This is a genomic window from Limnohabitans sp. INBF003, assembly GCF_055396645.1.
Map to the genome: position 1 here is coordinate 1,407,573 of NZ_AP029222.1, position 224,866 is coordinate 1,632,438.

The following is a 224,866-nucleotide window of genomic DNA, read 5'->3' on the forward strand; positions in this document are numbered from 1 at the left end:
TGCGGATCTTGAACAACATGGCGCGACAAGCGCAAACCGCCATCATTGTGGTCACGCACGATGAAAAAATCATCCCGACATTTCGTCGGATTTATCACATCCGTGATGGACAAACGGTGGAAGAGCAAGGCGAAGGCCGTGCACTGGACTGATACACGTCTTTAAAGAATACAGAGTTTTAAATCAGGAGTATTGAAATGACCGTTAGCAAAATGATCAACATCATGGCCGGGTTCATGGTGACCTTGGGTCTGGCCTTGGCGCACTTCAATGGTCAAGCCGATTTGAGTCAACCCAGCTGGCTGTGGCTGTGCGCATTTGTCGGCTTGAACCTTTTCCAGTCAGGCTTCACGGGTGTTTGCCCAGCAGGCAAAATTTTCAAGTTGTTGGGTATCAAAGAAACGGGCGATTCATGCTGCTCACGTTAAGTTGAAGTGGTGCCCCTGTTGCGGTATCAAAACCGCCCCAGCGCCTGCATCTTCCAAGCCAGCCACAGCTTGCGCAGCGGCGTGAGCGCAATGCGCTGGTGCAGCACCTGAAAGCCCGAGGCCTCGATCTCGCGCAGCAGTGTGCGGTAGATGCTGGCCATCATCAGGCCGGGTTTTTGGGCACGGCGGTCGGCGGCGGGCAGCAGGGCCAGGGCTTCGTCGTACAGGGCGTGGGCGCGTTCGGTCTGGAACTTCATCAGCGCGGTGAAGCTGTCTGAATACTTGCGCTGCATCAGGTCTTGGGCTTTGACGCCAAAGCGTTGCTGCTCGTCCAGCGGCAGGTAGATGCGGCCGCGCAGGGCGTCTTCGCCCACGTCGCGGATGATGTTGGTCATCTGAAACGCCAGGCCCAGCTTGTGGGCGTAGGCGGTGGTGGCTTCGTCGGTTTGGCCAAAGATGCGGGCGGCGACTTCGCCCACCACACCAGCCACCAAATGGCAATATTTCGTCAGGCCCGCAAAGTCGAGGTAGCGGGTCTGGTTCAGGTCCATCTGGCAGCCTTCAATCACGGCCATCAGGTGGCGGCTTTCGATGTCAAAAGCGGGTGCCAATGGCATCAGCGCATGCATGACCGGGTGGGTGGGTTGGCCCGCATAGGCTTGCTGGACTTCTTTTTGCCACCAGCCGAGTTTGGCGGCGGCCACGCTGGGGTCGCTGATTTCGTCGACCACGTCGTCCACTTCACGGCAAAACGCATAAAACGCGGTGATGGCGGCCCGGCGTTCTGGCGGGAGGAACAGGAAGGCGTAATAAAAGCTGCTGCCCGAGGCGGCGGCTTTTTGCTGGACGTAGTCTTGCGGGTTCATGGTGGGGGATTCTCGCACCCAAACGAGGGGCTCAAGACGGGGCTGTACCCGACAATTTCTGGAACAAGCCACCCAGGGTGGCGGGTGAACCGAGGTCCAAGGCGATGTGCCAGATTAGCTGGCGCATTTCATGGCGCGGCATTTTGACGCGCTGGGTCAACGCCAAAGGCCCGGTTTGCCGCAGCATGGCCACGGTGCGTGCACCGATCAGGGCGGGCAGGGCGCTGGCCAGGCGCAGGCGCAGCGGCTTCAACGCCATGGCATAGCGGATGCCGTCGGCCAGTTGCGCTTGCGTGCGTTCGAGCCACTGGTTGTAAAGCGGTGTCAGGGCCATCAAGTGGTCTGCATGGCCTGTCTGTGCGGCTTGGGCCAGCAGCTCGGGGCTCAGGCCCACCATGGCCAAGGTCTCGGCAGGCCAGTAGCAGCGCCCGGCAGCCAAATCGGCCCCGGCATCGCGCAGGATGTTCAGGCGCTGCAAACCCATGCCGTATTGCCGCCCGATGCGCATCATTTCTTCTTGCTCCAGCCGCGCATACCCTGGCAGATGGCGCTCGCACAGCTCGGTCCAGAACTCGCCAACGCAACCGGCCACCAGCCAGGTGTATTCCTCGAGTTCGATCTCGGTGTTCAGGGTGTTCAGCCCGTGGTCAAAACGGGCCATGTCCAGTTGTTGGCCGTGGGTGATGTGTGCCAATACACGGCGCACGCTGGCCTGGTCTTCTGGCCCCAGCGTTTGCAGTAGCGGCAGGCATTGCGGCAGCGCCAGCATCAAGGCGCGTTCGTGCGGATCGGTTTGTTGCGCCGCAAAGGCGTGGGTGAGCGAGGCCAGTTCATGGTTTTGGACTGTGACGGCATCTGTGGATGCGATGGCTTGCGTCATGCCGTTGAGCAAGTGCTGGCGTTCATCCAGCGGCAATGCTGTGGTGTCGGCCACGGTGTCGGTGGCGCGTGCCAGCAGGTAGCCGATGGCCACGGGGGCTTGAACGGCTGCGGGCAATAGCCGGATGGACAGGTCAAACGAGCGCGACACTTGGCGCAATAGTTGCCGGTGTTCCGGGCTCAGGCCTGGGCGTTTTGGGGTCTTGAGTAGGGTTTGCTGGCGCATGGTGATTTGCTATTGTCGCTTGACATGGACGGTGACTTTGAATAGATTACTAACCAGTCAGTCATTATTATTTTCCGGAAATCCCATGCCCTCTACTCTGTCACTCGCCGCTCGGCGAGTTCTCCGTTTGTGCGCCACCGCTGTTTTTGTGACTACTTTGGTAGCCTGTTCTAAGACCGAGGCGCCCAAAGAGCCCTTGCGCGCAGTTAAGGTGCTGACCGTGGCCGGAGGTGATTCGAATGTTGAAGGTGAATATTCGGCCGAATTGCGTTCGCGTGTCGAGTCCCGGCTGGGGTTCCGGGTGGCAGGCAAGCTGGTTCAGCGCCATGTCGAGCAAGGTCAGCGTGTTGTGGCAGGTCAGGCGATGGCCCAAATGGACGCGCAGGATTACCAGTTGGCCGCGCAGGCCGCTTTGGCGCAAGTGAGCGCGGCGCAAAGCCAGCGTGATCTGGCCGCCGCAGAGTTCAAGCGGTTTGAAGCGCTGAAAGTTCAAAACTTCATCAGCGGTGCGGAGCTGGAGCGCCGCGAAGCCACCCTCAAAGCCGCCGACGCCGCCTTGAACCAGGCCAAAGCGCAAGCCCAAGCCCAAAGCAACCAGGCAGGCTATGCCCGTTTGACGGCCAGCCATGCGGGCGTGATCACGGCTGTCGAAGCCGAAGTGGGGCAGGTGGTTTCTGCAGGCCAGCCCGTGTTGCGTTTGGCGCACGATGGCCCGCGTGATGCGGTGTTTGCCGTTCCCGAACAAATGGCGTTGGCCCTCAAGCTGGGGCAATCCATGCAGGCCACTTTGGCCAGCACGGGGCAAGCTTTGCAAGGCAAAGTTCGCGAGATCTCCGCCAGTGCCGACCCGGTCACCCGCACCTATGCCGTCAAGCTGGCGCTCGATGCCTCGGAGCGCTTGCCTTTGGGGGCCACCGTGCATGTGCTGGCCGCCGGATTGCCGGGCAGCCAGAGCGCCGTCATCAAGTTGCCGACCAGCGCGCTACGCCAAGAAGGGCAGGGCACCGTGGTGTGGCTGCTGGACGAAGCCAGCATGACCGTGAACACCCAGCCTGTGCAGGTCGGCCGTGTGGATGGCAACGAGGTGGTCATCACTTCGGGCCTCAAGCCCGGGCAAAAAGTGGTGAGTGCGGGCGTGCATGTCTTGTCGCCAGGCCAGAAAGTCACGGTCTACGGGGCCGCTGTCAGTGGCGCGGCGTCTGCGGCAGTGCCTGCCGCACCTGCACCTGTATCCGCACCTGTATCTGCTGCCTCCACAGCCGCACGGTGATCGCATGAGCAGCACCGAAAAAACCACATTCAACCTCTCGCGCTGGGCGCTGGAGCACCCGGCCCTGACCCGCTACCTGATGGTGGTGCTGATGGTTCTGGGCATGGCCTCTTACTTTCAGTTGGGGCAAGACGAAGACCCGCCCTTCACCTTCCGCGCCATGGTGGTGCGGGCCTATTGGCCTGGTGCGACCGCCGAGCAAGTGGCCGAGCAGGTGACCGACAAGTTGGAGCGCACGCTGCAAGAGGTGCCGTTTGCCGACAAGATCCGCAGCTATTCCAAGCCCGGCGAGGCGCAGATCATTTTCCAGATCAAGGACAACTCCAAGCCGGGCGATGTGCCCCAGGTCTGGTACGCGGTGCGAAAAAAGATCGGCGACATGCGTGGCAGCTTGCCGCAAGGCGTGGTCGGCCCGTTCTTCAACGACGAATTTGGCGATGTGTATGGCGTGATCTATGCCTTGAGCGGCGAAGGTTTTTCTCCCGCTGAGATCAAGACCGAGGCCGACAGCTTGCGCCAAGCCTTGCTGCGCGTGCCCGATGTGGCCAAGGTGGAGCTGTTTGGTGCGCAGGACGAAAAGGTTTTTGTCGAGGTCTCGCAAAAGAAACTGGCCCAAATGGGCCTGGACATGGCTGCGGTGCTGGCCCAGCTGAACCAGCAAAACGCGGTGGAGTCGGCAGGCAGTGTGCAGTCGCCTGCCGATGTGGTGCAGGTGCGCGTGGGCGGCCAGTTCCAGAGTCTGGCCGACTTACAGGCCATGCCGATCCGCGGGGCCTCGGGCGCGCAAATCCGCTTGTCGGACATCGCCACTGTGACCCGTGGTTACGCGGACCCGCCTTCGGTCAAGGTGCGCCACGAGGGGCAGGAAGTGATTGCCCTCGGTGTGTCCATGGCCAAGGGGGGTGACATCATTGCGCTGGGCCAATCCTTGCGCCAGGCGGTTGCACTGGCGCAAACCCGTTTGCCTGTGGGCATGACGCTCACACAAGTGCAAGACCAGCCCAGCGCTGTGTCCAATTCGGTCAACGAGTTCATCAAGGTCTTGATCGAGGCTGTGGTGATCGTGCTGGCAGTCAGCTTTTTGGCGCTGGGCCTGCACAAGCGGCCAGGCCACAACCCTTTGTGGCGGCGCTGGACGCTGGACATTCGGCCTGGTTTGGTGGTGGGCATCACGATTCCGTTGGTGCTGGCCGTGACCTTTTTGGCCATGCATTACTTTGGCATCGGCTTGCACAAAATTTCATTGGGCTCGCTCATCATCGCTTTGGGTTTGCTGGTGGACGACGCCATCATTGCGGTCGAGATGATGGTGCGCAAGATGGAAGAGGGCTACGACAAAGTGCGCGCCGCCACCTTTGCCTATGAGCTGACAGCCATGCCCATGCTCACGGGCACCTTGATCACGGCCGCGGGCTTCTTGCCGATTGGCATGGCCAAATCCATGACCGGTGAATACACCTTTGCGATTTTTGCGGTCACCGTGGTGGCTTTGCTGGTCAGTTGGGTGGCTTCGGTTTACTTTGTGCCTTACTTGGGCGCATGGCTTTTGAAGCCGCCAGCGCACGCCGTGTCGGCCGAACACCTGGATTCGGCCGAGATGTTTGACACCCCGTTTTACCGGCACTTCCGCACTTGGGTGACCTGGTGCGTGACGCACCGCTGGAAGACGATTGGCATCACGGTGTTCTTGTTTGCCTTGGGGCTGGTGGGCATGGGCAAGGTGCAGCAGCAGTTCTTCCCCGACTCCAGTCGCCCTGAAATCATGGTCGATTTGTGGCTGCCCGAGGGTTCGCCCTTCAAGGCCAGCGAAGACATGGCCAAGCGCGTCGAGCAGCGCCTGGCGCAAGAAGACTGCGTCAAGTCGGTCACGGCCTGGGTAGGTTCGGGCGTCCCGCGCTTTTATTTGCCGCTGGACCAGGTGTTTCCGCAGAGCAATGTGTCGCAGCTGATCGTGTTGCCCAAAGACCTGAAAACCCGCGAAGTGTTGCGCGCTAAGCTGCCCACTTTGCTGGCGCAAGAGTTTCCCGAGATTCGGGGCCGCGTCAAGTTGCTGCCCAACGGCCCGCCGGTGCCTTATCCGGTGCAGTTCCGAGTGGTGGGGCCGGACCCCAAGGTTTTGCGCCTAAAGGCCGACGAGATCAAGGCCGAGATGCGCCAAAACGCCAACACCCGGGGTGTGAACGACAACTGGAACGAGTCGGTCAAATCGGTGCGGCTCGAAGTGGACCAGGCCAAGGCCCGCGCTTTGGGTGTGACCAGTCAGTCCATTGCGCAGGCTTCGCGCACCTTGCTGTCCGGCTCGACCGTGGGGCAATACCGCGACGGCGACAAACTGATCGACATCGTACTGCGCCAGCCTTTGGCCGAGCGTGATGCCTTGTCTGACCTGGGACAGGCTTATGTGCCTACGGCGTCTGGCAAGTCGATCCCTCTGTTGCAAATCGCCACCCCGGTGTTTGCCTGGGAGCCGGGCGTCATGTGGCGCGAAGGCCGTCAATACGCCATCACGGTGCAGTCCGACATTGCCGAAGGCTTGCAGGGCGCGACCGTGACGGCGCAGTTGTTGCCAGCCCTCAAAAAGACCGAGGCCACCTGGCAAGGTCAGGGCTTGAGCGGCTACCGGATCGAAGTGGCCGGCGCGGTGGAGGAAAGCTCCAAAGGCTCCGCTTCGATTGCGGCGGGTGTGCCGGTCATGCTGTTCATCACCTTCACCTTGCTGATGCTCCAGCTGCAAAGCTTCAGCCGCGCGATGCTGGTGTTTTTGACCGGGCCCTTGGGCATGGCGGGTGTGGCGGCGGCTTTGCTGGCCCTCAACCGCCCCTTCGGTTTCGTGGCTTTGCTGGGGGTGATCGCGCTCATGGGCATGATTCAGCGCAATTCGGTCATTTTGATTGACCAGATTGAGCAGGACCGGGCCGCTGGCGTGGCGCCTTGGCAAGCGATTGTCGAGTCGGCCGTGCGGCGTTTGCGCCCGATCGTGCTGACGGCGGCGGCGGCTGTTTTGGCCATGATTCCCCTGTCGCGCAGCATCTTTTGGGGCCCGATGGCGGTCGCCATCATGGGCGGCTTGATCGTGGCCACGGCGCTCACCTTGCTGGCATTGCCTGCGATGTACGCGGCCTGGTTCAGGATTCCGCGTCCAAATGAAGCCCATGCCTGAATTTGGACAATTGAAGCGGCTAAAATAGAAAGTTGACCGATTTCAACCGGGCGGTCAGGTGTGTCAGGCAGCTTTTGGGCTGAATGGCGGGCCTGACGCCCTTTTTGTTTGGACCTGCGCGGGTGGCGAAATTGGTAGACGCACCAGGTTTAGGTCCTGACGGTGGCAACACTGTGCGGGTTCGAGTCCCGCCCCGCGCACCAACCGACTTTTGGCCAAAGGGGCAACCCGGCGGCATGAGAGAAATTCATTTAACCGAGAACGACGATGACAGTGACTGTTGAAACCCTTGAAAAGCTGGAACGCAAGATCACCCTGACTGTGCCCGTGACGGCCATTCAGTCTGAAGTGGATGCACGCCTGAAGAAAATGGCCCGCACGGTCAAGATGGACGGTTTCCGTCCAGGCAAAGTGCCCATGAACGTCGTGGCCCAGCGCTACGGTTACTCGGTTCAGTACGAAGTGTTGAACGACAAAGTGGGTGAAGCCTTCTCGGTGGCCGCCAACGAAGCCCAAGTGCGCGTGGCCGGTCAGCCCCGCATCTCTGAAAAAGAAGGCGCGCCCGAAGGCGAGTTGAACTTTGAAGCCATCTTCGAGGTGTATCCCGAAGTCAAGCTGGGCAACCTGGCCGACACCGAAGTGGAAAAACTGACCGCTGAAGTCTCTGACACCGCCATCGACAAAACCGTCGACATCCTGCGCAAGCAGCGCCGCACTTTCGCCCAGCGCGCCCAAGACGCCGCTGCACAAGACGGCGACCGCGCCACCATCGACTTTGAAGGCAAGATCGACGGTGAAGTGTTCTCCGGCGGCAAAGCCGAAGACTTCCAGTTCATCCTGGGCGACGGCCAGATGCTCAAGGAATTCGAAGACGCTGTGCGCGGCATGAAGTCCGGCGAAAGCAAGACTTTCCCCCTGGCTTTCCCTGCCGACTACCACGGTCAAGACGTTGCCGGCAAAACCGCCGACTTCCTGGTCACTGTCAAGAAAATCGAAGCCGCCAATCTGCCCGAAGTCAACGAAGCACTGGCCAAGTCCTTGGGCATTGCCGACGCGACCGTTGAAGGCCTGCGCGCTGACATCCGCAAAAACCTCGAGCGTGAAGTCAAATTCCGCCTGCTGGCCCGCAACAAGCAAGCCGCCATGGACGCTTTGGTCGCCAAGGCCGAGTTGGACCTGCCCCAGTCCATCGTGCAAAGCGAAATCGAGCGACTGAAAGAAGGCGCCCGTGCCGATCTGAAGCAGCGCGGCATCAAGGACGCTGACAAGGCCCCGATCCCTGACGACATCTTCCGTCCTCAAGCCGAGCAGCGCGTGCGCCTGGGCCTGGTGGTGGCCGAAGTCGTGCGTGGCAACACCCTGCACGCCAAGCCCGAGCAGATCAAGGCCCACATCGAAGAGCTGGCCGCCAGCTACGAGCGTCCGGACGACGTGGTGCGTTGGTACAACAGCGACAACCAGCGTCTGGCCGAAGTCGAAGCCGTGGTCATCGAGAGCAATGTGTCCGATTTCGTGCTGGCCCAGGCCAAAGTGGTCGAAAAAGCCATCACTTTTGAAGAGTTGATGGGTCAACAGGCCTGATCGATCTTTGAATCCTTGAAATCGCTTGAGCATGGGGCTTGTGCCGGGCTTGTAGTCTGGCTCACAAGCCCCATCTCTTTGGTGGGCTTGAAAACCCGGTTAAAGTCATCCATGAAATTTCTGGAGAAAAGATGAGCGCACTGGACATCACAAATTTGGGCATGATCCCCATGGTCGTCGAGCAGTCGGGCCGTGGCGAGCGTTCCTACGACATTTACTCGCGTCTGCTCAAAGAGCGCGTGATCTTTTTGGTGGGTGAGGTCAATGACCACATGGCCAACCTGATCGTGGCCCAGTTGCTGTTTTTGGAGAGCGAAAACCCTGAAAAGGACATTTCGCTGTACATCAACTCCCCCGGTGGCTCGGTGAGCGCGGGCATGGCGATTTACGACACCATGAACTTCATCAAACCCGATGTGTCTACCTTGTGCAACGGCATGGCTGCCAGCATGGGCGCTTTCTTGTTGTCTTCGGGGGCCAAGGGCAAGCGTTTTTCGCTGCCCAACTCCAAGATCATGATTCACCAGCCCTTGGGCGGTGCGCGTGGTCAGGCCACTGAAATCGAGATCGCTGCGCGCGAAATCGTCAAGACCCGCGCGCACCTGAACCGAATCCTGTCCGAGAACACAGGCCAGCCGCTGGAGAAGGTCGAACTCGACACCGAGCGCGACTATTACCTGTCTGCGACCGAAGCCAAAGACTACGGTTTGGTGGACGAAGTCATTTCCAAACGCGCTTGATGGCGGCCGGTTCGTCCGGCACCCTGGCAACGGCGTTGACCTCCAAAGGGTGAACGCCGTTTTTCTTTCGTTATCATTGACGAATTCCGGATACCAAGGCAACTTTTATGGCCGATAAAAAAGGCTCAACTACTGAGAAAAACCTGTTCTGCTCCTTTTGCGGCAAAAGCCAGCACGAGGTCAAAAAGCTGATCGCAGGTCCGTCGGTGTTCATTTGTGACGAGTGCATTGACTTGTGCAATGACATCGTGCGCGATGAACTCGCCACCACCACCGTGGCCGAAGGCAGCAAAGAGGGCTTGCCCACACCGCTCGACATCAAGACCAACCTCGACAACTACGTGATTGGCCAGGAGAGAGCCAAGCGCAGTCTGGCGGTGGCGGTGTACAACCATTACAAACGCCTCAAGCACAAAGAGAGCGCCAAGAAAGACGACGTCGAGCTGGCCAAGAGCAACATCTTGCTGATCGGCCCCACGGGCTCTGGCAAAACCCTGCTGGCCCAGACCATGGCCCGCATGCTGGACGTGCCTTTTGTCATGGCCGACGCCACCACCCTGACCGAAGCCGGTTATGTGGGTGAAGACGTCGAGAACATCGTGGCCAAGCTCTTGCAGACCTGCAACTACGATGTGGAGCGTGCCCAGCGCGGCATCGTCTACATCGACGAAATCGACAAGATCACCCGCAAGTCCGACAACCCCTCCATCACCCGCGATGTGTCGGGCGAGGGCGTGCAGCAGGCCTTGCTCAAGCTGGTCGAAGGCACCATGGCCAGCGTGCCACCACAAGGCGGGCGCAAGCACCCCAACCAAGACTTTTTGCAGATCGACACGACCAACATCCTGTTCATTTGCGGTGGCGCGTTTGCCGGGCTCGAAAAAGTGATCGAAAACCGCACCGAATCCGGTGGCATCGGTTTTGGCGCCACGGTCAAGAGCAAGAAGCAGCGTTCGCTCACGGACGTGTTCAACGAAGTCGAACCTGAAGACCTGATCAAATTTGGTCTGATTCCTGAGCTGGTCGGTCGTTTGCCGGTGATTGCCACCTTGGCAGAATTGACCGAAGAAGCTTTGGTGCAAATCCTCACAGAGCCCAAAAATGCTGTTGTGAAGCAATTCACCAAATTGTTGGGCATGGAAGGTGTTGAGCTTGAAGTGCGCCCCAACGCTTTAACCGCCATGGCCCGCAAGGCCTTGGCCCGCAAGACCGGTGCACGTGGTCTGCGCTCCATCATGGAGCAGGCCTTGATCGATACGATGTTTGAATTGCCCAATGCGGTGAATGTTGAAAAAGTGGTGGTGGACGAGTCCGTCATCGACGACAACAAGCCACCGCTGCTGGTTTACCGCGAGTCGGCCAAGCAGGCCTGACCCACATGCGCGGCACCTCGGTCATACCCTTTTGCTTGAATGGGTTGAAATCCGGGTTGCAGCACCCATGTGCAGCTGAATTGACCTGAGGGACACACCATGTCTGGACACACACCTTTGCCGCCCACCCTGATCGAACTGCCCATGTTGCCGCTGCGCGATGTGGTCGTTTTCCCTCACATGGTGATCCCTTTGTTTGTGGGGCGTCCCAAGAGCATCAAGGCACTGGAATCGGCCATGGCCGCCGAGCGCCGCATCATGCTGGTGGCTCAAAAAACCGCAGCCAAAGACGAGCCTGCCATCGACGACATGTTCGATGTGGGTTGCGTGTCGACCATTTTGCAAATGCTCAAGCTGCCCGATGGCACCGTCAAGGTGCTGGTCGAAGGCCAGCAACGTGCGCAGGTCTTGTCCATTGTGGATGGCGAGGCCCACTTCGTGGCCGCAGTCACCCCGGTTGACCCATCAGCCGAGCAGGCAGAACCCAGCAGCGAAATTGAAGCGCTGCGCCGTGCCGTTATGCAGCAGTTTGACCAGTACGTCAAACTCAACAAAAAGATTCCGCCCGAGATCCTCACCTCGATTTCCAGCATCGACGATGCCGGTCGCCTGGCCGACACCATTGCGGCCCATTTGCCTCTCAAGTTGGAAAACAAGCAGCAGGTGCTGGATTTGGCCAGCATCAAGGCACGTCTGGAAAACCTGTTTGCCCAGCTCGAGCACGAAGTCGACATCCTGAATGTGGACAAGCGCATCCGGGGCCGCGTCAAGCGCCAGATGGAAAAGAACCAACGCGACTTTTACTTGAACGAACAGGTCAAAGCCATCCAGAAAGAACTGGGTGAAGGCGAAGAGGGCGCGGACATCGAAGAGATCGAGAAGAAGATCAAGACCGCCAAGATGTCGGCTGAAGCCCGTAAAAAGGCCGAGGGCGAGCTGAAAAAGCTCAAACTCATGTCGCCCATGTCGGCCGAAGCTTCGGTGGTGCGCAACTACCTTGAAGTGCTGACCGGTTTGCCCTGGAGCAAAAAAACCAAACTCAAGCACGATCTGGCCAATGCCGAAGACGTGTTGAACCAAGACCACTTCGGTCTCGATAAAGTCAAAGACCGCATTCTGGAATATCTTGCTGTGCAGCAACGCGTGGACAAGGTCAAGGCACCCATCCTGTGTCTGGTCGGACCACCCGGCGTGGGCAAGACCTCGCTGGGCCAATCGATTGCCAAAGCCACAGGCCGCAAATACGTGCGCATGGCCTTGGGTGGCATGCGGGATGAGGCCGAAATTCGCGGTCATCGTCGCACCTACATCGGTGCCTTGCCCGGCAAAGTGCTGCAAAACCTGAACAAGGTGGGCACCAAGAATCCGCTGTTCCTGCTCGATGAAATCGACAAGCTGGGCACGGATTTCCGGGGTGATCCTTCGAGCGCCTTGCTGGAAGTGCTCGACCCTGAGCAAAACCACACCTTTGGTGACCACTACGTTGAGGTCGACTTCGACCTGAGCGATGTGATGTTCGTGGCCACATCCAACTCGATGAACATCCCCTCGGCCTTGCTTGACCGGATGGAAGTCATCCGTCTGTCGGGTTACACCGAAGACGAAAAAACCAGCATCGCGATGAAGTATTTGCTGCCCAAGCAAATGACCAACAACGGCGTCAAGGCATCCGAGTTGAACGTGACCGAAGAGGCCGTTCGCGACATGGTGCGTTACTACACCCGCGAGGCCGGTGTGCGTTCGCTCGAGCGTGAACTGGGCAAGATCTGCCGCAAAGTCGTCAAGGCCTTGTTGCTCAAGCAGATGACACCCCAGGTGGTGGTGAACGCCGACAACCTGAACGACTTTTTGGGCGTGCGCAAGTACACCTATGGCCGTGCGGAGCAAAAGAACCAGATTGGCCAAGTGGTGGGTCTGGCCTGGACCGAGGTGGGCGGCGATTTGCTGACCATTGAAGCGGCTCTGATGCCCGGTAAAGGCGTCATCACCCGCACAGGTTCGCTCGGCGATGTGATGAAGGAGTCGGTCGAAGCAGCGCGCACCGTGGTGCGCAGCCGATCGCGCTTGTTGGGTATCAAGGATGAGGTCTTTGAAAAGAAAGACCTGCACATCCACGTGCCCGATGGCGCAACGCCCAAAGACGGTCCGAGTGCGGGTGCTGCCATGACCACGGCCATGGTGTCGGCCATGACCGGCATTCCCGTGCGTGCAGATGTCGCCATGACTGGTGAAATCACGCTGCGCGGGGAAGTGACGGCCATTGGCGGCTTGAAAGAAAAGCTGCTGGCGGCTTTGCGCGGGGGCATCAAGACCGTGCTGATCCCTGAAGACAACGTCAAAGACCTCCAAGACATTCCTGAGAATGTCAAAAATGGTTTGGAGATCGTGCCGGTCAAGTGGATTGATCAAGTGCTGGACATTGCGCTTGAAGCCAAGCCCGTGCCTTTGAGCGACGAAGAGGTGGCAGCCGCTGCTGTAACGGCCGTGGCTTCAACAGCGACACCACCTGCTGTGAAACATTGATGCAATTTTTTCGGGGCATCTCAAAATGCCCCGAAATTTGCATTACAATTCATTTATTGCAGCGAACAAAGCATACAATGCCAAGTTCACTGAAATGCGGGAATAGCTCAGTTGGTAGAGCGCAACCTTGCCAAGGTTGAGGTCGCGAGTTCGAGCCTCGTTTCCCGCTCCAAACATTGAAAGAAGTGCCAACATCTTTCAGCAAAAAGGGAAGCAGCAGCTTCCCTTTTTTGTTTTTGGAATCTGAAATTCAGATGCCAATTTGCGATCCGCCAAGAATGTTTTTTTGATTCGGATGATCGTGAAAAGCGCATTTTCTCGTTGTATAATTCGAAGCTCAGAATGCGGGAATAGCTCAGTTGGTAGAGCGCAACCTTGCCAAGGTTGAGGTCGCGAGTTCGAGCCTCGTTTCCCGCTCCAAACATGGAAAGAAGTGCCAACATCTTTCAGCAAAAATGGGAAGCACCAGCTTCCCATTTTTGTCACCGTGATTTTGATTCTGGCGCGATAGCAAAGCGGTTATGCAACGGATTGCAAATCCGTCTAGCCCAGTTCGACTCTGGGTCGCGCCTCCAAACTAAAAGCCGCTACTGCTTCATGCCGTAGCGGCTTTTTTACCATGTTGCCCCTGCGCAATACAAAACGGCAGGGAAGGTGGCGATCCATGCCCAAAAGAACCGGTTGAGACCGAAAAACAAGAACACCAAAAAATGGAAAAGCGCTGCCACGGCGCAAAACAAGCATGCCAGCCTGACATCCAGCAAGGCGAGTGGAAAGCACCCTTCCCAAAGCGTGAATGACCAAGAACATGCCCTTGCCACGATCGGGTGTCTGAAAATACTCTGGGCAGGCAATGGGCCATAAATGCCCGTGTCCAGAAAGAGCGTCATGGCGCGTCCCGATCGCCATTCAGGGCGCAACAACTTGACCCAGCCGGACACGAAATACGAGGTGATCGTTTGCAGGCTGATGTACCAAAAACCTGCACGCCAACCCAGAGTGCTGTCCGTCAGTGCGCCGACTGTGTATGCCAATAGCAAGCCAGTGATGGCGACCAGCGTCATGAAGTCGCTGCCACCGTTGAAGGCGCCTCGCCAGCGCAACAGCAAAAGCAGTGCGATTAAAAACAGCAGCACTGCACCGCTCAATCCCATGTGTCCGAGCATCAGCGCCATGGTCAGTGCCAAGCGCACCAAGAGCAGGGCGGTGTAAGGCTTGGGTTGGAACAGTCGGTCAAGCAAACGCCTGATCCAGGCCGGTCGAGGGGGAATCTCCTGATTGAGAATGGGCCAGACAGCGATCTGGTCCAGCGATTGCACACGCAGGTATTCCAGCGTTTGCACCATCAGGCTCCAGCCCAACAGGATCTCGAACATGCGGATGGAAAGAGACAAGCTCATGTGGGCAGCTCCGGCGAGCGCAGCATGAGTTGGCTGCTTTGGCTGCCGGGCAATTCCATGCGCAGCTCAAACTGAAAGGCGCAAAGACCGGGTACCGGCGCTTGGGCCATCATCGGGTGCTCGCCCCATTGACCGCCTGCAAGGGCTTGCCGGGCCAGTTGGCTGACCAATTGGTAAGTGACCTTTTGCCGAATGTCCGCACCGTCAGGCAAATCATGGATGTCGTTGGCCAAGTGGTCGACGAGATTTTGGTGTGTCAGTGCAAGATTGACCGCCGGATTGTGAACCAGATGGTGCCATTGAAGGGGCAGTCTCGGATAGATCAGGCACCAGTCAGACCAGCTTTGGTCCTTGGCCTGGCCGCGTGCATAGAGGCGTGGCATGTGCTGGATACCGTGGTAGAACTTCCAGTTGGGAAAAAATGCCCGAAAGAAAAACAGCCAAGGCCCCTCAATCGTGCCCCAGCGCGTGCGCAAGGAGACAGCCAGCAAAGCGAAATAGGCCACGATCAACGCGGTGGTGAAGTCCATGCGCTCAGTTTATCGCCAGTTGAAATGTGCCCAAACGGCGTGTCGGTGTCCGTTTGCAAGGTGTCGGTGCTGAAAATGCGCCATTCTTGTGGCTTAATAACGCTTTGCATTTTTTATCTGGAGCCACCCATGGGCAACAAAATCGTTACCGAAGCCGATCGTAAATTCACAGCACCTCTGCCTGCATTGCCCGGCGTGTCCTTGCGCACCCATGGCCGTGGCCAGCGCGTGAGCCTGGAGCGTGGTGTGGCCACGCGCAGCAAGAAAAACCCAGGCAAGCGCTCGAAAAAGGGCGGTTGATTGCGTCTGGGACCGGTTCACGCCGATCCTTGACTGACGCAAGCCACTGATTTTTCAGTGGCTTTTTTGTTGGTCCGCGCAAAACGTGGCGTTGATCGAGGCAATTCGGTCAAATTCAAATAGGAGACAGTGATGGTGATTTCTTACGCATCTGTTTTGGTGGCCGGTTTGATGCCGATGGTTTGTGCGGGCATTGCCAAGGCGGGGGCCAAAGGCTACAACAACCATGAGCCCAGGGCTTGGTTGGCACAGCAAACAGGCTTCAGGGCCAGGGCCAACGCTGCACAAGCCAATTGTTTTGAGGCCTTCCCCTTCTTTGCTGTTGGCGTGGTGCTGGCACTGCTGACAGGCGTTGATCCATGGGTGGTGGACATGTTGGCCGTGCTGTTCGTTGCGGCGCGGATCGCTTATGTCGCGTGTTACCTGGCTGACAAGGCTTTGTTTCGGTCTGTTTTTTGGGCTGTGGGCTATTTCAGTGTGATCGCTTTTTATGTATTGGCCATGCAGAACTTGCAGATGAATTGAGTCTGGAAATCGGCTTTATCAAGGCACAATACAAGCTTGGCCCCGGTGGTGAAACTGGTAGACACACCGGACTTAAAATCCGTTGCTTCCTGAAAAGGGGCGTGCCGGTTCGATTCCGGCTCGGGGCACCATCGATACTGAAGCACCATCATGAAAAACGACAACGCACCGCTTGAAATTCATGTGCATGGTGATGTGCCGATCAAACCCGGCACCGACATCAAGGCGATCCAGGAAGCGCTCAAGCCGCTTTGGCATTACGCTGGCGCCCGCACACTGAGCGAAGGCTCGCCCAGTCTCTACGAAGAAGAGCCCGGCATCCGCTTTGACCTCCACGCGCTTCGGCTGCAACTGTGTTGGACGGTCCGAGGTGACGACGACTTTCGCATGGTCATGGAAGACCTTTGCATGAACCTCAACGAATTGTCGGCAGCAGGCACCCAGATTGAGGTGACGTTTTACGACACCGAATTTGACGATGAAGACGAAGCCAGCGGCGCGGAGTCGCGCGATGATTTTGTGATGTTGTTCGTGGGGCCTGACCCCGCCGCGATCATGCAAGCTCAGCGAGACTTGCTCATTCACGATGTTGTCAACATGATGGAGCGTCATTTTGATGGCTCCGAGTTGTCGGGCGTGGTGGCTGAAATCGACAAGCTGTTCAGCCAGCGGTTTGACAACCTGGTGAGTTCGCTGGAGCTGGGCAAGCCACCGCGTGGTTCGGGTGGCAACAGCAGCGGTCACGGTGGTGGTCGCCGCCCACGTCACCTTCACTGAAAGATTTTTATGGCAACCATGTTCTCACGCGAAGCGCTCAACCCCAGCGTTCGCATGCGCGAGGTTTTTGGTTGGGCCATGTACGATTTTGCCAACTCGGGCTACACCACGGTGGTCATCACGGCCGTGTTCGCGGCCTATTTCGTGGGCGGGGTCGCTGACGGGGCACCTTGGGCCACATTGGCGTGGACATCTGGCCTCAGCCTGTCTTATTTGATCGTCATGCTCACCATGCCTGGGCTGGGGGCTTGGGCGGACCGTGTGGCAGGCAAACGGCGTTTGCTCATGTGGATCACGGCTGGCTGCGTGGTCAGTACGGCGGCCTTGGCCATGGTGGGGCCGGGGCAGGTGGCTTTGGGCTTGCTGATTTTGGTGATCTCCAACACCTTCTTTTCTTATGGCGAGTCTTTGACCGCCTCCTTCTTGCCTGAGCTGGCCAAACCGCAAGCCATGGGCCGCGTCAGTGGCTGGGGGTGGGCGTTGGGCTATGTGGGCGGCATGCTCACACTGGGTGTGTGCCTGGCCTATGTGTTGGCGGCACAGGCGCGTGGCGAGTCGGGCAGTCAATTCGTGCCGGTGACGATGCTGATCACCGCCTTGGTTTATGGCCTTGCCGCCTGCGTGACTTTTGCCTTGATGCGGGAACACGCACAGCCCCAACCGGATGCGCCTGTCGTGGGCATGCTGAAAAGCTTGCAAGGCTTGGCGAAAACATTCCGCGATGCGCGCCCCTACAAGGATTTCATCCGGCTGATGGGCTGCGCGGTGGCTTACCAAGGCGGGGTGGCCGTGGCGATTTCATTGGCAGCCATTTATGCCGAACAGGTCATCGGTTTTCAGCCGCAGGAAACCATGGTCCTGATTTTTGTGCTGAACATCGCGGCCTTTGTGGGTGCTTTTGTTTTTGGGTACGCGCAAGACCGCATTGGCCACAAGCTGGCTTTGTCTTTGACTTTGCTGGGCTGGATTTTGACGTGCGTGATCGCTGCCTTGTCGAGCACCAAGGAGGTGTTCTGGTGGGCTGCGGCCATTGCCGGGGTTTGCATGGGTTCGAGTCAGTCATCGGGCCGAGCCATGGCGGGCTTGATGATTCCGCCTGCACGCTTGGGTGAATTTTTTGGCCTGTGGACTTTTGCAATCCGGTTGGCCAGCATTTTGGGGCCTTTGAGCTATGGCCTCATCACTTGGCTGAGTGGTGGCAATCAGCGCATCGCGATCGGCTCGACCTCATTGCTGTTTGTGTTGGGTCTGGTCTTGCTCATGCCTGTCAATGTGGAACGCGGGCACCGCATGGCACAGGGGCCGAACTGATTAAACGGCACTGTCTGCCCGATGGCAGGCAGCAGGCGGCAGGCCCAGCCAGCGCTGTGCTGCGGCCTGAAGGCTGGCCAAGTCACCATTCGTCAGCAAACGGGTGCGAGCCGCTAAGCTGTGGGGCCCGGGGCCGCTTCGCAGCAGCGCTGCGGTTTCCAGCAATCGACGTGTTTGTCTGGCGACGGGCTCGCCGGTGGAGACCAAATGGATTTGCGGGCCGAGCAATGTGCGCAGTGCTCTCTCGGCAAACACATAGTGGGTGCAGCCCAAAACCAGCGTGTCCATCTGACCTGGGGCTTGGCCGAATTCACCCATCTCGTGGGTGTAGTTTTGCAGCAATTCAGCGATGCGTTCGTTCGCTTGGGCACTGACCGATAGATTGGTGCTTTGCTCAATGGCCAGCGCCAGCCCGTTGCATGGCTGAATGGTGAAGTGGGCCTGGTCTTTGAGGCTGTCCAACAGGCGGTGAAACTTGTCGCTGCCAAGCGTGCCCCGCGTTCCGATGACGCCAATGTGCCCGGTTTGGCTGATCTTCAACGCAGGCTTCAGTGCAGGCTCAACACCAATGAGGATCAGGTGCGGGTGTTGTGCGCGCAGCTCATGAATGGCTGCTGCCGTTGCCGTATTGCAAGCCACGACCAGGGCTTTGATGTGGTGCTCGTGGATCAGGTGCTCTGCAATTGCCAGACTGCGCTGGCGCACGAAGAGGTCGCTTTTTTCGCCGTAAGGCGCATGGCCGCTGTCTGCCCAATAGACAAAATGCTCGGCGGGCAAAAGCGCTTGCAGTGACTGCAAGACGCTCAGGCCGCCAATGCCACTGTCAAAAACGCCGATGGGTGATTCAGTCATGAAGCAGGTGAGGGCGGTGGTGACGTTTCCATGCAGCCACCGCCGCATCACTTTCAGGCAGCCGTCACGCCAATGCCTTTGAACTCGCCGGTGGCGATGCGTTTTTGCCATTCGGCAGGGCCGGTGATGTGGGCGCTGGTGCCGCCCGCGTCCACAGCCACTGTCACGGGCATGTCCACCACGTCGAATTCGTAAATGGCTTCCATGCCCATGTCGGCAAAGCCCACAACCTGGGCGTGCTTGATGGCTTTGGACACCAGGTAAGCCGCGCCGCCCACGGCCATCAGGTAAGCCGACTTGTGCTTCTTGATGGCTTCGATAGCGACCGGGCCACGCTCGGCTTTGCCGATCATGGCGATCAGGCCAGTCTGGGCCAGCATCATTTCGGTGAAACCGTCCATGCGGGTGGCGGTGGTCGGGCCTGCGGGGCCGACGGCCTCGTCGCCCACGGGGTCGACCGGGCCGACGTAATAGATCACGCGGTTGGTGAAGTCCACGGGCAGTTTTTCGCCCTTGGCCAACATGTCCTGGATGCGCTTGTGTGCGGCGTCACGGCCCGTGAGCATCTTGCCGTTGAGCAGCAGGGTCTGGCCGGGCTTCCAAGCCGCGACCTGCTCGGGCGTCAGGCTGTTCAGGTCCACACGCTGGCTTTTCTCGGTGTCGGCGGTCCAGCCCACGTTGGGCCAGAGGTCGAGCGAAGGCGCTTCGAGGTAAGTGGGGCCGGAGCCGTCGAGCACGAAGTGCGCGTGGCGGGTGGCCGCGCAGTTGGGGATCATGGCCACGGGCTTGGAGGCCGCGTGCGTGGGGTACATCTTGATCTTGACGTCCAGCACCGTAGTCAAGCCGCCCAGGCCCTGTGCGCCAATGCCCAAAGCGTTGACCTTGTGGTACAGCTCCAGGCGCATTTCTTCGACTTGGTCGAGCTTTTCGCCCTTGCTCGATTTTTCGAGCAGCTGGTACATGTCCAGGTCGTCCATCAGGCTTTCCTTGGCCAGAAGCACCGCTTTTTCGGCGGTGCCGCCAATGCCGATGCCCAGCATGCCGGGCGGGCACCAGCCTGCGCCCATGGTGGGCACGGTTTTGAGCACCCAGTCCACGATGCTGTCACCGGGGTTGAGCATGATCATCTTGGACTTGTTTTCGCTGCCGCCGCCTTTGGCCGCCACGGTCACATGCACATGGTGGCCGGGCACGATCTTGGTGAAGATCACGGCAGGCGTGTTGTCTTTGGTGTTCTTGCGGTTGAAGTGCGGGTCTGACACGACAGACGCACGCAGCATGTTGTCTGATTGGTTGTAGCCCCGGCGCACCCCTTCGTTCACCGCGTCTTCCAGGCTGCCTGTGAAGCCGTCGAACTTCACATCCATGCCGACTTCGAGGAACACGTTGACGATGCCGGTGTCCTGGCAAATCGGGCGGTGACCGATGGCGCTCATTTTGCTGTTGGTCAGGATCTGCGCGATCGCGTCTTTGGCCGCCGGGCTTTGTTCACGCGCATAGGCGCTGGCCAGGTGCGAGATGAAGTCAGCAGGGTGGTAGTAGCTGATGTATTGCAGCGCAGCGGCAACGGATTCGATCAGATCGTCTTGTTTGATCAGGGTGGTCATGGTGTGTGAGTCCAGTGAAGAGTCAAAAAATAAAGAGGTTCAGTGGCCAGCTTTGTCGTGGTGCGACATCAATCGGTCGGCATAGGCAATGGCGATCGCGCTGAGCAAAAAGGCGATGTGGATCAGGGTTTGCCACATCAGCACCTTTTCGTCGTAGTTGGCGGCGTTGATGAAGGTTTTGAGCAGGTGAATCGAGCTGATGCCGATGATGGCCGTGCCCAGCTTGACCTTGAGCACCGAGGCATTCACATGGTCCAGCCATTCGGGCTGATCAGGGTGGCCTTCGAGGTTCAGGCGCGAGACAAAAGTTTCGTAGCCACCGACGATGACCATGATCAGCAGGTTGGAGATCATGACCACGTCGATCAGGCCCAGCACGACCAGCATGATCACGGTTTCATTGAGCGTGGTGATGGGGGCTGTGGTCTTGTAACCAATGCCATTGATCAGCGCTTGCAGTGCGGTTTGGCTGCCAAAAGCGGCTTCGAGCAAATGCACCAATTCCACCCAAAAGTGGAACACATAGACGGCTTGTGCGGCGATCAGACCCAGATACAGGGGCAATTGCAGCCAACGGCTGGCAAAGATGAAACTGTTCAAGGAGCTCAAAGAGCTTTTCGGGGCGGGCTTGTTGGAAGACATGGATTTCCTGAAATTTCTGGGAAGTCAGTGACCTCGGGCAAACCCGGATTTTAGGCGGTAGAACGCCGATTCCAGCCCAAGTCCATGCAAGTCTGATGTCAGTCAGTGCTTTGTAAGAGCGAAAGCAGACATTTGCATCAGTTTCAAAAAACGCCATGTCATTGAGGAGACAAATCTGATGAGTTCCACCATTTACCAACCCAGCGCTGACTTCGTCAAAAACGCCAACGTCTCCGGCATGGCCGCCTACCAGGCGCTGTGCAAAGAAGCCGAAACAGACTACCAAGGCTTTTGGGGCCGTCTGGCCAAAGAACTGATCACCTGGAAGACACCTTTCACCAAGGTGCTCGACGAGTCCAATGCCCCTTTCTTCAAGTGGTTTGAAGACGGCACGCTCAACGTGTCCTACAACTGCCTGGACCGCAACATCGAAAAAGGCTTGGGCGACAAGACCGCCATCATCTTTGAAGCTGACGGCGGCGAAGTGACCAAGGTCACTTACAGCCAGCTGCTGGCCAAGACCTGCCAATACGCCAACGCGCTCAAGTCCCTGGGCATCAAAAAAGGTGACCGTGTGGTCATCTACATCTCCATGTCCATCGACGGCGTGGCCGCCATGCAAGCCTGCGCCCGCATTGGCGCGACCCACTCGGTGGTGTTTGGCGGCTTTTCGGCCCAGTCGCTGCGTGACCGCATCGAAGACACTGGCGCTGTGGCCGTGATCACCGCCGACCACCAAGTGCGTGGCGGCAAGCAGTTGCCCCTCAAATCCATCGTGGACGAAGCGCTGGCCTTGGGCGGTTGCGGCTCCATCAAAAACGTGCTGGTTGTCAAGCGCTCGGGCGCCGACATCGCCATGACCGCAGGCCGCGACCTGTGGATGGCCGACGTCGCCGACCAGCAGCCCACCACCTGCGAGCCAGAGTGGGTGAGCGCAGAGCACCCCTTGTTCCTGCTCTACACCTCGGGCTCGACGGGCAAACCCAAAGGCGTGCAGCACAGCACCGGCGGCTACCTGTTGCATGCGGCGCTGACCACCAAGTGGACTTTTGACCTGAAGGCTGACGACGTGTTCTGGTGCACCGCCGACATCGGCTGGGTCACCGGCCACACCTACATCACCTATGGCCCCTTGGCTCTGGGCGGCACCGAAATCGTGTTCGAAGGCGTGCCCACTTACCCCGACGCCGGCCGCTTCTGGAAGATGATCCAGGACCACAAAGTCTCGATCTTCTACACCGCCCCCACCGCGATCCGTTCGCTCATCAAGGCCGCTGAAGCCAACGATGCCGTGCACCCCAAGAGCTACAACCTGAGCAGCTTGCGTCTGCTGGGCTCGGTCGGCGAGCCGATCAACCCCGCCGCCTGGGAGTGGTATTACCAGCATGTGGGCGGCAGCCGTTGCCCCATTGTGGACACCTTCTGGCAAACCGAAACCGGTGGCCACATGATCACCCCGCTGCCGGGCGTGACGCCCATGGTGCCAGGCTCTTGCACACTGCCGTTCCCCGGCATCCAGGCCGCCATCGTGAGCGAAACCGGCGAAGACATGCCCAATGGCCAAGGCGGCATTTTGGTGGTCAAGCGCCCATGGCCATCCATGATCCGCAACATCTGGGGCGACCCTGAGCGCTTCAAGAAGAGCTACTACCCCGATGACTTCAAGGGCAAGTACTACCTGGCAGGCGACGGCGCGATCCGTGACGCGGAAACCGGTTACTTCACCATCACCGGGCGCATCGACGACGTGCTGAACGTCTCTGGTCACCGCATGGGCACGATGGAAATCGAATCGGCCCTGGTCAGCTGCACCGAGTTGGTGGCCGAAGCCGCTGTGGTGGGCCGTCCTGACGACACCACCGGTGAGGCGATTTGCGCCTTCGTGGTGCTCAAGCGCTCGTTGCCCAACGGCGACGAAGGCAAGGCGATTGCCAAGCAATTGCGTGACCACATCGCCAAGGAAATCGGCCCGATCGCCAAGCCCAAGGACATCCGTTTTGGCGAGAACCTGCCCAAGACCCGTTCCGGCAAGATCATGCGCCGCCTGCTGCGTTCGTTGGCCAAAGGCGAAGAGATCACGCAAGACATCTCTACCTTGGAGAACCCTGGCATTCTGAGCCAGTTGGGTCAGGCTTACTGATCCGCTGATGCAGCAAGAAAAAACGGCAGCCTAGGCTGCCGTTTTTTGTTTTGTCGCTGGTTTTTACCTCGACAAGAGGATGCGTTCTCAGGACTTGATGCCCAAGCCCAGCTTCTCAATCAGCCGCTTTTCTTTCACATAGCTGGCCAGAATGAACTGGGTGTAAGCCTCACTGTCCATGTAGATCACGGGTTGGTCGTACTTCTCGAAGGCGGCGAGCACGGCCGGGTCGCTGAGTGTTTTCTTGAAGCCATCTTGCAGCTTGCGCACCACCTTGGGGTCCATGCCCTTGGGGCCAGCAATGCCGAAGGGTGAATCGGACACGGTGTCATAACCCAGCTCGTTGAGGGTCGGCACGGTGGGCCAGCGTTTGGTGCGTTTGCTGCCGTAAGTGGCCAACAGGCGCATGGTGCCCGCCTCGACGTGGGGGCCCCAGCCTGTGGCGTCGCTGTGTGCGTCGATGTGGCCGCCCAGCAGCGCTTGCAAGCCGTCCGAGCTGCCTTTGAACGGCACATGGGTGAGCTGGATGCCCGCCTTGTTGGCGAATTCCTCGATTGCCAGGTGCGGCGTGGTGCCGTTGCCTGTGGAGCCGTAGTTGAACTTGCCGGGGTTGGCTTTGGCGTAATTGACCAGGTCTTTGATGGTTTTGAAGGGCGAGTCGGCCTTGACCACGATGCCGAAGGTGTAGCCCGTCAAACAAGCGATGTAGGTGAAGTCCTTGAGTGGGTCGAACTGCATTTTTTGCATGTGCGGCAAGCGCGCCACGCCAATCGTGACTTGCGACAGTGTGTAGCCGTCCGGCGCAGCCTTGACCAGTTCATTGGGGCCCAGCATGCCGCTGGCACCGGGCTTGTTGTCAATGACCACTTGTTGGCCCAGCACTTTGGTGGCGCCTTCGGCCAGGGCTCGCATCACAATGTCGCTGGAGCCACCTGCAGGCCAGGGGCAGATCAATTTCAAGGGGCGTGTCGGAAAGGCCTGTGCCTGGGCCACCGTGGGCAGGGCCAAGGTGGCTGCTGCGGCAATGCCGCTTTGGACAAATTGGCGGCGCGTGCTGTCGTTGAATTTCACAAATCTCTCCTGGTCGAATGTTGGCTTCAACGCACAGTATGGGCGCAGACCCCTGAGAACCCACATCGGGAATTCCCGCAAGGGGTCGCGCGGGCGACCTGTTGGCCCTTTCAGTCGCCCAGCACCACGCCTTCACGCCGAGGGTCAGCGCCACCAAACCAGCCTTGGGGTGTGCGCTCAATCGCCTGCAGACCGCTGGTCATTTCCATTTCGCGCACCTCATGTCCGTGGGCCTTCAGGGCGTCTACGGTGCTGGCTGGAAAGCGTTTTTCTTCGAGCAGGGTGGGGCCGTTGAGCGAGCCAAAGTTGGGCAGGCTGACCGCTTGCTGGGCGTTCAGGCCCCAGTGCAGCGTGCCCACCAGCAACTTGGCGGTGTAGTGAATGATGAGCGCGCCGCCAGGGCTGCCGCCGCTCATGACCAATTGGCCCGAGGCCTTGTCAAAGACCAGCGTGGGCGACATGGACGAACGAGGCCGTTTGCCGGGTTCGACCCGGTTGGCAATCGGGCGGCCTTGCGCATCGGCAGGCGCAAAGCTGAAGTCGGTCAGTTCGTTGTTGAGCAAAAAGCCCCCTGGGCGTGAGGCATCGGTGGTGACCATGCGGCGTGAGCCAAAGGCGGCTTCGATGGTGGTGGTCATGGCCACGGCACGGCCTTGCGCATCGACCACGCTGATGTGGCTGGTGCCGTATTCGATTTGTGGGGGCATGGGCGCCCACGACGTTTTGACGCCTGCGGGCTGACCGGGTGTGGCGACTTTCATGGACTGAGCGCCTATCAATTGGCTGCGTTCGCGCAAATAGTCTGGGGCCAGCAGGCTGCGCCAATCGCCAGCGGGGGCACTCACGAAGTCCGGGTCCGCCAGGTATTGCGCCCTGTCGGCAAAGGCCAGGCGCGATGCCTCGGTGTAGCGGTGCAACCAGTCGGGGGAGGGTAGGCCGCCAGCGAACTCGGCACCTTGCGGCGAGGTGCGGGCCAACAAGCCCAGGATTTGCCCGATGGCGATCTGGCCCGATGAGGGCGGCGGGAATCCGCAGATGCGGTAAGCCCGTGACTGGGCCGTGTGGTCAAAGCACAAGGCTTCATGCACCCGGGGCTGATAACCGCCCAGGTCTTGCAGACTCAAGGTTCCGGGGCGCGGCGCGGTTTGTGTGCGTTTCACAATGGCCTGTGCCACAGGCCCTTCGTGCAGGGCGCGGCTGCCTTCTTTGGCGATGCGGCGCAGCACATGGGCGTATTCGGGGTTGCGCAGCACATGGCCGATGGGCCAGGCCTGGCCTTGCGCGTTGTAGAAAAAGCGCAGCGCCAGTGGGTCTTTTTTCAGGTGAAGATCGGCTTGCAGCAAGGTGTGCAGACGCGGGCTGACCTTGAAGCCTTGCTCGGCCAGCAAGATGGCCGGCTCGATCAACTGGGCCCAAGGCAAGGCACCGTGCTGTCGGTGTGCGGCTTCGAGCATGCGCAGCGCGCCGGGCACGCCCACCGAGTGCCCGCTGAGCACGGCTTCGTCAAATGGCAGTGGCTTGCCGTTGTCACCCATAAACATGTCGCCCTTGGCACCCGCTGGGGCGGTTTCTCGGCCATCGTGCGCCGTGACCTTCTGGCCATCAAAGTGCAGCAAAAAAGCCCCGCCGCCAATGCCGCTGGACTGCGGCTCCACCAAGCCCAGCACCAGCTGCACGGCAATGGCCGCATCCAGCGCCGAACCGCCTGCACGCAGAATCTGGTGTCCTGCATCGGTGGCCAGCGGGTTGGCTGCGGCCACGGCTTGCTTTGAATACGCCCAACCGGGTTTGTCGGTGCTGCCACTGGCGGCTTCGGGCTGCTCGGGCACGCTGTAACGCCAAGCGTTGGCCGGAGGCTGGGTGGTGCAGGCACTCAAAAGCGCCAATGTGATCAGACTCAGGGGCAAGGTGTATTTCATGGGTCCTCCAGAAGCGACGATGCTAGCGGTAATGCGGCGAAACACCAAGGTCTGTGGTCTGCTTGGCGACGTGTGGCGCACAAGAAAACAGGCCCCTCGGGGCCTGTTGCGTGCAGATGTCACTGTCGGCGCAGAACGCTTTTCAGCTCACTTTGGTGCCAGACGAATGGCGCCATCGAGGCGAATCACTTCACCGTTGAGCATGTCGTTTTCGATGATGTGTTTGGCCAGCTTGGCGTAGTCCTGCGGGGTGCCCAGACGGCTGGGGAAGGGCACGCCTGCAGCCAGCGCGTCCTGCACTTCTTGGGGCATGCCAAACAGCATGGGTGTGCCGAAAATGCCGGGGGCGATGGTCATGTTGCGGATACCGTTTCGCGCCAAGTCACGGGCAATGGGCAAGGTCATGCCGACCACGCCGCCTTTGGACGCGGCGTAAGCGGCTTGACCGATCTGGCCGTCATACGCTGCCACGCTGGCGGTGCTGATCAGCACGCCGCGCTCGCCTGTGGCTTCGGGTTCGTTTTTGCACATGGCTTCAGACGCCAAGCGGATCATGTTGAAGGTGCCCACCAGGTTCACCATGATGGTCTTGGTGTACACGGCCAGGCTGTGCGCACCGTTCTTGCCCACGGTTTTTTCGGCCGGGGCGATGCCCGCACAGTTGATCAGGCCCATGAGTTTGCCCATCGACACGGCCTGGGCGACCACGGCTTGGCCGTCGGCTTCGTTGCTGACGTCACATTTGACAAATGCGCCGCCCAGCTCTTTGGCGACAGCTTCGCCTTTTTCGGCCTGCATGTCGGCAATGACGACTTTGGCCCCGTTGGCCGCCAGCATGCGTGCTGTGCCTTCGCCCAGACCCGATGCGCCGCCTGTGACGATGAAAACCTTGCCTTGAATGTCCATGTTGTTCTCCAGAATTTGATTGACGTTACGTCAACGTCAATTATGCACATGGGGCACTTGAATGACCAGCCGCAGCGGACCCGATCTACGTGTTTTAAGGTAAGTCCACTACTTTGAAGCTTGGATGTTCAAGCGCGCGAGCGCTGTCTAGCATGGACTTCATCCCGGGCGAGTGGGCTTGGAGATTTCCGTTCAGGAGACATGCATGACTTCAGTGAGCACTTGGAATCAACAGGATCAAAGCCTGTTGCAGAAGGATGACAACTGGCGCAGGGCAACGCAGTTGTTGGCCTTGGCCGACATCCGCGTCGGTGGCGGCAGACCTTGGGACATGCGGGTTCACCATCCCGACACGTTTGACCGCATCTTGACGCGGGGCAGTCTGGGCTTGGGCGAGAGTTACGTTGACGGCTGGTGGGATTGCGATCAGGTGGACGAATTCATCACCCGCATTTTGCGTGCGCGTCTTGACGAACAGGTTGGCCGTGCGGGTTGGCTGTGGGCGTCACTCAAAGCAAGGCTCACCAACTTGCAGTCGCAACACCGGGCGTGGCAGGTGGGCGAGATGCATTACGACCTGGGCAACGATTTGTACGAGGCCATGTTGGACCCGTCCATGGCCTACAGCTGCGCTTATTGGCCACAGGCGCAGACACTGGCGCAGGCGCAAGAAGCCAAGCTCGACTTGATTTGTCAAAAACTGCAACTCAAGCCTGGCATGACCCTGTTGGACATTGGTTGCGGTTGGGGCAGCTTGATGCTGTTTGCGGCACAGCATTACGGGGTGCACTGTGTGGGGCTGACCATTTCCAAAGAGCAAGCCAAGTTGGGCGCAGAAAAAGCCCGAAATCTGCCGGTGCGTTTTGAGCTGGCCGATTACCGGCAGTTCAACCCCGACAGTGAGCAGCGCTTTGACCGCATTGCTTCAGTGGGCATGTTTGAGCACGTGGGCCACAAAAACTACCGAGCCTACTTCGACATGGCGCGGCGCAGCTTGCGTGACGATGGCTTGTTTTTGCTGCACACCATTGGCAAAAACAGGGCAGGGGCCGGCATCGACCCCTGGATCGAAAAATACATCTTCCCGAATGGGGTGCTGCCTTCGGCATCGGAGATCGCCTACTACAGCGAAGACGCGTTCGTCATGGAGGATTGGCACAACTTTGGCGAAGACTATGACAAAACCCTGATGGCTTGGCATGCCCGCTTCGAGGCCGCCTGGCCCGCGCTGAGAGACCGCTATGGCGAACGGTTTTACCGCATGTGGTGCTATTACTTGCAGTGCTGCGCGGGCACATTCCGGGCCCGGGACAACCAGCTGTGGCAAGTGGTGTTGTCGCCCAGCGGCCATGCCGGGGGTTACCGCAGGCCGCTGATGTGACGCTAGGCACTCATTCGTTGTTGTTCATCTTGTGCACGAACATGCGCAAGAAAAACGCGGCCATCAACAGCGTGAACACGATCACGCCCAAACTCATGAGGCCATAGTCGGTAGAAAACAGGTCGATCAGCATTTTCATGGGTTTTCTTTGTTGGTTTTGACAAATTTCACTGTGCGCCAGAGAGACCCTGCACCCCATGATGAAGATCAAGCGATTGACACAAACCCGTGTTTCAATTCAGTTTGTTCTTTCTTCACAGACCTTTGGGTCAAGCCAAACATGCCTTCACAGCCACAGGGCACATTGCCAATTTCTGCCAAGCTTTTCCTGACTTTGGGCGCTTTGAGCGCCTGCTCCAGCGTTGTGTTCAGCGCCGCCTTTGCGCATTTGCCGGTGTTTGCTGGAGGCATACCGGCCATGGTGCAGACGGCACTGACGCAGCAACAATTCCATTCCTTGGGCTTGGTGCTGGTGGGTTTGGCTGTGGCGTGGCTGGGCGCTTCGCGCTGGTTGGTGGCGGCAGGTGCGCTCATGCTGGCAGGCCTGGTGTTGTTCAGCTTCAACCTGTATGCGCGCAACGTGCTCGGGTTTGACGCCTTCAGGGCCGGTGTTCCGTGGGGCGGTGGGGCCTGGATTCTGGCTTGGCTGTTGGCCGCTGTCGGGTTTGCCCGCCGTTAATGCCCTTTGGTCAGGGGGATGAGGCCAGGCACGGCTTTTCCTATCGACACGATAGAAACAACTGATCAGCGACAAGCCTGATCCAGATTATGATTTAGACCAATGAGTTTTCTCATTCGATAGTTTTTTTAAACCAACCCAAGGAAACACCATGTCCCTGATCAACACACAAGTTCAGCCTTTCAAAGCCAACGCTTTCCACAACGGCAAGTTCATCGAAGTGAGCGAAGCCAGCCTCAAAGGCAAGTGGAACGTGTTCATCTTCATGCCAGCCGCTTTCACTTTCAACTGCCCCACCGAAATCGAAGACGCTGCTGACAACTATGCTGCGTTCCAAAAGGCCGGCGCTGAGGTGTACATCATCACCACCGACACGCATTTCTCGCACAAAGTCTGGCACGAGACATCGCCAGCCGTGGGCAAGGCCAAGTTCCCATTGGTCGGTGACCCCACACACGCCCTGACACGCGCTTTTGGCGTGCACATCGAAGAAGAAGGCCTGGCACTGCGCGGCACCTTCATCATCAACCCCGAGCTGACGATCAAGACTGTGGAAATCCACTCCAACGAAATCGCCCGTGACGTGTCCGAAACCCTGCGCAAGCTGACTGCAGCCCAGTACACCGCCGCCAACCCTGGCCAAGTGTGCCCCGCCAAGTGGAAAGAAGGCGCCAAGACTTTGGCTCCTTCCATCGACCTGGTCGGCAAGATCTGATCCTGCCAGCAGCCTCTTTGTAGGAGCCAGCCCTGCTGGCGATTGATCCCTGATCGCTTGCAGGGCAAGCTCCGACAAGACCCCTGCTTTGCAGGGCGTTGAGCGCAGCGCAAACCGGCCACAAGCCGCGCGTGCGCTGCCCTCAACGATTCCCCCAAACCTTTTGAAACCGGCCCCGCCACAAGCGAGGGTCTGGTCTTTTGCACCCTGAAACTGGAGAACACCATGCTCGACGACACCCTCAAAGCCCAATTGCAACAGTACTTGGCCTTGCTGCGCCAGCCCATCCGCCTGATCGCCTCACTCGACGACAGCGAAACCGGCACCGACATGAAGAGCCTGCTGGAAACCATTGTCAGCCTGTCCGACAAGGTCACGCTCGACACCTCGGGCAACGACGCCCGCAAGCCCTCTTTTGTGGTGGTGCGTGACGGCGAAACCCAGGGCGTGCGCTTTGCAGGTTTGCCGCTGGGCCACGAGTTCACCTCGCTGGTGCTGGCGCTTCTGTGGACCGGCGGTCACCCGCCCAAGGTCGAGTCGGAAGTGATCGACAGCATCAAGGCCCTGGATGGTGACTTCAGCTTCGAGGTCTACATGTCCATGACCTGCCACAACTGCCCGGACGTGGTGCAGGCGCTGTCGCTCATGGCCATCTTCAACCCCAAGGTCAAGACCGTGGTGATCGAAGGCGGTGCCTTCCAGAAGGAAGTCGAAGAGCGTCAGATCATGGCCGTGCCCATGGTGTTCCTGAACGGTCAGGTGTTCGGCTCGGGCCGCATGAGCGTGGAAGAAATCGTGGCCAAGCTCGACACGGGTGCGGCCACCCGCGAAGCGGCCAAGCTGGACGCCAAAGACCCGTATGAGGTGTTGATCGTGGGCGGTGGCCCTGCCGGTGCGGCAGCCGCTGTGTACGCGGCCCGCAAGGGCATCCGCGTGGGCGTGGCTGCTGAGCGCTTTGGCGGTCAGACCAACGACACCATGGCGATTGAGAACTACATCTCGGTGCTGGAAACCGACGGCCCCAAGTTCGCCGCCGCGCTCGAAGCCCAGGTGCGCCACTATGGCGTGGACATCATGAACCTGCAGCGTGCGGACAAGCTGACCCCCGCTGGGGCCGATGGTTTGGTGCACATCCAGATGGAAAACGGCGCGACGCTCAAGGCCAAAACCGTGATCCTGTCAACCGGTGCCCGCTGGCGCAATGTGAATGTACCCGGCGAAGCCGAGTACAAAAACAAGGGTGTGGCCTATTGCCCGCACTGCGACGGCCCGCTGTTCAAGGGCAAGCGCACGGCGGTGATTGGCGGCGGCAATTCAGGCATTGAGGCCGCGATTGACCTGGCCGGCATCGTCGAGCACGTCACCGTGATCGAATTTGCCGAACAGCTCAAGGCCGATGCGGTGCTGGTGAAAAAGCTGCACAGCCTGCCCAACGTGACGGTGCACACCAACGCCCAGACCACCGAGATCACTGGCGACGGCAGCAAGGTCAACGGCATCCGCTACAAGGACCGCGCCACCGGCACTGAGCACCATGTGGAACTGGCGGGTGTGTTCGTGCAAATCGGCTTGGTGCCCAACACCGAGTTCTTGAAGGGCGCGGTTGAGCTGAGCAAATTTGGCGAGATCGTGGTGGACGCCAAGGGCCACACCAATGTGCCCGGCGTGTTTGCCGCAGGTGACTGCACCACAGTGCCTTACAAGCAGATCGTGATCGCCGCAGGCGAAGGCGCCAAGGCCGCACTCAGCGCCTTTGACCACCTGATCCGCTCCTGATTTTCAGCTTGCACAAAGAAAAACCGGACTGCAAGCAGTCCGGTTTTTTGTTTTCAGAGCGTCAAGACGGGCTGGCTTTTTACTTGAACCCCACCCGGTCCAGCATTTGCTGCACCTTGATCTGGTTCATGCCCACGGCGCTGATCGGGATCAGCTCGCTCTTGAAACTGCCGCCGGTCATGGCTTTGAGGGCCGGGTTGTCAAAGCTCACACCTTTGGCCACGGGCCACTCGTTGTTGCCGTTGGCAAAGTGATTTTGGGCCGAAGGGCTGGCCAGGTATTCCAAAAACAGGATGGCGTTGTCGGTGTTTTTGGCATGACGCGCAACAGCGCCACCGGCCACGTTGACGTGTGTGCCCCAGCTGCTTTGGTTGGGGAATACCACACCGACTTTCTCTGCCACGGCCTTTTCTGCAGCCACACTGGAACGCAACATGCGGGCCAAATAATAGGTGTTGGTCACGGCCACACCGCATTCGCCCGAGGCCACGCCTTTGATTTGGTCGCTGTCACCCCCCTTGGGGCTGCGGGCCATGTTGTCCACCAGGCCTTTGAGCCAGGCCTCCGTTTTTTGCGGGCCCAGGTGTTCGGTCATGGCGCCAAACAGGCTCAGGTTGTAAGGGTGTGAGCCGGACCGGATGCACAGTTGGCCTTTGAACTTGGGATCGGCCAGTTTTTCATAGCTGTCAAAGTCGGCTTTGCTGTATTTGAGCTTGTCAAACACCACCACGCGTGCCCGAGTCGACAGGCCGAACCAAGGTGTGCCGCCGTTGTCAGCGAGTTTGGCGCGCAGGTTGGCGGGGACGGCCGCTTCGAGTTTGGCGGATTTGACCGGCAGAAACAGGCCATCCACTTCAGCGCGCCAAAGACGTGCTGCGTCCACCAGCAAAATCACATCGGCAGGGGAGGCCGAACCCTCTGCCTTCAGACGGGCGAGAATACCGGCATCGTCGGCATCGACCCGGTTGATCTTGATGCCGGTGGCTTTGGTGAAGTCGCTGTAAAGCGCTTCATCGGTGGGGTAGTGCCGGGCCGAATAGATGTTCAGCACTTTGTCTTGTGCCATGCCCGATGTCGCGGCCATAAGGCAGGCGATGCTCAAGAAAGATTTGGAAAGTGTCATGGTCTTTGCAGGGTTGGGTTGTCGATGGATGCAGTTTAGTCCAAATGAGAATGGTTATCAATAAGATTTGAAGGAAAAGATGAAATCAATGAAACAAAGTGGGCAAAGCCGCAGATGGCTGGCGTTTGGCGCAATGCTCGTGGCCATGGTTCTGGCCGGTTGCGGCAGTCTGCCCTCCGGTCCAACGGCAGAGCAAGGCAAGCAAGCCGCCACGCCCGAACGCCGGGAACTCCGTTTGGGCCTGGCGCTTGGCGGCGGTGCGGCACGCGGTTTTGCCCATTTGGGCGTGATCCAGGTGCTGGAAGAAGCCGGATTGCGGCCCAGTCACGTCGTGGGTACATCCGCAGGCAGTTTGGTCGCGGCTTTGTACGCCAGTGGCAAAAGCACGGCCGAACTGGCCCGTTTGGCCGAAACCATGCAAGAAGCCGACATCACCGACTGGATGCTGCCCATCCTGAACCGTGGCGCTTTGCGAGGCGAGGCGCTGGCCCGCTACGTGAACACCCAGGTGGGTGGCCGCAATTTGGAGCAAATGAAGATTCCGCTGGGCATCGTGGCCACGGACCTGCACAGCGGCGAATCCATCACATTCCGGCGTGGCAATACGGGTGCCGCCGTGCGCGCATCCAGCGCGGTGCCTGCCGTGTTTCAGCCCGTGCGCATCGGCGAGCGTGAATACGTGGACGGTGGTCTGGTGGCACCCGTGCCGGTGCGCCAAGCGCGCGACATGGGGGCCAATTTTGTGATCGCGGTTGATATTTCGAGCGACCCCGAAGGCAACCCCTCTGGCGACACCTTCCAGATCCTGATGCAGACTTTCGCCATCATGGGCAAAAGCATCAACACCTTGGCCTTGAAAGACGCCGATTTTGTGGTCCGACCCGCTTTGTCAGGCGTCAAAAGCGCTGACTTTGGTGCCCGCATGCGTTCGATAGAAGCAGGTCGCGTGGCCATGCGGGCCATGCTGCCCGCACTCAAAGCACGATTGGCAGACTTCGAATCGGGCCGCTGAACAAGCCAAGCCTTCAGCTTGGTTCTGAGCATAAAAAAAGGGCTGGTCTTGCGACCAGCCCTTGAAGGGATCCCTGTTTCCCAGACGAAATTCAAAGAGATCCGAGGAGACAACTTGCAAAGAGAGCAGTCGACGGCTGAGGCCGCCCGACTGGCCTCAAATAATCACTTCTTTTTGGCAGCTTTAGGTGCAGCAGACTGGGTCACCGAAGCCAAGTTGGACTCGGCCAGATCGGTGGCTTGCTTGACGGCTTTTTGCACGGATTCGAAAGCGCTGTTGGCAGCAGTCACGGCACCCTTCATCATGGCCACGGCTTGCTCGGAACCTGCTGGGGCGTTTTGAGCGGCGCTGTCCACCAAATTGGCGAACTGCTTTTGAGCAGCAGCAGCTTGGGCTTCAAAAGCCTTGGTGAACTCGCCACCGGTGCCGGAAGCGATGTCGTACAGGTGACGGCTGTAAGCCGCGGTCTTTTCAGCCAAAGGCTGGAACAGGTTGGCTTGCATGGCCAGCAGGTCTTGTGCGTCTTTCACGCTCAACACGGCTTGGGTGCTGTTGGAGGACTCGTCCAGTGCGGCTTTGGCGGCGCTCAGGTTCAGTTCAACCAGTTTTTCCACGCCTTCGAAGGCTTTGGCGGTCAAACCAAACAGGGTTTCAACGTTGGCTTTGTGCGAGGCGACGATTTGTTCAGCGGTCATCATGAGGATCTCCAGATCAAAAAATTAAGAGGGGTTTCAAAAAGACTGCGCCGAAACTGGCCTGGGCCGTACAACATTGTTGCAGTGCAGCATGGTTTGAATTTTAGGGTTTCCATGGGGTATTGCAAGGGGATTGGCCATCTTCGGGCTCAGTTTAGAGAGGGTTTTCTAGAATCGGGGTCTTCTCTTCGCCGCTCCATGCACGCCTATTACGCCGACCACTTTGTTTTGCCCCTGCCCGAAGGCCACCGCTTTCCCATGCGCAAGTACAGCCGCCTGCGAGACCGGCTGACCGCCGAGCTGCCCGGTGTGTTGATGCGCGAGGCACCCGCCGCCAGCGATGGCGAGTTGGCACTGGTGCACACGCCAGCCTACATACAAGGTGTCTCGAACGGGGGGCTGGATGCGGCCTTGCAGCGCGAGATCGGTTTCCCCTGGAGCCCGGCCATGGCCGAGCGGGCCCGCCGTTCGGTGGGTGCCACGGTGGCTGCAGCCCGCGATGCGTTGGCCCAGGGTGTGGCGGGCAACCTGGCAGGGGGCACGCACCATGCCTACGCCCACAAGGGCGGCGGATTTTGTGTGTTCAATGACATTGCCGTCACCGCCCGGCTGATGCAGGCCGAAGCCTGGCGGCACCACCGTCAAAAAATGAATGTGGCCGTCATCGACCTCGATGTGCACCAGGGCAATGGCACGGCGCACATCTTTGCCAACGACCCCAGCGTGTTCACCCTGTCGCTGCATGGCGAGAAGAACTTTCCGTTTCGCAAGGAAGCCAGTGACCTGGATGTGGGCCTGCCCGATGGCTGCACCGACGAGCCTTATCTGGCCGCTTTGCACCTGGCGCTGCAAAGCCTGCAAGACCGGTTTGACCCACATTTGGTGATTTACCTGGCGGGCGCTGACCCGCACGAAGGCGACCGGCTGGGGCGACTCAAGCTCACGGCCAATGGCATGCAGGCGCGTGACCGGGCGGTTATGGACTGGGCCTGGCAAAGAAAACGGCCTGTGGTGATGTGCATGGGCGGAGGTTATGGTCACGACATCGAGACCACGGTGCAGGTGCAAATGCAGACTTGGGACGTGGCTTTGGGCTACTGGCAACGCTGGCACAATCAACAGCCATGAATTCGCCCGCAACCCCTACTGCCAAACCCCAAGCCGACGCCCGCAGCAGCTACAAGGCGTTTCGCGCCATTGGCACCCGCTGGATGGACAACGACGTGTACGGCCATGTGAACAACGTGGTTTATTACAGCTGGTTCGACACCGCCGTGAACGCTACGCTCATCGAGAAGGGCGTGCTGGATATTCATTCCGGCTCGACCATCGGTCTGGTGGTGGAAACCCAGTGCTTTTACTTTGCGCCGCTGGCGTTCCCGCAAACCATCGACGCAGGCATTCGCGTGGCCAAGCTGGGGACGTCGAGTGTGCGTTACGAGGTGGGCTTGTTCGCCCAAGGCGAAGATCTGACCGCCGCCCGAGGCCATTTTGTGCATGTGTACGTTGACCGCGAAACCCGCCGCCCCGTGCCCCTGCCTGCAGCACTCAAAACATTTTTGGAGACCTTGACATGAGCATTTCCCCTACTGACACCTTGGGCGGACCCCAAGTCAGCACCCGCGTGAACGATTCTGCGAGCGTGGATGCCGCCATCTTGAGCCGGTTTTCGGCCCGCGCTTATTTGCCCAAAGCTGTAGACCGCAGCGTGTTGCAAGAGGTGCTGGACATCGCGGCACGCGCCCCCAGCGGCACCAACACCCAGCCCTGGAAGGTCTATGTGCTGCAAGGCGCCAAGCGCGACGAACTGGTGGCCAAGACCTGCGCCGCGCACGATGCCATCAGCGCCAACCCGGCCTTGGCTGCTGAATATGCCGAGTCGTACGACTATTACCCCGAAAAATGGGTCAGCCCCTACATCGACCGTCGCCGTGAATGCGGTTTTGGCCTTTACGGCGTGCTGGGCATCGGCAAAGGTGACAAAGACCGCATGCACGAGCAGCACCAAAAGAACTTCCGCTTCTTTGATGCACCTGTTGGCCTGATCTTCACCATTGACAAAGTCATGGGTCGGGGCAGCCTGCTCGACTACGGCATGTTCTTGCAAACGGTCATGGTGGCTGCCCGTTCACGCGGTCTGCACACCTGCCCGCAAGCGGCGTGGAACGGCTTTTCCAAAATCATCCTGCCCCACGTGGGCGCGGGTGAGAACGAGATGGTGGTTTGCGGCATGGCGCTGGGCTATGCCGACGAATCGGCGCTGGTCAACACCTTCCAGACCACCCGCGTGCAGGCGCAAGACTTCACCCATTGGGTGGAGTGACCTCGCGGATCTGAGAAGAAAGGAACAGGTTTGGGTTTCGACGGCTTGGCGTTTCAACTGCTCAACGGTCTGAGCCACGCCACCACCTTGTTCCTGATGGCTTCCGGGCTGACGCTGATCTTTGGCGTGACCCGGATCGTCAACTTCGCACATGGCAGCTTCTTCATGCTGGGCGCTTTGTGGGCGGCGCATGCCGTGACCCATTGGTGGCCCGCGTGGGACGAGTCGGCTTGGGGTTATGCGGCGGCCATCTTGATCGGCGCGTGTCTGGCTGCGCTTTTGGGCGCCATCACCGAAGTGCTGCTGTTGAAGCGCATGCGCCATGCGCCGCAGCTGTACCAACTGGTCGCCACCTTTGGCCTGACCCTGGCGCTGCACGACGCCATGCGTTGGTATTTCGGGCCTGAAGAAGTCTTTGCCCCGCGCTTTCCGGGCTTGAAGGGCGCCATTGAGTTGGGTGAGTCGTATTTCCCAACCTGGCAATTGTTTACCCTGGTGCTGGGCCCGCTGGTCTGGCTGGGCTTGCACCTGCTCCTCACGCGCACGCTGTGGGGCCAGCGCGTCAAGGCCGCGACACAAGACCGCGACATGCTCGATGCGCTGGGTGTGAACCCCGCGCCCCTCATGCTGGGCGTGGTCATGCTGGGCTGCGGTCTGGCCGGATTGGCTGGGGCCCTGCAGTTGCCACGCGAACCCGCCAACTTGCAGATGGACGTGAATGTGGTGGTTGAGACCTTTGTGGTGGTGGTCACGGGGGGCTTGGGCAGCATTGGCGGGGCCTTTGTGGCGGCATTGCTGATCGGCGTGATCCATGCGCTGGGCCTGAGCTTTTTTCCGCAAGCCACGCTGGTGCTGGTGTTTTTGACCATGGCCGTGGTGCTGGTCTGGCGGCCGCAAGGTCTGGCCGGGTCAGCCGCGCATGAAGATCAACGCGAAAGCGTGCCGGTGTTCTCGCTTTGGCCTGTCGGCCAAGCAGGCCGGGCTGTTTTTGTAGCCACTTTTGTGGGGTTGTCACTGTGGGCTTGGGGGCAGGGCGACTATGGTCGCAGCTTGGCCGAAGACGTGATGGTGATGATGCTGTTTGGCCTCAGCCTGCAGTGGATGATGGCGCTGGGCGGTTTGGTCAGCTTTGGCCACGCGGCATTTTTTGCGCTGGGCGCTTACGGCGCGGCCCTCGCGCACCTGAATGGCGGCGCGGATTTGGGCGTGGCGTTGGCGGCGGGCATGGCGCTGGCGCTGGCTGTGGCTTTGGTGTTTGGGGCTTTGGTGGTGCGCAGCAGCGGCGTGTACCTAGCCATGCTGTCTTTGGCCTTGGCGCAAATGGTTTGGGCGGGGGCCACGCAATGGGTGGGCCTCACGGGTGGTGACAACGGCCTGATCGGTCTGCGCCTGATCGATCCCGAGCAACGGCCCCTGTGGGATGTGCTGCTGTGCGCGGGCGTGTTGCTGGCGCTGGCAGGTATGGCGCGTGTGGCGGGGTCGAGCCGTGGTGCGGCCTTGCAGGCTTTGCGCGATGCGCCGCTGCGAGCTGCGGCCAGTGGTTTACCCGTGCATGCTTTGCGCTACCAGGTGTTTGTGGGCAGCGCCACGCTGGCGGGCCTGGCCGGGGGCTTGTGGGCGGCGTTCAAGGGCGCAGTTTTCCCGTCGGTGGCTTCTGTGGCCATGTCGGTCGATGCCTTGCTGGTCATTTTGTTGGGTGGCGTGCACCAGTTGTGGGGTGCGGCCGTGGGCAGTGCGCTGTTGATCTGGGGCGGGGCTGAACTGGGGCAGGGTCTGGAATACTGGCGCGGCGTCTTGGGGCTGGTGATCATGGCCGTGATGGTGCTGGCCCCCAGTGGTGTGCTGGGCGGTGTGCAGCTTGGGCTGGCGCGTGTCCGCCCGGCAGGTGGGCACCGCGCATGACCAACCCCATGCATCCAGGCACCTCGGCTTCCGAGCCATTGGCGTTGCCTCCCGTTTTGCAGGTGCGCGGCCTGGCCAAGCATTTTGGCGGCGTACGCGCCCTGGATGGTGTCGATTTTGACGTGTCCTCCGGCCAATGCGTGGCCTTGATCGGGCCCAACGGCGCGGGCAAATCCACCTGTTTTGCCTGCCTGGCCGGGCAGCACACGCCCACCGCTGGGCAGGTGTTCTGGCAAGGCCAGAGCTTGCTGGGCCAAACACCAGCCAGAAGGCAGCAGCTTGGCGTGGCCCGCACTTTTCAGGTGGCTCAGACATTCGAGGCGCTGACCGTGCTGCAAAACATCCAGCTGGTGCTGCGCGATGCTGCGCCGCTGGCCTGGTGGGACCGCTTGAACCAACGCCAACCCGAGCGGGCGCTGGAGTTGGCCGCCCAAGCCGGCTTGCAGGCCTTGGCCCACGCCACCGTGGCCGATTTGCCTTATGGCGCCAAAAAGCGGCTGGAGCTGGCCATGGCCTTGGCGGGCCTGCCCAAGCAGGGGCCGTCTTTGCTGTTGCTGGACGAACCCGCTGCCGGGCTGGCCCTGGCCGAGCGGGCCGACATGATGGCTTTGGTGCGTCAGGTGGCGGCTCAAGGCGTCACGGTGCTCTACACCGAGCACAACATGGATGCTGTTTTTGGCGTGGCCGACCGGGTGCTGGTGCTGATGCAAGGGCGGCTGGTGGCCGATGGCACGCCCGACACGGTGGCGCAAGACCCGCAGGTGCGCGAACGCTATTTGGGGCTTGATTTCGACGTGAAAGGCTTGCGGCATGCTGGACGTTGACGGCCTGAGTGCTTTCTATGGCCACGCCCAAGCCTTGTTTGACGTGCGCCTGCACGTGAGCGATGGCGAACTGGTGGTGCTGCAAGGGCTGAACGGAGCGGGCAAATCCACGCTCTTGCAAGCCTTGATTGGCATTGGCCCGCGTGTGCAAGGTCAGATCCGGTGGGACGGCCAGTCTATCGCTTCGTGGCCAGCCCACAGCCGCGCCAAAGCGGGGCTGGGCTTTGTGCCTGAAGACCGCCGCTTGTTCACCGGCCTGTCGGTCCACGACAACCTCTGGATTGCAGCGCAGACTGCAGGGCAGGGCACCCCCGCAGCGCGTTACCAGCGTGTGCTGTCCCTGTTTCCGCAGCTGGAATCCATGCTGCAGCGCCCGTCCAGTCAGATGAGCGGCGGCGAGCAGCAAATGCTGGCCCTGGCCCGCACGCTGATGACAGGCCCCCGTTTGTTGTTGCTGGACGAGCCTTGCGAAGGCATTGCGCCGGTATTGGTGGCCGCCATGCGCGACGCCCTGCTGCAGCTGGCCCGCGAAGGCGTGGCCATGCTGGTGGCCGAGCAAAACCAGATCCTCGCTGGGCACGCGCAGCGGGTGCTGACGCTGGTGGGGGGGCGTCTGGCCTGAGCGGGGCTCAAAGCCAGCGGAATGCCAGTGCTGCCACCACGGTGGGCGGAATGGCTGCCCATAAAAGCTTCAAGGGCGCGATGGTGTTGTCCGGAAAATACGCTTTCAGAATGGCCGCGCCAGCCGGGTTGGGTGCATTGGCGATCAGCGTGAGTCCGCCGCCTGTGACTGCACCTGCCACCAGCGCCACCTTGAAGTCGGCACTCAAGCCCGGCACCAGCGAGCCCAGGTAGGTGATGGCTGCGTTGTCTGTGATGGCGGTGAGCGCCAAAGCGCCGTAGAAAACAGCTTCGGACGGCAAACCCAGCAGCAAAGGTTCGAGCCACCACTGTTGCAAGCCACCCAGAACCACCAGCCCTGCCAGAAAAAATGACACCAACAGCGCTTCGCGCAATATCAGCGGACTTTGGTGTTCGCGCCAAGCGGTGGCAAACCCCAAAAACAGCAACAGCAGCCCAATGAACACCACCGGGTGGTGGGCAAACAAGACGAGGCCGCCTAAAAACAGCAGGTGCATGAGCTTGATGCTGGCCGGGACAGCTGTACCTTGTGGCGGTGGAGTCGAGGGCAGTGCGGCCAGTTCCCGGTGGAACAGCCCGCTGGCGCCCAAGGCATTGACGAGCACAGCCAGGGCGGCTTTCCAGCCAAAGGTCTGGAGCATGAACGCAAAATCCCACTGCCAGACATGGGCAACCATGAGCACCGGGGGGGCCGCAAACGGTGTCAGGGTCCCGCCAATCGACACGTTGACGAACAGCACACCCAATGTCGCGTATTTCAGCCGATTGGACACCGCATGTTTAAAGAGCGTGTCGCGCAGCAGCAGTGCACCCAATGTCATGGCGGCAGGCTCGGTGATGAACGACCCCAGCAGCGGGACCAGGGCCATGACCAAGAAGTAAGTGGGCAAGCTCTGCGGCCCGGGCAATAAGGCGGCCAGTCGCACGACCAGCTGATTTGCAAGCGTCAAGACCGGACGAGTGCCCGCGACCACCATCACGGCAAAGACGAACAGGGGCTCTGTGAAGTTGCGAGACTCCAAATAGGCCAAGGTTTGGGTTTGGCCTATCAGCAGAAATGACAGGACCATCAGCAAGCTCGCCCAGAGCCCGAAAACAACCTCGACCTCGCCCAGCAGATGCCAAAGACCGGCATGGCGCGGGTGCTTGTGGGCCAGCTGCTCGACATGGCGGGTGGAAAACGAGTGAATCAGGGCCAGCGCAAAAACGGCAGCAGCGAGCCATTGCAAAACGATGGGCACAGGGATGGGCACAGGGATAGGCATGGGAAAACTCCGGTTGCGAGGCGGCCCGACCTTCGCAAAAACCTGTTGCTCCGACAGTGACGCAACACCCGAAGCGATCTTAGCGGATCAATCAGCCCCGCTGTCATATTTGGTTAATATCAGCCTTCCAGTCTTTTGCGTCGCCCCGGTCTTGTGGGGCAGATACCACCTGCCATGATTATCACCAGCCTGCTCGACACCGACCTGTACAAATTCACCATGATGCAGGTCGTGCTGCACCAGTTTCCGGGGGCGCAGGTCGAATACAAGTTCAAGTGTCGCAACCCCGGCGTGGCACTGGCCCCGTTTGTGAACGAGATTCGCCAGGAAATCCGCTCGCTGTGCAGCCTGAGTTTCAAGGAAGGCGAGCTGCAATACCTGCGCTCGCTGCGCTTCATCAAGAGCGACTTCGTCGATTTTCTGGACCTGTTCAAACTCAACGAAAAGTACATCCAGGTCACGGCGCTGCCCTCGGGCGAGATCGACATCACCATCCAGGGCCCCTGGTTGCATACGATCTTGTTTGAAATCCCGGTGCTGGCCATCGTCAACGAGGTGTACTTTCGCAACACCCAGAAGGTGCCTGACCTCATGGAAGGCCGTCGCCGCCTGGACACCAAAATCGCCCAGTTGCAGGCCCCCGGTCTGGAGACCCTGAAGATTGCCGACTACGGCACCCGCCGCCGCTTTTCACGGGCCTGGCACGAAGAAGTGCTGCGCGTGTTGTCTGCCCGTCTGGGCACCGGCCCTACGGGCCAGTTTGCGGGTACGAGCAATGTGTATTACGCCTATTTGCTGGGCCTGACCCCGCTGGGCACCATGGCGCATGAGTATTTGCAGGCCTGCCAGGCGCTGGGGCCGCGTTTGCGCGACAGCCAGATTTTTGCTTTTGAGTCGTGGGCCAAGGAATACCGTGGGGACTTGGGCATTGCCCTGAGCGATGTGTATGGCTTCAATGCCTTCCTGCGCGACTTTGACCTGTATTTCTGCAAGCTGTTCGACGGCGCACGCCACGACAGTGGCGACCCATTCAGCTGGGGCGAGCGCATGATCGCGCACTACCAGCACAACCGGGTCAACCCCAAAACCAAGACGCTGATCTTCAGCGACAGCCTGACCATTCCACGCACCATTGAGCTGTTCGAGCAATTTCGTGGGCGCTGCCAACTGGCTTTTGGTGTAGGTACCAACCTGACCAATGACCTGGGTTATGAGCCCTTGCAGATCGTCATCAAGATGACCCGCTGCAACGGTCAACCCGTCGCCAAGTTGTCAGACACACCTGGCAAGGGCATGTGCGATGACGAAAAGTATTTGGCTTATTTGCGCCAGGTTTTTGAAATTGACCAGCCGGTCTCTGTGCACTGATACTGAAAGATGCCCTTCATGCTGACCCTTTTGATTCTTGTATTTGTGTTCGCCTATGCGGCCATTGCGCTTGAACACCCGCTGCAAGTGAATAAAACCGCAACGGCTTTGCTGGGCGCGGGCCTCCTCTGGACCATTTATGCCATAGGCACCAACGACCCTGCTGCGGTGTCGCATGAATTGGGTGAGTCCCTGATGTCTACGGCGCAAATCGTGTTTTTCCTGATGGGGGCCATGGCCATTGTCGAAGTGATCGATGCGCACAACGGATTTGAGGTTTTGACCTCGCGTATCAAGACAAGCTCACTGTCCCGGTTGATGTGGTTGGTCGGCTTGGTGACTTTCTTTCTGAGTGCGGTACTGGACAACCTGACCACGGCCATCGTCATGGTGTCCTTGATGAAAAAGTTGCTCGACAAGCGCGAAGACCGTCTCTTTTTTGCGGGCGCGATTGTGATCGCCGCCAATGCAGGTGGCGCGTGGACGCCCATTGGCGATGTGACGACGACCATGCTTTGGATCGGGGGGCAAATCACCGCGCTGGAGATCATGAAAGGTTTGTTCCTGCCTTCCATCGTGAGTTTGCTGGTACCTTTGTCGGTCATGGCTTGGGTGTTGCGCGGGCGCGCTGTGCAAGCGCCTGTTCGAAAAGACGGTGTCGACGAGGCCGGAACTACGGCATTTGAGCGTAATCTGATGTTTTTCCTGGGCTTGGGCATTCTGATGGCCGTGCCTGTGTTCAAAGGCGTCACCCATTTGCCGCCCTTCATGGGCATTTTGTTGGGTTTGGGTTTGTTGTGGCTGGTGGGCGATGTGGTGCACAAAGACAAGGAAGACGATGCAAAGTCGCACCTCACCTTGGTCAGTGCTTTGACCCGTATTGACATGAGCGCGGTGTTGTTCTTTGTGGGCATTTTGCTGGCGGTGGCCACGCTCGAGCACACCCACATCCTGTCGTCATTGGCCCAATGGCTGGACCGGACCGTGGGGCGTCAGGATGTCATCGTGGTCATCATCGGCCTGGTGAGCGCGGTCGTTGACAACGTGCCGCTGGTTGCCGCTTCCATGGGCATGTACAGCTTGCAGCAATACCCCACGGACAGTTTCTTGTGGGAGTTTCTCGCCTATTGCGCCGGCACTGGTGGCTCGATCTTGATTATTGGGTCTGCTGCAGGTGTGGCGGCCATGGGCCTTGAAAAAATTGATTTCGTTTGGTATGCCAAAAAAATCAGCAGTTGGGCTTTGCTGGGCTATTTAGCGGGTGCTGTTGTTTACATGGTTCAATTCCAACTGACACATTGAGCCTCAAGGGCCTTTGGATCGAAAAATATGATGAATCAACCTGAGATTTTGGTCGCCCGTGCGATTTTTCCTGATGTGCTGGATGTTTTGTCCTCTCACTTCAAAGTGGAGAGCAACCAGGCCGACGAAGTCTGGTCTGCCGCCGAGCTGACCCGTCGCATGCAAGGCAAAGTGGGGGCATTGACCACCGGCAGTGAGCGCATCGACGCGGCGCTCTTGCAAGCTAACCCGCAGCTCAAAATCGTGGCCAACATGGCTGTGGGCTACAACAATTTCGACGTACCGGCCATGACGGCTGCAGGCGTTTTGGCCACCAACACGCCCGACGTGCTGACCGAAACCACGGCCGATTTCGGCTTTGCGTTGTTCATGGCCACTGCGCGGCGCATCACCGAAAGCGAGCATTTTTTGCGAGCCGGAAAGTGGACAAAATGGAGCTACGACATGTTTGCCGGGGCCGAGGTGCATGGTTCGACCATCGGCATCATCGGCATGGGCCGCATCGGGCAGGGCATTGCCCGCCGTGCGGCGCATGGCTTTGGCATGAACGTGATCTACCACAACCGCTCGCGGTTGAGCCCTGAGTTGGAGGCCGAGTGCAAAGCCCGCTATGTGTCCAAACAAGATCTGCTGCAAACAGCCGACCATGTGATGCTGGTGGTGCCTTACAGCGCCGAATCGCACCACACCATTGGCGTGGCCGAGTTGGCGCTGATGAAGCCCACCGCCACCCTGATCAACATCGCACGCGGCGGCATCGTGGACGATGCGGCTTTGGCCAAGGCCTTGGCTGCAGGGCAGATTACCGCTGCAGGCCTAGATGTGTTCGAGGGCGAGCCCCAGGTGCACCCCGACTTGCTCAAGATTCCCAACGTGGTGCTGACCCCCCACATCGCCAGCGCCACGGTCAAGACCCGTCGGGCCATGGCCCAACTGGCAGCTGACAACCTGGTGGCTTACCTGACCCGTGGCCAGGCGCTGACCCCCCTCAACACCTTGCCAGGCGCTGTGGCATGAACGAATGGGTCATGTTTGCCCTCGCGGGGCTCAACCTGCTGGTGCTTTTGGTTTTGCTGTTCCGCTCCAAGACCGCCCCAGTTGAAGACGCAGATCAAGCAGCAAAGACAGCCGCAGAGCAAATGGCCTGGCAGCACCAGCAGTTTGCCGCTGTGCAAGCCCAGACCGAACGGCTGGAGCGCGAGTTGCGTACCGAAATCAGCCAATCTGCTGTGCAAGGTCGTCAAGAGTCCATGCAGACGCTTACCTTGTTCCAGCAATCGCTGTTGCAGCAAAGCGCCGAGGCCACCCGCACGCAAAACCAGCAGATCGACGCATTGGCCCAGCAACTGGCTTTGCTTCAAAAAAGCCTGACCGACAGCTTGGCGCAGCAGGTCAATGCTTTGTCAGAAGCCAATGCGCGTCGCCTGACCGAGATGCGCGGCACCATGGAAACACAGCTGGCCCAACTGCAGCAAAGCAACGCCGCCAAGCTGGACGAAATGCGCCAGACCGTGGATGAAAAACTCCAGGCCACCCTGCAGGCCCGTCTGGGCGAGAGCTTCAAACAAGTGGCCGAACGCCTCGAGCAAGTGCATAAAGGCTTGGGCGAAATGCACAACCTGGCCCAAGGCGTGGGCGACCTCAAGCACTTGCTGACCAACGTCAAGACGCGTGGCATGTTCGGCGAGGCCCAGCTGGCGTCGCTGCTCGAACAAGTGCTCACGCCTGAGCAATACGCCGTGCAAGTGGCCACGCGCCCCGGCGACAAAAACCGGGTGGACTTTGCCATCCGCCTGCCCGGCCGATCCGACAGTGGCCAGCCTGTGTGGCTGCCGATCGACGCCAAGTTCCCCAACGAAGACTACGAGCGCCTGCTCGAAGCGCAAGGCCGTGCCGACCCGGTGCAGGCCGAGCTGTGCGCCAAGGCGCTGGAAACCCGCATCAAGCTCGAAGCCAAGTCGATTGCCGAGAAATACCTCGAGCCGCCGCACACCACCGACTTTGCCATCCTGTTCTTGCCCACCGAAGGCCTGTATGCCGAGGTGCTGCGCCGCCCCGGCTTGATGGAAAGCTTGCAGCGCGACCACCGCGTCACCTTGGCTGGCCCGACCAACTTGATGGCCTTGCTCAATGCGCTGCAAATGGGTTTTCGCACGCTGGCCCTTGAAAAGCGCTCCAGCGAAGTTTGGCAGGTGCTGGGCGCGGTCAAGACCGAGTTTGGCAAGTTTGGCGATGTGCTGGACAAGGTGCGCAACCAGACGCAAACCGTGCTCAACACGCTGGACCAGGCCCAAACCCGCAGCAATGTGATGAACCGGGCACTGCGCCAGGTCGATGCCTTGCCCGAACCCGAAGCGCAAGCGCTGTTGCCCGGCGGTGACGTTTGACAACGCAGTCTGGGCAGGCTGAGCCGGCATGAAGCACCCCTTGCCTCGACTCATTGCAGGACAGGTTTTCTTGCACGCGTGCATGGCGGGCATGCGCATGGCGATCCCTTTGCTGGCCCTCAAACAGGGTTTCAGCGCCATGGCGGTGGGCGCATTGCTGGCCTTGTTTGCCTTGACCCAGGTGTTTCTGGCTTTGCCTGCAGGGCGTTATGCCGACCGCAAAGGCCTCAAAAAGCCCTTGCTGATCAGCGTGGCCATGTCGTCTGTGGGGGCCGGGCTTTCGGTGTTGTGGCCGATTTTCCCGGTCATGTGCGTGAGCGCCCTGGCCACTGGCGGTGCCACGGGCATGGCCGTCATTTCTTTGCAGCGCCACGTTGGGCGCATGGCCAAAGACCCGGCCGAACTCAAGGCGGCCTTCAGCTGGTTGTCGATTGGCCCGGCCATTTCCAACTTTTTGGGGCCGGTGCTGGCGGGCTTGTTGATCGACTACGCCGGGCCGGAGCCTGCTCATGTCACGGGCTTTCGGTGGGCCTTCTTGTTGATGGCGGTGTTGCCATTGAGCACCTGGTTCTGGGTGCGCAGGGTGCCTGAGCTGCACAGCCCCAAGGCCATTGACAACGCTGCACCGCGCCGTGCCATGGACCTGCTGGCCGAACCCATGATGCGGCGCTTGCTGGGTGTGAATTGGCTGCTGTCTTCTTGCTGGGATGTGCACACCTTTGTGGTGCCTGTGCTGGGCCACGAGCGGGGCTTCAGTGCCTCGGTGGTGGGCACCATCCTCGGTGCTTTCGCCATCGCTGCAGCGTTCATTCGGGTGTGTTTGCCCTGGATTTCGCGCCATGTGCAAGAGCACCAGATCATCACAGGAGCCATGGTCTGCACCGCGCTCTTGTTTGGCCTTTACCCCTTCATGCCCACGCCTTGGAGCATGGGGCTGTGCTCGGTGCTGCTGGGCTTGGTGCTGGGCGCGGTGCAGCCCATGATCATGAGCACCTTGCACCAGATCACGCCCAAGCACCGGCAAGGCGAAGCACTGGGTTTGCGGCTGATGAGCATCAACGCGTCCAGCGTGCTCATGCCCATGCTGTTTGGCGCAGCAGGCGCTGTGGCGGGTGTGGCCCCGGTGTTTTGGGTGGTGGGGGCCGCCGTGGGTTGGGGCTCGCGTGCCGCTTGGGGGCTTCGTCCCGACAAAAGACACTGAGTGCTCTGGCCCTGTGTTTGTTGGAGCGAGCCCCTGCTCGCGAATATCCGCTCGACCGCTGTGTGCGCAGATTCGGCTGCAGGGGCGACCTCCTACAGGGCAGGAATATCCAACTGGTAGAAGTCACAAATGACCTGCCACGCCGCTTCCGGCGTGTCCACGTAGCTGAACAGCTTCAGGTCTTCTCTGGAAATGGTGCCTTCTTCCACCAGCACCTCCATGTTGATCAGGCGTTTCCAGTAGTCCGTGCCAAACAGCAAGATCGGCACCGGGCGTGCTTTGCGCGTTTGCACCAGCGTCATCACTTCAAACAGCTCATCCAGCGTGCCGAAGCCACCCGGAAAAGCCACCAAAGCCTTGGCACGCATCATGAAGTGCATTTTGCGCAGCGCAAAGTAATGGAACTTGAAGCTCAGATCCGGCGTGACGTAAGGGTTGGGGTGCTGTTCGTGGGGCAGGGCGATGTTGAGCGCGACCGATGGGGCGCCCGCTTCTTGCGCCCCCCGGTTGGCCGCTTCCATGATGCCGGGGCCGCCGCCTGTGCAGATGAACAGCTTTTCGTCATCGGGCAGGCGCGTGCAAGACCGGGCCACCAAGTGGGCAAAGTTTCTGGCGTTTTCGTAATGTTGTGCGTTGCGCACGTCGGTTTCAGCTTGCGCAATCTCTTGCCGCTGGCCGCTTTGTGTCGCCGACTGCAGTTTGGCCTGCGCCGTGGCCATGTCCGGGAAGCGGGCGCTGCCGAAGACCACCACCGTGTGTTCTATCCCTGCCTCGGTTTGCGCCAAATCGGGTTTGAGCATTTCAAGCTGAAATCGTATGCCCCGGGTCTCGCGCCGCAGCAAAAATTCAGGATCGGCAAAGGCCAGACGACTGGCTTGCGGCTCCAGCATGCCAGCATCGTGGAACTCGGTTTGTGTTTCGGCCCAGGCGTGGGGCAAAGAGGGCGCTTGGAGGTCTTGAATCGATTGCATGCTGCCATTGTGCCTTTGCACGGAGGCGTTGGAATCGGCTTGACCTGCGAAACGCCCATGAAAAAAGCCCCTTGCGGGGCTTTCTTCGGACGTCGTCTTCGATCAGACGCGCTTGCGGTATTCGCCAGTGCGTGTGTCGATTTCGATCTTGTCGCCTTGGGCCACAAACAAAGGCACAGGCACTTCCAAGCCGGTGGCGATCTTGGCGGGCTTGAGCACTTTGCCGGAGGTGTCGCCTTTGACGGCGGGCTCGGTCCAAGTGATCTCGCGCACCACGCTGGTGGGCAATTCGACCGAGATGGCTTTCTCGTTGTAGAACACCACTTCGAGTTCCATGCCGTCTTCGAGGTAGTTCAGGGCGTCGCCCATGTTGGTGGCTTCGACTTCGTACTGGTTGAACTCGGTGTCCATGCAGACGTACATCGGGTCGGCAAAGTAAGAGTAGGTGCACTCTTTCTTGTCCAGAATGACCTGGTCCATCTTGTCGTCGGCGCGGAACACGACTTCGGTGCCGAAGTTGGCGATCAGGCTTTTGAGCTTCATGCGCACGGTGGACGAGCCACGACCGCCGCGTTGGTATTCGGTGCGCAGGACGACCATGGGGTCTTTGCCGTGCATGATGACGTTGCCGACGCGGATTTCTTGAGCGGTTTTCATAGGAATTGAGTCTGAAATGAAAAGGGGTGACTTGAAGCCAAGCCCATTATTCTAACCTGTGGGGCTTGGCTTTTGGGTTGAAGGTGCCCGCAGGCACTCAGTCCCGCGCCGTCAGGCCATGGGCCAGAGCGCCCAGCACAATACCACCCAAGGCCCACAGGATGTCGGTGTTGCCCGTGCCCAAGGCCGCAATCGCCGGGCCGGGGCACACGCCCGACAATCCCCAGCCCACGCCAAAGATGGCCGAGCCGATCACGGTCTCGCGGTTCCAGCTCGCCGGTTGCGTCAGGAACTCACCCCCCAGCAAGGGACGAGACAGCCAGCGCGGAAAACCTTTGTAAGCCAGCATGGCCAAGCCTGCGGCACCGCCCATGACCAGCATCAGGCCCCAGTCCTGAAAGCGCAGAAAGCTCAAAACCACGTCAGGCTGCACCATGGTGGCCAGCGACAGGCCAAAGCCAAACAAGGCCCCGGCGACCAGGGTGACCAGCGCTTTGGGCAGGGTCAGTGTGTGAGGGTTCAAGTTGTTCATGCCAGGCCTTTCGTAGTGATGGCCATCAGGTTGGCGGTCATGAAGGCGGTGGCCATGAAGGTGAGCACCGCGCCCAGCGAAGGCAGCTGCAATGAGCCCAGGCCACAAATGCCGTGACCGGATGTGCAGCCATTGCCCAGACGCGCACCGTAGCCCACCAAAAAGCCGCCCATCAGCAGCTGCCACGCAGGCACGCTGGTGTGCTGCGCTTCGCCACCCGCCAGCGTGAACCGCCAAACCAGCGCCCCCAGCACCACGCCCAGCGCGTACACCAGCCGCCAGTGGCGGGTGCTGACAAAGCGCTCTTGCTGGAAAAACGCCCGTTTGGACACGAAGGACCAACTGCTGGAAAAGACGGAGCTCATGCCGCCAACCCAGCCGTTGAACAAATAAAGCAGCGCCACGCCAGCGCCAATCGTCAGGCCGCCCAGCAGGTAGTGCTGCCAGCCTAAGGGGAAGAGGGTGTTGATCAAGGACATGGGGCGCAATTATCGGTGAGAGCTGCAAAAGGTGGCGGTGTGATGGGGCAAGAACACGCTTGGCGTCTGCGGTTTTGTCAGCGATGACAAGTTGAAGATGCTGTGGGCGTACTCGAAATGTGAGCCATCAATTGGCTCGTCAAGTCTCTTTGGCTTGACAGCTGTTGCCGCGCAGCCTGAACGCACGCAGTCCAATCGGCCATTTGGGGGCTAGTGATGACGGGCCATTCGCCTGCCTCCACCCCATTCCAAATCCGATGCGCCTTGCACAAGCTATCCGGCACCTGCATCCACTCCAAAAACGCCTCTAGCTTGTCGTGGTGGGCGTTGTCGTCTTGTGGGTAGATGTGCCAGCCGAAGGGTTGGCCTGCCCACAGGGCCCGCACCAGTGAGTCTTCGCCGCGCACGAAGTTGAGGTCGCAGGCCCAGAGCATTTCGTCAAAACCGTCTTGAGTTGTGTAGGGCAGGGCGCTCCAGTTTGGTTGTTCGGTCATGCCCTTGAGCGCTTGCTGCACCGCCGCCAGCGGCCGACCTGGTGTCACCAGCAGGTGGTGCGGCGTGCCCGCCAGTTGCGCCAGCAGCTGGGGCAGGGCTGCCGGTTCGTAGCAAAACAGGCTGATCAGCAGGAAACCCGGTGCCAGGTTGGGGGCGTGCTTTTGACGCCACCCGGTGCGATCAAAGTTTTGTTGCCGGGCCAGCAGGTCGGTTTCGCGCAGCAGGCCGCCCGTGTCGGGCGTGAAGCCTGGATAAAAGAAGGTCTTGGTCCAACCCTTTGCTGGGCCGCTCATCACGGGCGAAGGCAGGCCGTGCATGCGAGGCACCCAGCTTTCGGCGCTCAGGTATTCGAGGTTGATCCAGGCGGGTTGCTTTGGGCGCGTGTTCACAGCGTGCGCCACAAAGGCTTCGGGCAGGGTGCAACCAAAGGCTTCGATCCAGACATCGGCAGGCGGCAAGCTCGCCAAGAAGGCCTGATCGCTGGCTTCGGCCCAGGGCAGCATCTGGATGTTGGGCAATTGGGCTTGCAAAGCTTCTGGTGCCATCCAGGCCAGGGCCGAGGCATCGTCCACCCACAGGCGCACTGCTTGCCCCGCATCGGCCAGTTGACGGGCCAGCCGCCAGCACACGCCCAGGTCGCCGTGGTTGTCGATGACGGTGCAAAAGAGGTCCCAGAGTGGCTTGTTTGGCATGGGCTTGAACATGGGTCGATTGTCGCTTGGATGAAAAGCCTTGGACATTCGCGAGCAGGGGCGACGTTCCACAAGATGCACAACGTTGGGTCAAAGTGGGAGGCCGCCCCTGCGGCCGAATGCATGGGGTGGCACATCAGGCATTCGCGAGCAGGGGCTCGCTCCCACAAAGTTGCCGGGATTCGTTAGATGGCCTTCCTCGCAAGATGCGGATTCAAATGAGGGCATCTGTTTACCCTGACAATACGCGCCATGACAGCAGCACATGACGAATCCTTGCTGGCCCAGGTGGCTGCGCTCCCGGCATTGCCGGGGGTCTACCGCTACTTTGATGCGCAAGGCAATGTGCTGTATGTCGGCAAGGCCAAACAGCTCAAAAAGCGGGTGTCTAGCTATTTCCAGAAAGACCATGGCGGCACGCGCATCGGCCACATGGTCAGCAAGATCGCTCGCATAGAGACCACGGTGGTGCGCTCCGAGGCCGAGGCGCTGCTGCTCGAAAACAACCTGATCAAGACGCTGAGCCCGCGTTTCAACATCCTGTTTCGAGACGACAAGACCTATCCCTACCTCAAGCTCACGGGCAACGGCACGCTGTTTTTGAAGGCGGTGGACGGTGCGCCCGAGCCGCAGACCTTCCCCCGCGTGGCTTATTACCGGGGCTCGGTCGAGAAAAAACACCGCTACTTTGGCCCGTTTCCGAGCGCCTGGGCGGTCAAAGAGTCGATTCAGCTGCTGCAAAAGGTGTTTCGCCTGCGCACCTGCGAAGACACGGTGTTTGCCAACCGCACCCGGCCGTGCCTGCTGTACCAGATCAAGCGTTGCTCGGGGCCGTGCGTCAATTTGATCAGTCCGCAGGCCTATGCCGACGATGTGCAGCACGCCGAACGCTTTTTGAAGGGCGAGACCCAGGCGCTCTTGCAAGAGATGGAGGCGCGCATGATGGCGCACGCCGAGCGGCTGGCGTTCGAGCAGGCCGCCGAGGTGCGCAACCAGATGACGGCGCTGTCGCGCGTGCTGCACCAGCAGTCGGTGGACACAGGCACCGACACCGATGTGGACATTCTGGCCGTGCGGGTGCAGGGCGGGCGTGCCTGCGTGAACCTGGCCATGGTGCGTGGTGGGCGGCATTTGGGGGACAGGGCTTACTTCCCGGCGCATGTGGAAGACGCCCATGCCTTGCAGTCGGTTGAGGACGATGGCCAGCCGCAGGTACCGGTGGATGTTCAGGTGCTCGAAGCTTTCATGGCGCAGCACTACATCGGCATCCCGGTGCCCACCGCCTTGATCACCAGCGTGGCGGTGGACAAGGCGCTGGTGGCCGCGCTGTCGCAGCAGGCCGGGTACAAGATCGCCGCCGTGCACAACCCGCGTGAGCAGCGCAGGGTGTGGTTGGAAATGAGCGAAAAAAATGCTGACATCCAGCTGGCCCGGCTGTTGGCCGAAGAGGGCTCGCAGCAGGCCCGCACCCGGGCGCTGGCCGATGCGCTCGATCTGGCCCCGGACGATCTGGATGCCTTGCATGTGGAGTGTTTTGACATCTCGCATACGGCGGGCGAGGCCACGCAGGCTTCGTGTGTGGTGTTTCGCCAGCACAAGATGCAAAGCAGCGAGTACCGCCGCTACAACATCGAGGGCATCACGCCTGGCGACGATTACGCCGCCATGCGCCAGGTGCTGATGCGCCGTTACAGCAAACTGGCCGAGGCTTTGCGCAGTGCCGAAGGCACAGCCCGCTTGCCCGACATCGTGCTGATCGACGGTGGCAAAGGCCAGGTGTCGATGGCCCGCGAGGTGTTCACCCTGCTGGGGCTGGATTTGTCACGCATCGTGGGCGTCGAAAAAGGCGAGGGCCGCAAGGTGGGCCTGGAAGAGCTGGTGTTTGCCGATGGCCGCGAGAAGGTCTATCTGGGCAAGGACTCGGCGGCGCTCATGCTGGTGGCCCAGATCCGCGACGAGGCGCACCGCTTTGCCATCACCGGCATGCGGGCCCAGCGCGCCAAAATCCGCATGGGGGGCAGCAAGATCGAAGAGATTCCCGGTATCGGCCCGCGCAAACGGGCCAAATTGCTGCAGCGCTTTGGCGGTGTGCGCGGCGTGGAGAGCGCCAGCGTGGAAGACTTGCTGGGCGTGGAAGGCATTTCACGCGAGTTGGCCGAGAGCATTTACAACGCCCTGCACTGAGTTCTTGGCCCTTGAGCCCATGAAAACCCCGTTTGGCGTGCCACAATGAAGCCCATGTTTTTCACGATTCCCACCATCATGACCTGGACGCGCATTGTCGCGATCCCTTTGATCATTGGCGTGTATTACTTGCAAAACCTGACGGTGGAGACACAAAACCTGATCGCCACGGTCATGTTTGTGCTGTTTGCCATCACCGATTGGCTGGACGGCTATCTGGCCCGCAAGCTCAACCAAACCTCGGCTTTTGGCGCCTTTCTGGACCCGGTGGCCGACAAGTTTTTGGTGTGTGCGGCCTTGCTGATTCTGGTGCACATGAACCGGGTGCATGTGCTGATTGCCTTGGTCATCATTGGCCGCGAAATTGCCATTTCGTCCCTGCGCGAGTGGATGGCCCAGATCGGCGCGGGTAAGAGCGTGGCGGTGCACATGGTGGGCAAGCTCAAGACCACCGTGCAAATGGTGGCGATTCCGTTTCTGCTTTACGACGGCATGTTGTTTGGCGTGATCGACACCCGCATTTGGGGCGCGGTGTTGATTTTGATTGCTGCCGTGCTGACCATTTGGTCGATGGTGTATTACATGCAAAAGGCCCTGCCTGAAATCCGGGCCCGGGTGAAATGAGCGATTCCCAAGAGACGACGGCCTGGATCAAGGCCATGCCGGTGGTGTTTGTGTTGATCTGGAGCACCGGCTTCATCGTCGCCCGCTACGGCATGCCGCATGCACCGCCGTTCAGCTTTTTGCTGGTGCGTTACCTCTTGTCCATTCTGTGTTTTTTGCCCTGGATTGTGCTGGCCCGTGTCAAGTGGCCGCAAAGCCGAATGCAGTGGTTGCACCTGGCGGTCACGGGCATCCTGATGCATGCGGGTTATCTGGGCGGCGTCTGGGCGGCCGTGAAGGCGGGCATGGGCTCGGGTTTGTCCTCGCTGATCGTGGGCTTCCAGCCAGTGCTCACCGCCATTTGGTTGTCTTACAGCTTGCGCGGCTCGGACCAGCCGGGCGTGTCGCGCCGCCAGTGGTTGGGTTTGTTGCTGGGCTTCGCTGGCTTGTTGATGGTGGTCTGGCGCAAGCTGACCTTGGGTTCGCCCATGGACCACGTGACCCCTATCAATATGGCGTTTGCCATCGGCGCTTTGCTGAGCATCACCATCGGCACGCTGTACCAAAAGCGTTTTGTGCAGCCTTGCGACGTGCGCTCGGCCAACACGGTGCAACTGATGGCCGCTTTTGCTGTCACTTTGCCCTTAGCCTGGATGGAGCCCGAAGCCATGCGCTGGAACGCCGAGCTGGCGGGCGCCATGGCTTGGTCGGTGCTGGGGCTGACCTTGGGCGGCAGCTCGCTGCTTTACATTCTGATCCAGCGCGGCGCTGCGGCGTCAGTCACCAGCCTGATGTACATGGTGCCCCCCACCACGGCCATCATCGCTTGGCTGCTGTTTGGCGAGACCATCACCGCCGCCACGCTGGCCGGCACGGCCTTGACCGCGTTGGGCGTCAGCCTGGTGGTTCGGCCGTCACGCACGTGAAAGGCCCAAGGGGCCTTTCTTGCTAAGCTGACAGTTTGAGCAGGGCAGGGCCCTTTTTGTTTTTTGATTCTGAAAGTTTTTCCCATGACCCAACACCGCATTGCCGTGATTCCCGGAGATGGCATTGGCAAGGAAGTCATGCCCGAAGGCCTGCGCGTCATGGACGCTGCGGCCCGCAAATTCGGCATCGACTTGAAGTTTGACCACTTTGATTTTTCAAGCTGGGACTATTGCGAAAAGCATGGCCAGATGCTGCCCGACAACTGGAAAGACCAGATCGGCGGCCACGATGCGCTGTACTTTGGTGCGGTTGGCTGGCCCGAAAAAATTGCCGACCATGTGTCGCTCTGGGGCTCATTGTTGTTGTTTCGCCGCGAGTTTGACCAGTACATCAACCTGCGCCCCGCACGCCTGATGCCCGGCATCATCGCGCCCGTGGTGCGCCGTGATGGCAGCGCCCGCCAGCCCGGTGAGATCGACATGTACATCGTGCGTGAAAACACCGAAGGCGAATATTCCAGCGTGGGCGGCCGCATGTTCCCTGGCACCGAACGCGAGATCGTGATGCAGGAATCCATCATGACCCGCATCGGCGTGGACCGCGTCCTGAAGTTTGCCTTTGAATTGGCCCAGACCCGCCCTAAAAAGCACCTGACCAGCGCCACCAAATCCAATGGCATTGCCATCACCATGCCCTATTGGGACGAGCGTGTTGCCGAGATGGCCAAGGCCTATCCCGGGATCAACGTGGACAAGTTCCACATCGACATCTTGACCGCGCACTTTGTGCAGCGCCCCGACTTTTTTGACGTGGTGGTGGCCAGCAATTTGTTTGGCGACATCCTGAGCGACCTGGGGCCCGCATGCACGGGCACCATCGGCATTGCGCCCAGCGCCAACTTGAACCCGGACCGCAAGTTTCCTTCCTTGTTCGAGCCGGTGCATGGTTCTGCACCGGATATCGCGGGCCAAGGCATTGCCAACCCGATTGGTCAGATCTGGTGCGGCGCAATGATGCTGGAATTTTTGGGGCACAAAGACGCACACGATGCCGTTTTGGGAGCCATCGAAAAGGTGTTGGCCGCAGGCGCCGATGCGCCGAGAACCCCCGATCTGGGCGGCAAGGCCACAACATCCGACGTGGGCCGTGCCATTGCCGATGCGCTGTGACGGGGCGTTTGCATGGGCAAGGCAGAGCGGTTTTGGAGGGCGAAAAAACTGATGTCAACGCCCTTCAATGCGCATTTTCAACGCTAGAATTCACAGCTCACAGTCGTGACTGTGGATTTCATATCCAGTCCACAGCCGGGTAGACCGGTTTGTAACTTCAAGAGGTTTCTTGTGAACAAAACAGAACTGATCGAACACATTGCAAAACAGGCTGACTTGTCCAAAGCGGCGGCAGGCCGTGCTTTGGAAGCCACGATGGGCGCTGTTCGGGCTACTTTGAAAAAAGGCGGCACGGTTTCTTTGGTCGGTTTCGGTACTTTTGCCGTGGGCAAACGTGCAGCCCGAACCGGTCGCAATCCACGCACTGGCGCAGCGATTAAAATCAAGTCAGCCAAAGTTCCAAAGTTCCGTCCGGGCAAGGCCCTGAAGGACGCTTTGAACTGACAACACTTTTTCAGGTGGGGCGCTTAGCTCAGTTGGTAGAGCGGCTCCTTTACACGGAGTAGGTCGGCGGTTCGAGACCGTCAGCGCCCACCACCACAAAAGTAAAGGCGAACCCTGTGTTCGCCTTTTTTCTTGATAACCCGAGACTTCGATCATGTTTGATTCCATTCGCAACCACTCAAAAATCTGGATGGGGTTGTTGTTCTTGTTGGTGATTCCGTCTTTTGTGCTGTTTGGTCTCGACAGCTACAGCCGGTTTGAGGACAAGGGCGCCGTCGTCGCCCGTGTGGATGGTCAGAAAATCACCCAAACAGAGTGGGATTCAGCCCACCAGGCAGAAGTCGATCGCATTCGCGTGTCCATGCCGAACCTCGACCCTAAATTACTCGATTCGGCCGAAGCCCGTTATGCCACGTTGGACCGCTTGGTCAATGAGCGATTGATTGCGCGTGCTTCAGAAAAACAACTTCTGGTGACCAGCGACCAGCGTTTGGCGCGTTACCTGCAACAAGATCCGTCGATTGCTGGGCTGCGCGGTGCTGACGGCAAACTGGACATGGAGCGCTACCGCCAATTGGCCGCCAGCCAAGGCATGACGCCCGAGATGCTGGAAGCCCGAGTGCGTCGTGACTTGTCCAATCAACAGGTGCTTGCCGGTTTGCAGGGCTCGGTGTTTGCCACGCAGCGTCAAACCGACATGGCGCTGGACGCTTATTTGCAACGCCGCGAAATTCAGGTTCAGCGATGGATGCCTTCCGACTTTGCGAGCAAGGTTCAGGTGACCGACGCAGACTTGGAGCGGTATTACCAAGAGCAATCCGAACGTTTCCGTTCGGTCGAAAATGCGGATGTTGAATTCCTGGTGCTTGGCGTTGCGGCCTTGCAAGACAAGATCGTCTTGCCTGAGCAAGACCTGAAGACCTATTACGAGCAAAATTTGCAGCGCCTGGGTGGTCAAGAGCAGCGCCGTGCAAGCCATATTCTGGTCAATGCGGCCAAGGACCTGCCTGCAGCTGACAAACAAAAAGCCCGCGCCAAGGCCGAAAGCCTGTTGGCTGCCGTGCGCAAGGCGCCCAAAACTTTTGCTGAAGTTGCTCGCAAGAACTCGGATGACACAGGGTCTGCCAGCCGTGGCGGTGACCTCGACTTTTTTGCCCGTGGTGCGATGGTCAAGCCTTTTGAAGACGCTGCTTTTGCGCTCCAAAAAGGCGACATCAGCGACATCGTCGAATCCGATTTCGGGTTTCACATCATTCAGCTGACCGATGTCAAACTGCCCCAAGCGCCTTCGTTCGAGTCGATGCGCCCCCAATTGGAGGCCGATCTGCGCAAGCAACAAGCCCAACGGCAGTTCGCAGAGTTGGCCGAGACCTTCAGTAACAGCGTGTATGAGCAGTCCGACAGTCTGGCACCTGTGGCCGAGCGCTTGAAATTGACGGTTCAAAAAGCGCAAGGCCTCACGCGCACACCCGCTGCGGGTGCCCAGGGAGTGGTGAACAACCCCAAATTGCTTCAGGCTGTTTTTTCTGAAGATTCGGTGGTCAAGCGTCGCAACACAGCGGCTGTTGAGGTGGCGCCCAATACCCTGGTGTCTGCCCGGGTGGTCAATCACCGCCCAGCAGCTGTGCGTCCGTTTGAAGACGTCAAGGCCGACGTGCGACAGCTTTTGATTAAAGCCAAATCTGCGGAATTGGCCAAAGCCGAGGGCCAAGCCCGATTGGCCGCTTGGAAGAACGAACCGGCTCAAGCCAATTTGGGGCAGGCATTGACCGTGTCACGGGAGCAAGCTCAAGGGCAGCCTCAAGCTTTGGTGGAGGCGGCTTTGCGTGCCGACCCTGCACAAATGCCTGCTTTGACGGGGGTTGACTTGGGCAGCCAGGGTTACGCCCTTGTTCGGGTGAACAAAATTGTGCCCCGCCCAGAGATGACCTCTCAACAAGCAGAGCAAAGTCGTCAGCAATTCGCCCGCTTGTGGGGTCAGGCCGAATCACAAGCTTATTTGGCCAGTTTGAAGGCGCAGTTCAAAGTTGAAATGTTGGCTGAAAAACCTCAAAAGAAGGCCGCGTCTGAGGCAAAAAAGCCCTGAGCTTGAGGCTATAATATCGATCTACGGTGGCTGTAGCTCAGTTGGTAGAGTCCAGGATTGTGATTCCTGTTGTCGTGGGTTCGAGCCCCATCAGCCACCCCAAAAAAAGCAAAAGGCCCTTCCGATATCGGAAGGGCCTTTTCATTTGTGCATCACTTTGTTTGTGGTGCTGACTTGTCCCCTGTTGATCACGTGATACCCCCTGTTTATCCACAGGCTTATCCCGTGACGCGCTGCGCGGTGGGGGCTAACATGGCCTTTTGATTTGCCGGTTCTCAATGTCTGCTGTTTTCTCCCCCCATTTGAACGAATTCCCGTCAGACCTGTCTTCTGACAACCAAGTTGCCAAGTTGCGCGTTCCGCCTCACTCCATCGAGGCAGAGTCGAGCGTGCTGGGCGGTTTGCTGCTCGACAACGCCGCTTGGGACCGCGTCGGTGATTTGCTCGTGGATTCGGATTTTTACCGGCATGAGCACAAGTTGATTTATGCGGCGATTGGGGCATTGATCAATGCCTCCAAGCCTGCTGATGTGATTACCGTGAGCGAGCAGCTGCAAAACCAAGGCAAAACCGCAGAAATGGGCGGTTTGGGTTATCTGAACTCTTTGGCGCAGTACGTGCCCAGCGCGAGCAATATTCGCCGCTATGCCGAGATCGTTCGGGAACGGTCGATTCTGCGCAAGCTGGTGTCGGCGAGCGACGAGATCGCCACCAACGCCTTCAATCCGCAGGGCAAGGCGATTGACCGCATCCTGGACGAAGCCGAGCAAAAGATCTTCAACATCGGTGAAGAAGGCTCGCGCATGAAGCAGGGCTTCCAATCCATGGACACGCTGGTGGTGGAGTTGCTCGACCGTGTGCAGGAGATGGCCGACAACCCCAATGACATCACCGGGGTGCCCACCGGCTTTTACGACCTGGACCGCATGACTTCAGGCCTGCAACCGGGTGACATGGTCGTTTTGGCTGCACGTCCTTCCATGGGTAAAACGGCTTTTGCGATCAACATCGCCGAGCATGTGGCCTTGAACGAAGGCCTTCCTGTCGCGGTGTTCTCCATGGAAATGGGGGCATCTCAGTTGGCAGTGCGTGTGGTCGGCTCGATCGGCCGCATCGATCAGGGCCATTTGCGCACAGGCAAGCTCAGCGATGACGAGTGGCCGCGCCTGACTGAGGCCATCGAAAAACTGCGCACAGTGTCCTTGCACATCGACGAAACGCCTGGTTTGACGCCTTCAGAGCTGCGTGCCAACGCCCGTCGCCTGGCGCGGCAATGTGGCAAATTGGGCTTGATTGTGGTGGACTATTTGCAGCTCATGAGCGGCTCGGGCGGGTCTGGCGGCGACAACCGCGCCACAGAATTGGGTGAGATTTCTCGAGGCCTGAAAATGCTGGCCAAAGAACTGCAGTGTCCGGTGATTGCGCTGTCGCAGCTGAACCGAAGCGTCGAGCAGCGCACAGACAAACGCCCCATGATGAGTGACTTGCGAGAGTCCGGCGCCATCGAGCAGGATGCCGACATCATCATGTTCATTTACCGCGACGACTACTACAACAAGGATTCCAAAGATCCTGGTGTGGCCGAAATCATCATCGGCAAACAGCGTAATGGCCCCACAGGCACGGTCCGTCTGACCTTCCTGAAGAACCTGACCCGTTTTGAAAGCCTGGCGTCGGGTCTGAGCGACGATTACTGAGACCCGACGGCTTTCGTCTGCGAACGCTTAAAGCGCCTCGCTGGCAAAGTCGGCCAGACGCGAACGCTCGCCACGCGCCAGTGTGATGTGGCCGCCATGTGCCCAGCCCTTGAAGCGGTCAACCGCGTAGGTCAAACCCGACGAGCCTTCCGTCAGGTAGGGCGTGTCGATCTGGGCCAGGTTGCCCATGCAAATGATCTTGGTGCCTGGGCCTGCACGCGTGATCAATGTTTTCATCTGCTTGGGCGTCAAGTTCTGGGCTTCGTCGATGATCACGTACTTGTTCATGAAGGTGCGACCCCGCATGAAGTTCATGCTCTTGATCTTGATGCGGCTCTTGATCAGTTCATTGGTCGCAGCACGCCCCCATTCGCCGGCATTGCCACCTTCGCCTTTGGCCAGAAACTCCAGGTTGTCGTCGAGTGCGCCCATCCAGGGGCCCATTTTTTCTTCTTCGGTGCCTGGCAAGAAACCGATGTCCTCGCCCACGCTCACGGTGGCCCGCGTCATGATGATTTCGGTGTAACGACGGTCATCCAGCACTTGCGTCAAACCCGCAGCCAGGGCCATCAGTGTTTTGCCTGTGCCCGCCGTGCCTGCCAAGGTCACAAAGTCGACGTCCGGATCGGTCAACAGATTCATCGCGAAGTTTTGTTCGCGGTTGCGTGTGGTGACGCCCCAGACAGCGTTCTTCTGGTGGTTGAAGTCTTTCAAGGTCCGCAGCACGGCTGTTTTGCCGCGAATCTCGGTGACCCGTGCGTACAGACTGGGTTCGCCGGGGGCCTCGAAGTACACAAACTGGTTCATAAACAGACTGGGCACGATCGGACCCGAGATCCGATAAAACGTGTGCGTGCCTTGTTGCCAGCTTTCCACGGTTTTGCCATTCTTGAGCCAAAAATCCGGTGGCAAGGCCATAGAGCCGGGGTACAACAGGTCGCCGTCTTCGAGGGTCTTGTCGTTTTGGTAGTCCTCGGCTTGCAGGCCCAAAGCCCGTGCCTTAACCCGCATGTTGATGTCTTTGGACACCAAAACCACTTCGCGTGGGGCCTGCAACTGGCCCAGCGCCTTGACGACGCCGAGGATCTGGTTGTCCGCCTTGCCCTGAGGCAAAGCCAGCGGCAAGCTCAGGTCGAGCGCTTGTGTCTGGAAAAACAATTGGCCCATCGCATCGGTGTGGCCCGTTGCACTCAAAGGCGAGCCTTTGCTCAGGTCAGCGCCTTGCGCAGAAGCCAAGGTGTCCAGCGAGCGGCTGGCTTGGCGTGCATTGCGCGCGACTTCGGTCATGCCTTTTTTATGGCCATCGAGCTCTTCGAGCACGATCATCGGCAAGAAAACGTCGTGTTCTTCAAAGCGGAACAGGCTCATGGGGTCATGCATGAGCACATTGGTGTCGAGCACAAAGAGTTTGCTCGGTCCGGTTCTGCGTTTGGGGCGGCTTGTGGGGGCGAAGCTGGGCTTCGCGGCAGTGGTGGGCGCGGGTTCTGCGGGTGGCGTCGCGGCTGTAGTGGGGGCTTTGCGGCCACGGGCGACCCGCTTGGGTTCCATGGCTACAGCTGAGTGAACAGGCGCTGCAGGCGTCTTGGTTTCGACTTGCACCATGACAGGTGCTGTTTCTTCTTCAGCGGTTTGTGCCTCGAAAGCGGTGTGGGTCAAGCGGCTTGCGCGTTGTGTGGGTGCAGGTGGCAGTGGCATGAACGTAGGCCTCTTGAGAAGTGAAAAAATCTGACGCTGAAAAATAAAAAGCCGCCTGGAGGCCAAGGCGGCTTTTGATGGAGGAGAGAGGGGGGCTGAGTTTCAGCGGCATGAAATCATTATGCACGAGCCAAATGACAAAACCCGCAAGTTTGAATCAAGCCACTGCGGCCGCTTTTTTCAGGTCTTTGACGGCCTTCAGGACTTCTTCCACGTGGCCTGGCACCTTGAGGCCGCGCCACTCTTGTTTGAGGGTGCCGTCCGAGCCCACCAAGAAGGTGCTGCGCTCAATGCCTTTGACTTTTTTGCCGTACATGATTTTGTTTTTGACCACGCCAAACATGTGACACATTTTCTCTTCCGTGTCGGCAATCAGCTCAAATGGCAATTCCAGCTTGGCTTTGAAATCATCGTGTGATTTCATGTTGTCGCGGGAAACACCCAGCACGAGCGCGCCAGCTTTGACGAAATCTTTGTATTTGTCACGGAACTGCATGGCTTCGGTCGTGCAGCCTGGGGTGTTGTCTTTGGGGTAGAAAAACAAAACCACGGGTTGACCGAGGTGGGAGATGTTCGAAACTTTCAGACCGCTGGTAGCGTTCGCTTCAAATTCGGGGAGGGGTTTGTTAAGAACGATCGCCATAAAACTTTGATCTCGCTTGACAGGTTGAGCGCATGCCGCCATCCAATGGCGTCAAATTCGCTAAAGGCCATGGGCCTTGGCAACCTTCGATTTTACTCTGAATGAAAGCCCTCAATCACCCCAACCTTTGGAAACCAGGTCGATTGTGAAATGCATGCTTTAAGCTTCTTGCAACAAAGCGACCACCACTTTGCGTCCTTCGCTGGCCAGAATGTTGTAGGTGCGACAAGCGGCAGTGGTGTCCATGGTTTCAAGGCCAATGCCGCGCTCAATCAGCGGCCTGAGCCAGGCTGCTTGAGGAAATCGCAAACGGGGCCCACTGCCAAACACCACCAGCTCCGCGCCGCTCAAAGCCAATGTTTCGAAATTTTCAGGCGTCAATTCTTCAAAGCGGGGTACTTCCCATGAGGTGGGCACAGAGCCTGGCAGGCTGCTGACGATAAGCGAGTGGTCGAATTTTTGGCCATTGACCTCAATCCATCCTTCGCCGTAGGCATTGATGGTGAGGCTGTTCGATTTGTCAGGTTGTAGTTTCATGGGGTGATCTGGGCTGGCTGGGCATATTCAGTCCAACATTAGAGGCGCTGCTCTGAGTTGTGGGGCCGAAATGGCCTTGAAATGTGGTCAAATTATAGGTTTTCCCCTCTCGCAACTGCCTTTGGAGGCACTTTGAAGCCCATTCAAAAATCTGCCAAGCTCGCCAACGTTTGTTATGACATTCGCGGCCCCATCATGGACCGCGCCCGTCAGATGGAAGAGGACGGGCAAAAGATCATCAAATTGAACATCGGAAACCTGGCAGTTTTCGGCTTTGATGCACCTGAAGAAATTCAGCAAGACATGATTCGCAACTTGCCCAATTCGGCAGGTTATTCCGACAGCAAAGGCATTTTTGCAGCCCGCAAAGCCGTCATGCACGAGACCCAGAAGCAGGGCATTCTGGGCGTCACGCTCGATGACATTTACTTGGGCAACGGTGCCAGTGAGTTGATTGTCATGGCCACCAACGGTCTGCTGGACAACGGCGATGAAGTGCTTTTGCCATCTCCCGATTACCCGCTGTGGACGGCGGCGGCCAGTTTGTCGGGTGGCACGCCTGTGCATTACCGCTGCGAAGAGACCAATGGCTGGATGCCAGATCTGGCGGACATCCGCGCCAAAATCACGTCCCGCACCAAAGGCATCGTGGTGATCAACCCGAACAACCCAACGGGTGCCTTGTACTCGGAAGAGTTGCTCAAAGGCATTGTGGCCATTGCGCGTGAGCATGGCCTGGTGATTTTTGCCGATGAGGTTTACGACAAAGTCTTGTACGACGGTGTCAAACACACGCCCTTGGCCAGTTTGTCGCAGGATGTGCTGACCTTGACCTTCAACTCCTTGTCCAAGAGCTACCGCTCTTGCGGTTACCGGGCGGGTTGGATGGTGATCTCTGGCGATAAAAAGAATGCCCGCGATTACATCGAGGGCCTGAACATGCTGTCGAACATGCGCTTGTGCGCCAACGTGCCGGGGCAATGGGCCATTCAGACCGCCTTGGGCGGGCACCAGAGCATCAATGAGCTGGTGTGCGAAGGCGGGCGTCTGCGCAAACAGCGCGATCTGGCTTATGAACTGATCACGGCCATTCCCGGGGTGAGCTGTGTCAAGCCGCAGGCTGCGCTTTACATGTTCCCCAAGCTCGATCCCCAGATTTACCCGGTCAAAGATGATCAGGATTTTTTCTTGCAACTGCTTGAAGAAACCAAGGTCATGCTGGTCCAGGGGACGGGCTTCAATTGGCCCGATACAGACCATTTTCGAATTGTGTTTTTGCCGCATGAAGACGATTTGCGTGAAGCGATTGCACGCGTCGCACGTTTTCTGGAAGGTGCCCGCAAACGCTTTGGCACCGAGGCCTTGGCGGGCTGAATTCAAATATCCCTGCCCGAGTTTTTCGGGCGCATTGCAGTAAAGAAGTTGAACATGAAACCGATCAAAGTAGGCCTGTTGGGCATGGGCACTGTGGGCACTGGCACATTCAATGTGCTCCAGCGCAACCAAGGTGAAATTGAGCGCCGTGCTGGCCGTGGGATTGAAATCACCATGGTGGCCGACCTCAATGTGGTGCGGGCCAAAGAACTGGTCGGCGCAGGCGTTCAGGTGGTGGCTGATGCCCGTGAGGTGATTGCCAACCCCGAGATCGACATCGTGATCGAGTTGATTGGTGGTTACGGCATCGCCAAGGCCCTGGTGATGGAAGCGATTGCCGCAGGCAAGCACGTGGTCACCGCCAACAAGGCCTTGCTGGCTGTGCACGGCACCGAGATTTTTGCTGCGGCGCAAGCCAAAGGCGTGATGGTGGCTTTTGAAGCCGCTGTGGCCGGAGGCATCCCGATCATCAAGGCGCTGCGCGAAGGCCTGACGGCAAACAGCATCCAGTGGGTGGCGGGCATCATCAACGGAACAACCAACTTCATCCTGTCCGAGATGCGTGACAAGGGTCTCGATTTTGGCGTGGTGCTCCAGGAAGCCCAACGCCTGGGTTACGCCGAGGCCGATCCGACTTTCGACATCGAAGGCGTGGACGCTGCGCACAAAGTCACCTTGATGAGTGCGATTGCCTTTGGCATTCCGGTCCAGTTTGACAAAGCCTATGTGGAAGGCATCACCCAACTGGGCGCAGCCGACATCAAATACGCCGAACAATTGGGTTACCGCATCAAATTGCTGGGCATCACCAAGCGCACAGCACAAGGCATCGAGTTGCGCGTGCACCCCAGCCTGGTGCCGACCCAGCGCCTGATTGCCAATGTCGAAGGCGCCATGAACGCCGTGATGGTGCAAGGCGATGCCGTGGGCACCACCTTGTACTACGGCAAAGGTGCAGGCTCCGAGCCGACGGCCAGCGCGGTGATTGCCGATTTGGTTGACATCACCCGTTTGCACACCGCCGATCCGCTGAACCGAGTGCCTCATTTGGCGTTCCAGCCCGACGCCATGAGCAGTTTGTCGGTGTTGCCGATGTCCGAGGTGGTGACCAGCTATTACCTGCGTTTGCGTGTGGCCGACCAGGCCGGTGTGTTGGCCAAGTTGACAGGCCTTTTGGCCCAGGCCGACATCAGCATCGATGCCATCTTGCAGCGTGAGGCCGACCAGGTGAGCCAAGCGGGCGAAAACCAGACCGATGTGATCATCTTGACCCACGACACGCGTGAAGGCACCTTGAACGATGTGCTGGCCCAGATGCAGGCATTGCCCACCGTGATGGCGCCGATTGTGCGCATTCGCAAGGAAGAGCTGAACTGATGCGTTACCTGTCGACACGCGGTCACGCCGACCGCAAACAATTTTGTGAAATCCTGCTCGAAGGTCTGGCGCCGGATGGCGGCTTGTACTTGCCCGAAAGCTACCCGCAACTGGATGGTGCGGCGCTGACGCGTTTGCGCGATGTCTGGCAAAGCCAGGGCTATGCGGCTTTGGCGTTCGAGGTTTTGTCGCTTTACATCGACGACATTCCGCGCGATGACCTGCAGGCCCTGTGCCGCAAGACGTACACCCAAGAGGTGTTTGGGACGAAAGACATTGTCCCGCTCAAGCCCTTGCAGGCAGCAGGCCAGACCCAGCCGGATTTGTACCTGGAAGCCTTGTCGAATGGCCCCACCTTGGCTTTCAAGGACATGGCCATGCAGTTGCTGGGCAACTTGTTTGAATACGAGTTGGCACGGCGCGGCGAAGAGCTCAACATTCTGGGCGCGACATCGGGTGACACCGGCAGCGCGGCCGAGTACGCCATGCGCGGCAAAAAAGGCGTGCGGGTTTTCATGACCAGTCCGCATGGCCGCATGAGCCCCTTCCAGCAAGCCCAGATGTTCAGCCTGCTGGACGAGAACATCTTCAACATCGCCATTGAGGGCGTGTTCGACGATTGCCAGGACATCGTCAAAGCCGTGTCCAACGACTTGGCGTTCAAGCGCCGCTACAAGATCGGTACCGTCAATTCGATCAACTGGGCCCGTTTGCTGGCTCAGGTGGTTTACTACTTTGCCGGGTACTTCCAGGCCACACAAAGTAACGACCAGAAGGTCAGCTTCACCGTGCCGAGCGGTAATTTTGGCAACGTCTGTGCCGGCCATGTGGCCCGCATGATGGGCTTGCCGATTGACCGTTTGGTGGTCGCCACCAACGAGAACGATGTGCTCGACGAGTTCTTCCGCACGGGCATTTACCGTGTGCGTGGCACGGCCGATACACACGAGACCTCCAGCCCCTCCATGGACATTTCCAAGGCCAGCAACTTCGAGCGCTTTGTGTTCGACTTGCTGGAGCGCGATGGTGCCCAAACCAAAGCGATCTTTGGCGAAGGCCTCAGTCGCAAGGGCTTCTTCGATTTGTCGGGTGATCCGCGCTTTGCCAAGGCGGCCACAGTTTATGGTTTCGACAGCGGTCACAGCACCCATGCCGACCGCCTGAAAACGATTCAGCAAGTGTTTGCCCGTTACGGCGTGATGATCGACACCCACACCGCTGACGGTGTGAAAGTGGCCCAAGAGCACCTGAATGCACAAGTGCCCATGATCGTTCTGGAAACAGCTTTGCCCATCAAATTTGCCTCGACGATTGTGGAGGCCCTGGGCCGTCAACCTGACCGGCCGGCCCAGTTTGAAGGCATCGAGTCCTTGCCCAAGCGTGTGCAGGTCATGAAGGCCGATGTCGATCTGATCAAAGCCTTCATCACGCAACACTGCGATTGAGCCCCATGACCACAGCCCCACGCGCACCTTTGATGTCACTCGATGAAGCGCTGAAAATGCTGTTGGCTCAAATCAGCCCCTTAACGGGCGTGGAGTCGGTGGCCACGTTGGACGCTGACGGACGAATTCTGGCGCAAGACCTCGTATCCGCCTTGCAGGTGCCTGCTTTTGACAATTCGTCGATGGACGGCTATGCCGTGCGCAGCGCGGATGTGCAGGAAGTGGGTGCCGAGTTGACGGTGACGCAACGCATTGCAGCAGGCCATTTTGGGCAGCCCGTGCAGCCCGGGCAAGCCGCTCGCATTTTCACGGGTGCGCCTGTGCCCCCCGGCGCAGATGCCATCGTGATGCAAGAGCAAACCGAGTTGGTGTCCACAGACACGCCTGATCGGGTTCGCTTTTTGACACCGGCTGCGCCTGGACAGTGGGTGCGCCGCAGTGGCGAAGATGTCCGCATGGGCGATACCGTTTTGAAGCGAGGTCAAAAACTCGGACCTGCTGAACTGGGTTTGGCGGCCAGCCTGGGTTTGGCGCACCTGCAGGTCATGTCTCGGCCCAAAGTGGCTTTGTTTTCAACGGGCGATGAGCTGGTTATGCCGGGGGCTGTAGCCCCTGCGGACATGCCGCCCGGGGCCATTTACAACTCCAACCGGTTTTTCTTGCGGGCTTTGTTGCACCGCTTGGGCTGCGAGGTGAGCGATCTGGGCATTGTTCCTGACCGCCGTGAAGCAACCATTGCCGCGCTCAAAACAGCGGCCGATCACCACGATCTGATTGTGACCAGTGGCGGGGTTTCAGTCGGTGAAGAAGACCACGTCAAACCTGCCGTGCAAGCTTTGGGTGCCTTGGCGCTCTGGCAAATTGCCATGAAACCCGGCAAGCCCTTTGCCTACGGCCATGTGCGCCGCGAAACAGCACCCGGGATGGCGCATTTTGTCGGGTTACCCGGCAACCCTGTGTCGAGCTTCATGACCTTTTTGCTCTTGGTCAAACCCTTGATTCTGGCGCTGCAGGGTGCTGAGCAGCGGCCCCCTGTGTGCATGCCATTGCCCGCCCATTTTGACCTGCCCAAGGCCGACAAACGGCGCGAATTTTTGCGCGTTCGGCGCAATGCTCAAGGTGGGTTGGATTTGTTTCCGAACCAAAGCTCGGGCGTTCTGACCTCGGTGGTTTGGGGTGATGGTGTGGTGGACAACCACGCGGGTCAAACCATTGCCCACGGTGACAGCGTCAGTTTCTGGCCATTTGCGGAGTGGTTGTCATGAAAATCCAAGTGCGCTACTTTGCTTCCTTGCGCGAAACCATCGGCGTGGCCAGTGAATCAGTCGAAACGGCCTGCGACAACGTGGCCGCTTTCAGGCAACAACTGATCGCGCGTGGTGGTGCGCATGCCGAGTGTCTGGCCATCGGACGCCCCGTGCGCGTGGCGGTCAACCAGGTCATGGCCACCGATGCCACGCCGCTCTCGGCCAACGCCGAAGTGGCCTTTTTCCCGCCTGTCACCGGAGGCTAAGCTATGCCCGATCGCGTCACCGTGCAGCAAGAAGACTTCGATGTCTCGCAGGAATTGAGCGCCTTGCGGGAACAAGATTTGCGCGTGGGCGCGGTGTGCAGTTTTGTGGGCACGGTGCGTGATACCCGCGCCTTGACAGGGCAGGCGCAAGACGAGGTGCAGGTGATGGAGCTGGAGCATTACCCGGGCATGACGGAAAAATCGATCGAAGCCATGATCGAGCAAGCACACCAACGTTTCGATTTTTATGCCGCCCGCGTAGTGCATCGGGTCGGGCGCTTGCTGCCCGCCGATCAGATTGTCCTAGTGGCGGTCACTTCGGCGCATCGCGGCGAGAGCTTCAAGGCCTGTGAATTCCTGATGGACTACCTGAAGACCCAGGCGCCTTTCTGGAAAAAAGAGCAGACGCCTCAAGGTGCGCAATGGGTTGATGCCCGTGTGTCCGACGATGCGGCTTTGGCGCGGTGGGGAATACAGGCGAACAACGGTTGAATCGGCACCTGCCTCAGTGCTTGTAAACCTGTTGAGGTGCCAAGCTGGCATCGGGCGTCTCGTCCTGGCGCTTCTCTGTGTCCTGGGTCACAAAGCCCCAATCGGCTTTCGCCATGGATTGGCGAATCAAATGGATCATGCCGTGAACCAAGGGCGCTTGTAAGTTGAGTTGGCAAGACTGGGTTGCAGGGCCCATTTTTTTCTGAAAAATGATCTGCAAAGCCCCATTGGGCTGAAGACTCAGTTGTGCATCGGTGATCAAAAATGGCTCGTCACCCAGCGGCAACTGCTGCGGCTCTGCTGCGTAGGGGGTGGAAAAGTCGGCGGTTTGCAAAAACGCATCGCGTTTGAGTTCGGTCAGCATTTGTTGCGATGACGCATCGGTCGCGGCCAGCCCGGGTTGGGCAGCTTCCAGTCGGACAACAGACTGATCCATGGCAGGCAGCAGCCGGATGGCCATTCGACGTGTCAGCCAGAACCGGAACTCCTGACCGTCTTGGGTGTTCAGTCGCAGCAAGAGGCGATCTTGGCGCTCGTCGTGGCTGACAGATAGCTGGTGAATGTGCATGTCTTGATTTTAGGCAACACGGCAATGCCCTCCAAGTCTTGAAAATGGGCAAGGGTCCCCAAGATAGGAATCACTGGAGAATTTTCATGCGCCTTGATAAATTGACAACCAAATTCCACGAAGCCTTGTCTGATGCCCAGTCGCTGGCCTTGGGCCGTGACCATGCCTACATAGAGCCAGCCCACGTTTTGGTGGCCATGCTCAAACAGGATGAAGGCCCCAAAGCCTTGCTTTTGCGCGCAGGGGTGCAAGTACAAGGTTTGCTCATGGCCGCAGAGGCCGCCGTGGGGCGACTGCCGCAAGTCACCGGGCAAGACCAGGTTCAGGTCGGGCCTGAACTGGCCAAGTTGCTCCAAGGCGCAGAAAAAGAGTCCATCAAGCGGGGCGACGCCTTCATCGCCAGTGAATTGTTTTTGTTGGCCATTGCCGACAACAAGGGTGATATCGGCCGCTTGGCCAAAGAGCACGGTCTGAGTCGCAAAAGCCTGGAGACGGCGATCGATGCCGTGCGGGGAGGCCAGACGGTCGGCAATGCCGATGCTGAAGGCCAGCGCGAAGCCCTCAAAAAATACTGCATCGATCTGACCGAGCGCGCCCGCATTGGCAAGCTGGACCCGGTCATTGGCCGCGACGACGAAATACGCCGCGCCATCCAGGTTTTGCAGCGCCGCACCAAGAACAACCCTGTGCTGATTGGTGAGCCCGGTGTGGGCAAAACCGCGATTGTTGAAGGTTTGGCTCAGCGCATCGTGGCTGGCGAGGTGCCTGATTCCCTCAAGGGCAAGCGTGTCTTGTCGCTCGACATGGCCGCTTTGCTGGCAGGTGCCAAGTTCCGGGGGGAGTTTGAAGAGCGCCTGAAGACTGTGCTGAGCGAACTGGCCAAAGACGAAGGCCAGACCATTGTGTTCATTGACGAGTTGCACACCATGGTCGGAGCAGGCAAAGCCGAGGGGGCCATGGACGCCGGCAACATGCTCAAGCCGGCCCTGGCCCGAGGTGAGCTGCATTGCGTGGGTGCGACCACGCTGGACGAATACCGCAAGTACATCGAAAAAGACGCCGCTTTGGAGCGCCGTTTCCAGAAAATCCTGGTCAATGAGCCCACGGTCGAGGCCACCATTGCCATCTTGCGTGGCTTGCAAGAGAAGTACGAAATCCACCATGGTGTGGACATCACCGACCCGGCCATCGTGGCGGCCGCAGAATTGAGTCACCGCTACATCACCGACCGCTTCTTGCCCGACAAGGCGATTGACCTGATTGACGAGGCCGCAGCCAAGATCAAGATCGAAATCGATTCCAAACCCGAGGTCATGGACAAGCTGGACCGCCGCTTGATTCAGCTGCAGATTGAGCGCGAAGCCGTGCGCAAAGAGCACGACGAGGCTTCGCAAAAACGCTTTGCCCTGATCGAGGAAGAGATCGATAAGCTGAAAAAAGAAGCCGCCGATCTGGAAGAGATTTGGCAGGCTGAAAAAGCCCAGGCCCAAGGTGGGCAACAAGTGCGTGAGCAGATTGACCAGCTGCGTCAACAAATTGAGGACTTGACCCGCAAGGGTGATTTCAACAAGGTGGCCGAGCTGCAATACGGCAAGCTGCCTGCACTTGAAAAAACACTCAAGGACGTGCAGGCCAAAGAGGCGGCACCCGGAGAAAAACCGGTTCACCGCTTGCTGCGCACCCAGGTTGGGGCCGAAGAGATTGCCGAAGTCGTATCCCGTGCAACCGGCATTCCTGTGTCGAAAATGATGCAAGGCGAGCGCGAAAAACTGTTGCAAATGGAAGACAAGTTGCATCAGCGTGTGGTGGGCCAGGATGAGGCCATCTCGGCTGTGGCCAACGCCATTCGCCGTTCGCGCTCGGGCCTGTCCGATCCCAACCGCCCAACGGGTTCTTTCTTGTTCCTGGGCCCCACGGGGGTGGGCAAGACCGAGCTGTGCAAAGCCTTGGCGGGCTTTTTGTTCGACAGTGAGGATCACCTGATCCGTGTCGACATGAGCGAGTTCATGGAAAAGCATTCCGTAGCGCGCTTGATTGGTGCGCCTCCGGGCTATGTGGGTTACGAAGAGGGCGGTTACCTGACCGAAGCCGTGCGCCGCAAACCCTACAGCGTGCTGTTGCTCGACGAGGTCGAAAAGGCACACCCGGATGTTTTCAACATCCTGCTTCAGGTGCTGGACGATGGCCGCTTGACCGATGGCCAAGGCCGCACAGTGGACTTCAAGAACACCGTGATCGTCATGACATCCAACTTGGGATCGCACTTGATCCAGTCGATGGTGGGGCAGCCCGCAGAAGACATCAAGGATGCGGTGTGGGATGAACTGAAGACCCATTTCCGTCCGGAGTTCTTGAACCGCATCGACGAAACGGTGGTTTTCCATGGTTTGGATGCGGACCATATTGCATCGATTGCGTCGATCCAGTTGCAAGTGCTCAAGGACCGGTTGATGCGCATGGACTTGAACCTGGAGGTCAGCTCAGCCGCTTTGTCCGAATTGGCCAAAGTGGGTTTTGACCCGGTGTTTGGTGCCAGGCCCCTTAAAAGGGCGATTCAGCAGCGTCTGGAGAATCCGCTGTCCCGTTTGTTGCTGGAGGGGCGTTTTCCGCCCAAGTGCCACATTGAAGTGTCGGTGGACCCGGTGCGTCACCCGGGGCAGTTTGATTTCAAAGTGGTTGAAGCCGCCGCCTGAACGTGGTGTGATGTGCCAAAGGGGCCCTCGGGCCCCTTTGCTTTTTAAAAAGCTAAACTGCGTTCAGGACAGTTTGGTGAATGCGTTCATTTTCAGAACTTGCATGCCGCTGCATCCGCATTGAATGTGACGCTTATGCCATTGGGTTTTTCGGGTGCCGTTGTTGTGCCTTGGCGCGACGATGCCAAGGTGATGGGCTTGGTCGGCATGGCGCATGCCAGCTCGCATTTCTCCCATCTTTTGCTTCCCTTGATGTTCCCCATTTTCATGCGGGATTTCGGCTGGAGCTTCTCTGAGTTGGGACTTCTAAGTACTTTGTTTTTTGTGGTTTCGGGCACAGGACAAGCATGCGCTGGTTTTGTGGTGGACCGGGTGGGCGCAAGACCCGTCTTGTTCATGTCGCAACTGCTTTTCATGGCGGCCTGTTCGCTGGCATCCATGGCCGAAAGCTATGCCGCGCTCATGGGCGTGGCTGTTTTGGCGGGTTTGGGCAATGCGCCTTTTCACCCGGTTGATTTCACCATTTTGAATCAGCGTGTTTCCACACCGCGGTTGGGCTATGCGTTCAGTGTGCACGGATTGACCGGTAATCTGGGTTGGGCTTTGGCCCCGATTTTTTTCACACTGACCACGGCCCTCTGGGGCTGGCGTCATGCATTTCTGGCCGCTGCCTGTGTGTACGCCTTGGTCTTGGTGATCCTGCTTTGGCACAGGGCACATTTGCTGACCACCACGGCACAGCGTTCACCTGCATCAGGCGCAACACACAGTGACTTGGCATTCATGAAGCTGCCGGTGGTTTGGTGGTGTTTTGGCTTTTTCCTGTTGTCCACGGTCACTTTGGCGGTGGTTCAAAACTTTGCAGTCCCGATCCTCCAAGCCTTGCACGGGGTGAGTCTGGAGTTGGCATCCATGACTTTGACGGCTTACATGTTGTTCGGCGCTTTGGGCATGTTGGTGGGTGGTTTTGTGGCTGCCCGCTTCCCGAGCATGAGCGACCGTGTGGTGGCCATTTGCATGATCTGTGCTGCTGTCCTGATGGCTTTGTGTGCCAGTGGTTTGTTTGGACATTTCGGGACCTTGTGGGTTCTGGCGGCCACCGGTTTTGCGGTCGGTGTCGGCGGTCCCAGCCGTGATTTGATGATCAAAAAAGCAACGCCCAAAGGGGCCACAGGTCGCGTGTATGGTTTGGTTTATTCCGGCTTGGATGTGGGTTTTGCTTTGTCTCCTTTGGTGTTCGGCTTTTTCATGGACAAGGGGTGGTACAGCACGACGCTGCTGGGTGCCGCTTTGGTGCTTTTGCTGAGCGTAGCGGCCGCACTCGGGGTGGGGCGCCGTACCACGGCGCCGTCATGATGTGCCCCCAACGCGGGTGACAGTGCTCTGAGTTCGGCTTGTGCACAATGCGCACATGAAGACAAAAATAGCTGGCCATCTGCTCGTTGAATGCCTCTTGGCCCAAGGCGTTACCCATGCGTTTGGCGTCCCGGGGGAAAGTTATCTGGCCGTGCTGGATGGATTTCACTTGCACAGCGACGCCATCCAGTTTGTAACTTGCAGGCAAGAGGGTGGGGCGGCTTTCATGGCCGAGGCCCAAGGCAAACTCACAGGCCGGCCCGGCGTTTGTTTTGTGACGCGCGGCCCTGGTGCAACCAACGCTTCGATTGGCGTGCACACGGCGTTTCAAGACTCCACACCCATGGTGCTTTTTGTGGGGGATGTGGCCAGCGACACACGAGATCGCGAGGCTTTTCAGGAAATGGATTACACCCATTTTTTCGGCCCATCGACCAAAGGCATGGCCAAGCGGGTCGAGCGTGTGGACGATCCCGAGCGCTTGCCTGAATACGTGGCTCGCGCTTTTGCCACGGCCATGAACGGCCGACCCGGGCCCGTGGTCTTGGTGTTGCCAGAAGACATGCTGACGCAACCGATTCAAACGGCGCAAGCATTGCAGCGTGTGGAGCCTGTGCAAGCCTGGAGCGATCCGGGTGCGCTGCGCGATTTGCGAGACTTGTTGTTGGCTGCAAAAAAGCCCTTGGTCATTTGTGGCGGCGGCGGCTGGACGGTGCAAGCCGCCCAAGCTTTACAGCGCTTCGCTGAAAACTGGCAATTGCCTGTCGCCAATGCGTTCCGGTTTCAGGACACCTTTGACAATCACCATGCCCAATATGCCGGTGATGTGGGCATCGGTATCGGCCCGGTTTTGGCGCAATGTGTACGCGAGTCAGACCTGATTTTGGCCATTGGCCCGCGTCTGGGCGAAATGACCACAGGGGGCTACAGCTTGCTGCAAGCCCCCAAGCCGGTACAAAAGCTGGTCCACATCCATGGCAGTGCCGAAGAGTTGAACCGTGTTTACCAAGCCGACTTGGCGATCCTTGCCACCATGAACGCTGCGGCACGCAGCCTCGAGGTGTTGACCGCACCGCCAGAGTTGCCATGGGCTGATTGGACGAAACAGACGCACCAAGGGTATCTCGACAATTTGAAGCCACAGGCCTTGCCGGGTGATGTGGATATGCCCGAGCTCGTGGCTTTGCTGCAAAAGCATTTGCCAGCGGACGCGGTGCTCACCAATGGCGCTGGCAATTTTGCGAGCTGGATGCACCGATTCTTCAAGCACCATGGTTTGGTCAAAGGTCACAAGACGCAATTGGCACCGACGGTCGGTGCGATGGGTTACGGTGTTCCTGCAGGCATCGCCGCCAATGTGTTGACGGGACGCATGGCCTTCACCATCGCGGGTGATGGTGATTTTTTGATGAACGGTCAAGAGTTGGCGACCGCTGTGCAGCACGGTGGCAAAAGCATCATTTTGCTGCTGAACAATGGCATGTACGGCACGATCCGCATGCATCAGGAGCGTGAATACCCGACGCACGTCACAGGGTCTCACTTGAAGAATCCGGACTTTGCGGCCTTGGCGCAAGCTTATGGTTATGTCGGGGTTCGCATTCACAAAACACATGCATTCGAAGAGGTGCTCTTGGCTGCGATGGCGCGGCCCGAAGGCACCTTGATCGAGGTGATGCTGGACCCCGAAGTGATCACCACCCGAGGCACCTTGCAATCCATCACCCAAGCTGCATTGGCCAAGCAAAAGGCTTGAGTTGCAGCTTCGGGTATCTCGGTTCAGTGATGTTGAGGCCATGAAAAAACCCGCCGAGGCGGGTTTTTTCATGGGGCAGCGGCTGAATTACTTCAGGTGCTTGCCAATCAGGCCAGCCATTTCGAACATGGTGACTTGAGCCTTGCCGAAAACGGCCTTGAGCTTGTCGTCAGCATTGATCGCACGGCGGTTCACGCTGTCTTGCAGGTTGTGCTTTTTGATGTAGACCCACATCTTGCTGACCACTTCGGTGCGTGGCAGTGGGGTTGCGCCCACCACAGCTGCCAAAGCGGCGCTGGGTGTCAAAGCCTTCATGAAGGCTGGATTGGGCGTACGCTTTTTAGCAGGAGCAGCCTTTTTGGCTGGTGCTTTAGCCGCTACTTTTTTAGCGGGTGCTGCAGCTTTTTTAGCTGGAGCAGCTTTCTTGGCCGGTGCTGCTTTTTTAGCGGGTGCAGCTTTTGTTGCCGGGGTTTTTTTCGCAGTTGCCATGGTGAAATTCCTTTGATCGGAAGTTGGTTCGTCGCTGAGTAACAGTTTGTTTCAGCTATCCGCATGCTACTGGAGAAACAGGCACATTCCAAGCTAAAAAATCATTTTTATATAGGGGTTGTTGCTGATTTGTTCCTCGTGTGACGCTTTTGAACATTCAGTGACCACATCCGCACCGTCTCAGTGCGTATGCGCTGTGTAAGTCAAGTCATCTCCACTGCACGGGTTCTTGTTTTTTGAATGAACCGATATGACGACAAACACCAGTGCTGTTTTTTCAACGTGTGATTTTTGCGATGCGCACAAGTCAGACCTTTCAGGGAAATTTCGAGTGCTTGCACCCCTGTTCAAAGACTTTGGCGGTCGCGATTCTTTTCATGGTCAGGTCTTGACAGTCAAATGCTACGAAGACAACAGCCACGTCAAATTGGCCGTTGAGTCTGCCGGGCATGGTCGGGTCTTGGTGGTCGATGGGGCCGGTTCATTGCGGCGGGCTTTGTTGGGTGGCAATCTGGCGGCCGCAGCCGCGCGCAATGGCTGGGCGGGTGTCGTGGTTGATGGGTGTGTGCGTGACCATTCTGAAATTTCTGTCTTGCCCTTGGGTATTCGCGCCTTGGGATTGAACCCCATGCCGACATTGCGCTCGGACCAAGGCCAAACAGGCGTGCCTGTCTTGATTCAGGGGACAACGGTTCATCCTGGCGATTGGCTTTACGCAGACGCCGATGGCATGGTGCTGAGCAGCGAAGCACTTCATTTTTCATGACACGTCTTTGCATTTCATAAAATGAAATATTTCAATGCTGCACCGCGGCAAATTTTCTCAATATGGGAAAAAGAAAATCACATTGCGAAATAACATTTGTAAGTGCATGATTTAAAACAAATAAAAATATGTCTTGTATAAGACATAAGAATAAAAATGAGTCTTGTAGAAGAGTTAAGATCATTCCAACGACAAAGCAGAATTCGCTGCCCAAATCGCCCGATTTCAACTTGACTTCAGGAGTCCCACCATGCCAGCCAACCTCACTCAACAACTGAGCCGTGAACAGCAAATTGCCGCCCTCGAAAAAGACTGGACCACCAACCCACGTTGGAAAGGCGTGAAGCGCGGTTACTCTGCGGCTGACGTCGTGCGTCTGCGCGGCAGCATGCCCATTGAGCACACCCTGGCCAAGCGCGGTGCAGAAAAGCTCTGGGACAAAATCAACGGTGGCGCCAAAAAAGGCTACGTCAATGCCTTCGGCGCCATCAGTGCCGGCCAAGCCATGCAACAAGCCAAGGCCGGCCTCGAAGCCGTGTACCTGTCGGGCTGGCAAGTCGCTGCCGACGGCAACACCTCTGAAACCATGTATCCCGACCAGTCGTTGTATGCGTACGACTCGGTGCCCACCATGGTTCGCCGCATCAACAACACCTTCAAGCGCGCTGATGAAATCCAGTGGGGCCGTGGCATCGAGCCGGGCTCCATGGAATTCATTGACTACTTCCTGCCCATCGTGGCCGATGCTGAAGCCGGTTTCGGCGGTGTGTTGAACGCCTTCGAGCTGATGAAGAACATGATTGCTTCCGGCGCAGCCGGCGTGCACTTCGAAGACCAATTGGCTGCCGTGAAGAAGTGCGGCCACATGGGCGGCAAAGTGTTGGTGCCCACACAAGAAGCATGCGAGAAGCTGATTTCGGCACGTTTCGCTGCTGACGTCATGGGCGTGTCCACCATCGTGTTGGCCCGTACCGATGCCGAAGCCGCCAACCTGATCACCTCTGACCACGATGCCAACGACAAGCCTTTCCTGACTGGCGAGCGCACTCAAGAAGGTTTCTACCGCGTCAAGAACGGTCTGGAGCAAGCCATCAGCCGCGGCGTGGCTTACGCCCCCTACGCAGACTTGGTGTGGTGCGAAACTGGTGTGCCAGACATCGGCTTTGCCCGCGAATTCGCGCAAGCCGTACATGCCGCTTGCCCAGGCAAGCTGCTGTCGTACAACTGCTCGCCTTCGTTTAACTGGAAGAAGAACCTCAACGACAGCCAGATCGCATCCTTCCAGGACGACCTGTCGGCTTTGGGCTACAAGTACCAGTTCATCACACTGGCCGGTATCCACATCAACTGGTTCAACACCTTCCAGTTTGCCCACGCTTACGCCCGCGGCGAAGGCATGAAGCACTACACCGAGATGGTGCAGGAGCCCGAATTCGCAGCCCGCGACAAGGGTTACACCTTCGTGTCGCACCAACAAGAAGTGGGCGCAGGCTACTTCGACGACGTGACCACCGTGATCCAGGGCGGTTCGTCTTCTGTGAAAGCCCTGACCGGTTCGACTGAAGAAGAGCAGTTCCACTGATTCAACTTAGGGTGCCCTGAGATGGGTGCCCGGTGGGTTGAAAGGCCATCTGAGGTGAAAGCCTTGGGTGGCTTTTTTGTTGGAGCCCAGGAACGCAGTGTGAGTGGGGGCTAGGAGGAGGGGGGATGTTAGTGAGTCAAACAGGAACCAATAGCGTCCATGGTTCCACCTCCAATGCCTGAGCTAGCTTTTCGATGTTGGCTAGGGACACATTCCAGATGCATCTCTCGATTGCTGATACGTAGGTCCGGTCAAGTTCACAGGCTAGGGCTAGCCGTTCCTGAGACCACGCCTTAGACACTCGCAGTGTCCTGATGTGCCAAGCCAAGATGCCACGGAGGTCATCTTTGGATGGGTTCTTCTTGGGTGGGGAGGGCTTTGCAGACACCACTGAAGGATGCCCCGGTCTTTAACGGTCTTTTCAAGCCACAATAGAGCTCGTCTCAACGCATAGTGTGCCGTGGTCAATCCGGGCAACAGTGCACACCCATATTCAAAATAGCTTAGGGAGAGCCACGTGCCGAAAATCATCAAGAGAGTTGTCAGGATACTTGCGGTCCTCTTGCCATTAGTGGCCGCCCCAGCAGCACATGCCCAATATTTATCCGATACCGATGCACAGAGAAAAGCGGCAACCGAAAAAAACGCCACCAAACAGGAAAAAATTAACGCAGTAGTCGGTAAGACTTTTTGGTATCGGCCGGGAAGTTCAGATTCAATCAGAACAGAGTTTTATGAAAAAGCTGGGCCAATGCGTGTTGGTAGTTCCTATTTGGATATCATTGAATTCACCGGAAAGTTCTATCTGGCAAAAGAAACTAGCTTCAAAATACTGGAAGCAGACTTCAAAAAATTAAAAATAGAATTTGAAGACGGAAAAATCGCATTTATTAAAGCCTACATACTTGCTGAACACGGCAACTATTCACTAATTGAAAATTTGTATCCTGGCAGCCAAAGGGCAAATAATTTTCAAGGATATATTTATCCTGATGCACCATTCAAGATTGAGAATCCTGCGGGCTTTGTGGCTCTGGACTCAATTATCGGGAAGAGATTTTGGTATCGCCCAATTTCTGAACCCACCGCCAAGCTCAATTTTGTAGAAAATATTAATTCCGAAGTCCCTTTTGTCGTTGAGAGCTACAGAGTTGCACCGAATACCATTGATATAAAAGTTAAGCTTGACGATGGAACTATTCGACTGCTGAAAATAGAAAAATCAACGTTCGCAAATTTTTCTGGAAGTGACCTTCCATTCGTTTATGTCAGTAAGGACAAGTATGTTCCAACCAGGGAATATTTGTATCCGGGTCCTCCTGATGAAGTAATCGTGGCCGAAGAAACGGCATTTGCAGCGAGAATTGCCGTAGCAGCAAAAGAGAAAGCCGCCGGGGTAGAAGAACGAAATCGCGTCAAAAAAGATGCACTTGGAACTCTAACAAAAGAACTGAAGGTGGCACCAAGAGGATTTGAAGTGCGAGGCCTAAATTTGGGTAGCGACCACTATCAAGATGTTGCTGAATCAAAGGGATTTGCAAGCGGCAAAGGATCGAGTGTTGATGGATTCCCGGACACTCGCAAAGAGATGTCCTCTGACGGTGGGACATTGTATTTTTACCGCGATATTCTCTTCATGGCCACATATGATGACTTGCAAGACACATTGGAAGTTCGTGCTGCCATGAATCAGCTTGAAGCAAAATTCAAGGGCAAATTTGCCAATTTGCCTCAGCAGAAATCCAGAGATGGAAATACCGAAACTACGACTGGCGGTTTCCGTATGAGTATTGCAAACTTTGGGGTTGCGGAAGTGAAATTAACTTCATCAAGACCCATCAGTAGAAACACTTGCATTGACGATATCGCAAGGGAAATGCGGCAAAACATCACGCTTAGGATAAAAAACTACAGCTCTCTAACTGACCGCGTCGAAAGCGAATGCCGGGAGACATTGAACCCCACTCAAATGGTATTTATCAATAAACCAATTGAAGCAATAGTCAATTCAAGAGCCAACGCTGAACGACAAGTTAACGCACGTCAGGCAGCAGAAGAAAGACTCAAGGCCGCCAGCGAAAAGGCCAAAAAATTCTAATTCTCATTGACAAATCAGCATGACTACCAACACAAGAACTCGCGCCGTCGCCTTACCTGGCAGCGTGACCGCCAAAGTTCGTGCTGAAATGTATCGATCAGCCTACTCAAGAATTGCGGAGTCCTAAAAAGCCGGATTTCACTTAGAGGCAATAGCTATTGTCGAAAGCTTGATATCAGACAGGCTTGAAAGTCGCCTAACGGTTGTCCTGCAACGTGATTTCAGCTTTCAGCACCTAGGCTCATTGATTACAAAAGCACGCCAAGTTGAAACCGATCCAACACTGCTCAACCTAGTTGGCAACGACTTAGACAATTGGCGGAAATCTAGGAATAAGGCACTTCATGAAATGGCCAAAATTGCCGAGGGAGACGTATCGACCTGGCAAGATCGTGTAGACGGCCTAGTCCCGATTTCCGACGACGGCATGAAGCTACTAAAAGCCATAGACAAGCAAATAAAGGCGTTGAAGAAATTGCTGTAAACCTCAATTTCGATTTTCGTTTCAATGCTTGACTAAAAAAACTCCTCCGTTATGTGATCTCTCCCGAGTTTGCCATGGTGCTATTTTTTTGGTCGTTTTGATTGGTGCCTTCTCCTTCACAGCATCTCGCTGTTTGGCTTCGGCCTGTTGCTTGATACGCCTTGCAATTGGCTGCAAAAAGACGTCCGGTTGTAGCTTCAATTTCGCAAAATCAATACCTTCATATTTCAGCTTGTTGATTGCCGTTTGCAGATTCGAAATCGTCAAGGCATCGAGGTGGGTGTAGTCGTCATGGGCAGATTGCTTGGTGTCAATATCGTGCCCGACCATCGCACGCTTTAAACCCTCATTGACTCCCGCCCCCGTCAACTTAGTTACAACAATGTGGCGGAAGGAGTGGAACACTTTGAGCGGGTCAACAATGTTGACTTCGGGCAAATCCAGGGTTCTGATGAAACTATTGAGGTTTCAAGAGCGTTTGCAGAATCAACACCTTCCAGTTCGCCCACGCATACGCCCGCGGCGAAGGCATGAAGCACTACACAGAAATGGTGCAAGAGCCCGAATTCTCAGCCTGCGACAAGGGTTACACCTTCGTGTCGCACCAGCAGGAAGTCGGCGCAGGCTACTTCGACGACGTGACCACCGTGATCCAGGGCGGTTCGTCTTCTGTGAAGGCCCTGACCGGTTCGACCGAAGAAGAGCAGTTCCACTGATCGACTTCATAAGAGGCTGAAGGCGAGGGCGGCTAAAATCTGCCCTCAGCGTTTAGACACTTCTTTCAAGCGCGGCCTTTGCCGCGCTTTTTTACTTGTACACACATGGTTCAGATCACACTTCCCGACGGTTCATTGCGCGAGTTTCCAGGCCCAGTCACAGTTGCCGAGGTGGCGGCTTCGATTGGTGCAGGTTTGGCCAAGGCCGCGCTGGGTGGCAAGGTCAATGGTCAACTGGTGGACACCAGCTTCAGCATGGCCGCTGATGCCAAGCTGGCCATCGTGACGGCCAAGGACCCCGAGGGCTTGGAGTTGATTCGTCACTCCACGGCCCACTTGTTGGCCTACGCGGTCAAGGCCTTGTTTCCTGAAGCACAGGTCACGATCGGGCCCGTGATTGAAAACGGCTTTTATTACGACTTTTCGTACAGCCGTCCATTCACGCCCGACGATTTGGTGGCGATTGAAAAGCGCATGACCGAATTGGCGGCCAAAGACGAGCCTGTGCTGCGCCGTGTGTTGCCCCGCGATGAGGCTGTTGCACATTTCAAATCGATGGGTGAAAACTACAAGGCAGAGATCATCGGCAGCATTCCGGCCGACCAAGAGGTCAGCCTGTACCGCGAAGGTGATTTTGAAGACCTGTGCCGTGGCCCGCATGTGCCCAGCACCGGCAAGCTCAAGCACTTCAAACTCATGAAGGTGGCAGGCGCTTACTGGCGCGGAGACAGCAAAAACGAGATGCTGCAACGCGTGTATGGCACGGCATGGGCCAGCAAGGAAGACCTGCAGCTGTATTTGACGCGTTTGGAAGAGGCCGAAAAGCGCGACCACCGCAAACTGGGCCGCGAACTGGACTTGTTCCACATTGATGAGCATGCTCCCGGCTTGGTGTTTTGGCACCCCAAAGGTTGGACGGTGTGGCAGACCGTGGAGCAGTACATGCGTCAGGTCTACCGCGACAGCGGCTACCAAGAGGTCAAAGGCCCGCAGATTCTGGACAAAACCCTGTGGGAGAAAACAGGCCACTGGGACAAGTACCGCGACAACATGTTCACAACCGAGTCTGAAAAGCGTGATTACGCTTTGAAGCCGATGAACTGCCCGGGGCACATCCTGATTTTCAAACAAGGCATCAAGAGCTACCGCGACTTGCCGCTGCGCTACGGTGAGTTTGGTCAGTGTCACCGCAATGAGCCTTCGGGTGGCTTGCACGGCATCATGCGTGTGCGTGGCTTCACGCAGGACGATGGTCACATTTTCTGTACCGAAAATCAGATCCTGCCCGAGTGCGACACCTTCACCAAGGTGCTCAAGAAGGTGTATGCCGATTTCGGTTTCACCAACATCCTCTACAAAGTGTCTACCCGACCGGCAGCCCGCATCGGCTCGGACGAGTTGTGGGACAAGGCCGAAAAAGCCTTGATGGACAGCTTGCGCGATTCGGGTTGCGAATTCGTGATTTCCGAAGGCGATGGCGCTTTCTACGGCCCCAAAATCGAATACACCCTGAAAGACGCGATTGGCCGTGAGTGGCAGTGCGGCACGATCCAGGTGGACTTCAACTTGTCGGAGCGTCTGGATGCCGAGTATGTGGCCGAAGACGGTTCGCGCCAGCGCCCTGTGATTCTGCACCGCGCCATCGTGGGCAGCATGGAGCGCTTCATCGGAATTTTGGTCGAGCAGCATGCCGGTGCCTTGCCGACTTGGCTCGCCCCCATCCAGGTGTCTGTGCTCAACATCACCGATGCGCAGTCCGATTACTGTCGTGAAATCGCTGCAAAACTGCAAAAATCATTGTCAAATCAAGGCCTTAGGGTCGATTTGGACCTGCGTAACGAGAAAATCACGTATAAAATACGAGAGCATTCGTTGCAAAAGCTGCCTTACATCCTTGTCGCTGGCGACAAGGAGAAAGCAGCAGGTACCGTCGCAGTGCGCGCCCGAGGCAACAAAGACCTCGGTGTGATGTCGATCGATGCGTTCATTGAACTCATTGCTGCCGACATCGCTTCTAAAGCCTGAAGGTGATTTTCGCCACAAGCTTTGGCCCGTGGGCACAAAGATGGATGAGCTGCATGTCGCAGTTTTGTTCCGTAAAGGATTGAGTCATCGCTACCGAATTTCGTGATCGTCGCCACCGCGAAGAACGTAAACACCGTTTGAACCGTGAAATCATGGCCCCAGAGGTGCGTGTTTCCGGCCCTGAAAACGAGCCGTTGGGCATTTTGTCCTTGGCCGAAGCCCTGCGCATGGCAGGTGAGATGGACGTGGACCTGGTTGAAATTGCCGCCACCGCCAACCCACCCGTTTGCCGTTTGATGGACTACGGCAAGTTCAAGTACCAAGAGCAAAAGCGTGCGGCAGAAGCCAAAGCCAAGCAAACGGTCATCGATATCAAGGAAGTCAAATTCCGCCCCGGTACCGACGATGGTGACTACAACATCAAGATGCGCAACATCCGCCGTTTTCTGGCCGATGGCGACAAATGCAAGATCACTTTGCGTTTCCGTGGCCGCGAGATCACCCACCAAGAGTTGGGCATGGCTTTGCTGAACCGGATTCGCGACGAATTGGCCGATTCCATCATCGTCGAGCAGTTTCCCAAGCTCGAAGGCCGTCAGATGATCATGATGATCGCGCCAGGACGCAAAAAGCCGGCGGGTGGCAAAGCAGCAGATGCTGCGGCGCCGACTGAAGCGGTTTGACAGGAGTTTGATCTGCCTTCGGGTGGGTCAAATCAAAAGCCTCCTTCGGGTGGCTTTTGTTAAAAGTGGCTCGGGGCCAACAAGGCTGCAAAGATTTTGCAGACGCCTCACGAGCACAATTAAAGGAGCATTGATATGCCCAAGATGAAGACCAAAAGCAGTGCTAAAAAGCGCTTCCGTGTTCGTCCAGGTGGAACCGTTAAACGCGGCCAAGCCTTCAAACGTCACATCCTGACCAAGAAGACCACCAAAAACAAGCGCCACCTTCGCGGTGCAGTGGCTGTGCATGAGACCAATATGGGTCACATCGCACAAATGCTGCCCATGGCTGGCCTGTAATTACTGACGAACAAGGAGAAGAAATATGCCTCGCGTTAAACGTGGTGTAACGGCACGCGCCCGTCACAAGAAAGTCCTGGCCCTTGCAAAAGGTTTCCGCGGTCGCCGCGGTAATGTCTTCCGCATCGCCAAACAGGCGGTGATGAAGGCTGGCCAATACGCCTACCGTGACCGCCGCACCAAAAAGCGTGTGTTCCGTCAGTTGTGGATTGCCCGTATCAACGCCGCTGCGCGTGAATGCGGTCTGACCTACAGCCAGTTCGCCAACGGCCTGAAGAAGGCTGCCATCGAAATCGACCGTAAGATGCTGGCGGATATCGCCGTGCACGACAAGGCCGCTTTTGCTGGCATCGTGAACCAAGTCAAAGCCAAATTGGCCGCAGCTTGAGGTCATGAGTGGTTTGGGCCTTCGGGCTCATGCCACGCACTCGATCAAAGGGATTGAGGCTCGCAACAGCTTCAATCCCTTTTTTATTCCCCAACCCACAGATCACTCACCGATCTCCCACACCATGAACGAGCTGGACACCCTGGTCGAATCCGCACGCCAGAGTTTTGCGCAGGCACTGACACCTGCTGACCTCGAAAACGCCAAGGCCCAATTTTTGGGCAAAGCCGGTCGCATCACCGAGCTGATGAAGGGCATGGCCGCTCTGAGCGTGGAAGACAAGAAAACCCGCGGTGCGGCCATCAACCTCGCCAAGCAGGCGATCGAGGCCGCCCTGAACGAGCGCCGCCAAGCGCTCGCCGATGCCGAGCTGCAAGCGCAGCTCAAGGCCGAGGCGCTCGATGTGACCTTGCCGGGCCGCAGCGCCAATGTCGGCGGTCTGCATCCCGTCTCGCTCACGCTCGAACGCGTGGAGCAAATTTTTGGCTCCATGGGCTTTGAAGTGGCCCAAGGCCCCGAGATCGAGACCGACTGGTTCAACTTCACCGCACTCAACACGCCTGAAGACCATCCGGCCCGCTCGATGCACGACACCTTCTACGTCGAAGGCGGTCATTTGCTGCGCACGCACACCAGCCCCATGCAAATCCGCCACGCGGTGCAGCACGTCAAGCGCTACAAGAACCTGCTCGACGCGGGTCAAGGCATGCCGGAGATCCGCGTCATCGCGCCGGGCCGCACCTACCGTGTGGACAGCGATGCCACCCATTCGCCCATGTTCCACCAGTGCGAAGGCCTGTGGATCGGCGAAAACGTGAGCTTCAAGGACCTCAAGGTCGTGGTCACCGATTTTTGCCGCACCTTTTTCGAAAGCGACGATCTGGTGCTGCGGTTCCGCCCCAGCTTCTTCCCGTTCACCGAGCCCAGCGCCGAGATCGATATCCAGTTCCAGAGCGGCCCGTTGGCCGGTCGCTGGCTCGAAGTGGGCGGCTCTGGTCAGGTGCACCCGAACGTGGTGCGCAACATGGGCCTGGACCCTGAGCAATTCATTGGCTTCGCCTTCGGCATGGGCATGGACCGTTTCACCATGCTGCGCTATGGCGTGAACGACCTGCGCCTGTTTTTTGACGGCGATGTGCGCTTCCTGAGCCAGTTCCAGTAAACCCCTTCCAGTCATTCCCGATGCCTGCTGCCCGGCGTGTGCCGCCTGGCCAACCGAAGTGAGCCCTGCAAATGCAATTTCCTGAATCCTGGTTGCGCGAGTTCTGCAACCCGTCCCTGACGACACAACAATTGGCCGATACCTTGACCATGGCCGGTCTCGAAGTGGAAGAGCTGGAGCCCGTGGCCCCGCCATTCACGAAGATCGTGGTCGGTGAAATCAAGGAAGCCGTGCAGCACCCCAACGCCGACCGCCTGCGCGTGTGCCAAGTGGACGTGGGGCAGGGCAGCCTGCTGAACATCGTGTGCGGTGCGCCCAACGCCCGCGTGGGCATCCGCGTGCCTTGCGCCATGGTGGGGGCTGAATTGCCGCCGGGCGAAGATGGCAAGCCTTTCGTCATCAAGGTCGGCAAGCTGCGCGGTGTCGAAAGTCAGGGCATGCTGTGTTCGGCCAAAGAGCTGCAAATTGCCGACGACCATGGCGGCTTGCTGGAGTTGCCCGCAGACGCGCCGCTGGGTCAAGACATCCGCCAGTACCTGAATCTGGACGACACCCTGATGACGCTCAAGCTCACGCCGAATCTGGCGCATTGCCTGAGCGTGTACGGCATCGCCCGCGAAGTATCGGCCCTGACCGGCGCGCCATTGAAGGCTCCGACTTTCCCCGCCGTGCCCACCCAAGTCAGCGACAAGCTGGCTGTGCAGGTGCAGGCCCCCGACCTGTGCGGCCGTTTCAGCGGTCGCGTGGTCAAAGGCGTGAACACAAAGGCCCAGACACCGCCGTGGATGGTGGACCGCCTGGCCCGTTGCGGCCAGCGCAGCGTGAGCCCGCTGGTGGACATCTCCAACTACGTGATGTTCGAGTTCGGTCGACCCTCGCACATTTTTGACCTCGACAAGATCCACGGCGGCCTGCAGGTGCGCTGGGGCAAGGCCGGTGAATCGCTCAAGCTGCTCAACGGCAACACCGTGACGGTGGACGACAAGGTCGGCGTGATCGCCGACGACAGCCAGGTCGAATCCTTGGCGGGCATCATGGGCGGCGACGCCACGGCCGTGTCGGATGACACGCAAAACATCTACATCGAAGCCGCTTTCTGGTGGCCCACGGCCATCGCGGGCCGTTCGCGCCGCTACAACTTCTCGACCGATGCCGGTCACCGCTTCGAGCGTGGCGTGGACCCGCAGCTGACGGTGGAACACATCGAGCGCATCACCCAGCTGGTGCTGGACATTTGCGGCACGCCCGAGACGAAGGTCGGCCCTATCGACGACCAGACCCTGAACACCCCGGCGATCCAACCCGTCACGCTGCGTGTGGCCCGTGCAGTCAAAGTCATCGGCATGCCGCTCACACAACAGCAGTGCTCAGATGCGCTGCGCGGCCTGGGCTTGCAGGTGAGCGAAGGCGATGGCACCGTCACTGTGACGCCCCCGAGCTTCCGCTTTGACCTGCAAATCGAGGAAGACCTGATCGAGGAAGTGGCCCGCATGGTGGGTTACAACAACCTGCCGACCAACCCGCCTTTGGCCCCCATCACCGCCAAGGTGCGCCGCGAGACCGAGCGCAGCCCGTCGACCGTGCGCCGCGCCATTGCCGCATTGGGTTACCAGGAAACCATCAACTACAGCTTTGTCGAAGAAGCCTGGGAGCGCGACCTGGCTGGCCAGCCCAACCCGATTCGCTTGCTGAATCCGATCGCCAGCCAGATGAGTGTGATGCGCTCCAGCCTGATCGGCTCGCTGCTGCAGGTGGTCAAGTTCAATGCCGACCACAAGGCCGACCGCGTGCGCGTGTTTGAGCTGGGCCGCGTGTTCCTGCGCAATGCCGCTGTGCAAAGCACCGACACCACCGTGGAGGGTTTCGATCAGCCCATGCGCGTGGCGGGTATGGCTTGGGGCCCCGTCGAGCCTTTAGGCTGGCAGGGCAAGGCCCGCAACGTTGATTTCTACGACGTCAAGGCCGATGTTGAAAAGTTGCTGGCCCCGCGCAAGCCCGAATTTGTGGCCGCCGAGCACCCCGCGCTGCACCCCGGCCGCTCGGCCCAGGTGCTGCTCGATGGTGAGGTCATCGGTCATGTGGGCGAGTTGCACCCCCGCTGGCGTCAGGTTTGGGAGCTGAGCAGTGCACCGGTGGTGTTCGAGTTGTCGCTCGATGCCGTCACTGCACGCGTGGTGCCGGTGGCACAGGCTGTGGCCAAGCACCAGTCGGTGGAGCGTGACATCGCGGTCATCGTGAGCGAACAGGTCACGCACGGGCAGCTGATGACGGCCATCCACGCTGCGCCCACGCAGGGCTTGCTGCGCGATGCTGTGCTGTTTGACATTTACCGTCCCAAAGCCGAGTCCACCGGGGCGCTGGCCGTGGGTGAAAAGAGCCTGGCGGTGCGCCTGACGCTGCACAGCGACGAGGCGACCCTCACCGACGCCCAGATCGATGCGGCCATGGCGGCGGTGGTCGACCAGCTCACGCGCCAAGTGGCAGCCCGATTGCGTGGCTGATGCAAGCCAACCCTGATCACGGACCTGCTCATGCAAATCAGCTTTGAAACCTTGGAAACCCCGGCGCTGACCAAAGCGCACCTGGCCGATTTGCTGTTTGAGCAGATCGGCTTGAACAAGCGCGAGTCCAAGGACATGGTGGATGCGTTCTTTGATTTGGTCGTGGACAGCCTGATCACCGGGGATGACGTCAAGATTTCCGGCTTTGGCAACTTCCAGATCCGCACCAAGGCGGCGCGCCCCGGGCGCAATCCCCGCACGGGAGAATTGATCCCGATTGATGCACGTCGTGTCGCCACCTTCCATGCCAGCCATAAACTGAAGGCCTTGATTCAGGGCGATACCGACGAAGACGAAGGCGTGGAGACGGTCGGCCGCTGAATCCATTATTTTTGGAGTGCAGCATGTTGTTCAAGTTCAAATCCCAGGCCGGCAGCGATCTCATCATGCTGGAAGCCGATGCCCGCAGGGTGCTCAAAATCATCCTGGGCAACGATCCGGTCAAAGGGATTCTTCAATTTGACGATTTGCCAACCGCGATTGCCGCATTGGCGTCGGCTGTGGCGCAAGACGAGTCAGACAGAAAACAGCGCGCAGACAAGGGCCAATCACTGATGTCTGGCGATGACGATGAGTCCGTGCCTTTGAATACCGTGAGTTTGGCTCAACGGGCAGCCCCCATGCTCAAATTGCTCAAGCGCTGCCTGGCCGAAAAATCCGACGTGGTTTGGGGCGTTTGAGCAAGCCCAGTCCATCGCCTCTGCGGTTTTGGGCTGGCTAGCGCGTGAAGGCCGAGCCGCCCAATTTGTAGCCTGCTTTCAACTGCCGTTTGGCAAACCAGCCGACATTCATTTCCAGAACGTAGCGCACGGGCTTGTCGGAGCAGTGGGAGTCATCGCTTTGGGGCTTCATGTCGGCGATGTTCACGATGGTGCCGTCATCGGCCACGAAGGCTGCAGACAGGGGAATCAAGGTGTTTCGCATCCAGAAGCACTGCGTGGCCGGCTGCTCAAAAACAAACAACATGCCTTCGTGCTGCGGCATTTCCTTGCGCCACATCAGGCCGATTTGCCGCTGCTCGGGGGTTTGGGCCAGCTGGACGTCCAGCACGTGCATGCCGGCATTCAGCTTGGTCCGGGGCAATTGAAGCTGTGGTGTCTGCTGGGCGAAGGCGGCCAAAGTCAGCGATGCAAGGGCCAACGCACAAGCGTGGCGCAACTTGCGAGCAGTCAATGAAGCCATAAAAGCGGTGAAGTTCATGTTTTAAATGCGCTGGGCCAAATACCAAGCCTCAGAGGATAACGGCTGGGCGGTACTTTTTGGCTGGAGGGTGCGACCTGACCCTGAATTTTCATGCGCCAGGGTCGGGGCTGTCGCTGGCGGGCTGTTGAGCCGCCTCAAGGTGGGTGTTTTCAGTCCGGATGTTCGCGGCCATCAGACCTTTTGCGCCCTCCGTCAGCTCAAAGTTGACTCTTGAGCCTTCTTTCAAGCTTTTGTACCCGTCCGTCTGGATGGCTGAAAAGTGGGCAAAAGCGTCAGGGCCGCCGCCATCGGGCTGGATGAAACCGAAACCTTTGGCATCGTTGAACCATTTGACCGTACCACTGGGCATACGATGTCTCCGTTATTGTTGGCCTCAGTGTGAATCGCCATTGTCAATTTTGTCAATGTGAGGTTTTCCCGGGGGCGGCTGATTTTGGACGGCTGGCATCCAAGTCTTTTCAGACCTCGGTCTCAAAGGGCTTGAAAGCCTCGATAGAATGAATTCATGGCAACGAAAAAACCTGCAAATCCCACGCTGCCGACCGTGACACCCCGAACGCCCGATGGCGGTGATTCGGTGGTGCTTGAACGACGAGCGCAAAAAATTGAACCGCCCCAGATGTACCAGGTGGCGATGCTGAACGATGACTACACCCCCATGGAATTCGTGGTGATGGTGATCCAGGAGTTTTTCAGCAAAGACCGTGAAGCGGCTACCCAGATCATGCTCAAGATCCACCTGGACGGCAAAGGCGTTTGCGGGGTTTACTCCCGTGATGTCGCCGCCACCAAGGTGGACCAGGTGCTGGACGCTGCCAAACAGGCAGGCCATCCGCTGCAATGTGTCAGCGAACCCATTGAATAGTGGGTATTACCCCCCACATCGTTTCTATCTCTCACAGCAAGGCAAAAAGGAAATCACATGATTGCCCAAGAATTGGAAGTCAGCTTGCACATGGCCTTTGTCGAGGCCCGTCAGCAGCGTCACGAATTCATCACGGTCGAGCACCTGCTGTTGGCCTTGCTGGACAACCCCAGCGCCGCTGAGGTTCTGCGCGCTTGCGCCGCCAACATCGATGACCTGCGCAACGCCTTGAGCAACTTCATCAAGGACAACACCCCACAGGTTGCGGGCACCGAAGAGGTGGACACCCAGCCCACCTTGGGCTTTCAACGCGTCATTCAGCGCGCCATCATGCATGTGCAATCCACAGGCAGTGGCAAAAAGGAAGTGAACGGGGCCAACGTGCTGGTCGCCATCTTTGGCGAAAAAGACTCGCACGCGGTTTACTACTTGCACCAGCAAGGCATCACCCGTCTGGATGTGGTGAACTTCATTGCCCACGGCATTCGCAAGAGCGACCCGCCAGAGGCTGCCAAATCGGCCGAAAACCCTTCGAGCAGCGAAGGCGAAGAGGGCGGCAATGGCGGCGAGCGCAGCGAAAAAGCTTCGCCACTGGAGCAGTACACCAACAACCTGAACCAGGCGGCCAAGGAAGGCAAGATCGACCCGCTGATTGGGCGCGAGTACGAAGTCGAGCGCACGATCCAGATTTTGTGCCGCCGCCGCAAGAACAACCCGCTGCTGGTGGGCGAAGCCGGTGTGGGCAAAACCGCGATTGCCGAGGGCCTGGCCTGGCGCATCACCCAGGGCACGGTACCCGAAATTTTGGCCGAGGCCACGGTGTATTCGCTCGACATGGGCGCTTTGCTGGCCGGCACCAAATACCGGGGTGACTTTGAGCAACGCCTCAAGGGCGTGTTGAAGTCGCTCAAGGACAAGCCCAACGGCATCCTGTTCATCGACGAAATCCACACCCTGATCGGTGCGGGTGCGGCTTCGGGCGGCACGCTCGATGCATCCAATTTGCTCAAGCCCGCGCTCTCCAGCGGCCAGCTCAAGTGCATTGGCGCGACCACCTTCACCGAATACCGGGGCATCTTTGAAAAAGACGCCGCACTCAGCCGTCGCTTCCAGAAAGTGGACGTGGTTGAGCCGACCGTATCCGAGACCGTGGACATCCTCAAAGGCCTCAAGAGCCGTTTTGAAGACCACCACAGCGTCAAGTACACCATCGCAGCCTTGCAAGCCGCTGCCGAGTTGTCGGCCAAGTTCATCAACGACCGGCAATTGCCCGACAAGGCGATTGACGTGATCGACGAAGCCGGTGCCGCCCAACGCATCCAGGTCGCGTCCAAGCGCAAGAAAACCATTGGCAAGGCCGAGATCGAAGACATCGTGGCCAAGATCGCCCGCATCCCGCCGGCCAATGTGTCCAACGACGACCGCAGCAAGTTGCAGACCATCGAGCGTGACCTCAAATCGGTGGTGTTTGGCCAAGACAAAGCCCTCGAAGTGCTGGCATCGGCCGTCAAGATGGCCCGCTCGGGCCTGGGCAAGACCGACAAGCCGATTGGCTCCTTCCTGTTCTCTGGCCCCACGGGCGTGGGCAAGACCGAAGCGGCCAAGCAACTGGCCTACATCTTGGGCATTGAGCTGATCCGCTTTGACATGTCCGAGTACATGGAGCGCCATGCCGTCAGTCGCCTGATCGGTGCGCCTCCGGGCTATGTGGGCTTTGACCAGGGGGGCCTGTTGACCGAAGCCGTGACCAAGAAGCCGCATTGCGTGCTTTTGCTCGATGAGATCGAGAAAGCCCACCCGGACATCTTCAATGTGCTGCTGCAGGTGATGGACCACGGCACCTTGACCGACAACAACGGGCGCAAGGCCGACTTCCGCAACGTGATCATCATCATGACCACCAACGCGGGTGCCGAGACCATGAACAAGGCCACCATTGGCTTCACCAATCCGCGTCAGGCCGGGGACGAGATGGGCGACATCAAACGATTGTTCACGCCCGAGTTTCGCAACCGCCTGGATGCCATGGTCAGCTTCAAGCCGCTGGACGAGCAGATCATCCTGCGTGTGGTGGACAAGTTCTTGCTGCAACTGGAACAGCAATTGGGCGAGAAAAAGGTCGAAGTCACTTTCACCGACAAGCTGCGCAAGTTCCTGGGCAAGAAGGGTTTCGATCCGCTCATGGGCGCACGCCCGATGCAGCGCCTGATCCAGGACACCATCCGCAAGGCCTTGGCCGACGAGCTGCTGTTTGGTCGCCTGACCGAAGGTGGCCGCCTGACGGTGGACATCGACGACAAGGACGAGGTGTTGTTGGACATCACGCCCAACCCGAAGAAGGAAAGCCGCGCTTCGCGTTCAGAGCCCACCGAGCCCGAAGAAGCCACGGCCAGCTGATCCTCTGTCGGCCTGGCGCCGCAGACAAACAAAAAAGGAGGCCTTTTCAGGCCTCCTTTTTCATGTGAGTGACCCGTCCTGCCAGAGGTTGACACCTTTTCTTGAAAGAAAAGGCAAGTCAAATGGAATCAGGCATCAAGAGAACTCAGAAAGACTACACGCTGGCTTTTAAACTGGCTGTGGTCGAGCAAGTAGAAAAAGGCGAGCTGACCTACACACAAGCGCAGCAACGGTATGGGATCCAAGGACGCTCGACGGTGCTGGTGTGGATGCGCAAGCATGGACGCCAAAGCTGGGGCATTCAGGCATCATCGGCAGCCATGCCCCGAGACAAAACACCCACATCTCTGACACCCGAGCAACAGATCAAGGCCTTGCAAGTTCAACTGAAAGAGGCCAACGAGAAGGCCCAGTTGTTCGAGGCTGTACTGGACGTCCTGAAGAAGGACTATGGGGTGCGCGTCGTAAAAAAGCCTTTGGGCAAGTCCTCTCGCAGCAACTCGTCCAAGGGTTGAGTGTGAAGAGGGCTTGCCGCCATATGGGGGTGAGTCGCCAAGCTTACTATCAGGGCCAGCGGCGTCATGCCCAGCTTGAGAGTCGAAGCCAGGCGGTGGTGAAGTTGGTGCGAGATTGGCGTGTGCGACAGCCTCGGTTGGGCACACGCAAGCTGCACCATGTGTTGCACGAGTCACTGCAGCGTGCTGGCATTGAACTGGGGCGCGATGCGATGTTTGATGTGCTGCGCAACGCTGGCATGCTGGTGCCGCAGCGACGGGCGTATCACAAGACCACAGACAGCCATCACCGGTTTCGTCGCCATCCGAACTTGCTCAAGGCGGGGGCGCAGCAACTGTGCGCTACAGCCAGCGAGCAAGTATGGGTGGCCGATATCACCTACTTGCCCACGAACGACAAATTTGTCTACCTGAGCTTGGTCACTGATGCCTACTCGCGCAAGATCGTGGGCTGGCATGTGCACGACAGCTTGCAAACCGAGCCGGTAGCACAAGCCTTGAAAATGGCCTTGCGCACACGTCAAAGTGATCAACGCTTGGTGCATCACTCGGATCGGGGCATCCAGTACTGCTCGAACTATTACCAAGCCATTCATCAGCGCCACGGCCTGCTGTGCTCGATGACCGATGGCTACGACTGTTACCAAAATGCGCTGGCAGAGCGGGTCAACGGCATCCTCAAAGGCGAGTTGCTGTTGCAGCGCCCCGCTGATTTGGAGCAAGCGCGGCGGATGGTGCGAGAGTCAGTGCAGATCTATAACGACGAGCGCCCTCATTTATCGCTGAAAATGCAAACGCCCGATGCGGTGCATCGGGCGTCTTTGGCCGACATTCGTCGGCTTGAATCACCGTCCCAGGTGTCAACCTAATTTAGGACGGGTCAGAGGAAGGTCAAGATGGACCTTGCATGGACGTCAATTGAACATGACCAGTTTGCCTTTGACGCTGCGTGAGCCCATCAAGGTGTAAGCCGCCTTCAAGTCGTTCATGGGCAAAGTTCGGTCAATCACGGGTTTGATCTTGCCTTGTCCGTACCACTGGGCCAGCTCGCCCATCATGGCCGCATTAGCTTGAGGCTCGCGCTTGGCGAAATCGCCCCAAAAGACGCCCACCAAAGACGCGCCCTTGAGCAAAGGCAGGTTCAAGGGCAGGGCGGGGATGGGGCCGCCCGCAAAACCCACCACCAGGTAGCGGCCGCGCCAGGCAATGGAGCGGAAAGCCGGTTCGGCCAAGTCGCCGCCCACGGGGTCATAAATCACATCGGGGCCTCGGCCTTCAGTCAACGTTTTCAGGGCTTCGCGCAGGTTCTCGCGGCTGTAATTGATGGTGGCGTCCGCCCCAAGCGTTGTGCACAAAGCACATTTTTCGTCGGTCGATGCCGCCGCAATCACTTTGGCCCCCATGGCCTTAGCGATCTGGATGGCGGCCGTGCCCACGCCGCCTGCGGCACCCAGTACCAGCACCGTTTCTCCAGCTTTCAGCGCCGCACGGTCCACCAGCGCATGGTGCGAGGTGGCATAAGTCATGATGAACGCCGCACCATCGACAGCTGAAAACCCTGCGGGCAAAGGCATGCACAGCTTGGCGGGTGCCAAGGTGTGGGTGCCAAAGCCGCCCGTGCCCGACAGGCACGCCACGGTTTGGCCCACTTTCAGGTGCGTGACGCCTTCACCCAGGGCTTGCACCACACCCGCGTATTCAGAGCCCGGCACAAAGGGCAGCTCGGGCTTCATCTGGTATTTGTTTTGAACGATGAGCAGGTCTGGGAAATTCAGGCTGGCGGCCTGGATTTGAATCAGGACCTGACCCGGACCGGGCGTTGGCGTGGGCAGTTCTTTCCAGGTGAGCGCGTCAACCCCAACCGGGTTCTCGCAAAGCCAAGCGTGCATGCATTTTCTCCTTGTGTCATGTTGGATCTGTCTGCTGTATCTTAGGCAGACAGAGGGGCCTCACCATGTCCCCCTAGCGACGAATTTGACGGTGATCCATCCGCTTGCCTGCCGCCTACAATCGAGGCATTGACAGGGACACCGCATGAAAATTCTCATTTCCAATGACGATGGCTTTCGCGCCGAAGGGATCGTGGCCCTTTACGAAGCATTGAAAACCATGGCCGACGTGGAAGTGGTGGCGCCCGAGCACAACAACAGTGCCAAATCCAACGCCTTGACCTTGCACACCCCCTTGTATGTGAACCGCGCCGACAACGGCTTTCGCTACGTCAATGGCACGCCCGCTGACTGCGTGCACATTGCCCTGACCGGCTTGTTGGGCTATCGCCCCGATTTGGTGATTTCCGGCATCAACAACGGCGCGAACATGGGCGATGACACCCTTTATTCGGGCACCGTGGGCGCGGCCATGGAAGGGTATTTGTTTGGCATTCCCGCCATGGCGGTGTCGCAAATCGACAAAGGCTGGGCGCATGTGAATGCTGCAGCCGCCAAAGTCAAAGAACTCGTTCAACAAATGAAAGCGGGCGATTTGTTGGACACCCAGCCATGGCTTTTGAATGTGAACATTCCGAACCTGCCGTTGGATGAAATCAAGGCCGCCAAGCTGTGTCGTCTGGGTCGCCGCCATGCCGCCGAGCCGGTGATCACCCAAGTGGATCCGCGTGGCCAGACCATGTACTGGATTGGCAATGCGGGCCCTGCCATGGACGACAGCGAAGGCACCGACTTTCATGCCGCTGGTTTGGGCCATGTGGTGGTGACGCCGCTCAAGGTGGACTTGACCGATCACGCCCACTTGGACCACTGGACACACACGCTGGGCCGCTTGGCCACCCAAGGCGCAGCATGAGCCAACGCCCAGGGTTCCCGGTCAAGCTGTCGCAAACAGGCGCATCCGGGCCAGCCACACCCAAACCCGCTGCTTCTTCCGTGCGTGCAGCATCGATGCCCTCCGCGCTGTTGCCCAAAGTCGCATCACCCGTGTCTGGCCTGGGTTTGGACTCGGGTGCGGTTCGTGCCCGCATGGTGCGCAAATTGGCCGAGCAGGGCGTCAAAGACTCCCGCGTGCTGGAGGCCATGGGTCTTGTCGAGCGTCACCGTTTTGTCGAAAGCGCACTGGTCAACCAAGCCTACGAAGACACCAGCTTGCCCATCGGTTTGGGGCAGACCATCTCCAAACCCAATGTGGTGGCGCGCATGGTCGAACTGCTGTGCCAGGATGCGCCTGGTCAATTGGGCCGCATTCTGGAAATCGGTACGGGTTGCGGTTATCAGGCCGCTGTGCTCAGCCATGTGGCCACCGAGGTCTACAGCATCGAGCGCTTGCGCGGCTTGCACGAAAAAGCCCGAACCAACTTACGCCCCTTCAGATTGCACAATGTGCACCTGATCTTTGGCGATGGCATGCTGGGCTACCCCAAAGGCGCACCTTATGCGGGCATCATCTCTGCCGCGGGCGGTGACGCCGTGCCGGACACTTGGCTGGAACAGCTGGCCGTGGGCGGCCGCTTGATTGCCCCGACCATCACGCCTGCCGGCCATCAAGCCTTGGTGGTCATTTTGAAAACAGCACAGGGCTTCGAGCGTCAGGTTCTCGAAGCTGTGCATTTTGTGCCTCTAAAATCAGGCGTTGCCTGAACACCTAAAGCCCGATGACTTCATCTTCACATTTTCGCCCCTTGGTTTTGATGGCTTCGGCCGTGGCGCTGCTTGCCGGATGCACGTCTTCACCGCGCACACCTGCCCCCGTGGAGGACCGAACCACCATGGGACGGTCGAACACACACACCGCAACACCTGCGGCGGAGGTGCCCAAGCCCTTGCCAGGCAGTGAAAACGCAGGCAAGCCCGGTTATTACACGGTGCAGCGCGGCGATACGCTCACCCGCATTGGGCTGGACAACGGCCAAGGCTGGCGTGATCTGGCCCGTTGGAACAATCTGACCAATCCCGATGTGATTGAAGTGGGTCAAGTGCTGCGCGTATCGCCCCCGGGCGGTGCGGTTGAAACATCCGGCGTGGTGGTTCGTCCGGTCCCTGCATCGGGTTCGGCATCGTCCGTCAGCACCCCAGACACGGCGGCCAACAAAGAGCCCGCCAAAGACAGCGCCAACAAGCCCAATGCCAATCCACAAGCCATGCAGTTCATTTGGCCCAGCCAAGGCAAATTGGTCAGCAAGTTTGATGCGAACAACAAAGGCATTGAAATCGCAGGCAAAAAAGGGGACCCGATTTTGGCGGCTGAAGCCGGAAAGGTCGCCTATGTGGGCGAGTCTTTGAGAGGCTATGGCAAGTTGATTCTGATCAAACACAACGGCTACTTGACGGCTTACGGCCACAACGACAAATTCAACGTCAAAGAAGACCAGCTGGTGACCAAAGGCCAAAAGATTGCTGAAATGGGCAATACCGATGCGGATGCCTACAAGCTCAAATTCGAAATTCGCGACACGGCGGGCAAAGCATTGAACCCCGTGACGCTCTTGCCTCAACGCTGAAAACCCATGGCCTGGCCCGTCCTGGTCTTTGACATCGAGACCTTGCCCGATGTGGCCGGGTGGCGCAAGCTGAACCCGGCGTCACCTGATTTGACCGATGCGCAAGTGCATGCGCAATGGAAGGCCGAGCGGGCAGAGCAGGGCAAAAGCGACTTCATGCCTTTGTATTTGCAGCGGATTTTGGTGATCAGCTGCGTTTTTCGCAATGCCGATGGGCTGCGGGTCCATTCTTTTGTGGACCGCGACGGGCAAAGCGAAGGCCGGATTGTTCAGACCTTTTTCAACACCATCGAAAAGCACGAACCTCAGCTGGTGAGCTGGAACGGCAGCGGGTTTGACCTGCCGGTCTTGCATCACAGGGGCCTGCAGCATGGCGTGGTGGCTGACAAATACTGGGACATGGGCGAGGGCGGCAACGCCAGTGATCGCGAGTACAAGTGGAACAATTACATCTCGCGCTACCACCTGCGTCACCTGGACCTGATGGACTTGCTGGCCAAATACACCCCCAAAAACAACGCCCCCATGGACGCGATGGCCAAGCTCTGCGGCTTTCCCGGCAAGTTGGGCATGGACGGCTCTCAAGTGCACGAACAGTTTTTGGCGGGCAAAACCGAAGACATCCGGCGTTATTGCGAAACCGATGTGATGAACACCTATTTGCTGTATTGCCGCTTTCAGAAGATGCGCGGCGGCTTGACCGAAGCCGAATACGAGCAAGAAATCAGCTTCGTCAAAGACAGCGTCGGCGCCTTGGCCGGGCAAGAACCCCATTGGCAGGAATATTTGCAAGCCTGGAACTGAGTTTTATGGGTCAAAGTGACTCGCCCATCGCCAAGTCAGCCGCGACATCCTGAGACAATCGGGGCATGAGCGAACAAGACATTTCCCTTTCAATACCCCCCACCGAGACCGAAAACCACGCCAGCACGGATTTGCCAGAAGGCTGGTTGCGTGTGGATTCTCTGGACATGGAGGCCCAAGGCATTGCCCGCAGGCCCGATGGCAAAGTGGTTTTCATCGAAGGCGCCTTGCCTTTTGAGGTGGTTTCGGTCCAGGTCGGACGCAAAAAAAGCAGCTTTGAGCATGGCACCGTGACCGAGATTCACCATGAATCCTCGCAACGCGTGCGTCCGGGCTGCCCGCATTTTGGGCTGCACACCGGCTCTTGCGGCGGCTGCAAGATGCAGCACCTGGAGGTCTCGGCCCAAGTGGCCATCAAGCAACGCGTGCTCGAAGACAACCTGTGGCATTTGGGCAAGGTCAAAGCCGAAACCATGCTGCGCCCGATCGAAGGGCCCACTTGGGGTTACCGTTACCGCGCCCGTTTGTCGGTGCGCTATGTGATCAAAAAAGGCGAAGTCCTGATTGGTTTTCACGAGCGCAAAAGCCGCTACATCGCCGATATGAAGGTGTGCCCGGTTTTGCCGCCGCATGTGAGTCGAATGTTGCTGCCGCTGCGTGAACTGATCGGCCAGATGGACGCACGTGAAAGCTTGCCCCAGCTTGAGCTGGCTTGTGGCGACGATGTGACGGCTTTGGTGTTGCGCCATCTGGAGCCTTTGAGCGAAGGCGACAAAGCCTTGTTGCGCACGTTTGCCGCTGCGCAACATGTGCAATGGTGGTTGCAGCCTAAAGGCCCGGACACGGTGCAGCTGCTGGACGAGGACGGTCCGCAACTGAGTTACGGCCTGCCTGACTTTGGCATCACCATGCCCTTCAGACCCACCGATTTCACCCAGGTCAACCCGTTCATCAACCGGGTGTTGGTGTCCCGCGCCTTGCGTTTGCTGCAAGCGCAAAAGCACGAGCGCGTGATCGACTGGTTCTGCGGTCTGGGCAACTTCACCTTGCCCATCGCCACGCAAGCGGGTGAGGTGCTGGGCATTGAAGGTGCCGAGACACTGGTGGCCCGGTCCCGCGACAACTACGCCCGCAACCAGGCCGATCGCGCTGCGGGGCAAGCTCTGGCACCCACCCAATTCGTGGCCCGCAACCTGTTTGACATGACCCCCGAGATGCTGGTGGCCGATGGCACGGCTGACAAATGGCTGGTGGACCCACCCCGCGAAGGTGCATTTGCCCTGAGCAAAGCACTGGCCGAACTGAATGAAAACCGCGATTTGCGCCAAGGCTGGACGCCACCGCAGCGCATTGTGTATGTGAGCTGCAACCCGGCCACTTTGGCACGCGACGCGGATATTCTGGTGCACCGTGCGGGTTATCGCTGTGTGAGTGCCGGGGTGATCAACATGTTTGCGCACACGGCGCACGTGGAAAGCATGGCGGTGTTTGAACTGGCTTGAGTCCGCAAGGCCACGCAGCAACAACAAAGGCTCCCGAGGGAGCCTTTGTTTTGAGGGGCATGAGACGGATCAGTCGCGCTCGCCACCCATGATGCCCAGCAGGGCCAAGAGGCTTTGGAACACGTTGAAGAGGTCCAGGTACAAGGCCAAAGTGGCGCTGATGTAGTTGGTTTCGCCGCCGTCGATGATCTGCTTCAAGTCATACAGCATGTAGGCACTGAAGATGCCGATGGCCATGACCGAGATCACCATCATGCCGACTGTGGAGCCGACAAACACGTTGATGATGCCGCCGATCATGATGGCCAAGGCCCCCACAAATAGCCATTTCGACATACCGGAAATGTCACGCTTGATGGTGCTGGCCAGGCTGGCCATGACAAAGAACACACCGGCGGTGCCAGCAAAGGCGGTCATGATCAGGTCGGAGCCGTTTTTGAAGCCCAGCACCATGGCGATCATGCGCGAGAGCATCAGGCCCATGAAGAAGGTGAAACCCAGCAACACGGGCACGCCAGCCGCCGAGTTTTTGGTTTTCTCGATGGCGAACATGAAGCCAAAAGCCCCGGCCATGAAGACGACCAGTCCCAGACCACCAGTGAGGGATCGGGTGATGCCGGTGGTCACGCCCAGCCAGGCCCCCAAAACGGTGGGCAGCAAGCTCAGGGCCAGCAGCCAATAAGTGTTGCGCAGCACGCGGTTGCGCGAAGCCAGATCGGTGCCGTGGCCCCAGTCTGTGGTGTTGATGGTGCGAAGGTCGCTCATGGTTGATCTCCTAAACAAGCCTTTGAATTTGACTTGGTCATTGTAGGGGCCGGGCGTACAGGCCTCAATATCCGGTAGCTGATGGGGTTATCCGGGTGAATCAGTTTTGCGCAGGAGTGAGCAATGGGCGTGTTTTGCCCGTGTATGCTTGCGTTTTTCAAACTCACAGCGCCAAAAACCATGAAAACCCAAGCCACCCTCGAACTGTCTGATGTCAAAGCCATTGCTGCAGCCGCCGAAGCCGAAGCCCTCAAAAACAATTGGGCCGTGAGCATTGCCATCGTGGATGCTGGCGGTCATTTGTTGCATTTCGCCCGCCTCGACGGTGCAGCCCCAGTCTCTTCGCACATCGCCCCCGCCAAAGCCAACACGGCTGCGCTGGGCCGCCGCGAAACCAAGGGCTACGAAGACGTTATCAATGGTGGCCGCACCTCCTTTTTGTCGGCCCCCACCATCAAGGGCATGCTCGAAGGTGGCGTGCCGATCATGAAAGACGGTTTCTGCCTGGGTGCAGTGGGCGTCAGCGGCGTCAAATCCAATGAAGACGCACAAATTGCCAAGGCGGGTATTGCGGCCATCGGCCTTTGATGCCACAAGCCTTTTCGGTATTCGAAAGCCGATAAAACGGTCTCCCGCAAAAAAGCCCGCTCATCAGCGGGCTTTTTTGATTTTTGCGGGTGAAATTACTTCAAACCCAGCACCCAGGTGGCCAACTTCCTGGCTTCTGCTTCGTTCACGTGGTCGTTGGCGGGCATGACCGCAACGCCCCACACGCCTGAGCCACCTTTCCTGATTTTGGTGGCCAACTTGTCCACGGCGCTGGCGTCCGTTTTGTATTTGGCCGCCACATCCTTGAAGCTGGGGCCGACCACCTTGACCGCCACGTTGTGGCATCCCATGCATTTTTTGGCGTTGGCCAGCGCTGGATCGGCCAACGCAGGCGAGGCGACAGCAACGGTCATTGCCAAGGCGAGAAAGTGGTGTTTCACGGTGGTTCTCTCAAAGGGAAGCAAGACGACCATGGGTTCATGGTCTCTGCGGCAAATGGAAGCTGACTATAGCGATTTTGAACAGGCATTTGCTTTGTCATGCAAGTGATGGCGACTTGCCCGACAGCGCCGTCAGGGCTATCGGGCTGGGCCATAATCCGTGCAGTTATTTCTTGAATCCCTGACTGGAGCCCCCGATGCCCGCTTACCGTTCCAAGACCTCCACCGCTGGCCGCAACATGGCCGGTGCCCGTTCCCTGTGGCGCGCCACGGGCATGAAGGACGACGACTTCAGCAAGCCGATCATCGCGATTGCCAACTCCTTCACCCAGTTTGTGCCCGGCCATGTGCACTTGAAGGATCTGGGCCAGCTGGTGGCGCGCGAGATCGAAGCCGCAGGCGGTGTGGCCAAGGAGTTCAACACGATTGCTGTGGACGACGGCATCGCCATGGGCCACGACGGCATGCTGTATTCGCTGCCCAGCCGCGACATCATTGCTGACTCCGTCGAGTACATGGTCAACGCGCACTGTGCTGACGCCATCGTCTGCATCTCCAACTGCGACAAGATCACCCCCGGCATGCTGATGGCCGCGATGCGCCTGAACATCCCGGTCATTTTTGTGTCTGGTGGCCCGATGGAAGCAGGCAAAGTGCGCCTGGCCAACCCCCAGACGCAAGTCATGGAATTCAAAAAGCTCGACCTGATCGACGCCATGGTGATGGCTGCTGACGACAAGGTGTCTGATGCCGACCTGGCCGAAGTCGAGCGTTCGGCTTGCCCGACCTGCGGTTCGTGCTCGGGCATGTTCACCGCCAACTCGATGAACTGCCTGGCCGAAGCGCTGGGCTTGGCCTTGCCCGGCAACGGCACCGTGGTCGCCACCCACGCCGACCGCGAGCAGCTGTTCAAACAAGCCGGCCGCACGATTGTCGATTTGTGCAAGCGTTATTACGAGCAAGAAGACGCATCGGTGTTGCCACGCTCCATGGGTTTCAAAGCGTTTGAAAACGCCATTGCCCTGGACATCGCGATGGGCGGCTCGACCAACACCATCCTGCACATCCTGGCGATCGCGCAGGAAGCCGAGATCGAATTCACCATGGCCGACATCGACCGCATGTCGAAAATCGTGCCGCAGTTGTGCAAGGTCGCGCCCAATACCAACAAGTACCACATCGAAGACGTGCACCGCGCAGGCGGCATCATGGGCATCCTGGGTGAGCTGGACCGCGCAGGCAAGCTGCACACCGATGTGGGCACCGTGTTGGGCAAGACCATGAAGCAAGTCCTCGACGAGTGGGACATTGCACGCAACCCCAGCGACGCGGTCAAAAAGTTTTACATGGCGGGCCCTGCGGGCATTCCGACCCAAGTGGCTTTCAGCCAAAACACCCGTTGGCCCAGCTTGGACACGGACCGCGCCGAAGGCTGCATCCGCTCTCTGGACCATGCGTTCAACAAAGAAGGCGGCTTGGCCGTGTTGCGCGGCAACATTGCGCTGGATGGCTGCGTGGTCAAAACCGCCGGTGTCGACGACAGCCTGATGGTGTTTGAAGGCCCGGCCCACGTGGTCGAGTCGCAAGACGAAGCTGTGGCCAACATCCTGAGCGACCAAGTCAAGGCCGGTGACATCGTGGTGGTGCGCTACGAAGGTCCCAAAGGCGGCCCCGGCATGCAAGAAATGCTTTACCCGACCAGTTACATCAAGTCCAAGGGCCTGGGCAAAGCCTGTGCCTTGCTGACCGATGGGCGCTTTTCGGGCGGCACTTCAGGCTTGTCCATCGGCCACTGCTCGCCCGAAGCGGCGGCGGGTGGCACGATTGGCCTGGTCAAAAATGGTGACCGCATCCGCATCGACATCCCCAACCGCAGCATCAACGTGCTGGTGAGCGACGAAGAGCTGGCCAAGCGCCGCGCTGAACAGGACAAGCTGGGCTGGAAGCCCGCATTGCCACGTCCGCGCAAAATCTCGGCGGCACTCAAAGCTTATGCCTTGCTGGCCACATCGGCCGACAAGGGTGCCGTGCGCGATTTGTCGCTGCTCGATTGATTCAGCCCAGTGGCCCATGGCAGGCAGCGCGCCTGGCATGGCCACACTGACGCAACACCATGCTGATTCACCCACAAATCGACCCCGTCGCCCTGCAATTGGGGCCCTTGGCCATCCATTGGTACGGCCTGACTTATCTGGCTGCTTTTGGCTTGTTTTACTGGCTGGCCACCCGGCGTCTGGGGCATTTGCCCTTCAAAAATCTACCACAGTGGCAAAAGCGGGACATTGAAGACATCTTGTTTGTAGGGGTGTTGGGTGTCATCCTCGGGGGGCGAATCGGTTATTGCCTGTTTTATAAACCGGGCTATTACCTGGCCAACCCGCTGGAGATTTTTGCGGTCTGGCAAGGGGGCATGAGTTTCCATGGCGGCATGTTGGGCGTGATCGCGGCCATGGTCTGGTTTGCCTGGTCGCGCAAACGGCCGTTTTTGCAGGTCATGGACTTTGTGGCGCCTTGCGTGCCCACGGGCTTGGCCGCAGGGCGCATCGGCAATTTCATCAATGGTGAACTGTGGGGCCGTGTGGCCGACCCGTCCTTGCCGTGGGCCATGCTGTTCCGAGGGGCAGGGGACATGCCGCGCCATCCATCGCAGATTTACCAATTTCTGATGGAAGGGCTGCTGTTGTTTGTGCTGCTGTGGCTTTACGCCCGCAAGCCACGCCAGCAAGGGCAAGTGGCCTCGGCGTTCCTGCTCGGCTATGGCGTATTCCGTTTTGTGGCTGAGTACTTCCGCGAGCCCGATGCCCACTTGGGTCTGCTCAGTTTGGGCATGAGCATGGGGCAATGGCTGTGTGTGCCGATGGTTGTGACAGGCGCCGCCTTGTGGTGGTGGCTTGGCCGCAGACCGGTCAAACCCGACTGATTCCCAAAGACTGACGCGCAGGAGTCAGTCGTTCGCTGGTCATTGCGTCAGGATGTGCTTTTGCACAGCACCGGATGGCATGCCATGAACCTTCAGCTACGCTCATTTGCTCTTTTAGCCGTTTCTTTGTCGGTATTGGTGGGTTGCGCAGCCCCCGAGCAAACGCCAATCGAGCGGCCTCCCATCGTTTTCGTCCACGGCAATGGGGACTCTGCGGCGCTTTGGCAAAACACACTTTGGCGTTTCGAGTCCAATGGCTGGCCCAAAGACCGTTTGCACGCCATTGACGTGCCCTATCCGCTGGCCCGCGATGCTGACAACAAGGCGCAGCCCGGCCGCACCTCGACCGCCGAACACATGGCGTTTTTGAAGGCCGAGGTGGACCAGGTCTTGCAGCGCACCGGTGCACGCCAAGTGGTGCTGGTGGGCAATTCGCGGGGTGGCAACGCGATCCGCAACTACATTTGCAATGGGGGCGGCGCAGCCAAGGTGAGCCATGCGATTTTGGGCGGCACGCCCAACCACGGCGTGCAGGCCGTTGCTGGCTTGAACGAGGCCAATGAGTTTTCGGGCACCGGGCCTTTTTTGAGCCAGCTCAATGCGCCCAAAAACGCGCAGGGCGACGAGGTGTGCGGCCCCACACGCTGGATGACGATCCGCTCAGACAACAACGACAAATTCGCCCAGCCCGATGGCTTGTGGCTCGGCATGAAGGGCAAAGCCACCGGGGTGGGCTTTGACGGGCCGGAACTCAAGGGCGCGACCAATGTGGTCATCCCCCGGATTGACCACCGCGAAACCTCGTATTCGGTGCCCGCTTTTGAGGCCAGCTACCGCTTCATCACGGGGCAGGCGCCTCAAAACCCTGTGCAGCGTCAAGCACAAGTGGTTTTGAACGGCAAGTTGGTCGGCATGGGGATAGACCCCCTTGATGCCAAGACAGGCAACTTCGTCAACAACCTGCCTTTGACAGGGGCGCGTCTGACCGTGTTTGCCACCGATCTGGCCACCGGGCAGCGCTTGGGCGGTGCCGTGCACACGGTCACGGTCGGTGCCGATGGCCAGTGGGGGCCGTTCCATGCCCGGGGCGATGCGGCTTATGAGTTTGTGATCGAGGCCGAGGGCTATGCCACCACACACATCTACCGAAGTGCCTTGCCCCGATCGAGCGATCTGATCCACATGCGCCCAGAGCGCGCCAGCGAGGCCGACCGTGCCGCGCAGGCCGTGCTGAGCTTCAACCGACCCCGAGGCTACTTTGACCCGGGGCGCGATGCGATGAGCCTGGACGGCCAGAGCAGTCTGCCCGGGGTGCCGCCTGGCGCTGGCGTGGCCACCAGCCGTTTGCGTTGGAACGACAGCACCCCGCGCAGCGTGACGGGGGTTTTCAATGGTGAAAAAGTGGTGGGCCTGACTTGGCCCATGGCTCAAGGGCACATCACGGTGCTTGAGCTGACGCAGTGAATCCTGGGCGTCACTGCCAGGACAGGGGGGGCGCTGCAAAGCCGCACCATTCGGTTTCCAGCCAGCGCGCCATGTTCAGGCACAACGGGTCGGCAAAGCTGTTGCCAATGATCTGCGCCCCCACCGGCAGACCGCTCGGGCTTTGTCCGATCGGGATGGCGGTGGCGGGCAGGCCCACCACGCCGGGGTAGCCCGCCCAAAACAGGCTGTCGGTGTGGGGCTGGTCCTGGCCGTTGACTTGCAGCATGCGCTCCCAGCGTTCGCCTTGCTGGTTGTGCAAAAAGGCAGGTGACGTGGCCACCGGGGTGATCAGCAGGTCCACGCTTTCAAAGTAGGCGCGCCACTGAGCGCGCAGCACGGCGCGCTGCTGGTCGAATTCCACCCAGTCGCGGTGCGTCATGGTGCTGCCGCGCCATACGCGCTCGCGCATGGTGTCCAGCGCCGGGTCGCTGTGCGCAGCCAGTGCCTGAAAGCGGGCAAAGGTGGCATCGTCCAGCCAGGCCCCAGTGGCAGAACGCAGCAAGTGTGAATAGACCCGGTGCGACTGCGCGCTGTCCACAGGGCGGTGGTCGTCCAGCACGGTGACGCCTTGCGAGCGCAAAAAATCGGCCAGCGCATGCAACCGGTCCTGAATGCTGTTGTCGACCCGCGCCTCGGGGTCGTCGTAGACGATGGCCACGCGGCATTGCCAAGGGGCTTTGTTGGTCTGCCGCCATTGGGCGGGCGTCCAGCCCAGCGGGCCGAACTGCTGCAGGGGTGTGGTCAGCACCTGCATGGCCAGTTGCAGGTCCTGGGCGCTGCGCGCCAGTGGTCCGGCCACGGCAATGTCCAGGCTGTCGATGCAGCGCACCCCCGGCAGTTGGTGGCCCTCCATCGGCACCACACCCCAGGTGGGTTTATGGCCATACACGCCGCAATAATGCGCCGGGTTGCGGATCGAGGCACCGATGTCGCTGCCCAGCTCCAGCGGGGTCATGCCTGCGGCCAGCGCAGCGCTGGCCCCGCCCGACGAGCCGCCCGGCGTGCGCGTCAGGTCCCAGGGGTTGTGGGTGGTGCCATAGACCGGGTTGAACGACTGCCAGTCGCCTAAAGCGACGGGCACATTGGTCTTGCCAAAGACCACGGCACCTGCGTCCAGCAGGCGCTGCACGGCCACGGCGGGCTGCTGGGCGATGTTGTCTTTGTATTCCGGAAAACCCCAGCAGGTGGGGGTGCCCGGCAGATCAAACGATTCCTTGACGGTCATGGGCAAGCCGTGCAGCGGCCCCCAGTCTTCGCCCCGTGCGCGCGCCGCGTCGGCCTCTGCTGCACGTTCGCGGGCGGCGTCAAAGGTCCGCACCACCACGGCGTTGATGCGGTTGTCTAGAAGCTCGACCCTCGCGATGTGCTGTGCCAGCAGTTGGCTGCTGGTGACTTTGCCTGCGCGCAAGCTGGCGAGCAGTTCGGTGGCGGTGCGGTGGGTGAAATCGGTCATGCCAGGCCTGTGTGGGTGCCCATGAAAAGCCCGGGGATGCTGGTGGTGTGCATGTCCCGGGCGCTGGGGTGAAGCAGCGCTTGAGCGCTGCAGGTTTCACGTCATTGAGGCTCGACCTTGGCCGCCTTGAACAGGGCGCGGTAGCGGATGACCTCTTGCGTGTAGAACTTGTCCAGTTCGGCCAAGCTCATGCCTGCGGGCACCTGACCGCCTGTGCTGGTCATGCCTTTGACGAAAGTCTCGGACTTGATGGCTTCGTTCATGGACTGGTTGAGTTTCTGCACCACGGCGTCGGGTGTGCCCTTGGCCACCTGCAAGCCGATCCAGATGTCAAACACGAAGTCGGCCATGCCTTTTTGTGCGCTGATGGGCGCAGCATCAGGCAGTTGGGGGTGGGCGGCGGTGGACGAGATGCCGATGATCTTGAAGCGGTTGTCCTTGACCATGCCGATGATGGGGCCTGCGACGGGCACAAAGGCCATGTCCACGCTGTTGCCGCCCAGGTCGGTGTAGATCTGCACGGCCGCCTTGTAGGGCACGTGCAGCATGTCCAGTCCGGTCAGTGTTTTGAAGCGCTCACCCATGATGTGGTACAGCGAGCCCTGGCCCACGCTGGCGTAGCTGACTTGCTTGCCTTTGGCCCAGGCCAGGAATTCCGGGATGTTGTTGACCGGCAGGTCCTTGCGCACCGCCAGACCGATCGAGGTGCGGCCCATCAGGCTGGCCATGCGCACTTCTTCGGGTTTGAACTTGACAGCCGACAGGGCCAGCGGGGCCATGACCAACTCCATCGGGGTGCTCAGCAGCTGGTAGTAGCCATCGGCAGGGGCGGCCAGCACTTTTTGCACACCCAATGCGCCGCTCACCCCCCCCAGGTTCTCGACCATCATTTTCTGGCCGAGGTTCTTTTCGTATTCGACCTGCACCAGACGGGCCACCGCGTCCGAAGGGCCGCCCGCTGGGTAGGGCACCATCACAGTGACCATCTTGTTGGGAAAGCCCTGCGCAGCGGCGCTGAGCACCATCGCGCTGCCCAGCAGGCCAGCGAGCAGGTGCGAAATCGTTCGGCGTGAAGTCATGGTCTGTCGTCCTAGGGTGTTGTGGTGGATGGCCGCTCAAGGGCGGTCATGGAGAATCCACAGTCTGAACAACTTGCCCGTTTCGCTGTATCGAAAAATGGCAAACACCGGGCGGGGTTTTCCCCAAAAATGCCGGGCGGCCCGGTTTCAGGCCAAGCCTGCCAAACCCCGCACCGCCTGCTGTGCCGCTTGCAGGCCTTGTTGCCAGACCTGTTCCTGCCAGTCCGGTGACGGCGGGTTGAACGCTTCGCTCATGTCCGCCCGTATGGCCGCCTGCTGCGCGGGCGGTGCTTCAGGATGCAAGGCCCGCCAATGGTCGGCGCGCATGGCCAGAATCATCTGTGCCAGCGGCAGGGTGCCAAACTCCAGGCAAATGCCCGTGTACTGGGCGTCTGGGCACTCTTCGTAGATGGCCATCTGGATCGGACCGGACAGCGGCACACTTTTGGACGTGCCCGTGTCGACTGAGGTGATGCCCGGCCCCCACCATGTGCGGGCACGCTGCAAGGTGGCCCCGGTGTCTGTGCAGGCAAAAATGCGCTCGCCGTGGCCGCGTGGACCCAGGCCGGTGTGCAGGTCGATCCAGGCGATCTGGCGGGCCTGGCCCAGATGGTCTTTCAGCACCTGTCGGAAAGTGCGCTGGCTCCAGGTGGGTGCGAGCCCGCCAAACCACACGCCGTCTGGATATTGGTATTGCCCGCTGGTGATGGCCCGCTGCATGCGCCGCTCGCCCCAGGCCTGGGCCTGAGTGTGCAGCACAGCGGTTTGTTCCTGAGTGGGTGGCCAGCTGTCCGGCAGCAGCAGGGCGTGGATTTCGGCGTAATCGGCATTGAGCGGCAGCGGCTGCCCAAAGTCGATGAAGTTGCGGTTGAGGTCGACGTTGTCCTCGTTGACCCGCCGCGCATGCGAAAAACCGTGCGGGTTGACAGCGTGCACATGCACCACGGCCACATCGGACGGCAGTGTCAGCGCTTGCAGCAGTCCGGCCTGGATGGCCGAGCCGCAAAAACCCTCGACGCCGTGCACCGCGCTGGTGGTCATCAGCACTTTGGCCGCGTCGGCCGGGCCGTGGACCGCCACATCCATGGCCAGCGCTTCGCCTTGTGCGCCCAGCAGTTGCAAGGTGTGGCTGTGCACGGTCACGCCACAGGTGCTGGCCATGGCCAAAAACTGTGCACGGGCTTCGCGGTAGCTGGGGCTGAAAAGTGAGGTGTTCATGGGCTATGGGTCCGGTCCTGTGAAGTTTGAATTTTTTGCACGGTCACCCCGTAGGTCGGTGGCTTTAGCCCCGAGATTGCAGGCTTCGGCACAGGCTGCTTGTCGGGGCTGAAGCCACCGACCTACAAAATTTTTGACCATTGAAGACTTCACCGGGCCGGATCAATAAGTTTGCGCTGGTTCAGCCATCCCGCCAAAAGACCAAAGCCCGCGATCATGCCCATGCCGCCCACAGCCAGGGCGTCGGGCAGGTGGTCAAACATCAGCCAGCCGCCCAAGGCGGAGAAACCGATGGCCGAGTACAGGTAGGGCGAGAGGGTGGATGCCGGGGCTTTGGAGAACGCCAGCACGGTGAAATACTGCCCATACGAGCCAGCCAGTGCCACAAACAGCAGCAGCGCCAAGTCATGCCAGGGCAGCTCTGCAGGCCAGACAAAAGGCACCGCCAGCGACAGGCACCCAAAGCCCAGCGCGCTGGTACACAGCTGAATGGTGAGCGGCGAATCCTGCCGCGCCAGATAGCCCGTCAGGGTCTGGAAGCCGGTGTAGCAGACCACGCCCATCAGGGCCAGCGCTGCGCCCATCGGGTCCACATGGCTGCCCGGGCGCACCACCAGCAGCGCGCCGCACAGGCCACCTGCCACGCACAGCCAGCCTGCGGTGGAGACGTGTTCCTTCATCACGAAGCGGGCCACAAAGGTCACAGCCAGTGGCACCAGGCAATAAATGGCGGTGAATTCGGCCACGGGCATGCGCTGCAGCGCGCCATAGCCAAACACGCTGCCGCCCACCACCAAGGCACCGCGCAGCAGCTGCAGCCGCCACTGGCGCGTGCGCAGCAACTGGGGCGAGCGTTTGCGCCAGATGCTCACGCCCACCAGCGCGGTCTGCAGGCCGTAGCGTGTCCAGATGATGATGATCGGGGCCACACTGAGCATCAGCTTTTTGCTGAAGGTGTCTTGCGTGGACAGGCAGGCCATGGCCGCCACCATGGTCAGGATGGCCGTCAGTCGGGTGGCTTGGGCTGTGCTCATCGTTGGCGCAGGGTGTCCGAGGGCAGTTCGCCAAACAGGTGCTTGTAGTCCTGCGCGAACTGGCTCAGGTGCCAAAAGCCCCAGTGCGAGGCGATGTCCTGGATGGTGACGCCGGGTGGGGCCTGTCGCAGAGCGCGGCGCACGCTGTTCAGGCGCAGCGAACGCAGGTACTTGATGGGCGTGGTGCCCAGCACGTCCTGAAAGCAGTAGTTGAGCTTGCGCCGGCTCGTGCCCACGCGGCTGCACACCTCCAGGATGGACAGCGGTTCGTCGGCATGGCCCATCATCAGCTCGCAGGCGCGGTCGACCAGCTTCTTGCGCCGCTCCAGATTGGGCAGCTCGGAGGTGTCCACCTGGGACGGCAGCGCTTCGAGCCATTCCATCAGGATCTCGTCGCGCAGCTGGCGCAGGGCTTGCGGGTCGTGCTGGCGGTGCGCCAAGGCGCTGGCCTGGTCCAGCACGGTGAGCTGCAGGTCGCGCAGATTTTGGGCCTTGATGTCGGTGGTTTGCAGCACCAGCTGCTTTTCCAGCCAGTGCGCCAGGGGTTTTTGGTACATGCGCTCCCACAGTGGGTTGAGCAGGCTGCGCTCCACCACCACCGCGATCAGGGTGAAGTGGGGCGGCGTGGTCAGGTCCACCTCGTCGCCCTTGCCGCACATGATGGCGTGCGCGGGCACCCGTTGACCGTTGAAAAACAGGTCGGGCGAATCCTGCAGCGCCATGGCAAAGCCGTACACGCTCTCGTCGAGCCGCCCCCGCTGGCGCAAGGCGATGCTGGTGTCTTCGCGCAGCAGGGTCACCTCGGGCAGCTGCACCTGGTGGATGCGGCCTTTGAATTGACCGGGCGAGAGCTGTTCGTACTGCAGCGCCCAGCCTTGCTGGGCCAGGGCGTGCTGGTCCATGTCCTGGGTGTCGAGCACCTGGACCCAAGGGGAATCGGGGGAGGAAGAGCTGATCAAAGGGCAAAAACAGTCGGGCGAGGCATGTCTCAGAGTGTGCCTGCTTTGGTCGAGCAGGCTTTTCGTGAAAACCCGGGGTGTGCGGTGCCCAAACTTGATAGTGCTTGGCGCGCCTTGTGAATAGCATGGCTGTGAGTTTGAAAGAGACCCGATGACCCTGCGCCTGGCCGTTTTGCTGACCAACGACGACACCTCGGCGTTTGCCGCGCGTTTTCCGAACGACGGGCAAAAGGTGGTCCAGCTGCTGCAGCCCCTGCGCCCGGGCTGGTCTTTCGAGGTGCTGCCGGTCAAGGACGGCGTGCTGCCCTCAGGCCCCGAGGATTTCGATGGCTACGTCATCACCGGCAGCCCGGCCTCGGTCAACGACGACTCACTGCCCTGGGTAGGGCAGCTGCTGGCCTTCATCCGCGCCGTCGATGCGGCCCGTCAGCCGCTGATTGGCCTGTGCTTTGGCCACCAGGCGGTGGCCCGGGCGCTGGGCGGGCAGGTGGCGCGCAACGCGGCGGGCTGGGGCCTGGGCACGGCGGCCACGCACTGGCCGCAGGCCCGCCCCTGGATGCAGCCCGCGCAAAGCACCACCACCTTGATGGCAGCCCACAACGAACAGGTCACCCGCATGCCCGAGGGGGCAGAGTGCCTGGGGGGCAGCGATTTTTGCCCCATCGGCTCGATGCAGATCGGTCAGCACATCTGGACCACGCAGTACCACCCCGAAATGCCCCTGGTCTTCATGCAGGCCCTGCTGGGCTACCTGACCGACAAGCTCGATACACACACCATGGCCCGCGCCCACACCAGTCTGAACAACGCCGCCGATGTGCCGTTGTTCGGTCAGTGGATGGTGCAATTCATTGAACACGCGAGGAACACCCGCTCATGACCGTCTGGACCCCCACCGACGATGGCCACGCCGACTTGGCGGACCACGACAGCTACGTGAACGGCACGCCGCACAACACCTTCAAGCGTCTGCGCGACGAGGACCCGATGGCCTGGTGCGACTGGGCGGATGGCAAGGGCTTCTGGTCGGTCACGCGGCATGCTGACATCCTGGAGCTCAACCGCAACCACCAGCGCCTGTCTTCGGCCCAGGGCATCCGCATGGAAGACCAGACCCGCGAGGAATACCTGGCGCGGCGCACCTTCCAGGAGACCGACCCGCCCGAGCACACCCGCACCCGCATGCTGGTGGCCAAGGCTTTTTCCAAACCCATGATGGCGCTCTACGAAGCGCAGATTCGCGAACTGTGCGTGGGCATTCTGGACCAGGCGCTGGATTTGAAAGAGTTCGACGCCACGCACCAGATCGCCCGTCAGCTGCCCATGCGCATGCTCGGGCGCATCGCGGGACTCCCCGAGGAGGATCTGGACTGGCTGGTGGACAAGGGCGACGCGCTCATGGCCAACACCGACAGCGACTTCACCAGCCATGTGGTGGACAAGATGGACACCGAGGCCTACCGCTTCATGCCGTTTCGCTCGCCCGCCGGGGCCGACCTGTTCGACTACGCGGCCCAGATGATGGAGCGCAAACGCGCAGCGGGTGACACCAGTGGCGTGCTGCACCTGATCACCCAGCCCGATGCGCAAGGCAACGTGATCAGCGACACCGAGTTCCGCAACTTCTTTTGCCTGCTGGTGGCCGCGGGCAACGACACCACCCGCTATTCCATCGCTGCCGCCTTGCACGCGCTGGCCAACCAGCCGGGTCTGATGCAGCAGCTCAAGGCGGTGCAGGGCGAGGCCGCCTGGGAGGGCGTGGCCGATGAATTCATCCGCTGGGCATCGCCTGCCACGCATTTCCGCCGCACCGCGACCGAGGACTTCGAATACCACGGCAAGCGCGTCAAGGCGGGCGACAAGGTGCTCTTGTGGTTCATCTCGGGCAACCGCGATGAGCGGGCTTTTGAGCAGCCTTTCACCGTCAAGCTGGACCGGGGCGTGAACCGCCACCTGTCGTTTGGGCAGGGCGGGGCGCACGCGTGTCTCGGCATGTGGCTGGCGCGGCTGGAGTTGCGGGTGTTGCTGCAAGAGCTGATCCAACGTGTCGACCGCATCGAGCAAACCGGCGAACACGCCTTTTTGCGTTCGAATTTTGTCTGTGGCATCAAACGCCTGCCGGTGCGCATGCACCTCATCTGAAGGGAATCACCATGTCGAATGTTCAAGAACGCCTGCGGGTGCTGTTTTGTGACCACCTGGCCATTGCGCGGGGCAAGTACGTCACGCTGAAACCCGGGCAGGGCGGTGGCGCCCGCTTTTGCCGTGGCACCTTTGGCGTGACCTATGAAAAAGAGCTGATCCCTGTGCCCGGTGCCATGGTCATGGAAGGCTTGCCCGACATGGAGGCGGCCTACACCGCCGAAGACATACGCCCGGGCTGGCAGCCGTTCACCCAGGTGGCGATTGGCGACCTGAAAGCCAACGACGGCACGCCCCTGCCCATGTGCGGGCGCATTGCCTTGAAGCGCGCCGTGGCCGACTGGCAGGCCATGGGCTACGACCCGATGGTGGGCATTGAACTCGAAGCCTTTGCTTTCCAGATCGAGCCCGACGGCTCGCTCAAACCCTACGACACGCCTGCGGCCCATGTGTATGCCACCGGCCCCTTTGCCGACCCCAGGGGCTTCACCGACGCCCTGTGGGAAAAGGCCACGGCCGCGGGCTTTCGCATCGACAGCATGAACACCGAATACGATGCACCGCAGTTCGAGTTCACGCTGAAATACGACCGCGCCGTCAAGGCGGTGGACGACATCTTTTTGTTCCGCCTCTTGGCGCGCGAAGTGGCCTTCCAGCACGGCATCGTGCTGACCTTCATGCCCAAGCCCATCCTCACAGTGGGCGGCAGTGGGGTACACATCAACTTCAGTTTGCGTGACGCCCAAGGCCACAACGCCATCTCGGGCGGGCACGACGCCAGCCAGTTCAATGCATTGACGCTGGGCTGCACAGCCGGGCTGATGCACCACCACCAGGCGCTGGCGGGCCTGCTGGCACCCAGCGCCAACTCCTACCAGCGCCTGCAACCGGCCAGCCTGTCGGGCTTCTGGCAAAACTGGGCGGTGGACCACCGGGGCGTCACGGTGCGCCTGTCGGCCGAAAGCGGCCCCGGCGCGCGCATCGAGCACCGCATGGGCGACGCTGCGGCCAACCCCTACACCCACACCGCCGCTGTGCTGCAGGCCGCCCGCCTGGGTGTGGCCAACGCTTATGGATTGCAGCCCGCCGAAACAGGCGACTGCCTGGAAAACAAGGACGCCACCTACAGCGTGCCCGACACCCTGGCGGGCGCGTTGGATGCGCTCGAAGCCGACACGGCGCTCACGCAAGCGCTGGGTGAGGGCCTGGTGGCCAACCATGTGGGCATCAAGCGCCACGAGATCGAGCGCACCGCAGGCCTGGAAGGCGATGCGCTGCGCGATTACTACATCCGATTCATCTGATCTGAAAGAACCAACCCCATGCCCCAAGTGCACTGGATCATGAGCAACGGCGACCGCGTGAGCGACGACGTCAACGACGGCACCAACCTGATGGACGCTGCCCAGATGAACGGCATCCCCGGCGTCGCAGGCGAATGCGGCGGCTGCCTGTCGTGCGCCACTTGCCATGTTTATGTCGATGAAGCCTGGCTGTCCGCTTGCCCGCCCATGGACGAAGTGGAAAACGCCATGCTCGACATCGTCATCGCGCCCCGCCAAAGCGGTAGCCGCCTGAGCTGCCAGCTGATCGCGTCCCCTGCGCTGGACGGCATCGTGCTGCATGTGCCCGACTGAAGATAGGCAGGCCCGTAAGCTTTAAGCTTGCGATTGTTTGGGGAATTTTTTCATCAGCCAGCGCAAGACTTCCAGTTGGTCTTGCGAAGTGGCGCGGCGGACCTGAATCAGCAGTTTTTGTAAGTCAGGCCGGGTCAGCGTGGCGTTGGATGCGCCTTCGTTGCAGACCGAGCAGATGGCCCGCAGATTGGACGGGTCGTCGGTGCCACCCATGCTTTTGTCAATGACATGACCCAGGTGCAGGCGCGTCTTTCGGGTGGTGTCGTAAGGGTGTGCCTCTCCCGCCACAGCGCCGCACATCTGGCAAGTGAAGCCGTTGCGGTCCAGCACAAAGGCCCTGGTTTCCTTGGAGATGGCTCTGGCAAAAGCAGGTTGGGGCTTGGGCGTTTCCAGAAGGTATTGACCGGGTTTGAGCTCGCTCCGGTCGTTGTGCGTCAAGATTTGGTAACCCTCTTCGGTGCGCAGTTCACGAACCCGTCTGGCCCATTCGGATTGGTTGTCGGCGATGACGCGCAATTCTTCGGAGTCCATGACCCGACCAATGTTGTTCAGGAAATGTGCGCGCAGCTTGGCCTTGGCACCGCCTTTGATTTTGGAATCACTGCTCACGTTCAGGCTCGCTTGAGTTTGTTTTTGGCTGCTGCATGGAGTGCCAATTGAATTTGTTGCCCCACAGCACACGCCACCGGAGGCGGAAATGCATTGCCGATTTGGCGGTAAGCGGCCGTTTTTTTGCCGCTGAATTGCCAATGGTCTGGAAAGCCTTGAATGCGTGCAGCCATGCGCACCGTCAAGCGTGGCATGCCCACAAAGTTGGATGCAGGCAGCTCGTCGGCAATGCCTTTGCCGTCCACACCCAGCGTGGCCCATGCTTTTTTGGCACGTGTCGGTCCTAAATCAGGACCACCGTGTTTTTTGCTGCCACCCACCAGCGTGGGGGCGATGTCGCAGGCCAGTTCGCGCCAGGCTTTTGCGCCGCGCCAGCCATTGGCTGCCATGAGGTCGTACAGTGCTTCTCCCACGGTGGGGGCGGGTTGCAAGCCGGGTGTCGGCCAGTTGAAGAATCGGGAGGCATCTGCCTTCAATGCGACGAAAACCACACGGGGTCTCAGTTGGGGCACGCCAAAATCACTGGCGTTGAGCAAGCGCCACTCAGCGATGTAGCCCAGTTTTTTGAGATCGCTGATGATTTTGGCGCGGTATTCGTCAAACACGGAATCGAGCAAGCCCCGGACGTTTTCGAGCATGACCGCCTGGGGTTTGCACTCGGACACCAGGCGCAAGGCCTCGGGGAACAAGTCGCGCTCATCATCGTTGCCCAGCTGCTTACCTGCTTTGGAAAAGGGTGGGCAAGGTACACCGCCCGCCAGAAGTTCAACACCCTTCCATTTGTCGGCTGAAAAATGGTGCAAATCACCTTCCACCACATGCCACTGTGGGCGGTTGAAGCGCAAGGTTTGGCAGGCTGGTGCTTCAATTTCAACAAGGCATGCGTGGTCGAAACCAGCTTGTTCCAAACCCAGCGCTTGGCCGCCAGCACCTGCGCAAATTTCAATGGAACTGAATGTCATTTGGGATGCCTCGTGAGATTTTTGAATGCTGGTTAAGTATACAGTGCTTGTGAAAATTCAAGAGGTCGATGTGCTCGGTTTTTCGATTGTTTGGGTAAACCTCAGGCCGAGGATGCGCAGTTTTGATAATGCGTTTGACGGCTGCTGCGTACGATCCTTTTAACCAAAGGATTGTGCTGCATGAAACAAGAACAGATCGACGCGCTGCGTCACCAGTCCATCCCCGACCAATGGCTGCTGATCGACGGGCAGTGGGCAGCGGCCGCGTCCGGCCAGACCTTGCCCGTGGTTTCGCCCATCGACGGGCAGCCGCTGTGCACCATCGCGGCTGCAGGGCAGGCCGATGTGGATGCCGCCGTAGCAGCGGCCCGCCGCAGTTTCGAGCAGGGCGTGTGGTCGCGCATGGCGCCTGCCGAGCGCAAGAAAATTCTGCACCGCATTGCCGATCGCATCGAGGCGCACCACGCCGAGCTGGCGGTGCTGGGCGTGCGCGACAACGGCACCGAGATCGCCATGGCCTGGAAGGCCGAGCCGGGCAGCGCGGCGGGCACTTTTCGCTACTACGCCGAGTGCGTGGACAAGGTCAACGGCGAGATCGCCCCCACGCCCGAAGGCACGCTGGGCCTGATCCACAAGGAGCCTGTTGGTGTGGTGGCGGCCATCGTGCCGTGGAACTTTCCGCTGATGATCGGCGCCTGGAAGATCGCTCCGGCGCTGGCGGCGGGCAACTCGGTGGTGCTCAAGCCGTCCGAAGACGCCTCGCTGTCTTTGCTGCGCCTGGCGCAGCTGTGTCTGGATGCGGGCTTGCCGCCGGGCGTGCTGAACGTCGTCACCGGCATCGGCACCGAGGCGGGCGAGGCGCTGGCGCGGCACATGGACGTGGACATCCTGACCTTCACCGGCTCCGGCCCTGTGGGGCGCATGCTGCTCAAAGCCTCGGCCGAGTCCAACCTGAAACGGGTGTACCTGGAGCTGGGCGGCAAGTCGCCCAACATCGTCTTTGACGATGCACCTGATCTGGCGCAGGCGGCCAAGGTCTCGGCCATGGGCATTTACCGCAACAGCGGTCAGGTTTGCGTGGCAGGCTCGCGCCTTTTGGTGCAGCGCTCGGTGCATGACGAATTTGTGGAGCGCTTGCACAAGATTGCCGCCAGCCTGCGCGTGGGTGACCCGCTGGATGTCACGACCGAGATCGGAGCGGTCAGCAGCGCACGCCAACTCGCCAAAAATCTGGCGGCGGTGCAGACCGCGCAGCAGCAGGGCGCCCGTCTGCGTGTGGGCGGGCAGGCGCTGCAGCCTGTGGTGGGCGGCAGTTACATGGCACCGGCCTTGTTCGACAGCGTGACGCCCGACATGACCTTGGCTCGCGAAGAAGTCTTTGGCCCGGTGCTGGCCGTCATGCCCTTTGACGACGAAGCCGACGCGCTGCGTCTGGCCAACGATTCGACCTATGGCCTGGCGTCCGCCGTGTGGACGGGCAGCCTCTCGCGGGCTCACCGCATGGTGCGCGGCATCAAGGCCGGGGTGGTGCACGTCAACACCTACGGGGGGCCCGACATCACCGTGCCGCTGGGCGGGGTGCGCCAGTCGGGCAACGGGCACGACAAGTCCATGCACGCCCTGGACAAATACCTGGACCTGAAAACGGCCTGGATTCAGCTCTGATTTTGAAAGCACACGACATGAACCACGACCAACTCAAGGCCGACAACGCGCAATACCTCTGGCACCCCATGGCCCACCCCGGGGCGATGAAGAAGTCCCGGCCCGACATCATCGCCAAAGGCGAAGGCTGCTGGATCTGGGACGTGGACGGCCACAAGATGCTCGACGGCGTGGGCGGCCTCTGGGCCTGCAACCTGGGCCACAGCAACCGGCCTGTGCGCGACGCCATCGTGGCGCAGATGGACGAGCTGCCGTTTTACAACGTGTTCCGCGGCACCACCCATGTGCGGGCGATCGAGCTGTCCAAACGGCTGGTGCAGATGATGCAGCCCGAAGATGTGGCCACGGTGATGTTCTCCAACGGCGGCTCGGACGCTGTTGAAGGTGCCCTCAAAGTGGCGCGCCAGTACTGGAAGCTCAAGGGCCAGGCCGACCGCTTCAAGTTCATCAGCCTGCGCCAGGGTTACCACGGCGTGCACTTTGGCGGCATGAGTGTGAATGGCAACACCAACTTCCGCCGCGCCTACGAGCCGCTGCTGCCCGGGTGCTTCCACATCGACACGCCTTGGGCGTACCACAACCCCTACACCGATGACCCGATCCGTCTGGGCGAAATCTGCGCTGAACTGCTGGAGCGCGAAATCGTGTTCCAGGGGCCGGACACGGTGGCGGCTTTCATCGCCGAGCCGGTGCAGGGCGCGGGCGGGGTGATCGTGCCGCCGCCCAATTACTGGCCGCTGGTGCGCCAGATTTGCGACAAGTACGGCGTGCTGCTGATTGCCGACGAGGTGGTGACCGGTTTTGGCCGCACAGGCGAGCTGTTTGGCACGCGCCTGTGGGGGGTGAATGCCGACATGTGGTGCCTGGCCAAGGGCATTTCTTCGGGCTATATCCCGCTGGGGGCCACGGCCATCAACCGACGCATTGCCGATGTGTTTGATGCCGACACCACGGGCACGGCCTCGGTCTCGCACGGCTACACCTACAGCGCGCACCCGATCGCAGCCGCTGCAGCGCTGGCCACGCTCGACCAGATCGAGGCGCTGGACATTCCGGGCAACGCCGCCCGCGTGGGCGCTCACCTGCAGACCCGCCTGCGCCAACTGGTGGACACCTGCAGTTTTGTGGGCGATGTGCGCGGCGTGGGTCTGATGCTGGGCATCGAGATGGTGAGCGACAAGGCCAAGCGCACGCCCATGGCCCGCACCAGCGACATTCCGGCGCGGGTGGCCAAGGCCGCTTACCAGGCGGGTCTGATGGTGCGCATCTCAGGCCCCAACCTGATCCTGTCGCCGCCGCTGGTCATCACCCGCGAGGAGGTCGACTTCATGTGCGATGTGCTCGAAGGCGCGTTTGCGGCTGTTCAGGAGGGCCGCGCATGAAGAGCCCCACCATCCTGATCGTCGGCACGGTCGACACCAAGAGCGACGAGATCGGCTTCATGCGCGAGCAGGTGCAGGCCGCAGGGGGCCAGGCGCTGATCATGGATGTGGGTGTGCTGGCCAAAGGCCAAGTTTTGCCCGATGTGGCCAACACCGATGTGGCGCACGCGGCAGGTGTGACGCTGCAACAAGTGATGGACAGCGGCGACGAAAACAGCGCCATGGCCCTGATGGCCCAAGGCGCGAGCAAGCTGGCCGCCGAAATGCACCGCGAAGGACAGATTGACGGTCTGCTGGTGCTGGGCGGCACCATGGGCACCGACCTGGCGTTGGATGTCGCCAGCAGCTTGCCGCTGGGCGTGCCCAAAGTGGTGCTGTCCACGGTGGCGTTTTCGCCCTTGTTGCCGCCTGAGCGCATGCCGCCCGATTTGATGATGGTGCTGTGGGCGGGCGGCCTGTATGGCCTCAACAGCTTGTGCCAGTCGGCCCTGGCCCAAGCCGCAGGCGCGGTGGTGGGGGCCTGCCGTGTGGCGCGTGTGCCGCGTTTCGAGCGGCCCGTGGTCGGCATGACGTCGCTGGGGTCGAGTTGCCTGAAATACATGGTGCAGCTGCAGCCGGAATTGGACAAGCGCGGCTTTGACTTGGCCGTGTTCCACACCACGGGCATGGGGGGCAGGGCGTTTGAATCATTGGCCGCACAAGGTCAGTTCGCCTGCGTGATGGACTTCAGTCTGCAGGAGATGGTCAACCAGATGGGCGGCTCGGTGGTGAGCGCGGGGCCCGACCGTCTGATGGGCGCAGGCCTGAAAGGGGTGCCGATGATCGTCGCCCCCGGCGCCACCGACCTGGTGGATTACCCCGCCTGGGGGCAGATGCCCGAGCGTTTCGCCGGGCGGCCCTCGCACGACCACAACCGATTGATTGCTTCGGTGGGCATCGACGCTGACATGCGTCGCGAATTCGCCCGGGAGCTGGCCAGCCGCTTGCGCCAAGCCCGTGGCCCGGTGCACCTGGTGTTGCCGCTTCAAGGCATTGAAGAATGGGACCGGCCCGGGGCACCGCTGCACGACCCCGAGGGCTTGGCGGCCCTGATGGCCGAATGTGGCCAATGCGATTGGGGCGGGGTGGAGGTTTCGCGCATCGACGCGCACATCAACGACGCCGCTTTTGTGCAGCAGGTGCTCAAGGTCTTTGACGACTGGCTGGCCCGTGGGCTGGTGAAAAAGGTGGCCCCATGAGCGGGGCATCGACCCAGGCGCTGGTGCTTGACTTTGGCGGGGTCATCAGCCGCACCCTGTTTGAAACCCACGACTTGAGTGAAGCCGCCTTGGGTTTGCCGCCCGGCACGCTGACCTGGCGCGGCCCTTTTGCGCCCGAAACCGATGCGCTGTGGCAAGCCATGCAGGCCGACCACATCACCGAACGCGAATACTGGATGGCCCGCACCCAAAGTGTGGGCCGCCTGGTGGGCGAAGAGTGGAACGACATGCAAACCTTCGTGCAGCGGGCGCGGGGGGCAGACGTGGAAGCGGTCATCCGGCCCGAAGCCATCGCCGCCGTGCACCGGGCCAAGGCGGCGGGCTGCAAGCTGGCCGTGCTGTCCAACGAACTGGACCTGTTTTATGGCGTGAGCTTTCGTGAAAGATTGCCTTTGCTGCAGCTGTTTGACGTGATCATCGATGCAACCTACACGGGCATCCTCAAGCCCGATCGCCGGGCCTATGAGATGTGCACCGAGGCACTGGGCGTGGCGGCTGCAGACTGCGTGTTTGTGGACGACCAGAGCCGCAATGTGTTGGGCGCGATGAAGCTGGGCTGGCAGACGGTGCAGTTCGATGTCACACACCCGGCCGATTCTTACCAGCGGGCCTTGAAGCTGCTGGGCCTGTGACCGCTTTGCGCTTGTGAATCAGGGTAAATCCGGAGCCTGAAAGTGTGGCGTTTGGCCGACAAGCCTGATCCGATTCCTTTGTAATTACGCATAATTATCGGAAATTACAGAGACATATTCATGGCCGGACACGTCAATTCCTTGCACGATCAGGTGGCGCAGCAACTGCGCGATCTGATTTTTGCTGGGCAGCTGTTACCAGGCGCGTTTGTCGACGAAACCCGGCTGTGTGAGCAGTTGGCCATCTCGCGCACGCCGCTGCGCGAAGCGCTCAAGGTGCTCTGCGCTGAAGGTTTGATCCGGCACGAGCCTCGACGTGGCAGTTTTGTCAATGAAGTGACCGAGCAAGACCTGGACGAGATTTTTCCGGTCATTGCCTTGCTCGAGGGGCGTTGTGCTTTTGAAGCGGCACAGCAGGCCAGCGATACAGACATTGCCGTACTCGAGCGTCTGCATGCGCAATTGCAGGGCAGTGCCGCGCAAGGCCTCATCCCCGAGTACTACGCTGCCAATTACGCGATCCACGAAGCGATCATTGCGATCGCGGGTAACAAGTGGCTGGCCCAGGTGATCAGCGATCTGCGCAAGATACTCAAGCTGGCCCGACTGCAGCAGCTCAATGCGCCGGGGCGATTGAGCCAGTCGCTGGCTGAGCACATGGCGATTTTTGCCGCCCTTAAAGCGCGTGACGCAGAAGGCGCAGACGCAGCCATGCGCACCCATTTGACGCGTCAACGCGAAGCCTTGCGCCAACTGGCTCGCCAGAGCACAACGCGCATTGCGTCGCTCAGCGCAGAACACCACAGCAGCAGGACGCCGACATGAACACATCGCAATGGTTTGGCCGCAAAGTGGCGGGCTGGCTGCCGTCTGGCAAGCGCGAAGACACGCCCAGTTCGTTCGCTGCAGATGGCAAACCCGATGGCCGCGCAGCCAAAGCCATTGCAGCGAAAGAAGCGCCCGTGCGTTCATCGCGTGAGCGGCTCAACGCGACCTTGCGCCAGAAGGAAGAGGCCCTGTCGCCCCGTGTTTTGCGTCGCACGCTCACCGAATTGCAAGCCATCGTCGACCCCTGTGTGAGCGAGGTCGAGGGCGGCAAGCGCGCCCGGGGCGTGGCCCAGTGGTACAGCAAAGCCACGCCCGAACAGCGCCAGGACTGCTGGCTGCTGATGAGCGAACAATTCGCACCAGACGCGAGCAAGGTCAAGGCCGCGCGTGAGCAGTACGAGGCTTCGGTAGGCACGCCTGATGAAGGTGTGGCCGAGATCCGTTTGCGCAAGGCCCTGGTGTCGCCACGCACGCGGCTGCTTCAGCGCTTTGCGGTGTTCCCCGAAGGCATGCGGTTTTTGGTCGATTTGCGTCAGGAGCTGATGCCCGCGCTCAAATCGAACAAACGCTTGCTGGCCCTAGAGGCCGAGCTGGAGAACCTGTTCACCACCTGGTTCGATGTGGCTTTTTTGGAGCTGCGCCGCATCAGCTGGGACTCGCCCGCCAGCCTGGTCGAAAAACTCATCAAGTACGAGGCCGTGCACGACATCAAGAGTTGGGGCGATGTCAAAAACCGGCTCGACTCAGATCGCCGCTGCTACGGCTTTTTTCACCCCCGCTTGCCCGATGAACCGCTGATTTTTGTGGAAGTCGCGTTCATGGACGAGATCGCCGCCAGCATCAGCCCTTTGCTCGATGAAGCGGCGGAGGCGGTGGACCTGAGCCGGGCGACCACGGCCATTTTTTATTCCATCAGCAACACGCAACAAGGCCTCAAGGGCGTGAGCTTTGGCGACTCGCTCATCAAGCGGGTGGTGGAAACCTTGCGGGCCGACTTCCCCAAGCTCAAAACCTTTGCCACCTTGTCACCCATCCCGGGCTTTCGGGCCTGGTTGAACAAACATGCCGGGCGCATGCTTGAAGAAACCCCTGAAAAAATGCGCACACAGCTCGGTCGTGCCGTGGGTTTTGAGCCTGTGACAGCCGGGCATGTGCTGTCTGCACTTGACCATGTGCCCACTTTGCCTGAGCGCTCGGCTTTGCGGCAATGGTTGTTGGTTGCGCCGCACATTACCTGGGAAAAGAACTCAGCGATGAGCGCCCGGCCGACCCGGTGGCGAGATTTCACCTGGGCAACGGCGCGCGTGTCGAGCAGATCAACTGGGCCGCCGATTTGTCGACCAAGGGCATCAAGCAGTCGTATGGCCTGATGGTCAATTATCTGTACGATCTGCGCAAACTGGACCGTCACCGCAATGGCCTTGCTCAGCGAAAAGTGCCGGTGTCAGACCGTGTCGAGAGCTTGTATTTTTAAAGCCTGCCATCCATCGCAATTCACCCTCAAAAGGAGACGAACATGAACCCATCCCAGCCCTCGCTTGATCGCCGTGGTGTCTTGAAATTTGCGGCCTCGGCAGCTGCTGCCAGTGTCTGGACGGTGCAAGCCCAGTCCTCCTGGCCCGCCAAGCCGGTGACGATGATCGTGCCGTTTCCTGCAGGCGGTGGCACCGATGCGTTTGCTCGCCCCATGTCGGCGCAGTTCTCGCGCCTGACCGGCAAGCAGCTGATCATCGACAACCGGGGTGGCGCGGGCGGCACACTGGGCGCTGGCGTCGCAGCCAAATCCGCACCTGACGGTTACACCTTGTTCATGGGGGCGGTGCACCACACGATTGCGCCGTACATGTATGCCAAGCTCGACTACGACCTGGAGCGGGACCTGACGCCATTGATCCTGGTGGCCAACGTGCCGCAGGTGTTGGTGGTCAACCCCAAAAAGGTCCAAGCCGCCGACTTCAAGGCCTTCCTCGATTACGTCAAAAAGAACCCGGCGCGCCTGAACTACGGTTCGGCAGGCGGTGGCACATCGCACCATTTGGCTGGTGAATTGTTCAAGCTGCAGACCAAGACCTTCATCACGCACATCCCTTATCGCGGTGCAGGCCCGGCCTTGCAGGACCTGATCGCGGGCAATGTGGACATGATGTTCGATGGCCTGGGGTCATCGGCCACCCACATCAAATCAGGCCGCGTCAAAGCGCTGATGGTCTCGGGCAGCAAGCGCAGCCCGGCGTTCCCCGATGTGCCTTGCTCGGCCGAGCTGGGTTTGCCCGATTACACCGTGTCGACCTGGTACGGTGTGTGGGCCCCCAAAGGCTCACCTGCCGACGCCCAAGCCCGCGCGGTGGAGGAAATCCGCAAAGCTTGCCAAACTGACGAAGCCAAAGCCGTGTGGACCTCGCAGGGCGCCGAGTTTCCCAACCTGACCGGTGCGCAGTTTGATGCATTCATCAAGGGCGAACTCAAAAAGTGGTCACAGGTCGTCAAGTCCTCGGGTGCCAAACTCGACTGATCGCTGACAGGCCCAGTCTTTCCAATCTTCTTCATTTTCTGACATGCGCTCACACAACCTTTATGCCGCACTGCGTGCCGCTTTCCCCTCAGACCTGAACGCGGTGGCTGTAGAAACCGATGAGGGCTTGCACTACACCTGGCTGGACCTGGAGCGGTCAACCGCCATGCTGGCCAACTTGCTGAAGTCGCTTGATTTGCCCCAAGGCAGTCGGGTGGCGGTACAGGTCGAAAAATCGGTCGAAGCGATGATGCTGTACTTGGCCACCTTGCGGGCCGGCTATGTGTTTTTGCCGCTCAACACCGCCTACCAAAGCGCCGAGATCGAATACTTCATTGGCAATGCTGAGCCTGCTGTCGTGGTGTGCAGTGGTGCCAACTTTGGCTGGGTCAGCAAAATCGCTTTCAAAGCGGGGACACAACATGTCTTTACCTTGAACGACGACCGCACGGGCAGCTTGCTGGATCGGGCCTCGCACCAAAGCGACCAGCACACGCCAGCGCCATGCCAGGCCGATGATCTGGCCGCCATTTTGTACACCAGTGGCACCACGGGGCGCAGCAAGGGGGCCATGCTCACGCACGGCAACATGCTCAGTAACGCGCTCACGCTCAAGGATTATTGGGGGTGGTCGGCTACCGGAGGGCCTGAAGGCCGGGGCGATGTGCTGATCCATGCGCTGCCGATCTTTCATGTACACGGCCTGTTTGTGGCCATTCACGGTGCCTTGATCAATGGCAGCAAGATGATGTGGATGGCCAAGTTCGATCCCAAACGCGCCATTGCCAACATGGCCAAAGCCACCGTGTTCATGGGAGTGCCCACTTTGTATGTCCGCATGCTGGCCGAGCCCTCGCTCACGCGGGATGCCGTCAAGAACATGCGTTTGTTCATCGCGGGCTCGGCCCCTTTGTTGATCGAAACCTTTGCCGACTGGCAAACCCGCACCGGGCAAACCATCCTTGAGCGCTACGGCATGAGCGAGACCGCCATGCTGACCTCCAACCCGTACAGCGCAGATGCCCGTTATGGTAACCAGTCTGAACGGCGCGGCGGCACGGTCGGCTTTCCTTTGCCTGGCGTGTCTTTGCGTGTGCGTGGTGACGATGGCGCGGACCTTCCCGTCGGGGAAATCGGTGGCATACAGGTCAAGGGGCCGAATGTGTTCAAGGGCTATTGGCGCATGCCCGAAAAAACCGCTGAAGAGTTCACCACGGATGGCTATTTCAAAACAGGCGATGTGGGCAAGGTCGATGGGCGCGGCTACGTGACCATTGTGGGCCGCAGCAAAGACCTGATCATCAGCGGCGGCTACAACGTGTACCCGGCCGAGATCGAGGGCTACATCAACGAGATGAAGGGCGTGGCCGAAAGCGCTGTTGTGGGCGTTTCGCATCCGGACTTCGGTGAGGTGGGGGTGGCCGTGGTCATCGCCAAGCCGGGGGCCACGGTGCAACCCGAAGCCATCGTGGCGGAACTCAAGTCGAAATTGGCGAATTTCAAAATTCCCAAAAAATGTTTTGTCGTGGCGGAGTTGCCGCGCAACACGATGGGCAAGGTCCAGAAGAACCTGCTGCGAGAGCAATACAAGTCCTTGTTCGCTTGATCGGCTGACTGCTGACCCGTCCTAAATTAGGTTGACACCTGGGACGGTGATTCAAGCCGACGAATGTCGGCCAAAGACGCCCGATGCACCGCATCGGGCGTTTGCATTTTCAGCGATAAATGAGGGCGCTCGTCGTTATAGATCTGCACTGACTCTCGCACCATCCGCCGCGCTTGCTCCAAATCAGCGGGGCGCTGCAACAGCAACTCGCCTTTGAGGATGCCGTTGACCCGCTCTGCCAGCGCATTTTGGTAACAGTCGTAGCCATCGGTCATCGAGCACAGCAGGCCGTGGCGCTGATGAATGGCTTGGTAATAGTTCGAGCAGTACTGGATGCCCCGATCCGAGTGATGCACCAAGCGTTGATCACTTTGACGTGTGCGCAAGGCCATTTTCAAGGCTTGTGCTACCGGCTCGGTTTGCAAGCTGTCGTGCACATGCCAGCCCACGATCTTGCGCGAGTAGGCATCAGTGACCAAGCTCAGGTAGACAAATTTGTCGTTCGTGGGCAAGTAGGTGATATCGGCCACCCATACTTGCTCGCTGGCTGTAGCGCACAGTTGCTGCGCCCCCGCCTTGAGCAAGTTCGGATGGCGACGAAACCGGTGATGGCTGTCTGTGGTCTTGTGATACGCCCGTCGCTGCGGCACCAGCATGCCAGCGTTGCGCAGCACATCAAACATCGCATCGCGCCCCAGTTCAATGCCAGCACGCTGCAGTGACTCGTGCAACACATGGTGCAGCTTGCGTGTGCCCAACCGAGGCTGTCGCACACGCCAATCTCGCACCAACTTCACCACCGCCTGGCTTCGACTCTCAAGCTGGGCATGACGCCGCTGGCCCTGATAGTAAGCTTGGCGACTCACCCCCATATGGCGGCAAGCCCTCTTCACACTCAACCCTTGGACGAGTTGCTGCGAGAGGACTTGCCCAAAGGCTTTTTTACGACGCGCACCCCATAGTCCTTCTTCAGGACGTCCAGTACAGCCTCGAACAACTGGGCCTTCTCGTTGGCCTCTTTCAGTTGAACTTGCAAGGCCTTGATCTGTTGCTCGGGTGTCAGAGATGTGGGTGTTTTGTCTCGGGGCATGGCTGCCGATGATGCCTGAATGCCCCAGCTTTGGCGTCCATGCTTGCGCATCCACACCAGCACCGTCGAGCGTCCTTGGATCCCATACCGTTGCTGCGCTTGTGTGTAGGTCAGCTCGCCTTTTTCTACTTGCTCGACCACAGCCAGTTTAAAAGCCAGCGTGTAGTCTTTCTGAGTTCTCTTGATGCCTGATTCCATTTGACTTGCCTTTTCTTTCAAGAAAAGGTGTCAACCTCTGGCAGGACGGGTCATGCATCTCAAAAAAGACCGCTGCTGCGGTCTTTTTTGATGCGGTCAAGGGGCCACTGATTTGATGTAAGCGTTCTTTTCGTGGATGCGCTGGATGTATTGCGCCGCTTGCTCAGGGCTCATTTCCTGATTCACCACTTTCACATTCACGTACCAGAGCTCTTCTTCCATGGAGGGCCATACGCGGTTGAGCTTTTCCGCATTGATGCGGATGGTGTCATCACACTCTTTGCGCCAGTTCATCATCTCCAGACTCAAGGGGTCATTGATCGTGACAGCGTGTTTTGACAATGAAAAGAAGCCACTCAAGGTGTCGGTCATGAGCTGCGCAAACTCTTGGGAAGCCAACCATTCAAGCAACACTTGAGCCGCTTGAGGATGGCGTGTGTTTTTGTTGATGCCGATACCGAAATCGGGATGAACCGACAAATGACAACGCTGGTTGGCGTCTTCAACAGGGGGTTTGAAGACACCCATGTCGATTTGTTTTTTGTATGCAAAACTGGTGCTGCGCAAAAAGTCGATGTCCCAAGAACCTGTGGGATAAATGGCGGCGTTGCCGGTGGCAAACAAAAGCTGGATGTCGCTGTTGGACATTTCACTTTGCCTGGGATGCATGTAGGGCTTCAACCCGCTCATCATTCGCCAAGCTTTGATGAATTCAGGATTTGTGAATTTCCGGCTGCCATTCATCAGCCCATGCCGTGCTTTTTCGCCGCCCCAAAAGTTGGGCCCCATGCCCGTGAAGATCACTTGAGTCGCTTCCCACATGTCGGCTGTTCCCAATGCCAAAGGGGTTGCTTTGCCTGCAGCCGCCACTTTTTGGAGCCTGTCCATGAATTCGGCCACGGTCTTCGGGGGGGTGAGGTGGAGCTGTCGGAAGATTTCCTTGTTGTAAAAAATACCGTGGATGACATAAGCCACAGGCAGGCAATAGGTGGTTTTTCCGTCGTCGGTGGTCCAAGCTCGCCGTGCATCGTGATCGAAGTTTGCGAGTTGTTTTTCAGTCAGGGCTTGCAGGAATCCCTTGTCATTCAGTCGCAATCCGCCATCAAAAGGGCGGCAAAAAACGACATCGCCAGCCACCCGGGTGGACAGGCGGGTGGACAGACGTCCGTCGTAGAGCAGGGCTTCTTCGGGTGCAAACTTCAATCGGATCCCGGGGTGCTTGCGCTGAAACGCCGGAATGATCACCCGATCCCAGAACATCTGGTCGTCTTTGCGCCAACTTTCGATGACCAACTCCTGCGCAGACAGATTGGCGCTGAAGAGCAGACCCCAACAGCTGGCCAGCAAAGTGGGTTGTAACAGTGCCCATAGCGCCAACCGCTTGCCATTGAATGCTTGCTCTAACCATCGGATCACCACATCAAGTCCTCTTTTAAGTAGAGAACCATTGTAGTTATTTGAATATCCAAATGAGGGTTTTCAAAAGTGCATTCCGTGCCTGGAGCCTGCGCCGTTCAACGCAAGACAAGTACGGGGATGTGTGAATGCGTCAAGACTTGCTGGGTCTCGCTGCCCAACAACAAGCGCTTGATGCCTTTGCGCCCGTGCGATGCCATGACGATCAGGTCGGCTTTGTGCTTTTTGGCAGCGGCAATGATGGCGTCAGAAACCACATCCGATTTGACCGTCACCACTTTGGTGCCAACACCTTTGGCTTTTGCCGTTTTTTCAACAGCGGCCAGTTGCTCCTGCGCAGACGCTGTCCATTGGGTTTCAATGCGCGAAATTTCTTCGGCGGACAAAGGTATGCTGCCTTCAAAGTACGCCTGAGGGTAACGGGGCACCACCTTGAGTGCGACCAGTTGTGCGCCGCAGGTTGCAGCCAGCTCAATCGCGCTGGCAACGGCCTTTTTGGACAAGGCAGAACCATCGGTGGCCACGAGAATGCGTTTGTACATGGAGTGCTCCTGAAGGGTTGTAAAACCTCAGCATAAAAGAGCGCGGCCCCTGATCAATTGATGCACGTCAAGCTTTCTTCGCCTCTTCTGTCGTATCGTCAGGACATGACACAAGTCAATGTTTTGCCACCTTTGCCCGATTTGCATGCCGCTGCCCTGGCTGGGCAAGCGGCTTTGCCGACGGAAAGCGCGGAACGCTTGAAGTTGCTGGACGATCCGGCGGAATGGGCGGATTTCAGCTTGCCCGACAAGGACAGGGCAGGGCACTGGAGTTCGAGTGTGGTGTTCGAAGGCATGCATTGCGCCGCTTGTGCCATCACCCTCGAAGACGCCTTGCGTGCCGTGCCTGGCGTCGCCTCTGTCCAAATCAGTTCAGCCAGCCACAGGGGTCGTATCGTCTGGTCGCCAGAGCAAACCCGCCCCTCTGAATGGATGCAATCGGTCGAGCGCTTTGGCTACAAAGCCGTGCCGGCCAACGATGCGCACGCACACGAGCATCGGCGTCAGGAAGCGCGCCGCATGGTCTGGCGCCTGTCGGTGGCCGCCATGTGCATGATGCAGGTGATGATGTACGCCACCCCGGCTTATGTGTCTGCACCTGGTGACATCTCGGCCGAATCCATGCACCTGCTGCGATGGGCTTCATGGGTGTTGTCTCTGCCGGTGATGTTATTCTCTTGTGCGCCTTTTTTGGGCAGTGCGTGGCGCGATCTGCGGGAACGCCAAGTGAGCATGGACCTGCCGGTGGCACTGGGCATGGTGGTGACCTTCGTGGTCAGCAGCTTGGGCACTTTTGAACCTGCGGGTCCATTTGGTGCAGAGGTCTATTTTGATTCTCTGACCATGTTTGTTTTCTTTTTGCTGTTGGGGCGTTGGTTGGAGCTGCGCTTGCGCGACCGCACGGCAGGCGCACTGGAAGCGATTCTCAACCGCTTGCCCGACAGCATCCGCAAGCGCCAGCCCGATGGCTCGTGGGAGCGCATCGCCATCAGGCGTTTGGCTGTGGGCGATGTGATCGAGGTTTTGCCGGGTGAGGCTTTTGCGGGCGACGGCCGTGTGCTCTCTGGCCAAACCCAAGTGGACGAAGCCTTGCTGACCGGTGAGTCGCTGCCCCTCACACGGAAAGTGGGGGACAGGGTCATCGCAGGCAGTCACAACCTGAGTGGCACCCTGGAAGTTCAAATTGAGCAGGTCGGGGCAGCCACCCGTTATGCCCAAATCGTGGCGCTGATGGAAAGCGCCTCGGTGTCCAAGCCTTCCATGGCCTTGTTGGTGGACCGATGGGCCAAACCCTTTTTGGTCGCGGTGTTGCTGGCCTCTTTGGCCTCGGCCATTTACTGGTGGCCCACCGATCCGGCGCACGCCTTGATGGTGGCTGTGGCCGTTTTGATCGTGACCTGCCCTTGTGCCTTGTCTTTGGCAACGCCCGCCGCCATGCTGGCAACGGCCGGTGCTCTGGCCCGTAGCGGCGTGTTGGTCAGGCGGCTGGAAGCCTTGCAAAACTTGGCCAGCATCGACACTGTCATTTTCGACAAGACCGGGACCTTGACCCGTGATGCGTTCGAGGTGACGCAGATTCACACGCGTACCGGTGTCTTGCCACAGCAGACGCTGGCTTGGGCATCGACCCTGGCACGGCACTCGTTGCATCCGGTGTCCCGAGCTTTGTGGTCTGAAGCGCGCCGCCAAGCGGCGCTTGCGGGTGATTTGCCTGCATTGGAGGCCTTGTTTGCCCGAAATGTGACCGAAGAAGCCGGGCAGGGCATGCGTGGTGAGCTTGACATGCCCGATGGCGTGGCACAAAGCATGCGTTTCGGGTCAGCCGTGTTTTGCAAGGCGCCCATTTTTGACGGCCACCATTTGCAAGTCAGTTTGGCCGATGGTGCGGGCTGGCTGGCGACGTTTGAATTGGCTGAAGAGCTGCGTCCGGAAGCGCCCGGAGTGGTGGCGGAATTGAAAAAGATGGGCCTGATACTGAAGGTCTTGTCGGGCGACGGGCCTGCTGCCGTGGCGCAAGTCGCCCAATCGGTGGGCATCGCAGATGCCCGGGGCGGGTGCAAGCCACAAGACAAATTGCAAGCGCTCAAGGCATGGCAGGCTCAGGGTCACCGCGTGGCCATGGTGGGCGATGGCTTGAACGATGGCCCGGTGTTGGCCGGGGCAGACGTGTCGTTTGCGCTGGGGCAAGCGGTGCCTTTGGCGCAGTCCAAGGCTGATTTTGTCCTGATGGGCGGACATCTTGAGGTGTTGGTCAGCACCGTGTTGCGCAGCCGTCAAACTTTGCGCATTGTGAAACAAAACCTGGTTTGGGCGGCCATTTACAACGCCGCTTGCGTGCCCTTGGCCCTGATGGGCCTGCTGCCCGCATGGGCTGCAGGCTTGGGCATGGCGCTCAGTTCCTTGTTGGTTGTGCTCAATGCCCTGCGATTGGCGCAAGGTTTGACCCCGATTCCACGGCAAGATGTCTCGCCCACCCCGTCAGCCAAAATGACGCCCACCTGAGAAAAGCACGATGGACATTCTTTATTTGCTGATCCCTTTGTCAGTTGCTTTGGTGTTTTGCATCCTGGGTGGCCTGTGGTGGGCCATCCACCGGGGGCAATTTGAGGACATTGAGGCCGAAGGCGAGCGTATTTTGCGCAACGATTGATTTTGATCAAGTGGGCTCGGTGTATACCCGGTCAAACTCTGGCAGTAGTTTTTAAAAAGAAGAGGTGAAAATGAAATTTGCCAATATGCAGGCGACTTCGTACAACGACACCGTTGTGCGGCAGTTCGCCATCATGACGGTGGTTTGGGGTGTGGTGGGCATGCTGGTGGGCGTGATCATCGCGGCCCAGCTGACCTGGCCCGAGCTGAATCTGGGCATTCCATGGCTCAGCTACGGACGTTTGCGCCCCTTGCACACCAATGCGGTGATTTTTGCGTTTGGCGGTTGCGGCTTGTTCGCATCGGCCTATTACGTGGTGCAGCGCACCTGCAACGTCCGTCTGTTCAACGACAAATTGGCCGCTTTCACCTTTTGGGGTTGGCAACTGGTCATCCTGCTGGCGGCCATCACCTTGCCTTTAGGTTACACCAGCGGCAAGGAATACGCCGAGCTCGAGTGGCCGATTGACATCCTGATCACCCTGGTCTGGGTGGCGTTTGCCGTGGTGTTCTTTGGCACCGTGGGCACCCGCAAGGTCCGTCACATCTATGTGGCCAACTGGTTCTTTGGTGCGTTCATCATTGCCGTGGCCTTGCTGCACCTGGTCAACAGCGCCGCGCTGCCCGTGGGCATGATGAAGTCCTACTCGGCCTACGCCGGTGTGCAGGACGCCATGGTGCAGTGGTGGTATGGCCACAATGCCGTGGGCTTTTTCCTGACCGCTGGCTTCCTGGGCATGATGTATTACTTCATCCCCAAGCAGGCCGAGCGCCCCGTGTACTCGTATCGCCTGTCGATCGTCCACTTCTGGGCGCTGATCTTCACCTACATGTGGGCAGGTCCTCACCACCTGCACTACACCGCGCTGCCTGACTGGACCCAGTCGATTGGCATGGTCTTCTCGCTGATCCTGTTGGCACCCAGCTGGGGCGGCATGATCAACGGCATCATGACCTTGTCGGGCGCATGGCACAAACTGCGTGACGACCCGATCCTGCGCTTTTTGATCGTGTCCCTGTCGTTCTACGGCATGTCCACCTTCGAAGGCCCGATGATGTCCATCAAGACCGTCAACGCGCTTAGCCACTACACCGACTGGACCGTGGGCCATGTGCACTCGGGTGCTTTGGGTTGGGTGGGTTTGGTGACCATGGGTTCGATGTACTACCTGATTCCCCGCCTGTTCGGCCAGAAGAAGATGTACAGCACCAAAGCCATTGAACTGCACTTCTGGACCGCCACCATCGGTATCGTCATTTACATCGCCGCGATGTGGATTGCCGGGGTCATGCAGGGCCTGATGTGGCGCGCCGTCAATGCCGATGGCACCTTGACCTACACCTTCGTGGAGTCGGTGAAAGCCACCTTCCCGTTCTATGTGTTGCGATTGCTCGGCGGTTTGTTGTACCTGGGCGGCATGTGTGTGATGTTGTGGAACGTGGTCAAGACGGCGACCCAGGGTCGCTCCGTTGAAGTCCAGATTCCCAACCTGACTGCCCACGCCTGAGGAGAAATAGAAAATGGCTCAAAACCCAAAATCGGGCGGTCTCTCCCACGAAAAAATCGAGACCAGCAACTTCCTAATGATCGTGCTGATCCTGATCGTGTTGCTGTTCGGTGGCATGGTCGAGATCGTGCCCCTGTTCTTCCAGAAGTCCACCACCCAACCGGTGGAAGGCCTCAAGCCTTACACCGCGCTGCAAGTGGCGGGGCGTGATGTGTATGTGCGCGAAGGTTGCTACAACTGCCACTCGCAGATGATCCGTCCTTTCCGTGCCGAGACCCTGCGTTACGGCCCTTACTCCACGGCTGGCGAGTTCGTGTACGACCACCCCTTCCAATGGGGCTCCAAGCGTACTGGCCCGGACCTGGCCCGCGTGGGCGGCCGTTACAGCGACGAATGGCACCGCATCCACCTGAACAACCCGCGTGATGTGGTGCCCGAGTCCAACATGCCCGCTTACTCGTGGCTCGAAAAGAACCCTGTGGACGGTGCCAGCTTGCCTGCACACATGAAGGGCTTGCGCACTCTGGGCGCACCTTACAGCGACGAGGAAATTGCCAAAGCGACCGAAGACGTCAAAGGCAAGACCGAACTGGACGCCGTGATTGCCTACCTGCAAGGCATGGGCATTCACCGCAAATAAACGGAGCAAGCCATGGACATCAATACCCTGCGCGCCATCGTGACCGTGCTCACCTTTGCCATCTTCCTGGGCATCATCTGGTGGGCCATGTCAGCTCGCAACCAAGCCAATTTCGATGAAGCGGCCAAGCTGCCGTTTCGTCAGGATGACTGAATTGTCCTCAGCACATCACAAATCAAAGGAATCGAAATGAGTGACTTCATCAGCAATTTCTGGCACTTGTATGTGGCCGGCATCACGCTGGTCAGCATCATTGCCTGCCTGATCCTGCTTTGGTTCAGCGGCAAAGCCAAGGCCATGACGGCCAATGACAACACCACCGGCCACGTCTGGGACGGTGACCTGCGTGAAATGAACAACCCGCTGCCGCGCTGGTGGGTGGGCTTGTTCATCATCACCATCGTGTTCGCCTTCGTTTACTTGGCCATGTACCCCGGTGTGGGCAATCTGGCGGGCAAGTTTGGCTGGACATCGGCCGGTCAGTACGACGCCGAGGTGGCCAAAGCCAATGCCGAAGTGGCCCCTTTGTACGCCAAGTTCTCGGGCATGCCGCCTGAAGAAGTGTCCAAAGACCCGCAGGCCATGGCCATTGGTGACCGTTTGTTCATGAACAACTGCGCCCAGTGCCACGGCTCGGATGCCCGTGGCAGCAAGGGTTTCCCCAACCTGACCGACGGCGACTGGCTGCATGGCGGCACGCCCGACAAGATCAAGGAAACCTTGGTCCAAGGCCGCATTGGCCAAATGCCCCCCATGGCTGCTGCCGTGGGTTCGCCCGAAGATGTGCGCAATGTGGCCCACTATGTGCTGAGCCTGTCGGGCAGCCCGCATGACTCGCTGCGTGCCTCGCTGGGCAAGTCCAAGTTCGGTGCCTGCGCCGCCTGCCACGGCATGGACGGCAAAGGCAACCAGGCACTGGGTGCGCCCAACCTGACGGATGACATCTGGTTGCACGGCTGGGGCGAAAACGCCATCGTCAACATGATCAACAACGGCAAGGTCAACCAGATGCCTGCGCAAGCGGCCAAGCTGACCGAAGGCCAGATCCATGTGTTGGCCTCTTATGTCTGGGGCTTGTCCAACAAGACAGCTGCAGCCAGCAAATAAGGCATCGCCAACGTCAAGTCAGTGACATCAGGACACCCCGAGCGGGTGTCCTGTGCTTTTAAAGGTCTCCGTTTTGAACTCCCAGGAAAATCCGCCCCGCAAGATCGTGCCCATTGTCCCGGTGACAGATGCGCACGGTGCCGGGGATGAGGTGAAGATGGTGTCGCTGTACGAGGCGACGCAAAAGATTTACCCACGCAGCGTGCAGGGCATTTTTGCCAAGTGGCGCTGGTTCATGGTGGTGCTGACGCAGCTGGTCTTTTATGGCTTGCCCTGGCTCGAATGGGGCCAGCGTCAGGCCGTGCTGTTTGATTTGGGTGCGCGCCGTTTTTACATTTTTGGCCTGGTTCTTTACCCGCAAGACTTCATTTACCTGACCGCGATCCTCGTGATCTCGGCATTTTCACTGTTCCTCTTCACCGCCGTGGCCGGGCGTTTGTGGTGCGGTTATGCCTGCCCGCAGACGGTCTACAGCGAGATTTTCATGTGGTTCGAGCACAAGATCGAAGGCGATCGCAGTGCCCGCATGCGGCTGGACGGCGAGAAGATGTCGCTCGAAAAGCTGTTCAAGAAGGTCTACAAACACATTGTCTGGCTGGCCATCGCCATGTGGACCGGCTTCACGTTTGTGGGGTATTTCACCCCCATCAAAGAACTGGGCATGGAATTTTTCCTGGGCAACATGGGTTCCTGGGAAGTGTTCTGGGTGTTCTTTTATGCCTTTGCCACTTATGGCAATGCCGGGTTCATGCGTGAGCAGGTTTGCAAATACATGTGCCCTTATGCGCGCTTCCAGAGTGCCATGTTCGACAAGGACACCCTGATCGTCACCTACGACGCCGAGCGCGGCGAACCGCGGGGTGCGCGCTCCAAAAAAGCCGATCCTGTCGCTTTGGGCCTGGGCGCTTGCGTCGATTGCACCTTGTGCGTGCAGGTGTGCCCGACCGGCATCGACATCCGCAAGGGCCTGCAGTACGAATGCATTGGCTGCGGTGCCTGCGCCGATGTGTGCGACACCGTGATGGACAAGGTGGGGTATCCACGTGGCTTGGTCAAATATTCGACCGAACACGCGATGAAAAACGGCTGGACCCAACAGCAGACCCTGCGCCATGTGTTCCGCCCCCGCGTGATCCTGTACATCGGCATTTTGCTGGTGGTGGTGGCCGCACTGCTCACCAGCCTGAGCTTGCGCAAACCCTTCAAGGTGGATGTGGTGCGCGACCGCGCTTCGCTGGCACGCATCGTTGCCGGGGGACATATTGAAAACGTGTACCGCCTGCAAATCATGAACGCCGCCGAAACGCCACTTGATTTCCATCTGACCGTCAAAGGTCTTCCCAATTTGACGCTGACAACAGACAGCCATGTCCGTGTCGCGCCTACTGAGGCGCTTTGGGTGTCTGTTCGTTTGCAGCTGCCTTACGAGGCCGCCCCAGCAGGCTCACATCCCATTGAGTTCATGATCCAGTCAGTTCAAGAAGGTGGCCAGGTGCTGTCTGAATTGCAGGAAAAATCTGTCTTCCTGGTGCCTCGCTGATATTTTTACAAAGGCTTAAGCATGTCAAACACCTCAAATTCCTCATTGGATAAGCGTCCTTGGTGGTCGTACGGCCATGTCTGGCTGGTGATCTCCGGGCCATTGATTGTGGTGCTGGCATCCTTCACCACCTTTTACCTGGCAGCTCACGGACAAGACCCCGTCTTGACCCAATCCAACGCCGAGACGCACAGCAGCGCCACAACGGATGACCGTGCCAGCCTGGCACCAGCCATGCAAGCACGCAACCATGCGGCCACAGGCACACTGCCCACGACCGACTCAAAGAACAAACCCTGAACAGGGCACAGGAGACCAGCATGTTGGCAAAACGAATGATGTGGATTGCATGGCCCGCTTTTTTGGTGGCGGGCTTGCTGGAAATGCTGGTGTTCGGATTGGTCGACCCGCAGGATTTGCAATGGTTTGGCCACCCCTTGGTGCTCTCAAGGCAAGGGGTCTATACCGTGGCTTTTTTCGCTTTTTGGGCCTTGACCATGGTGTCCAGCGGACTGACCACGCTGTTGTCGATGTCGCCCTTTGAGGTCAACCGCTGCCCGGTGCCCAGCGATCAGCGCCCAAGCGATTGCGCCCGAACGGACGGCTGCTGCTGACCCGCTTTTCGCCTCAATGGCAGTGGTGATTCTGGTTGTTGACCAAACGCTGCAAGCCCTCTGTTTCCAGAATGCGGACGTGCCGTTGCTTGACTTCAACAATGCCGTCTTCCACGAACTTTGAAAACGTCCGGCTCACCGTTTCGAGTTTGAGACCCAGGTAACTGCCGATTTCTTCACGGGTCATGCGCAAGACCAATTCAGACTGCGAGAAGCCCCGTGCATGCAAGCGCTGCACCAGGTTCAACAAAAATGCGGCCAGGCGCTCCTCGGCCCGCATGCTGCCCAACAGCAGCATCACACCGTGTTCACGCACGATTTCCCGGCTCATGATCTTGTGCACATGGTGCTGCAAAGCCGTCACTTCACGCGAAATTTCTTCAATCCGGTCAAACGGCATCACGCAGACTTCGGCGTCTTCCAATGCCACGGCATCGCAAGTGTGCTGGTCATTCACGATGCCATCCAGACCAATGATTTCGCCCGCCATCTGAAAGCCCGTGACCTGATCGCGACCGTCTTCTGTGGCCAGACAGGTTTTGAAAAAGCCCGTCCGTATGGCGTACAGCGAGGAAAACTTTTCACCATTGGTAAACAAAGTGTCGCCGCGTTTGATCTTGCGGCGCACTGCCACCAGATCGTCCAGACGGTTTAGGTCGTGGTCGGTCAGGCCCATGGGCATGCACAACTCGCGCAGATTGCAGTTGGAACAGGCGACTTTGATGGCTTGGGGATTCATGGTCATCTCATGGTTGAGCAATGGATTTGCCTTGGATCAAGCCTTGAGCTTAAACCTAAAAAACGACATAAATTGCGGGTATACCCTGTCTATGTAAAAAATCACCAAAAACAAGTATTGCATTTGATGTGAGTCAATACCGATATGGCGGTAAGTAGGCAAAGTGCATGGCTTGTTATGAACACGTTCTCATTAAGGGGCAGCCACATGTCCGTCATCACACCCGAATTGCTGACACGTTTCGATGTGCCGGGGCCACGCTATACCTCTTACCCGACTGCGGATCGTTTTGTCGAAGCCTTCGGCGAGGCTGACTATGTGCAGGCCTTGACGCAACGCAAATCAGGCTTGGTGGGCAAGCAGTTGCCTTTGTCTTTGTATGTTCACATCCCGTTTTGCGAATCGCTTTGCTACTACTGTGCGTGCAACAAAATCATCACCAAACACAAAGAGCGCGCCGCCGACTATTTGCGCTATCTGACCAAAGAAGTCGAACTGCACACCCGGCATTTGGGGCAGGGTCAATCGGTCAGCCAATTGCACCTCGGTGGCGGTACGCCGACCTTCATGAGCGACGACGAATTGCGTCAACTCATGGCCATGCTGCGGGAAAATTTTGAATTTGTGCCGGGGGGCGAATATTCGGTCGAAGTGGACCCGCGCACGGTCGACGAAAACCGCTTGGCCGTTTTGGCCGAACTGGGTTTCAACCGGCTGAGCTTTGGCGTGCAGGACTTTGACGCCCATGTGCAAAAAGCGATTCACCGGATTCAGCCCGCCGAGCAGGTTTTCAAGCTGGTCGAGGCTTCGCGTCGTTTGGGCTTCGAGTCGGTCAATGTGGATTTGATTTATGGCCTGCCACTGCAAACCCCTGAATCGTTTGACCGCACCTTGGCTCAAATCAATGCCTTGCGCCCGGACCGCATTGCTTTGTATGCCTATGCCCATTTGCCGGAGCGCTTCAAGCCCCAACGGCGCATCCACGCGCAAGAGCTGCCATCGGGTGGCGACAAGGTGGCCATGCTCTCGCGTTCGCTTGATGCCCTGGTGGATGCCGGTTATGTGTATGTCGGCATGGACCACTTTGCTTTGCCGGATGACGCCTTGGCGGTGGCCAAGCGGCAAGGGCGTTTGCACCGCAATTTTCAAGGCTACAGCACGCAGGCGGATTGCGATTTGATCGCATTGGGTGTGTCTTCCATTGGCCGAGTGGGTGCCACCTACAGCCAAAATGCCAAGACCATGGCAGAGTATTGCGACCTGCTCGACCAAGGGCATTTGCCTGTCGTTCGGGGTTTGGCCTTGACCCGTGACGACCTGATTCGCCGCTCGGTCATCATGGCGCTCATGTGCCAGGGGCATCTGCAATACGAGTCCATTAACCTGGCCTGGTTGGTTGACTTCAAAAGCCTGTTTGCCAAAGAACTGGTGCAGCTGCAAGCCTTGCAGGACCAAGGTCTGGTGCAACTGAATGACTCAGGCATTCAGGTCACGGCTATGGGCTGGTTTTTTGTGCGCGGTGTGGCCATGGTGTTTGACCGCTATTTGCAAGCCGATCGCAACCGCACCCGTTTCTCCAAGATCATCTGAGTCCGGGTTCGTCAGCCGCTTGGCGTTCATCGCCGACAATGCGGTGGACAACATTCAGGCAAAAATTCAATGCAAAGCTCTTTGGCGATCACGGCCTTGATGATGGGGATCATGGGTGGACCCCACTGTGTCGCCATGTGCGGGGCGGCTTGTGCAGGCTTGGGCCAAGCCGCAGGCGCGCAGCGAGGGCAAGCACTGCTGGCTTTCCAGGTCGGGCGTGTGCTGGGGTATTCCTTGCTGGGGGCTGTGGCCGCCGCCAGTGTTCAGGCTTTGGGCTGGCTCACGGTCCAGTCAGCCGCCATTCGCCCCGTGTGGACGCTTTTGCATGTGGCCGCTGTTGTCTTGGGGCTTTTGCTCATGTGGACGGCCCGGCAACCTGTGTGGCTCGATGGTGCCGCCAGACAACTTTGGGCGCGTGTGCGTGCCTTCAATGCCCGCTGGGGCAGCGCTGCACCGTGGCTGGTGGGCGTACTTTGGGCCTTGATGCCTTGCGGTTTGCTTTACTCTGCCTTGATGGTTGCGGCCTTGACCAGCCAGCCGCTGGAAGGTGCCGCCACCATGGCTTTGTTTGCATTGGGCAGCAGCATCAGCTTGTGGGCAGGCCCATGGTTGTTTTTGCGCATGCAAAGTCTGGGCGATGGTGCTTGGGGCATCCGTGTCGCAGGCTTCGCTTTGGCCGCTGTGTCGGGTTGGGCCTTGTGGATGGGGCTGGTTCACGATCAGGCACCTTGGTGCGTTACACCCTGACACCAAAGAACGCACAAGCCTGTATCGGCAGTGGCCTCTGTGCCTACACAATTCAGTCTCTTTTGACATGGGGCCTCGCAGCCCAAACAACACCATGAAATCTGCACGCCTTGCCCTGACCGCCCTGGGGTTGATTTCGGCCCTGACACTCTCTCACGCGCAAAGTGAAGTCTCAAACACCTCGAACTTGTCGCAGCAGTTGCTGCACTTGAGCGCATCCGAGCAAACCGAAGTGCAACAAGACTGGTTGGTCATGACCTTGGGCGTGCAAAAAGAAGGGCCGCAAGCCTCCGGTATTCAAAAGCAATTGAACACGATGGTGGCTGCCGCTTTGGCTGTGGCCTCTCCATCGATCAAGCCCGGCCTGCTGGAGCTGAGCACAGGCAGCATGAATGTTTCACCCCGTTATGGCCGCGAAGGCAAGATCAATGGTTGGCAGGGTTCGGCTCAGGTCGTCTTGCAGGGCAGAGATGCCGAACAGATCACCTTGCTTGCGAGCAAGCTGCAAGATTTAACGGTGTCGCAGATCAACTGGAAGCTGAGTGCCGAGCAGAGAAATGAGGCTGAAATGAGAATCCAGACTCAAGCTGTCGAGCGCTTCAAAATCAAAGCCCGAGCCTTGACACAGCAATTTGGGTTTGCCAACTACACACTCAAGGAAGTGAGCGTAAGCGGTCAAGAAACAGGCGAGGGCGTCATGCCGCGCATGGCCATGGTTCAAATGGACGACTCAGCGGCTTCACCCGTTCCCACACTGCCCGGAAAATCCCGCGTGGTGGTCAACATCACAGGCAGCATTCAGATGCGCTGAGGGTATCGGGCCAGCAAGTTGCCTGATGTATCAGGCGACCAGGCCTTTGTAAAGCATGTAGGCAGCCAGCAAATACAAGACACTGGCAAAAACGCGTTTGAGCTGCTTAACCGGCAACTTGTGTGCGGTGGCTGCCCCCATAGGCGCCATCAGCACGCTGCAAGTAGCAATCACCACCAAAGCAGGCAACCAGAGATAACCGAAGCTGTATTCAGGCAGGTTTTGCACCGTCTGACCGCTCACGATATAACCGGCCACATTGGCCAAAGCGATCGGGAATCCCAAGGCCGCACTGGTGGCCACGGCATTGTGAATGGCCACGTTGCACCAGGTCATGAAGGGGACGCTGATGAAGCCGCCACCCGCGCCCACCAAGCCCGACAGCAAACCAATCAAACCGCCCGCACCCAATAGCCCCTTGAATTCAGGCACTTGGCGCGTCGGCGCAGGTTTCTTGTCCAAAAACATTTGTGTGGCCGAAAAGCTGACGAACAGCGCGAAGAAAAGCGCCAGGTAAGTGCCCTTGGCAAACGCAAAAATGCCCAAGCTGCCAATCAGGCTGCCCATCACGATGCCGGGCGCGAGGCCCTTGACCAAGTCCCAACGCACGGCATTTTTCTTGTGGTGCGCACGCACACTGGAGATCGAGGTGAAGATGATGGTCGCCATTGAAGTGGCAATGGCCATCTTGACCGCCAAGTCCGGCCCCACACCGCGCGAACCGAGCATGTAGGTCAGAAACGGCACCATGATCATGCCGCCGCCAATGCCCAGCAGGCCCGCCAAAAAGCCTGTGCAAAGGCCAAGAACAGCCAATTCGGCCAGCAGCAGAGGTTCGATGATCATGGTTTTTAAGGGGGGCGGGGGAGGAATGAAAGGTGTCTGCGAGTGCCACCGGACCGGCATCCTGAACCGGGGTTCAGGTGGGCGAGGGCAGACTGGCGTTGGGTTCATCTGACGCGAGATGATCACGCTCACCAGCCAATGTACCAAGCCCGGGCTCTATGAGCATTGGTTCAAGGAAATATAAAGCCCGGCATGCACCGCAGACAGCGCGATTGTAGGTCTTTCTTTAGACCTGCAACGGTGCCATGTCTTGCTCAGATCAATTGACCGTCTTGTTCCAGAACCTGATCCAGGCGTTTGAGCAATTGCGTCAAGCGTTGCTGGGATTCCTGGGTGATGTCAGGCACGGCGGTGGTGGCGGCTGGGGCGCTGGGGGCGGCTTCAGGTGCATCAAACGCCAAGTTCAATGCGGCTAAAACGGCAATCCTGTCGCGCGCCTTGATCTTGCCCGCGTCGCGGATTTTGCACATGGCCAGGTCGACCTTGCTGACGGCTGCCAGCAAACGTTCTTCGCCGCCTTCTGGACAACCCAGAATGTAGCTTTGGCCCATGATCTGGACATCCAATTGTTTATTGCTCATACAGAAGCCTCAGGAGAAGCAGGGGCCGATGTAGGCAAGCGCTCAATCAGGGCATCCACTCGGGCTCTGGCGGCAGCCAGGCGGGACTTGAGCTGATCGCGTTCGGTGGTGAGTGCTTGAACTTGTTGTGCCAGCAAAGCGTTGGTTCGTTGAAGCTCTTCGTGGCGCAGCAACAAATGATCCACACGCTCGGCAATTTGATCAATGGTGTCGGAATGGGCCATGGCAGACAAAGAAAAAATGATTTCACATTGTAGATGGGTGGGGCCATTTGTAGGCTGGCAGACAGGTTACAACATAAAATAGCGACGTTGGTGCTCGCGCAGCCGGTTCACGGCACGCAGTTCAACGGGAAGCAGGAGGGACAGGCCACCACGGCCCACCTAACCTGCGCTGCCCCCGCAACGGTAAGCAGACGGGTTTTCAGTCAAACGAAAACCCAGCTTTCATCTCAAACCACTGGTCGCCCTGAAACAGGCAGCCGGGAAGGTGATGAAGGTCGCTCTGTCAGCCCGGATACCGGCCAACAAGGTGACCTGTCGCAAGACAGGTTGTAAAGCCCATGCACTGTCGGGGAAGGCGGTGAGGGCGTTTGACTTGTTAGTTTTTAATGAAAAATCGTTCCATTTGTGCGCGCCGTTTTGCGCCTGCGCTTTCTGTTTTGTCGTTGGCTTGCGGTGTCGGCGCGTCTGCGCAGGCCCTCGAACTCAATCCTGTGGTGATCACTGCGGCCGGCATGTCACAGCCCTTGTCGGAGGTTTTGCCGTCGGTCTCGGTGATCACGCGTCAGGAGATTGAGCAATCTCAGGCGCAGTCACTGGCTGATTTGTTGCAAGGTGAAGCGGGTTTCGAATTTGGCCGTAATGGCGGTCCTGGCACCATAACCTCGTTTTTCCTGCGCGGGCAGGAAAGCAAAAACCTGGTGTTGATGGTCGATGGCGTGCGTGCACAGACCGATGGCATTGGCTTTTTGCAGATCACCGATTTGCCCTTGTACCAAATTGACCGTATTGAAATTTTGCGAGGCAATGCCAGTGCCTTGTATGGCGAATCGGCCATTGGCGGTGTGATACAGATTTTTACCCGCCAAGGCACGGGTGCTCCCAAGGCCTATGGTGCGCTCAGTGCGGGCACCCATGGCACGGTGGGCCTGAGTGCCGGTTACGGCGGTTCTTCGGGCGACTACCGCTTTGACATCAGTGTTGGCAAAAACCGCAGCGACGGTTTTTCGGCCATGAACACCACACAAAAAACGCGTGCCAATCCGGATCGAGACGGGTTTTCTTCAGAATCTTTTGCTGCACGTTTCGAAAAGAAAGTGGATGCCGATCTTTCGTTGGGCCTGCGTGCCAGCAGTCGCCGTGCCCAGATGGAATACGACGACACGACGGGTGTGACCGACAGCCATTTGTTCAAACCCAAAAACGATCTTTTAGGTGTGTTTGCGCGCAAAGCAATCACGACCGACTGGGTCAGCAGCCTAGACCTGTCCCGTTCCGAGTTGTCTTACGACGATTTGAAAAATGGTGTGGCCTATGCCGCTGGCGACCGTTCGTCCAAAAACGGCCATTTCGAAGGCTCGCAAAACGCCTTGCGCTGGTTGAACCAGTGGCAAGTCGGCCCAGGCACGGCGATCAGCTTTGGTGCCGATCACAGCGAAGAGAAATTTTCTGCCATCGGTGACTTCGCCTACGACATGGAGCGCACTTCCACTGGCTTGTTTGCAGGTCTGACCCAAAAGTTTGATCGCCTCACAGCACAATTTAATGTGCGCCGTGACGAGGTCAAAGTGGCGCACGCGAACGCTTGGAGCACCAGCGATAACCGGACAGCGAAAAATACCGGTTTGCTGGGTTTGGGCTACCAGTGGACACCCCACTGGCGTTTAACGGCCAGCACATCCACCGGGTTCCGCGCACCCACAGCCAGCGATGTGGCAGCCAATGCATTGCTCAAGCCAGAAAGCCATCAAACTCACGAAGTTGGGGTCGTTTTTTCGGATGCAGACATGCTGGTCCGTGTGGTTTACTTCGCCACATCCACCCACGACGCAATCGCTTATGACCAGGATTTCAATGTCCTGAACATTGGCGAATCACGCAACAAAGGCTTTGAAGCAACAGTCAGGGCCCAATGGCTGGGTAACCGCATCAAGCTGAGCGCCGTTTCGCAAGACCCTTTCAGTGTGAGCTACAGCGAACGCTTGGCACGCCGTGCTCGCCAATACGCCTCCCTTGATGTGTCACGCACGTTTGGCAGCTACGACATGGGCATGAAGGTGTATGCCTCGGGTGAGCGAAAAGACTCGCACTACAGCCCGGGTGTCAACCTGGCCGGTTACGCGACAGTCGCTCTGTACGCCAGCCGCAAGATCGACGACAACTGGACGGCTCGCTTGCGTTTGGAAAACGCCTTCGACAAGCAGTACCAACTGGCCTATGGCTACAACACACCTGGCCGTGGATTGTTTGCCACCTTGCAATACAGTCCTAAGTAATGTCCTCATTGGCGCTTTCCCCCCAACGCATCGTTTGTCTCACCGAAGAGACAACGGAGTGGCTCTATTTGTTGGGGCAAGAGCAGCGCATCGTGGGCATCTCGGGTTACACCGTGCGTCCGCGCCGTGCCCGTGAAGAAAAGCCCAAGGTCAGTGCATTCTTGAGCGCCAAGATCGACAAGATCCTGGCGCTCAAGCCCGATTGTGTTTTTGGGTTTTCGGACCTGCAGGCCGACATCGCGGCTTTGCTCATCCGTGCGGGCGTGCAGGTCACGGTGTTCAACCAGCGCAGCGTGGATGAGATTTTTTCGATGCTCTACCAGGTTGCAGCCATGGTGGGGCAGGCCGAGCAGGGCTTGGTGCGTTTGCAGGCCATGCGGGCCGAGCTGGATGCGATCCAGAACAAGGCTGCGAGCTTCAAGCGGCGGCCCAAGATTTATTTTGAAGAATGGGACGAGCCCCATATCAGTGGCATCCGCTGGGTGTCTGAATTGCTGGGCATGGCCGGGGGCGACGATGTGTTCCCCGAGCTGGCGGTTCAGTCGCTGGGTAAGGACCGCATCATTGCCGATCCGCAGACCATCATCGACCGCGCGCCAGACATCATCATCGGCTCATGGTGCGGCAAGAAGTTCCGGCCTGAAAAAGTGGCAGCGCGTCCAGGTTGGCAAGATGTGCCTGCCGTGCGCAACGGGCAGTTGTTTGAAATCAAATCGGCCGACATTTTGCAACCGGGTCCGGCGGCCTTGATCGACGGCGTGGCGCAGATGCACCGCATCATCAGCCAGTGGGTAGACCAATATGCTTGATGTTCGCTCACTCTGCTTGATGGGCTTGTTGCTGTGCTCAGCTTGGGCACAGGCCATCACGGTGCGTGACGACCGCCAGCAGGATGTGGTGATCGCCAAACCGCCCGAGCGCATCGTGAGCCTTTTGCCGTCTCTCACTGAAACCGTTTGTGCGCTGGGGCAATGCCACAAACTGGTGGGCCTAGACCGTTACTCCAACTGGCCTGAATCGGTGCGCCAACTGCCGCGCATGGGTGGTGGTCTGGACCCCAGCATTGAAGCCGTGCTGGCTCAGCGCCCCGATCTCATTCTGATGGCCACATCGGCTCGGGGGGCCGAACGATTTGAGTCTTTGGGCTTGCATGTGCTGGTGCTGGAGCCGCGTACCCATGCGGATGCGCAGCGGGTGTTGCACCAAGTGGCTCAGGCGTTGGGCGTGGCCAAAGCCCAGAGCGATGCTATTTGGCGACAGATCGATGCGGGCGTGGATGCTGCCGCGCAGTCTTTGCCAACCCGCGCCAAAGGGCAAAAGATTTACGTGGAAGTCAGCCCTGCGCCTTACGGTGCAAGCGAGTCGTCTTTCATCGGCGAAACGCTCACGCGTTTGGGCATGCGCAACATCTTGCCCGCCAGCTTGGGGCCTTTCCCCAAAATCAACCCCGAGTTTGTGGTGCGCGCCCAGCCCGATGTGATCATGGCCGGTGACAGCAGCCGAGCCAGCATGGTGCAGCGACCCGGGTGGTCTCAACTCAAGGCGATCCAGTCCGGCAAGGTCTGCGCCTTTTCGCCCGAAGAGTCCGACATGCTGGTGCGTGCGGGCCCGCGCATGGCCGAAGGCGCACGCCTCATGGCGCAGTGTTTGCAGCGTACCGCCGGAGACAAGCCTTGAACCCGTCGCCCAAGCCCTGGCTGCTGAGCCTGACACTGACCGTGTTGGGGGCTGTTGGCATCGCCCTGGGCAGCGCCATGGGCAGCACAGGCTGGGAGCCTTGGTGGCAGGCCGCGCAACAGGGCACCGCGGACACGGTGGTCTGGCAAATCGTGTGGGACATCCGTTTGCCCCGTTCGTTGGGCGCTTGGGCGGGTGGCGCTTTGCTGGGTTTGGCTGGGGCCTTGGCGCAAGGCTTGTTTCGCAACCCCTTGGCCGATCCTTATTTGTTGGGCAGTGCCTCGGGCGCGTCGCTGGGTGTGGCCATTTACTTGAGCCTGTTCGGCGGCAGTGTGATGGCCATGGGCTGGTGGGTGAAACTGGGCATGACCGGCGCCGCGTTTGCGGGCGCAGTGTTGGCTGTGATGTTGACCTTGCTGTTGGCGCGTGGCGTGCAACACACCCTGCGCTTGTTGTTGGCCGGCGTGGTGGTGGGCGTGGTTCTGGGGGCCATCACCTCGTTTTTGAATCTGTGGCGGCCCGAAGTCTGGCAGGGCATGCAAGGCTTCATGCTGGGCTCCACAGGCTTCATTGGCTGGACCTCGTGCCTGCTGATGTGCGCCGTCTTGCTGCTCTGCGTGGCTTTGGCGGTGGTGATGGCGCGTGTTCTGGATGCCCTCACCCTGGGCGAAAACACCGCACTCAGTCTGGGGGTGCCATTGGCACAAGCCCGCGTGTGGCTCATCGCCGTGATCGCTTTGGCCACCGGCACGGCGGTGGCGCAAATGGGATTGATCGCGTTTGTGGGCTTGGCCGCACCCCATGTGGTGCGTGCATTGGTGCGCACCACGCACCGCTGGACAGTGGTGCTGGCCGCGCTGACGGGCGGCTTGCTGCTTTTGTTGGCAGACCTGCTGGCCCGCGGCTTGATTGCCCCCCAGGAAATGCCGGTGGGTGTGCTCACGGCGATGCTGGGCGGCGGTTATTTGCTGTGGCGCATGTCCCGCATCTCATCGGCTGGAGGGCTGTCATGAGCGCCGCGTTGAAAGCACAGGACTTGCGCGTTGCTCTGGGTGGGCAAGAGGTACTGCACGGGGTGAACTTGACCCTGCCCGCTGGCCGATGGACCAGCATTGTGGGCCCCAACGGGGCCGGTAAATCCACTTTGCTCAAGGCTTTGTCCGGCTTGCTGCCAGCCAAAGGGCTGGTGCATTGGTTCGATACACCTTTGGAAAACATCGGCCGACGTGAACGAGGGCAACAGCTGTCATGGCTGGGGCAGGGTGAGGGCGCCAGCGACGACCTGCGGGTGTCCGATGTGGTGATGCTGGGCCGTCTGCCTTACCAGGACTGGTTGTCTGCGCCCAGTGCGCTGGACCAGCAAATGGTCGAGTCGGCCCTGAAGGCCACGCAAGCTTGGGACTGGCGTGATCGCACCTTGGGGCAGTTGTCGGGCGGTGAACGTCAGCGCGTGTTGCTGGCCCGTGCCTTGGCGGTCAATGCGCCCGTCATGCTGATGGACGAACCACTGGCCAATCTGGACCCACCGCACCAAGTGGACTGGCTGGAGCAGGTGCATTGCCTGTTGGCCCAAGGCACCACGGTGGTCAGCGTGTTGCACGAGATCGGCATGGCCTTGCACGCCGATGACGTGGTGGTCATGCAAGCCGGGCGCGTGGTGCACCATGGTGCCTGCGCCGATGAAGCCACGCAGCGGGCCATTGAAGCGGTGTTCGACCAGCGCATCCGCATCGTGTCGGTAGAAGGCCAAAGCGTGGCGCTGCCTCGTTTGTGATGACATGACCTCGCCTCAAAAAGCGCGTTGCATCATGGTGCTGGGCACATCCAGCGGCGCAGGCAAAAGCTGGTTGACCACCGCGTTGTGCCGCCATTACGCGCGCCAAGGGCTCAAGGTCGCGCCTTTCAAGGCACAGAACATGAGCAACAACGCCCGCGTGGTTGCCAGTGCCAGCGGGTTGGGCGAGATTGGCAGCGCGCAATATTTCCAGGCGCTGGCGGCCAAAGCTGAACCCGATGTGCGCATGAACCCGCTGCTGCTCAAGCCCGAGGCCGACACGCGCAGCCAGGTGGTGTTGCTCGGGCAGGTGCACCCCGAACTGACCGAAACCCCTTGGCGCGGGCGCAGCGAAAAAGTCTGGCCACAGATTGCGCAGGCTTTGGACGAACTGATCGCCGAGAACGATGTGGTGGTGATCGAAGGTGCGGGATCGCCAGCCGAAATCAATCTGATGGCCAGCGACATCGTCAACCTGCGCGTGGCTCGCCACGCCAACGCCCAATGCCTGCTGGTGACCGACATTGACAAGGGTGGGGCCTTTGCCCACCTGTATGGCACCTGGGCACTGCTGCCGCCCGAAGACCAAAAGCGGATCACAGGTTTTGTGCTCAACAAGTTCCGGGGCGACGCCAGTTTGCTGGCCCCAGCGCCCGAGATGCTGCAGACTTTGACGGGTGTGCCCACCGTCGCCGTTTTGCCCATGTGGTGGCAGCATGGCCTGCCCGAAGAAGATGGTGTGTTTGATGACCGCAGCCTTGCCAACGGGGCGGTGACCAAAACCGTGGCCGTGATCGCTTACCCGCGCATCAGCAATCTGGACGAATTTCAGCCGCTCAAAAATGTGCCCGGCGTGCGTCTGCTTTGGGCCCGCAGCCCGGCCGAATTGGCTGGCTTGCAAGCCAGTGACTGGGTCATCCTGCCTGGCAGCAAACACACCAGCAGCGACTTGGCCTGGCTGCGCCAGCAGGGGCTGGACGCGGCCATCGCGCAGCATGCGCAGCGCGGTGGTGCGGTGCTCGGCATTTGCGGCGGCCTGCAAATGCTGGGAGAAGCACTGATCGACACCCACGGGGTTGACGGCAACGCGCCGGGCCTGGGTTTGCTGCCGCTGGTGACCCAGTTTGCGCCCGACAAGACCGTGACCAAGACCTTGGCACGCTTTGATCAGGTGCATGGGGCTTGGTCTGCACTGTGTGGCATCGAGGTGGCTGGCTACGAAATCCACCATGGCCAAACGCAAGGCCACAGCGGCATGCTGGCCGGTGGCGCCGCATTGCATGAAGTCATGGCGGGGCTGGCTTGGCAAAACAGCAATGGCCAAGTGTTGGGCACCTATTTGCATGGTCTGTTTGAATGCCCGGCTGTGCTGCAAGCCTTGTTCGGTGCACAAGCGCCCACGCTGGAAACAGTGTTCGACGGCTTGGCCGATTTCATTGAAATGCACATGGATCCCGCCGTCTTGGCGCATTTGATTCAAGACCCCAGCGATCGCTAAAATGCCGCTCATGAACCTCAAAATCGTCGTTTACTCCAAGTCCGCATGCCCCCAATGCGAATCCGCCAAGATGGTGCTCAAAACCAAATCGCTTGATTTTGAAGAAATCAAGATCGATGGCGAGGCCGAACGCATGGCGTTTTATGAAAAATGCGGACCTTCGGTTCGTCAAATGCCCCAAATTTTCATCAATGACCAGCGCGTGGGTGGTCTGGCTGGCTTGCAGGCTGCACTGGCACAACTCGGCCGCTGAATCCGGACCGCGGCTTGCGGACCTTTAAGGAAACCCCATGAGCCTGATACTCAAGCAAGCGATCACTGGGCCCGCCGCCTGGAAGGGCGCCAACATGGTGGGCGACACATCGTGGTTGCACCACTTGTCCGCTGAGGTGTTGGCCACGCTCGACGCCGCGCTGGCCCATGTCAAAGCCCAAGGGCTGACGTTTCCTAATTTTTCACGCGACGACTTTCCGATTGGCGACTGGGCACTGGCCCTGAAGGCGCACAGCGACGAGCTGGAAAACGGCCGGGGCTTTCTGGTGTTGCGCGGCCTGCCTGTTAAGCGCTACAGCGAAGAAGACATCCAGATCCTGTATTACGGCATTGGCCTGCACATGGGCGTACCTGTTCGCCAAAACCCCAAGGGCGACCTGCTCGGCGTGGTCATGAACGTGGGCGATGTCACTAAAAAAACCACCCGCGTCTACGAAACCAACCTGTATTTGCCTTACCACTCGGACCCGTCGGACGTGGTGGGCCTTTTGTGTCTGCGCAAAGCCAAGCAGGGCGGCCTGAGTTCGCTGGTGAGCGTGGCCGCGATCTACAACGAGATCCTGCAAAAGCACCCCGAGTACCTGGGCCTGTATTACCGCACCTGGTATTTTTCGCACCTGTGCGAAGACCTGCCCAGCCTGTCGCCCATCTTCAGTCACCACCAAGGCAAGCTCAGCTGCCGTTACCTGCGCCAGTACATCGAGCTGGGCCATGAAATCCGCCAGCTGCCGCTGTCCAAAGTCGAGATCGAGGCGCTCGATTTGTTTGACGACATCATGCACCGGGAAGATTTCCGTCTGAGCATGATGCTGGAGCCCGGTGACCTTCAGTTTGCCAACAACTACGCCGTGCTGCACTCGCGCAACGAATTTGAAGACCACGGCGTGCACGAACTCAACCGCAAGATGCTGCGCCTGTGGGTCAAGATGCCCAATGCACGGACTTTGGCACCGGAGTTTCCGGGGCGCAACGGGTTCCCTGCACCAGCAACGCTCGCCTGAGCGGCTCAGGCCGCAGTCAGCGCTCTTGAACAACTAATCGGCATGCCGTCTTCATCAATCACGCCTTACCAAAGCCAATACTACGCATGGCAACTCACACGGCGGGCGGCGGCCGACTCGGTTGAGGCTCTGGCCTCGACCTTGGTCAACTCCCAAGTTGACCTGAACCCACATCAGGTGGAGGCCGCGCTGTTTGCCTGCCAAAACCCCTTGTCGCGTGGCGTGATCCTGGCCGACGAAGTGGGTTTGGGCAAAACCATCGAGGCCGGACTGGTCATCTCCCAGCGCTGGGCCGAGCGGCGGCGCAAGGTCCTGATCATCGTGCCGGCCAACTTGCGCAAGCAATGGCACCAAGAACTGCAAGACAAGTTCAGCCTGCAGGCCACCATTTTGGAGGCCAAGAGCTTCAATGCATTGCGCAAGTCCGGACAAACCAATCCGTTTGTTTGCCCCACTGGCCCGGTCATTTGCTCTTATCAGTTCGCCAAAGCCAAGGCTAAAGACATCAAGGCCGTGGCTTGGGACTTGGTGGTCATGGACGAAGCGCACCGCCTGCGCAACGTCCACAAAAAGAACAACGTCATTGGCAAGACGCTCAAAGACGCGTTGTTCAAAGTGCATTCCAAAGTGCTGCTGACGGCCACACCTTTGCAAAACTCACTGCTGGAGCTGTATGGCTTGGTCAGCATGATCGACGACCGTGTCTTTGGCGATGCCGACAGCTTTCGGGCGCAATACGCCACGCCCACCAAGGGTCAAACCTTTGAGGCCCTGCGCCACCGCCTGGCTCCGCTGTGCAAACGTACCTTGCGACGACAAGTGCAGCCCTATGTGTCTTACACGGCACGCCGCGCCATCGTGCAAGAGTTCACGCCGACCGACCAAGAAAAAGAGTTTTCCAATTTGGTGGCCGACTACCTGCGCCGTCCCAATTTGCAGGCCATGCCCGAAGGGCAGCGCCATCTGATTTCGCTGGTCTTGTGGAAACTGCTTGCATCGTCCAGCCACGCCATTGCAGGCGCACTGGACACCATGGCCAAACGCCTGCAAGGCGTGCTGGACGAAACGCCAGACGACCTGGACATGATCGACCAGCTTGACCAAGACTACGAAGCGCTGGACCAAATGGCCGACGAAAGTGGCTCCGAAGAGGGTGCCCTGGGACAAAGCCGCCCTGAAAACGCCAGCCAACGCCAAGCCATTGCCACCGAGATTGAGGAGCTGCGTCACTTCAAACAACTGGCCATACAAATACAAGGCGACGCCAAAGGCCAGGCCCTGCTCACGGCACTGGCCAGGTCATTCTCAGAGCTGGCGCGTTTAGGCGCACCGCAAAAAGCCATCATCTTCACCGAGTCCCGCCGCACGCAAGATTATTTGCTCGAACTTTTAGCTGGCACACCCTATGGCGATGGCATCGTGCTTTTTAACGGCACCAACAGCGACGCACGCGCCCAAGTCATCTACAAAGACTGGATCAAAAAGCACCAAGGCACAGATCGCATCACCGGATCTAAAACCGCCGACACCCGTGCTGCACTGGTGGAATATTTCAAGGATGAGGGGCGGGTGATGATCGCCACCGAGGCCGGTGCCGAGGGCATCAACTTGCAGTTTTGCTCGCTGGTCATCAACTACGACTTACCCTGGAACCCCCAGCGCATAGAGCAGCGCATTGGCCGCTGCCACCGCTACGGGCAAAAATTTGATGTGGTGGTGGTCAATTTTGTGGACCGCACCAACGAAGCCGATGCCCGCGTTTACGAACTGCTGGCCGAAAAATTTCAGCTCTTTGAGGGCGTTTTTGGGGCCAGTGACGAAGTGCTGGGCGCGATTGGCTCGGGCGTGGATTTTGAGCGCCGTATTGCCGACATTTACCAAAACTGCCGAGACCCGCAAGAGATCAAAACCAGCTTTGAGCAGCTACAGCTGGACCTGAAAGGCGAGATCGACGAGGCCATGGTCAAGACCCGCCAACTGCTGCTGGAAAACTTTGACGAAGAGGTGCAAGACAAACTGCGCCTGCGTGCCGAAGACAGCCGCAGCGCCCGTGGCCGCTTTGAGCAAATGCTCATGGCCCTGACCCAAGCCGAGCTGGCCGACTGTGCCCACTTTGATGCCGATGGCTTTGACCTGCACCGCACCCCCGAAGGCCTGCCCAACGCCGAACTGGGCCGCTATGAACTGCCCCGTCGCACAGGCGAAGCCCACATCTACAAACCGGACCACCCGCTGGCCGAATGGACCATTGAACGCGCCAAAGCCCGCCAACTGCCCCACAGCCAATTGCAGTTTGACTACAACGCCTATGGCAACACCGTCAGCAGCCTCAAACCTTTCAGAGGGCAGGGCGGCTGGCTGACCGTGAAGCTGGTCACCGTACACGCGCTGGGCATCATGGAGCAGCGCCTGTTGGTGGCAGCCGCCACCCACGCTGGGCAAACCTTGCCCGACGACGTGCCCGAAAAACTCTTGCGTTTGCCTGCCCGAACACAGACCAGCGCAGTTTTGACGGCTGGCCTGTTTGACGCGGCCAACCAAGCGCTGGACGCCTCGCTGCTTGAGCGCCAAAGCGACTTTTTGCGCGATGTGAACCGCCGCAATCTGGGGCACTTCGAAAAAGAAGTGGAAAAGCTCGATGCCTGGGCCGATGACATGAAACTGGGGCTTGAGCAAGAAATCAAGGCCATCGACCTGGCCATCAAAGAAGTGCGCCGCACTGCGGCCACAGCAGCCACGCTGGAAGACAAGCTGACACAACAAAAACGCCAGCGCGAGCTGGAGGCCAAACGTACCCAGCTGCGCCGGGAACTGTTCACACGGCAAGATGAAATCGAAGCTCAGCGCAATCACTTGATTGAGGGGCTGGAGGGGGAGCTGGGGCAGCAGGTAGAAGAGCAGACTTTATTCAGCGTGGAATGGTCGCTGGACTAAAAAGCAGGTAAAAATTACTCATAATCGAACGATTCAAAACTAAAACATCGTTTAGTTTGCATCGGCAAAATGGTAGTCGTGGATTCAGGGCGGTAGCTTGTAAGATTCCACGATCTAAGGAGATAAAAATGGCCAGTGGCAAAGTGCTCAGACAGCTGATCCGCGCAGGTGCGGAAGGTGATCTGGCGGGCTTTCGGATGGCATCACAGTCCATCATTGACGAAGAGCGTCAAAAGCAGCACCACTTGTTAGCCAACGATCTTGAGCGGCTGTTGTATGGCGACCGCATGACCACTCCAGCGCAAAGCCGGAAACTTCATGCAGTGAGCAACTTACCTGCCAACAAAGATAGTGGCCTTGATCTTCTAGAGACACGTCCTGTCATTAGGGAAGAAAAAGACTTGGTTTTGGCCGACACCAGCAAGTCACTGCTCGACGAAATTTTGTTGGAGCACAACCGTGCTGACGTTCTCCGCACATACGGCATGCAGCCAGCACAAAAATTGCTGTTCTGCGGCCCCCCTGGTTGCGGCAAGACCCTGGCCGCAGAAGTGGTGGCCAACGCCTTGTCCATGCCTTTGGTCTTGGTCCGATTGGACTCGGTTATTTCATCCTTTTTGGGCGAAACCGCTGCCAACTTGCGCAAGGTCTTCGACTTCATCTCTCAGCAGCCCGTGGTGGCCCTGTTTGACGAGTTCGACGCGTTGACCAAGGACCGGGGTGACAGCGCTGATCATGGCGAACTCAAGCGATCCGTCAATGCGGTGCTGCAAATGATGGACAGCTACCGTGGTGACAGCATCCTGATTGCCACGACCAATTATGAAAGCTTGCTGGACAAAGCAGTCTGGCGGCGCTTCGATGAGGTCATTCAATTTGAGTTGCCCACGCTGGACCAAATCAAGCGCCTGCTGGCTTTGAAGCTTTCAGGTGTGCGCCGCAACTTTGAGCCCGAGGATGGCCAGATCGCTTCACAATTCAAAGGCATGTCGCATGCCGATATAGAGCGAGTCCTTCGACGCGCCATCAAAGAAATGATCCTGTCGGGTCGTGAATTCCTTGAAAGAAAGCACATAGACGCAGCACTCGCACGCGAATATCGCCACAAAAAATAAATTGAGAGGGGGGAGGCGATGCCATACGAACATCTGCGAATCAGCAGAGAAACACCGCAGCCTGAGCGACACCGCAGACCAGGTTTTTCTTCAACACCTAAGCCGGAAGATCCTCGTCAATTCGGTCTTAATTTGGCTCATAAATTTCGAGTCAACAGTGAGCGAATCTCACAGCTTTCGATAAACGGATTTGATCAACGCAAGTTGTTAAAAATCAGGTTAATTGATGGCGTGGGTGCATTGCCTGAGTTTGATCGAATTCCTGGCGTTGAAATTGTTAGCCAAGAGGATAAGTCCGTTGTATTGGCATTCGCCACTGATCAAGGTCTGAGTGAGTTTGAGAGCCGTTTGTCAAGTTTGGCGCGAAACGGCACAGCTACTCGGAAAGAATTGCTCTACGCCATAGCCGACTTCGAAAGCTGGACGCCAGATGACCGCACAGGTGCGGCCCTGCGCGAGCACGGCTATCCTGAGGCTGAGAATTTTGTGCTCGACGTCGAGCTTTGGCCACAGGATCGAACAGATCAGCGCCGAGCTGAAATGACAGCCTTCAAAGCTTGGATTGAAGAAAACCAGATTGAATGCCTAGACGATTTGGTGCAACCATCCTTGATGATGGTGCGATTGCGTTGCAACCTAGCGCAAGCTGGTTTGTTGTTGCGCCATCGTGATGTGCGGGTGGTGGACCTACTGCCGCGAAGGGGTATCAGCGTCCAGCTGCTGATGACCGATGTGGATGACATCCTGCAACCTTCATTGCCCGATCCCAATGCGCCAGCCGTTGCGGTCCTTGATTCAGGCTTGACCAGTGGGCATCCTTTTTTGGGGCGTGCAGTGGGCGATGCACAAGACTACATTCAAGGCAGCACGAGTCCAAATGACCGGGCACCACATCACGGCACCTTTGTTGCTGGCATTGCGCTTTATGGTGACGTAGAAGCGTGCGTTCGACAGCGTCAATTTGTGCCTCACTTGAATTTGTTTTCGGGCAAAGTGTTCAATGACGATGACCAAGACCAGACCGAGTTTGTAGAAAAAGCTGTGGAGCGTGCGGTGCGCGATCTACAAGAACAATACGGCTGCCGTGTGTTCAACCTGAGCTATGGTGATCGCAACAAAATATACGACGGCCGTCACCTCCGTGGATTGGCATACACCTTAGACCGTTTGACCCGTGAGCTGGGTGTGCTGTTCGTCGTACCAACCGGCAACCTGTTTTTGAACGAGGTTGACGCCAATTACCCTGATTACCTTCTTGCCGAGTCAGCGCGTTTGCTGGACCCTGCCACGGCACTCAATGTGCTGACTGTCGGCGGTTTGGCACAACATGAAGCCAGCAGAGACGCACAACGCTACCCAGACCAAATTGAAGAACGCGTTCTTGCGCGAACAGGGCAGCCTTCGCCTTTGACCCGTACAGGGCCATCCATCAATGGCGCTATCAAGCCTGACCTGGTCGAGCATGGGGGCAATGTGGCCATCAACCGTGGAACGAACCGTGCTAGGCACCAAGGCTTGGGCGTGCTGTCATTCCATGGCGGATTTGGACAACCGGGCGGAGGCGCCTTCCGCGAAGACCTTGGCACCAGCTATGCGGCCCCAGTAGTGGCCCACAAGGCTGCGCGACTGCTGCAAGACTTGTCTAACGCAACGCCCAACCTTTTGCGTGCCATGCTGGGTGCGCATGCTTACTGGCCTGCTGCCACCAAGACGCTGCTCACCGTTGCCGACAAAACCCAAACCAAAGACCGGATCACCCGACTTGTGGGGTACGGCCAGGTGAACGATGTTGCGCTGTACCGGTCGTTGGACGATGCAGTGACCTTGTTGGGTGAAGAACAGATTGCCAATAACCAGCACCACATTTTTGAATTACCAGCGTCAGAAAATTTTTGGCAAGGCAGGGGCCGGACCCGAGAAGTGTCCGTAGCACTGGCCTACAGTCCCGAAGTGCGAACCACCCGACTGGACTACCGCAAAAGCAAACTGTCATTCAGCCTGGTGACTGCAGGGTCATTGGACGAAGTGGAGCAAGGCTTTCAGCGCAACCGCGCTGAAGGCATGAGCGAACGGGGCACAAACCGCTGGCTGTCTAACCTGGACAGAAAAGACGGAACTTTGCAGGTGTCGCGATGGACGTTTAAACAGGCCCTTGTGAACCAACAGAAGGTATTTGTGGTCGTGACCCGGCAAGACACTGCATGGTCAATAGATGACGGATCGCTGGAGTCATACGCCCTTGCACTGGTCTTGACTGACCGAGAAAACGCATCTGCGCTGCTTTATGCGCAGGTCAATGCAGAGCTTCAGTTGCGTGCGCAGGCTCGCGCACGCGTCAGAGTTTGAAATATATAAAAACAGGGACAAAAACAATGCCTTCGCTTGAGCCTCGATACATGACGATTCTTAAAAAGGTACTGGCAGATCGTTTCGTGCCTTCACTGCCACCTTTGCTTGATACAAAAAAATCACCTGAAGACCAAAAAGCCAAACAGTTGTCGAGGGCATTCAGCGCTTTTGTACTGCACAAGTTGCTTGACATCACGCCTCAGGCTGCAGCTGAATCAGTCGTTGATGATTTCAACGACAAAGGCATTGATGCGATTCACTACGATGCCTCTACAGAGACCCTTTACCTGTTGCAAACTAAGTTAAAGGAGTCTGAACAATTCAAACAAGAGGATGCGCTGCCATTTTGTGAAGGCATTCGTCTTCTGCTCAAGCAGGACTTTTCTTCTTTTAACGCGAACGTTCAAAGGCGGAAAGCGGAAATCGAAGATGCTCTTGATACATGTAGCCATATTCAATTGGTTGTTCCCTATACAGGTGAGGGAATTTCCAAAACAGCCAGTGATGCATTGCAAGCCTTACTGGATGACGAAGATTTAGATGAAGAACGCCTGTGTCAGCAAGTGACCTACTACGTGGCAAGCGATATCACGCGTCATCTGCTTGCTGAACAGGCTTATCAACCAGTGCATACAGATATTGCACTTCAAAAATACGAGAAGGTCGAAGAGCCTCGCCCTACCTACTATGGTGTCACTCGATTAGGGGACTTGGTCGCCCTGCATCAGCGCTATGGGAAGGCCTTGTATGAGCGAAATATTCGCTACTTCCTAGGGAGTGCGAAATCAGATGTCAACAAATCCATTAAGACCACACTTCTAGACACGCCTGCTGATTTTTTCTATCTGAACAACGGCGTGACAGCCGTTTGTGACTTGATTGATCCAAAATCAAACAAGGGTGGATTCAAGAAGTTCAAAGTGCGAGGCTTGTCGATCATCAACGGAGCACAAACGGTTGCGTCGGCGGCTGAGTTTGTTGATCAATACCCTGGTAAGAATATCGATGATGCCAAAGTGATGTTCACATTGATCCAAGCGCCTGCGGAAGGTGTGTTTGGTCAACGAGTAACCAAGGCTCGCAACCATCAAAATCCTGTGCAGTCCATCAACTTTACTTCCTTGGATCAAAACCAAGAAAGACTGCGCCAAGAAATTGCTCATCTTGGATTCGCGTATCACTATCGCCCTGAGGCTGCAGCAACAGGTGAATATGCCATCACCCTGGACGAGGCACTGAAAGCGTTGGCTTTGCTGAATAGTGATCCACGTTACACAGTTTGGCTTAAAACTGAGGCAACTCGACTGGCAACGGTCGATTCCGCTGAATATCAGTCACTTTTCAGTGAGCAGCTGTCAGGTGTTGTATTGGTGAATGCAGTGCATTGCCATCGTGCGATTCGCAGCCTCGTGATGGACTATGAACAACGAGCGCCTCTGCGCAGTCAAGAGCGGTTGGTTTACAGGCATGGAGGCAATGTCATTTCATCTGTCATGCTCAAACGCTTGCGAAAGCGTATCAACTCAACGCACGTCATCGAGCCCGATGGTCTGTTGCAGCTGATCAGTGCAGAACTGGATGCGTTGCGTGAAACCTCCGCCGAGTTGTTTTCACCCCATGCAACCAATGGCCCCTTGTCATTCTTCAGAAACCAAACGGATGTCATTCCGTATATGGCTGAAGTGATGGAAATCCACTTCAACCTTTCGGCGGACCCTGCAGTGCAGGAGTTACGGGCAAGAAATCGAGAAGATAAAGATGGATATCCGCGAAAACGGCTGATCGACTACTTGGTCAGCCGCGCCCCACAACTGTGAAAATAGCACCATGACAAAGCAAAAATTAGAACTGACTTGGATTGGTAAAGAGAAGCGGCCGCAGTTGGAGCCGCGTATTTTGCTGGAGGACCCGGCGCGGTCGTATCACGCGAAGCAGCGGTTTTCGGATGCGGATATTTTTGACAACCGGCTGATTTTTGGGGACAACTTGTTGGCGCTCAAGGCGCTGGAGCAGGAGTTTGCGGGCAAGGTTAAGTGTGTGTTCATTGACCCGCCTTACAACACGGGCAGTGCGTTCACGCATTACGACGATGGGGTGGAGCACTCAATTTGGTTGGGTTTGATTCGGGATCGTCTGGAGATCATTCGTCGTTTGTTGTCAGACGATGGTTCGTTGTGGATCACGATTGATGACAACGAGGCGCATTATTTGAAGGTGATGTGCGATGAAATTTTTGGACGAGCTAACTATAAAACGACGATTACTTGGCAGCGTAAATACAGTGTTAGCAATAATTTCCAGGGCATAGCCACGATTTGCGATTTCGTTCTTGTTTATTCGAAGAGTGAAGCTTTTAAGAACAATCTCTTGCCTCGCACAGAGGAGTCTACAGCTAGGTACAACAATCCAGACAATGATCCACGAGGACCTTGGAAGGCTGTGGATTATTTGAACCAAGCAGTACCAGAAAAACGTCCAAATCTTTGCTATGACATCGTAAATCCCAATACGGGTGCAGTGATTAAAAACACAAAAAAAGCATGGAAATACGATCCAACGTCACACAAAAAGCACGTTGAAGAAAACAGGATTTGGTGGGGGCGCGATGGTAGTAATTCAGTTCCTGCTTTAAAACTTTTTCTCACCGAGGTCAGGGATGGTATGACCCCTCATAACTGGTGGCCACATGAGGAAGTGGGGCATACCGATGAAGCCAAAAAGGAGATGATTGGGCTTTATGGTGCCCGTGATGTTTTTGACACGCCGAAGCCTGAGCGGCTGCTTAAAAGAGTACTTGAAATTGCCACAAATCCCGGCGACCTTGTTTTGGACTCATTTGGTGGCTCTGGCACCACGGGTGCAGTCGCCCACAAAATGGGTCGCCGTTGGATCATGGTGGAGTTGGGCGAGCATTGCCAAACGCACATCATTCCGCGCCTCCAAAAAGTCATTGACGGGCAAGACCCCGGTGGCGTGACCGAGGTCACGGGCTGGAAAGGCGGCGGTGGTTTCCGCTACTACAGTCTGGCACCCAGCCTGATCGTCAACGACCGTTGGGGCAACCCGGTCATCAACCCCGAGTACAACCCTGCACAGTTGTCAGAGGCGTTGTGCAAGCTCGAAGCGTTTACCTACGCGCCCTCTGAAACGCGCTGGTGGCAGCACGGCCATTCGAGCGAGCGCGACTTCATTGTCGTGACCACGCAAAACCTGTCTGCCGATCAGCTGCAGGCCTTGGCCGACGAGGTGGGCGAAGAGCAAAGCCTGCTGGTGTGTTGTGCGGCGTATCACGGAGTGACGGCGGCCAAGGCTGCTGAGCGGTGGCCTAACCTGACGCTCAAGAAAATCCCCAAGATGGTGCTCAGCCGCTGCGAATGGGGCCATGACGACTACAGCCTGAACGTGGCCAATTTGCCCATGGCCCAAGAAACGCCAGAAGCAGAACCCACGACGAAGGCCAAGAAAACAAAAAAAGCAGCCGCGCCACAGCCCGGACTGTTTGAGGGAGAAGAACAATGAACACCCGCGTTCAACACCATGTGGCAGGCCGCTTGTCACTGCGGCCACCGCAGGCCGAGTCTTTGGCCAAGCTGATTGCCGCGGTCAATGCTGCACCTGAATTGCTGGCGCACGAAGCTGATGGTCAGCCACGCGATGTGACGGCCATTTTGAACAGCCTCAAAGCGGAGTTCAAAACGCTGGATGACTTTGAGCGCGAGTTTCCTTCGCTGTGCTTTGCCTTGGCCACGGGTGTAGGTAAGACGCGCCTGATGGGCGCTTTTGTGTCTTATTTGCATTTGGCGCATGGCATCAACAACTTCTTTGTGTTGGCCCCCAACCTGACGATTTACAACAAGCTGATTGCCGACTTCACGCCCAACACGGCCAAGTATGTGTTCAAGGGCATTGCCGAGTTTGCGCAGCAGCCCCCGCTGATCATCACGGGCGACAACTACGACCAGTCGGGCGCGGCCGTGGCCGATGCGCCCGCTGGCTTTGCGCACGATGTGCGCATCAACATCTTCAACATTTCCAAAATCAACTCCGAAGTGCGTGGCGGCAAAGAGCCGCGCATCAAGCGGATGAAAGAGGTGCTGGGCGACAGCTACTTCAACCACCTGGCCAATTTGCCAGACTTGGTGATGCTGATGGACGAGTCGCACCGCTACCGCGCCAGCGCGGGTGTGCGTTCCATCAACGAGCTGCGGCCTTTGATGGGCCTGGAAGTCACAGCCACGCCGTTTGTGGAGTCCACCAAAGGCCCGGTGCCTTTCAAGAACGTGGTGATGGACTACCCGCTGGCCCGGGCCATGGAAGACGGCTTTGTGAAAGAGCCTGCGGTGGCCACCCAGCGCAACTTTGACGCGAAGGCGCACAGCGCCGAAGAGATTGAAAAAATCAAACTCGAAGACGGCGTGCGCCTGCACGAAAACACCAAAGTGGAGCTGCAAACCTATGCGCTGGACAACGGCGTGAAACGGGTGAAGCCCTTCATGTTGGTGATTGCCCGCGACACCACGCATGCCGCGCAACTCAAAGACCTGATCGAGTCGCCTGCCTTTTTTGAAGGCCGTTACACGGGCAAGGTGATTCAGGTGGACTCCAGCCGCACGGGGGCGGAGGAAGAGGAAATGATTGCCCGCCTGCTGGCGGTGGAGAGTGTGGACGAGCCCACAGAAATTGTGATCCACGTCAACATGCTCAAAGAGGGCTGGGACGTGACCAACCTCTACACCATCGTGCCGCTGCGGGCGGCCAACGCTCGAACGCTGGTGGAGCAGTCCATTGGCCGGGGCTTGCGTTTGCCCTATGGCAAGCGCACGGGCGTGGAGGTGGTGGACCGCCTGACCATCGTGGCGCACGACAAGTTTCAAGAGATCGTGGACGAGGCCAACAAGGGGGATTCGCCGCTCAAGCTGAAAACCATCATCTTGGAAGCGCCCACCAAAGACGAGCGAAAGGTGAGTGTGCAGGTGCAGTCAGGGGTGATGGCGGCTTTGGGGTTGACCGCTGCAGCGCCTGTGATACCTGGTCAGCCGACCGTAACGCCTACAGGTTCGAGTCAAAGCCCGACTCAAGACCAGGTGCAGCCTGCTGCCAAGCCCTTGTTCACGACCGATGCCGAACGCAACGCGGCGGTTGTTGCCTTGCAGGTGATTGCACAGTACGAGGTCAAGCGTGACACTGTGCCCACCAGCGGCGCATTGCTCACGTCCGCTGTGCAGGCGCAAATTGTGGCCGAGGTGCAGGCCCGCCTGCAGCCCAAGCAGGGTGATGTGCTGGGCGATGCCGACAGCCAAGCCCATTTGCTGGATGTGGCGGCGGTGGTTGCCAAAACCGTCGAGGTGGTGGTGCAGCAGACCATCGACATTCCGCGCATTGCGGTGGTGCCTTCGGGCGATGTGACCACGGGGTTTCATCCGTTCAAGCTGGATGTGAGCGGTTTGCATTTGCAGCCCAGTGAGCGCGAAATCGTCATTCACAACCTGCAGAACAACAAGCAAACCCATTTGGCTTCGCAAGTGCGCCAGAACGAATCACGGCTGGAGGATTACATCGTTCGAGAGCTGGTGGAGTTTGACGACATCGATTACTTCACCCAGGCTGATTTGCTGTACGACTTGGCCGGGCAGATGGTGGCGCACCTCAAAACGTATTTAACCGAAGAGGCCGACATTGTGAATGTGTTGGATGGGCACCGCCGCACGATTGCCAACGCCATTCATGCGCAAATGATGGCGCACTTTTGGGAGAAGGCCAGCAGCTACGAAGTGAAGGTCAGCAGGGGCTTTACCGAGCTGCGGCCTTGCAACTACACGGCGGTATCGGGCCAGCCCGTACAGCTGATTCGTGAGACCTTGACCGAAGTGAGCAAGATTCGCCAAATGTTGTTTGGTGGCTTTGCCAAGTGTTTGTACCCGCTGCAAAAATTTGACTCGGACACCGAACGACGCTTTGCGGTGATCTTGGAGCGCGATGCGATCAAGTGGTTCAAACCTGCGAAGGGGCAGTTTCAGATTTTCTACAAACTGGGCACCGAGCAGCCTGAATACATTCCGGACTTTGTGGTCGAGACAGACGGCTTTATTTTGATGGCCGAAACCAAGGCCAAAGATGAGCTGAAATCTGGCGAAGTGTTGGCCAAAGCCGATGCGGCGGTGCAGTGGTGCAAGCACGCCTCAGACTACGCCGCCACTGTGGGCGGCAAGCCCTGGAAATATTTGCTTGTGCCGCACGATGTTGTGAGCGAGTCCAAGCGCTTGGTGGACTATCTGCAGTACCAACCGGCCTAGGCTGTGAGGGCCGTTGGCGCCTCGTTTTTGAGTTGAAGGCGCCCAATTACTTTTTCGGAGGAGATTTTTTACGGGCCACAGCTTTGCTCTGCTCCGAGCCCTCTAAAAATAAAAGTGTGTCCACATGCGCCATGAACCGGTTGAGGTAATCCGGTGAGATGTCGCGCATCAGGCCCAGCGAACGCAGCACCAACATGTGCGAGTTGATCGGGCCTGCATTTTGCGGCGCTTGGGCGATGGCTTGAGTCACCTGCTTTTGCACGCTGATCTGGCTCAGCTGCTTTCTAAACTGCTGAATGCGCGGATTTTCGGTGGGCCACCCAGCGGTTTTTCCGGATGACTGCGGCCCACTTTGTGCCTGCATGTCTTGCAGCAGCGTGGCCATGGGGGAGAGCTGCACAGGGCTGGCGGCAGGCTGTTCGTTGGGCTCGCCCGCCGCGTTCATGCACGCTTCAAAACGCTGCAGTGTGTCCTGCAATTTGGCCTGCAGCAAGCGCTTTGCAGGGCCGGATTGCGCTTGCATGCGCTGGGCCAATGTTTCAATGTAATGCCAGCCGACGGCATCCACCCGTGCAGCACCCGCAGCCCGCAGAGCTTCGAGGTCTGACAGCGGTGGTGCGGCTTCGTTCATGGCTTGTTTGTGTCCTGCTTGGCGCTGGCCGTGTTGGCTGCTTTGGGCACAGGGGCCATTTCCACGCGGCGGTTCTGGGCGCGAGCTTTCTCATTGGTGTTGGCCACCAGAGGTTGCTCTTGCCCGAAGGCCGCCGCAAACAGTTGCGATGAAGGCATGCCTTCTTCGATCAAGGTGCGCGTCACGGTCAGGGCGCGCTGCGCCGACAGTTCCCAGTTGTCTGCAAACTGCCGGTTGCGGCTGCCCACCGCCTTGTCGTCGGTGAAGCCGCTGACCATCAGCATTTCGTCTCGGGACTGCAGGTAGCTGCGCAGGGGCACCACCAGGCTCTTGAGCAGCTGGCGCCCCTCGGGTTCGAGCTTGTCGGAGTTCAGCTCAAAGAGCAGCTTGCCGCTGATGCCGATGCGGCCGTTGTTCAGGGTGATGCGGCCACTGGCCAGTGGAATGGCCAGGGCTTGTTCCAGCGACAGGCGCTTTTGTTCTTCGACCTGGCGCTTTTGCACCTCGTTTTCGAGCTTGGAGGCCATGTCCAGCTGCGTCGCCATCACGCCCACCAGCAGCAGCACAAACGCGCCCAGCAGGCCGGTCATCAGGTCGGCAAACGAAATCCAGGTGGGTGTGGTGGATTCGCTTTCGGCTTCGAGTTCCAGCATCAAGCGGCTCCTTCGGCCTGGCGTTGCTGCAGGGCTTCCAGCACGTCTTTCTGGCTGCCGATGCTCAGGTCAATCATTTCACGGGCCTGCGCCACGTAATAGGCCAGCTGTTCGTCGCTGCGGGTCATGGATTTTTCGATGGCCTGCTCGATGCGTTGCAGGTTGGCCATGAGCTTTTCATTGGTCTCGCTGAACGAACGCACCGCAAAGCCAAAGGTTTCGCCCAGGCTGGCCACGTCCACCGCGCTGGCAGTGACTTGCGCAGCGATATCGCCCAGCTTGTGGGTTTCGGCCGCCACGTGCTCATGGAACTCGCCACTGGTCTGGGTGAGCGACGCTTGGCTGGCGGTGACCATCGCATCGATCACGCCGCGTTGTTCGGTCGACGCATGGTTGATCGCGTCCAGCAAAGTGCTGAGCGTGCCCAGAATGCGGGTGCGCTCTTCGAGCAAGGCGTTGTCACGCGCCACACTGACCGAGATTTCCTGACGCAGCTGGCCAATGACTTCGGCCGCTGCTTTGGGCGCCTCGGAGGCGGTTTCGATCAGACGGGTAATGGGGTCTTCCAGCGCCGTGCCCAGCGTCGTCAGGTGCGCGGTCACTGCAGTTTGCAGTTCGGCCAGGCGGGCCACGGCGGTTTGTCCCCGTGCGTCCTCTGCGTCCCGCAGAGCCGACAGCTCTTCGCGCAACACGGCGGCCAGCTCCTGGGCGCGCTGCTCGTGCGCGGCAGCCCACTGCGCTTCGGAGGCGATACGCTCGCGCATCAGCGCTTCGCTGCTGGCCATCAGGCGTGTGATGTCTGCCAGCGTCTGGGTGGCCTGGGTTTGCGTGTGGGTGGTGATGTCTTGCGCTGTGCGGCTCAAGGTGTCGCAAATGGCTTGCTGCTGCGTCAAGGTTTGTGCGCCTGCGCTTTGCCACTGTTGGCCCAAGCTGCCCGCCGTGGCTTCAAGAGAGGCTTTCCAGGCGTCCAGGCGCGCTTGGTCGGCTGCTGCACGTTCGTCGTGCAGGCGCGTGATGTCTGCCAGCGTCTGGCTGGCGTGGGTTTGCGCGTGTGTCTGGATGGCTTGGGCTGTTTCGCCCAAGGTGTCGCAAATGGCCTGTTGTTGCGCCAGGGTCTGTGTGCCTGAGGCTTGCCACTGGCTGTGCAGCGACGATGCCATCTGCGCCAGCGAGGCCTGCCAAGCGTGCAGGCGCTCTTGGTCGGCGCTGCTTTGCAGGGCTTGCTGCTGGGTTTGTGCGGCGCTGACCTGCTCGACCAGCCCCTGGGCACTGCGCTCGAAATTTTGGCTGAACGCGTCCAGCGTCTGGCCGACACGCTCGGTCATCTGGCTGCTGGCTTGGGCGTGGCGGGTCAGTGTCTCGGCGCTGGTCTGCGCCACGGTGGCGGCTGTAGCGGCCATTTGGGTGTTGAGCTCGCCCAGTTGCTGCTGCGTGTTGAGCAGCAGGCGCTCGTTCATGGCCTGGGCTTGGTCCGTCAACTGGGTCATGGTGGCTTGCACCACAGGGCGAATGCCGTCGCTGGCCAGTTGCATGCTTTGGCTCAAGCTGGTGCGCAGCGATTGGTCGACCGACTGCGCCAGACCTGTGTAGGCCGTGTGCACTTGCTGGTGGAAGCTTTGCTGGTTGGCCAGCAAGCGCTCATTCATCTGTTGACTGGTTTCGGCCATTTGGGCCATCAGGCTCTGCAGTTGCTGCACCACTTGCGGCAAGGCTTGCGACTGCTGCTGCAGTGCCTTGAAGGTTTCTTGCCGTTGGTGCACCAGAGAAAAGCCGCGCAGGCTGGTGGCCATGAGCGTGTCCAGCAGCTGAGTGGCTTGTGCGCGCTCGCGGCGGGCCAGGCTGCTCATCAAACCCAGCATGGCCGAGGTGGCCACACCCGCCACCGAGGTGCCAAACGCCAGACCCAAACCCTTGATGGGTTCGGAAAATGCCGCCCGAATGCCCGCGACGTTGGTCGAGCCTTCCAACGCAAACACCGCGCCATTGAGCGTGACCACCATGCCCAAAAACGTGCCCAACATGCCCAGCATGACCAACAAACCCACCAAATAAGGCGTCAAAGCCGGGCCGGGCAGGCCCACACGCTCACCTTCCACACGTTGGCGGATCGGGTTTTGCAAGCCGGGCGGCAGGGTGATCAGCCAATCGTTCAGGTTCTGCAAGTCTTGCGGTATCTCAGACAGCGCGTGGCTCAGTGCGGCAGTGGCGGCGCGGTATTGGCGCAACTCCATCGCCCCAAAAACATAGACCCCACCAATGACAGCGGCCATGATCAAGACCAGCAGGTGCGAGGTGGCCACTGCGGCCGCCACCCAAAGGACCGCCAATGCGCCCAGCCCGAAGGCGATCTGAAAGGAATATCGTTTCATTGTTCTTGTGGTGTGTTTTGGTTGAAGGCTTCAAGAAGGCCCAGCACGGGTTGCAGTCGCGTGTCCAGCTCGGCCAGCAAAGCCGTGCGCAGGGCTTGGCGCAGTGGCAAAAGCCAGGCCATGGGGCTCACGGTGGTGGCTGATGCGGCGTCAGAACCCTCAGCAAGGGCTTCGGCTTGTTTCTTGAGGTGTTGTTTGAGGGCTTGCGCAAAGCGCTTTTCGAGCATCTTGGAGACTTTGCCCAGCAAAACCGCTTCGCGCTCGCTCAGGATGTTTTCAAAAGCGGCATCGAGCGTGGCCAGTTGTTGCAGGCTCGGCGCACTTTTGCTCAACTGCCCCCGCACTTGCGAACGCAAGGTCTGAACGGACACTTCCATTTGCCGCTGGTGGGCAGCATAAAAACGGCGATAGGGTTCATAAGCCGTTTTGGGCTCGATCGGCTCGTCGAGTTCTGCCGGGGGCATGTCGATGCGTGCCAGACCTGAGCCACTGGGCGCACCCTGCGCGATGGATTGTTCAAGCTGGGCGCGTACTTTGTCGACATGCCGGGTCAGCGCCTCAGGCGTCATCACCCCCACACGTCGAAGGTGTGCAGGCTGTTGCGCTGCGGGCTGCGGCTCAGGGTTGAGCACGCCGTGCAAAGCAATGGCTTGGCGAAAGTTCAGCCAATCGCCCAGCTTTTGACCCACATCGTCTGTGACAGGGGCGGCATCGATCATGGCGTTTTCGGTCAGAAAACGCGTGAGCCTGGAGCTGTTGAAGTGGGTACGCGGCAGGGCTCGCGTCATGGGCAGGTCGGATCGGGTTCGAAAAGCAGCGCAGCGCGCTCTTGAGGCGACGGCGGCACAGGCCATCCGTCAAGGAGCTGCCCAGTCGGGCAGAGGGCCAAATTTTACCCGCCAGAGAAGCCTCACTCTGAGGGGCAACTCAGCCACTTCTGAATGCCTAAGAAGTCAATTCAAGACGTCGGCTCAGGGTGTCTTGGGCTTGAAATCACAAAAAGCCGCCACCGCGCACTGCCCGCACAGCGGTTTGCGCGCCTGGCACACATAGCGCCCATGCAGGATCAGCCAGTGGTGGGCATCGACCAAATAAGGGGCCGGGATGCGCTTGAGCAGCTTTTGCTCGACTTCGAGTGGCGTTTTGCCTGGAGCGAGTCCGGTGCGGTTGCCCATGCGGAAGATGTGCGTGTCCACCGCCATGGTCGGCTCGCCAAAGGCCGAATTGAGCACCACATTGGCGGTTTTGCGGCCGACGCCGGGCAAGGCCTCCAGGGCTTCGCGCGTGCGGGGCACCTGGCCGCCATGCTTTTCAACCAAAATCCGGCAGGTTTCCAGCAGGTGTTTGGCTTTGCTGTGGTAAAGACCAATCGTCTTGATGTAACTCTCCAGACCTTCCAGTCCCAGGTCCAAAATCTTTTGCGGCGTGCCCGCCACGGGAAACAGCTTGCGCGTGGCCTTGTTCACGCCCACATCGGTGGCTTGGGCCGACAGCAGCACGGCGGCCAGCAGCTCGAACACGCTGGTGTACTCCAGCTCGGTCACGGGCATCGGGTTGGCGGCTTGCAGGGTGGCAAAAAAAGATTCGATCTGTGCGGGCTTCATGGTGTCTGGATGTTGGCAGAATGGGGCCTGAGTCAACACGGGAAGATACACCATGCCTTTGCAATTTGCCGATCGCCTGAACAACGTCGAAACCTCTGCCATCCGCGAGCTCTTCAAGCTCTTGGGCAAGCCGGGCATCATCAGCTTTGCCGGCGGCTTCCCGGACAGCGCCATGTTTGATGTGGACGGCATCCGCGAAGCCAGCAACTCAGCCCTGACGCAAGACCCCGGTGCGGCCCTGCAATATGGCGCGACCGAAGGCTATGGCCCGCTGCGCGAGCAACTGGCCCACTTCATGGCCCAAAAGGGGGCCAAAGACGTGGCAGCTGACCAACTGATCGTGACCACGGGCAGCCAGCAGGCGCTGGACTTGATCGGCAAAACCATGATCAGCCCCGGCGACAAGGTGATTGTGGAAGGCCCGACATTCCTCGCCACCATCCAGTGCTTCCGTTTGTATGGGGCCGAGCTCATCAGCGCCCCGGTAGACGGCCATGGCGTCAAGACCGACGAACTGGAAAAGCTGATTGCCGAGCACAAGCCCAAATTTGTGTATTTGATCCCCACCTTTGGCAACCCCAGCGGCGCCTTGCTCAGCGCCGAGCGCCGCAAGCAGGTGCTGGAAATGGCTGTGAAGCACCAAACCCTGATCGTCGAAGACGACCCTTATGGCGACCTGTACTTTGGCGAAGCGCCGCCGCCCAGCCTGCTGGCCATGAGCGCATCGGTGCCCGGCAGCCGCGAGCTGCTGGTGCATTGCGGCTCACTGTCCAAAGTGCTGTCACCCGGCCTGCGCGTGGGCTGGATGATCGCGCCCGCCGCTTTGCTGGGCAAAGCCACCATGTGCAAGCAGTTCAGTGACGCGCACACCAGCACCTTTGCCCAAGCCACTGCGGCTCAATATTTGAAGGCTGGTCGCATGCCTGCCACGCTGGACAAAGTGCGCGCTGTGTATGCCAAGCGCGCTCAGACCATGGGCGACGCGCTGCGCCGTGAGCTGGGGGATGCGGTTGAGTTTGTGCAGCCCCAAGGCGGCCTGTTCGTCTGGGCGCGCCTCACGGGCGCTGGCGGCAAGGTGAATGACGGCAACGTGTTTGCCAAACGCGCCATCGACAACGGCGTGGCCTTTGTGCCAGGCACACCGTTCTTCTGCGCCAACCCCGACCACGCCACCTTCCGCCTGAGCTTTGCCACCGTGGGCGAAGACAAGATACTCGAAGGCGTGGCGCGCCTGGCCAAGGCGCTGTGACCCATCGACTTTGTAGGAGCTTGCCTGCAAGCGATTCATTGAAATTTCCGACGCTCTTCGCAAGCAGGCTGGCGCCCACATAAAAAACCATGACCACAGAACTGTCCCTGGATGTCGATGGCACCGAAGTCTTGCTGCAAGGGCAGGGCGATCAAGTCATCCTCATGCTGCACGGCTGGCCCGACACCCGAGCCTTGTGGGACGACACGGTGCTGGCCCTCAGGGCCGACCATGTTTGTGCACGGCTGAGCTTGCCGGGCTTCACCCGAGGCCCGGTGTCGGCCACGTCGCTCGATGAGATGAACCAGTTTTTGCGCCGCGTGATCAACCGCATCAGCCCGGGCAAGCCCGTGACGCTCATGCTGCACGACTGGGGCTGTGTGTTTGGTTATGAATTCGCCATCCGTCACCCAGAACGCGTGGCCCGCGTGGTGGCGGTGGACGTGGGTGACCACAACTCGCCCCGTTTGCAGCGCAGCTGGGGCGTGCGCGAAAAGTTTTCGGTCTTCGCCTACCAGTACTGGCTGGCGATGGCCTGGAAAATCGGCCACGCCTTCAGCCCCGGCCTGGGCAACCGCATGACCCGGGCCATGGCCCGGTGGTTGCGCTGCCCAACCCACCCGGCCAGCATCACCTACCGCATGAACTACCCCTATGCCATGCAGTGGTTCGGCACGGCCGGGGGTTTCAAGCGGGCCGCCCCGGTGCAGTTGCCCATGCCCATGCTCTATGTGTACGGCGCGCGCAAACCCTTCATGTTCCATTCCCCCGAGTGGCTGGACCGCTTGGCTGCGCGTGAAGGCTGCGCCGTCGAAGGCCTGCCCTGCGGGCATTGGGTCATGGTGTCACAGCCCGAGGCGTTTCAGGCACGTGTGCGCCAATGGCTGGGTGGCCAAGGATGAAGGGGTTGGCATGAAACCCGATGATTTGGTGAAACTCGTCACCACGCCCATGCCTTTTGGCAAACACAAAGGCATGCTGATCGCCGATTTGCCCGGCAACTACCTGAACTGGTTTGCGCGTGAAGGCTTTCCAAAAAGTGAGATCGGTCAGCTCTTGCGGCTGATGCAAGAGATTGACCACAACGGCCTGAGCGATCTGCTCAAGCCGCTGCGCCGCTGAAAGCCTTCTGCAATTGGGTAATCCTGCCGACGATGAGCGCGGCTGAGGTCTGCAGGTCATCGCTTGCAGGCAAGCTCCTACAACCCTAAAACCTGATTTTTGTAGGAGCCAGCCCTGCTGGCGATGCGCCCGGCTGAGGCCTGCAGGCCATCGCTTGCAGGCAAGCTCCAACAACCCCAAAAACCCTAATTTTTGTAGGAGCCAGCCCTGCTGGCGATGATTTTGTGAGCGCTGCAAGCGCCTGTCGTTTGCAGACAAGCGCCAACAAAAAGACCCTCAGGGCCTGACGACTTCCAACAACCTATCCAACCCGCCTTCGTTGATCGCCACCATGGCCTGCTCGCGCACCTTGGGTTTGGCGTGGTAAGCCACCGACAAACCAGCGGCACCCATCATGGGCAGGTCGTTCGCGCCGTCGCCCATGGCGATGCACTCGTGTGGTTCGATGCCCAGCAGCGAAGCGACTTCGAGCAGGGTGCGGCGTTTTTCTGCGCCATCGCAAATATCGCCCCAGCTTTGCATGACCAAGCCACCCGTCAGTTCGCCGCCCACCACTTCGAGCTGGTTGGAACGAGCGAAGTCGATGTTCAAGCGGTCTTTGACGCGGTCTGCAAAGAAGGTAAAACCACCCGACACCAGCAACACCTTCATGCCCACCTTCTGGCAAGCAGCGATCAGCTCGGGCGCGCCGGGGTTGATCTTCAGGCGCTCGGTGTAGACGCGTTCCATGTCGGCCAGCGTCACGCCCTTGAGCAGGGCCAGTCGGCGACGCAGGCTGTCTTTGAAGTCGGTGATCTCGCCGCGCATGGCGGCTTCGGTGATGGCCGCCACCTCGGCCTTGCGGCCCACGGCATCGGCAATCTCATCGATGCACTCGATGCTGATGAGCGTGGAGTCCATGTCAAAAGCGATCAGCTTGAACTGGGACAAAGACAGCGGGGCGGTGAAGCCTTGGGTGGCAAGGCCGGGGGCGAATTCGGTAGCGGTGGTCATGGGTCAGGATTATCGAAGATCGTTGAATGGGTTCAGGCTGCGGCGGTTTCGGTCTTGGGCTGGCCCAATGAGCGCAATACATCCCGCACCATCTGCGCCCGCGCCTTGGGGTCGGGCAGTTCGCGCTCAATGCGGATTTTGTCGTTGCCCGCCAGCTTGATGTGTTTGTTCTTCTGGATCAGGCCAATGATGGCCATGGGGTCCACGGGCGGGTTGGGCTTGAAGGTGATCTGGATGACGCCTGGAGCCGCATCGACCTTGATCACGCCATAGGGCTGGGTCAGCACGCGCAGGCGGTGCACGTCCACCAGGGTTTGCGCTTGCGGGGGCAGCTTGCCAAAGCGGTCCACCAGTTCTTCGAGCAGGGCGTCGATCTGGTCGCTGGTTTTGGCGGTGGCCAGCTTTTTGTAGAAGCTCAGGCGCAGATGCACATCGCCGCAGTAGTCGTTGGGCAGCAGGGCGGGGGCGTGCAGGTTGATGTCGGTGGTGGCCGTCAGAGGGTTGAGCAGGTCGGGTTCCTTACCCGCCTTGAGGCTGCGCACGGCTTCGGACAGCATTTCGTTGTAAAGCTGAAAGCCCACTTCGAGCATGTTGCCGCTCTGGTTTTCGCCCAGCACCTCGCCCGCACCACGAATTTCCAGGTCGTGCATGGCCAAATAGAAGCCGCTGCCCAACTCTTCCATTTGCTGGATGGCGTCAAGGCGCTGGGCGGCTTGTTTGGTCAGGCCTTCGATCTCGGGCACCATCAAATAGGCATAGGCTTGGTGGTGCGATCGGCCCACGCGCCCGCGCAGCTGGTGCAACTGGGCCAGGCCGAATTTGTCGGCGCGTGAAATCACGATGGTGTTGGCCGTGGGCACGTCGATGCCGGTCTCGATGATGGTCGAGCACAGCAGGATGTTGTAGCGCTGGGCCACAAAGTCGCGCATCACGCGCTCCAGCTCGCGCTCGGGCATCTGGCCGTGGGCCACGGCGATGCGGGCTTCGGGCAGGATTTCTTCGAGCTTTTGCTTGCGGTTCTCGATGGTCTCGACCTCGTTGTGCAAAAAGTAGCACTGGCCGCCGCGCTTGAGTTCGCGCAGCACCGCCTCGCGGATCACGCCCGTGCCCTCGTTGCGCACAAAGGTCTTGATGGCCAGACGCCGCTGCGGCGCGGTGGCGATCACGCTCAAATCGCGCAGGCCTTCGAGGGCCATGCCCATGGTGCGGGGGATCGGGGTGGCCGTCAGCGTTAGCACATCGACCTCGGCCCGCAGGCCTTTCATGGCCTCTTTGTGGCGCACCCCAAAGCGGTGTTCTTCGTCGATGATGAGCAGGCCCAGGTCATGGAATTTGGTGGATTCGCTCAGCAGCTTGTGCGTGCCGACCACGATGTCCACCGTGCCGTCGGCAATGCCTTTGAGGGCGGCGGTGACTTCCTTGCCCGAGCGAAAGCGCGAGACTTCGGCCACTTTGACGGGCCACTTGGCAAAGCGGTCTTTGAGCGTCTGGTAGTGCTGCTCGGCCAGCAGCGTGGTGGGCGCGAGCAATGCGACCTGCTTGCCGCCGGTCACGGCCACAAAGGCGGCGCGCAGCGCGACCTCGGTCTTGCCAAAGCCCACATCGCCGCAGACCAGGCGGTCCATGGGGCGGGGGCTGATCATGTCCTGGATCACGCAGTGGATGGCGGCCTTTTGGTCGGCGGTTTCTTCAAAACCGAAGTCGTTGGCAAAGGTCTCGTAGTCCTGCGGGCTGTAGCGGAAAGGGTGCCCCTCACGCGCGGCTCGGCGGGCGTAGATGTTGAGCAATTCGGCGGCGGCGTCGCGCACCTGCTCGGCGGCGCGGCGTTTGGCCTTTTCCCACTGGCCACTGCCCAGCTTGTGCAGGGGCGCTTCGTCGGCGCTCACGCCGGTGTAGCGGCCGATCAGCTGCAGCTGACTCACGGGCACATAGAGTGTGGCTTTGTCGGCGTATTCCAGGTGCAAAAACTCTTGCAGCGCGGGCGTGCCGTCTTCGTTCTTCTGGCCCATGTCCATGTTGACCAAGCCCCGGTAGCGGCCGATGCCGTGGGCACTGTGCACCACCGGGTCGCCCACGTTCAGCTCGCTCAGGTCCTTGATCAGCGCTTCCACGTCGCTGACCTGTTCCTGCTTTTTGCGGCGGCGCGTGGTGGGGCCTGCGGCAAACAGTTCGGTTTCGGTGACCAGGTCGATGCCGTGCTCAAACCAATGAAAACCGCTGACCAGCGCGGCGGTGGCCATGCCCACTTTTTCGTCGCTGGCCAAAAACTCTTGAAGGCTGTCAAACACCGGCGGCGTGAGGCCACTGGAGCGCACGAAGTCGAGCAAGCTTTCGCGGCGGCCATCACTCTCGGCCAGGATCAGAACGCGGCTGGCGCTGCTGCGGATGTGCGCTTGCAACCTAGCCAGCGGGTCTTCGGCACCGCGCACCACCGTCAGCTCGGGCAGAGCCTGGGCCAGGGTGTTGTCGGCCACATCGGCCGTGCCTGGGCGCAGGGCCAATTGGGCATGGCCGTTGGTCAGCGTGTAGAACTGCTCGGCGCTCAAAAACAGCGCTTCGGGCGGCAGCACCGGCCGCTCGGGGTCACCCTGCACCAAGCGGTAGCGGTCTTTGGTGTCTTGCCAAAAGCGCTGAAAGGCCGGCTCCAGATCGCCATGCAGCACCATGGTGGCGGCATCGGCCTGGCCAGCGCCCAGGTAGTCGAACACCGTAGCGGTTTCTTCAAAGAACAGCGGCAGGTAGTACTCGATGCCCGCCGTGGCCACGCCGTTGCCCATGTCTTTGTAGATGCGGCTTTTGGTGGGGTCGCCTTCGAGCAGCTCGCGCCAGCGGCTCCTGAATCGCGCACGGGCCGCTTCGTCCATCGGAAACTCACGCCCGGGCAGCAGCCGCACCTCGGGCACGGGGTAGAGACTGCGTTGGCTGTCGGGGTCAAAGGTGCGAATGCTGTCGATCTCGTCGTCGAACAAATCCACCCGGTAAGGCACCAAAGAGCCCATGGGGAACAGGTCGATCAGGCCGCCGCGCACCGCGTATTCGCCAGGGCTGACTACCTGACTGACGTGTGAATAGCCTGCCAATGTCAATTGAGCCTTGAGCTGAGCTTCGTCCAGCTTTTGCTTGACCTTGAACTCGAAGGTGTAGCCCGCCAAAAAGGACGGCGGGGCCAGCCGGTACAGTGCCGTGGTGGCAGGCACCAGCACCACGTCGGCACTCTCGGCGTGGTTGCGCTGCTTGATGCGCCAGAGCGTGGCCAGCCGCTCGCTGATCAGGTCCTGGTGCGGCGAGAAGGTGTCATACGGCAGGGTTTCCCAGTCCGGAAACATCACACAGCGCAGGTCGGGTGCAAAAAACACCAACTCGTCCATGAGCCGTTGGGCATCGGCGGCATCGCTGGTGACGATGGCAGTGAGCTTGCCTGCCTGCTTTTCGCGCTGCGCCAGTTGTGCCAGCAAGACGGCATCGGCCGAGCCGGCAGGGCGGGGCAGGGTGAAGCGTTTACCGGTGATGAGGCTGGGCAGTTGCATGGTGGCGATGGTCAATGGCGGAGAAAAAAGCAAAACACCCCCCGCCGGATGGAGGGGGGGGAATCAGCAGACAGCGCATTGTAGAAGCGAGCCAAGAGAGCCCCCGGACTGGTCGGGGGCATGGGGATGCGTGCGTTGAAGACGCTCGTACGCGCAAGTCCAGGTCTTTGTGGAGCGGCCCCTGCACGCGAATGTGCGGTCTGGCGCAGGCGTTCTTGCTGCACCACCATTCGGCCGCAGGGGCAGCCTCCCACAGAAAACGAGCACAACAGCTTATGCGGGTGAGCGCACATTCAGGTCTTTGTGGGAGCGAGCCCCTGCTCGCGAATGTGCGGTCTGGCTCAGGCACTTTTGCCTCGCCACCATTCGGCCGCAGGGGCAGCCTCCTACAAAAAAAACAGGCTGGGGGCGGCCTCTACAATCGAGAACAATGCCATCGACTTCAGAAAATCCACGTTTTCACGCCCTGATCCCTTGCGCGGGCACAGGCAGCCGCGCTGGCACCTCCGTGCCCAAGCAATACCAGACCGTGGCCGGGCAGCCGATGGTCATGCACACCGTGCAAGCCCTGGCGCAGGTGCAACAGATCACGCAAGGCTGGGTGGTTTTGTCGCCTGGCGATGATTTCGCTTGGCCAGATGGCGCCCTTTGGCCAGAGCGGTTTACCCGGCTGACCTGCGGCGGTGCGACCCGTGCAGAGAGCGTGTTCAATGGCCTCAGCGCCATGCTGGCCGCAGGTGTACCCGCACAGGACTGGGTGCTGGTGCATGACGCAGCACGTTGCCTGGTCACGCCCGAGGCGGTGAGTTTGCTCATCGAGGCTTGCCGCGGTGACCAGGTGGGCGGTTTGCTGGCTTTGCCGCTGCCTGACACGCTCAAGACCCAAAAATCAGGCGATGTGCCCCGGGTGGAGGCCACCGTGCCGCGCGAAGGCAAATGGCTGGCGCAGACCCCGCAGATGTTTCGTGTAGGCGCGCTGCACCAAGCGCTTGCGCAGGTAGCAGGCGCCGGTTTTGCGGGCATCACCGACGAAGCCAGCGCCATGGAGCGGCAAGGCCTCTCGCCTCGTTTGGTGCCGGGCTCGGCCATGAATTTGAAAGTCACTTACCCGGCAGACTTTGCGTTTGCCGAGGCTGTTTTAAAGGCAAAGCCATGAATATCCGCATCGGTGAAGGCTGGGACGTGCATGCCCTGGTGCCCGGGCGCAAGCTCATTTTGGGCGGGGTGGAGATTCCCCACACCACCGGCCTGTTGGGCCACTCTGATGCTGATGTGCTGCTGCACGCCATCACCGATGCGGTGCTGGGTGCGGCGGGCTTGGGCGACATTGGTCGGCATTTTCCGGACACCGACGCACAGTTCAAGGGCGCCGATTCTTCGGTCTTGCTGGCCGAGGCCATGCGCCGCGTGCGTGCGCAAGGCTGGGAGCTGGTGAATGTGGACAGCACCATCGTGGCGCAAGCCCCCAAACTCGCGCCGCACATGGCGGCGATCAACGCCGGGGTGGCCAAGGCGCTGGGTGTGCAAGCCGATCAGGTGAATGTGAAGGCCAAAACAGCCGAAAAGCTGGGGCCTGTGGGCATGGGGCAGAGCATGGAAGCGCGGGCGGTGGCTTTGCTGAAAAAGGCCTGATGGTCAGCATCTGCTGACCATGCCACATTCGCGAGCAGGGGCTCGCTCCTACAGAAAACCGATACCGTCCCTTTGTGGGAAGCCGCCCCTGCGACCAAATGCCGGGCGTGGCTCAGGCCTCGTTTTGCGCTTGCCTGAACTTCATCAGCGCCATCAAGCCACCAGCGCTGTTGTTGAACACCGAAAACGTGCCGCCCATGCGCTGCACCGAGCGCTCCACAATGGCCAAGCCCAAGCCCGAACCCGTGGCAGAGGTTCTGGCGGCATCGCCGCGAAAAAACGGTTGTGTCAGGTTTTTCAAAGCCTCGTCGGACACGCCTGGGCCTTGATCGCGCACACGCAAAAGCACCCAGCCGTCATGCACGCGGGCGACGATTTCGACCCGGGTCACACCGTCGCCGGGGCTTTGGCCGTAGCGGCGGGCGTTTTCCAGCAGGTTAGACAGCACGCGGCCCAGCTCGACGGTTTCGGCTTTGACGTGCAGGTCTTCGTCCACATCCACCGTGATTTCAAAACGGGGGTTGTTGCGCCAAGGCCCAATGCTGCGACTGATGACGCCGGACAGCAAAACCGGCCCCAACTCGGTGGGTTCTGGCCTGGCGTAGTCGAGAAACTTGTCGATGATGGCGTCCAGTTGGGCGATGTCGGCCGCCATCAGATCGCGTGTTTCCAGGTCGGCCACGCTCAGTTCGGTTTCCAGCCGCAAGCGGGCCAAAGGCGTACGCAAATCGTGGGAGATACCGGCCAGCATCAAGGCACGCTCTTGTTCGATTTTGGCCAAGCGCTCAGCCATGCGGTTGAAGCCGATGTTGACTTCCCGGATTTCGCTGGTGGCGGCGTCTTCGTCGAGGGTGGAGTTGTTGAAGTGGCCATCGCGCACCTGGCTGGCGGCAAATGACAGGCGCTTGAGCGGGCGGTTGATCAATCCGGCCATCAGCGCAGCCCCTGCCAAAGACAGCGCCAGCGTGATGCCCAACCAAGTCAGCCAAGCCGAACCGCCCAAAGGGCGAAGACGTTCGGGGTCCATTTGGAGCCAATAGCTGTCACGCTCAATCTGAAAACCGACCCAAAGCCCCTCGGCATCGTTCACGCTTGAGGCGATCACGGTCCCAGCCCCCAAGCGTTTGACCATCTCGTCGACCAGGCGTTTTTCCATGCCCGAAGCACCGAAGGGCACAACGCTGTCCCCCGGCTCGCGGGACTGGATGCTCACGTCTTCTTCGTCTGCCAGCATTTTGATCAGCGCCAAGCGAGCGATGGCGTCGGAGTGCATGAGCGCGGTTTTGGTCAAATTGACCACCGTGGCAATTTGATGCGCGTTGCGCAAGACACGAGGCTCGTATTCCTGGGTGCGAAACATCTGCAGCCAGGCCAAACTGCTGCACAAGATCAACAAGGCCAGCAAAAAGAAGGTGCGCCAAAACAGGCTCACTTTGAGCCTGCGTGGCGTCCGTTCGGCTGACGAGCCTTCTTCGATTCCGACTTCAGGGGCGGTCACGGCTGGCCATCAGGAACGAACACATAGCCCACGCCCCAGACCGTCTGAATGACTTTGGGCGATGCCGGATCGGCTTCGATCATTTTTCTCAGTCGGGAGATCTGCACATCCAGGCTGCGGTCAAACGGCTCGAAGTCACGACCACGCGCCAGTTGGGCCAACTTGTCCCGGGTCAGCGGTTGCTTGGGGTGACGCGCCAAGGCTTTGAGCATGGCAAATTCGCCGCTGGTCAAAGCGATGTCTTCGCCTGCTTTGGTCAAGGATCGCTTGCCCAAGTCCAAGGAGAATGCACCGAATACGATCACCTCGTGGTCACCCGCAGAGGGTGCCCCGGGCACCTCACCTTGCGGTCTGCGGCGCAAAACCGCGTGGATACGCGCCAGCAACTCGCGGGGGTTGAAGGGTTTGCCCAGGTAGTCGTCAGCGCCGATTTCCAGGCCCGTGATGCGGTCCACATCTTCGACCTTGGCGGTCAGCATGATGATGGGCGTCTTGACGCCCGAGTGGCGAAGGCGCCTGCAAATGCTCAGGCCGTCTTCGCCAGGAAGCATCAAATCCAGGACCATCAGGTCCACGGTTTCCCGGAGCAAGATGCGGTCCAATGCGCGGCCATCTTCGGCCAACAAGACATCGAAACCTTCTTGCGACAGAAAACGGCGCAACAGGTCGCGGATGCGGGCATCGTCGTCAACGATGATGATTTTGTCTAAGCGGGGGGATGTGCTCATGGTTTTATTGGGCTGTCCAGCCGCCATCCATGTTCCAGGCCACGCCGCGCACGTTGTTGCCTGCAGGGGAGCAGAAAAAGACCGCCAGATCACCCAATTCTTCGGGTGTGGTGAATTGCATGGAGGGCTCTTTTTCCTGGAGCAGTACTTTTTTGGCCTCTTCGTTGGACAGGCCCATGGCAGCGGCTTTGGCGTCCACCTGCTTTTGCACCAACGGGGTCAACACCCAACCTGGGCAAATGGCGTTGCAGGTCACGCCTGTGGTGGCGTTTTCCAGGGCGGTGACTTTGGTGAGGCCCACCACGCCGTGCTTGGCGGCGACATAAGCCGATTTTTCTGCCGAACCCACCAAGCCGTGGATCGATGCCACGTTGATGATGCGACCCCAGTTCGATGCCTTCATGGCGGGCAGGGCCAAACGGGTGGCGTGGAAGGCACTGGTCAGGTTGATGGCAATGATCGCGTCCCAGCGCTCGACTGGAAAGTCTTCGATCTTGGCCACATGCTGGATACCGGCATTGTTGACCAGAATGTCCACGCGGCCAAAGGTGTCGGCCGCGAACTTCATCATGGCTTCGATCTCACTGGCTTTGCTCATGTCAGCGCCGTGGTAGGCGACTTTGACGCCCAGCGCAGCAATTTCAGCTTGGGGGCCTTCGGCATCGCCAAAACCGTTCAGGACAATGTTGGCACCTTGTTTGGCCAAGGACTTGGCAATCCCCAAACCGATACCGCTGGTTGAACCCGTGACCAACGCTGTTTTACCTTGCAACATGATTTCCACTCCGAAAGATGAATTAGGATGTTCAAAAGTCCATTATGGCGCTGCAAAAGCTCAGTTTTCGCTGACAAGTGCCCAGATTGTTTCCGAATGTCATGAACACCCAGACTGGTCAACCTTCACTCGAATTCGTGTCTTGCCCCCACCCCGAGGGCCAGCACCGCATGGCCTATTGGCGCTGGGGCGATGCGCAAGCGCGCCACATGGTGGTGTGCGTGCATGGCCTGACGCGCCAGGGGCGCGACTTTGACCGCCTTGCACAAGCCCTGATTGAGAAAAGCCCCCATCCCTTGCAAGTCATTTGCCCCGATGTGGTGGGGCGCGGCCGCAGCGAGTGGCTGAGCCAGCCTGCCGGTTACCAAATCCCGCAATACGCTGCCGACATGCTGACCATGCTGGCGCAGCTGAATGCCCAATGGGCTGCTGAAACCCCCTTGCAAACCCTGGACTGGGTAGGCACCAGCATGGGCGGCTTGATTGGGATGGTGTTGGCAGGCCAGGCAGGTTTGCCTTTGCCTGCGCCCATTCGCCGCCTGGTCCTGAACGATGTGGGGCCGGCCATCACTTGGAGTTCGGTGGAGCGCATGCAAACCTATGTGGGTCAATATGGGCAATACCAAGACCTGGACGAAGCCGCCGCCGCCATGCGGGCCTTGTCTTACGGGTTCGGCCCGGTGCCTGAGGATGTGTGGCGCACCATGTCGTCTCACATGACGCGGCCCGGCACCAACGGCGCATTGACCCTGCATTACGACCCGGCCATTGGCGTGCCCGTGCGTGCCATGACGCCCGAGGTTGCAACCGCTGGCGAAGCCACGCTGTGGGCTTTGTACGACCAGATTGAGGCCCAAACATTGCTCATTCGCGGGCAAGACTCTGACCTGCTGACGGCTGACACGGCCACCGCCATGACGCAACGCGGCCCCCATGCCCAACTGGAAACCTGGCCGGGCTTTGGCCACGCCCCCACATTGACGGGTGACGACCAGATTGTCGTGGTGGCCAAGTTCTTGCTTGGTGCTTGAGACCATGGTCAGTCCCAGCTCCAGCCATTCCGCCAGCCCGATGTCGCCATCGAGCCGTCTGCATGCGCCAAACGCGCATTCGTCTGCATTGCCGCCCGTGATGCTGGCCACGGCCGATGCATCCGAACAGTCCGAAACCCTGACCAAAGCCCGTGCGTTTGCCGAGCCCCTGATCGCTTGTGAAACGCTGGACACCGGTGAAAACATCCTGGCCCATGCCGATGCCGTGGCCGCGATCCTGGCCGACATTGGCGGCTCGGTCGCCATGCAGGCGGCCAGTTACCTGGTCTATGCGTGTCCGCACCTGAACAAGCCCGAAGAGGTGATTGCCAAGGCCTTTGGCCCCCATTTGGCACAGCTGGCCATGCAAACCAACCAACTGGTGCATGTGCAGCGCTTGTCCCGGACCGCCGAGACCAACACCCAAGGCCCGGACAACACGCCCCTGAGCCCCCGTTTGCAAACTGAAAACGTGCGCAAGATGCTGCTGGCCTTCAGCCGCGACTTGCGCGTGGTCATGCTGCGCCTGGCCTCGCGCCTGCAAACCCTGCGGCATTACGCGGCCGCCAAATTGCCGGTGCCCGCGGCTCTGGCCAGCGAGTCTTTGCAAGTGTTTGCGCCACTGGCCAACCGCTTGGGCATCTGGCAGATCAAATGGGAAATGGAAGACCTGTCCTTCCGTTTTCTGGAACCGGCCACCTACAAAGACATCGCCCGGCTGCTGGACGAAAAGCGCACCGAGCGCGAAAAGTACATGGTCGCGTTGCGCCAGCGCCTGCAGCAAGCGCTGGCCGACCAAGGCATCCAGGCCGCGGTCGAAGGGCGGCCCAAACACATTTACAGCATCGTTAAAAAGATGCGCGGCAAGTCGCTCAGCTTTGACCGCGTGTTCGACATCCGGGCTCTGCGCGTGGTGGTGCCCAACGTGGCCGATTGCTACCAGGTGCTCAGTTGGGTGCACGAGCATTTCACGCCCATCTCGGAAGAGTTTGACGACTACATTGCCAAGCCCAAAGCCAATGGCTACCAATCGCTGCACACCGTGGTGCGCGATGCCGATGGCGGCCCGATCGAGGTGCAAATTCGCACCCAGGCCATGCACGAACACGCTGAGCATGGCGTGGCTGCCCACTGGGCCTACAAAGAAGCGGGTGCCAAAGGCTACGCCGGGGTCTCGGCCAACAGCGACTACGACACCAAAATTGCCGTGCTGCGCCAACTGCTGGCCTGGGAGCGCGACCTGTCGGGTGCCGCGCAAGGGCAGGCCCAAGACAAAGGTCTGTTCGACGACCGCATCTATGTGCTGACGCCAGACGCCGCGGTGGTCGAGCTGCCACAAGGCGCCACACCCATCGACTTTGCCTACACGGTGCACACCAATTTAGGCCACCGCTGCCGGGGTGCCAAGGTCGACGGCGCCATGGTGCCGCTGAACACGCAACTGGCCAACGGCCAAACCGTGGAAATCACAGCCGTCAAAGAAGGCGGCCCGTCACGCGACTGGCTCAACCTCGAACTGGGCTACCTGGCCAGTCCGCGTGCGCGCTCCAAGGTGCGGGCCTGGTTCAATGCGCTGGTCAGCGAAGAAACCATCTCCCGAGGTCGCGAGGCGGTCGAAAAGCTGCTGCAACGACTGGGGCGAACCGCCATGCGGCTCGATGACCTGGCCAGCCAGCTGGGGTTCAAATCGGCCGACGGCTTGTTTGAAGTGGTGGGCAAAGACGAATACTCGCTGCGCAACATCGAGGTCTTGCTCAACCCGCCAGAGCCTGCACTGCAGCCCGATGACTACTTTCAAAAGAAGTTCAAGGGGGCGGTTGCCCGCAAATCGCCCTCAGGCGTGCTGGTGGTGGGGGTGGACTCCTTGCTCACGCAACTCTCGCGCTGCTGCAAACCTGCGCCGCCCGATGTGATCAGCGGTTTTGTGACCCGCGGCAAAGGCGTGAGCATCCACCGCCAGGACTGCAGCAATTTCCGCGAACTGGCTTCGCGCCATGGCGAACGCGTGATTGACGTTCGCTGGGGCGACAACAAAGGCCCCGATGCCTCGGTTTACCCGGTCGATGTGGCGGTGGAGGCTTTTGACCGCCAAGGGCTGCTGCGAGACATTTCCGAGGTCTTTGCCAAGGAAAAGATGAACGTGATCGGCGTGCAAACCCAGTCCGTCAAAGGCACGGCCTGGATGACCTTCACGGTGGAAATCAACGATGCCGTCACTTTGAACAAGGTATTGGGCAGCGTGCGGGGCGTCAAAGGGGTGAGGGCGGCAAGAAGGCGCTAAAACACGCCAAATTGGAAATCACCCCGAAAAAAGCGTTTTTTTGACGCTATAATTCAAGGCTCCAACAGGCGCGTAGCTCAGTTGGTTAGAGCACCACCTTGACATGGTGGGGGTCGCTAGTTCGAATCTAGTCGCGCCTACCAAATTTTTTGGTAGATAAATCAAGCACTTGGCAGAAATGCCCGGTGCTTTTTTTTCGTTCATGCACCCAAAATGAGCGACTCTCCTGTACTTTTCCGACACTTCTCCGCCACTCGCTTGCACTTTGCCGCCCAGTTAGTGCGCATGCAAGCCTGACCAGCTTGGCGTTAGGGCTTGTCCACGGCTTTGATTGCGTGTGACTGCAACTGCGCCAATGTCACAAATGCCAGCGCCCGTTCGTGCGTGCATTCCAGTACAACAAGCGGTGCAACGCCTGCTTCCAAGGCTTCTTTCCAGCGCATGGCGCACAGGCACCAACGGTCGCCCGCTTTCAAACCGGCAAAGCGGTGTTCTCGGCGGGGGGTGATGAGGTCGTTTCCCCGGCCCAGCGAAAAATCCAGAAATTCTTGCGTGACTTTTGCGCACACCACATGACTGCCCTGATCGTGGTCGTCCGTGTTGCAGCAACCATCCCGGTAATACCCGGTCAAAGGGTCGTAGGAGCAGGGGACCAGTGCCTCCCCCAGGACGTTGCGTGCGTTTTCGCTCATGATTTTGGACCTTGACAGCGTCGAATGACCGATTGGAGCCCCAAGAAGTCAGGGCTTGGCATTTGCATTGAGGCTCAGGCAGCCACCATGCCTTGGTGCCGCAGCAATGCTTCCAGGCTGGGTTCACGACCCCGGAAGGCCTTGAACGATTCCAGCGCAGGGCGGCTGCCACCAGCTTCCAGGATGGCTTGGCGGTACAGGCGGCCGGTTTCCACGCTGGGCGTGCCGTCGGCCGCTGCAGTTTCTTCAAACGCGGCGTAGGCGTCCGCGCTCAGCACTTCGGCCCATTTGTAGCTGTAATAGCCTGCGGCATAACCGCCTGCAAAGATGTGGCTAAAGGTATGAACCATGCGGTTGAAGGCGGGCGCTTGCATGACGGCCACCTCCTTGCGCACTTGTTGCAGTAGCGGCATGAAGTCTTGCGCCGGGTCGTGCTCGGAATGGACCAGCATGTCGAACAGCGAAAACTCGATCTGGCGCAGAGTTTGCAGGCCGCTTTGGAAGTTTTTGGCGGCCAGCATCTTGTCGAACAGGGCGCGGGGCAGGGGCTCGCCGGTGTCCACATGGGCGGTCATGTGGCGCAGCACCGACCATTCCCAGCAGAAGTTTTCCATGAACTGGCTGGGCAGCTCGACCGCGTCCCACTCGACACCACTGATGCCCGAGACATCGCGCTCGTTCACTTGCGTGAGCATGTGGTGCAGGCCGTGGCCAAATTCGTGGAAGAGGGTGATCACGTCGTCGTGCGTCAGCAAAGCGGGTTGGCCGTTCACGCCTTCGGCAAAGTTGCACACCAGGTGCGCCACCGGCGTTTGCAGCAAGCCCGTGTCGGGACGTTGCCAACGGCCACGCACATCGTCCATCCAGGCACCGCCGCGCTTGCCTGCGCGGGCGGGCGGGTCCAGGTAGAACTGGCCCAGCAACTGGCCTTCACGCTCGATGCGGTAAAACGCCACGGCCGGGTGCCAGACGGGGGCTTGGTCGGGGCGGATGCTGACTTCAAACAGGGTCTCGATGATCTTGAACAGACCGGCCAGCACTTTGGGCGCGGTGAAGTACTGTTTGACCTCTTGCTCGCTGAAACTGTAGCGGGCTTCCTTGAGCTTTTCAGACAGGTAAGGCACATCCCAGGCGTTCAGCGGGCCGGTGATGCCCAAGGCGTTGGCCGCAAATTCGCGGAGGTCTTCCAGGTCTTTTTCGGCAAAGGGGCGGGCTTTGACCGCCAGGTCGCGCAAAAAGGCGGTGACTTTTTCAGGGGATTCGGCCATTTTGGGCACGACCGAAACCTGGGCATAGTTGTCAAAGCCCAGCAGGCGGGCTTCTTCCTGGCGCAGCGCCAAGATTTCCTGCATCAAGGCGGTGTTGTCGAATTGGCGGGCCTCTTCGGGGGCCTGGTCAGAGGCGCGGGTGACATGGGCTTTGTAGAGTTGTTCGCGCAAAGCGCCACTGTCGGCAAACTGCATCACCGGCAGGTAGACCGGCATCTTCAGGCTCAGGCGGTGGTCTTCTTTGCCTTCTTTTCGGGCCGCATCGCGGGTGGCCTGCACCACGTCGGCTGGTACGCCTTTCAATTGGTCTTCGCTCACATACAGGGCAAAGCTGTCGGTGGCATCCAGCGTGTTTTCGCTGAACTTTTGCGTGATTTCGGCCAGCCGTTCCTGTATGGCGGCATAACGCTCTTTGGCCGCACCTTGCAACTCGGCACCGCCCAGCACAAAGCCACGCAGGGCGTTTTGGCGGGCTTGGGTTTGTTCTGCATTGAGGGAGGCCGCGTCAATGGCTTTGTATTTGGCGTACAGGCGTTCGTCGCTGCCCAGGCGGGTCCAGAACTCGGTCACGCGGGGCAGGGCGGCGTTGTAGGCGGCGCGCAGCGCGGGCGTGTCGGCCACGCTGTTGAGGTGTGAGACCGCGCCCCAGGCCATGCCCAGCTGCTCGGTGCTCACGTCCAGGGTCTGGGCGATGGCTTTCCAGTCGGCGGGAAAGTCTGCGGCGGTGACTTTTTGAAGCGCCAGCTCGGCTGCGGCCAACAATTCGTCCATGGCCGGGGCCACATGCTCGGGGGCAATGCGGTCAAACAGGGGCAGACCGGATGTTTCGAGAAGGGGGTTGCTTGCGGTCATGGTGGTTTCCGGTGGTTGGGGTGTGGATCCTCGGGTCAAGCCCGAGGATGACACGGGTCTGTTGGCTGGTTCCCAGAAGGGTTTTGTCATTCCCGGCTTGACCGGGAATCCATGCATTACTTGGAGGCGCGCTCGGCCGCTTCAAGGGTGTTGACCAACAACATGGTGATGGTCATGGGGCCCACGCCGCCGGGCACGGGGGTGATGTAGCCTGCCACCTCTTTCACGCCGTCAAAGTCCACATCGCCACAGAGCTTGCCATCGTCGTTGCGGTTCATGCCCACGTCCAGCACCACGGCTCCGCGTTTGACCATGTCGGCGGTCAGCACGTTGCGCTTGCCCACGGCAGCCACGATCACGTCGGCTTGCAATGTCAGCGCTTTGAGGTTTTGGGTGCGCGAGTGCGCCACCGTCACGGTGGCGTCTTTTTGCAACAGCATCAGCGCCATGGGCTTGCCCACGATGTTGCTGCGGCCGATCACCACGGCGTGTTTGCCGCGCAAGTCGTAGCCGATGCTTTCCAGCATCTTCATGCAGCCATAAGGCGTGCAGGGCCAAAAACCGGGCATGCCGGTCATCAGGGCCCCGGCGCTGGCGATGTGAAAACCGTCCACGTCTTTGGCGGGGCTGATGGCTTCGATCACTTTTTGCGCGTCGATGTGGGCGGGCAGGGGCAGTTGCACCAGGATGCCGTGGATGGCCGGGTCGTTGTTGAGGGCTTCAACACGGGCCAGCAGGTCGGCTTCGGTCATGTCGGCCGCGTATTTTTCAAGCACCGAGTGCAGACCGCTGTCTTTGCAGGCTTTGACCTTGTTGCGCACATAAACCTGGCTGGCCGGGTTGTCGCCCACCAGCACCACGGCCAGGCCGGGCGTGACGCCTTGGGCCTTGAGGGCTTGGGCACGCGCAGCCACTTCGGTGCGCAGTTGTTTGGACAAGGCATTGCCGTCGATGAGTTGGGCGGTCATATGTGAATACTCAAAAGGTCGGTGAAAAAATGCAAAACGCCCGACGGGTGCGGGCGTTTCAGGTGTGGTGGTGCGGATCAGGCCTTGGGTGCGTTTTGCCCCAGCGCGATCTTGAGCAGGTCGGCCACGGTGTTGGCGTTGAGCTTTTCCATGATGTTGGCGCGGTGCGCTTCCACGGTTTTGATGCTGATGCCCAGATCGTCGGCGATCTGCTTGTTCAGGCGACCGGCCACGATGCGTTCGAGCACCTGGGCTTCGCGGCCTGTCAGTTTGGACAGCAGGGCATCGCGGCTAGCGGCGCTTTGGTATTCGGCAAAGGCTTCACGGGCTTCATCGAGCATGCGCTCAACCAAGCCCAACAGTTCTTCTTCTTTGAACGGTTTCTGGATGAAATCCATCGCGCCTTTTTTCATGGTGTTCACGGCCATGGGCACGTCGCCGTGGCCGGTGATGAACACGATGGGCAGTGGGGATTTGCGCTCGATCAGGCGGTCTTGCAACTCCAGGCCGGTCATGCCGCCCATGCGGATGTCGGCGATCAAGCAGGCCACTTCGCGGGGGTCGTAGCGGCTGATGAAAGATTCGGCGCTGTCAAAGCAACGCACACGGTAGTCTTTGCCTTCGAGCAACCACTGCAGGGAGTCGCGCACCGCTTCGTCATCGTCAACAACGTAAACAGTGCCTTTTTTCGGAATCAAACTCATTCATTTACCCCAGTGGGTTGTTGTGTGGTCAAAGTGGTTTCGACCGGAATCCAGAAGGAGAACCGGCAACCGGTCACCTCGCCGGCATTGTAGAGGTTCTGGGCTGCGATCCGGCCCTGGTGGGATTCGATGATGCTGCGGCACAAATTCAGGCCAATGCCCATGCCTTCGACCTTGGTCGAGAAAAAGGCCTCGTAGACGCGTTCGATGTCTTCCGGTGGCAAGCCCTGGCCCGTGTCGGTGACGGAAAACTCCACCACCGACTGGTTGTCGATCTGTTTGGGCACGATGCGCAATTCGACCTGCCGTTGCCCGGCAGGCCGGTTGGCGTTATCGATGGACTCGGCCGCGTTTTTCATCAGGTTGATCAGCACCTGCTCGATCAGGATCGGGTCCACCATCAGTTGCGGCAAGCGGGCTGCCACATGGTGGGTCAGGCGCACATGGCGTCTGCGCATTTCGATTTCGGCCAACTCCAGCGATTCGCTCACCATGGCCGAGACATCCGACAAGGTCCGGTTGGGCTCGCTGCGTTTTACAAAACTGCGGATGCGCAAAATGATCTGTCCGGCACGCTGGGCCTGGCGCGCGGTTTTGTCCAGCGCGAACAAGAGGTCTTCTTCTTTGACTTGTTTGGCCTTGATGCGCGAAATCATGCCGCTGCAATAGTTGCTGATGGCCGTGAGCGGTTGGTTCAGCTCATGCGCCACGCTCGACGCCATCTCGCCCATGGTGATCAGGCGGCTGGCGGTTTGGGCGCGCTCGGCTTGCTGGGCGGCCAATTCTTCGGCTTGGCGGCGTGGCGTGATGTCGCTGGCGATCACCATTTGGGCCAGACGGCCATCGGCCCAATTGATGTAGCGGGAGCGCACCTCCAGCCATTTGCCCAGCTCGGAGACAAAGATTTCTGCGTTTTCCGAGGTGGCCACGGTCAGGCTTTCGGTGGGCAAGCCCACCATGTCGTCCACCTCGTCCATTTGATCGGCCGCATGGCTGGCACCCGCTTGCTGAACCAAACGCAAATGGCCTTGTGTGTTCTGACCAAACCAGAGCCGGTACAACTTGTTGGCAAACAGCAGCTCCTCGCTGCCCAAGGGGGCCACCGACACCGAGGCATCCAGCGCTTCCAACACTATGGTGAAGCGCTCATGCGATCCGGCCAACTGCTCGCGAATCCGGTTGGGCTCGGTGATGTCGGTCATCGACGTCATCCAGCCCGTTTGCTTGCCGGTCGCATCGATCAACGGGGACACGTACATCCGGGCATCAAACAACTGGCCGTTTTTGCGCTTCACACGCACCTGAAAGCCGCCCGCTGAATGCTGGCCGCTGATTTCCTCTTCGAGCCGGGTCATCAGCAGTTCCCGGTCCTGGTCCGGCCAGTAAGGGAAGGGGGCCACTGCGCCCACCAGATCGGACTCGCTCCAGCCTGTCATTTGGCAAAAAGCCGGATTCACATAGGTGATACGCCCGCGCAGGTCCAGCGCACGCATGCCGGTGAGCATGGAGTTTTCCATGGCGCGGCGGAAATTGGTTTCGGCCACCAAGGCTTTTTGCGCCTGAATGCGCCTGCGGGTGTGCCGCCAATTGCCAATCAGCATCCAGGCGGTCATGACGCTCAAGACACCGACCAACCAAAACAAACCACCGCCCACCAAGCCTTGCGAGGTGCGCCAAGCCTGAGCGCGCAGGATCAGGTCGTTGCCCACGGGCGACACGGGCACTTCGTAATCGTTGTTGGGTTTGTCGCTGCCGGGCAGCAAGCTCCACAGCGCGATGCGACCGGGAATGGTTTGGCCCGCCAGCAAATGGCCTTTGCCGTCTTGCAAAGCCACGGCGTACTTGGCCAGCACTTCGGTAGGAATGCCGTAGCGCAGCAGCCCTTCCATGGTGTACTCGGCCAGGATCACACCACTGAAGCGCCCTTGGTCGTTGCTCAACGGGGAGTGCAGCTGCAAGACCGCCATTTGTGCATCTCTGTCGGCGTCGGCATCGACTTTGCCGTAGATCGGCTGCATCAGATCGCGCGCCAGGCTGAAGTGGCTTTCTGTTTCGCCCACTTTGAGCACCGTGCCAGCCCGCAGGTGCTGGCTGGGCGAAATGCTGGAAACACTTTGGTTGGCAATGATGCGCCGACGGTCGTCGATCCAGGTCAGCGCCATGAATTCCGGGTACTGCTGCACCATCGCTTCGGCGCGCAAAATGAATTGGTCGGCCCGTATTTCCTTGTTGGAGACATCACGCGCCAGGCGCATGACCTGCTCTTGTCGCTCCAGCAAACGCAGCCGCAGGCGTTGCTGTGCATATTCCACATCGCGCTTGATGGCTTCTTGTTCGCGTTCAATTTCTTCGACCCGCAGATACCAAAAAGCACTGGCAATGGCGGCCAAAAAAAGCACCACGGCGGCCACCGGCGCCAAGTTGGCAAACCGGTCTTGTCTGTTGGGGGATTGGCGTTGCCACCAAGCGCGCCACCACGCCCAGGGCCCGACTTTTTTGACGACTGATGCTGCTCTGTTCAATTCCATCCCGCTGAGTTTAGGTGACAACCCTTGCGTATTTGCCCTGTAGGGCGGCTTCAGACATCTCAAAATATTCATAATATTTCACAATGTAAAACATATACGCATAATTTGAAATTCGTGAAAAAATATGTGAAAATTCGGGCATCATTTATCAACAACACCAACAGGAGACAAGCATGACAGCGGCAACACCTCAGCAGCCGGCTCGGGATCTGGACAGCCAAGAGACCCGGGAATGGATGGACGCACTGTCCGCCGTGATTGAAAAAGAGGGTGGCGAACGCGCCCACTTCTTGATCGAGCAACTGCTCGAACACGCCCGCGAAAACAGCATCGACATGCCGTTCTCGGCCAACACGGGTTATGTGAACACCATCGAGCCCGATCAGGAAGCGCATTGCCCCGGCAACATCGAGATCGAAGAACGCCTGCGCGCCTACATGCGCTGGAACGCCATGGCCATGGTCGTCAAGGCCAACCGCCACAACCCCGAAGACGGCGGCGATCTGGGCGGTCACATCGGCTCGTTTGCTTCACTGGCCCACATGTTTGGTGCCGGTTTCAACCACTTCTGGCATGCTGAAAACGAAAACCACGGCGGCGACTGCCTCTACATTCAGGGCCATGTGTCACCCGGCGTGTATGCCCGTGCCTACCTGGAAGGCCGCCTGACTGAAGAGCAGCTGCTCAACTTCCGCCAGGAAGTCGATGGCAAAGGCCTGTCGAGCTACCCCCACCCCAAACTCATGCCCGAGTTCTGGCAGTTCCCCACCGTGTCGATGGGCCTTGGCCCCTTGATGGCGATCTACCAGGCCCGCTTTTTGAAGTACTTGCACGCCCGTGGCATCGCCAACACCGAAAACCGCAAGGTCTGGGTGTTCTGCGGTGACGGCGAGATGGACGAAGTCGAATCGCTGGGCGCGATCGGCCTGGCCGCCCGCGAGAAGCTGGACAACCTGATCTTTGTCGTCAACTGCAACCTGCAGCGCCTGGACGGCCCGGTGCGCGGCAACGGCAAAATTGTGCAAGAACTCGAAGGCGAATTCCGTGGCTCCGGCTGGAACGTCATCAAGCTCTTGTGGGGCAGCGAGTGGGACAAGCTCTTGGCCCGCGACAAGGACGGTGCCCTGCGCAAGCTGATGATGGACACGCTGGACGGCGACTACCAGGCCTTCAAAGCCAACGACGGCGCTTACGTGCGCAAGCATTTCTTTGGCCGCGATCCCCGCACGCTGGAGATGGTCGCGCACATGAGCGACGACGAAATCTGGAACCTCAAGCGCGGCGGCCATGACCCGCAAAAGGTGTATGCGGCCTACCACCAGGCCGTTAACACCACTGGTCAACCCACCGTGTTGCTGATCAAAACCGTCAAAGGTTTTGGCATGGGCAAAGCGGGCGAAGGCAAGAACAACGTTCACCAGACTAAAAAGCTCACGGATGAAGACATCAAGTACATGCGTGACCGCTTCAACATCCCGGTGCCTGACAGCGAATTGGCCAATGTGCCGTTCTACAAGCCAGCGGACGACACCCCTGAAATGCAATACCTGCACGAGCGCCGCAAGGCCTTGGGCGGCTACTTGCCCCACCGCCGCACGAAAGCCGAAGAGAGCTTCACCGTGCCGTCGCTCGACATCTTCAAATCGGTGATGGAGCCTACGGCCGAAGGCCGTGAGATATCGACCACCCAGGCCTATGTGCGCTTCCTCACGCAGCTGCTGCGCGACCAGGCCCTGGGCCCTCGCGTGGTGCCCATCTTGGTGGACGAAGCCCGCACATTCGGTATGGAAGGCCTGTTCCGCCAGATCGGTATTTACAACCCCGCTGGCCAGCAGTACACCCCGGTCGACAAAGACCAGGTCATGTACTACAAGGAAGACAAAGCCGGTCAGATCTTGCAAGAAGGCATCAACGAAGCCGGCGGCATGTCCAGCTGGATCGCGGCGGCCACCAGCTACTCGACCAGCAACCGCATCATGGTGCCGTTCTACGTGTACTACTCGATGTTCGGCTTCCAGCGCATTGGCGATCTGGCCTGGGCGGCGGGCGACATGCAAGCGCGTGGCTTTTTGCTCGGCGGCACATCGGGCCGCACCACGCTCAACGGCGAAGGCCTGCAGCACGAAGACGGTCACAGCCACATCATGGCCAACACCATTCCGAACTGCGTGTCGTATGACCCCACCTTCGCACACGAAGTCGGCGTCATCCTGCACCATGGCTTGAAGCGCATGGTTGAAAAGCAAGACAACGTCTTCTACTACCTGACGCTGCTGAACGAAAACTACGCCATGCCTGGCCTCACGCCCGGCACCGAAGAGCAGATCATCAAGGGCATGTATTTGTGCAAGCCGGGTGCCGCTGGTGAGAAACGCGTGCAATTGCTGGGTTCGGGCACCATCCTGCGCGAATCGATTGCCGCACAAACCCTGCTGGCCACCGACTGGGGCATCCAGGCCGATGTATGGAGCTGCCCAAGCTTCAACGAATTGACCCGCGATGGTCAGGACGCCGAGCGCTTCAACCTGCTGCACCCGCTGGAAACACCCCGCGTGTCCTTCGTGGGCCAACAGCTGGCCAAGCACAACGGCCCCGTGGTCGCATCGACCGACTACATGAAGGCCTATGCCGAGCAGATCCGTCCGTTCATTCCAAAGGGCCGCACTTACAAAGTGCTGGGCACCGACGGTTTTGGCCGCTCCGACTTCCGCAGCAAGCTGCGCGAGCACTTCGAGATCAACCGCCACTACATTGTGGTGGCGGCCCTCAAGGCACTGAGCGAAGACGGCGTGGTGCCGGCAACGCAAGTGGCCGAGGCCATCAAGAAGTACGGCATCAACACCGACAAGATCAACCCGCTGTACGCATAAATCCGGGAGACACACATGGCATTGGCAGAAGTACAAGTCCCGGACATCGGGGATTTCGATGAAGTGACCGTCATTGAGTTGATGGTCAAAGTGGGCGACACCGTGAAAGCCGAGCAATCGCTGATCACGGTCGAGTCCGACAAAGCCTCGATGGAAATCCCATCGAGCACAGCAGGCGTCGTCAAGGAAATGCGCGTCGCTTTGGGCGACAAAGTCAAGCAAGGCTCGGTCGTGCTGGTGGTGGAAGCCGCTGGTGCCGCAGCAGCTCCGGCGGCTGCACCAGCTGCTCCGACTGCAGCTGTCGCGGCTCCTGCCGCTGCACCGGTTGCAGCAGCAGCTGAAGCCGCTGCACCTGTAGCCGCTGGTCCGGTCGAAGTGCGCATTCCCGACATCGGCGACTTCAAAGACGTGGCCGTCATCGAAGTCATGGTCAAGCCAGGCGACACCATCAAGGTCGAGCAATCGCTGATCACCGTCGAGTCCGACAAAGCCTCGATGGAAATCCCGTCCTCACACGCTGGCGTGCTCAAGGAACTCAAAGTCAAAGTGGGCGACACCGTCAACATCGGTGATTTGCTGGCCGTGCTGGAAGGCGCAGCCTCTGCAGCGCCCACTGCTGCTGCAACTTCGGCTGTGGCTGCAGTACCTGTGGCCGTGGCTTCGGCCCCGGCTGCCGCGCAAACACCAGTGGCCGCTGCAGCTGCTGCGGTGTCCGCGCCTGCCACCGCGCCTGGCGGCACCACGCTTGGGCTGCCTCATGCGTCGCCATCGGTGCGCAAGTTCGCCCGCGAACTGGGTGTGCCGCTCGAAGAGGTCAAAGGCAACGGCCCCAAAGGCCGCATCACCGTGGACGACGTGCAAGCCTTCACCAAGGCCATCATGTCGGGCACAGCCCAGACCAAGGCCCAGGCGGCCAAAGCCCCTGCGGCTTCGGGTGGCGACGGCGCAGCCCTGGGCTTGATCCCTTGGCCCAAAGTCGACTTCGCCAAGTTCGGCCCCATCGAGCGCAAAGAGATGGGCCGCATCAAGAAGATCAGCGGCGCCAACCTGCTGCGCAACGCGATCATGATCCCGGCCGTCACCAACCACGACGACGCCGACATCACCGACCTCGAAGCTTTCCGCGTCTCGACCAACAAAGAGAACGAAAAATCGGGCGTCAAAGTCACGATGCTGGCCTTCCTGATCAAGGCCTGCGTGGCCGCGCTCAAGAAATACCCCGAGTTCAACAGCTCACTCGACGGCGATGCGCTGGTCTACAAAAACTACTGGCACATCGGCTTTGCCGCTGACACGCCCAATGGTTTGATGGTGCCGGTCATTCGCGATTGCGACAAAAAAGGCGTGCTGCAAATCAGCCAGGAAATGGGCGAATTGGCCAAGAAAGCCCGCGACGGCAAACTCGGCCCCGCCGAAATGTCGGGTGCGACGTTCACCATCTCCAGCCTCGGCGGCATCGGCGGCAAATACTTCACGCCCATCATCAACGCGCCCGAAGTGGCCATCCTGGGTGTGTGCAAGAGCACCATGGAACCGGTGTGGGACGGCAAGCAGTTTGTGCCGCGCCTGATGCTGCCTTTGTCACTGACATGGGACCACCGCGTCATCGACGGCGCTGCGGCGGCACGCTTCAACGCGTTCCTGGGTCAGATCCTCAGCGATTTCCGTCGCGTGTTGCTCTAAGGATTTGATATGGCACTGATTGATATTCAAGTTCCCGACATTGGCGACTTCGACGAAGTGGCCGTGATCGAGTTGCTGGTCAAACCCGGCGACACCGTCAAAGCCGAGCAATCGCTCATCACCGTCGAGTCCGACAAGGCCTCGATGGAAATCCCATCCTCACATGCGGGCGTGGTGACAGAGTTGAAAGTCAAGCTGGGCGACAAGGTCAAGCAAGGCTCGGTGGTGTTGGTGCTGGACGGGGAGGGCGCTTCGGCTGCCCCAGCCGCCGCTGCTGCTCCAGCCGCCCCGGCGTCTGTGCCCGCGGCTTCGGCTCCGGCAGCAGCTTCTGCTGCACCAGCCCCCGTTGCCTCGTCCTTCGGCGGCTCTGCCGACCTCGAGTGCGATGTGCTCGTGTTGGGCGGTGGCCCTGGCGGCTACTCGGCCGCGTTCCGTGCGGCCGACCTGGGCCTCAAGGTCGTCATCGTCGAGCGCTACGCCACCTTGGGCGGCGTGTGCCTCAACGTCGGTTGCATCCCGTCCAAAGCGCTGCTGCACGTCGCCGCAGTGATGGACGAAGTGGCCCACATGGCTGACCTCGGCGTGGACTTCGGTGCGCCTGCGGTCAACATCGACAAGCTGCGTGGCCACAAAGAAAAAGTCATCGGCAAACTGACTGGTGGCTTGGCCGCCATGGCCAAGATGCGCAAGGTCACCACCGTGCGCGGCCTGGGCCAGTTCGTGGGTGCAAACCACCTCGAAGTGCTGGAGACCAGTGGCACCGCACAAGAGCAAACCGGCAGCAAAAAAGTGATCGCCTTCAAGAAGGCCATCATCGCTGCTGGCTCGCAAGCCGTGCGTTTGCCTTTCATGCCCAACGACCCTCGCGTGGTGGACAGCACCGGTGCTTTGGAACTCAAAGAAGTGCCCAAGCGCATGCTCATCTTGGGCGGCGGCATCATCGGCCTGGAAATGGGCACCGTTTACAGCACGCTGGGCGCACGCCTGGACGTGGTGGAAATGATGGACGGCCTCATGCAAGGCGCTGACCGCGACTTGGTGAAGATTTGGCAAAAGATGAATGCCAAGCGTTTTGACAACATCATGCTCAAGACCAAGACCGTGTCCGCACGCGCCTTGCCTGAAGGCATTGAAGTCACGTTTGCACCGGCAGAAGAGGGCGGCACCGCCCCCGCCCCGCAGGTGTACGACCTGGTGCTGCAAGCCGTGGGCCGCACGCCCAACGGCAAAAAACTCGCCGCTGAGAAGGCTGGCGTGGCGGTGACGGATCGCGGCTTCATCAACGTCGACATCCAGATGCGCACCAACGTGCCGCACATCTTCGCCATTGGCGACATCGTGGGCCAGCCCATGTTGGCGCACAAGGCGGTGCACGAAGCCCACGTGGCGGCCGAAGTGATTGCGGGCGAACTGCAAGGCAACAAAGAGCTGGCAGCTGCGGCGTTCAACGCACGCGTCATCCCAAGCGTGGCCTACACCGACCCCGAAGTGGCCTGGGTGGGCTTGACCGAAGACCAAGCCAAAGCGCAAGGCATCAAGGTGAAAAAGGGCTTGTTCCCTTGGACGGCCTCGGGCCGCGCCATTGCCAACGGCCGCGACGAAGGCGTGACCAAACTGCTGTTTGACGATTCCCCCGAGGCCCACGGCCACGGCAAGATCTTGGGCGGCGGCATGGTCGGCACACACGCGGGCGACATGATTGGCGAGATCGCTCTGGCCATCGAGATGGGCGCAGACGCCGTGGACATCGGCAAAACCATCCACCCCCACCCCACGCTGGGCGAAAGCATCGGCATGGCGGCAGAGGTGGCGCATGGCAGCTGCACGGACTTGCCGCCTAGCAAGAAGTAAGGGGCACCGCTTCATCAAGTCAAAAACGGACTGTCAGCAGTCCGTTTTTTTATTTCATTTGCTGCTTCAGAGCGCACTCAATCCTGGCTGAGGAAGTCCATCTAAACCCACCCTTTTTTCAGCGTAGGTATCACATAAAAATCTTACAAAGGCAGCTACTTTGCTGCTGACTAAACGGCGTGATGAATGAAGGATCCAAATCTCCACGGCGCGTTCAGGAATTTCACCCCAACAAACTAGTCTTCCTTTGGCGATGTCATCTTCAATGAAGTTCCATGCCAAAACGGCTGCGCCAATTCCAACGATTGCGGCGTCTCTGATGATGATGGGGTTGGGCAGCCTGAGTACGGCGTGTCGACGAACGGTTCGAGTGACCTCACCACTGCGAATTGTCCATGTGCCGTTCTCTGGCATGCCAATTCCGACGATAGCAGGAATGCTGGCTATGGCGTCAGAACCTCCCGCCGCTTTGGGAAAAGCCAGCGACGGGGCTGCGACGAGTGCAAGCCTATCTCGGAAAAAACAACGCCCCACCAACTCGTCGTTAGGCTTTGGGTTGACGCGGATCACCACGTCGTAGCCATCCGCGATCAAGTCGACGGCATGGTCTTCTACCGTGACTTCCAATTGAACGCCAGGATAGCGACCTGCAAAATCGGCCGCCAGCCGACCGATGGCTGCATTCCCAAACGTGACAGGCGCGCTGACTCGCAATCGACCTCGTGGCTCACCCCGACCTTCGGTTAATTCCTGCGCAGATACAGACACTTCGTCCAGCAAACCAGCCGTTCGGTTGTAAAGATTTTGGCCCTCTTCAGTCAGCCTAAATGATCGGCCGACGCGCTCGAGCAAACGCACACCCAAACCCTCTTCAAGCTCAGCGACATGTCTGGATAAAGTCGCTTTGGAGAGACCGCTGGATCGACTTGCTTTACCAAATCCTTCGTGGCGGGCAACCAGATTGAAGTCTGCCAAGGCTTGAAAATTTAATTGTTCCAATTTTGAAACTTCATGTGTTAATTAGGGCTATATATTTCTAAAATGATACAGCATACGATCTGTCCATTGGATTCTTACTTCACCACTTCAAAGGATTTATCGTGTCGACAGAAAAACTATTGAGCCCGTTCAGCCATGGGCCATTTGAATTCAAAAATCGCGTATTCATGGCACCTATGACGCGCTCGCGTGCCCCAGACCGAGTGCCTAACGACCTGATGGTTCAGTATTACGCGCAACGTGCATCTGCGGGTCTCATCATCACAGAAGGCACACAAGTGAGCGAACAGGGCATCGGGTATGTATCCACGCCGGGCATTCATACGGATCAACAAATTCAAGGCTGGGCACGTGTCACAGATGCGGTGCACGCTGCAGGCGGTCTGATATTCGCTCAGTTGTGGCACGTGGGTCGTGTGTCTCACCCTGAATTCCATGGCGGTAAGCTTCCCTTCGCACCTTCCGCAATTGGTTTTAAAGGACAGGTTTATACCCAAGTAGGCCCCAAGGACACTGAGACCCCGAAAGAGATGACGCTGGCAGATATCAAGCAAGCGATTGAGCAGTTCACGGCAGGCGCACAGGCGGCCAAAGCTGCAGGATTTGACGGGGTTGAAATTCATGGGGCTTTTGGTTATCTACCAGCCCAATTCCTTGAAGATGGGTCCAATCAACGCACCGATCAATATGGCGGGTCCATTGAAAATCGTGCCCGCTTCCTGCTGAAAGTCACCGACGCAGTGATCTCTGTCTGGGGCGCAGGTCGGGTTTCTGTGCGACTGTCACCTCGCATTCCCTACAACGGCATGAGCGATAGCCAGCCAGAACAGACCTATTTGTATGTTGTCGAGCAGCTCGAAGCGCGCAAGCTCGGTATTTTGCATTTCATGGAACCGGCGCAAATGCCTGAAGGCGTCAGTCTCTTGGCACCTCGTGTGCGCCAACTGTTTACGGGTTTGCTTCTGCTCAATACAGGTTATGACCAACACAGTGCTGCAAAAGTCATTGAACAAGGTGGTGCTGATGCAGTGTCATTTGGTGCGATGTTCTTGGCCAATCCCGACTTGCCCGAGCGCTTCAAACGCGGTGCGTCTTTCAACCAGCCTGATCGCGCCACGATGTATGGTGGCCAAGCGCAAGGGTATGTGGACTATCCCGCGCTAGACCCCGCATAGGTTGACGGCTTTAGCCATTCAGAATGACATTCAATCAACACCCATCCAAAGAGAGAAACAATGCAAAAGTTCATGATCGATATTTTGTTGCAAGGCCTGGACAACGAAACTCGCATGCGTTTACTACCTGCAGAGCAAGCCATGGTCAAGACTTGGGAGGAGGACGGCACCCTCCTGGCTTCACACATCAAGCTCGATGTCGCGGGCATTTACCTGGTGATGCTTGCGCAAAATGCTCAAGACGTGGAGGCGAAACTTTCAAAATTACCGTATTACCCGTACATGAAGATTGAAATGACACCGCTGCGGGTCGCATAAAGATTGACAGCGGTAGTGGCGCATGGCGGCTGCACGGACTTGCCGCCTAGTAACAAGTAACCGCTTCGCGCTGTCAAAGAAAAAGCCCGGACGGGAATCCGTCCGGGCTTTTTGCATTCTGCGCTCATCGGTCAGTCACCGCATTTTCTGCGGTGATTAAGCTGCGTATTCACCGCATCTCAATGCGCCCCGAGGTAACACCCCTCAGCCCGCTCCCCATCCGTCTCATCACCTTCTTCACTGCACAGCGCCGCAATCAAGGCTTGGTCCACCACTTGGCCGGGTAGCAGCAGTTCTTCATTCGTCCAGCGTTTGACCAAGTGGCCATTGGCCACGCCGCCGGTGTGTGGGGCTTGGTAGGCGCGGCGGTGTTGCATGGTGATGCCGCTGTTGGCGTTGGCAATAAAGCGGCTTTCGCCCAAGGCCCAGGGTTCAAAGTAGGCGTTGGCAGCGGCATCGACTTGGCGGAAGTAGCTGCGTGCGCCTTCGGCGTTGAGCTTTTTGCGCACGGTGCGCGTGATGAGGCCTTGCAATTGGTCGAGCGCGGCGTAGTCCATTTGCTCAAGGGCTTCGGGGCTCATGCCTTGCCCAGCCAGGGCCGCGTTGGTGGCCAGCTCGGCAGGCAGCACTTGCACCATGGCTTTGACCACGTCGCGGTGCGGTGCCACAGCGGTGGCCACGCCGCGTGTTTGCGGCTGGATGGGGCAGCGGATTTCGACAAAGCGCGGCTTGACGGGGCCTGTGCAGCCGTCGTGGTGGTAATACTCGCCCTGGCTCAGGCGCCCCTTGCTGGAGCGCCCGCGCACATCGCGGTAGGTGGGGTGTTGGGTGTGTGAGTTCAGGCAGACCACCAGGCCGGTGGCATCGACCAGCTTGTAGAAGGCTTCGCGCCATTCGGGCAACAGGAGTTGGTCATGCAGGTAGTCGGTGGGTTCGGCACCTTCATGACCGACTTCACCTTCAATGACCAACACAAAGGGCTTGGGCCTGCGCACGCGCCACAAGGCGTTGGCAAATTCCAGCACCGAGCTGGCGTGGGCGGTGTGTGGGTTGGCGCTGTGGCCCGTGGGGTCAGACATGGGAGGAATTCAGTGTGCGGTCAGGCTCGGACCGCGAGCAGGGGATTGGCAGTAATTTTAGGGCTTCATTTCGCGATGGCTCAGACCAAGCCCAAGGCTTCCCAGACCCGAATCGCGGCATACGCGTCGTTGGCCGCGTAGACCAATTGCGACTCGGTCAGGCGGGCATTGGCCCAGTTGCTGGTCGCTGCTTTTTTGGACTTCATGAAGCGCTGGTTGAACAGCACGGCCACTGCACCTTTGACGCCCATGTCTTTGCGGTAGCCACGTTGGTGGAACACGGTGTTGAGTTCCAGAATGCCTTGTGGCTCGACGCCCAGTTTGTGGATGATGCGCTTGCGGTCGTCACCCAGGCCAAAACCGGCTTTGGCGATGCCTTTGAATGCCAGCAAGTCGGCGGCCACGGTGCGGCATTCGGGTTCGTGCAGCTGAAACACCCAAGCCCGTTCTGCTGTGGACAGCTGCAGGATGTGCGGGCCGTCAGACTGTTCGCCCACCTTGAAGGTTGGTTTGGATTCGGTGTCAAAACCCCAAGCCTGCGCGAGCACGAGTTGGTCATAGGCCCGGCCGGCCTGTGCACCGGTGCTCACCAAGGTGATGCGGTCCAGCCCGAGTCGCTCGAACGTGGGGAGGAGGGCGATGGCCTCTTTGTCGGGGGTGGCGCGGTGCGGGGTTTGGTTTTGCATGCTTTGGCCGGAGGTCATTCGCGAGCCTGTTTTTTGGCTTTTTTCGAGCCTTCTTTGCGTTGGGCGCGTTCCGCGTCGGCTTTTTTGCCCTCGGCCAGCCATTGGGCAAATTCTTCGGGTGTTTCCAGCGTCACGCGGCCCAAAGCGGCAGATCGGAAATCGTGGATCACCAGCTCAGCTGCCTTGGTCGTATTCACACGCCCGCCGCTTTGTATGGCGCCGCGTTGGCGGGCAATGGCTTCGAGCATGGTTTCGTCGGTGTGGCTGGCCACGTCCTTGATTTTGTAGCGGGCTTCCAGTGCTTGTGGGTAGTTCGGGATCAGGTAGTTCAGCAACTCCAACGCCACCACTTCTTCGTCAAACGCGTTCACGCCAATGGCACCACTGGCGGCCAGATTGAAGCCGCTTTGCTCAACGATGATGCGCGGCCACAGCACGCCAGGCGTGTCGTACAAATAAAAGTCGTCGGCCAGCGTGATGCGCTGCTCCAACTTGGTCACGCCCGCCTCGTCACCGGTTTTGGCCGCGCGTTTGCCTTTGAGGGTGTTGATCAGGGTGGATTTGCCCACGTTAGGAATGCCGCAAATGAGCACGCGCATGGGTTTGACCATGCCACCCCGGTTGGGGGCCAATTGTTGACACGCTTCTATCAAGGCCTTGGCAGGCGAGACCATGCTGGTGTCCAGGCCCAAGGCGCGCACATCGGGCAAGGCGTTGTAGTGGCGCAGCCATGCAGCCGTTTGCACCGGATCGGCCAGGTCTTGCTTGCTCAGTATTTTGAGGCCCGGTTTGCCTTGAATCAGCTCGGCCAGCATCGGGTTGGCGCTGGAGCCAGGCAAGCGGGCGTCGAGCATTTCGATGACGACGTCGATGTCTTTGATGCGTTCCCCAATCGCTTTGCGCGTGAGGTGCATGTGTCCGGGAAACCATTGAATCGCCATAAAAGCCGCTGCCAACCGAAAGTCAAAGAGGGTGATTGTCGGTCACTTCGGCTTGGGCGATTCAATTTTCACAAGTGCCCGTCGGGTCAACGAGCGATGGTGTGCGTCTGCAATGGTTGAAGAAGCTAATGAACCAGGTCTTCCATGGCGTCAATCACCAGGCGGGTGCCGATGGCGATCAGCAAGATATCGGACGCAACACGGACATATTTGTAGCCCGGTGGGGGTACACCCAATGTGACAACAACCGACCGGGGCACGTCGTAATAAATCACACCTTGCGGCAGTGGCGCGCCTTTGTGCCACTGTTTGGCCTGGCCGGGAGGCAAGCAGCCAGTGCCCTTTTTGGCCAAGCCTGGTGGGCAAAAACCCATGTTCTCGGGCCTGCTGTAGTAGCTTTTCGCGGCCTCTAGGTGGTGCGATTGAAAATACTGCCCGATCCGAATTTCTGCAGCAGGTGAGGGTGCCGTCATGTGCGGTGGCATGAAGGGCGGCATCTCTGCAGGCGGGTGATGGGGATGCCAACGTTTGCTGCGTTGCTGCTTGGCGGCAGGGCGTTGATCGGCCGCTTTGTGCACCTGCGGCGCATGAGGCGCTGACTTGGCTTGGCGCTGTGCTTTGCGCGGGGCTTGGTCATCGGCTCTTTGCGCTTGTGCAGTCTGTGGCAGCCACAAGACCGGCAGCAGGGCCAAGCAAGCCATGAAAACATATCGTGGAGAGGTCATGTTGGGCTTTCTTCGTGGTGATACAAAACACCAGACCCGCACAAGTTATCTGACCGGATGCGCTTGCGCTGTTCGCCAACACCCACAAGTTCCATGCAGCATCACGGGACATGCCCCATCAACCGAACGCCCATGAAAAAAGGCAGCCAGGTGGGTCACCATGGCTGCCTTTCGGCGGAAGCAATTGGAAATTACTTCTTCTTGTTCACGGCTGCTTTGAAAGCGGCACCAGCGCTGAAGCGGGGCACGGTGGCAGCTGCAATTTTCAGCTTCTCGCCAGTACGTGGGTTCTTGCCAACGCGTGCTGCACGCTTGGCGGCTTTGAAGGTACCAAAGCCAATCAGTTGCACGTCTTGCTTCTTGGCAACGGTCTTGGTGATGATTTCAACCAAAGCGCTCACGGCACGGCCGGCAGCTGCTTTGGACATGTCTGTTTCTTTGGCCAATGCTTCGATCAATTCTGCTTTGTTCATGATTTTCTCCAAATTAATAGAACGCCGGGATTTTGCCATGTAACGATGGCGTTGGCTGATCGATTGCACTGAATTTATACAACTTATTCAAATTATATTACTTTACATAAGATACATCGTATGAATCAAATGATGAGTGAATGGGGACTTGAAGTTCATGCCGACCGATCACCAACCCGTTTTGACCGGTTTAGATGCGGGCACCGATGCTTCAGCCGCTGGAGGCAAAACCGGCGCTGACGATTCCGCAGTGTTGGCTGTTGACGGTGTATTGACCGGACCCGCTTGGGTCGTGGCTTGCGATGGCGCTGTCTGCACACTCACATCGTTTGGCGTCAGCTTGGGTGTCTGAGCCTTGGCTGCACGCGCCGCCTGGCGCTGCAGGCCTGTCGCGATCAGTTCCTTGGCATTTTGGCGATTGCCGCGCACCGCGAAATCAAGCGCTGTCAGGCCCAGCTGGTTTTTGATGCCCAGATCAGCCCCAGCCTGAATCAAGACCTTGACCGCTTCGGGGCTGCCGTACATGGCCGCCATCATCAATGGCGTGCTGCCGTTGGGCGATTCGGCGTCGATGTAGGCGCTGTTTTCAAGCAAGAATTCGATCACAGCCACTTGGCCTGTGGATGCCGCGTAATGCAAAGGTGTCCAGCCGGGTTTGTTCACATCGGCGTCGTTTTCAACCAGCTGCTTGACCAAGGGCAAATAGCCCTTGAGTGCGGCCAACATCAAAACGCTTTCGTCCTTGTCGTTGCGCACCTCGGCTTTGACCTTGGGCCAGCCAGCCAACAACTGGGCGACCTTGAGCGAAGGTTCGCGCACAGCGATCATCAAGCCCGCCATTCCAGCCGGGTTGACGGTGTTCGGGTCGAACCCGCGCTGCAACAAAGCCTGAACGGTTTTGACATCGTCAATCTGAACAGCTTTGAAAAAGTCCTCGTACGACCCTGCGAAAGAGCCTAAGCAAATTGCAAAAAATCCAATAAAAACAATGCACTTTTTGATGTACTGAATGTATTGCATAAGCTATTAACCCGCTGTCTTGGCGAACAATTTCAAGAAGTTTTGCGTGGTCAACTCGCCAATCGCCTCGGAACTGCTGCCTCGCAGTTCGCCCAACAACTTGGCCACAAAGGGCACATAAGACGGGTTGTTCAGCTTGCCGCGGTATGGAACAGGTGCCAAATAAGGGCTGTCGGTCTCGATCAGCAGGCGGTCATCGGGCACAAATTTGGCCACTTCGCGCAAATCGGCCGCCGTCTTGAAAGTCAAAATACCCGACAAAGAGATGTAAAAGCCCAAGTCCAAAGCAGCGCGGGCCACCTGCATGCTTTCGGTAAAGCAGTGGAACACGCCACCCGCGCAACCTGCCCCACCCGTTTCGCCCTCTTCCTTCAGGATGGCGATCGTGTCTTCCGAAGCCTGGCGCGTGTGAATGACCAGTGGCAAACCCGTCTGGCGTGCAGCCCGGATGTGGGTCCGAAAACGCTCGCGCTGCCATTCCATATCGGCCACGGTACGCCCGCCCTTTCGCTCTTCCATTTGGTAATAGTCGAGACCGGTTTCACCAATCGCCACCACTTTGGCGCGGGCAGCACCGTCCAGCAAGTCTTGCAGGCTGGGTTCGCGCACGCCTTCGTTGTCCGGGTGCACGCCCACGGTGGCCCACATGTTGTCATGGGCCATGGCCAGGCCGTGAACACTGTCAAAGTCTTCCATCGTGGTGCAAATGCACAGGGCGCGGGTCACTTGGGCTGCCAGCATGGCCTGCTGGATGCTGTCCAGCTGGCTCATCAGCTCGGGGAAATTCAGGTGACAGTGAGAATCGGTGTACATCGTTCAGCCCTTGGACAGCAGGGTTTGTTGGGCATCGGCGGTCAGGGCTTCCAGCATCAGACCGGCATTGAAAGGGTGCTCGGCCGTGCGGGCCGATTGCATCAGGCGCTTGAACCAATCGGTCAGCACCGCCACCGATGCATTGCTTGCGGGCAATTGGCTCGCATCAAAAAAGCGCGGCGCAGCGCCAGACTGGCGCAACACCAGGTCGTGGCAAAGCTTTTGCAGGGCATCAATGGCCTGGGCGGGACTCAAATCGGCCAAGTGCCGGGCATCACCCTGGCGCATGGCTTTGGGCAGCGCGGCCCACCAGTCGGGCGACAAACCGGCTTCGGCCTGGCGCAGCACATCGGTGGGCCTGCCGCCTGCGCTGCGCAACAAAGCCTGCGCCACAGGCGCTTGCACGCCCTGCCCGGTCAACCAAGCCAGCGCTTCATCGGCCTCAGGCCACTTCATGGTGTGGGCCAGGCAACGGCTGCGGATGGTGGGCAGCAGCATGTGGCTGGCCTCGGTGGCCAGCACAAAGCGCACATCACCGGGCGGCTCCTCCAGGGTTTTGAGCAAAGCATTGGCCGTGATGGTGTTCATGCGCTCGGCCGGAAACACCAGCACGGCTTTGCCGCGTCCGCGTGCATCGGTGCGCTGCGAAAACTCCACCGCATCGCGCATGGCGTCCACCCGGATCTCTTTGCTGGGCTTGCGGGTTTTCTTGTCGATCTCGTCCTGGGCTTTTTCAGACAAGGGCCAGCCCAACTCGATCATCACCGTCTCGGGCATCAGCACCGCCAGGTCGGCATGAGTGTGCACGGCAATGGCGTGGCAGCTGGCGCATTCACCGCAAGCGCCGTTCTCGGTCGGTTTTTCGCACAACCAGGCCGACACCAAAGCCAGCGCCAAGTCATATTGGCCCAGGCCCGACGGGCCTTGCAGCAACCAGGCATGGCCGCGCTGGGCCAGCAAATCGGTGGCCTGACGGGCAATCCATGGGGCGTTCAAGACGGCGCTCATGCGGCAACCCGTTTCAACCATTCGGTGACCACACGGCTCACGTCCGAGCCCACGGCGTCCATGCTTTGGGCGGCATCGATTCGTGCAAAACGGGCGGGCATTTCGGCTTGCCGCTTGGCATAGCCTGCCCGCACAGCGGCAAAAAAGTCGGCGGGCTGAGATTCGAACTTGTCGGGCACACGGGCAGAGGCCAGGCGCTGCGCGGCAATTTGCGGGTCCAAGTCAAACCACACGGTCAGTTCAGGCTGGCGCAACTCGCCATGAGGCAAAGCCTGCACCATGCGCTCTAGCTGGGCCAGCACCTGCCAGTCAAAACCGCGCCCACCGCCTTGGTAGGCAAAAGTGGCATCGGTGAACCGGTCGCACAGCACCACATCGCCCCGGGCCAGCGCGGGCTCGATCACCTGCACCAGGTGCTCACGGCGGGCGGCAAACATCAACAGCGCTTCGGTCAGTGCGTCCATGGGCTCGTGCAGCACCAATTCGCGCAACTTTTCAGACAAGGGGGTGCCGCCCGGTTCGCGGGTCAAAACAAGCGCCCTGCCCGCTTCGCGGAACAGGTTGGCCACGCGCGCGATGTGCGTGGACTTGCCCGCACCGTCGATGCCTTCAAAACTGATGAACAAACCGCGTGTCATGGTGTGTGAAATTGGGAAAACCCGATTGTCGCAGGCTCACGCCCGGCATCAATCGTTGCCGTTTTTGATGCCGCGCTGGTAGCGGTTGACGGCCCAGTTGTGCTCGTCCAGGGTAGCGCTGAAGTGGCTGCTGCCATCGCCTTTGGCCACAAAGTACAGGGCGGGCGTCTTGGCGGGCTGCACGGCGGCCAGCAAAGCGGCCTTGCCCGGCATGGCGATCGGCGTGGGCGGCAGACCAGCGCGGGTGTAGGTGTTCCAGGGCGTATCGGTGGTCAAGTGGACACGGCGCAGGTTGCCGTCAAAGGCTTCGCCCAAGCCATAAATCACCGTCGGGTCGGTTTGCAAGCGCATGCCAATGCGCAGCCGGTTGTTGAAAACGCCCGAAATCATGGGCCGGTCAGCGCCCTTGCCGGTTTCTTTTTCGACAATGCTGGCCAGCGTCAGGGCTTCTTCAAGAGACTTGACCGACACACCGGCGTGGCGGGCATCCCAGGCCTGCTGCAGGTGTTTGTCCATGGACTTCATGGCCCGCTGCAAAACGGCCAGATCGCTTGCGCCCTTGGCATACGAATAGGTGTCCGGGTAAAAGCGCCCTTCCGGGGCCACGCCGGGGCGCCCCAGTTGCGCCATCAAGGCGTCATCGGCCAAGGCGCGGCTGTCGGGCTTGAGGTTGTCGGCCTTGCCCAGCGCCTGGCGCACTTGCCGCCAGTTCCAGCCTTCCACAATCGTCACGGTGCGCAGGCTTTCTTCACCCCGCACCAGCATGTTCAGCAGCCTTTGGGGCGTGGTGCCGGGCGCGATTTCGTAGCTGCCTGCACGCATCTGGCGCGATTGGCCCGACAAACGAAACCAGGCGTACAAGAGCGTGGGTGAGGTCTGTGCCCCGGCGTCGGCCACGGCTTGTGCAATGGCTTTGGGCGATGTGCCGGGCTCGATGGACAAATCCAGCGTGGCCTGGCGCGTGTCCAGCGGCTGCTGAATCCACCAGAATGCCCCGGCGCCGAGGCCCAGAGCGATCACCAGCAGGCTTGTCAGTAACTTCATCAAGCCTTTGAGCACGGCCATGTCCTTTGTTCGGGTGTTGAAAACGTGGGGGGATGATAATTCACGCCTTGCCAGACGACAGAGCCGCGACATGAACACCCTTGCCCCATTCAGCCCTCACCGCCAGACCCTTTTGAACGGCGTCAGCGCCCTGCCCCATCTGGGCGTGATTCAGGCCCAGGGCGAAGATGCGACGAACTTTTTGCACAACCAATTGAGCAACGACGTGCTGTTGCTGCCCGTGGGCCAATCGCGCCTGGCGGCTTTTTGCTCAGCCAAGGGCCGCATGCAGGCCAGTTTTGTGCTCGTCAAGACCGCGCCTGACACGGTTTTGCTGGTCTTGAGCCTCGATTTGCTGGCCCAGACCTTGAAGCGCCTGTCCATGTTTGTGCTGCGCGCCAAAGTCAAAATGACCGACGCCACAGGCCAGTGGCAGCTGCGCGGTTTGCTGGGGGGCAGCGCTTGGGCTGCCGTGGGCTCAGCTGCCCCTTGGCAGACCACGGTCACCGACGGGGCGCATGCTGTGGCCCTTTATCCGGCCGTGCTGGGCGAATCCAAAATCCCACGCGCTTTGTGGATCGCCCCGGCGGGCCATGCGCTGCCTGCAGCCCCCGAGGTCTCGCCAGAAGTCTGGCAGTGGGCCGAAGTGGTGAGCGGCGTGACCCTGGTCAGCCAGCCCGTGTTCGAGGCCTTTGTGCCCCAAATGCTCAATTACGAGTCGGTGGGGGGCGTGAACTTCAAAAAAGGCTGCTACCCCGGGCAAGAAGTGGTGGCCCGCAGCCAGTTTCGCGGCACGCTCAAGCGCCGCACGGCGCTCATGCACAGCCCCGTCAACCTGGCTGCCGGGCAAGACATCTTCACGCCCACCGACCCCGCACAACCCTGCGCCACCGTGGTCTTGTGTGCCGCGCGGCCTGACGGACAAGGATTTGATGCGCTGGTGAGCGGCACGACCGAGAGTCTGCAAACAGGCTGGCACACGGATCTGTCAACAGGAACGGCCATGACGCCCATCGCGCTTCCTTACGAGTTGCTCGCGGATATTTGAAGTGGCCAGCGCTGGAGAACTGACTTGAACCGTTGGAACATACCTCCATGGCTAGAAGCAGAGGTGTTGCAGAGAGACAAAGCCTGCGTCTATTGCCGCCGAGACTTTTCAGTACCGGCACTTAGCCGTGGGGAAAAGCCTTCTTGGGAACACATCATCAATGACGAAGCCATCATCACCCGCACCAATATTTCACTGTGCTGCATGTCATGCAATGCGAGCAAAGGTGCGAAGGATTTGCGGATTTGGCTCGAGTCCAACTACTGCAAAGAGAAAGGCATCAACCGGTCGACAGTGGCCGATGTTGTGAAAACTGCATTGGCTGATATTGAAAAAGCGGCCTGAACCGCTTCCAGTCAAATCTTGCGCACCATCTCGATGTGCGCAATCCCTGCCTCCTCAAACACCGCGCCTTGCGGCTCAAAGCCAGAGCGTTTGTAAAAAGCTTCGGCACTGCATTGGGCGTGCAGGATCACCTGCTTGTCGCCCCGGTGCTGCGCAGCCTCCATCAGGGCATGCAGCACCCGACGGCCCAGGTCACTCCCACGCATTTGCTTTTTGACCGCCATCCGGCCGATGCGGGCCACACCGGGCGCGTGCTGGATTAGGCGGCCTGTGGCCAAACAAAAGCCCATGCGGTTCAGGGCGACGGCGTGCAAGGCCTTATCGTCTTCGTGGTCTAACTCCATCTCGACTGGCACTTTTTGCTCATGCACAAACACCTCGGTGCGCAGCGGGCCGGCCAGCTTCTGGAAGTCGTGCCAAGAGCCCACATGCACCTGCACCATGTCTTCGCCGCGCTCAAAGCCTTCCAGCATGTCGCGCAGCGGGGCCGGGATGGGCTGGCTTTTCTTGGCCACCGGGTCGGCGTACACATAAACCAGCTCGCTGGTGATCAGCAGCTCATCGCCTCGAAAAATGGCCCCTGCAAAGGTCATGGACGAGTTGCCCACGCGGTCGCAGCGCATGCACACGTCCAGAAAATCGTCCATCTCGGCACTGGCGTGGTACTCAACGCTGGCCTTTTTAACAAACAGATCGCCACCCAGCTGCTGCATGGTTTCGGCATAAGGCATGGCCAGTTGCCGCCAATAGTCGGTCACGGCGGTGTCAAAGTACATGAGATAGTGGCCGTTGAAGACGATCTTTTGCATGTCCACTTCGACCCAGCGCACGCGCATGCGGTGAGAAAAACGAAAATCCTGGCGTTTCATGGGTTCAACTTTCAAAAGCGTGTTTCAAGGCCCGGCCTGCATCGGCATGCGCTTGCAGGGCGTCGGGAATGGCGCGGCCCATGGTGATGAAACCATGCACCACGCCTTTGTAAATCTCCAAATCGACCGGCACACCGGCCATGCGCAAGGTGTCGGCGTATTGAACGCCTTCGTCCACCAGCGGGTCACATTCGGCCAAGCCAATCCAGGCGGGGGCCAAGCCCGAATGGTCAGGGGCGTTCAAAGGTGCAAAGCGCCAGTCATCGCGGTCGGCTTTGTCAATGTATTGGGCAAAAAACCAGTCCACCGTGGCTTGGTCGAGCATGAAGCCATCGGCAAATGTGTGGTGCGAAGCCGTGTTTTGGTGGGCGGTGGTCCCAGGGTAAAACAACAACTGCAGCGCCAGCTTCAAACCTGCATCGCGGGCCATCAAGGCGCACACGGCGCTCAAGGTGCCGCCTGCGCTGTCGCCGCCCACGGCCAGGCGCGTGGTGTCCAAGCCCAATGTCTGGCCATGCTGGTGCAGCCAGGTCAGCGCATCCCAACTGTCGTGCACAGCGGTCGGGAACCGGTGTTCCGGGGCCAGCCGGTAGTCCAGCGACACCACGGCGCAGTGGCCTTGGCGAGAGAGTTGGCGGCAAAGCACATCGTGCGTGGTCAAGCTCCCCACGGTGAAACCACCGCCGTGGATGTACAGCAGCACGGGCAAGCCTGTGTCGCCCGGCATCTGCTTGGGGGCGTACAGCCGGGCGGGCATGGCATGGCCATCGCGGGCGGGGATGCGGATGTCTTCTACCCGGTCCACGTGCGGTGCGGGCTGCAGGTCGAGCATGGGCCCGCCGATGTTGTAAAACTCGCGGGCTTGAGCGGGCGTCATCGCGGCCATGGGCGGGCGGCCTGCGCGCTGCACCCGCTCGATCAGGCTGCGCGTGGCATCGTTCAGTAAAGCGCGGGGGTTGGTGTGGTGGCTGCTCATGGGCGTTGGGGGTGGCGGTGGAGGCAAGGGCAAACAAGGGTGACAGCCCCCGCATGCCCAAAGCCCATTCCTGCATCAAAATGGGCCTTGATCGTACAACGCCCTACCCCGCCAGGTCTGTCACCTGATCCTTGTTGGGGGCAACTGTTTGGAGTTTTGCTGCATGTCCTTCATCAATTACGTCACCCAAATCCAGATCGACTTTGGCGCGGTCAAGCTGCTGCAGGCCGAATGCGAGCGTGTGGGCATTCGCAAACCGCTGATCGTGACCGACGCGGGCGTCAAAGCCGCAGGCGTGCTGCTAAAAGCCCTCGACGCCCTGCCCGACCTGCCTGTCACGGTGTTTGACCAGACCCCGTCCAACCCGACCGAATCGGCGGTGCGCGCCGCAGCGGCCATGTACAAGGCCAACGGCTGCGACGGCCTGATCGCGGTCGGCGGTGGCTCGGCGATTGACTGCGCCAAGGGCGTGGCCATTGCCGTGAGCCACGAAGGCCCGCTCAAGACCTATGCAACTATAGAAGGCGGCTCGCTCAAGATCACCGACCGCGTGGCCCCGATCATTGCCGTGCCCACCACCAGCGGCACTGGCAGCGAAGTGGCCCGGGGCGCGATTTTGATCCTGGACGATGGCCGCAAAGTCGGCTTTCATTCGTGGTTCATCGTGCCCAAAGCCGCCATTTGCGACCCCGAACTGACCTTCGGCCTGCCGCCCATGCTCACGGCCGCTACCGGCATGGACGCGGTGGCGCACTGCATGGAAACCTTCATGGCCGCGCCCTTCAACCCACCCGCCGACGGCATTGCACTGGACGGTCTGGCACGCGGCTGGGCCCACATCGAACGCGCCACGGTGAATGGCCAGGACCGCGAAGCGCGCCTGAACATGATGAGCGCCAGCATGCAAGGCGCCATGGCCTTCCAAAAAGGCCTGGGCTGCGTGCACTCGCTCAGCCACAGCCTGGGCGGCGTCAACCCGCGCCTGCACCACGGCACCTTGAACGCCATGTTTTTGCCTGCGGTGGTGCGCTTCAATGCGGCCGCCGAGTCGGTGCAAAAAGACAACAGTCTGAACCGCATGGCCCAGGCCATGGGCCTGCAAAGCGGCGCGGACATCCCTGACGCCATCCGCGACATGTGCGCCCGGTTGGGCCTGCCCACGGGCTTGGGCGCGATGGGCGTGACCGAAGGGCTGTTTGACGCGGTGATCACCGGGGCGCTGGCCGACCACTGCCACAAGACCAACCCACGCATCGCGTCGGCAGACGAATACCGGGACATGCTGTTGACCAGCATGTAAGGCTTACATGTGAGCCTTGACGGAAGCCTTGTTTTTGCAGGGGCTCACCCCTGTGAGCAAATGTCAGCCCACTGAGCGTGTGGCCGCAGCACGCGTTTTCAAACGGGCCTTGGCCCTCTCCCGCGCCTGCGCTTTGGCCAAATGCGCACGAGCTGCGGCATCCCAAGCTGAACGGGCCCAAAGCAACGCTTCGGTGGGTTCGTCAAAAATCGCATCCGGCGCAGACCAATACGACAGCGCCACGTCTTTGCCCTTCATCGGATACGTGAACGGCGTGAGGCCGAGGGCTTCAAAGTCCGGCCGGTTGACCTCATCGACTTTCAGAAAAAGCTGCTGATTCATCACGATGGCGAACATCAGGCCCTCGTGGTACAGGCCGTGGCCGCCAAACATGCGGCGGGCCGACACGGTGCCCCAGCTGTCCAGCAACTCCTGCACAAAAGGAATGAAGTCGCTCATGTTCAGGGGCGGTAAAAGGCGGCGCTGGACGCTAAAGGGAGATCAAGGCGAGTCGTGGCTGGGCATTTTGGCCCCCACATGCACCTCGCCCCGGGCTTCGGCCAGTTCCACCTGGCGCTGGCGTTCGGCCAGTTTTTCCTTTTGCTCGGGTGTGCGCTGGTCGTGGCAGTGGTCACAGCTCACGCCCAACACATAGTGCGGCGACAGTTTGTCCTGCTCACTCAGGGGCCAACGGCAAGAGCGGCACAACTCATGGTGGCCCAAGCCCAGACCGTGGCCCACACTCACGCGTTCGTCAAACACAAAGCAGTCACCTTCCCAGGTGCTTTGCTCGGGCGGGATTTCTTCCAGGTATTTGAGGATGCCGCCTTCGAGGTGATACACCTCGTCAAAGCCGCGCATCTTCATGAGCGCGGTGGATTTTTCGCAGCGGATGCCGCCGGTGCAAAACATGGCCACCTTGGTCTTTTTGGCGGCATCGCCTTGCAGGTTTTCCTGCGCGTCCAGCCAGGCGGGCAGCTGCACAAAGGTCTTGATGTTTGGGTTGATCGAGCCTTTGAAGGTGCCAATGGCCACTTCGTAGTCGTTGCGTGTGTCGATGACGACAACATCCGGGTCGGCCAGCAAGGCATTCCAGTCGGCGGGCTTGACGTATTGGCCCACGGTTTTGTTCGGGTCCAGCTCGGGCACGCGCAAGGTGACGATCTCTTTTTTGAGCTTGACCTTCATGCGGGTGAACGGGGGCTTGGGGCTCCACGATTCTTTGTGAGGCAGCGTGGCCAGGCGCGGATCGGCGTGCAAAAACGCCAGCACGGCCCGGATGCCCGCCTCAGGCCCGGCAATGGTGCCGTTGATGCCTTCGTGCGCCAAAAGCAGCGTGCCTTTGACCTCATGGGCCTCGCAACAGGCTTGCAAAGGCGCCTGCAGGTCTGCGAAGTCGGGCAGATCGACGAATTTGTAAAGGGCGGCGGTGAGGTACGGGGTGGCAGATTGCATGGGGTGAGATTATCCCCTGTGGGCAACAGGGTCAGGACTCATAAGTCAGCAACACCACATCAGCGGCTTCTTGGCGCAAGGGGATGAGTGATTGATAGGCCGCCGAGCTGTGCCAGCCATCTGCGTCGGCCAGGGAGGGGAAACGGATCACCACAATATCGGCATGCGGACATGCACCGGAAAGTGCTTTGACCTGGTTGCCGCGAAACACCAGCTCACCGTGCCAAGGCGTCAAGGTGGCCAGCACCTGGCCCCGGTATTGCGCCCATTTTTCTGGATTTTTAACGGTCATTTGACCCACAACGTAAGCGTGAGGCATGTCTGCTCCTTACAAGGCTTGAACCTTCAAAAGGCTGGGCGCTGCCAACCATTGAGAGAACTCTTGCGCCAACTGCGCACTGGCTTGCACCGCAGCCTGCCAAACTTTCACCCGACCGGCAAAGTCGTGTTCATAGGTCATGAAGTCTTTGCGGTCTGGCAATTTGCCGCCCGGCAGGGTTTTGACCCATTCGGGGTTGGGGGCCAGCACGATGGTGTTGTCCAGAAATGGGGTGGCACCGTGCCGCCATTTGAGAGCTTTGTCGAGCCAGCCGGGCACCACGCTTTTCTGAAAATGCGGGTAGAGCACGATGGCGCGCTCGGGACCTTGTACAGGTGCCGTCCAGTTCAAATGCAAGTGGTAGTCGGTGATGCCGCCATCCCAATACGCGCCAGCGGGTGCGCCAGGGATGTCGTGTACGGCTTTCAGGGCAAACGGGATCGAGCAACTGGCCTGCAGCGCGGGCATGAAGTTGCCTTCGGTCAGGGTCACAGCGCGGGTGCGAAAGTCTTGCGAATTAAACGGCAAGGATGCGCCCTGCCCTGAAAACACCACCCGCTCCAGCCAGCCGCCCAGCGCCCGGCGGCTCACGGCGTTGCTGAGGTAGGCCCCGGCGTAGCCCAGCGGCGTGGCCAGTGGGTGTTCGCGGTGCAGGATGTGCCGCCCATGGGATGTGACGATGTGCAGCCGATAGCGTGGATGGCTCAACGCCTGGCCGATGCGTCCACCATAAAAGGCGTTCAGGCTGTGCCCAAAAGCCTCGCTCACCTGCTCGGCGGTCACGCGCTTTTGGCCCGGCAGTGGCTCGTAATGCTGGTGGATGTAGTCGTGCTCCAGCCGCTCGAACGCCGCCACGGGGTCGGTCAGGCAGGCGGTGGCCATGCGCCACGCGCCAATCGAGGCCCCCACCAGATCGACAGGCTGCGTGCTTTGGGTCAGCCATTCGCCAAAGATGAAGCGGTCAAGTGGGCCGAGGATGAGGCCTTTCGGACCACCGGCTGCCGCTGGGATGACGCCGATGTGCTCGGGGCGCAAGCCGTGTTCGCGGATGTGGGCTAGGGCCTTAGGGCCTGCGTGGATGTGGAGCGCTTGCATGGGCACAAGTGTAGGGCGCTGGCTGCTGCTTTTTGTAGGAGCTTGCCTGCAAGCGATGGGATGACACAAGCCCTATCGCCAGCAGGGCTGGCTCCTACAAAGTCAGGTATGTCCGTCCTACTTTTTGAGCCCCTGCAACTTGGCAAACGCACTGGCCATGGCCGAGCCCGAACCTGCGGTGACGCCGGCTGCGGGGGGCGAGGTGTAGCCACCACCGCCCGATCCTCCACCGCGTTGGCGGTTGTCCCGCCCTGCCCCTTCAAACTTGTTGTCGCGGGGGCCATCGCGGCGGGCGGGGGCGGCATCGAGCTTCATGGTCAGGCTGATGCGCTTGCGGGCCACATCCACTTCGAGCACTTTCACCTTGACGATGTCGCCGGTCTTGACCACTTCGCGGGCATCGGTAACGAACTTGTTGGCCAGCTGGCTGACGTGGACCAAGCCGTCCTGGTGCACGCCCAGGTCGATGAATGCGCCGAACTGGGCCACGTTGCTCACGGTGCCTTCGAGCGTCATGCCCTCTTTCAGGTCTTTGATGTCTTCCACGCCGTCGGCCAGGCGCGCCACTTTGAAGTCGGGGCGCGGGTCGCGGCCGGGTTTTTCCAGTTCGCCCAGAATGTCCTTGATGGTGACCGTGCCAAATTTTTCGCTCACGAACAGCTCGGGCTTGAGGGTCTTGAGCACGTCGCTGCGGCCCATGATCTCCTGGATCGGCTTGGCGGTCTTGACGATGATCTGCTCGACCACCGGGTAGGTTTCGGGGTGCACGCCCGTCATGTCCAGCGGGTTGTCGCCACCGCGAATGCGCAAAAAGCCCGCGCTTTGTTCAAAGGTCTTGGCCCCCAGGCCCGTCACTTTGAGCAAATCCTGCCGGGTCTTGAACACGCCGTTGGCATCGCGCCAGCGCACGACCGACTTGGCCACCGAGCCAGACAGGCCCGACACGCGGGACAGCAAGGGGACGCTGGCGGTATTCAGGTCCACGCCCACCGAGTTCACGCAGTCTTCGACCACCGCGTCCAGCGTCTTGGCCAGCTCGCTTTGGTTCACGTCGTGCTGGTACTGGCCCACGCCAATCGCTTTGGGGTCGATCTTGACCAGTTCAGACAGCGGGTCTTGCAGGCGGCGGGCAATCGAGGCAGCGCCGCGCAGGCTCACGTCAACGTCGGGCATTTCTTGTGATGCAAATTCGCTGGCCGAGTACACCGAAGCGCCTGCCTCGCTGACCACCACTTTTTGAATCTCAGGGCCCTCGCGCAGTTTGGCCAGTTGCTTGATCAGGTCACCAGCCAGCTTGTCGGTTTCGCGGCTGGCGGTGCCGTTGCCAATCGCGATCAGGTTGACGTTGTGCTTCTCGCACAGCTTGGCCAGGGTGAACAGCGAGCCTTCCCAGTCCTTGCGCGGCTCGTGCGGGTAGACGGTCGAGGTGTCCACCAGCTTGCCGGTGGCGTCCACCACGGCCACTTTCACGCCGGTGCGGATGCCCGGGTCCAGGCCCATGACCACGCGAGGGCCTGCGGGTGCCGCCAGCAGCAGGTCGCGCAGGTTGTCGCTGAACACCTTGATGGCCACTTTTTCGGCCTCTTCGCGCAGGCGGGCAAACAGGTCGCGCTCGGTGGACAGGCTCAGTTTGACGCGCCAGGTCCAGGCCACGCATTTGCGGATCAGGTCGTCCGAGGGGCGGGCCGCATGGCTCCAGCCCAGGTGCATGGCGATCTTGCCTTCGGCGATGCTGGGTTTGCCGGGTTCAGGCTCCACAGGAAGCACCAATTTGGCGTCGAGCATTTCCAGCGCCCGGCCCCTGAACACAGCCAAAGCACGGTGTGAAGGCACCCGGCCAATCGGCTCGTCGTAGTCAAAGTAGTCGCGGAACTTGGCCACATCGGCGTTGTTCACGTCCTTGCCGTCAGACAGCTTACTTTTAAACAGGCCTTCGTTCCACAGCCATTCGCGCAGCGCCTGCACCAAAGACGCGTCTTCGGCCCAGCGCTCGCTGAGCAGGTCGCGCACGCCATCCAGTACGGCCGCGGTGGTCGTGAAGTCGGCCCCTTCAATCGCGCCAGCGGCCAGCACAAAGGCTTGCGCCTCGGCATGCGGGTCCAGCGTGGGGTCGGCAAATAGCTTGTCGGCCAGCGGCTCGAGCCCAGCTTCGCGGGCAATCATGCCCTTGGTGCGGCGCTTGGGTTTGTAGGGCAGGTAAATGTCTTCCAGTTCCTGCTTGGTGGGCGCGGCATCGATGGCAGCCAGCAACTCGGGCGTCATTTTGCCCTGCTCCTGAATGCTTTTGATGACCGCAGCGCGGCGGTCTTCCAGCTCGCGCAGGTAGCCCAGGCGGGCTTCGAGTTCGCGCAGCTGAATGTCGTCCAGTCCGTCGGTGACCTCTTTGCGGTAACGGGCGATGAAGGGAACGGTGGCGCCACCATCCAGCAGTTCCACGGCGGTTTTGACCTGGTCAGGGCGGATACGGATTTCTGCGGCCAGTTGGGCCAGGATTTTCTGCATGTCTCAGGTCACATCAAGAGAGGGAAAGCGGGCAAGTTTGCCACAAGCAAGTCGCACTTCTCCCGTGCAAGACACAAACTGTCAATTCTCAGTTTGAGTGTTAAATAATCTTAAAAACAAAAAACAATCCCATAATTTCGCAAATTTATAGACATCAAACCATCAAAACTGTAAACTCAGATCAAATTAGCAAAACAATCAATTGAGGGAGTGATGATGAATTTGATGAATCAACAAAGTGTCGGTACCGCCAAGCGGCTGGCCATGATGGTGTTGGTCTGCTTGTCCATGGTGTTCCTGACAGGATGCCAGACCATGGGTGGCGGTGTGATCCCGAGTGCCGAATACGAGAAATTCACACCGAAACCCACAGAAAAGCGAATCATGAAAGAGGTCAACTTGCGATGGGAAGTTCGCGATGATGTGGCCCAATATTGCGCCAAGTCGATCGGAATGGGTCGCGAACAGGCTTACATCACCCCACCTGTGGCGTGCGCGGTGTGGCATGTCCAGCGCCAGGAATGCGTGATCGTGACGGGCAAAGAAACCTCCCATGTGGCCTTGGGACACGAAGTTCGCCACTGTTTCGAAGGTCACTTTCACAAATAAACCACCGAGCCCGAGCGCGCCACGCGCTCAGGCTCAATAGCTTTGCCAGCTTCAGATGCTGCGCAAGGCTTTGCGCAAGCCCTCTCCCACCTCGGGCTTGGCGGCAAACGGGTCTGGTGGGTTGATGCCCTGAACAATCGCTTCCATGCGGCTTTGCACATTGCCCAGCGCCTGCGGGTGGCTGTAAATGTAGAACTGGTCGCTCGCGACCGCATCAAACACTTTTTGCGCCACATCGGCGGCCGACACTTTGCCGCTGCCCACCGCTTTGTCGCTTTGCGCCTGCCCGATCAACTGGCTGGCGGTCGGCTTGTCAGCGGCGAGCTCCGCAGGGCGGTTGCGGTGGCTCTGGCTGATGCCTGTGGGCACAAAGTAAGGGCACAAGACGCTGGCACTGACCTGGTCGGACACCAGGTGCAAGTCCTGGTACAGCGTTTCAGTCAGTGACACCACCGCGTGTTTGCTCACGTTGTAGATGCCCATGTTGGGCGGGGTGAGCAAACCCGCCATGCTGGCGGTGTTGACGATGTGGCCCCGGTAAGCCGGATCGGCCTTGGCGGCTTCGAGCATCATGGGCGTGAACAGGCGCACGCCGTGCACCACGCCCCAGAGGTTGACGCCCAACACCCATTCCCAATCGGCCACCGAGTTTTCCCAAACCAAGCCCCCTGCCCCCACGCCCGCGTTGTTGAACACGAAGTGCGGTGCGCCAAAACGGGCTTTCACGTCTGCGGCCAGCTGCTCCATGGCTTGGGCGTTCGACACATCCACCTTGCGGGCCAGCACCTGCGCGCCTTGGGCGCTCATCTCGGCAGCGGCTTTGTCGAGGGCGTCTTGCTGCACATCGACGAGCACCAGATTCATGCCCAGTTTGGCGCCGATGCGGGCGCACTCCAACCCGAAGCCCGATCCAGCGCCGGTCAGCACGGCGGTTTTGCCTTGGAAGTTCTCGATCATGCTGTTGCCTTCTTCAATGTGAACCCGACACGCGGGAAATGGACATGGACGGTGCCCGCACGTTCATCGGTGCGGCGCAAGGTGTAACGGGTGCGGGTGGCGGCGACCAGCTCGCCCTCGGTCGGCTCCAGCCCAAAGTTGTCGGCCGCGATGACCACGGTGCTGCCCAAGGCGATGCCGTGTTCGTCCTGGAACACCTCGCCCTGCACAGCGGTGGGCGTTGAACTGCGGGCCATCTGCAAGGCTTCTTCAGCGCTGCATTTGCCGGGCGTGCCGTGGCCGATGGCTTTCATTCGCGCCATCCAGGCCTTGACGTCGGGTGTGGCGTCCAGAATGCCTGCCAGTGCGGGCGTGCGCTCTTGTGTGAACCACAGTGGGTGATAAGCCGCAAAGTCGGCCACACAGGGCTGCGCGCCCAACAGAAAGTCTTGCCCGTGCAGCATGTTGGCCAGGCGGCGCAGGTAGCTTTTGTAGGTGGCGGCCGCGTCGGTGGACGACATGCGGGCTGCGCCGCCACGCATGGCGGCACGGTCAGCCACAAAGGCCTGCACGCCTTCGGCAGGCGCACCTGCAAAGACTTGCGCCACACCCGCAGGCTGGAAGTTGTAGGCCATGGAGGCCGTGAACAAGGCGCTGTCGGCCCACTGCGCCACGATCCGTGCCGCGCCTTTGACGGCATCCGGGTACAGCGTGGGCGTGGGCGCGATGTGCTCCAGCACGTCGCAAATCAAAGCGGTGTCGCAGTAGATGTCCGCGCCGATCTGCAGCACCGGGGTTTTGCGGTAGCCACCGGTAAGCGCAGTCAGGTCGGGCTTGGGCATGATCATCGGGATGAACACGCTCTTCCAGGCCAGTTGCTTGTGGCCCAGGATCAGCCGGACCTTTTCAGCAAACGGCGAGGTTGGGTAGTGGTGCAGGATCAGATCGGACATGGGGCGCGGCCTCAGACCAGCTTGACCAGCTGCTTGCCGAAGTTCTTGCCTTTGAGCAAACCGAGAAAGGCTTCAGGCGCCGCCGCCAGGCCTTGTGCCACGGACTCGCGGGGGCGCAGCTTGCCGGTGCCCACCAGGGTGCCCAGCTCTTGCAGGGCCTCGGGCCAGACTTCCATGTGCTCGCTGACGATGAAGCCTTCGATCTTCATGCGGTTGACCAGGATGAGTGCGGGGTTGCTCATGGGCAGTGGTGTGCCATCGTAGCCGGCGATCATGCCGCACACCGCAATGCGGGCAAAGGCGTTGGTGCGCAGCATGACCGCGTCGAGCACCATGCCGCCCACGTTTTCAAAGTGGCCGTCGATGCCGTTCGGGCAGGCTTCGCGCAGGGCTTTGGACAGGCTCAGGTAGTCCTTGTGCTCCTTGTAGTCTATGCAGGCGTCAAAGCCCAGCTCGTTGACCACGTAGTCGCACTTGTCTTTGCCACCTGCAATGCCGACCACGCGGCAGCCACGGGCTTTGGCCAATGCGCCATAGGCGCTGCCCACCGCGCCGCTGGCGGCGCTCACGGTCACAGTCTCGCCCGCTTTGGGGTTGATGATCTTGACCAAGCCATACCAGGCGGTCACGCCGGGCATGCCCACAGCGCCCAGGTAATGCGACAGCGGCACATGGGTGGTGTCGACCTTGCGCAGTGCGCCGATCACGTTGGCATCGACCACGCTGTATTCCTGCCAACCGCCCATGCCGACCACTTGGTCACCCGCTTTGAACTTAGGGTGGCGGCTGTCCACCACCTCACCCACGGTGCCGCCGATCATGACTTCGCCCAGCGGTTGCGGCACGGCGTAGCTTTTGCTCTCGTTCATGCGGCCGCGCATGTAGGGGTCCAGGCTCAGGAAGTGGTGGCAGACCAGCACTTCGCCGTCCTTGAGTTCGGGCAAGGGCAGCTCGACCATTTTGAAATTGTTGACGGTAGCCTCGCCCTGCGGGCGGTTGTCCAGAACGATGCGGTGGTTGATGGGCATGAATGTCTCCAGTGAATTTGAAGGGGTGAATGGGTAAGACTTAGTCGGTCGAAGGGGATGTGGTCTCGCGACGGGTCACGTACTTGAAGGTGCCGGTCGCGTGGGCGCACAACTGGCCTTCGGCATCGAACACGCTGCCCTCGGTGAAGGCCATGCTGCGGGTGCGGTGTTGCAAGTGGCCTTTGCCCACGAGCTTTTGTCCGGCGGGCACTTTGGCCGGGCGCATGAAGGTGGTTTTCATCTCGATGGTGACCACGCCCATGTGCGGATCGACACTGCGCGCAGCGGTGGCCATGATCACGTCCAGAAAGGTCATGACCGCGCCGCCGTGCGTGACATCGAATGAATTGAAGTGTTCGGGGCGTGGCGCGAAATGCAGCTCGGATTCGCCGCCTTCGAACTTTTCGAGCGTAAAGCCCAAATGGTCAACGAAGGGGATCTTGGCGCCGAAGGGGATGCTCATGCTCAGTGACTTTCGTCTCAACCGCCGATGATGGCGCTGACGCCACCATCCACGGCCATCCATTGGCCGGTGATGTGTTTGCCTGCATCCGAGGCGAACAACAGGGCCAGACCTTTGAGGTCTTCGTCATCGCCCAAGCGGCGCAGCGGCGCGCCCGCGGCCATCTTGTCGGCACCGAGTTTTTCCAGCAGGCCATAGGTCATCTTGCTGGGGAAAAAGCCCGGGCAAATCGCGTTGACGGTGATGCCGTGCTCGCCCCACTCGCCCGCCAATGCGCGGGTGAAATTGATCACCGCGCCTTTGGATGTGTTGTAGGCGATGGTCTTCATCTCGGACG

204 protein-coding genes, 8 tRNA genes, 1 other RNA gene, 2 pseudogenes and 1 riboswitch (2 of these 216 only partly in view) are annotated in these 224,866 nt (G+C 59.3%); of the genes and pseudogenes, 131 read left to right on the forward strand and 84 right to left on the reverse strand.

From position 1 onward, the window contains the following. Together ACZ5VE_RS06385 and ACZ5VE_RS06390 are read left to right on the forward strand one after the other, a co-directional pair. Positions 1 to 152, forward strand: partial view of an ABC transporter ATP-binding protein gene (locus ACZ5VE_RS06385; protein WP_416561000.1) — the 3' portion only. 565 nt of this gene lie to the left of the window's left edge; 152 of the gene's 717 nt are visible here — the last part of the coding sequence; the start codon falls outside the window, past its left edge; it ends in the stop codon at positions 150 to 152. A 45-nt stretch (positions 153 to 197) separates the two neighbouring features. Then, complete coding sequence (locus tag ACZ5VE_RS06390; RefSeq protein ID WP_464457178.1) at positions 198 to 428, forward strand: YgaP family membrane protein; 231 nt, start codon at positions 198 to 200, stop codon at positions 426 to 428. A gap of 26 nt (positions 429 to 454) precedes the next feature. Here ACZ5VE_RS06390 and hpnD read toward each other — a convergent pair whose 3' ends face one another. Then, entirely contained in the window at positions 455 to 1,294 is an 840-nt protein-coding gene (hpnD, locus tag ACZ5VE_RS06395) for a presqualene diphosphate synthase HpnD (protein ID WP_464457179.1), read from the reverse strand. 31 nt (positions 1,295 to 1,325) lie between these two features. Continuing rightward, a complete protein-coding gene (locus ACZ5VE_RS06400) occupies positions 1,326 to 2,399 on the reverse strand; it encodes a phytoene/squalene synthase family protein (RefSeq protein WP_464457180.1) in 1,074 nt (357 codons plus the stop codon). 85 nt (positions 2,400 to 2,484) lie between these two features. Between ACZ5VE_RS06400 and ACZ5VE_RS06405 the strand changes: the two genes are divergently transcribed. The 10 genes from ACZ5VE_RS06405 to ACZ5VE_RS06450 all read left to right on the forward strand — a co-directional run bounded on the left by ACZ5VE_RS06405 (position 2,485) and on the right by ACZ5VE_RS06450 (position 13,621). Further along, positions 2,485 to 3,669 (forward strand): efflux RND transporter periplasmic adaptor subunit, encoded by a 1,185-nt coding sequence (locus ACZ5VE_RS06405; protein ID WP_464457181.1) that lies wholly within the window; start codon positions 2,485 to 2,487, stop codon positions 3,667 to 3,669. A 4-nt stretch (positions 3,670 to 3,673) separates the two neighbouring features. After that, a complete protein-coding gene (locus ACZ5VE_RS06410) occupies positions 3,674 to 6,829 on the forward strand; it encodes an efflux RND transporter permease subunit (RefSeq protein WP_464457182.1) in 3,156 nt (1,051 codons plus the stop codon). A gap of 116 nt (positions 6,830 to 6,945) precedes the next feature. After that, positions 6,946 to 7,032: transfer RNA gene (locus ACZ5VE_RS06415), tRNA-Leu, on the forward strand. Positions 7,033 to 7,096: 64 nt separating this feature from the next. After that, the gene (gene tig / locus ACZ5VE_RS06420) at positions 7,097 to 8,410 is read left to right on the forward strand and encodes a trigger factor (protein ID WP_464457183.1); all 1,314 of its coding nucleotides are present in this window, start codon (positions 7,097 to 7,099) and stop codon (positions 8,408 to 8,410) included. Between the two features lie 131 nt (positions 8,411 to 8,541). Continuing rightward, positions 8,542 to 9,150 carry an ATP-dependent Clp endopeptidase proteolytic subunit ClpP gene (clpP, locus tag ACZ5VE_RS06425; RefSeq protein ID WP_464457184.1) on the forward strand — a complete coding sequence of 203 codons (609 nt, stop codon included), beginning with the start codon at positions 8,542 to 8,544 and terminating at the stop codon, positions 9,148 to 9,150. A 107-nt stretch (positions 9,151 to 9,257) separates the two neighbouring features. Beyond that, positions 9,258 to 10,523: an ATP-dependent Clp protease ATP-binding subunit ClpX gene (clpX, locus tag ACZ5VE_RS06430; RefSeq protein WP_464457185.1), complete on the forward strand. Its 1,266-nt coding sequence runs from the start codon at positions 9,258 to 9,260 to the stop codon at positions 10,521 to 10,523. 99 nt (positions 10,524 to 10,622) lie between these two features. Beyond that, on the forward strand, positions 10,623 to 13,046 hold the full coding sequence (gene lon, locus ACZ5VE_RS06435) for an endopeptidase La (protein ID WP_464457186.1): 2,424 nt from the start codon (positions 10,623 to 10,625) through the stop codon (positions 13,044 to 13,046). A 96-nt stretch (positions 13,047 to 13,142) separates the two neighbouring features. After that, a tRNA-Gly gene (locus ACZ5VE_RS06440) sits at positions 13,143 to 13,218 on the forward strand. Between the two features lie 172 nt (positions 13,219 to 13,390). Continuing rightward, positions 13,391 to 13,466: transfer RNA gene (locus tag ACZ5VE_RS06445), tRNA-Gly, on the forward strand. Between the two features lie 81 nt (positions 13,467 to 13,547). Then, positions 13,548 to 13,621, forward strand: a tRNA-Cys gene (locus tag ACZ5VE_RS06450). Positions 13,622 to 13,660: 39 nt separating this feature from the next. On the opposite strand, the gene ACZ5VE_RS06455 is transcribed toward ACZ5VE_RS06450, so the two are convergent. Next, entirely contained in the window at positions 13,661 to 14,446 is a 786-nt protein-coding gene (locus ACZ5VE_RS06455) for a hypothetical protein (protein ID WP_464457187.1), read from the reverse strand. Then, positions 14,443 to 14,976 carry a hypothetical protein gene (locus tag ACZ5VE_RS06460; protein ID WP_464457188.1) on the reverse strand — a complete coding sequence of 178 codons (534 nt, stop codon included), beginning with the start codon at positions 14,974 to 14,976 and terminating at the stop codon, positions 14,443 to 14,445. The genes ACZ5VE_RS06455 and ACZ5VE_RS06460 overlap by 4 nt, the downstream gene beginning before the upstream one ends. 129 nt (positions 14,977 to 15,105) lie before the next feature. Between ACZ5VE_RS06460 and ACZ5VE_RS06465 the strand changes: the two genes are divergently transcribed. The 5 genes from ACZ5VE_RS06465 to ACZ5VE_RS06485 all read left to right on the forward strand — a co-directional run bounded on the left by ACZ5VE_RS06465 (position 15,106) and on the right by ACZ5VE_RS06485 (position 17,889). Then, complete coding sequence (locus tag ACZ5VE_RS06465) at positions 15,106 to 15,276, forward strand: hypothetical protein (protein WP_464457189.1); 171 nt, start codon at positions 15,106 to 15,108, stop codon at positions 15,274 to 15,276. 132 nt (positions 15,277 to 15,408) lie between these two features. After that, complete coding sequence (locus ACZ5VE_RS06470; RefSeq protein ID WP_464457190.1) at positions 15,409 to 15,801, forward strand: MAPEG family protein; 393 nt, start codon at positions 15,409 to 15,411, stop codon at positions 15,799 to 15,801. Positions 15,802 to 15,840: 39 nt separating this feature from the next. Continuing rightward, positions 15,841 to 15,932: transfer RNA gene (locus ACZ5VE_RS06475), tRNA-Leu, on the forward strand. 19 nt (positions 15,933 to 15,951) lie between these two features. Next, entirely contained in the window at positions 15,952 to 16,578 is a 627-nt protein-coding gene (locus ACZ5VE_RS06480) for a DUF6806 family protein (RefSeq protein WP_464457191.1), read from the forward strand. Between the two features lie 9 nt (positions 16,579 to 16,587). Beyond that, entirely contained in the window at positions 16,588 to 17,889 is a 1,302-nt protein-coding gene (locus tag ACZ5VE_RS06485) for an MFS transporter (protein WP_464457192.1), read from the forward strand. Here the strand turns inward: ACZ5VE_RS06485 and murI are convergent, their stop codons facing one another. Genes murI through ACZ5VE_RS06500 form a run of 3 tightly spaced genes read right to left on the reverse strand, consistent with a single transcriptional unit; the run spans position 17,890 to position 20,990 of the window. After that, positions 17,890 to 18,741, reverse strand: coding sequence for a glutamate racemase (gene murI, locus ACZ5VE_RS06490; protein ID WP_464457193.1), 852 nt, complete (start codon positions 18,739 to 18,741; stop codon positions 17,890 to 17,892). It abuts the gene before it with no gap. 53 nt (positions 18,742 to 18,794) lie between these two features. Next, on the reverse strand, positions 18,795 to 20,348 hold the full coding sequence (locus tag ACZ5VE_RS06495; RefSeq protein ID WP_464457194.1) for a fumarate hydratase: 1,554 nt from the start codon (positions 20,346 to 20,348) through the stop codon (positions 18,795 to 18,797). A gap of 39 nt (positions 20,349 to 20,387) precedes the next feature. After that, positions 20,388 to 20,990, reverse strand: coding sequence for a TIGR00645 family protein (locus ACZ5VE_RS06500; protein ID WP_464457195.1), 603 nt, complete (start codon positions 20,988 to 20,990; stop codon positions 20,388 to 20,390). 178 nt (positions 20,991 to 21,168) lie between these two features. Here ACZ5VE_RS06500 and acs point away from each other — a divergent pair, with 178 nt between their 5' ends. Further along, positions 21,169 to 23,130: an acetate--CoA ligase gene (gene acs, locus ACZ5VE_RS06505; protein WP_464457196.1), complete on the forward strand. Its 1,962-nt coding sequence runs from the start codon at positions 21,169 to 21,171 to the stop codon at positions 23,128 to 23,130. A gap of 87 nt (positions 23,131 to 23,217) precedes the next feature. On the opposite strand, the gene ACZ5VE_RS06510 is transcribed toward acs, so the two are convergent. The 3 genes from ACZ5VE_RS06510 to ACZ5VE_RS06520 form a co-directional block, all read right to left on the reverse strand. Continuing rightward, positions 23,218 to 24,201, reverse strand: coding sequence for a tripartite tricarboxylate transporter substrate binding protein (locus ACZ5VE_RS06510; protein ID WP_464457197.1), 984 nt, complete (start codon positions 24,199 to 24,201; stop codon positions 23,218 to 23,220). A 110-nt stretch (positions 24,202 to 24,311) separates the two neighbouring features. Beyond that, the gene (locus ACZ5VE_RS06515; protein ID WP_464457198.1) at positions 24,312 to 26,120 is read right to left on the reverse strand and encodes a gamma-glutamyltransferase family protein; all 1,809 of its coding nucleotides are present in this window, start codon (positions 26,118 to 26,120) and stop codon (positions 24,312 to 24,314) included. Positions 26,121 to 26,267: 147 nt separating this feature from the next. Further along, positions 26,268 to 27,026, reverse strand: a complete 759-nt coding sequence (locus ACZ5VE_RS06520; RefSeq protein WP_464457199.1) for a 3-hydroxyacyl-CoA dehydrogenase — start codon at positions 27,024 to 27,026, stop codon at positions 26,268 to 26,270. Between the two features lie 205 nt (positions 27,027 to 27,231). Between ACZ5VE_RS06520 and cfa the strand changes: the two genes are divergently transcribed. Beyond that, positions 27,232 to 28,407 (forward strand): cyclopropane fatty acyl phospholipid synthase, encoded by a 1,176-nt coding sequence (gene cfa, locus ACZ5VE_RS06525; RefSeq protein ID WP_464457200.1) that lies wholly within the window; start codon positions 27,232 to 27,234, stop codon positions 28,405 to 28,407. 10 nt (positions 28,408 to 28,417) lie between these two features. On the opposite strand, the gene ACZ5VE_RS06530 is transcribed toward cfa, so the two are convergent. Further along, a complete protein-coding gene (locus ACZ5VE_RS06530) occupies positions 28,418 to 28,546 on the reverse strand; it encodes a DUF3149 domain-containing protein (RefSeq protein WP_199220321.1) in 129 nt (42 codons plus the stop codon). 141 nt (positions 28,547 to 28,687) lie between these two features. On the opposite strand from ACZ5VE_RS06530, the gene ACZ5VE_RS06535 reads away from it, so the two are divergent. From ACZ5VE_RS06535 to ahpF, 3 genes are all read left to right on the forward strand, one after another. Continuing rightward, on the forward strand, positions 28,688 to 29,086 hold the full coding sequence (locus tag ACZ5VE_RS06535; protein ID WP_464457201.1) for a DUF423 domain-containing protein: 399 nt from the start codon (positions 28,688 to 28,690) through the stop codon (positions 29,084 to 29,086). Between the two features lie 151 nt (positions 29,087 to 29,237). Then, positions 29,238 to 29,801 (forward strand): alkyl hydroperoxide reductase subunit C, encoded by a 564-nt coding sequence (ahpC, locus tag ACZ5VE_RS06540; protein ID WP_464457202.1) that lies wholly within the window; start codon positions 29,238 to 29,240, stop codon positions 29,799 to 29,801. A 225-nt stretch (positions 29,802 to 30,026) separates the two neighbouring features. Next, positions 30,027 to 31,577 (forward strand): alkyl hydroperoxide reductase subunit F, encoded by a 1,551-nt coding sequence (gene ahpF, locus ACZ5VE_RS06545; RefSeq protein ID WP_464457203.1) that lies wholly within the window; start codon positions 30,027 to 30,029, stop codon positions 31,575 to 31,577. Positions 31,578 to 31,656: 79 nt separating this feature from the next. Here ahpF and ACZ5VE_RS06550 read toward each other — a convergent pair whose 3' ends face one another. Then, on the reverse strand, positions 31,657 to 32,700 hold the full coding sequence (locus ACZ5VE_RS06550) for an extracellular solute-binding protein (protein ID WP_464457204.1): 1,044 nt from the start codon (positions 32,698 to 32,700) through the stop codon (positions 31,657 to 31,659). Between the two features lie 88 nt (positions 32,701 to 32,788). Here ACZ5VE_RS06550 and ACZ5VE_RS06555 point away from each other — a divergent pair, with 88 nt between their 5' ends. Beyond that, positions 32,789 to 33,712: a patatin-like phospholipase family protein gene (locus ACZ5VE_RS06555; protein WP_464457452.1), complete on the forward strand. Its 924-nt coding sequence runs from the start codon at positions 32,789 to 32,791 to the stop codon at positions 33,710 to 33,712. A 164-nt stretch (positions 33,713 to 33,876) separates the two neighbouring features. Here the strand turns inward: ACZ5VE_RS06555 and ACZ5VE_RS06560 are convergent, their stop codons facing one another. Continuing rightward, on the reverse strand, positions 33,877 to 34,410 hold the full coding sequence (locus tag ACZ5VE_RS06560) for a phasin family protein (protein WP_464457205.1): 534 nt from the start codon (positions 34,408 to 34,410) through the stop codon (positions 33,877 to 33,879). A gap of 195 nt (positions 34,411 to 34,605) precedes the next feature. On the opposite strand from ACZ5VE_RS06560, the gene ACZ5VE_RS06565 reads away from it, so the two are divergent. From ACZ5VE_RS06565 to ACZ5VE_RS06590, 6 genes are read left to right on the forward strand one after another with little or no spacing between them, the layout of a single operon-like run. Beyond that, positions 34,606 to 35,535, forward strand: coding sequence for a histone deacetylase family protein (locus ACZ5VE_RS06565; protein ID WP_464457206.1), 930 nt, complete (start codon positions 34,606 to 34,608; stop codon positions 35,533 to 35,535). Next, positions 35,532 to 35,984, forward strand: a complete 453-nt coding sequence (locus tag ACZ5VE_RS06570) for an acyl-CoA thioesterase (protein WP_464457207.1) — start codon at positions 35,532 to 35,534, stop codon at positions 35,982 to 35,984. The genes ACZ5VE_RS06565 and ACZ5VE_RS06570 overlap by 4 nt, the downstream gene beginning before the upstream one ends. After that, a complete protein-coding gene (locus ACZ5VE_RS06575) occupies positions 35,981 to 36,730 on the forward strand; it encodes a nitroreductase (protein WP_464457208.1) in 750 nt (249 codons plus the stop codon). Before ACZ5VE_RS06570 ends, ACZ5VE_RS06575 begins: the two co-directional genes overlap by 4 nt. 30 nt (positions 36,731 to 36,760) lie before the next feature. Continuing rightward, entirely contained in the window at positions 36,761 to 38,632 is a 1,872-nt protein-coding gene (locus tag ACZ5VE_RS06580) for an ABC transporter permease (RefSeq protein ID WP_464457209.1), read from the forward strand. Further along, positions 38,629 to 39,456, forward strand: coding sequence for an ABC transporter ATP-binding protein (locus ACZ5VE_RS06585; RefSeq protein WP_464457210.1), 828 nt, complete (start codon positions 38,629 to 38,631; stop codon positions 39,454 to 39,456). The genes ACZ5VE_RS06580 and ACZ5VE_RS06585 overlap by 4 nt, the downstream gene beginning before the upstream one ends. Next, a complete protein-coding gene (locus ACZ5VE_RS06590) occupies positions 39,443 to 40,078 on the forward strand; it encodes an ABC transporter ATP-binding protein (RefSeq protein ID WP_464457211.1) in 636 nt (211 codons plus the stop codon). Before ACZ5VE_RS06585 ends, ACZ5VE_RS06590 begins: the two co-directional genes overlap by 14 nt. A 7-nt stretch (positions 40,079 to 40,085) precedes the next feature. Here the strand turns inward: ACZ5VE_RS06590 and ACZ5VE_RS06595 are convergent, their stop codons facing one another. Beyond that, the gene (locus ACZ5VE_RS06595; protein ID WP_464457212.1) at positions 40,086 to 41,363 is read right to left on the reverse strand and encodes a putative Na+/H+ antiporter; all 1,278 of its coding nucleotides are present in this window, start codon (positions 41,361 to 41,363) and stop codon (positions 40,086 to 40,088) included. Between the two features lie 174 nt (positions 41,364 to 41,537). Here ACZ5VE_RS06595 and pncB point away from each other — a divergent pair, with 174 nt between their 5' ends. From pncB to ACZ5VE_RS06620, 5 genes are read left to right on the forward strand one after another with little or no spacing between them, the layout of a single operon-like run. Next, entirely contained in the window at positions 41,538 to 42,731 is a 1,194-nt protein-coding gene (pncB, locus tag ACZ5VE_RS06600; protein ID WP_464457213.1) for a nicotinate phosphoribosyltransferase, read from the forward strand. Between the two features lie 18 nt (positions 42,732 to 42,749). Continuing rightward, the gene (gene nhaD, locus ACZ5VE_RS06605) at positions 42,750 to 44,033 is read left to right on the forward strand and encodes a sodium:proton antiporter NhaD (protein WP_464457214.1); all 1,284 of its coding nucleotides are present in this window, start codon (positions 42,750 to 42,752) and stop codon (positions 44,031 to 44,033) included. Between the two features lie 30 nt (positions 44,034 to 44,063). Then, entirely contained in the window at positions 44,064 to 45,050 is a 987-nt protein-coding gene (locus ACZ5VE_RS06610) for a 2-hydroxyacid dehydrogenase (RefSeq protein WP_464457453.1), read from the forward strand. Continuing rightward, positions 45,047 to 46,420, forward strand: a complete 1,374-nt coding sequence (locus tag ACZ5VE_RS06615) for a DNA recombination protein RmuC (protein WP_464457215.1) — start codon at positions 45,047 to 45,049, stop codon at positions 46,418 to 46,420. The genes ACZ5VE_RS06610 and ACZ5VE_RS06615 overlap by 4 nt, the downstream gene beginning before the upstream one ends. Before the next feature lie 28 nt (positions 46,421 to 46,448). Next, a complete protein-coding gene (locus ACZ5VE_RS06620) occupies positions 46,449 to 47,621 on the forward strand; it encodes an MFS transporter (protein WP_464457216.1) in 1,173 nt (390 codons plus the stop codon). 92 nt (positions 47,622 to 47,713) lie between these two features. Here the strand turns inward: ACZ5VE_RS06620 and ACZ5VE_RS06625 are convergent, their stop codons facing one another. The 5 genes from ACZ5VE_RS06625 to earP all read right to left on the reverse strand — a co-directional run bounded on the left by ACZ5VE_RS06625 (position 47,714) and on the right by earP (position 51,459). Beyond that, positions 47,714 to 48,592 carry an LOG family protein gene (locus ACZ5VE_RS06625; protein ID WP_464457217.1) on the reverse strand — a complete coding sequence of 293 codons (879 nt, stop codon included), beginning with the start codon at positions 48,590 to 48,592 and terminating at the stop codon, positions 47,714 to 47,716. A gap of 102 nt (positions 48,593 to 48,694) precedes the next feature. Further along, the gene (gene efp, locus ACZ5VE_RS06630) at positions 48,695 to 49,249 is read right to left on the reverse strand and encodes an elongation factor P (RefSeq protein ID WP_019428864.1); all 555 of its coding nucleotides are present in this window, start codon (positions 49,247 to 49,249) and stop codon (positions 48,695 to 48,697) included. 97 nt (positions 49,250 to 49,346) lie between these two features. After that, positions 49,347 to 49,781, reverse strand: a complete 435-nt coding sequence (locus tag ACZ5VE_RS06635) for a DUF6691 family protein (protein WP_464457218.1) — start codon at positions 49,779 to 49,781, stop codon at positions 49,347 to 49,349. Beyond that, on the reverse strand, positions 49,778 to 50,260 hold the full coding sequence (locus ACZ5VE_RS06640) for a YeeE/YedE family protein (RefSeq protein WP_464457219.1): 483 nt from the start codon (positions 50,258 to 50,260) through the stop codon (positions 49,778 to 49,780). Before ACZ5VE_RS06640 ends, ACZ5VE_RS06635 begins: the two co-directional genes overlap by 4 nt. A 77-nt stretch (positions 50,261 to 50,337) precedes the next feature. Then, the gene (earP, locus tag ACZ5VE_RS06645; protein ID WP_464457220.1) at positions 50,338 to 51,459 is read right to left on the reverse strand and encodes an elongation factor P maturation arginine rhamnosyltransferase EarP; all 1,122 of its coding nucleotides are present in this window, start codon (positions 51,457 to 51,459) and stop codon (positions 50,338 to 50,340) included. 240 nt (positions 51,460 to 51,699) lie between these two features. Between earP and uvrC the strand changes: the two genes are divergently transcribed. The 9 genes from uvrC (at position 51,700) to dnaB (ending at position 60,557) form a co-directional block, all read left to right on the forward strand. After that, on the forward strand, positions 51,700 to 53,631 hold the full coding sequence (gene uvrC, locus ACZ5VE_RS06650) for an excinuclease ABC subunit UvrC (RefSeq protein ID WP_464457221.1): 1,932 nt from the start codon (positions 51,700 to 51,702) through the stop codon (positions 53,629 to 53,631). A gap of 54 nt (positions 53,632 to 53,685) precedes the next feature. Further along, entirely contained in the window at positions 53,686 to 54,255 is a 570-nt protein-coding gene (gene pgsA / locus ACZ5VE_RS06655) for a CDP-diacylglycerol--glycerol-3-phosphate 3-phosphatidyltransferase (RefSeq protein WP_464457222.1), read from the forward strand. Beyond that, positions 54,252 to 55,160 (forward strand): DMT family transporter, encoded by a 909-nt coding sequence (locus tag ACZ5VE_RS06660; protein ID WP_464457223.1) that lies wholly within the window; start codon positions 54,252 to 54,254, stop codon positions 55,158 to 55,160. Before pgsA ends, ACZ5VE_RS06660 begins: the two co-directional genes overlap by 4 nt. An 84-nt stretch (positions 55,161 to 55,244) precedes the next feature. Continuing rightward, on the forward strand, positions 55,245 to 56,330 hold the full coding sequence (locus ACZ5VE_RS06665; RefSeq protein ID WP_464457224.1) for a tartrate dehydrogenase: 1,086 nt from the start codon (positions 55,245 to 55,247) through the stop codon (positions 56,328 to 56,330). Between the two features lie 171 nt (positions 56,331 to 56,501). Beyond that, positions 56,502 to 56,774: an HU family DNA-binding protein gene (locus ACZ5VE_RS06670; RefSeq protein ID WP_108286799.1), complete on the forward strand. Its 273-nt coding sequence runs from the start codon at positions 56,502 to 56,504 to the stop codon at positions 56,772 to 56,774. A 17-nt stretch (positions 56,775 to 56,791) separates the two neighbouring features. Next, a tRNA-Val gene (locus ACZ5VE_RS06675) sits at positions 56,792 to 56,867 on the forward strand. Between the two features lie 61 nt (positions 56,868 to 56,928). Then, entirely contained in the window at positions 56,929 to 58,860 is a 1,932-nt protein-coding gene (locus ACZ5VE_RS06680; protein WP_464457225.1) for a SurA N-terminal domain-containing protein, read from the forward strand. Positions 58,861 to 58,886: 26 nt separating this feature from the next. Further along, positions 58,887 to 58,962 (forward strand) — tRNA-His (locus tag ACZ5VE_RS06685). Between the two features lie 176 nt (positions 58,963 to 59,138). Then, positions 59,139 to 60,557, forward strand: a complete 1,419-nt coding sequence (gene dnaB, locus ACZ5VE_RS06690) for a replicative DNA helicase (protein ID WP_464457226.1) — start codon at positions 59,139 to 59,141, stop codon at positions 60,555 to 60,557. A gap of 27 nt (positions 60,558 to 60,584) precedes the next feature. Here the strand turns inward: dnaB and ACZ5VE_RS06695 are convergent, their stop codons facing one another. The 3 genes from ACZ5VE_RS06695 to ACZ5VE_RS06705 all read right to left on the reverse strand — a co-directional run bounded on the left by ACZ5VE_RS06695 (position 60,585) and on the right by ACZ5VE_RS06705 (position 63,432). Further along, positions 60,585 to 62,252, reverse strand: coding sequence for a PhoH family protein (locus ACZ5VE_RS06695; RefSeq protein WP_464457227.1), 1,668 nt, complete (start codon positions 62,250 to 62,252; stop codon positions 60,585 to 60,587). 157 nt (positions 62,253 to 62,409) lie between these two features. Beyond that, positions 62,410 to 62,895: a peroxiredoxin gene (locus ACZ5VE_RS06700; protein WP_464457228.1), complete on the reverse strand. Its 486-nt coding sequence runs from the start codon at positions 62,893 to 62,895 to the stop codon at positions 62,410 to 62,412. Between the two features lie 159 nt (positions 62,896 to 63,054). Next, positions 63,055 to 63,432, reverse strand: a complete 378-nt coding sequence (locus ACZ5VE_RS06705) for an Mth938-like domain-containing protein (protein WP_464457229.1) — start codon at positions 63,430 to 63,432, stop codon at positions 63,055 to 63,057. A gap of 132 nt (positions 63,433 to 63,564) precedes the next feature. On the opposite strand from ACZ5VE_RS06705, the gene ACZ5VE_RS06710 reads away from it, so the two are divergent. From ACZ5VE_RS06710 to ACZ5VE_RS06735, 6 genes are read left to right on the forward strand one after another with little or no spacing between them, the layout of a single operon-like run. Beyond that, positions 63,565 to 64,806, forward strand: coding sequence for a pyridoxal phosphate-dependent aminotransferase (locus tag ACZ5VE_RS06710; RefSeq protein WP_464457230.1), 1,242 nt, complete (start codon positions 63,565 to 63,567; stop codon positions 64,804 to 64,806). 54 nt (positions 64,807 to 64,860) lie between these two features. After that, the gene (locus ACZ5VE_RS06715) at positions 64,861 to 66,183 is read left to right on the forward strand and encodes a homoserine dehydrogenase (protein WP_464457231.1); all 1,323 of its coding nucleotides are present in this window, start codon (positions 64,861 to 64,863) and stop codon (positions 66,181 to 66,183) included. Next, positions 66,183 to 67,628 (forward strand): threonine synthase, encoded by a 1,446-nt coding sequence (gene thrC / locus ACZ5VE_RS06720; RefSeq protein ID WP_464457232.1) that lies wholly within the window; start codon positions 66,183 to 66,185, stop codon positions 67,626 to 67,628. Before ACZ5VE_RS06715 ends, thrC begins: the two co-directional genes overlap by 1 nt. Positions 67,629 to 67,633: 5 nt before the next feature. Further along, entirely contained in the window at positions 67,634 to 68,893 is a 1,260-nt protein-coding gene (locus tag ACZ5VE_RS06725) for a molybdopterin molybdotransferase MoeA (protein ID WP_464457233.1), read from the forward strand. Continuing rightward, a complete protein-coding gene (gene moaD, locus ACZ5VE_RS06730; RefSeq protein ID WP_464457234.1) occupies positions 68,890 to 69,141 on the forward strand; it encodes a molybdopterin converting factor subunit 1 in 252 nt (83 codons plus the stop codon). The genes ACZ5VE_RS06725 and moaD overlap by 4 nt, the downstream gene beginning before the upstream one ends. 3 nt (positions 69,142 to 69,144) lie before the next feature. Further along, entirely contained in the window at positions 69,145 to 69,633 is a 489-nt protein-coding gene (locus ACZ5VE_RS06735; protein WP_464457235.1) for a molybdenum cofactor biosynthesis protein MoaE, read from the forward strand. A gap of 13 nt (positions 69,634 to 69,646) precedes the next feature. On the opposite strand, the gene ACZ5VE_RS06740 is transcribed toward ACZ5VE_RS06735, so the two are convergent. Continuing rightward, positions 69,647 to 70,201, reverse strand: a complete 555-nt coding sequence (locus ACZ5VE_RS06740; RefSeq protein WP_464457236.1) for a hypothetical protein — start codon at positions 70,199 to 70,201, stop codon at positions 69,647 to 69,649. An 86-nt stretch (positions 70,202 to 70,287) separates the two neighbouring features. Here ACZ5VE_RS06740 and clpB point away from each other — a divergent pair, with 86 nt between their 5' ends. The 3 genes from clpB to ACZ5VE_RS06755 all read left to right on the forward strand — a co-directional run bounded on the left by clpB (position 70,288) and on the right by ACZ5VE_RS06755 (position 76,006). Beyond that, complete coding sequence (clpB, locus tag ACZ5VE_RS06745) at positions 70,288 to 72,894, forward strand: ATP-dependent chaperone ClpB (protein WP_464457237.1); 2,607 nt, start codon at positions 70,288 to 70,290, stop codon at positions 72,892 to 72,894. Between the two features lie 135 nt (positions 72,895 to 73,029). Beyond that, the gene (locus ACZ5VE_RS06750; protein ID WP_464457238.1) at positions 73,030 to 74,250 is read left to right on the forward strand and encodes an MFS transporter; all 1,221 of its coding nucleotides are present in this window, start codon (positions 73,030 to 73,032) and stop codon (positions 74,248 to 74,250) included. 55 nt (positions 74,251 to 74,305) lie between these two features. Beyond that, a complete protein-coding gene (locus ACZ5VE_RS06755; protein WP_464457239.1) occupies positions 74,306 to 76,006 on the forward strand; it encodes a thiamine pyrophosphate-binding protein in 1,701 nt (566 codons plus the stop codon). 87 nt (positions 76,007 to 76,093) lie between these two features. Here ACZ5VE_RS06755 and ACZ5VE_RS06760 read toward each other — a convergent pair whose 3' ends face one another. Then, a complete protein-coding gene (locus tag ACZ5VE_RS06760; RefSeq protein ID WP_108407758.1) occupies positions 76,094 to 76,495 on the reverse strand; it encodes an SWIB/MDM2 domain-containing protein in 402 nt (133 codons plus the stop codon). Positions 76,496 to 76,745: 250 nt separating this feature from the next. On the opposite strand from ACZ5VE_RS06760, the gene rraA reads away from it, so the two are divergent. Then, positions 76,746 to 77,261 carry a ribonuclease E activity regulator RraA gene (gene rraA / locus ACZ5VE_RS06765; protein WP_464457240.1) on the forward strand — a complete coding sequence of 172 codons (516 nt, stop codon included), beginning with the start codon at positions 76,746 to 76,748 and terminating at the stop codon, positions 77,259 to 77,261. A gap of 250 nt (positions 77,262 to 77,511) precedes the next feature. Continuing rightward, a complete protein-coding gene (aceA, locus tag ACZ5VE_RS06770; protein ID WP_464457241.1) occupies positions 77,512 to 78,843 on the forward strand; it encodes an isocitrate lyase in 1,332 nt (443 codons plus the stop codon). A gap of 136 nt (positions 78,844 to 78,979) precedes the next feature. On the opposite strand, the gene ACZ5VE_RS06775 is transcribed toward aceA, so the two are convergent. Continuing rightward, positions 78,980 to 79,234, reverse strand: a complete 255-nt coding sequence (locus tag ACZ5VE_RS06775; protein WP_464457242.1) for a helix-turn-helix domain-containing protein — start codon at positions 79,232 to 79,234, stop codon at positions 78,980 to 78,982. A gap of 126 nt (positions 79,235 to 79,360) precedes the next feature. Here ACZ5VE_RS06775 and ACZ5VE_RS06780 point away from each other — a divergent pair, with 126 nt between their 5' ends. Continuing rightward, the gene (locus ACZ5VE_RS06780; RefSeq protein ID WP_464457243.1) at positions 79,361 to 80,941 is read left to right on the forward strand and encodes a hypothetical protein; all 1,581 of its coding nucleotides are present in this window, start codon (positions 79,361 to 79,363) and stop codon (positions 80,939 to 80,941) included. Positions 80,942 to 81,446: 505 nt separating this feature from the next. Here ACZ5VE_RS06780 and ACZ5VE_RS06785 read toward each other — a convergent pair. Next, positions 81,447 to 81,863 (reverse strand): hypothetical protein, encoded by a 417-nt coding sequence (locus ACZ5VE_RS06785; RefSeq protein WP_464457244.1) that lies wholly within the window; start codon positions 81,861 to 81,863, stop codon positions 81,447 to 81,449. A 50-nt stretch (positions 81,864 to 81,913) separates the two neighbouring features. Between ACZ5VE_RS06785 and ACZ5VE_RS06790 the strand changes: the two are divergent. The 9 genes and pseudogenes from ACZ5VE_RS06790 to ACZ5VE_RS06830 form a co-directional block, all read left to right on the forward strand. Continuing rightward, positions 81,914 to 82,141, forward strand: a pseudogene (locus ACZ5VE_RS06790) (isocitrate lyase); the annotation flags it as partial. A gap of 105 nt (positions 82,142 to 82,246) precedes the next feature. Continuing rightward, positions 82,247 to 84,166: a threonine--tRNA ligase gene (thrS, locus tag ACZ5VE_RS06795; RefSeq protein ID WP_464457245.1), complete on the forward strand. Its 1,920-nt coding sequence runs from the start codon at positions 82,247 to 82,249 to the stop codon at positions 84,164 to 84,166. A gap of 86 nt (positions 84,167 to 84,252) precedes the next feature. Then, complete coding sequence (gene infC / locus ACZ5VE_RS06800) at positions 84,253 to 84,849, forward strand: translation initiation factor IF-3 (protein ID WP_464457454.1); 597 nt, start codon at positions 84,253 to 84,255, stop codon at positions 84,847 to 84,849. Positions 84,850 to 84,984: 135 nt separating this feature from the next. Next, positions 84,985 to 85,188 (forward strand): 50S ribosomal protein L35, encoded by a 204-nt coding sequence (rpmI, locus tag ACZ5VE_RS06805; RefSeq protein WP_019428895.1) that lies wholly within the window; start codon positions 84,985 to 84,987, stop codon positions 85,186 to 85,188. Between the two features lie 25 nt (positions 85,189 to 85,213). Beyond that, positions 85,214 to 85,576 (forward strand): 50S ribosomal protein L20, encoded by a 363-nt coding sequence (rplT, locus tag ACZ5VE_RS06810; protein ID WP_026036460.1) that lies wholly within the window; start codon positions 85,214 to 85,216, stop codon positions 85,574 to 85,576. A gap of 124 nt (positions 85,577 to 85,700) precedes the next feature. Next, a complete protein-coding gene (pheS, locus tag ACZ5VE_RS06815) occupies positions 85,701 to 86,738 on the forward strand; it encodes a phenylalanine--tRNA ligase subunit alpha (RefSeq protein ID WP_464457246.1) in 1,038 nt (345 codons plus the stop codon). Between the two features lie 71 nt (positions 86,739 to 86,809). Further along, positions 86,810 to 89,239 carry a phenylalanine--tRNA ligase subunit beta gene (gene pheT / locus ACZ5VE_RS06820; RefSeq protein WP_464457247.1) on the forward strand — a complete coding sequence of 810 codons (2,430 nt, stop codon included), beginning with the start codon at positions 86,810 to 86,812 and terminating at the stop codon, positions 89,237 to 89,239. A gap of 30 nt (positions 89,240 to 89,269) precedes the next feature. Continuing rightward, positions 89,270 to 89,620 carry an integration host factor subunit alpha gene (locus ACZ5VE_RS06825; RefSeq protein WP_464457248.1) on the forward strand — a complete coding sequence of 117 codons (351 nt, stop codon included), beginning with the start codon at positions 89,270 to 89,272 and terminating at the stop codon, positions 89,618 to 89,620. Between the two features lie 23 nt (positions 89,621 to 89,643). Continuing rightward, positions 89,644 to 89,979 (forward strand): DUF1840 domain-containing protein, encoded by a 336-nt coding sequence (locus ACZ5VE_RS06830; protein WP_464457249.1) that lies wholly within the window; start codon positions 89,644 to 89,646, stop codon positions 89,977 to 89,979. Positions 89,980 to 90,016: 37 nt separating this feature from the next. On the opposite strand, the gene ACZ5VE_RS06835 is transcribed toward ACZ5VE_RS06830, so the two are convergent. After that, positions 90,017 to 90,499: a DUF192 domain-containing protein gene (locus ACZ5VE_RS06835; RefSeq protein ID WP_464457250.1), complete on the reverse strand. Its 483-nt coding sequence runs from the start codon at positions 90,497 to 90,499 to the stop codon at positions 90,017 to 90,019. A gap of 91 nt (positions 90,500 to 90,590) precedes the next feature. Next, positions 90,591 to 90,851, reverse strand: a complete 261-nt coding sequence (locus tag ACZ5VE_RS06840) for a cold-shock protein (protein ID WP_464457251.1) — start codon at positions 90,849 to 90,851, stop codon at positions 90,591 to 90,593. Positions 90,852 to 91,007: 156 nt separating this feature from the next. Here ACZ5VE_RS06840 and clpS point away from each other — a divergent pair, with 156 nt between their 5' ends. From clpS to ACZ5VE_RS06855, 3 genes are all read left to right on the forward strand, one after another. Next, the gene (gene clpS, locus ACZ5VE_RS06845; RefSeq protein ID WP_416561072.1) at positions 91,008 to 91,367 is read left to right on the forward strand and encodes an ATP-dependent Clp protease adapter ClpS; all 360 of its coding nucleotides are present in this window, start codon (positions 91,008 to 91,010) and stop codon (positions 91,365 to 91,367) included. 57 nt (positions 91,368 to 91,424) lie between these two features. Next, complete coding sequence (clpA, locus tag ACZ5VE_RS06850) at positions 91,425 to 93,764, forward strand: ATP-dependent Clp protease ATP-binding subunit ClpA (RefSeq protein ID WP_464457252.1); 2,340 nt, start codon at positions 91,425 to 91,427, stop codon at positions 93,762 to 93,764. A 122-nt stretch (positions 93,765 to 93,886) separates the two neighbouring features. Then, a protein-coding gene (locus tag ACZ5VE_RS06855) for an IS3 family transposase (RefSeq protein ID WP_464454783.1) occupies positions 93,887 to 95,148 on the forward strand; the annotation gives its coding sequence in 2 pieces (ribosomal slippage) (positions 93,887 to 94,244 and positions 94,244 to 95,148; 1,263 coding nt in all). Between the two features lie 45 nt (positions 95,149 to 95,193). Here ACZ5VE_RS06855 and ACZ5VE_RS06860 read toward each other — a convergent pair. Then, the gene (locus ACZ5VE_RS06860) at positions 95,194 to 96,168 is read right to left on the reverse strand and encodes an NADPH:quinone oxidoreductase family protein (protein WP_464457253.1); all 975 of its coding nucleotides are present in this window, start codon (positions 96,166 to 96,168) and stop codon (positions 95,194 to 95,196) included. A 145-nt stretch (positions 96,169 to 96,313) separates the two neighbouring features. Here ACZ5VE_RS06860 and surE point away from each other — a divergent pair, with 145 nt between their 5' ends. The 5 genes from surE to rlmD all read left to right on the forward strand — a co-directional run bounded on the left by surE (position 96,314) and on the right by rlmD (position 101,038). Next, positions 96,314 to 97,084: a 5'/3'-nucleotidase SurE gene (gene surE / locus ACZ5VE_RS06865; protein ID WP_464457254.1), complete on the forward strand. Its 771-nt coding sequence runs from the start codon at positions 96,314 to 96,316 to the stop codon at positions 97,082 to 97,084. Next, positions 97,081 to 97,872, forward strand: coding sequence for a protein-L-isoaspartate(D-aspartate) O-methyltransferase (locus ACZ5VE_RS06870; protein ID WP_464457255.1), 792 nt, complete (start codon positions 97,081 to 97,083; stop codon positions 97,870 to 97,872). The genes surE and ACZ5VE_RS06870 overlap by 4 nt, the downstream gene beginning before the upstream one ends. Positions 97,873 to 97,886: 14 nt before the next feature. Continuing rightward, positions 97,887 to 98,732, forward strand: coding sequence for a peptidoglycan DD-metalloendopeptidase family protein (locus ACZ5VE_RS06875; RefSeq protein ID WP_464457256.1), 846 nt, complete (start codon positions 97,887 to 97,889; stop codon positions 98,730 to 98,732). Positions 98,733 to 98,738: 6 nt separating this feature from the next. Next, positions 98,739 to 99,536, forward strand: a complete 798-nt coding sequence (locus tag ACZ5VE_RS06880) for a 3'-5' exonuclease (protein WP_464457257.1) — start codon at positions 98,739 to 98,741, stop codon at positions 99,534 to 99,536. Positions 99,537 to 99,601: 65 nt separating this feature from the next. After that, positions 99,602 to 101,038: a 23S rRNA (uracil(1939)-C(5))-methyltransferase RlmD gene (rlmD, locus tag ACZ5VE_RS06885; protein ID WP_464457258.1), complete on the forward strand. Its 1,437-nt coding sequence runs from the start codon at positions 99,602 to 99,604 to the stop codon at positions 101,036 to 101,038. A gap of 69 nt (positions 101,039 to 101,107) precedes the next feature. Here rlmD and ACZ5VE_RS06890 read toward each other — a convergent pair whose 3' ends face one another. Continuing rightward, the gene (locus ACZ5VE_RS06890) at positions 101,108 to 101,803 is read right to left on the reverse strand and encodes a Bax inhibitor-1/YccA family protein (protein ID WP_464457259.1); all 696 of its coding nucleotides are present in this window, start codon (positions 101,801 to 101,803) and stop codon (positions 101,108 to 101,110) included. 180 nt (positions 101,804 to 101,983) lie between these two features. Here ACZ5VE_RS06890 and ACZ5VE_RS06895 point away from each other — a divergent pair, with 180 nt between their 5' ends. Beyond that, positions 101,984 to 102,391 (forward strand): GlcG/HbpS family heme-binding protein, encoded by a 408-nt coding sequence (locus ACZ5VE_RS06895; protein ID WP_464457260.1) that lies wholly within the window; start codon positions 101,984 to 101,986, stop codon positions 102,389 to 102,391. A 95-nt stretch (positions 102,392 to 102,486) separates the two neighbouring features. On the opposite strand, the gene ACZ5VE_RS06900 is transcribed toward ACZ5VE_RS06895, so the two are convergent. After that, the gene (locus ACZ5VE_RS06900; RefSeq protein ID WP_464457455.1) at positions 102,487 to 102,765 is read right to left on the reverse strand and encodes a c-type cytochrome; all 279 of its coding nucleotides are present in this window, start codon (positions 102,763 to 102,765) and stop codon (positions 102,487 to 102,489) included. A gap of 224 nt (positions 102,766 to 102,989) precedes the next feature. Here ACZ5VE_RS06900 and ilvD point away from each other — a divergent pair, with 224 nt between their 5' ends. The 3 genes from ilvD (at position 102,990) to ACZ5VE_RS06915 (ending at position 107,176) form a co-directional block, all read left to right on the forward strand. Continuing rightward, positions 102,990 to 104,846 (forward strand): dihydroxy-acid dehydratase, encoded by a 1,857-nt coding sequence (gene ilvD, locus ACZ5VE_RS06905; protein WP_464457261.1) that lies wholly within the window; start codon positions 102,990 to 102,992, stop codon positions 104,844 to 104,846. A 59-nt stretch (positions 104,847 to 104,905) separates the two neighbouring features. Next, positions 104,906 to 105,712 carry a prolipoprotein diacylglyceryl transferase gene (gene lgt, locus ACZ5VE_RS06910; protein ID WP_464457262.1) on the forward strand — a complete coding sequence of 269 codons (807 nt, stop codon included), beginning with the start codon at positions 104,906 to 104,908 and terminating at the stop codon, positions 105,710 to 105,712. An 84-nt stretch (positions 105,713 to 105,796) separates the two neighbouring features. After that, positions 105,797 to 107,176 (forward strand): alpha/beta fold hydrolase, encoded by a 1,380-nt coding sequence (locus ACZ5VE_RS06915; RefSeq protein ID WP_464457263.1) that lies wholly within the window; start codon positions 105,797 to 105,799, stop codon positions 107,174 to 107,176. Positions 107,177 to 107,186: 10 nt separating this feature from the next. On the opposite strand, the gene ACZ5VE_RS06920 is transcribed toward ACZ5VE_RS06915, so the two are convergent. The 5 genes from ACZ5VE_RS06920 to ACZ5VE_RS06940 all read right to left on the reverse strand — a co-directional run bounded on the left by ACZ5VE_RS06920 (position 107,187) and on the right by ACZ5VE_RS06940 (position 112,940). Further along, the gene (locus ACZ5VE_RS06920; RefSeq protein ID WP_464457264.1) at positions 107,187 to 108,650 is read right to left on the reverse strand and encodes an amidase; all 1,464 of its coding nucleotides are present in this window, start codon (positions 108,648 to 108,650) and stop codon (positions 107,187 to 107,189) included. 101 nt (positions 108,651 to 108,751) lie between these two features. Further along, the gene (locus ACZ5VE_RS06925; RefSeq protein WP_464457265.1) at positions 108,752 to 109,729 is read right to left on the reverse strand and encodes a Bug family tripartite tricarboxylate transporter substrate binding protein; all 978 of its coding nucleotides are present in this window, start codon (positions 109,727 to 109,729) and stop codon (positions 108,752 to 108,754) included. 147 nt (positions 109,730 to 109,876) lie between these two features. After that, positions 109,877 to 110,947 carry a M14 family metallopeptidase gene (locus ACZ5VE_RS06930; protein WP_464457266.1) on the reverse strand — a complete coding sequence of 357 codons (1,071 nt, stop codon included), beginning with the start codon at positions 110,945 to 110,947 and terminating at the stop codon, positions 109,877 to 109,879. Positions 110,948 to 111,096: 149 nt separating this feature from the next. Beyond that, positions 111,097 to 111,981 (reverse strand): DMT family transporter, encoded by an 885-nt coding sequence (locus tag ACZ5VE_RS06935; protein WP_464457267.1) that lies wholly within the window; start codon positions 111,979 to 111,981, stop codon positions 111,097 to 111,099. Continuing rightward, positions 111,978 to 112,940 (reverse strand): helix-turn-helix domain-containing protein, encoded by a 963-nt coding sequence (locus tag ACZ5VE_RS06940; RefSeq protein WP_464457268.1) that lies wholly within the window; start codon positions 112,938 to 112,940, stop codon positions 111,978 to 111,980. Before ACZ5VE_RS06940 ends, ACZ5VE_RS06935 begins: the two co-directional genes overlap by 4 nt. Positions 112,941 to 113,091: 151 nt before the next feature. Here ACZ5VE_RS06940 and ACZ5VE_RS06945 point away from each other — a divergent pair, with 151 nt between their 5' ends. The 4 genes from ACZ5VE_RS06945 to ACZ5VE_RS06960 are packed head-to-tail and all read left to right on the forward strand — an operon-like array spanning position 113,092 to position 116,719. Then, a complete protein-coding gene (locus ACZ5VE_RS06945; protein ID WP_464457269.1) occupies positions 113,092 to 113,820 on the forward strand; it encodes a type 1 glutamine amidotransferase in 729 nt (242 codons plus the stop codon). Next, a complete protein-coding gene (locus ACZ5VE_RS06950; RefSeq protein WP_464457270.1) occupies positions 113,817 to 115,082 on the forward strand; it encodes a cytochrome P450 in 1,266 nt (421 codons plus the stop codon). Before ACZ5VE_RS06945 ends, ACZ5VE_RS06950 begins: the two co-directional genes overlap by 4 nt. Positions 115,083 to 115,093: 11 nt before the next feature. After that, positions 115,094 to 116,386 (forward strand): type I glutamate--ammonia ligase, encoded by a 1,293-nt coding sequence (locus ACZ5VE_RS06955; protein ID WP_464457271.1) that lies wholly within the window; start codon positions 115,094 to 115,096, stop codon positions 116,384 to 116,386. 18 nt (positions 116,387 to 116,404) lie between these two features. Further along, a complete protein-coding gene (locus tag ACZ5VE_RS06960; protein WP_464457272.1) occupies positions 116,405 to 116,719 on the forward strand; it encodes a 2Fe-2S iron-sulfur cluster-binding protein in 315 nt (104 codons plus the stop codon). A 21-nt stretch (positions 116,720 to 116,740) separates the two neighbouring features. Here the strand turns inward: ACZ5VE_RS06960 and ACZ5VE_RS06965 are convergent, their stop codons facing one another. After that, positions 116,741 to 117,328, reverse strand: a complete 588-nt coding sequence (locus ACZ5VE_RS06965; protein WP_464457273.1) for an HNH endonuclease — start codon at positions 117,326 to 117,328, stop codon at positions 116,741 to 116,743. A gap of 2 nt (positions 117,329 to 117,330) precedes the next feature. Beyond that, a complete protein-coding gene (locus ACZ5VE_RS06970; RefSeq protein ID WP_464457274.1) occupies positions 117,331 to 118,290 on the reverse strand; it encodes a DNA cytosine methyltransferase in 960 nt (319 codons plus the stop codon). Positions 118,291 to 118,470: 180 nt separating this feature from the next. Here ACZ5VE_RS06970 and ACZ5VE_RS06975 point away from each other — a divergent pair, with 180 nt between their 5' ends. From ACZ5VE_RS06975 to ACZ5VE_RS07010, 8 genes and pseudogenes are all read left to right on the forward strand, one after another. After that, complete coding sequence (locus ACZ5VE_RS06975) at positions 118,471 to 119,955, forward strand: aldehyde dehydrogenase (protein ID WP_464457275.1); 1,485 nt, start codon at positions 118,471 to 118,473, stop codon at positions 119,953 to 119,955. A 17-nt stretch (positions 119,956 to 119,972) separates the two neighbouring features. Further along, the gene (locus ACZ5VE_RS06980) at positions 119,973 to 121,337 is read left to right on the forward strand and encodes an aminotransferase class III-fold pyridoxal phosphate-dependent enzyme (protein ID WP_464457276.1); all 1,365 of its coding nucleotides are present in this window, start codon (positions 119,973 to 119,975) and stop codon (positions 121,335 to 121,337) included. Beyond that, the gene (locus tag ACZ5VE_RS06985) at positions 121,334 to 122,575 is read left to right on the forward strand and encodes a Tm-1-like ATP-binding domain-containing protein (RefSeq protein WP_464457277.1); all 1,242 of its coding nucleotides are present in this window, start codon (positions 121,334 to 121,336) and stop codon (positions 122,573 to 122,575) included. Before ACZ5VE_RS06980 ends, ACZ5VE_RS06985 begins: the two co-directional genes overlap by 4 nt. Further along, positions 122,572 to 123,228: an HAD-IA family hydrolase gene (locus ACZ5VE_RS06990; protein ID WP_464457278.1), complete on the forward strand. Its 657-nt coding sequence runs from the start codon at positions 122,572 to 122,574 to the stop codon at positions 123,226 to 123,228. The genes ACZ5VE_RS06985 and ACZ5VE_RS06990 overlap by 4 nt, the downstream gene beginning before the upstream one ends. Positions 123,229 to 123,348: 120 nt before the next feature. Beyond that, entirely contained in the window at positions 123,349 to 124,053 is a 705-nt protein-coding gene (locus ACZ5VE_RS06995; protein WP_464457279.1) for a GntR family transcriptional regulator, read from the forward strand. Beyond that, positions 124,050 to 125,530 (forward strand): annotated as a pseudogene (locus ACZ5VE_RS07000) (malonyl-CoA decarboxylase). The gene ACZ5VE_RS06995 and the pseudogene ACZ5VE_RS07000 overlap by 4 nt, the downstream one beginning before the upstream one ends. A gap of 42 nt (positions 125,531 to 125,572) precedes the next feature. Continuing rightward, entirely contained in the window at positions 125,573 to 126,568 is a 996-nt protein-coding gene (locus ACZ5VE_RS07005) for a Bug family tripartite tricarboxylate transporter substrate binding protein (protein WP_464457280.1), read from the forward strand. A 43-nt stretch (positions 126,569 to 126,611) separates the two neighbouring features. Continuing rightward, positions 126,612 to 128,174 carry a malonate--CoA ligase gene (locus tag ACZ5VE_RS07010; protein WP_464457281.1) on the forward strand — a complete coding sequence of 521 codons (1,563 nt, stop codon included), beginning with the start codon at positions 126,612 to 126,614 and terminating at the stop codon, positions 128,172 to 128,174. A 26-nt stretch (positions 128,175 to 128,200) separates the two neighbouring features. Here ACZ5VE_RS07010 and ACZ5VE_RS07015 read toward each other — a convergent pair. From ACZ5VE_RS07015 to ACZ5VE_RS07025, 3 genes are all read right to left on the reverse strand, one after another. Further along, positions 128,201 to 129,462, reverse strand: a protein-coding gene (locus tag ACZ5VE_RS07015; RefSeq protein WP_464454783.1) for an IS3 family transposase whose coding sequence is annotated in 2 segments (ribosomal slippage) — positions 128,201 to 129,105 and positions 129,105 to 129,462 — 1,263 coding nt in all. Because the reading frame shifts where the segments join, the coding sequence is not laid out codon by codon here. A 96-nt stretch (positions 129,463 to 129,558) separates the two neighbouring features. Further along, positions 129,559 to 130,878: an ABC transporter substrate-binding protein gene (locus tag ACZ5VE_RS07020; protein ID WP_464457282.1), complete on the reverse strand. Its 1,320-nt coding sequence runs from the start codon at positions 130,876 to 130,878 to the stop codon at positions 129,559 to 129,561. Positions 130,879 to 130,976: 98 nt separating this feature from the next. Continuing rightward, positions 130,977 to 131,420, reverse strand: coding sequence for a universal stress protein (locus ACZ5VE_RS07025; protein WP_464457283.1), 444 nt, complete (start codon positions 131,418 to 131,420; stop codon positions 130,977 to 130,979). 105 nt (positions 131,421 to 131,525) lie between these two features. Here ACZ5VE_RS07025 and ACZ5VE_RS07030 point away from each other — a divergent pair, with 105 nt between their 5' ends. The 9 genes from ACZ5VE_RS07030 (at position 131,526) to ACZ5VE_RS07070 (ending at position 139,478) form a co-directional block, all read left to right on the forward strand. Beyond that, positions 131,526 to 133,922 carry a heavy metal translocating P-type ATPase gene (locus tag ACZ5VE_RS07030; protein ID WP_464457284.1) on the forward strand — a complete coding sequence of 799 codons (2,397 nt, stop codon included), beginning with the start codon at positions 131,526 to 131,528 and terminating at the stop codon, positions 133,920 to 133,922. A gap of 10 nt (positions 133,923 to 133,932) precedes the next feature. Then, entirely contained in the window at positions 133,933 to 134,070 is a 138-nt protein-coding gene (ccoS, locus tag ACZ5VE_RS07035) for a cbb3-type cytochrome oxidase assembly protein CcoS (RefSeq protein WP_108330157.1), read from the forward strand. 70 nt (positions 134,071 to 134,140) lie between these two features. Then, positions 134,141 to 135,577, forward strand: coding sequence for a cytochrome-c oxidase, cbb3-type subunit I (ccoN, locus tag ACZ5VE_RS07040; protein WP_464457285.1), 1,437 nt, complete (start codon positions 134,141 to 134,143; stop codon positions 135,575 to 135,577). Between the two features lie 13 nt (positions 135,578 to 135,590). Further along, the gene (gene ccoO, locus ACZ5VE_RS07045; RefSeq protein WP_464457286.1) at positions 135,591 to 136,217 is read left to right on the forward strand and encodes a cytochrome-c oxidase, cbb3-type subunit II; all 627 of its coding nucleotides are present in this window, start codon (positions 135,591 to 135,593) and stop codon (positions 136,215 to 136,217) included. A 12-nt stretch (positions 136,218 to 136,229) separates the two neighbouring features. Further along, positions 136,230 to 136,370: a cbb3-type cytochrome oxidase subunit 3 gene (locus ACZ5VE_RS07050; protein ID WP_464457287.1), complete on the forward strand. Its 141-nt coding sequence runs from the start codon at positions 136,230 to 136,232 to the stop codon at positions 136,368 to 136,370. A 36-nt stretch (positions 136,371 to 136,406) separates the two neighbouring features. Beyond that, positions 136,407 to 137,324: a cytochrome-c oxidase, cbb3-type subunit III gene (ccoP, locus tag ACZ5VE_RS07055; protein WP_464457288.1), complete on the forward strand. Its 918-nt coding sequence runs from the start codon at positions 136,407 to 136,409 to the stop codon at positions 137,322 to 137,324. Positions 137,325 to 137,397: 73 nt separating this feature from the next. Next, entirely contained in the window at positions 137,398 to 138,864 is a 1,467-nt protein-coding gene (ccoG, locus tag ACZ5VE_RS07060; RefSeq protein ID WP_464457289.1) for a cytochrome c oxidase accessory protein CcoG, read from the forward strand. 45 nt (positions 138,865 to 138,909) lie between these two features. Further along, complete coding sequence (locus ACZ5VE_RS07065; protein ID WP_464457290.1) at positions 138,910 to 139,164, forward strand: nitrogen fixation protein FixH; 255 nt, start codon at positions 138,910 to 138,912, stop codon at positions 139,162 to 139,164. 20 nt (positions 139,165 to 139,184) lie between these two features. Further along, entirely contained in the window at positions 139,185 to 139,478 is a 294-nt protein-coding gene (locus ACZ5VE_RS07070; protein WP_464457291.1) for a hypothetical protein, read from the forward strand. A 13-nt stretch (positions 139,479 to 139,491) separates the two neighbouring features. Here ACZ5VE_RS07070 and fnr read toward each other — a convergent pair whose 3' ends face one another. Continuing rightward, entirely contained in the window at positions 139,492 to 140,217 is a 726-nt protein-coding gene (gene fnr / locus ACZ5VE_RS07075; protein WP_464457292.1) for a fumarate/nitrate reduction transcriptional regulator Fnr, read from the reverse strand. A 207-nt stretch (positions 140,218 to 140,424) separates the two neighbouring features. Here fnr and hemN point away from each other — a divergent pair, with 207 nt between their 5' ends. From hemN to ACZ5VE_RS07090, 3 genes are all read left to right on the forward strand, one after another. After that, complete coding sequence (gene hemN, locus ACZ5VE_RS07080) at positions 140,425 to 141,807, forward strand: oxygen-independent coproporphyrinogen III oxidase (protein ID WP_464457293.1); 1,383 nt, start codon at positions 140,425 to 140,427, stop codon at positions 141,805 to 141,807. A gap of 69 nt (positions 141,808 to 141,876) precedes the next feature. Beyond that, on the forward strand, positions 141,877 to 142,554 hold the full coding sequence (locus ACZ5VE_RS07085; RefSeq protein ID WP_464457294.1) for a sulfite exporter TauE/SafE family protein: 678 nt from the start codon (positions 141,877 to 141,879) through the stop codon (positions 142,552 to 142,554). A 94-nt stretch (positions 142,555 to 142,648) separates the two neighbouring features. Continuing rightward, positions 142,649 to 143,365, forward strand: coding sequence for an SIMPL domain-containing protein (locus ACZ5VE_RS07090; RefSeq protein ID WP_464457295.1), 717 nt, complete (start codon positions 142,649 to 142,651; stop codon positions 143,363 to 143,365). A 30-nt stretch (positions 143,366 to 143,395) separates the two neighbouring features. Here the strand turns inward: ACZ5VE_RS07090 and ACZ5VE_RS07095 are convergent, their stop codons facing one another. From ACZ5VE_RS07095 to ACZ5VE_RS07110, 4 genes are all read right to left on the reverse strand, one after another. Further along, the gene (locus ACZ5VE_RS07095; protein ID WP_464457296.1) at positions 143,396 to 144,211 is read right to left on the reverse strand and encodes a sulfite exporter TauE/SafE family protein; all 816 of its coding nucleotides are present in this window, start codon (positions 144,209 to 144,211) and stop codon (positions 143,396 to 143,398) included. 29 nt (positions 144,212 to 144,240) lie between these two features. Further along, positions 144,241 to 144,420: non-coding RNA, 6S RNA (gene ssrS / locus ACZ5VE_RS07100), on the reverse strand. A 45-nt stretch (positions 144,421 to 144,465) separates the two neighbouring features. Beyond that, positions 144,466 to 144,792, reverse strand: coding sequence for a cell division protein ZapA (locus tag ACZ5VE_RS07105; protein ID WP_464457297.1), 327 nt, complete (start codon positions 144,790 to 144,792; stop codon positions 144,466 to 144,468). Next, entirely contained in the window at positions 144,789 to 145,016 is a 228-nt protein-coding gene (locus tag ACZ5VE_RS07110; protein ID WP_464457298.1) for a DUF904 domain-containing protein, read from the reverse strand. Before ACZ5VE_RS07110 ends, ACZ5VE_RS07105 begins: the two co-directional genes overlap by 4 nt. 71 nt (positions 145,017 to 145,087) lie before the next feature. Next, positions 145,088 to 145,334: riboswitch (cobalamin riboswitch) on the forward strand. Between the two features lie 68 nt (positions 145,335 to 145,402). Here ACZ5VE_RS07110 and ACZ5VE_RS07115 point away from each other — a divergent pair. The 14 genes from ACZ5VE_RS07115 (at position 145,403) to ACZ5VE_RS07180 (ending at position 166,203) form a co-directional block, all read left to right on the forward strand. Further along, a complete protein-coding gene (locus ACZ5VE_RS07115) occupies positions 145,403 to 147,289 on the forward strand; it encodes a TonB-dependent receptor domain-containing protein (protein WP_464457299.1) in 1,887 nt (628 codons plus the stop codon). Then, positions 147,289 to 148,098 carry a cobalamin-binding protein gene (locus ACZ5VE_RS07120; protein ID WP_464457300.1) on the forward strand — a complete coding sequence of 270 codons (810 nt, stop codon included), beginning with the start codon at positions 147,289 to 147,291 and terminating at the stop codon, positions 148,096 to 148,098. The genes ACZ5VE_RS07115 and ACZ5VE_RS07120 overlap by 1 nt, the downstream gene beginning before the upstream one ends. After that, complete coding sequence (locus ACZ5VE_RS07125; RefSeq protein ID WP_464457301.1) at positions 148,091 to 148,966, forward strand: ABC transporter substrate-binding protein; 876 nt, start codon at positions 148,091 to 148,093, stop codon at positions 148,964 to 148,966. The genes ACZ5VE_RS07120 and ACZ5VE_RS07125 overlap by 8 nt, the downstream gene beginning before the upstream one ends. After that, positions 148,963 to 149,979 (forward strand): FecCD family ABC transporter permease, encoded by a 1,017-nt coding sequence (locus tag ACZ5VE_RS07130; RefSeq protein WP_464457302.1) that lies wholly within the window; start codon positions 148,963 to 148,965, stop codon positions 149,977 to 149,979. Before ACZ5VE_RS07125 ends, ACZ5VE_RS07130 begins: the two co-directional genes overlap by 4 nt. Continuing rightward, positions 149,976 to 150,740, forward strand: coding sequence for an ABC transporter ATP-binding protein (locus ACZ5VE_RS07135; protein WP_464457303.1), 765 nt, complete (start codon positions 149,976 to 149,978; stop codon positions 150,738 to 150,740). Before ACZ5VE_RS07130 ends, ACZ5VE_RS07135 begins: the two co-directional genes overlap by 4 nt. 4 nt (positions 150,741 to 150,744) lie before the next feature. Beyond that, positions 150,745 to 152,238, forward strand: a complete 1,494-nt coding sequence (locus ACZ5VE_RS07140; RefSeq protein WP_464457304.1) for a cobyric acid synthase — start codon at positions 150,745 to 150,747, stop codon at positions 152,236 to 152,238. Between the two features lie 10 nt (positions 152,239 to 152,248). Then, positions 152,249 to 152,491 (forward strand): glutaredoxin family protein, encoded by a 243-nt coding sequence (locus tag ACZ5VE_RS07145; protein WP_464457305.1) that lies wholly within the window; start codon positions 152,249 to 152,251, stop codon positions 152,489 to 152,491. Between the two features lie 37 nt (positions 152,492 to 152,528). Next, entirely contained in the window at positions 152,529 to 153,512 is a 984-nt protein-coding gene (locus ACZ5VE_RS07150; RefSeq protein ID WP_464457306.1) for a TauD/TfdA family dioxygenase, read from the forward strand. A 42-nt stretch (positions 153,513 to 153,554) separates the two neighbouring features. Beyond that, the gene (locus ACZ5VE_RS07155) at positions 153,555 to 156,446 is read left to right on the forward strand and encodes an SNF2-related protein (protein ID WP_464457307.1); all 2,892 of its coding nucleotides are present in this window, start codon (positions 153,555 to 153,557) and stop codon (positions 156,444 to 156,446) included. Between the two features lie 128 nt (positions 156,447 to 156,574). Continuing rightward, a complete protein-coding gene (locus tag ACZ5VE_RS07160; RefSeq protein ID WP_464457308.1) occupies positions 156,575 to 157,561 on the forward strand; it encodes an AAA family ATPase in 987 nt (328 codons plus the stop codon). Between the two features lie 18 nt (positions 157,562 to 157,579). Next, positions 157,580 to 159,907, forward strand: a complete 2,328-nt coding sequence (locus tag ACZ5VE_RS07165) for a S8 family peptidase (RefSeq protein WP_464457309.1) — start codon at positions 157,580 to 157,582, stop codon at positions 159,905 to 159,907. Positions 159,908 to 159,957: 50 nt separating this feature from the next. Further along, complete coding sequence (locus ACZ5VE_RS07170) at positions 159,958 to 161,727, forward strand: AIPR family protein (RefSeq protein ID WP_464457310.1); 1,770 nt, start codon at positions 159,958 to 159,960, stop codon at positions 161,725 to 161,727. Positions 161,728 to 161,737: 10 nt separating this feature from the next. After that, the gene (locus tag ACZ5VE_RS07175; protein WP_464457311.1) at positions 161,738 to 163,429 is read left to right on the forward strand and encodes a site-specific DNA-methyltransferase; all 1,692 of its coding nucleotides are present in this window, start codon (positions 161,738 to 161,740) and stop codon (positions 163,427 to 163,429) included. Further along, entirely contained in the window at positions 163,426 to 166,203 is a 2,778-nt protein-coding gene (locus tag ACZ5VE_RS07180; protein ID WP_464457312.1) for a DEAD/DEAH box helicase family protein, read from the forward strand. Before ACZ5VE_RS07175 ends, ACZ5VE_RS07180 begins: the two co-directional genes overlap by 4 nt. Before the next feature lie 46 nt (positions 166,204 to 166,249). Here the strand turns inward: ACZ5VE_RS07180 and ACZ5VE_RS07185 are convergent, their stop codons facing one another. The 5 genes from ACZ5VE_RS07185 to nth all read right to left on the reverse strand — a co-directional run bounded on the left by ACZ5VE_RS07185 (position 166,250) and on the right by nth (position 171,460). Then, complete coding sequence (locus ACZ5VE_RS07185; protein WP_464457313.1) at positions 166,250 to 166,834, reverse strand: DUF2894 domain-containing protein; 585 nt, start codon at positions 166,832 to 166,834, stop codon at positions 166,250 to 166,252. After that, the gene (locus ACZ5VE_RS07190; protein ID WP_464457314.1) at positions 166,831 to 167,487 is read right to left on the reverse strand and encodes an OmpA family protein; all 657 of its coding nucleotides are present in this window, start codon (positions 167,485 to 167,487) and stop codon (positions 166,831 to 166,833) included. Before ACZ5VE_RS07190 ends, ACZ5VE_RS07185 begins: the two co-directional genes overlap by 4 nt. Continuing rightward, positions 167,487 to 169,856 (reverse strand): DUF802 domain-containing protein, encoded by a 2,370-nt coding sequence (locus ACZ5VE_RS07195; protein WP_464457315.1) that lies wholly within the window; start codon positions 169,854 to 169,856, stop codon positions 167,487 to 167,489. The genes ACZ5VE_RS07190 and ACZ5VE_RS07195 overlap by 1 nt, the downstream gene beginning before the upstream one ends. Continuing rightward, entirely contained in the window at positions 169,853 to 170,644 is a 792-nt protein-coding gene (locus tag ACZ5VE_RS07200) for a DUF3348 family protein (protein ID WP_464457316.1), read from the reverse strand. Before ACZ5VE_RS07200 ends, ACZ5VE_RS07195 begins: the two co-directional genes overlap by 4 nt. A gap of 183 nt (positions 170,645 to 170,827) precedes the next feature. Beyond that, positions 170,828 to 171,460, reverse strand: coding sequence for an endonuclease III (gene nth / locus ACZ5VE_RS07205; protein ID WP_464457317.1), 633 nt, complete (start codon positions 171,458 to 171,460; stop codon positions 170,828 to 170,830). Between the two features lie 52 nt (positions 171,461 to 171,512). Between nth and ACZ5VE_RS07210 the strand changes: the two genes are divergently transcribed. From ACZ5VE_RS07210 to ACZ5VE_RS07220, 3 genes are all read left to right on the forward strand, one after another. Then, positions 171,513 to 172,709 carry an aminotransferase-like domain-containing protein gene (locus tag ACZ5VE_RS07210; RefSeq protein ID WP_464457318.1) on the forward strand — a complete coding sequence of 399 codons (1,197 nt, stop codon included), beginning with the start codon at positions 171,513 to 171,515 and terminating at the stop codon, positions 172,707 to 172,709. Between the two features lie 89 nt (positions 172,710 to 172,798). Then, the gene (locus ACZ5VE_RS07215) at positions 172,799 to 173,611 is read left to right on the forward strand and encodes an alpha/beta fold hydrolase (RefSeq protein WP_464457319.1); all 813 of its coding nucleotides are present in this window, start codon (positions 172,799 to 172,801) and stop codon (positions 173,609 to 173,611) included. A gap of 10 nt (positions 173,612 to 173,621) precedes the next feature. Beyond that, complete coding sequence (locus ACZ5VE_RS07220) at positions 173,622 to 173,831, forward strand: DUF3820 family protein (protein ID WP_464457320.1); 210 nt, start codon at positions 173,622 to 173,624, stop codon at positions 173,829 to 173,831. 276 nt (positions 173,832 to 174,107) lie between these two features. On the opposite strand, the gene serB is transcribed toward ACZ5VE_RS07220, so the two are convergent. Both serB and mfd read right to left on the reverse strand, forming a co-directional pair. Further along, the gene (serB, locus tag ACZ5VE_RS07225; RefSeq protein WP_464457321.1) at positions 174,108 to 174,824 is read right to left on the reverse strand and encodes a phosphoserine phosphatase SerB; all 717 of its coding nucleotides are present in this window, start codon (positions 174,822 to 174,824) and stop codon (positions 174,108 to 174,110) included. Between the two features lie 32 nt (positions 174,825 to 174,856). Then, the gene (gene mfd / locus ACZ5VE_RS07230; protein WP_464457322.1) at positions 174,857 to 178,351 is read right to left on the reverse strand and encodes a transcription-repair coupling factor; all 3,495 of its coding nucleotides are present in this window, start codon (positions 178,349 to 178,351) and stop codon (positions 174,857 to 174,859) included. 430 nt (positions 178,352 to 178,781) lie between these two features. Between mfd and ispD the strand changes: the two genes are divergently transcribed. Together ispD and ispF are read left to right on the forward strand one after the other, a co-directional pair. Next, positions 178,782 to 179,507 (forward strand): 2-C-methyl-D-erythritol 4-phosphate cytidylyltransferase, encoded by a 726-nt coding sequence (ispD, locus tag ACZ5VE_RS07235; protein WP_464457323.1) that lies wholly within the window; start codon positions 178,782 to 178,784, stop codon positions 179,505 to 179,507. After that, positions 179,504 to 179,983 carry a 2-C-methyl-D-erythritol 2,4-cyclodiphosphate synthase gene (gene ispF / locus ACZ5VE_RS07240; protein WP_464457324.1) on the forward strand — a complete coding sequence of 160 codons (480 nt, stop codon included), beginning with the start codon at positions 179,504 to 179,506 and terminating at the stop codon, positions 179,981 to 179,983. Before ispD ends, ispF begins: the two co-directional genes overlap by 4 nt. 112 nt (positions 179,984 to 180,095) lie before the next feature. Here the strand turns inward: ispF and ACZ5VE_RS07245 are convergent, their stop codons facing one another. From ACZ5VE_RS07245 to ACZ5VE_RS07255, 3 genes are read right to left on the reverse strand one after another with little or no spacing between them, the layout of a single operon-like run. After that, complete coding sequence (locus ACZ5VE_RS07245) at positions 180,096 to 181,481, reverse strand: ATP-binding protein (RefSeq protein ID WP_464457325.1); 1,386 nt, start codon at positions 181,479 to 181,481, stop codon at positions 180,096 to 180,098. Continuing rightward, positions 181,478 to 182,209 (reverse strand): osmolarity response regulator transcription factor OmpR, encoded by a 732-nt coding sequence (gene ompR / locus ACZ5VE_RS07250; RefSeq protein WP_464457326.1) that lies wholly within the window; start codon positions 182,207 to 182,209, stop codon positions 181,478 to 181,480. Before ompR ends, ACZ5VE_RS07245 begins: the two co-directional genes overlap by 4 nt. Positions 182,210 to 182,213: 4 nt before the next feature. Continuing rightward, the gene (locus ACZ5VE_RS07255) at positions 182,214 to 182,984 is read right to left on the reverse strand and encodes a 3-hydroxybutyrate dehydrogenase (RefSeq protein ID WP_464457327.1); all 771 of its coding nucleotides are present in this window, start codon (positions 182,982 to 182,984) and stop codon (positions 182,214 to 182,216) included. Between the two features lie 101 nt (positions 182,985 to 183,085). Between ACZ5VE_RS07255 and ACZ5VE_RS07260 the strand changes: the two genes are divergently transcribed. The 3 genes from ACZ5VE_RS07260 (at position 183,086) to ACZ5VE_RS07270 (ending at position 186,439) form a co-directional block, all read left to right on the forward strand. Next, the gene (locus ACZ5VE_RS07260; protein ID WP_464457328.1) at positions 183,086 to 184,015 is read left to right on the forward strand and encodes an alpha/beta fold hydrolase; all 930 of its coding nucleotides are present in this window, start codon (positions 183,086 to 183,088) and stop codon (positions 184,013 to 184,015) included. Positions 184,016 to 184,019: 4 nt separating this feature from the next. Continuing rightward, positions 184,020 to 186,296 (forward strand): RelA/SpoT family protein, encoded by a 2,277-nt coding sequence (locus ACZ5VE_RS07265; protein WP_464457329.1) that lies wholly within the window; start codon positions 184,020 to 184,022, stop codon positions 186,294 to 186,296. Between the two features lie 66 nt (positions 186,297 to 186,362). Next, positions 186,363 to 186,439, forward strand: a tRNA-Val gene (locus ACZ5VE_RS07270). Positions 186,440 to 186,604: 165 nt separating this feature from the next. Here the strand turns inward: ACZ5VE_RS07270 and ACZ5VE_RS07275 are convergent. The 5 genes from ACZ5VE_RS07275 to ACZ5VE_RS07295 form a co-directional block, all read right to left on the reverse strand. Next, entirely contained in the window at positions 186,605 to 186,988 is a 384-nt protein-coding gene (locus ACZ5VE_RS07275; RefSeq protein WP_464457330.1) for a DUF2237 family protein, read from the reverse strand. Between the two features lie 74 nt (positions 186,989 to 187,062). Beyond that, positions 187,063 to 189,108 (reverse strand): M3 family metallopeptidase, encoded by a 2,046-nt coding sequence (locus ACZ5VE_RS07280; protein WP_464457331.1) that lies wholly within the window; start codon positions 189,106 to 189,108, stop codon positions 187,063 to 187,065. 116 nt (positions 189,109 to 189,224) lie between these two features. Further along, the gene (gene folD / locus ACZ5VE_RS07285; RefSeq protein ID WP_464457332.1) at positions 189,225 to 190,076 is read right to left on the reverse strand and encodes a bifunctional methylenetetrahydrofolate dehydrogenase/methenyltetrahydrofolate cyclohydrolase FolD; all 852 of its coding nucleotides are present in this window, start codon (positions 190,074 to 190,076) and stop codon (positions 189,225 to 189,227) included. A gap of 77 nt (positions 190,077 to 190,153) precedes the next feature. Beyond that, entirely contained in the window at positions 190,154 to 190,780 is a 627-nt protein-coding gene (locus ACZ5VE_RS07290) for a response regulator transcription factor (protein ID WP_464457333.1), read from the reverse strand. Then, on the reverse strand, positions 190,777 to 193,308 hold the full coding sequence (locus tag ACZ5VE_RS07295; RefSeq protein ID WP_464457334.1) for a PAS domain-containing sensor histidine kinase: 2,532 nt from the start codon (positions 193,306 to 193,308) through the stop codon (positions 190,777 to 190,779). The genes ACZ5VE_RS07290 and ACZ5VE_RS07295 overlap by 4 nt, the downstream gene beginning before the upstream one ends. A gap of 173 nt (positions 193,309 to 193,481) precedes the next feature. On the opposite strand from ACZ5VE_RS07295, the gene aceE reads away from it, so the two are divergent. From aceE to lpdA, 3 genes are read left to right on the forward strand one after another with little or no spacing between them, the layout of a single operon-like run. After that, the gene (aceE, locus tag ACZ5VE_RS07300) at positions 193,482 to 196,178 is read left to right on the forward strand and encodes a pyruvate dehydrogenase (acetyl-transferring), homodimeric type (protein WP_464457335.1); all 2,697 of its coding nucleotides are present in this window, start codon (positions 193,482 to 193,484) and stop codon (positions 196,176 to 196,178) included. A gap of 15 nt (positions 196,179 to 196,193) precedes the next feature. Next, positions 196,194 to 197,861, forward strand: a complete 1,668-nt coding sequence (gene aceF / locus ACZ5VE_RS07305; RefSeq protein ID WP_464457336.1) for a dihydrolipoyllysine-residue acetyltransferase — start codon at positions 196,194 to 196,196, stop codon at positions 197,859 to 197,861. A 9-nt stretch (positions 197,862 to 197,870) separates the two neighbouring features. Then, positions 197,871 to 199,712 (forward strand): dihydrolipoyl dehydrogenase, encoded by a 1,842-nt coding sequence (gene lpdA, locus ACZ5VE_RS07310; RefSeq protein WP_464457337.1) that lies wholly within the window; start codon positions 197,871 to 197,873, stop codon positions 199,710 to 199,712. A gap of 66 nt (positions 199,713 to 199,778) precedes the next feature. Here lpdA and ACZ5VE_RS07315 read toward each other — a convergent pair whose 3' ends face one another. Next, the gene (locus ACZ5VE_RS07315; protein ID WP_464457338.1) at positions 199,779 to 200,711 is read right to left on the reverse strand and encodes a LysR family transcriptional regulator; all 933 of its coding nucleotides are present in this window, start codon (positions 200,709 to 200,711) and stop codon (positions 199,779 to 199,781) included. 101 nt (positions 200,712 to 200,812) lie between these two features. On the opposite strand from ACZ5VE_RS07315, the gene ACZ5VE_RS07320 reads away from it, so the two are divergent. Both ACZ5VE_RS07320 and ACZ5VE_RS07325 read left to right on the forward strand, forming a co-directional pair. After that, complete coding sequence (locus ACZ5VE_RS07320) at positions 200,813 to 201,886, forward strand: alkene reductase (protein WP_464457339.1); 1,074 nt, start codon at positions 200,813 to 200,815, stop codon at positions 201,884 to 201,886. 72 nt (positions 201,887 to 201,958) lie between these two features. Further along, entirely contained in the window at positions 201,959 to 202,204 is a 246-nt protein-coding gene (locus tag ACZ5VE_RS07325) for a muconolactone Delta-isomerase family protein (protein ID WP_464457340.1), read from the forward strand. Between the two features lie 179 nt (positions 202,205 to 202,383). On the opposite strand, the gene ACZ5VE_RS07330 is transcribed toward ACZ5VE_RS07325, so the two are convergent. The 10 genes from ACZ5VE_RS07330 to mltG form a co-directional block, all read right to left on the reverse strand. Then, positions 202,384 to 203,283, reverse strand: coding sequence for a hypothetical protein (locus ACZ5VE_RS07330; protein ID WP_464457341.1), 900 nt, complete (start codon positions 203,281 to 203,283; stop codon positions 202,384 to 202,386). A gap of 80 nt (positions 203,284 to 203,363) precedes the next feature. Then, positions 203,364 to 203,969: a 3'-5' exonuclease gene (locus ACZ5VE_RS07335; protein ID WP_464457342.1), complete on the reverse strand. Its 606-nt coding sequence runs from the start codon at positions 203,967 to 203,969 to the stop codon at positions 203,364 to 203,366. Between the two features lie 14 nt (positions 203,970 to 203,983). Continuing rightward, positions 203,984 to 204,910, reverse strand: coding sequence for a ribosome biogenesis GTPase YlqF (ylqF, locus tag ACZ5VE_RS07340; RefSeq protein ID WP_464457343.1), 927 nt, complete (start codon positions 204,908 to 204,910; stop codon positions 203,984 to 203,986). A gap of 125 nt (positions 204,911 to 205,035) precedes the next feature. After that, positions 205,036 to 205,635 carry a hypothetical protein gene (locus ACZ5VE_RS07345; protein ID WP_464457344.1) on the reverse strand — a complete coding sequence of 200 codons (600 nt, stop codon included), beginning with the start codon at positions 205,633 to 205,635 and terminating at the stop codon, positions 205,036 to 205,038. 191 nt (positions 205,636 to 205,826) lie between these two features. Next, positions 205,827 to 206,108 (reverse strand): HU family DNA-binding protein, encoded by a 282-nt coding sequence (locus ACZ5VE_RS07350; protein WP_108286887.1) that lies wholly within the window; start codon positions 206,106 to 206,108, stop codon positions 205,827 to 205,829. Positions 206,109 to 206,276: 168 nt separating this feature from the next. Beyond that, positions 206,277 to 207,128 carry an ankyrin repeat domain-containing protein gene (locus ACZ5VE_RS07355; RefSeq protein ID WP_464457345.1) on the reverse strand — a complete coding sequence of 284 codons (852 nt, stop codon included), beginning with the start codon at positions 207,126 to 207,128 and terminating at the stop codon, positions 206,277 to 206,279. Positions 207,129 to 207,134: 6 nt separating this feature from the next. Next, positions 207,135 to 207,941, reverse strand: a complete 807-nt coding sequence (locus ACZ5VE_RS07360; protein WP_464457346.1) for a TatD family hydrolase — start codon at positions 207,939 to 207,941, stop codon at positions 207,135 to 207,137. Between the two features lie 3 nt (positions 207,942 to 207,944). Further along, positions 207,945 to 208,949: a DNA polymerase III subunit delta' gene (locus ACZ5VE_RS07365; RefSeq protein ID WP_464457347.1), complete on the reverse strand. Its 1,005-nt coding sequence runs from the start codon at positions 208,947 to 208,949 to the stop codon at positions 207,945 to 207,947. Further along, a complete protein-coding gene (gene tmk / locus ACZ5VE_RS07370; protein WP_464457348.1) occupies positions 208,946 to 209,587 on the reverse strand; it encodes a dTMP kinase in 642 nt (213 codons plus the stop codon). The genes ACZ5VE_RS07365 and tmk overlap by 4 nt, the downstream gene beginning before the upstream one ends. 48 nt (positions 209,588 to 209,635) lie before the next feature. Then, on the reverse strand, positions 209,636 to 210,652 hold the full coding sequence (mltG, locus tag ACZ5VE_RS07375; protein WP_464457349.1) for an endolytic transglycosylase MltG: 1,017 nt from the start codon (positions 210,650 to 210,652) through the stop codon (positions 209,636 to 209,638). 70 nt (positions 210,653 to 210,722) lie between these two features. Between mltG and ygfZ the strand changes: the two genes are divergently transcribed. Beyond that, on the forward strand, positions 210,723 to 211,679 hold the full coding sequence (gene ygfZ / locus ACZ5VE_RS07380) for a CAF17-like 4Fe-4S cluster assembly/insertion protein YgfZ (RefSeq protein WP_464457350.1): 957 nt from the start codon (positions 210,723 to 210,725) through the stop codon (positions 211,677 to 211,679). Between the two features lie 24 nt (positions 211,680 to 211,703). Further along, the gene (locus ACZ5VE_RS07385) at positions 211,704 to 212,024 is read left to right on the forward strand and encodes an HNH endonuclease (protein ID WP_291923655.1); all 321 of its coding nucleotides are present in this window, start codon (positions 211,704 to 211,706) and stop codon (positions 212,022 to 212,024) included. 11 nt (positions 212,025 to 212,035) lie between these two features. Here ACZ5VE_RS07385 and ACZ5VE_RS07390 read toward each other — a convergent pair whose 3' ends face one another. Together ACZ5VE_RS07390 and ACZ5VE_RS07395 are read right to left on the reverse strand one after the other, a co-directional pair. Beyond that, the gene (locus ACZ5VE_RS07390; RefSeq protein ID WP_464457351.1) at positions 212,036 to 212,893 is read right to left on the reverse strand and encodes a YbgC/FadM family acyl-CoA thioesterase; all 858 of its coding nucleotides are present in this window, start codon (positions 212,891 to 212,893) and stop codon (positions 212,036 to 212,038) included. 4 nt (positions 212,894 to 212,897) lie between these two features. Then, on the reverse strand, positions 212,898 to 213,869 hold the full coding sequence (locus tag ACZ5VE_RS07395) for an alpha/beta hydrolase (protein WP_464457352.1): 972 nt from the start codon (positions 213,867 to 213,869) through the stop codon (positions 212,898 to 212,900). 163 nt (positions 213,870 to 214,032) lie between these two features. Between ACZ5VE_RS07395 and ACZ5VE_RS07400 the strand changes: the two genes are divergently transcribed. Continuing rightward, positions 214,033 to 215,169, forward strand: a complete 1,137-nt coding sequence (locus ACZ5VE_RS07400; RefSeq protein WP_464457353.1) for an iron-containing alcohol dehydrogenase — start codon at positions 214,033 to 214,035, stop codon at positions 215,167 to 215,169. A gap of 63 nt (positions 215,170 to 215,232) precedes the next feature. Here ACZ5VE_RS07400 and ACZ5VE_RS07405 read toward each other — a convergent pair whose 3' ends face one another. The 5 genes from ACZ5VE_RS07405 to ACZ5VE_RS07425 form a co-directional block, all read right to left on the reverse strand. Further along, a complete protein-coding gene (locus ACZ5VE_RS07405; protein ID WP_464457354.1) occupies positions 215,233 to 215,628 on the reverse strand; it encodes a TfoX/Sxy family protein in 396 nt (131 codons plus the stop codon). A gap of 42 nt (positions 215,629 to 215,670) precedes the next feature. After that, positions 215,671 to 216,624 (reverse strand): oxygen-dependent tRNA uridine(34) hydroxylase TrhO, encoded by a 954-nt coding sequence (gene trhO, locus ACZ5VE_RS07410; RefSeq protein ID WP_464457355.1) that lies wholly within the window; start codon positions 216,622 to 216,624, stop codon positions 215,671 to 215,673. 31 nt (positions 216,625 to 216,655) lie between these two features. Continuing rightward, complete coding sequence (locus ACZ5VE_RS07415; protein WP_464457356.1) at positions 216,656 to 216,943, reverse strand: DUF1330 domain-containing protein; 288 nt, start codon at positions 216,941 to 216,943, stop codon at positions 216,656 to 216,658. A 9-nt stretch (positions 216,944 to 216,952) separates the two neighbouring features. Continuing rightward, positions 216,953 to 218,038, reverse strand: coding sequence for a patatin-like phospholipase domain-containing protein (locus ACZ5VE_RS07420; protein ID WP_464457357.1), 1,086 nt, complete (start codon positions 218,036 to 218,038; stop codon positions 216,953 to 216,955). Between the two features lie 117 nt (positions 218,039 to 218,155). After that, complete coding sequence (locus ACZ5VE_RS07425; RefSeq protein ID WP_464457358.1) at positions 218,156 to 220,540, reverse strand: Tex family protein; 2,385 nt, start codon at positions 220,538 to 220,540, stop codon at positions 218,156 to 218,158. A gap of 216 nt (positions 220,541 to 220,756) precedes the next feature. Between ACZ5VE_RS07425 and ACZ5VE_RS07430 the strand changes: the two genes are divergently transcribed. After that, positions 220,757 to 221,149 carry a hypothetical protein gene (locus ACZ5VE_RS07430; protein ID WP_464457359.1) on the forward strand — a complete coding sequence of 131 codons (393 nt, stop codon included), beginning with the start codon at positions 220,757 to 220,759 and terminating at the stop codon, positions 221,147 to 221,149. A 51-nt stretch (positions 221,150 to 221,200) separates the two neighbouring features. On the opposite strand, the gene ACZ5VE_RS07435 is transcribed toward ACZ5VE_RS07430, so the two are convergent. The 5 genes in view from ACZ5VE_RS07435 to ACZ5VE_RS07455 are tightly spaced (at most 40 nt apart) and all read right to left on the reverse strand, a layout consistent with a single transcriptional unit that may run on beyond the window. Beyond that, positions 221,201 to 222,106 (reverse strand): SDR family oxidoreductase, encoded by a 906-nt coding sequence (locus tag ACZ5VE_RS07435; RefSeq protein WP_464457360.1) that lies wholly within the window; start codon positions 222,104 to 222,106, stop codon positions 221,201 to 221,203. Then, on the reverse strand, positions 222,103 to 223,038 hold the full coding sequence (locus ACZ5VE_RS07440) for a glutathione S-transferase family protein (protein ID WP_464457361.1): 936 nt from the start codon (positions 223,036 to 223,038) through the stop codon (positions 222,103 to 222,105). The genes ACZ5VE_RS07435 and ACZ5VE_RS07440 overlap by 4 nt, the downstream gene beginning before the upstream one ends. 11 nt (positions 223,039 to 223,049) lie before the next feature. Then, complete coding sequence (locus tag ACZ5VE_RS07445; protein WP_464457362.1) at positions 223,050 to 224,066, reverse strand: NADP-dependent oxidoreductase; 1,017 nt, start codon at positions 224,064 to 224,066, stop codon at positions 223,050 to 223,052. Between the two features lie 40 nt (positions 224,067 to 224,106). Then, entirely contained in the window at positions 224,107 to 224,529 is a 423-nt protein-coding gene (locus tag ACZ5VE_RS07450) for a PaaI family thioesterase (protein WP_464457363.1), read from the reverse strand. A 17-nt stretch (positions 224,530 to 224,546) separates the two neighbouring features. Further along, a protein-coding gene (locus ACZ5VE_RS07455) for an SDR family oxidoreductase (RefSeq protein ID WP_464457364.1) crosses the window boundary here: on the reverse strand, positions 224,547 to 224,866 show its end. 472 nt of this gene lie beyond the right edge of the window; the window shows 320 of its 792 coding nt (coding positions 473-792); the start codon falls outside the window, past its right edge; the stop codon is at positions 224,547 to 224,549.

Bases quoted from the DNA above. Each gene is read 5' to 3' on its own strand.
- ACZ5VE_RS07325 (WP_464457340.1), top strand. From the start codon at position 201,959: ATGATCGATATTTTGTTGCAAGGCCTGGACAACGAAACTCGCATGCGT.
- ilvD (WP_464457261.1), top strand. From the start codon at position 102,990: ATGCCCGCTTACCGTTCCAAGACCTCCACCGCTGGCCGCAACATGGCC.
- ACZ5VE_RS06935 (WP_464457267.1), bottom strand. From the start codon at position 111,981: ATGAGCACAGCCCAAGCCACCCGACTGACGGCCATCCTGACCATGGTG.
- ACZ5VE_RS07120 (WP_464457300.1), top strand. From the start codon at position 147,289: ATGTCCTCATTGGCGCTTTCCCCCCAACGCATCGTTTGTCTCACCGAA.
- ACZ5VE_RS07005 (WP_464457280.1), top strand. From the start codon at position 125,573: ATGAACCCATCCCAGCCCTCGCTTGATCGCCGTGGTGTCTTGAAATTT.
- ACZ5VE_RS06760 (WP_108407758.1), bottom strand. From the start codon at position 76,495: ATGGCAACTGCGAAAAAAACCCCGGCAACAAAAGCTGCACCCGCTAAA.
- aceF (WP_464457336.1), top strand. From the start codon at position 196,194: ATGGCATTGGCAGAAGTACAAGTCCCGGACATCGGGGATTTCGATGAA.
- ACZ5VE_RS07290 (WP_464457333.1), bottom strand. From the start codon at position 190,780: ATGAGTTTGATTCCGAAAAAAGGCACTGTTTACGTTGTTGACGATGAC.
- ACZ5VE_RS06515 (WP_464457198.1), bottom strand. From the start codon at position 26,120: ATGAAATACACCTTGCCCCTGAGTCTGATCACATTGGCGCTTTTGAGT.
- ACZ5VE_RS06925 (WP_464457265.1), bottom strand. From the start codon at position 109,729: ATGACTTCACGCCGAACGATTTCGCACCTGCTCGCTGGCCTGCTGGGC.
- cfa (WP_464457200.1), top strand. From the start codon at position 27,232: ATGACTTCAGTGAGCACTTGGAATCAACAGGATCAAAGCCTGTTGCAG.
- ACZ5VE_RS06725 (WP_464457233.1), top strand. From the start codon at position 67,634: ATGACCACAGCCCCACGCGCACCTTTGATGTCACTCGATGAAGCGCTG.
- ahpC (WP_464457202.1), top strand. From the start codon at position 29,238: ATGTCCCTGATCAACACACAAGTTCAGCCTTTCAAAGCCAACGCTTTC.
- ACZ5VE_RS06455 (WP_464457187.1), bottom strand. From the start codon at position 14,446: ATGAGCTTGTCTCTTTCCATCCGCATGTTCGAGATCCTGTTGGGCTGG.
- hemN (WP_464457293.1), top strand. From the start codon at position 140,425: ATGTCCGTCATCACACCCGAATTGCTGACACGTTTCGATGTGCCGGGG.
- ACZ5VE_RS06520 (WP_464457199.1), bottom strand. From the start codon at position 27,026: ATGGACATTCAAGGCAAGGTTTTCATCGTCACAGGCGGCGCATCGGGT.
- ACZ5VE_RS07390 (WP_464457351.1), bottom strand. From the start codon at position 212,893: ATGAAACGCCAGGATTTTCGTTTTTCTCACCGCATGCGCGTGCGCTGG.
- pncB (WP_464457213.1), top strand. From the start codon at position 41,538: ATGATTATCACCAGCCTGCTCGACACCGACCTGTACAAATTCACCATG.
- ACZ5VE_RS06890 (WP_464457259.1), bottom strand. From the start codon at position 101,803: ATGAGCGACCTTCGCACCATCAACACCACAGACTGGGGCCACGGCACC.
- aceA (WP_464457241.1), top strand. From the start codon at position 77,512: ATGCCAGCCAACCTCACTCAACAACTGAGCCGTGAACAGCAAATTGCC.
- ACZ5VE_RS06915 (WP_464457263.1), top strand. From the start codon at position 105,797: ATGAACCTTCAGCTACGCTCATTTGCTCTTTTAGCCGTTTCTTTGTCG.
- efp (WP_019428864.1), bottom strand. From the start codon at position 49,249: ATGAAAACCGCTCAAGAAATCCGCGTCGGCAACGTCATCATGCACGGC.
- clpP (WP_464457184.1), top strand. From the start codon at position 8,542: ATGAGCGCACTGGACATCACAAATTTGGGCATGATCCCCATGGTCGTC.
- ACZ5VE_RS06410 (WP_464457182.1), top strand. From the start codon at position 3,674: ATGAGCAGCACCGAAAAAACCACATTCAACCTCTCGCGCTGGGCGCTG.
- ACZ5VE_RS06405 (WP_464457181.1), top strand. From the start codon at position 2,485: ATGCCCTCTACTCTGTCACTCGCCGCTCGGCGAGTTCTCCGTTTGTGC.
- ACZ5VE_RS06550 (WP_464457204.1), bottom strand. From the start codon at position 32,700: ATGACACTTTCCAAATCTTTCTTGAGCATCGCCTGCCTTATGGCCGCG.
- ACZ5VE_RS07115 (WP_464457299.1), top strand. From the start codon at position 145,403: ATGAAAAATCGTTCCATTTGTGCGCGCCGTTTTGCGCCTGCGCTTTCT.
- tmk (WP_464457348.1), bottom strand. From the start codon at position 209,587: ATGACACGCGGTTTGTTCATCAGTTTTGAAGGCATCGACGGTGCGGGC.
- murI (WP_464457193.1), bottom strand. From the start codon at position 18,741: ATGACTGAATCACCCATCGGCGTTTTTGACAGTGGCATTGGCGGCCTG.
- ACZ5VE_RS06990 (WP_464457278.1), top strand. From the start codon at position 122,572: ATGAGCGGGGCATCGACCCAGGCGCTGGTGCTTGACTTTGGCGGGGTC.
- serB (WP_464457321.1), bottom strand. From the start codon at position 174,824: ATGACCACCGCTACCGAATTCGCCCCCGGCCTTGCCACCCAAGGCTTC.
- hpnD (WP_464457179.1), bottom strand. From the start codon at position 1,294: ATGAACCCGCAAGACTACGTCCAGCAAAAAGCCGCCGCCTCGGGCAGC.
- rplT (WP_026036460.1), top strand. From the start codon at position 85,214: ATGCCTCGCGTTAAACGTGGTGTAACGGCACGCGCCCGTCACAAGAAA.
- ACZ5VE_RS07355 (WP_464457345.1), bottom strand. From the start codon at position 207,128: ATGCAATACATTCAGTACATCAAAAAGTGCATTGTTTTTATTGGATTT.
- ACZ5VE_RS07445 (WP_464457362.1), bottom strand. From the start codon at position 224,066: ATGCCCATCAACCACCGCATCGTTCTGGACAACCGCCCGCAGGGCGAG.
- ACZ5VE_RS06530 (WP_199220321.1), bottom strand. From the start codon at position 28,546: ATGAAAATGCTGATCGACCTGTTTTCTACCGACTATGGCCTCATGAGT.
- ACZ5VE_RS06920 (WP_464457264.1), bottom strand. From the start codon at position 108,650: ATGACCGATTTCACCCACCGCACCGCCACCGAACTGCTCGCCAGCTTG.
- ylqF (WP_464457343.1), bottom strand. From the start codon at position 204,910: ATGGCGATTCAATGGTTTCCCGGACACATGCACCTCACGCGCAAAGCG.
- ACZ5VE_RS06970 (WP_464457274.1), bottom strand. From the start codon at position 118,290: ATGACATTCAGTTCCATTGAAATTTGCGCAGGTGCTGGCGGCCAAGCG.
- ccoS (WP_108330157.1), top strand. From the start codon at position 133,933: ATGGACATTCTTTATTTGCTGATCCCTTTGTCAGTTGCTTTGGTGTTT.
- ACZ5VE_RS07215 (WP_464457319.1), top strand. From the start codon at position 172,799: ATGACCACAGAACTGTCCCTGGATGTCGATGGCACCGAAGTCTTGCTG.
- ACZ5VE_RS07085 (WP_464457294.1), top strand. From the start codon at position 141,877: ATGCAAAGCTCTTTGGCGATCACGGCCTTGATGATGGGGATCATGGGT.
- nth (WP_464457317.1), bottom strand. From the start codon at position 171,460: ATGAAGCCCGCACAGATCGAATCTTTTTTTGCCACCCTGCAAGCCGCC.
- ACZ5VE_RS06575 (WP_464457208.1), top strand. From the start codon at position 35,981: ATGAGCATTTCCCCTACTGACACCTTGGGCGGACCCCAAGTCAGCACC.
- ACZ5VE_RS06945 (WP_464457269.1), top strand. From the start codon at position 113,092: ATGACCCTGCGCCTGGCCGTTTTGCTGACCAACGACGACACCTCGGCG.
- ACZ5VE_RS06700 (WP_464457228.1), bottom strand. From the start codon at position 62,895: ATGGCGATCGTTCTTAACAAACCCCTCCCCGAATTTGAAGCGAACGCT.
- ACZ5VE_RS06390 (WP_464457178.1), top strand. From the start codon at position 198: ATGACCGTTAGCAAAATGATCAACATCATGGCCGGGTTCATGGTGACC.
- lon (WP_464457186.1), top strand. From the start codon at position 10,623: ATGTCTGGACACACACCTTTGCCGCCCACCCTGATCGAACTGCCCATG.
- fnr (WP_464457292.1), bottom strand. From the start codon at position 140,217: ATGAATCCCCAAGCCATCAAAGTCGCCTGTTCCAACTGCAATCTGCGC.
- ACZ5VE_RS06835 (WP_464457250.1), bottom strand. From the start codon at position 90,499: ATGAACTTCACCGCTTTTATGGCTTCATTGACTGCTCGCAAGTTGCGC.
- ACZ5VE_RS06705 (WP_464457229.1), bottom strand. From the start codon at position 63,432: ATGAAACTACAACCTGACAAATCGAACAGCCTCACCATCAATGCCTAC.
- pheT (WP_464457247.1), top strand. From the start codon at position 86,810: ATGCAATTTCCTGAATCCTGGTTGCGCGAGTTCTGCAACCCGTCCCTG.
- ACZ5VE_RS07365 (WP_464457347.1), bottom strand. From the start codon at position 208,949: ATGAGCGCCGTCTTGAACGCCCCATGGATTGCCCGTCAGGCCACCGAT.
- ACZ5VE_RS07025 (WP_464457283.1), bottom strand. From the start codon at position 131,420: ATGTACAAACGCATTCTCGTGGCCACCGATGGTTCTGCCTTGTCCAAA.
- ACZ5VE_RS06695 (WP_464457227.1), bottom strand. From the start codon at position 62,252: ATGCCACTGCCACCTGCACCCACACAACGCGCAAGCCGCTTGACCCAC.
- pheS (WP_464457246.1), top strand. From the start codon at position 85,701: ATGAACGAGCTGGACACCCTGGTCGAATCCGCACGCCAGAGTTTTGCG.
- ACZ5VE_RS07450 (WP_464457363.1), bottom strand. From the start codon at position 224,529: ATGAGCATCCCCTTCGGCGCCAAGATCCCCTTCGTTGACCATTTGGGC.
- ACZ5VE_RS06500 (WP_464457195.1), bottom strand. From the start codon at position 20,990: ATGTCTTCCAACAAGCCCGCCCCGAAAAGCTCTTTGAGCTCCTTGAAC.
- ACZ5VE_RS07150 (WP_464457306.1), top strand. From the start codon at position 152,529: ATGAGCCTGATACTCAAGCAAGCGATCACTGGGCCCGCCGCCTGGAAG.
- ACZ5VE_RS06480 (WP_464457191.1), top strand. From the start codon at position 15,952: ATGAAAAACGACAACGCACCGCTTGAAATTCATGTGCATGGTGATGTG.
- ACZ5VE_RS06825 (WP_464457248.1), top strand. From the start codon at position 89,270: ATGCAAATCAGCTTTGAAACCTTGGAAACCCCGGCGCTGACCAAAGCG.
- ACZ5VE_RS07330 (WP_464457341.1), bottom strand. From the start codon at position 203,283: ATGTCTGACCCCACGGGCCACAGCGCCAACCCACACACCGCCCACGCC.
- ACZ5VE_RS06680 (WP_464457225.1), top strand. From the start codon at position 56,929: ATGTTTGATTCCATTCGCAACCACTCAAAAATCTGGATGGGGTTGTTG.
- ACZ5VE_RS06620 (WP_464457216.1), top strand. From the start codon at position 46,449: ATGAAGCACCCCTTGCCTCGACTCATTGCAGGACAGGTTTTCTTGCAC.
- ACZ5VE_RS06470 (WP_464457190.1), top strand. From the start codon at position 15,409: ATGGTGATTTCTTACGCATCTGTTTTGGTGGCCGGTTTGATGCCGATG.
- ACZ5VE_RS07175 (WP_464457311.1), top strand. From the start codon at position 161,738: ATGACAAAGCAAAAATTAGAACTGACTTGGATTGGTAAAGAGAAGCGG.
- clpB (WP_464457237.1), top strand. From the start codon at position 70,288: ATGCGCCTTGATAAATTGACAACCAAATTCCACGAAGCCTTGTCTGAT.
- ACZ5VE_RS07295 (WP_464457334.1), bottom strand. From the start codon at position 193,308: ATGGAATTGAACAGAGCAGCATCAGTCGTCAAAAAAGTCGGGCCCTGG.
- ACZ5VE_RS07345 (WP_464457344.1), bottom strand. From the start codon at position 205,635: ATGACCTCTCCACGATATGTTTTCATGGCTTGCTTGGCCCTGCTGCCG.
- ACZ5VE_RS06830 (WP_464457249.1), top strand. From the start codon at position 89,644: ATGTTGTTCAAGTTCAAATCCCAGGCCGGCAGCGATCTCATCATGCTG.
- ACZ5VE_RS06975 (WP_464457275.1), top strand. From the start codon at position 118,471: ATGAAACAAGAACAGATCGACGCGCTGCGTCACCAGTCCATCCCCGAC.
- ACZ5VE_RS07210 (WP_464457318.1), top strand. From the start codon at position 171,513: ATGCCTTTGCAATTTGCCGATCGCCTGAACAACGTCGAAACCTCTGCC.
- ACZ5VE_RS06900 (WP_464457455.1), bottom strand. From the start codon at position 102,765: ATGACCGTTGCTGTCGCCTCGCCTGCGTTGGCCGATCCAGCGCTGGCC.
- ACZ5VE_RS06955 (WP_464457271.1), top strand. From the start codon at position 115,094: ATGTCGAATGTTCAAGAACGCCTGCGGGTGCTGTTTTGTGACCACCTG.
- ACZ5VE_RS07070 (WP_464457291.1), top strand. From the start codon at position 139,185: ATGTTGGCAAAACGAATGATGTGGATTGCATGGCCCGCTTTTTTGGTG.
- ACZ5VE_RS07400 (WP_464457353.1), top strand. From the start codon at position 214,033: ATGTCCTTCATCAATTACGTCACCCAAATCCAGATCGACTTTGGCGCG.
- ompR (WP_464457326.1), bottom strand. From the start codon at position 182,209: ATGAGCACATCCCCCCGCTTAGACAAAATCATCATCGTTGACGACGAT.
- ACZ5VE_RS07360 (WP_464457346.1), bottom strand. From the start codon at position 207,941: ATGTACACCGATTCTCACTGTCACCTGAATTTCCCCGAGCTGATGAGC.
- ACZ5VE_RS06610 (WP_464457453.1), top strand. From the start codon at position 44,064: ATGAATCAACCTGAGATTTTGGTCGCCCGTGCGATTTTTCCTGATGTG.
- ACZ5VE_RS07435 (WP_464457360.1), bottom strand. From the start codon at position 222,106: ATGATCGAGAACTTCCAAGGCAAAACCGCCGTGCTGACCGGCGCTGGA.
- ACZ5VE_RS06870 (WP_464457255.1), top strand. From the start codon at position 97,081: ATGAGCCAACGCCCAGGGTTCCCGGTCAAGCTGTCGCAAACAGGCGCA.
- ACZ5VE_RS07095 (WP_464457296.1), bottom strand. From the start codon at position 144,211: ATGATCATCGAACCTCTGCTGCTGGCCGAATTGGCTGTTCTTGGCCTT.
- ACZ5VE_RS06860 (WP_464457253.1), bottom strand. From the start codon at position 96,168: ATGCACGCTTGGCTTTGCGAGAACCCGGTTGGGGTTGACGCGCTCACC.
- ACZ5VE_RS07125 (WP_464457301.1), top strand. From the start codon at position 148,091: ATGCTTGATGTTCGCTCACTCTGCTTGATGGGCTTGTTGCTGTGCTCA.
- ACZ5VE_RS06875 (WP_464457256.1), top strand. From the start codon at position 97,887: ATGACTTCATCTTCACATTTTCGCCCCTTGGTTTTGATGGCTTCGGCC.
- ACZ5VE_RS06400 (WP_464457180.1), bottom strand. From the start codon at position 2,399: ATGCGCCAGCAAACCCTACTCAAGACCCCAAAACGCCCAGGCCTGAGC.
- ACZ5VE_RS06615 (WP_464457215.1), top strand. From the start codon at position 45,047: ATGAACGAATGGGTCATGTTTGCCCTCGCGGGGCTCAACCTGCTGGTG.
- nhaD (WP_464457214.1), top strand. From the start codon at position 42,750: ATGCTGACCCTTTTGATTCTTGTATTTGTGTTCGCCTATGCGGCCATT.
- ACZ5VE_RS07335 (WP_464457342.1), bottom strand. From the start codon at position 203,969: ATGCAAAACCAAACCCCGCACCGCGCCACCCCCGACAAAGAGGCCATC.
- ACZ5VE_RS06495 (WP_464457194.1), bottom strand. From the start codon at position 20,348: ATGACCACCCTGATCAAACAAGACGATCTGATCGAATCCGTTGCCGCT.
- ACZ5VE_RS06635 (WP_464457218.1), bottom strand. From the start codon at position 49,781: ATGAACAACTTGAACCCTCACACACTGACCCTGCCCAAAGCGCTGGTC.
- ACZ5VE_RS07165 (WP_464457309.1), top strand. From the start codon at position 157,580: ATGCCATACGAACATCTGCGAATCAGCAGAGAAACACCGCAGCCTGAG.
- ACZ5VE_RS06465 (WP_464457189.1), top strand. From the start codon at position 15,106: ATGGGCAACAAAATCGTTACCGAAGCCGATCGTAAATTCACAGCACCT.
- ACZ5VE_RS07190 (WP_464457314.1), bottom strand. From the start codon at position 167,487: ATGCTGGAACTCGAAGCCGAAAGCGAATCCACCACACCCACCTGGATT.
- lgt (WP_464457262.1), top strand. From the start codon at position 104,906: ATGCTGATTCACCCACAAATCGACCCCGTCGCCCTGCAATTGGGGCCC.
- uvrC (WP_464457221.1), top strand. From the start codon at position 51,700: ATGACAGCAGCACATGACGAATCCTTGCTGGCCCAGGTGGCTGCGCTC.
- ACZ5VE_RS07265 (WP_464457329.1), top strand. From the start codon at position 184,020: ATGGTCAGTCCCAGCTCCAGCCATTCCGCCAGCCCGATGTCGCCATCG.
- ACZ5VE_RS06535 (WP_464457201.1), top strand. From the start codon at position 28,688: ATGCCTTCACAGCCACAGGGCACATTGCCAATTTCTGCCAAGCTTTTC.
- ACZ5VE_RS07420 (WP_464457357.1), bottom strand. From the start codon at position 218,038: ATGCAAGCGCTCCACATCCACGCAGGCCCTAAGGCCCTAGCCCACATC.
- ACZ5VE_RS07090 (WP_464457295.1), top strand. From the start codon at position 142,649: ATGAAATCTGCACGCCTTGCCCTGACCGCCCTGGGGTTGATTTCGGCC.
- thrS (WP_464457245.1), top strand. From the start codon at position 82,247: ATGGTTCAGATCACACTTCCCGACGGTTCATTGCGCGAGTTTCCAGGC.
- ACZ5VE_RS06485 (WP_464457192.1), top strand. From the start codon at position 16,588: ATGGCAACCATGTTCTCACGCGAAGCGCTCAACCCCAGCGTTCGCATG.
- ACZ5VE_RS06755 (WP_464457239.1), top strand. From the start codon at position 74,306: ATGAAGACAAAAATAGCTGGCCATCTGCTCGTTGAATGCCTCTTGGCC.
- ACZ5VE_RS06595 (WP_464457212.1), bottom strand. From the start codon at position 41,363: ATGCCTATCCCTGTGCCCATCCCTGTGCCCATCGTTTTGCAATGGCTC.
- ACZ5VE_RS06980 (WP_464457276.1), top strand. From the start codon at position 119,973: ATGAACCACGACCAACTCAAGGCCGACAACGCGCAATACCTCTGGCAC.
- ACZ5VE_RS06750 (WP_464457238.1), top strand. From the start codon at position 73,030: ATGCCATTGGGTTTTTCGGGTGCCGTTGTTGTGCCTTGGCGCGACGAT.
- rraA (WP_464457240.1), top strand. From the start codon at position 76,746: ATGACGACAAACACCAGTGCTGTTTTTTCAACGTGTGATTTTTGCGAT.
- trhO (WP_464457355.1), bottom strand. From the start codon at position 216,624: ATGCAATCTGCCACCCCGTACCTCACCGCCGCCCTTTACAAATTCGTC.
- earP (WP_464457220.1), bottom strand. From the start codon at position 51,459: ATGTTCAAGCCCATGCCAAACAAGCCACTCTGGGACCTCTTTTGCACC.
- ACZ5VE_RS07430 (WP_464457359.1), top strand. From the start codon at position 220,757: ATGAATTTGATGAATCAACAAAGTGTCGGTACCGCCAAGCGGCTGGCC.
- tig (WP_464457183.1), top strand. From the start codon at position 7,097: ATGACAGTGACTGTTGAAACCCTTGAAAAGCTGGAACGCAAGATCACC.
- acs (WP_464457196.1), top strand. From the start codon at position 21,169: ATGAGTTCCACCATTTACCAACCCAGCGCTGACTTCGTCAAAAACGCC.
- ACZ5VE_RS06735 (WP_464457235.1), top strand. From the start codon at position 69,145: ATGCCCGATCGCGTCACCGTGCAGCAAGAAGACTTCGATGTCTCGCAG.
- ACZ5VE_RS06640 (WP_464457219.1), bottom strand. From the start codon at position 50,260: ATGTCCTTGATCAACACCCTCTTCCCCTTAGGCTGGCAGCACTACCTG.
- mfd (WP_464457322.1), bottom strand. From the start codon at position 178,351: ATGCAACTGCCCAGCCTCATCACCGGTAAACGCTTCACCCTGCCCCGC.
- rlmD (WP_464457258.1), top strand. From the start codon at position 99,602: ATGAGCGAACAAGACATTTCCCTTTCAATACCCCCCACCGAGACCGAA.
- ACZ5VE_RS07180 (WP_464457312.1), top strand. From the start codon at position 163,426: ATGAACACCCGCGTTCAACACCATGTGGCAGGCCGCTTGTCACTGCGG.
- ACZ5VE_RS06665 (WP_464457224.1), top strand. From the start codon at position 55,245: ATGACCCAACACCGCATTGCCGTGATTCCCGGAGATGGCATTGGCAAG.
- ACZ5VE_RS06895 (WP_464457260.1), top strand. From the start codon at position 101,984: ATGAAAACCCAAGCCACCCTCGAACTGTCTGATGTCAAAGCCATTGCT.
- folD (WP_464457332.1), bottom strand. From the start codon at position 190,076: ATGACCGCCCAACTCATCGACGGCAATGCCTTGTCCAAACAACTGCGC.
- ACZ5VE_RS07195 (WP_464457315.1), bottom strand. From the start codon at position 169,856: ATGAAACGATATTCCTTTCAGATCGCCTTCGGGCTGGGCGCATTGGCG.
- ACZ5VE_RS07170 (WP_464457310.1), top strand. From the start codon at position 159,958: ATGACGATTCTTAAAAAGGTACTGGCAGATCGTTTCGTGCCTTCACTG.
- ACZ5VE_RS06995 (WP_464457279.1), top strand. From the start codon at position 123,349: ATGGCCGGACACGTCAATTCCTTGCACGATCAGGTGGCGCAGCAACTG.
- ACZ5VE_RS06555 (WP_464457452.1), top strand. From the start codon at position 32,789: ATGAAACAAAGTGGGCAAAGCCGCAGATGGCTGGCGTTTGGCGCAATG.
- mltG (WP_464457349.1), bottom strand. From the start codon at position 210,652: ATGGCCGTGCTCAAAGGCTTGATGAAGTTACTGACAAGCCTGCTGGTG.
- clpA (WP_464457252.1), top strand. From the start codon at position 91,425: ATGATTGCCCAAGAATTGGAAGTCAGCTTGCACATGGCCTTTGTCGAG.
- ACZ5VE_RS06585 (WP_464457210.1), top strand. From the start codon at position 38,629: ATGACCAACCCCATGCATCCAGGCACCTCGGCTTCCGAGCCATTGGCG.
- ispF (WP_464457324.1), top strand. From the start codon at position 179,504: ATGAATATCCGCATCGGTGAAGGCTGGGACGTGCATGCCCTGGTGCCC.
- ACZ5VE_RS06565 (WP_464457206.1), top strand. From the start codon at position 34,606: ATGCACGCCTATTACGCCGACCACTTTGTTTTGCCCCTGCCCGAAGGC.
- ACZ5VE_RS07255 (WP_464457327.1), bottom strand. From the start codon at position 182,984: ATGTTGCAAGGTAAAACAGCGTTGGTCACGGGTTCAACCAGCGGTATC.
- ACZ5VE_RS06590 (WP_464457211.1), top strand. From the start codon at position 39,443: ATGCTGGACGTTGACGGCCTGAGTGCTTTCTATGGCCACGCCCAAGCC.
- pgsA (WP_464457222.1), top strand. From the start codon at position 53,686: ATGTTTTTCACGATTCCCACCATCATGACCTGGACGCGCATTGTCGCG.
- clpS (WP_416561072.1), top strand. From the start codon at position 91,008: ATGGCAACGAAAAAACCTGCAAATCCCACGCTGCCGACCGTGACACCC.
- ACZ5VE_RS07425 (WP_464457358.1), bottom strand. From the start codon at position 220,540: ATGCAGAAAATCCTGGCCCAACTGGCCGCAGAAATCCGTATCCGCCCT.
- ACZ5VE_RS07110 (WP_464457298.1), bottom strand. From the start codon at position 145,016: ATGGCCCATTCCGACACCATTGATCAAATTGCCGAGCGTGTGGATCAT.
- ACZ5VE_RS07350 (WP_108286887.1), bottom strand. From the start codon at position 206,108: ATGAACAAAGCAGAATTGATCGAAGCATTGGCCAAAGAAACAGACATG.
- ccoN (WP_464457285.1), top strand. From the start codon at position 134,141: ATGAAATTTGCCAATATGCAGGCGACTTCGTACAACGACACCGTTGTG.
- ACZ5VE_RS06960 (WP_464457272.1), top strand. From the start codon at position 116,405: ATGCCCCAAGTGCACTGGATCATGAGCAACGGCGACCGCGTGAGCGAC.
- ACZ5VE_RS07280 (WP_464457331.1), bottom strand. From the start codon at position 189,108: ATGACCGCAAGCAACCCCCTTCTCGAAACATCCGGTCTGCCCCTGTTT.
- ACZ5VE_RS07220 (WP_464457320.1), top strand. From the start codon at position 173,622: ATGAAACCCGATGATTTGGTGAAACTCGTCACCACGCCCATGCCTTTT.
- ACZ5VE_RS06560 (WP_464457205.1), bottom strand. From the start codon at position 34,410: ATGATGACCGCTGAACAAATCGTCGCCTCGCACAAAGCCAACGTTGAA.
- ACZ5VE_RS07010 (WP_464457281.1), top strand. From the start codon at position 126,612: ATGCGCTCACACAACCTTTATGCCGCACTGCGTGCCGCTTTCCCCTCA.
- ACZ5VE_RS06460 (WP_464457188.1), bottom strand. From the start codon at position 14,976: ATGGACTTCACCACCGCGTTGATCGTGGCCTATTTCGCTTTGCTGGCT.
- ACZ5VE_RS07395 (WP_464457352.1), bottom strand. From the start codon at position 213,869: ATGAGCAGCCACCACACCAACCCCCGCGCTTTACTGAACGATGCCACG.
- ispD (WP_464457323.1), top strand. From the start codon at position 178,782: ATGCCATCGACTTCAGAAAATCCACGTTTTCACGCCCTGATCCCTTGC.
- ACZ5VE_RS06740 (WP_464457236.1), bottom strand. From the start codon at position 70,201: ATGCACATTCACCAGCTATCTGTCAGCCACGACGAGCGCCAAGATCGC.
- ACZ5VE_RS06930 (WP_464457266.1), bottom strand. From the start codon at position 110,947: ATGAACACCTCACTTTTCAGCCCCAGCTACCGCGAAGCCCGTGCACAG.
- ccoO (WP_464457286.1), top strand. From the start codon at position 135,591: ATGGCTCAAAACCCAAAATCGGGCGGTCTCTCCCACGAAAAAATCGAG.
- ACZ5VE_RS07030 (WP_464457284.1), top strand. From the start codon at position 131,526: ATGACACAAGTCAATGTTTTGCCACCTTTGCCCGATTTGCATGCCGCT.
- ACZ5VE_RS07105 (WP_464457297.1), bottom strand. From the start codon at position 144,792: ATGAGCAATAAACAATTGGATGTCCAGATCATGGGCCAAAGCTACATT.
- ACZ5VE_RS06660 (WP_464457223.1), top strand. From the start codon at position 54,252: ATGAGCGATTCCCAAGAGACGACGGCCTGGATCAAGGCCATGCCGGTG.
- lpdA (WP_464457337.1), top strand. From the start codon at position 197,871: ATGGCACTGATTGATATTCAAGTTCCCGACATTGGCGACTTCGACGAA.
- thrC (WP_464457232.1), top strand. From the start codon at position 66,183: ATGCGTTACCTGTCGACACGCGGTCACGCCGACCGCAAACAATTTTGT.
- ccoP (WP_464457288.1), top strand. From the start codon at position 136,407: ATGAGTGACTTCATCAGCAATTTCTGGCACTTGTATGTGGCCGGCATC.
- ACZ5VE_RS07260 (WP_464457328.1), top strand. From the start codon at position 183,086: ATGAACACCCAGACTGGTCAACCTTCACTCGAATTCGTGTCTTGCCCC.
- ACZ5VE_RS06625 (WP_464457217.1), bottom strand. From the start codon at position 48,592: ATGCAATCGATTCAAGACCTCCAAGCGCCCTCTTTGCCCCACGCCTGG.
- ACZ5VE_RS06570 (WP_464457207.1), top strand. From the start codon at position 35,532: ATGAATTCGCCCGCAACCCCTACTGCCAAACCCCAAGCCGACGCCCGC.
- ACZ5VE_RS07160 (WP_464457308.1), top strand. From the start codon at position 156,575: ATGGCCAGTGGCAAAGTGCTCAGACAGCTGATCCGCGCAGGTGCGGAA.
- ACZ5VE_RS07405 (WP_464457354.1), bottom strand. From the start codon at position 215,628: ATGAGCGACTTCATTCCTTTTGTGCAGGAGTTGCTGGACAGCTGGGGC.
- ACZ5VE_RS06950 (WP_464457270.1), top strand. From the start codon at position 113,817: ATGACCGTCTGGACCCCCACCGACGATGGCCACGCCGACTTGGCGGAC.
- ACZ5VE_RS06880 (WP_464457257.1), top strand. From the start codon at position 98,739: ATGGCCTGGCCCGTCCTGGTCTTTGACATCGAGACCTTGCCCGATGTG.
- ACZ5VE_RS07275 (WP_464457330.1), bottom strand. From the start codon at position 186,988: ATGAGCGAAAACGCACGCAACGTCCTGGGGGAGGCACTGGTCCCCTGC.
- ahpF (WP_464457203.1), top strand. From the start codon at position 30,027: ATGCTCGACGACACCCTCAAAGCCCAATTGCAACAGTACTTGGCCTTG.
- surE (WP_464457254.1), top strand. From the start codon at position 96,314: ATGAAAATTCTCATTTCCAATGACGATGGCTTTCGCGCCGAAGGGATC.
- ACZ5VE_RS06840 (WP_464457251.1), bottom strand. From the start codon at position 90,851: ATGCCCAGTGGTACGGTCAAATGGTTCAACGATGCCAAAGGTTTCGGT.
- ygfZ (WP_464457350.1), top strand. From the start codon at position 210,723: ATGAACACCCTTGCCCCATTCAGCCCTCACCGCCAGACCCTTTTGAAC.
- ACZ5VE_RS07185 (WP_464457313.1), bottom strand. From the start codon at position 166,834: ATGAACGAAGCCGCACCACCGCTGTCAGACCTCGAAGCTCTGCGGGCT.
- ACZ5VE_RS07415 (WP_464457356.1), bottom strand. From the start codon at position 216,943: ATGCCTCACGCTTACGTTGTGGGTCAAATGACCGTTAAAAATCCAGAA.
- ACZ5VE_RS07440 (WP_464457361.1), bottom strand. From the start codon at position 223,038: ATGTCCGATCTGATCCTGCACCACTACCCAACCTCGCCGTTTGCTGAA.
- ACZ5VE_RS07135 (WP_464457303.1), top strand. From the start codon at position 149,976: ATGAGCGCCGCGTTGAAAGCACAGGACTTGCGCGTTGCTCTGGGTGGG.
- moaD (WP_464457234.1), top strand. From the start codon at position 68,890: ATGAAAATCCAAGTGCGCTACTTTGCTTCCTTGCGCGAAACCATCGGC.
- ACZ5VE_RS07050 (WP_464457287.1), top strand. From the start codon at position 136,230: ATGGACATCAATACCCTGCGCGCCATCGTGACCGTGCTCACCTTTGCC.
- ACZ5VE_RS07145 (WP_464457305.1), top strand. From the start codon at position 152,249: ATGAACCTCAAAATCGTCGTTTACTCCAAGTCCGCATGCCCCCAATGC.
- ACZ5VE_RS07200 (WP_464457316.1), bottom strand. From the start codon at position 170,644: ATGACGCGAGCCCTGCCGCGTACCCACTTCAACAGCTCCAGGCTCACG.
- ACZ5VE_RS06715 (WP_464457231.1), top strand. From the start codon at position 64,861: ATGAAACCGATCAAAGTAGGCCTGTTGGGCATGGGCACTGTGGGCACT.
- ACZ5VE_RS07155 (WP_464457307.1), top strand. From the start codon at position 153,555: ATGCCGTCTTCATCAATCACGCCTTACCAAAGCCAATACTACGCATGG.
- clpX (WP_464457185.1), top strand. From the start codon at position 9,258: ATGGCCGATAAAAAAGGCTCAACTACTGAGAAAAACCTGTTCTGCTCC.
- rpmI (WP_019428895.1), top strand. From the start codon at position 84,985: ATGCCCAAGATGAAGACCAAAAGCAGTGCTAAAAAGCGCTTCCGTGTT.
- ACZ5VE_RS07140 (WP_464457304.1), top strand. From the start codon at position 150,745: ATGACCTCGCCTCAAAAAGCGCGTTGCATCATGGTGCTGGGCACATCC.
- aceE (WP_464457335.1), top strand. From the start codon at position 193,482: ATGACAGCGGCAACACCTCAGCAGCCGGCTCGGGATCTGGACAGCCAA.
- dnaB (WP_464457226.1), top strand. From the start codon at position 59,139: ATGTCTGCTGTTTTCTCCCCCCATTTGAACGAATTCCCGTCAGACCTG.
- ACZ5VE_RS06985 (WP_464457277.1), top strand. From the start codon at position 121,334: ATGAAGAGCCCCACCATCCTGATCGTCGGCACGGTCGACACCAAGAGC.